This is a genomic window from Mesorhizobium sp. URHB0026 (genome assembly GCF_054059755.1).
This window is the reverse complement of record NZ_JBSSCN010000002.1, coordinates 1-229,219: the sequence shown is the minus strand read 5'-3', so window position 1 is coordinate 229,219 and position 229,219 is coordinate 1. Positions and strand designations below refer to the sequence as shown.

Below are 229,219 nucleotides of genomic sequence, written 5' to 3'. Positions count from 1 at the left end.
CGTGCAGCCGGCCTCAGTACGTATGTGCTGGGCATAAGCGGCGGGGTGGATTCGCTCGCGGCGGCACTTCTGGCTCAACGAGCCGTAAGCGAACTGCGGGGCGCAGGATACGACGCCAAATTCCTTGCTGTCCGACTGCCGTATGGCACACAGGCCGATGAGAAGGACGCCCAGCGGGCACTCGACACCGTCGGAGCGGACGAAGCGCACAGGCTCGACATCAAACCGGCGGCCGACGCAATGCTCGACTCGATCAGGTCGGCTGGCGTGGAGCTTGGCGATGCTCGTCGGCAGGATTTCCTGCTGGGCAACATAAAGGCCCGTCAGCGGATGATCGCCCAGTTCGCCCTCGCCGCTGCCAGACGAGGACTGGTCATTGGTACCGATCATGCGGCCGAGGCAATGATGGGCTTCTTCACCAAATTTGGCGACGGCGCCGCTGACCTTCTTCCCCTTTCCGGGCTAAACAAACGCCGGGTGTGGGCGCTAGCGGCGCATCTGGGCGCTCCCTCGCAACTCGTCAACAAGGTGCCGACCGCAGATTTGGAGAACCTGGTGCCGCTTCGTCCTGACGAAGATGCATACGGGTCACCTATGATCAGATCGACGACTTCCTCGAAGGTAAGGAAATCGACGAAGCGGCGCGACAACGTATCCTTGATGCGTATTTCAGCACCGCTCACAAGCGCTCGCTTCCGGTGGCCCCCGATCTCTCGCTCCGCTAGCAGCGTTTGTTCCGTGCGACCGTCGGACCGACACCCGGCGCTGGGCGGCATTGGGCGGCCGAGCCGCTTGAACATCAATGCATTTGAAGTTGAAGGGTGAGACCGCACGCTGGGGTGCCGTTCTCTCGTTCACAATTTTCGGTAATCGGCCTCAACAAGAATTGGGAAATTGACGGAACGCGCGATGTAGCAAACCTCATGAATTCGATGATGGATGGCTTCAGCCTTGTGAAGATCGATGCCGCTTTCGACCTCAATCCTGGGCCGCAATGTGATGCCCACAAAACGCCCGGCTCCGTTTGGCTCGCTCTCTCCATGGCCCACCGGTTCATCAGTATATGAGTGGACGACAATTCCCGCGTCGCTCCCCAGATGCAGGTACCAAAGCATGTGGCAGGCCGAAACTGATGCGAGGAGGAGATCTTCGGGGTTGGGTAGCGCCGGATTGCCCCCAAGCAGCGGGTCGTTGGAGCACTTTATCACAGGCTTTCCAATCGTGGTTATATCCCATGTCCGGTCGTAGCCCCGATACGTTCTGGTGCCCTCGCCGCGATTGCCGGTCCATCCTATGCGGCAGGTGTAGTCGTGGAATTTAGGCATTGCTATATCTCTTCTGTGTTTGGATTTTCTCTATCGGCCCTCCGGCGCCACGTCGCGCAGGCGCCTCGCCAGCTCTGCGACCTGGTCTGCTGTCCACTCCGAGTGTGTTCGTCGGCAGCTCGCTGGATTGTGCTCAAGCCCGAGACAGGAGCCTGCGCGCCACTCACGACCGGGCCGGATCGGCCTTGCTGAAAAATTTCCGCCGCAAGTCGGGCAGACGTCGTGCAGGACCGTCGAAACGCACTCTGCACAATAGGTGCACTCGTAGCTGCAGATTCGGGCCTCCGAACTGCCCGGGGGCAGATCGCGGTCACACCATTCGCAATTGGGCCTGAGCTCGAGCATGGATCATACCTCCTTTCCTCGCCGTCTGGATTGCACAAGGTTCTCGTGGCATAAATGCCATTATGACCTCGAATTCTGCCAATGCGCACCGCGAAAGACTGATCGCCTTTCTGCTGTTCGAGCGCACGAAGCTTCTCGATGTCACCGGCCCGCTGCAGGTCTTCAATGACGCCAAGCGAGCAAGCGGAGAACCTGCATTTCGTACCATTCTTGTCTCGCAACGAGGCGGGCCGATCGAGACGGATGCTGGCGTTGCTCTCCACACCGTCAGTTTCGATCATTGCAGTAAGTTCACAATCGACACACTGCTGATTTCAGGCGGGGGAACGGCCTTAGAGGCTGCAAGATCCAGTTCTCTTCGGGGTTGGTTGATCAAACAAGCAAACGACGTGCGTCGGCTTGGCTCCATTTGTCTGGGAGCGTTCATTCTGGCCGAGTGCGGTCTGTTGGATGGCCGACGCGCCACGACCCATTGGGAGCGTTGCGCGGAACTTGCAGAGCGATTTCCTGCGATCGACGTCAGGCCGGATCCCATTTTTGTACGATGCGGGGCCGTATGGACGTCGGCAGGGGTGAGCGCCGGCATCGACATGGCCCTGGCAATGGTTGAGGAAGACCTCGGGCACACGACAGCCTTGGCAATCGCACGGGAGTTGGTCCTGTACCTGAAACGCCCCGGCGGACAATCCCAATTCAGCACTGCGCTTCGTCAACAAATCAGAGACCGCGTCGGCCGCTTCGAGCGTCTGCATGCTTGGATTAGGGAAAATCCTGGCGCCGATCTGTCCGTCCCGGCACTTTCATCCTTCATGGCCATGAGCCCGCGGAACTTCGCCCGGGTCTATTCAAAGGAGAATGGACAGACCCCAGGACGAGCCGTCGAGGCTCTGCGGGTTGAGACGGCACGAGACCTTCTGGAGACCAGCCGCCAATCTGTCCAGCAGATCGCCCATGCGGTTGGGTTCGGCGATCCTGAGACATTCCGGCGGGCTTTTGTAAAATCGCTCGGGGTTGCTCCAAGCGACTACAGGAGCCGATTTGGCAGACCCCTCTTAATTGAGAGTGGAACCGACCAAGTTGGTTAGCCCTCCCACAATGTCACGGCACCTGCGCTATTTGGCCGGTCGCATGCGCTTGGCGGCACCTCCGATTGCGTTGCGAAAGGCAGCATCGAAATTTACGCCGGCTATCTCCCACCTTTTATCTTCTGTACCAAGTGGCAGGCGCCAAGCCGCATGCCAGCCCGGCTCTTTGGTTTCCCAATCGAGGTGGCCGACCAAGATCTCGTCAGCTCCCAACCTGGATTTCAGTCTGGCCATGCTCTCATCAGGTATTGCATCGACGTTTTCCAGCACGAGCGCCGATACATCGGCCTCTTTCGCAAATATGATCGGTATCGCGAAGCGGGCCGAAGCATCTTCAAAGCTTGCGCGCAGGTCCGATCCGTGGACGCCATCGGCGGCGAGTACATACCTGCGTGCCATATCGGTAACCTCGACGACGAGCGCCAGCTTTGGGCGCGCCCCCAACCACGGCCTCTCGCCCAGCAGCGCCATCGCATGGTCCATTCGCTTCCGGTCGAACTGGAACGTGAGATCGAAAGGGCGATCGCGTGTGCCCTGCTCGTCGTGAATTGGCCTGCCGAACATGCGGTCATGATAGGTGTAGGACCAAACCATGGCAGGCGCCCCGGTCGCCAGCGAAGCGAAGGTTGGATTGTGCACGACGTCGGGATTTCCGGTCAGCTTTTGCGCTGCCAGTGCGAAACCCTCCGGGATGGCAGGGACGCGCGTTTCCTCACGATCTCCGGTGACGATCACGCTTGAGCGATAAAGGACATCGTCGTTTGCGTGGGCAGTGATTGCAAACGCAAACCAGGACAAGACCGTCAACAGAGGCTTCTTCATTTGACCCTTCTGCCCTCTTGAGTAACCATTTATCAGGTTACATATTGACGATGATGGAATCAACGGAATTTGTCCGGACCTATGTCTCGCCGCGCGGCCCTATGCGCATGCTAGGTGGTGCGCCCGCTCTTGACCTTGCTAACACATTACACTGGCGCGACGGGGCAGAGATCGACTGCATACCGAGCTATCAAGATCTGTTGGTTTTTTGCATTCCGGCCCTGTTGTTGTCGGAAAATGAAGGGCGGGTCCTCGAGCGTCGTGCCGTAACTTACCCACGCGTCGCCCGCGATGTGCATCTCGAGGTGCTAAAGCTACGCGCCGCCCTCAAATCGTGGCTCAATGTCTGTGCGAAAAACTTCGGCCATGGGGTCGCCTCGCAAGCCGTTGCGCTGCGCAGCTTTCATAAGGCGATAGGGCAGGCGGGCGGGCCGGCTTGCCTTGGCGACATCTTGAACCTCCAATCCGCGTCGGCAAACGAAAGGCTATACCTGCCGCTGCGCCGGTCAGCAGCGGCCGCTGCCATGCTGGTGCTGTTCCCCTCAGGAAACGACATCCGGCGATGTGAGGCTGACAATTGCGGCGGCTTTTTCATTGACGACAGCCGCTCCAAACCGAGGCGCTGGTGCTCGATGGACAGTTGCGGCAACCGCGCCAAGGCGGCCCGCTACCGCCTGGCACATCGGAAGTAGCGCAGAATGGAAAGGCCGGCCGGCAGTTTTCAAGGCGACGAAGGGCCCCAGTGCGTCCCTTCGCCTCCTCAGCTGCCCTGAAACTCGTCGGAACGGTCGAGTGATATTCAGCGATAACTCGACCCGGCAAATACCCTGCGTGCCCGACGGCTGTACTTTAGTACACGACGGAGCAGGAACTCGGCGGCGGCGTCCCTGCCCCGCCGCAGGTGGCATTTTTTCCTCCAGCGAGGAGGCAGCGAAGAAGGGGCCTGCCAAGAAGGCCACCCCCAGGAAGGCAGCTACGAAGAAGGCATCGAGTGGGAAGGCGAGCGCGGCCAAGAAGACCGGAGCCGCCCCGGCTATGGCAGCCCACTCAAAGAACGCCGGCTCAAAAAGCCAATCTGGTCAGTCCAAATCGGCCGCTAGGAAAAAAGCGGCGGCCCAATAAATTGAAGAATTCCGCTTAGGCGGGGTTCCTACCGGCCGGGACTTTGAGTGGAAAAGACATTCGGAAAAATTGCGAACGCCGTTGCTCGTGGAGCGGGTCGGCCGAGCACATTCATACTTTGTATCGCGGTGATCGCGGTGTGGGGCTGCTCCGGACCTGCCCTCGGCTTTTCTAGACCTGGCAGCTCATCATCAACACCTCGACGACGATCATTACCTTCCTGATGGTCTTCCTGATCCAGAACACACAGTACCGGGATGGGGCAGCGGTACAGGCTAAGCTTGACGAGCTTGTGCGCGTGAGTAACGGGAAGAACAGCTTTATCGGGATAGATTCTTTAACGGCGACCGAAGTTGAAGAGATCAGGGCGACCTGTGAGGCCGCAGTGGCCCGCGTCCACTCACCCGGGCAGGTACGCAGAGGAAGCGAGGCGCAATGAAAAAGAACATCGCCAACGGCAAGTAAGAGAAATGGCATTAAGCCGCTCCTCGCCAATGAAACGAAGCATGGGCAACATGCCCTGCGATCTGTGGTAGCTCCGTATGCCTCACATCCAAAACGGGCGAGCGATCACGCGGCCTAACTCCTCTTCCAAAAATTCTCCATGGAGAGCTAGGTGAACGAGGCCGTCCAGCTCAACGGCACCAGGCCAGTGAGCGCCTCTCATGAGGCAATAAGTCGGATCGGACCTCCGGCCCTGATGTCGCCCACGCCCAGCGTCGTTGGTGTCGGAGAAATACAGGAAATCGACCCATCCATCTGAGATTTTTCCGACGATTTCGCCCGAACAGCCGGTAGCTATGGAGCCCCCAGAAGACGAAACCGTAGAACGCAATCTCGAAAGTATGCGCGGCAAGCGCTCCGAAGATTACGATCAGAAGTCGTCCTCGGCTTGGAACCCGCCGACCTCGGCTGAACGGGCAGAGCTCGCGACCATTTTGAACGCCTCGTAGTGGACCAGAACGCACGCTATCACCAGAATGAGCGAAACGACACTGACTGCGATGACGATGCACCGTTCAAGGAGGCTCGTGTTGATCGCGCGATTTAGTGCCTGTGAGAAGGTCTGGTTTCCGCGGCACAGACTCGAGCGGGTTTGGCGCGTCCGCCTGATGTGGCAGCCATCTGTCACCGTCGCCGCCTTTGACGTCTCGCGCCGAAGCCGCCCCAATCGTGGCCGATGCTGTCTCCGCCATGAAGCCGAACTTGTTGAGCGCCGTAGGTTTCTCACCGCAGGTGCGACATGGGGCGGCGTGTCGGCTAGGGCGGATCCGGATCTGCTCTGGTCATATCTCCCGTTCGGACTAGGCGAACTTCTTCGCACCGGACCGTTCCACTGGGGCTTCAGAGCCCTAGTTGTCCTGATCAGACCTTACCTGGGGCCGCCATGAACGATCTCTCAATCCTCACCCTGGGGATGATCCTGCTCACCGCTTCTTTGGTGGCGATGATCTCCAGACGGCTGCAACTTCCTTACAGCGTCGGGCTTGTTGCGGCAGGTATCGCGCTTGGCTTCATGCCCGGCGTCGTCGAACTTCCCCTCAGTCGGAATCTGATTTTCACGGTCTTTTTGCCGCCGCTGATTTTCCAGGCGGCACTTGCAATCGAATGGCGTCATTTCCGCCTGAATCTGCCGGTCACAGTTCTGCTCGCTTTTCCCGGGGTCGCTATTGCCGCCGCAGTGGTTGCGGCTGGCATGCATTTCCTGCTCGGATGGACTTGGATCGGAGCCGGGCTGTTTGGCGTGCTGATAACGGCGACCGATCCGGTGTCGGTTATCGCGGCCTTCAAGGAGACGAAGATTCAGCCCCGCCTTGCTCTGCTTGTCGAATCGGAAAGTCTCCTCAATGACGGCGCAGCCGCGGTTGGCTTCGGCATCCTGGCGGCAATGGCGGCAGGCGCCGAAGCGACGCCCCTGAGCATTGCTGCGTCGCTGTTCTGGACGGTCGCGGGTGGGATTGCCTCCGGCGCGGCCGTGGCAGCTGTGCTGCTTTTGATTGCCGGCCGGACCGAAGACCATCTTGTTGAAATAACCCTAACGACCATCGCGGCCTATGGTTCGTTTCTGCTTGCTGAGGATCTTGGCATGTCGGGCGTGCTGGCTACTCTCACCGCAGGCTTGATCGTCGGCAACGTCGGATGGAAAGGCGCTATTTCCGCGAATGCCAGAAGTCACGTTCTGGCGTTCTGGGAGTATGCGGCCTTCCTGGCAAATTCGATCGTGTTCATCTTGATCGGCGGCCATGAAGCCCATCAGCCACTTGGGATATTCGCAGGCACCTCAGTGGTCGCCATCACGCTGGTGCTGGTTGGCCGGACATTGGCTATCTATCCTTTCTGTGCCCTACTCGCAGCGACGCCCCTGAAGCTGGATGCCAGCTATCAGCACATTCTGGTCTGGGGCGGGTTGCGCGGTGCCCTCGCTCTGGCCCTGGCGCTTGCACTTCCTGATGACGTCGCCGAGCGCAGTCAAATAATCGTTGTCGCGTTCGCGGTCGTAGCTTTCTCAATCTTTATTCAGGGGTTGAGCATGCCGTGGCTTATCAGACGGATGGGGCTGACCGCCGAAAGGGGAGGTTCGACTAGCAAGTGACCGTAGCAGCCGGTGAAGAAGTGGCGATTATGTCATTGACAAACCTAAACGGAAAATAGGAATTCGACAGGCCAACATTCGAACTTTGCTAAAATCGGCTGTAGCTATCGCCCAGGACAGCGCGAATCCTCTCCTCGTCGCCCGTGACGGTTTCTGGCAATCGAGCGTTTGGAAGTGATCAGCATGCTTTCGCCCCAACGGGAGGAAAGCTATGGCTTCCATACAAGAGCACTATTCGAAGATCACCCGCCACTATGAACGCGATCTCGATTCAGGATCGGCTCCTTGAACACAATCGCCAGTGCGGCTTCCCCATTGAGAAGAACGAAGAATATCTGAACCGCTTACGCGACGGTTTGAATGCCGCGCGACGCATGCTTAAGAGAACTGGGGACGGGTCATCCGTCTGGAATGGAACCCAAAGCCACCCAACTCGTTAAAATGGTAGCGGTCGATTCCTCTGGATGTAGCCGCGCCTAATGAAAAGCCCGCCAAGGTACCGACCCAGGGCGGGCTTTTCAGCGCTACCCATCCGTGCCAGACCCACTAAGCGGTCGGTTCGCTTGGGGCTATCGGATTATGCTGATTAAGCAGTGTAGAGAGGGCCGTGATGATCTGGGGCATCGCGAACGGCTTGGTGATCATAATGCTTTCCGGAACACCCTCTACGCCCCAGTGAACCGCGCTATCCCCGCTGATGTACACCACAGGAAAGGTGGGACTGGTGCCTCTCAGGTGCTTGGCTAGTTCCCATCCGCTTTTTCCCCGACCTAGTCGAATGTCAGTAACCAGGCTGCTGAACTTCCCGGCTTCTCGCTAAACGCCTCAATGGCCGCTTCAGCATTGCGAGCTGCCACAACTCGAAACCCAGCCTCTCCCAAGCCCGTTTCGATATCGAGCAAGATCAATGGCTCGTCTTCAACGACCAGAACCGAACTGTTTTCCATGCTGGACCCATACAGCCGGCGCCACGACGCGCAACCCGCACTTTAGTGCAAACTAATGTATCGAGCATTAACTCACTTGTTTAAGCTCTTCTGCCGAGCAGCTGCTCGCTGGGCTGCATGTGAGAGGCTGCCGGGCGCAACTATCGAGGTCGCGGGCGCTGCTTCTCCACCCTAGCCGGGATTGGCAATAAGGATGTGACAGGAAATTCCGGAAGGTAGCGGGTCAATTTGGGCGCTACCAAATTCTACAGGCAGCACGTCCAGGATCAGTCTCAAGCCGAACCCTTGGTCAAGCTTTGTAGGAACAGGAGGTCCGCCGCTTTCGCGCCAATGGAGCTCGATCCCTCTGGCCGTGGTCTCCCATTCGATACTGACAGTTCCTTCCGCGTTCGAAAGTGCGCCGAACTTGGCGGCATTGGTGCACAGCTCATTGAAGACGAGCGCTAGCGGCACATTCATACGCGCTGGCAGTTTAATGTCCTTGCCGTGAAGTTCAAATCTGTTCGGGGACAAGAAGGGTCTCGCAACGCCGACGATCAGGTCAGTTAGGCTAAAGGGTTGTCCCTGCTGCGCAACAGCCAGATCAGTCGCCTTGGCCAACGCAGCGAGCCTGCCCAGAAAGCCGTTCAGCGCGGCTGGGTTGGCAGCACTTCGTCCAAACGACTGGGTTGCAAGCGCCTGGATCACGCTGAGCGAGTTCTTCACACGATGATGGACCTCGCGCAGCAGCAAGTGCTTCTGCTCGTCACCGCGCTTGCGCTCGTCAATGTCCATCAACACGCCGATGATGCGCTTCGGCTCGCCAGACGGAAAATTTTGAACCTCGGCCCGGAGCAGTCTCCAACGCAATGAGCCATCGGGAAATCGGCAACGGAATTCTGCCTCAAAGTACGGATCAGCAAGGTCGGCCGCTCTGCTGCGGATTTCCGTGATCCTCTCAAGGTCACCTGGACCCAACAACGTGCGAAGTTCGCCAACGGTCGGACAGGAATCCTCCGCCAGGCCGAACATACGGTTGAGCTCGGGGGTGACCATCAAGCGGTCCGCTGGCACATCCAGTTCCCACACCGCCATTCTGGCGGCATCTATGGCCAGTCGCTGTCTGAGTTCGGCCTCACGCAGCGCGTTTTCAGCCTGCTTGCGAGCGGTTATATCCTCGATGGTGCCGAGGAAGCGCACCGCTTTCACGGTGTCGCCGCTCCGCTGAAACACCACCTCGCCGTAGGCCAGAGCCCAACGGATCTCGCCGGTGTCGGCGCGCACGAGCCGATATTCGTATGGCTCGTTGTTCCTGATCTCAGGGTCCAGCGCCATGCGGGCCTGCTCGCTGGTGACCGGCAAATCAGCTGGGTGGGTGACGGCGCGAACTTTCTCGATGGTGATCGACTCGTCCGGAGAAAACCCACAAATCGCCCGGGCCCGGGGCGAGTAGCTCATCTCGTTGGTTTCGAGGTTCCAGTCCCAAATGCCTAGGGGAGCGGCGCGGAGCGCCAGCCTCAGCTTCAGATTATCATCCCTGAACTTATCAAGCGGTCGACGCACGGTTCCCCCAAGACAGCCCAAGTTTACACGACGTTGGTCTCAGCTACGAAACTCATGCTGACGGGCCCGCTGATCCCTGGCGTCCCGACAGGGCGGAATGCAACGAGTTGGCCAGTTTCTCCTTGGAGTAGGGTTTGTCGATGATCGGAGCTCCTCTTGCGAAGTCAGCGGCGCCCTGACCGTAGCCCGTCGTGCACACCATCGGGATGCGCCGTTCTCTCAGGGCGTCTGCGACGCGATGGCTCAACTCCCCGCGAATGTTGAGGTCCAGCACGGCCGCGTCGATATTGTGGGCCGAAATCAGGTCCAAAGCGGCGTCGATCGACGTGGCCGGACCAATGACCTCTACCCCAAGGTCGGTGAGAAAATCGTTTGCCATCATGGCAATCAGGGATTCATCCTCAACCAGGAGGACGCGTCTGCCCAACAGTGTCGTCATTGTGCGAGTATCCCCTCTTGCAGCGGAGCATCAATCTTACAAACAAGCCCTTGGGGCTGAAACTCCATTGCGACTTCTGCCTCCAAATCTGCCGCCAGGCCTCCGACAATCAGCCGCGTGCCAAATCCCCGCTGCGATGGAGCCGACACTGCGGGGCCGCCCAATTCGCTCCAAATTAGCTTCAGCCGGGGCTTGGGATTTTCGGTGCGAGCCCACTCGACCGAAACCTTGCCGGCATGGTTGGAAAGGGCACCATACTTGACTGCGTTGGTCAGCAGCTCATGAAGCGCGAGTGCGACGGAAAGGGCCTGGTTCGGCTGCAAACGAATCGCTGGCCCGCTCGTTGTGACCCGGTTGGTAAACGTGCCTCGGATCTGGAGACTGTCGGAAACCAGTTGGTCCAATGATGCATGCTCCCAACTGGTCTGGGTCAGGATGTTGTGCGCGGCGGAGAGAGCCATGAGGCGACCCTCAAAGGCGGCATGAGCCTCGGTGGCCGGAGTTCCCCTGAAGGTCTGATGGGCGATTCCCTGGACCACCGCCAGCGTGTTCTTCACACGATGGTTGAGTTCAGCCATCAGCAGGTCTCGCTGGGTCTCTGACCGTTTTCGCTCGCTGATGTCGACGATCGAGGCGAGTGTCATCAAGCCTTCGCTTGTCTGGATTGGGCTGATTCCAATCTCAACCGGCACTTGGCTTCCGTCCTTGCGCCGGGCATACAGGTCTCTGCCCGCACCCATCGGTCGCGCCAGGGGGCGACTCCCATACTTGCCGCGGAACAGGGGATGCGAACTACGAAACTGCTCGGGTACCAGCATTTCGATGCCCCGGCCAATCATCTCCTCCCTCTCATAACCAAATACGGCTTCGGCGTGCAGGTTGACGAGGATGATGCGGCCGTTCCCGTCTGTCATGACCATGCCGCTGGGGGCCGCCTCCACGGCCGAGCGAAATCGCTCCTCGCTGTGGCGTAGCGCTGCTTCCGCTCGCTCGCTTTCCGTTATGTCGACATTGACCCCGATCAGTCCGCGAAATTGGCCTTTTGTGGAAAAATGGGGGCGGGCGACGGTGAGCAGGACGCGGTATTCGCCCTTGTGGTTCTTGTAGCGACCCTGGACCGTGACACTCGACTGTGTCGTCAGCGCGTCCATCATCCGGGCTCCGATATCGGCAGCGTCGTCCGGATGGATGGTCGGGTGCCAACTGAAGGTCGGGATCTCCTCGCTCGTGACACCCCAGAACTCGCGCAGCATGCTGTTCAAATTGGTGCACTTGCCGGATGCGTCACACGTCCAGATCATGACCGGCGCATGTTCGGACATCAGGCGGAACTGTTGTTCGGATGCTCGCAACTCGTCTTCGGCAAGTTTGCGGGCCTCTTCCGCCCTGGTCCGCTCGAGATAGAATCCGATCTGCCGGGCGATCGTCATCGCAAGATCAAGCTCGTGGCCGGCAAAGGAATGCTTCTGCTCGTAGTAGGTCATGAACTTGCCCACCACTTCGCCTTGCGCAATCAATGGAATGAACGCCAAACCAACGATGCCTTCGCTGGCGATCCTGTCCTTGACGCTGGTCGGTTCAGAGGTCTCTGCGATGTCCGTTACAAGGATCGGCTCCGCATTGCGTTCGCCCGCTTTCCAAGGCGAATGTCCCGCCAGCGCGTGTCGGTAGGAATCGGATAGTCCCCGCCAAGCCACGAAGCGCATCACCCCTGCGTCGTCGAAAAGCAACATTGACGCCCTTCGACACCCGAGCCCATCGCGGATGGCATCCAGGCCAGCCTCGAAAGCTTCGTGATTGGATTTCGCCCGATACAGGCGGTCTGTCAGCACGTAAAGCGCGCTGAGTTCATCCACCCGTTCCGTGAGTTTCTCGCCCCCCGGTATCTGCATCGCCTCCCCTCCTTGGCGAACAAATTAGCACGACGGCATATAACGAAGACGCCGCGTCTTGGTTCCAGTTCGCAAATAAGTGGCCGCTTGGCCCATCCAACGCAATAGTCCGCACAGGCTTACGGTCAGATCATAAGGTAAGCATTGCATTACCGGGGCGGACCGTTGTCCGGCCAGTCCGGAGGGGCTAGATGACCTGCATTGCGAGCAACCGCTACCAAGGCCGCCTGCATTCATCTCATATCTCGTCTGACGCTAGGCTCGCATCGTGGTGCGCGTTCATCCGGGATCAGGTCAACTCATAATAAAAGTCGCAGATCAAATCCGCGACCGTCACAGCTTCAAAATCCGTCATCTTGGCGGGCGTCTCAATAGCGACCGTTTCCATGTTGTCGTGGTCCTCGGCAAGAAGATCCAAGGATCTTGGCGAACTTGATCTTGAGCTCTAGGTAAGCCCTATGACCGTCGCTGGTTGGCTCCTCGCGATTCGCGAGGCGAAAGATCGTCCATGAAGCCCATCGCGTATTCGCCGTCACGCCCGTCGACCAGCCACGACATGACAAGCTTGGTGGCGTCATCGATGCCGTCATGTCTATGTGTCGCCAGCGCCTTCCGGGGCAGCTTTGGCTACCCCGACGTTCATTTGCTTGGCGTAGGTAAACGACCAGATTTCATCGACCTGAATGCGCTTACCGGTCAGGTTGGAAAGCTCTTCGTCCTGAAAGGCGGCGCACACCGCACCAGCGTCCGAAAGCAGCTTGGCGACTGTGTTCTTGCTATGCCTATCACGCGTGTTTGGCGCCGCGTGAGCATTGCTTGATCTCAGCCCGGATATGGCTTGTTGGGGCAGGGATCCTGTCGGAGGTATGCCGCCTGCAACGTTGCCGATCGCAACCGGCCCATTAAAACATTGGGGATGGTCGGCGGCTCCCGGAGACTATTCGTGGAGGCTAATATAAGGTGGCGATCCATGTCTTACGAAATTCGCTTGGTCATATCGGTCCGGTTGCGATCCAGCCAGGTTGCGTTCGTTGACGGCGTAGATTGTCAGCCATCTTTGATCTGCGCACAGCTGATCCGATAGGCCGCTGGGCCGATCTCGAGGATAGTCACCTTTTCGCGGTGCATTGAACCAGAGCCTTCCGGGGCCGGCCGTCTCTCGTTTTACGAGTTCACGACCCAGCTTGCCACTCACCACGAGATTGCGTCGTTTCGCGCCGATGAAGATGGTCGCCCGATCACGGAGCCGGTTCAGTCGATTATGGCGAAGCACAATGGCGCCGCGGGGCGCCGTGTGGGCTCGAATGGTTAAGCGGAGTCCAACTTCGCTCGGACCAGGTTCGCTTGCCAATGCAATTCGTCGTCGCAGCGCAATCTTGTTTGTGGGAGCGGGGGTTTCGATCAGCGTCGGACTTCCCTCTTGGGAGAAGCTCATAGAGCGAATGGCAAAGGAGCTCGGCGTCAATGATGAATTTTCCATGCAGCGCGATCGTTTTCAGACCTTGGCCGAATACTATCGAATCAAGCATGGCAGCATTGGGCCGCTTCGCAGTTGGATGGACAGAAATTGGTCTGTCCCCAAGGACCGACTACGTCTAAGTGGCCAATGCACGCGATGTAGCGCAGGCCCGCCAGGGCATTACCCAATCGTTAAGTTTCAAGGGCGACTTCGACGAGGATAATTCTCTCGTCCTTACCGAAACGGACTACCTCGATCGCCTCTCGTTCAATTCTCCCCTGGACGTGCGTTTTCGCTCGGATGCACTTGGCAGCACGATCCTCTTCATCGGCTATAGCCTTTCCGACCCCAACATACGGTTGTTGTTGCACCGTCTTTGGCAGACGTGGCATCGCTCCGGCTATGAGAAAGATCGCCCCCCCCTCGTTCATCTTCATGACCAGCCGCAACCCCGTGGAGGAAGCCGTTCTTGAGCGGTGGGGCATTTCGGTGATCATCGGCGAAGTCGACGACCCGCAAGCCGCTTTGGTGGACTTCCTCGGCCGGCTGGCGGAGATAGTGGGAGAAGCCGGGATGAGCGATGATCGATGATGGAACGGTCGCGGGTCGGCAACCGGCTGGAACAATCGCGGTAAGGGGCAGTTAGGCGGGCTCCCGAGGAGCGCCCGCATGGCAGAAAACACCGTCCGAAATTTCAACATCAATTTCGGCCCCCAACACCCTGCCGCACACGGCGTGCTTCGCTTGGTTCTTGAACTGGATGGAGAGGTCGTCGAACGGGTGGACCCTCACGTCGGGCTGCTGCATCGCGGCACGGAAAAACTGATCGAAACCAAAACCTACCTTCAGGCCCTGCCTTACTTCGACCGCCTCGACTACGTGGCACCGATGAGTCAGGAGCACGCCTGGTGCCTCGCGATCGAAAAACTGACGGGCTTGGCCGTACCGCGGCGCGGGCAGTTGATCAGGGTTCTCTACAGTGAAATCTCGCGGATCATGTCTCATCTGCTGAATGTGACAACTCAGGCCATGGACGTGGGCGCGCTGACGCCTCCCTTGTGGGGCTTTGTTGAACGTGAGAAGCTGATGGTCTTCTACGAGCGGGCAAGTGGCTCCCGGATGCATGCCGCGTATTTCCGGCCAGGCGGCGTGCACCAGGACCTTCCGCCAGACTTGACCGCGGACATCGGAAACTGGATCGACCCGTTTCTCAAGACAGTGGACGACCTTGACAGGTTGCTGACCGACAACCGGATATTCAAGCTGCGTAATGTCGACATCGGACGAATCTCGCAGGATGAAGCCTGGGCCTGGGGCTTTTCCGGCGTGATGGTGCGTGGCTCAGGTGCTGCATGGGATTTGCGCAAGTCACAGCCATACGAGTGCTATGCGGAGATGGACTTCGACATCCCGGTCGGCAAGAATGGCGATTGTTACGACCGCTATCTGTTACGGATGGAGGAGATGCGCCAGTCGGCCAAGATCATGCGCCAATGCGTCGACCTGCTGAAAAGGGAGGGAACTGGACCTGTTTCCAATCCCGACGGCAAGGTAGTTCCTCCCAAACGTGCGGCAATGAAGCGGTCCATGGAAGCGTTGATCCACCACTTCAAACTGTACACCGAGGGTTTTCGGGTGCCAGCCGGCGAGGTTTACGCCGCGGTGGAAGCACCGAAAGGAGAATTTGGCGTCTACCTGGTATCGGATGGCACGAACAAGCCCTACCGATGCAAGCTGCGGCCTCCGAGCTTCGCCCACCTCCAAGCCATGGACCACCTTTGCCGCGGCCATATGCTGGCCGATGTCACCGCAGTCCTTGGATCACTGGACATCGTCCTGGGGGACGTGGATCGGTAGCTGGCCCGTGGCAGCAGCGCGCACTGTCCTCGTGGGCAGCCTGCCGGCTGCCTCGATCAGCGTTCAGATGCCCTTATGACCGGCAGAATTCGAAACCTGCCGAGGAACTTGATGGTATTGAGGTCCTGTGTGCGCAACGAGCATTGGGGGCAATATGGCTATTCGATGCGGGAGACCACGAGCAACAAACGGCGGCACGGTGGCTGGCGCCGGCGCGGGTGTACGCAGGCAGAGCGACAGGCGCCGCCAACAAAGTTGCACGCGATAGCGACCCAGCTGATCTGGACGCCAATCAAACACGTTCCAAGTGGCTGCTTTACACCGGCCTTGGAGCGTGCCCTCGGTAATGGCCCGACCGTTGGAGGGTTCCGACATTTCGGTGCTACTGCTCCGGTACTGCGGAGGTTTGTGGCTGGTTGCGTGCCGCCTCGGCGATTTCCGGAATGAACTTCGTCGCGGTGCAGCTTCGGTTTACATTGGCGCGGGCGGTAAATACCTCTTGCCCGCAGACCCGCGAAGCGAGCGCGATCGGCACATGCACCGCCAGAGGTATCTCGGCCTCAGCCATTCCCAGATGCCTTGCAACCTGTTGCTTCACCTCCGGCCGGCCGAGCGAGACGTCAACGCCGACATCATCCTTGGCGGTCGGCGACGATCCTTGCGCCGGTAGTCGATCCTGCTTGGCTGTTTGCGATGAGTAGCCGGATTGATGCGCCGGCTGACTTGTCTGCGCAGAGGCCTGGGCGCCCAAAGTCAGCGAGGCCCCCAGCCCTCCAAAAAAAGCCCGGAGCCCCAAAGACACAATCCGAAGTCCGAATGCGCTCACTGCCATGTTCCTACCGTGAGTTCAAACCTAATGCCGCCCCCGGTTAGAGTTCCGTGCTGCTTCGGCCCCGTTCGAAGACCGGTAAGTCCTCTTCGTCCTCATCATTGTCACTGGTTGGCATGTCCTCGGCGTAGCTGCGGGTTAGTTCTTCGGTCTCGCTCAGCCCGTCTATCGTCTCATTGGCGCCGGCTCCTTCGTCGTGACTACCGGTAATTTCGCTGCGGGGCGTCGCGCCGATCGGCTGGTCGACATCGTCGGCTCCGATAAAGTCTGGATCAGCGCCGTGCCTGTCCTCATGGCCAGCAGGGCTGTCCAATACCGCGGCATCCTCGGGGCGGATGGCTTGATAATTGGCGAAGTCGCTTCGTTTCGTGTGCGGGGTCTCTGTTTTACTTGGCATGTCAGGTACTCCTGTTCGCTTGCCAACGTCCGAGAACGCTGGACGTTGCACGCCGGACAACCCGGACCAAGGTATCTTTGCGGCATTTGAAAACCAGGTGCCTTGCAGCCTGCCGAGGAGGAGGCGTCAGGGGTTGGCGGCAGGCTATACACCGGGAGAGGGCTGTACCGGCCCGCAGGCAGGCGAGACTCACTCAGTGATAAGCGCTTTCACAAAATGCATGTTGTTCTCCTTCAATAATGCACGCGACTGGGCGCCGAACTCGGCCGAGATAACGTTGTTCCCCGCCCTCGTCCTGGTCGAACGCGACCATCAGCCCATGCCGGACCGCAAATCGCCGCGACCAGCTCGTCGAGTTCGCCGTCGGTATGCTCGCAAATGGGTGCCAGGTCCCTGATCACCATGACCGCATCCCGGGTCGGCACTACCGAGGACGGCCTCCGGGAATGCACGAAGGCCTCCGCGACCTCCGCGACGGATGATGCTCGGTCGAAGCCACCTTACCTGCACCTGTGCCGACCCTAGGCCCAAGCTCGGTCCGTGCAAATTGTTCCCATCGGCTTCTGTCGGTCGAGGAGGAAGCTGTCGTTGTGGCGCAACATCGGGAGCGAAGGAGGTCGACCCGTCCCTTCAGGCTGCCCCGGAACAATTGTAAGTCGCTCGTGTTTGGCAACTAAGTCAGTGAGGCATGTAAATGGTCGGCCATGCCGAGCGCAAGGGCATTCGACAAAGCTTTGCTGGAGACGGTGCAACGGCCATCGAGGCGTTCGGCTCAAACGCGGAGCGCCCGACGCGGCGAGCAAGCCGAGGGGAGATTCCGGTGATCGATCACTGCATTCGTTCTTTTGTCAGCGAGGCGGCGACCCTGCACGCCCCATTTCGCGTCGCTGGACATCTCGCATGAAAGTTCTTGTCACAGGATCGAACGGTCTTATCGGTACAGCCGTCTGCGCGCGCCTGATCACCGCAGGGCACAAGCTCGTCCGGGTATCACGGCGCACACAAGCCGGGCTGGGTGAGGCCGAAGCGATTGCCATTGATATGGCGAAGGCGCTCGCCCCTGAAGAGTGGAGTGAGGCTCTTCAAGGCGTCGATGCGGTGGTGAATTGTGCCGGCGTTCTGCAAGACAGCGCCAGCGAGCACACCACGGACGTTCATGCGTCAGGCGCGGAAGTATTGTTTATTGCCTGCCGGCAAACCGGAGTCCGCCGAGTCATTCACTTTTCAGCCATCGGTGTCGACCGCGAGCAGCCCTCGGCGTTCTCCGCCAGCAAACGCGCCGGCGAGGAGGCGCTGATGCAGCTCGACCTGGACTGGGTCGTGCTGAGACCTTCCGTTGTGCTCGGCCGCCCTGTTTTTGGAGCGAGTGCACTGTTTCGTGGACTTGCGGCGCTGCCAGTGCTCCCATCGATGCCGGATACCGGGCTGCTTCAGGTGGTCCAGCTTGAGGACGTGGTGGAAACGGTGGCCCTTCTGCTTGGTGCCGACGCGCCGTCCCGGGCCTGTCTCGACCTTGCTGGTCCTGACGCGTTCACCATGGAGGAGGTAGTCGCGCAGTATCGCAGATGGCTTGGATGGGAGAAGGCCCGCGTCCTGGCTCTCCCAAGATGGGCGGCGCGTCCGCTCTATCGGGTAGGAGATGCCGTCAGTGTGCTGGGATGGCGCCCGCCCATGCGTACCAACGCCGCCCTTGAGATCAGCCGGGGCGCCACCGGTGATCCGCGACAGTGGAAGGTAACCACCGGGATCGAGCCGCAATCTCTGCCTGCCGCACTCGCCGCCAATCCGGCCACGGTGCAGGACAGGTGGTTTGCTCGGCTGTTCTTCCTCAAGCCCGCCGTCTTCACTATACTGCCGTTCTTCTGGATCGTGACCGGCATCATATCGTTGACAACGGGGTGGCAGAGCGGTGTCCAACTGATAATCAATACCGCAGTGGGTGCGCTTGCGGCGCCTTTGGTCGTGGCCGGGGCGCTGGCCGATCTGGCCATCGGCGTTCTCATCGCGCTTCGCAGGACGGCACGCCTTGGTCTGTGGGCAGCGACTAGCATATGCCTTTTCTATGCATTGGCCGGCACGCTACTGCGCCCCGACCTGTGGAACGAGCCGCTCGGCCCCCTGATGAAGATCCTGCCGATCTTTCTTCTACACCTCGTGGCGTTGGCAATCCTGGAGGAGCGCTGATGCTCTACTTCGCCCTCAAATATCTGCATGTCGTCGGCGCGGCGGTGCTGTTGGGTACGGGTGCTGGGATCGCCTTCTTCATGCTGCTTGCGCATCGGACCGGAAACCCGGCCACCGTGGCAGCCGTCGCGCGGATCGTCGTGATTGCCGATTTCCTTTTCACCGCAACCGCGGTTGTTGCGCAACCGATCACCGGTGTCGCGCTTGCTTGGCAGGCAGGGTATTCGCTCTGGGAGGGCTGGATCGTGCTATCGATCCTTCTCTACATCCTGACCGGTCTCTTTTGGCTTCCCGTCGTCTGGATGCAGATGGAAATGCGAAATCTCGCATCGTCGGCGATGATAGCCGGCCAGCCGCTTCCGCGCCGTTACCACCGGCTTTTCCAGCTCTGGTTCCTCTTCGGCTTCCCGGCCTTCAGCGCTGTCGCGGCGATTTTTTGGCTGATGATCACCCGCCCTGCTATAGAACTTGTCGGATCCCAGTGAGGGCGAGGGCCTGGGCGACGACCATCCCGGATTGTGCGAACCGGCTTCTGGCGCGTGGCTGGCGCGACACAGCCTTCTGAAATCGTCGCGGCGTGGGCGAAGTCTAGCCGGCGGAACAATCATCTTGTTCCGCTGGAACGACAGGGGCGGTCGGCGTGTTCGTCGCTGTCGCCGGGAAGTGACATCGCGCACTGCCATATGACCGCATGATGTCAGCTTGCCAACCCCCGGTCCGCATTCCCGGGGGAAGGCGCGGTGCACAGGATGTCTCAGGTGCCGCAGAAGGTCTGCAGGACCCGCTCGTCCGGCCGGGGCGGCTCGGCGTAGCGCTCCATGCTGGGTTGCTCATCGAAGGGCCGGCTGACGACCCCCAGAATCTCCTCGAAAGGTGCAAAGTCGCCGCCGAGCGCCGCCTGGATCATCGCCTCGATGCGATGGTTGCGAGGGATGAATTTGGGATTGGCGGCATGCATCGCTGCCCGGCGCATGGCCGTGTCGGCTGCTTCGCTTGCGATACGCTCGCCCCACCGCGCCGACCAGACATCGAATGCGCCTGGATCCTGAAACAACTGCCGTGCCGTGCCTTGGCCGTCAGCAGCGTCGAGGTCATTGCCAAGGCGCCGGAAGCCGAGCGTAAAGTCCACTTCGCCGCGAGCCAGCACATCCAGAAAATCGGCCGCGAGCTGCAAGTCGCCTTCCGCCTCGGTCAGCAACCCGAGCTTTCTGCGGAAACCGCGCTGCAAAACAGTCTCATAGCAGGACTGAAACGACCTCAGCACATCTTCTGCTTCAGAAACTGCCTCATTCTCGTCCGTGTTCATGAGGGGCAGCAGCGTCTCGGCAAAGCGCGCAAGGTTCCATGTGGCGACACGGGGCTGGTTGGCGTAGGCATAACGACCGCCGCGGTCGATCGAACTGAACACCGCGCTGGGGTCATAGGCGTCCATGAAGGCGCATGGGCCATAGTCGATCGTCTCGCCCGACACCGCCATGTTGTCGGTGTTCATGACGCCATGGATGAAGCCGACCAGCATCCAGCGCGCCACCAGATCAGCCTGTGCGACGACAACGGCCTCGAGCAAAGCGCGGTACGGCCGTGCTTGCCCCGCCAACTGCGGGAAGTGACGCTGAATTGCATAGTCAGCGAGGATCTTGACCGCTTCGGTATCGTTGCGCGCGGCGAAATACTGGAAGGTTCCAATCCGAATGTGGCTTGCCGCCACTCGTGTCAGAACGGCGCCGGGCAACCGGACCTCGCGATAGACCGGGTCGCCGGTGAGCACCGCCGCCAGGCTCCGCGTCGTCGGAATGCCCAGCGCGGCCATTGCTTCGCTGACGACATATTCGCGCAGGACAGGGCCAAGGGCTGCGCGGCCGTCACCGTTGCGCGAGAACCGCGTCGGTCCCGATCCCTTCAACTGGATGTCGCGCCGAATGCCATTGACGTCCACCACTTCGCCAAGCAGCAGAGCGCGTCCGTCGCCGAGTTGGGGCACGAAATTTCCGAACTGGTGGCCAGCATAGGCCAGGGCGACTGGTTGCAAGCCTTCCGGAAATCTATTGCCGGCAAGCATCGCCACTCCGTCCGGGCTGGTAAGCTGATCGGGATCGAGTCCGAGTTCCTCGGCGAGTGGCCGGTTGAACCGGATCAGCCGGGGTTCGGACACCGGCTTCGGATCTGTTTGCGCGAAGAACCGCTCCGGCAACTGCGCATAGCTGTTGCGCAGGGCGGGAAGCTGCATCGGGATGGCTCGGGATTGTTCAGCGGTCTCGGGTGACGTCATGCAAACTGTCTCTGAAGCGCAGGGGATGGGAGGCTCGCGTGATCGAGCCTCCAACCGATATAGGGATGCAAAGTCGGTGGTGCCATCCAGATCAATCAGCCCGGCCCCGATAAACTGGGAACCACCCGCCTCCGCCGAGGTTCGGGCGGGCTACCAGCTCGACAGGCAAGTGGTTGATTGTCGTGCCGGGCAGCCGACTCTGGAGACCAATGGAGAGCAGTCATGGCCGGGTCGATGAAGACCAGCCCCGCCCGACCGAAGCCTGAAGCTTGGGCCGCGCATGGCCATTGTCACCGGGTCCGACTCGGGCATTCCTTTCGCGCGCGCCGATGGGGTCGACTGGGATGTGAGAGCAGTTTATTCAGCCGCGTCGAGGGTGATACCTTCAGCCTGCAGTCTCCACATGCGAGCGAACAAACTGCCGTGAGCTCTCAGCTCCGCAGCGCTGCCGTCTTCGACCACGCGGCCGCCATCCATCACCAAAATACGATCGAAGCTGGAAAGGGTCGAGAGGCGATGCGCGACCGCGATCACGGTGCGATCTCGAAACATCTTGACCAGCGAAGACTGGATCACCAATTCCGACTCGGTATCCAGGGCAGATGTTGCTTCGTCCAAGACAATCACGGGAGCAGCCTTGAGGAACGCGCGGGCAATGCCGATTCTCTGACGCTGGCCGCCGGAAAGCTTCACGCCGCGCTCGCCAACGAGCGTGTCGTACCCCTTAGGTAACCTCGTAATAAAGGCTTCGCAGTGAGCAGCCCGCGCAGCGGCGTAAACTTCTTCCTCGCTGGCCTCAGGACGTGCGAACCGAATGTTCTCCATGACTGTCCGGTGAAACAGCAGGATCTCCTGCGGCACGACGGCCAGCGCTTCGCGCAGGCTGTCCTGTGTGACCGAGGCTATCGGCTGACCGTCAATCAGGATCTGGCCCCCCTGAACGTCGTAGAGCCGCTGCAGGAGATGGACAAAAGTCGATTTGCCCGCTCCGGACGGACCAACGATTCCGACCTTCTGGCCCGGGGGAATGGACAGGTTGAGATTGTGGATCGCGTCGACTTGAGTGCCGTAAGTGAATGACACCTTGCGGAACTCGATGGCCCCGCCACCCGGACGGATGGCCGGCGCATGAGGCAGGTCTACCACGGTCTGCGGCTGGCCGATGATGCGCAGCGTGTCTTCGATGAAGCCGAAATGCTGAACCATGTCCACGAGCGATAGCGCCATGTCGCGAGACCCGTGAAGGATGCGGAACGTCAAAGCGCTGACCAGGACGACGTCTCCGGGCGTGATTTCGCCCCGGCTCCATTGCCGGACGGCCCAGGCGAGCATGCCGCCGGCCATCACCCAAAGCGCGATGTCGTGGATGAGGCGCGCCTTTTCCGTATACATCCAGCTGTCGCGCTGTGCATCGGCTTCGGTTCGGAAGCTCGCGGCCAGCCTGGCGTGCTCGCGTGATCGGGCCGAGAATGCCTTCACCGACCACATGTTGGTGATGACATCGATCAGGCTGCCGCCGACCTCGTTGGCATAGGATGCATAAGTGCGGTGCAGGTGCCTTCCCCGTTCCCCGAACGCAAGCAGCCCGCCCATGATGACGACGACAGCGGAAGCCAGGGCCACGGCCATGCGCCAGTCGACGACCGTAAACACGATGACGGTGCCGATAAAGTCGACGGCCGGCGGCGCAATCCGCCAGATGACAATGTTAGTCAGGGCGCCGAAATTGCCCGCCGTCGCGGTAACCCGCTGGCCAAGCGAGCCGGCGAGGTTCTCAGCAAAGTACTTCATCGGCTGGCCGTTCAGGAAATCGAACAGGTCGAGCCGCATCTGAACGCCGATCGCGAGCGTCGCCTTGCAGCCGAGCCAGCCGCAGAGACGCCAAAGGATGCTCTCCACCGCGATGAGGCTGATGAAAATGGCGAGAGCCGTCTGCGCGGCAGAGCTGTCGCGAGGGCCGGCCATGGCGTCGACCAGCACCTTCATCACGTACTGGATGGCGACGGCGCAGGACGCGGCGGAGATCACCAGCACGGTCAGGAGGATGAACTGTGGCAGCTGCCTGTGGACATAGTGCCTTATGAACGCGGCCGACCCCTCCAGAAACGGAGGCAGCGGATTACCTGCTTGAGGCTTCAGATACCGCATAAGTCCCTCCGGCATATGTCCGTGACGTGAGTTCACGCTGAAGCGTCAGCAGTTTCCGGCTCTGCTCGGCCAATTCGTCCGCCATGCGCTGGCACACCGGGCGCCTGCCATGCTCTCCCATGGGACCGAGCAGGCCGACATCGCACATCCGACCATTCTCCCATCCGGGGTAGTCGATGATGGGGTAAAGGCAAATTCCCTCTAACTGGACGCCCCACTGCATGGCCTCGACGACTTCGGCGACGACGTAGTGAAACCAGGAGGGCCTTGCCGTGCGCTCGGCGCCGGTTTCGGAAATGAAGACGGGCCGATTGTAGCGTTGTGCAACTTCCACAAGCATGTCGGCCAGCGGCTTATAGGCATGATCGCCAAAGGGAATTGTCGGGCCGTGCAGGAGCCATTGATTGTCGGGATAGAAATTCACGCCGACGATATCGAGGTATTCGGGCCGGCCGCCCAACTCCGGTTCCTGAATCCCGGCAAGCATGTCGAGCGCTTCGAACTGATAGAGCCTGTAACGCTCCGCCTCGAGCTGATGCTCGACATCATGGGCATAGCCGACAACGTTGATCAGCGGTTCCGCGGTGATGAAGCGGGCCCGGGAATCAACGCGCCGGATCGCGTCCATGGCGGCAATGGCGGCTCGTACCAGGATGCGCTTCAATTCGCCTCCAAGGCCGCTCGCGCACGGGTTGATTCGGCCGGTGTCGCCACCCGCCCATGACCAGTACGAAATTTCGTTCACCGGGCAGAAGTAGGGTACCGAACCGATCTCATCGTGAATGACCCTGGCGACGGCTTCCGCGAACCGGGCGAAACGCTCCACGAATTCCGGTGAAAAGATGTCGATATGGTCGGGCCATCCGTAATGGCAGAGATCCCAGACAACCTGAGTGCCGGTGGCGTCGGCGGCGCGCAGCATCGGAAGAAAGCTCGACCAGTCGTAATTGCCGGGCTCTCTCTCGATAAGGTGCCAGCGCAGACCGTCACGGACGGTGCGGATACCACGACGCTGAAGTTCTAGGTAGTCCGTTTCCGATGCCTCGTCGTGGCAGGTGGCGCGAAGCAGGTCGAGGCGGACGCCATCTGCGCGACGATGGCTCGAGCACTCGAAGCCACCAAGGAAAAAGCTGTTAAACGCGGTCGGTTCTCTCATCTCGGCCTCTTGGATTTCTTTGTCGCTTCTCAGCTGCCCAAGGCAGCGGAGGTCTTGTTCCAGCGGACATCACACTCACGCAGGAAGCGGCCCAGGGCGCTTGCCAGGGAAGGCATGAGTTGACCCCGTTCGCTGGCCAGCGCGGCGGGCGCGAGGTCCCCGGCGCCGCCATGATCCCGCAACACCAGTCGCGGATCGAGGCCGAGCGAATCGGCAACCTCTCTTGCCCATTCGTACCAGCTGACCGCGCCGTCATTGGCGAGGTGCCATAGTCCCGTCTCGCCATCGATCAAGAGGTCGAGGGCGGGCGTGGGCCAGGTCCGGAACGTAGGTGGGGGAGCAGACTGCGTCCGCCGGCAAGCGGAGCGCGCGGTCCACAGCGATTTTATCCAAGATCTGGGAAAGGGCGTCGCCGGTGTTCCATGGTCCGAACACGGCGCTGGTGCGGATTACCAGCGCACCGGGATGATGCTTCATCACCATCTCTTCGACTGTGGCGTTGAGGTTCCGGATCCCCGATACCGGGGTGACGGGGCAGCTCTCCACCAAACCGCCCGACAGGGTTTTGGCGACCAGCGCATCCGACGTCACCGTCATCAACGCCACCCCGGCCGCGGCACAGACGGTCGCCAGCACCGCTCCATCCGCTGGACCTTCGCCAGTCGCGTGCTGCCCGTCGAGGCGGCCGTCGGCGGGTTGCGCGCTCGCCAGGCGGATGAATGCCCATGGCCGATGCTTGAGCAGCACGCGACGCACGGAATGCGGCTCCGTAATGTTGAGGTCATTCGCGTCAAGAGCAATGAATTCCAGGCCCCGGTGTGCAGCGACGCGGCAGAAGGCACCACCCAGTGCAGCGTCCTTGCACAGGATGAGCACTTTGCGGGCGTTGCCCTCGGCACCGAGTTCGGCCGTTGTTTCCGGAGGCGGCCGGAAGAACCGCGTGTCCCGGCGCCACCAGCCGGGACTGTCGAGAACCGGATGCCTCGGGCGCGCGCCGGAGGCCATCTGCCGCACTGCGCGTCCCAGGGCGGTCAAGCGCGGCGATGGGCTGCGGACGTCGAAGGCTCCCGCTTCATAGGCCCCTTCCTCGCGCATCAGCAGGCTGTTCCAGTCGACGCATCCGAACAGCGCCCAGGCTGTGACGGCGGCGATGTTCTTGCCTTCGCCGGCGAGGCGGTTTGCGGCGCTCCAGACCTCGTTCAGCCAGCGAAGCTGTTCATCGCGACTGCAGCCGTGGTGAACCTCGGTAACGGCGACTGGCCGGTCGTATCGTGCACAGACCTCGCGCAAGCGCGGCTCAGGCCCCAATGATCCAAGCGGAAGATGCATCCTCACTGCGTCGAGATCGGCATAATGATGCCGGTCATTGCCGCCGACCAGGGCTCCGGCGGGTAGCTTGGAGCGGCGGTGGTCAAGGAAACGCTCGCTGGTCGGATAGTGGTTCACCCCGACAATATCGGGAGGGCAGGGCTCGTCGACGAAGGCCTGGAGCTCCTGCTCGGCAATCCCATGATCGATAAGCCGGGAGAACCAGGGGTGGCTACGATCCACGCGGCCGAACAGCAGGTCGAACGTCAGCCAGCGGCGTTCATTCTCATAGTCCGCCTGGTAACCAAGCAATGGCGTGCTGAACGTCTTGCCGAGATCCTCGGTCTGGACAAGGGCCGCATGCGGCGTCACCTCGCGGATCGCCCGCATCGCAAGCGCCACGCCGCGGCACTGATTGATCAGCGCCCGCGCGAAATCCGGCAGTCGGCGGCGGTGGGGATACCAATGTCCGTAAAGAGCGCTGAAACGGGCGGTTGTCAGCGGCTCGTTCACCGGCGTGAAGCGGCGGATCTCGGGGTAGCGTTCGGCGACGCGCCGGGCATGCCGCGCCAGTAGCTCGGGAAAGGCTGGATCGAGCAAGTTTGTGTAGCGGGGGCCGCTGCCATGGTGAAGCAGTCCGGCGATGACGTCGATGCCGAGCTCTTTCAGCCGCGGCATGCGCTCGTCGTGCCAGGAGAAGTCGGCCGTTTCGATGTCGTCGGGCGAGATTGATTCCCAGAGCAGCGGGTAGCGGAGCGTTCTTATGCCCAGATCTCGGATACGGTCCAGGTCGGCCAGCCTGCCGGTATGGCCTGTCTCGGCAGTTTCGTCACGCCATCGGTTCCTCAGCCGAATGATGCTGCATTCGAATCCTCCCCAGATTTCAGGCGTCGCTAGCACGGTTCCGGTCTGCATGGTGCGGGCCGTCATTGCGTTGCTTGCAGAATGCCGTTCATCTTGGACACCGCCGTCTCAAGAGGAGCGCGGTTGGCGCCGGGGACCGAGGCTTCTATTCTACGGAATGTTGCCAAGGCCTGGCCGACCACCTGGTCCATGTTGTAATAGCGGTAGGTCGCCAGTCTGCCGACGAACCAGACGTCCTCCGTCGTCCGCGCCAGCGCCTCATACTTCCTGTAGCGATCCGCATTCTCGGCGGTCGGCACGGGATAGTACGGATCACCTTGCGCCGTCGGGTATTCGTACGTCAAGCTGGTGCAGGGGTGCTGCTGGCCCGTGAGGTGCTTGTATTCGGTCACGCGGGTGTAGTCGTGCTCCATCGGGTAGTTCACAACGGCAACCGGCTGATGCCATTCCTGTTCCAGCGTCTTGTGCTCGAAGCGCAGAGAGCGATAGGGAAGCCGGCCGTAACAGTAGCCGAAATACTCGTCGACCGGCCCCGTGAAGATCAGCCGCTTGTAGCCGAACTCTTCGCGCATCTGCGAATAATCGGTCTTGAGCATGACCTGGATGTTCGGGTGGTCGAGCATGCGCTCGAACATGCGGGTGTAGCCCGCGGCGGGCATATACTGAAGCTTGTCTGTGAAATAGCGGTCGTCGCGATTGGTCCGGGTCGGGACGCGCGCCGTGACGGATTTGTCAAGTTCGGACGGGTCCACTCCCCATTGCTTGCGGGTGTAGCCCCGGAAGAACTTCTCGTAGAGTTCACGCCCGACACGGCTCACCACCACGTCTTCGGACGTGAGGATATCCTCGACCGGCTCGGCGCGCGCGGCGAACCAGTCTTCGAGCTGCTCCGACGTAAGATCCAGTCCGTACAGCGTGTTGATCGTGTGGAGATTGATCGGCACAGGCACCAGCGTCTTGTCGACTTCGGCCAGGACCCTGTGTTCATACGGACGCCATTCCGTGAATTGCGACAAATGATCGAAGACCTGCTCGGAATTGGTGTGGAAGATGTGGGGTCCATATTTGTGGATCAGCAGGCCTGCCTCATTGTAGCAGTCATACGCGTTCCCGCCGACATGCGGCCGCCGGTCGACAACAAGGACCCGGTCTCCACGCTGGGAGGCGAGCCGCTCGGCGAGCACGCTCCCGGCAAAGCCGGCGCCGACAACCAGCCAATCAAACATAGCTGCTCTCCGACGCATTTATCGCGTGCTGACTAGATGTGTGCCCCCCTCGCGTTTCGGCTATCAGCGACAGCATTCCTTCCCAGGTGGATATCCAGGACATGCCGGCCAGGTGTCGATCCACCTTTCGCAGCCAGTCGTCCTTCGGGCGAGCCAGCAAATGTTCGGCCCGTGCTATGAACTTCTCCGCGTCATCCGCGATTTCGACCAGGCCAAGCTGTCCGTAGGGCCGCACCACATCCCGGATCGAGGTGGATATCACCGGCACGCCTGCGGCAAGAAATTCCGGGGTTTTGGTCGGGCTGATGAATTTCGTCGCCTCATTCTTGGCGAACGGCATTATTCCGACGTCCCATCCGGCCAGGTAGCTGGGGAGCTGCTTGTAGTCCCTGCCCCCCAGCCAATGAATATTCGGCCGGCGTGGAAGGCCTGCCGCGTCGATCTTGACCACCGGTCCGATCATCACGAACTGCCAGTCCGGCCGCAAGGCCGCCATGCGGTCCACCAGGCCCAGATCCATTCGCTCGTCAATGACACCAAAGAAACCAAGCCTGGGGCGGGCAATCTCTTCCTGGTCGAGAGACGACGCACCGGGAAGCCGGGCCTTGCCGAAGTGGGCCTTGTCGATGCTGCTTGGGAATGGGTGGATGTTGCGATGACGATGCTGCTTGGCTTCATAAAGGCTCTGGCCGCCGGTGAAGACGACATCGGCGCGCCTGAAAAGTTCGCGCTCCAGCGCCATCATCCGGGGCGGCGCCCCACGGAAGCTCGAAAGCTCGTCCATGTTGTCGTAGACGCAAAGCTCAGCGGAAATGTGCCGGCTGAAAGGCAGGGCCATGGGCGTATAGTACCAGAGCAGTGCCGGCGTCGCTTCGAGGCTTTCCACCAGGCCGTCGACCAGCTTGCGTTGCGCACGCGTGATCTGGGGTCCGTTGAAATATCTCGGGATGTACGGCACCACGACCACCACCCCCTCCGCGGTCGTGTAGCTTTTATGATAGGCAGTGGTTTCTTCCGTTAGTATAGGTTCTTCGAAAAAAAATACATTGTAGAGTTGGGTTGCCTGTTCCAGAATGTGCTGAGGCCTCTGGAAAACGAAATCCCACCTCAGGTGTGAGAAACACAACAATATTTTTCGGGTTTGCGGCTCATTATCCTCTTTATGCCGAAGATTTATATACATTTTGATCCTTGTAAGTCTCTTGGGAGGCGTTCAGATCGAGCCTAACCTCACCGTCGCGCGGATGTTCCGGCACGATCCATAAAATGACGCTGGGAGTGATGTTGGATTATGGTTTGCCGTCGGTACACCGCAAGTTGGCAGCTCTGGCTGCTGAGGTGCCGAGGTGATAGAGCTTCAATAGGCCGGGCCGGTTGCCTCCGGTCAGCCGTTCGCATCAACAAACACGCTCAAGGTGCCTTGCAGGCTGCCGAGGAGGAGGCGTCAGAGGTTGGCGGCAGGCTATACACCGGGAGAGGGCTGTTCCGGTCCGCAGGCAGGCGACACTCACTCAGCCCTGAGAACCGCTCTTGCTCAGTTGCTGGGCATGTTTGAGATGCTGCCGGATGACCGGCGCGGTCTTTTTAGCATGGGCTGCCAGATGTTTTGCCCGACCGTTTTTCGCGTAGGAGGTCATCAGCGCCAGGGCCCCCTGATGCGCTGCCACCTGGCCTCGACATAGGCGTTATCGAACGACTCGCCGCTGACCTTGCTCAGCGCTTCCAACTGGGCAGCATGTTTGCTTGTCATCTCCGGTTCAACAGGGAGGTCGTCCTTCTTTGCGGCCGACAAGAGCCGCTTGGAAGAAGTCGTGTGGTCCTTAATCATCATGCGAGCGAATTCCTTCACTCGTGATGTCTGCGATTTGCGCAGCGCCAATTCACTCGAGCGGATTTCAAACATGTCTGAACTCGCAGCTGCTTTGACAAATTCCTGCGGGGACCTCTTCGCGGTTTGAGCCATTGCTGCCGGGCTGATGAGACTGATCGCAATCGCGGCGATAAGCGCTTTCACAAAATGCATGTTGTTCTCCTTCAATAATGCACTCAGCGGGCGCCGAACTCCGCCGAGATCACCTTGTTCCCCTTGAATGACAAAAAGCGAGGCAGCAGGTGGAAGGAGAAAGTTCACTGGGCGGATACGTCGACGGCATAGGCGGACCAGGCCGGCGGTCGATCCATTTGAGATTCAGGTCGGCGGCTTGAATGGCCCGCATCATCGCCGCCGGTTCCATGCCGGCCCGAAAGACGAGGATGGGATTGGCCGCGCCGTTGAAGAGCGGTCCGGCCCCCGCTGACAATCCTGCAAGCAGGACGATGCTGGTCAGCGCCGCCGAAGCACCGCGTGCCGGTCCGCCGCGGTTCGGCAGCACCAGCACCAACGCCAAGGGCGCGATGCCGAAGATGATCAGTCACGCAATATCCCATGCGAGCGGTATGTCGCTGTTCATCTTGATCCGGTGCAGGCCCAGCAGCCAATGGAACACAGCGGAATCCACACATGCCAGACGCCGGACCCGACCCAGACGCCGAACCCGACCATGGCGAGCCGCAGGATCTCGGTCGTCCTCCCTGGACGCGCGCCGGAAGCCCTGGCGGCACCAGCAGCACCGCGCCGGTGACCGCCAGCACGTACATGAACAGGTGGAACCGGCCGTCGGCCATGATCTGGAAGCGCAGGTCGGAGCCCGCCGGGCCGGCCAGGCCCGAGAGAAGATGATCCCGTTGCAGGATCTGATGCAAGACGATGCCGTCCACGAAACCGCCGAGCGCGAAGCCGAGCAGCAGCCAGCCGGCTCTTGTTCTCGAATCGAGTGTCGCGTGATCGCGCCCATGTCAGGACCATCGGCTCCAAGCCGGGCGTTCAATTGCCTAGGCACAGACATGTCCGGCGGCGTGGGGTCATGGAGACCATGACGCGCCTCGATCCAGAAGGCGGATATCAGCCCGCCAACCACCGTCGTCAGAACCAGGCTCGCAGCAATTATCGCCAGCATGGACGTGGATCCTCAGCCGTGCAGGGCCGGCCCCGCGGAACCTAACCGCAGCTTCCGTGGAATGTTCCTACCGCCGGTTCGGTGAGGGAACAATCAAGTTCCAGCACGGTTCGGGTGCTGGTTGACGGACAGGTCAAGCGGAGAAGGTCATGAGCGAAGATACGGCGGCAGTTCCAGGCAGTCGCGACGACCATAAGCCAAGCGGCATCACCCGGTGGCTGTTCTCGACCAACCACAAGGACATCGGCACACTTTATCTGATCTTCGCTTTCCTCGCGGGCATCATTGGGATGCTCTTGTCGGTGGGCATGCGAATCGAGCTGCAGCAACCCGGCATCCAGTTTTTCCCGGGACTGGCGTCGATGATCTACGGCTACCAAGGCGACGAGGCGGTAGATGCCGGAAAGCAACTTTATAACGTATTCACCACGGCCCACGCGCTGATCATGATCTTCTTCACCGTGATGCCCGCCCTGATCGGTGGCTTCGCCAATTGGATGGTTCCGATCATGATCGGCGCCCCCGACATGGCGTTCCCGCGCATGAACAACGTATCGTTCTGGTTGCTGCCGCCGGCATTCATGCTGCTTTTGTTGTCGATCTTCATGCCCAGCGTCCCCGGCGGCTATGGACCCGGCACCGGTTGGTTCCTCTACCCGCCGTTGTCGACGTCGGGCCATCCCGGTCCTGCCGTCGATCTGGTCATTCTTTCACTTCATATTGCAGGCGCTTCCTCGACATTGGGCGCCATCAATTTCATCACGACGATCTTCAATATGCGCGCTCCGGGCATGACGTTGCACAAGATGCCCCTGTTCGTTTGGTCGATCCTCATCACCGGTTTCCTGCTGCTGCTGGCTCTGCCGGTGCTGGCCGGCGCCATCACCATGCTCCTGACCGATCGCAATTTCGGAACCACGTTCTTCGCGCCGGACGGCGGAGGCGACCCGCTGCTGTACCAGCATCTCTTCTGGTTCTTCGGCCACCCGGAAGTCTACATCATGATCCTGCCGGCGTTCGGCATCGTCAGCCAGGTGATCTCGACCTTCTCGCGAAAGCCGATCTTCGGGTATCTGGGGATGGTGTACGCAATCGTGGCGATCGGAGTGATCGGCTTCGTCGTCTGGGCCCACCATATGTACACCAGCGGGATAGGCCTCGACACCCAGCGCTACTTCACCTTCGCCACGATGGTGATCGCAGTGCCGACCGGGATTAAAGTGTTCTCCTGGATTGCAACCATGTGGGGCGGTTCGATCAGCCTGCGGACGCCGATGCTCTGGGCCCTCGGCTTTATATTCCTGTTCACCGTTGGCGGCGTGACGGGCGTTCAACTCGCAAATGCCGGCCTCGACCGTGAACTGCACGACACATACTTCGTCGTCGCGCATTTCCACTACATACTTTCACTGGGAGCGATCTTCGGCATTTTCGCGGGCTGGTATTACTGGTTTCCGAAAATGACGGGATATCTCTACAATCCGCTTCTGGCTGGGATCCATTTCTGGACGACCTTCGTCGGCGTGAACCTCGTCTTCTTCCCCCATCACTTCCTTGGATTGGCTGGCATGCCGCGTCGCTATGTCGACTATCCCGACGCATTCGCCGGCTGGAACATGGTGTCCTCGTATGGATCGTACCTGTCGGCCGCCAGTGTCGTGATTTTCCTCCTCGGCATCTTGGAAGCTTTCTACCGGCAAAGAGCCGCCGGCATGAATCCGTGGGGGCCAGGAGCTACCACATTGGAGTGGGACCTGACCTCTCCACCCCCTTTCCATCAATGGGACAGGCTGCCGCAAATCAGATGAGGCGCGCGCAGGCCACGCGAGGCCGTGAACCTGCTATCGGAAGCTGATTACGAGCACGGCGAAAAAGCTGACGAGCGCTACTGCCCAGCAAAACAACCAGTTGGCGATCAGCAGGACCGATTTCAGCACGGTGGCGTGGCAGTAGTCTTCGATGATCGATTGCATGCCCAGCCGCATGTGGACGCAGTTGACCAGAACGAAGGCGATGAGGGCGGGTGCGACATAGATCGATCCGATGACGCGGATGACGACATCTCGGGGCTCTCCAATCAGCCTTATGACGACCGCTACGACGTAAATAACGAGGATCAACAGTGCAGCAGATGTCAGCCGCTCCAGCATGAACGCTTCGGTTCCGTGCTTAGCCGATCCAAGGCCCCGCACTCGAGCTAACGGAGTTCTGATCGAGCGCCTGTCAGCCATTTTGCTCCTCCAAACTTACCTGGTTCCGTTGCCCGCAACTCAAGCTGTTGCTGTCCAATGCTCCGGCTCGCGTCACCGACGGATAGTGCGCAAGCGCGCTCTCCAGTTTGCAAAGCGAGGTTTTTGAGCGGCTAGCTCGTATCCTGAACGCCATCCAATCTTCTTGGGTCTGCCAGCTTTCCACAACTCGCTTTCAAGGAGCGAGATGCTGAGGCGGACCGCCTCGATCTCTTTGACCAGCGCGGCCTTAACCAGATTCCGACGCTGCATGGCCGTACTTCCGTTGTGCAAGGGTGGCGCCAAACACAGGGCATTTGGAAATGTTCCCCCGTGGCCGTCCGGCGTTGAAAATCTAAACGCCTCGATGCTGCGCTTAAAGCGGTCGCCACGAGCCCAAGCCCGGCATACGGCACTCGGTAGCTGGGATCTCTGTACAGTCCGTGGTTTGTACGCCATCCTGGTCGGGGCTCGCCTCCAATGGGCCGAGGCGTGGCGGGCGAATGCTTAGGAACGAGCAGCCGGAATGCTTGGCCTGCCCCTCGCGGCAGGTAGGATGATTAGACTCTGTTCTTTGGCCAACATATGTTAAAAGGGCTTTTTGTTTCCTGTCCTGCAAAAAGATTTGCATCTCGTAGCCGGGAACTGACCGACCCTCAACAAGTTGCGGGATTAGTCAGGAGAAACGGACTATGTCGGACACCGAAATTCATCGAAACGCTTCGCGTTTTCGCACTATCCGTGTCGAGGACGCTCGGGTGTTCCGCGGCCCCCATCTTTACAGCATGACACCTATGGTCCAGATCCGGATAGACCTCGGAGACCTTGAAGCGTTCCCGACAGACAAACTGCCCGGATTCACCGAAAACATTGTTCGCCTGTTGCCCGGCCTTGCGGCCCATGGCTGCAGCTATGGCGTCGCCGGCGGGTTTGTCCGCCGCATGCAGGAAGGAACCTGGCTCGGCCACGTCGTCGAGCATGTCGCCCTGGAACTGCAGAGAATGCTCGGTGACCGGGTGACACGAGGAAAGACACGGTCGGTCAAAGGCAGTCCGGGCACTTACAACGTCATGTTCGCCTATAAGGATGAGCTTGTCGGGCTGCTTGCGGGACGCCTCGCGCTTGAACTGGTGGACAGCCTGTTGCCGGCCAATCTGCGTGGCGTTGATGGGCTCGGCGACATTGCGGAAACGCAGGGGCCATTCGAGTTCGCAGCTAGGCTGCAGCAGCTCAAGCGCCTGGCCGCCGAGCGTGCCTTAGGCCCCACGACTGCTTCCTTGGTGCGCGAGGCCGAGAGACGGGGCATTCCCACGGCGCGGATCGACGACAGCAGCCTCGTGCTGTTTGGTCACGGAAAGCACCAGAAGCGGATCCGCGCCAGTTGCAGCGACCTCACTTCCGAGATTGCGACCGAGATCGCCTCGGACAAGGACTTGACCAAATTCCTGCTGAAACAGGCGGGGCTACCGGTGCCACGCGGGGAACTGGTGCGATCGGCGCAGGACGCGGTCGCAGCAGCAGCACGGCTGGGCTACCCTGTGGTCACCAAACCACTCGATGGCAATCATGGAAGCGGCGTCAACATCGGTCTCGCAACAGAAGACGACGTCCGCTGGGGCTTCGAACAGGCGCGAGAACACAGCCGCAGCGTTATCGTCGAGAAGCATTTCGTCGGCTTGGACCACAGGATCCTGGTGATCGGCGGAAAGGTGGTGGCGCTTGCCGAGAGGGTTCCGGCCCATGTGGTCGGCGATGGCCGGAGTTCTGTCGCCCAGCTCGTCGAAGAGACGAACCGCGATCCGCGGAGGGGAGAGGGCCATTCCTCGGTATTGACCCGCATTGAGATCGACGAACGCGTCGAGCATTTCCTGTCAAAATCGCAGCTCACCCTGGCGAGCGTTCCAGTGCCTGGTCAAATGGTGCTGTTGCGGCCCACCGCCAACCTCTCCACCGGCGGGACGGCGATCGACCGGACGGAAGAAATCCATCCCGAAAACGCGCTGATCGCCAGGCGGGCGGCACAGATCGTCGGTCTCGATATTGCCGGGATCGACTTTGTCTGCCCCGACATCTCACGGCCGGTCAGCGAGACCGGCGGTGGCATCATAGAGGTGAACGCCGGTCCCGGGTTCCGCATGCATCTCGAGCCTTCCTCGGGTCGCGCCCGCAACGTGGCACGGCCGGTGCTCGATCTACTCTTCAGGGGTGGCAAGGACGGCCGCATTCCGATTTTCGCGATCACAGGGACAAACGGCAAGTCGACCACCGCCAGAATGCTGGCGCACATCCTGCAGGCGAATGGTGCAACTGTCGGGCTCACCTCGACCACCGGCGTGTACCTGAACGGCGAACGAATCATCGCAGGCGACTGCTCGGGTCCGCAAAGCGCCAGGATAGTGCTGCGCGAGCCGGGCGTCGATGTCGCGGTGCTGGAATGTGCACGCGGCGGGATCCTACGCGAAGGGCTCGCCTTCGGCGCGTGCGACGTTGGCGCGGTGCTGAACGTCCATGGCGATCATCTCGGGCTGAAGGGCATCGACACCATCGAAGATCTGGCCGAAGTGAAGTCGGTCGTCGCCCAGTCCGTCCGCCGCGGCGGATGGAGCGTTCTCAATGCCGATGATGTCCACACGTCCGCAATGTCGCGCGATGCGGGCGGCAGGATCTGCTACTTCTCGCTGGCGAGCAGGAGCGAGTGGCCCGATTTCTTGCGTAGCCACCTGGCGGAAGGCGGCCGCGCCGTGACCCGGGAGCCCAGCAGCGACGGTTGGGACATTTTCATCCACGAGGATGGGGAGTCGATGTTCTTGATGAGCGTCGACGAAATCCCCGCGACCTTCGAGGGTTCGGCCGAATTCAACGTTGCCAACAGCCTGGCAGCCGTCGCGATGGCGCATTGCCACGACATTCCGGCGGCAACGATCCGGGCGGCGCTGGGCGAGTTTAGCACCTCGTTCGAGCAATCTCCCGGTCGCCTCAACGTCTTCGACGGGCATGATTTCCGCACTATTGTCGACTATGCGCACAATCCGGAGGGGCTGAAGGCGCTCGGAAAGCTCGTTTCCCACATGAGGCGCGATTACCAGCGCACGATCGGCCTGGTCGCCATACCGGGTGACCGCCGCGATTGCGACATACGCAAGATGGGTGCGATCGCTTCGCGGATATTCGATGTCATCGTCTTCAAGGAAGATGAGCAGGAGCTGCGCGGCCGCGCCCCCGGCGCGATCGCCGGCTTGCTGCGGGAAGGTGCCTTGACCGCCGGCTGCGCCCCAGGCCGCATACACGCCGTCTGTCCCGAGAAGGAGGCCGTCGACGTGTGTCTCCGGCTTGCACGTGAGAACGACCTTGTCGTGCTCACCGTCGACGACGTTGAGGCTGTGTGGCGACAGGTGACCGGCTTCGGAGGCGCGACGCCTTCGAGGCGAGGGCCTGATCAGACCCATGTTCGCCATCTGAGGGCCGGCTGATGTGGTCGCTAATCCTGCATGGCGGCGCCAAGGAGATCGATCCGCAAGAAGAGGAGGCGCATCGCAATGGATGCATCGAGGCACTCGAGGCAGGTCGGGCCGTCCTGGCCGGCGGCGGAACCGCGGTCGATGCGGTGGAAGCTGCCGGTCGTGTCCTCGAGGCGGACCCGACGTTCAATGCGGGATATGGAAGTGCCCTCAATTCGGACGGCGAGGTCGAGATGTGCGCTGGCTTGATGGAGGGCAGGGACTTCAATGTGGGTGCCGTCGCAGTGATCAAGGGCGTGCGCCATCCCATCAGTGTCGCGAAAGCCATGCTGCATGAGAAGCCAATCCTGCTGGCATCGGAGGGGGCCCGGCGTTTCGCCGCCGACAAGCAGCTGGAGCTTTGCCATCCGGCGGATTTGATCACGCCGCAGCAGCGCGAGGCCTCCAGCAAGTCGGAGGCGAAGGATACGATCGGTGTGGTTGCCCTGGATCAGTACGGGGGCATCGCTGTTGGCACTTCGACCGGCGGACTGGACGGCAGTGCTCCGGGTCGTGTGGGAGATTCTCCGCAACCTGGTTGCGGCTACTATGCCGACAACCGGTTGGGAGCCGTGGCCCTTTCGGGAGACGGTGAGCATATCGCGCGAAAGGCTCTCGCCGCTCACGTCATGCAGGCACTCTCGGCGCGGCAGGCACTGTCCTCGGGACAGGCTGAGAGCGGCCTGGAGCAGGTGCTGAATCCCGCGCTCAACGAAGTCGAGGCGATCGGCGGCGAAGCCGGAGCCATCGTGCTTACCGCGACCGGCATGTCTGGATGGGCGCATAACAGCCGGGAGTTCGCAGTCGCATTCATGACCAGCGAGGACAACCACCCGCACGTTTTCCTGCGCAAGAAAGACGTGGGCAAATGACCGATAGGAAGAAAAAGCGATCCTCGAACGGTAAAGCCGGAACGCTCGTCATCATCGGCGGCCACGAGGACCATGATGGCGATCGTGTCATCTTGAAGGAGGTAGCGAGCCTGGTTCCGAACGGGCGCCTGGTGCTTGCCACCATCGCGTCTCATGAACCGGATGGCTATCTCGAGAAGTATCAGAAGTCCTTCGGTGAGCTGGGCATCAAGGATGTCATCGAACTCTACGTCAACGACCGCCTCGAGGCAGCTCATGAAAAAAAAATAAGTGCGCTTGCAGACGTGAGTGCGGTGTTCTTCTCCGGTGGCGACCAGCTCCGGATCACCAGCCAGATCGGCGACACGCCTATCGACGAGCGGGTGCACGAAATCTATGAAGCCGGAGGCATCGTTGCCGGCACGTCCGCCGGCGCGTCGGTCATGAGCGAGACGATGATGGTGAGGGGACCGAACGCGGCGTCCTTTCGGATCGGCCACATTCGCATGGCTCCCGGGCTGGGCCTGCTGCCGAATGTGATCATTGACCAGCACTTTGCGGAGCGGGGCCGCATTGGGCGGCTCATCGGGGCGGTGTCGCAGAACCCGCGCGTCCTCGGCATCGGCATCGATGAAGACACCGCAATCGTGGTGAAGGGCGAGATGTTTAAGGTCATTGGCAGCGGCGCTGTCTATCTGGTCGATGCAGCCGGCGTGACACATTCCAACATCGCGGAAGGCGAACCTGATGCCGCCCTTTCCATTCATGATCTGAGGGTTCACGTGCTGAGCTCCGGCGATGCCTTCGATCTCGGAAAGCGACGTCCGGCAGGGGTTCCATGAGACTTCGATACCTGATGGCAAAGATACGGCGGGTTAGGCGACGCCGATGCGGATGCGCAACCGCGACGCAACGGTGGACCACTGTAGACCCAGCGCTGGAGTTCAGTTTGTTTTCAAACCGGATAAAGCTCGCCACGCCGTTTGCGCTGCCGCCGTGTCGCCGGCGGCATACAATCACGCGCGCGCCAGGAAGGCCTTGGCTCCCCGTTGCATGGGACGCACTCTGAGGATCGACGGGGTGGACCTGAGCATCATCGAGAAAGGCAGCGGGCCTCCTTTGCTCCTGCTACATGGGAGTGGCTCGGTTACGGAGGATTTTGCGGTTAGCGGCGTGCTCGACCTGGCGAGTGCCAAACATCGGGTCCTCGCCTTCGACCGGCCTGGCTTCGGCGGAAGCACGCGACCGGCTCGAAAACGCTGGTCTGCGTGCGAGCAGGCCGACCTCTTCCACGAGGCCGCCGCCAACCTCGGCGTCCACAAAGATCTCGTGCTCGGACATTCCTGGGGCGCTTGGATTGCGCTGGAGATGGCCCGCAGGCATGCTCCCTCGGTCGCCGGCCTGGTGTTCGTCTCGGGTTATTACTATCCCTCACCGAAGCCGGGGCTCGCTCTTGCAGCACTACCGGCCGTACCGCTGATAGGTTCGGCATTCCGTCACACCTTGCTGCCACTCGCAGTAAGGCTCGGCTGGCCATCGGCCATGCAAAGATCTTCCGGCCCGGGCCGATCTCGGACGTTTTTTCGGTAAGCACAAAGGAGACAGCAGCGACGCGCTCTCGCCAGTTGCACGCTGACCATCATCGATCAGGGCAGCCTGGGGAAGGGCAGAGTGCTTGCGCCCAGCCGGTTCGCCGGCGTCGCCATTGCCCCCCGGCCGGGAGCCTACAATAGATTCCGATTCGCCCGACACCCAAGCGGCCGAGAACCGCCTCCCGAGGGCGTCGGGTCACGCCGGCGATGGATCCGCAGCAGAGCCTGCAGGAATTTGCTGCAAAAGATCGCCGAGGCGCCTGCCTCGCCTTAACCGGCGTTCTCGCCTGAACGATCGAAGTGATTGCGGCCACAGTCACAGCGCTTTCGGCGATCATGTTGACGAGACGGCGGTCGGGGGCCGCGGCGCTGGAAGGACCTCTTCAGAGCCTCGTGGGCAAGCTGTTGTGAGACCAGATCGCGCTGCTTTTCGGCTGCTCACATACCGGTACAGTGGCGTTGCCGGGCCCGCCGCATCAGATAGGGTCTACTAACCCCGCGGTGGATCTGCAGCATTCCTATCCGTGAAGGAACGTTTCATCTTCGGCCACCCGACGCAGCCATGCATTCCGCTCGACAGCAAGGTGCCTCGGCCGCATGCCGCAATGGTCGCTCGGCTGCGTCTGCCGGTCTAGACGGAGCCCGGCCCGCGGCATGAAGCGGATTGTTGAAAAGGTGTCGAGGTAGATCATGCGCCGCCATCGGTTGGGACGGTCAAGCGGCGATTGCTTCTACCGGTCGCCTGACCGCCGTTTCGCTTCCTCATCATCCTGCGCCCGGTATTCTTGAGAATCTTGAGTGCCTCGTCCTGGGGAGGCCGCACTTTCGGTCAAAGTATTTCGCTTCGATGGCCGTTCGCGATCCGCCCGAGGCTCGGTGTTCTGGTTGGCCTTCTTGCCCACCGATGCGATCGCCCCAATTTTATCGCCTGCTGGCGGTCGAGCACCCGCGCCGTGGGCGGGCCGACACAGGGATCGGGTCAGGCAGCTCCGCTGCCTGGCTCGAACTGCGGTTTGGCGATCGTTTTCTAGACCGCAAACTCGCAAGAGATGCCTGGCACCAGACTTGGCAGTGGCTTTCGAGGCCTGTCATCCCACCGCGCTTAACCTGCAGACAAATGCAGAGCTTCAACAGTTTTTCGCCGCTTTCATCCCTGACGGAATTTCCGCTACGTGGCCCTCGATGCGCCCGGCCGAACGCAGCCGGTAGATCAGCTCACACGACATGTGAGCCAGGCGCGAAAAGGCCTCGCGCAGTCCGACATTGATGACCCATTCCCTGCAGATGGCGGCGTCGATCAGCGACCGCCAGAACGCTGTCGCCGGTGCAAGATGCTGTTCGCAGATGGCGCGCAGCGTGTCGTGCCGCATGAAGCCGACACGCGATGGCGTCAGGGTCGACAAGCTGCAGTCCATCACCGAAAGTTGTTGTCCGTGCAGATCTGGATGTCGCCGTCACGAAGAATGTGTGATCTGCCGCTTACCCTCCCGGTATATTTGGTGGAGCCGACCAGGCCGTCGATGAGGACAAACGAATGGGAAGGCCGGTCGCCCTCACGGACAAGGTCATGATTGGCCTGAAATTCCTTCTCCTGGATCGGGATTCCTCTCAGGACAGCCAGATCGGATTCCCGCAGCTCAGAGATTCACTGCAGCTTGCGAATGAGGGCTTCCGAGGGTGAGGTTGGGGAGAAAAGACCTGGACATCTGTCTTAGCCGAACTTTCAATCGCCTCGAATGTCCCGGGCCCGGGAGCGGATCGAAACTGATGCGGGCGGGCCAAAAGGGCCAAAAGACCCCGCAGGGTCCTGTCTCGGAACAAATCATCCACGATCCTGTTGGGCGGGGATGCCACAACTTCATTCCAAATGTCGAGGTGTGACGACGGACGAAGGGAAGCTGAAGATGCCGAAATCTCCCTTCCGCGCCGCTCCCAGCGAGAGGCAAGATCGAAGCCGGCCCGAAAACATCTCCGCAACAGGATCCGGTGGAGGGGTCTCGCGAGACTATCGATCGCGAACTCGAGCGGACATGCGACGAAAATCCGACGCAGCGGAACGCTTGCGCCGAGACCTGCAAAAAGAGGTTGCGGAAGAGACCGAGCTGCCCGAACGCGGCTCGGCATAAGGACCTACCGGGCAGGACATGGAACGCTCCACCCGGGGCGGTATCGCTGCTTCTTCGTGCTGCCACGCCCGTCACAAACGGCGCCATACCAAGACGCCAGGCCCTTTCCGACACGAAACCAACCACCCAAGGCGTTGTGGCCTAGCGAGAAGCGACCTATCGCAGGTCGCATCTCGCCAGGGACGCTCTGTCAGGCCGCGCCGGCGTCCTGGCTACGCTGCGACCGGGCAAAGTCGCGGGCTGCGGCAGTGCCTCTGGGGAAGCCGCTGCGATCGCCGTAGTCGCGCGGCCTGGTCCCGCCGCGAGAGTGTCGCGCGGTCACGCCCTTCGCACCGATGATGTCGAGCAATGTGATGCCGGCGAACATGGCAAGCGCAAGGCCCACATTGTCGCGCTTGGGGTTGTCATGCCGATACGCTGTCAGCAATGTTGCAATGTCCAGGCCGTCGCCGGCGACCCGGCTCCACAGCCCGGCCTGCTTGTCCACTGAAAGTGAGAGTATGCCGCTGCTTATCTCCCGCGCCCCATAAGCACGGATGAGATCTTCCTTGCCGCTCATGCCGAGCGCTCGGGCGATCCGCTCGCCGCCGACAAGCTCCGCGACACCTAGCGCGATGCTGAACCAGCCGAGCCTGCGGGCAAGTTTTTCCGAGGCGCCGACCACACTTGGCCCAGCTTTCAGCACTTTAGGATCGCCAGGCGATCGGGTGACATTGGTAAGCTTCGCAACCACGTTCATGACGGTTTTCCTACGGCTTCAATACGACCTTGATGCAGCTGTCCTGCTTGTCGCGGAACACCTTGTACATTTCGGGTCCCTGCTCGAGCCCGACGGTATGGGTGATGACGAAGGAGGGGTCGATCTGGCCATCTTCGATGAGGCGCAACAGACCCTCGGTCCAACGGTTGACATGGGTCTGCCCCATGCGGAAGGTGAGCCCCTTGTTCATTGCCTGTCCGATCGGAATCTTGTCGACCAGCCCACTATAGACACCGGGAATCGAGATCACTCCGGCCGGCCGGCAGACATAAATCATCTCGCGCAACACATGCGGTCGATCGTTTTCCATCAGCATCAACTGCTTTGCGCGATCGTAGACGGTGTCGGGCTGGGCCAGCGAGACGTGGCTTTCCATGCCGACGCAATCGATGCACTTATCTGGGCCCTTTCCGGCGGTGAGTTCCTGCAGCCGTTCGACGACACTTTCCTGGGCGAAATTGATAGTGATGGCACCGCCGGCCGCGGCCATGGACAGCCGTTCCGGCAGGCGATCGATCGCCACCACCTGTTTGGCGCCGAGAAGCAGGGCGCTGCGTATCGCCATCTGCCCGACTGGCCCGCAGCCCCACACCGCAACCGTATCGGTGGGCTCAATGTCGCACTGTGCCGCCGCTTGCCATCCGGTGGGAAGAATATCGCCGAGGAAAAGGACCTGCTCGTCGGTGAGGCTGTCAGGCACCTTTACGTGCGTGGCGTCGGCGAACGGCACCCGCATGTATTCCGCCTGTCCCCCGGGATAGCCGCCGGTCAAATGAGTGTAGCCGAACAGACCCGCCGTGGGGTGCCCGAAAACCTTGTCGCCGAGATTCTTGTTGCGGTTCGTACGTTCGCAAACCGAAAAGTTCTGTCGCTTGCACTGGTCGCACTGGCCGCAGATGATGGTGAACGGTACGACAATGCGGTCTCCCTTCTTCAGAGCGCCGTCGACGCCCTTGCCGACCTCGACGACCTCTCCCATCATCTCGTGGCCCATGATGTCGCCGGGCAGCATGGCTGGCACATAGTTGTGGTAGAGGTGAAGGTCAGAGCCACATATGGCGCAACTCGTCACCCTGATGATCGCGTCACGTTCATCCTCAATTTCTGGATCCGAAACCTGATCGCAGCGTACGTCTTCCTTGCCGTGCCAGACCAACGCTCGCATAGCTCGCTCCTCTGTTCGCAAGATCTGAGGGTGGGGCCCCGCGCACGTCCTAAGCGGGCCGATGCTTTGTCGGATCGACTGCCTTTCGAACCGCAAGGGCGGACCGATGTTCCGGTGCGTCGAGAGAAATTTTGGAGCCATTCCAGACCGGGCGCCTTGTAAGGAGCTGTCCAAGGCGAGCAGTCCTTAAAGATTGGAGCGAACCGACGCTGCTTTATCAGTGGGGAACCACTCTGGAGCGCTCGCAAGCACGTTGCGCCACCCCCAAATACCGCCGTCTTCATCGTCGACTTCGCTTCTAGTCCTGGGTAAGCGGCCCCCCATTTGATAGCGCCCGCAACTGCGCTGCAGCCGCCACCAAGGCGGCGCGATCTCTTCCGGTCGCCTTGATCAGCTCGCGAACCTGTTCCGCTGTGACGCCGGTTTGCCGGGCGAAGTCTTCGACGCTGTCGTCCGACAAATTCCGGCTCCTGTCGAGAAAGTCGCGCTCGCTTTATCATCTGCCATCTTCACTGCTCCTCACTGCGAGCAACGCACGATCCGCTCTCTTGTTGCAAGTTCCACGGAAACAAAAGGGATGTTGGGCGGGCGGGCGGAGAGAATCGGAACTGTCTGGCCTGTTCGCCGTTTGCAGGCATGGAACAGCTGAAGAAGGATCTTGCCGTTTTCGCGCATCCAGGCTTCCTGATCACGGTTGCGCTGCTGGTCACGCTTTACGCCGTGGGCGTAATAGAGCTCATCAGCACCTGCAGCTGTCTTTGACGATGCGAAGGCCGCCTGGACGCCAAGCGATCCGCCATCGGCCAACAGTTCCGGCAGTTAAAAGCACCGGCTCGTTGGAATTTTCCCAGCCACATGGAACATCTTCGGCCACTGGTGTTTAGGCCGGAATGACAATCATCTCTGTTCTTACGATCATCTACTGCTTCTCCATCTTTATCGGCGCGAAGCGGCGCAACCTGTTGGTGAATGCGAAGCTCGATAGAATCAGGCGCAATTTCGCTGGCGCAGAACTGGAACAACACGACCAGAAAGCCGTAACAGCGCCGATTGCCTCTCACAGCCAGTGTCGGCGACCGCCACTTCAGTTTTGGCGGCAAGTGGCTCGGCAGGAGAGCAAGGGCCGAGTCCTACGGGCGGGCGGGTGCATGGCGGAGCCGATTTGGGCGATAGCGGCGAAGCACCCTGTTGGCGGTACGCGCCATGCTGACTCGAATTGTGGAGCCGCTTCCATCGCTCGGGCCGGGCACTCTCCATGCGCTCAGGTCGACGTGCGCGAACGGTTTCGAAGGACTTAGCCATGAACGATGATCCTATAGATTCGCTCGCCAACGCAATTCGTCATCGCAGCGCAATCTTGTTTGTGGGGGCGGGGCTATCGATCAGCGTTGGACTTCCGTCTTGGGAGAAGCTCATAGAACGAATGGCAAAGGAGCTCGGCGTCGACGATGAATTTTCCATGCGGCGCGATCGTTTTCAGACCTTGGCCGAATACTATCGGATCAAGCATGGCAGCATCGGACCACTTCGCAGTTGGATGGACAGAAACTGGTCTGTCGCCAAGGAACGGATCGAGAAATCGGAGTTGCACCGTCTCATCGTGACGCTCGATTTTCCCGTCATCTATACGACGAACTATGACAGAAACCTGGAACTCGCTTTTGAGATTTACGGTCAAGAGTACGTGAAAGTGGCCAACGCACGTGATGTTGCCCACGCCCGTCGAGGCGTTACGCACATTGTGAAGTTTCACGGTGACTTCGACGAGGACTCGTCTCTTGTCCTCACCGAAACGGACTATCTCGATCGCCTCTCGTTCAACTCTCCCCTCGACGTGCGCTTTCGGTCGGATGCGCTCGGCAGCACGATCCTGTTCGTTGGCTACAGCCTTTCGGATCCAAACATTCGACTGCTGTTGCACCGGCTTTGGCAGACCTGGCATCGCTCTGGATACGAGAAGGATCGTCCCCCTTCGTTCATCTTCATGGCCAGCCGCAACCCCGTGGAGGAGGCCGTGCTTGGGCGGTGGGGCATTTCAGTGCTCGTTGGCGCAGGCGATGATCTTGAAGCCGGTCTAGTGGACTTCCTTGGGCGTTTGGTGGAAGCGGTGGGTGATGATGCAACGCCTGGATCATCCGTCGCGAAATGCACTCCGCCCTAGTGGAACAACGGCTTAGGCGAGAAGTTAGGCGGGCTCCCGAGGAGCGCCTGCATGGCAGACAACACCGTCCGAAATTTCAATATCAATTTCGGCCCCAACACCCTGCCGCACACGGCGTGCTTCGCTTGGTTCTTGAACTGGATGGAGAGGTCGTCGAACGGGTGGACCCTCACGTCGGGCTGCTGCATCGCGGCACGGAAAAACTGATCGAAACCAAAACCTACCTTCAGGCCCTGCCTTACTTCGACCGCCTCGACTACGTGGCACCGATGACTCAGGAGCACGCCTGGTGCCTCGCGATCGAAAAACTGACGGGCTTGGCTGTACCGCGGCGCTGGCAGTTGATCAGGGTTCTCTACAGTGAAATCTCGCGGATCATGTCTCATCTGCTGAATGTGACAACTCAGGCCATGGACGTGGGCGCGCTGAGTCATCAACATGATCTCGCTCGACGGGTTCGCGGCCGCCCCGTATGCAGCCGCCTCCAAGTCCGGCGGCGGGGTTGCCAGCGAGGACGACGGGGGTTGAGCGCTACTCATTGAGATCCGGTCCACTTCGTCCAGGCAGCTTAGCCGGCATGTTGGCCTCCATGGGCACATCGGACGTTTGCCGGAGCTGACGCCTTCGCTGTTGCTGATTTCTTCATATCCGGGACCAGTCCTATGAGACGGTTGAACTCGGCGGTCTCAATGGTTCCCGGCTGCTGCCTTGCGGACCCCCGCGGTCGGGCTGTTTTTCCTGGCCGTGCCATTTTCCCGGGGGGCTGAAACAAACAGCTCTGTTGGCAGTTCTAGCGTCCGGAGCACCGGCTCCGCGCGGCGGGGCCGAGCGGGCGGGGCTGCCCGGCAGGAGGTCCAGCAATGTCTCACGATGTGCAAAGACGATTTGCAACGCGCTTGATCGCGATTGCGCTGATGCTCTCGGCCTTTGGCGTGGCGCCTGTCCTGGCCCAGGATACCCCGACGGACTTCACAGCGATAATCCAGCAGAAATTGCCGGCCGTCGTCGCGATCACGACCCGGGAGGTTGTCCAGGACCAGACGACGGCAGGCGATTATTCAAGCCCGTTCGACGGCCAGGGCCTCGGACCCGTTCAGCGGCAGGTGAGGGAGGCGCTTGGCTCCGGATTTGTGATCAGTGCCGACGGCTACATCGTCACCAATAACCATGTCGTTGCCGACGCGACAGAGATCCATGTCGTATTTTCCGACAAGGAAACGGCGCCGGCGAAATTGGTCGGCCGTGACCCCGCCACTGATATAGCGGTGCTGAAGGTGGACCCGCGGCCCAACATGACCACGACCAAATGGGGTGACTCGGATGCAATGCAGCCGGGCGCATGGACAATCGCGATCGGCAGCCCGTTCGGGCTCGGAGGGACAGTCACTGTCGGCGTTCTTTCGGCCCGCTCGCGAGACATTCAAGCCGGGCCGTACGACGATTTTCTCCAGACGGACGCGTCGATCAATCGAGGCAACTCGGGCGGTCCGCTGTTCAACGCACGTGGCGAGGTGATCGGCGTCAACACCGCCATCGTCTCGCCGTCGGGCGGCAGCATCGGAATCGGGTTTGCGGTGCCATCGCGCACCGCCCAGAGCATCGCCGACCAGTTGATCCGAACTGGCCGGATCGTGCGCGGCTTCATCGGAGTCCGCCTGCAGGACATCACGCCGTCGCTGGCTGAGGCCCTCGGGATGAAGGATGACAAGGGCGCGCTGGTTGCTTCGGTTGAGCCCGGCAGCCCGGCGGAGAAAGCCGGCTTGAAGCCGGGTGACGTGATCACCCGGTTCAACGGCAAGGTCATTGAGGGTGTCCATGACCTCACGCTTGCGACGGCTAGCCAGAAGCCTGGCAGCAAGGCCACTCTGACACGGAGTAACGGCGGCAAGGACCAGGAGATCGCGCTTGTCATCGGTGAGCGCAAGGATGCGGAGGTGAAGACCGGCGCTGTTCCCGACAAGAAGTCGGCGGCCGAAGGCCTCGGCCTATCCCTCAGCCCGATTCCGGATCAGGCGCGTCAGCAGCTAGGCATCAAATCAGGAACAACCGGCGTCTTCGTCGTGGAAGTGGTTCCCGATGGCCTTGCCGCCCGGAGCGGATTGCAGCCCGGCGATGTCATCATATCGGCCAACAATCGCCGCGTGACGGAGCCTTCGGATATCGTCGAGGAGTGGGCGAACTCTCGCCGGCAGAGCAAGCCCATCCTGTTTCGGCTGGAAAGGCAGGGGCAGTCCGTGTTCGTGGCGGTCGCCGGGAAATGACCGTCTCCAGGACGGCCATGTGACTGCACCACGATCAGCTTCCGGATCCCGCTCCAAAGGCGCCGGACGCCATGTGCAATAGGGGAGCATCGCCGCAGAAAGTCTTCGGGATGCGCTCATCGGGCCGGGCGCGCAACGCGCACTCATTCTGCAGCGCCAGAACTCTTTTGAGCTCATCGTGCTCGAAGGCGTTCGCCACCTCACGCAGTTTCGCGCCTTGCCGTAAGCCTTGCCTGGAGAAGGACGACGACGAGCAAAAATAGCCCGCGGATCACTGACTGCCAGTAGGCTGACAGCGAAATCCAACCCATGCCGTTTTCGAAGTTCAGGACGTTGAAAAGGATGCCGAGCAACAGCACGCCGGCCAGCGTCGTTAACACCGAGCCCGAGCCGCCGGTCAGCAGCGTCCCGCCCGCGACCACGGCTGCGATGGCAAACAGCTCCCAGCCGACGCCCTCGATCGGCTGGCCTGCGCCGAACTGAGAAGCGAGAACGACGCCGGCGAGCCCGGCCAGGCACCCGCTTGCCACATAGACGAGAAATTTGACGCGGTCCGTGCGCAGCCCCATCAGCCGCGAGGCATCCTCGCCGCCGCCGATGGCCAGCACCGTCCTTCCCGTGCTGGTGTAGTTCAGGACCACTGAGCCGACGACATAGGCAACCAGGGCGATGACTGCCGGAATCGGGAAAATCCAGAAATTCCCTTGGCCGATGGCGGTGAAACCCGAATCGTAAGACACCGAAACGGTCTGGTTGCCGGCCAGAAGCAGCGCCGAGCCGCTTGCGGCCAGCATGGTGGCAAGCGTGGCGATGAATGGCATCAGGTTGCCGCGCGTAACCAGGAGCGCGTTGATCAGCCCGGCTGCCAGGCCGGCGCCAACGCCCGCTGCAAGGCCTGCCACGATGCCGTGCGGGCTGGCCAGGGCCGACGCGACGCTGCCCAAGGCGGCGACGGAGCCGACGGACAGGTCTATGCCGCCGGTCATGATCACGAAGCACATGCCGAGCGCGACGAGCGCGAACATCGAGTTGTAGCGCAGAACGCTCATCACGTTGAAGAGGCCGAGGAAGCGGTCGTAGCGCAGGAATCCGAACAGGACGAGGGCTGCAAGCGCGATGACGACACCGTAAGTGCCGATGATGCGAACCAGTCTGGCGCTGTTCATGGATTACACCCGGTGTTGCTGCTGCAGCCAGACGGCGAATGCGATGATGCCGGCCTTGACGACGAGCGCAGCGGCGTCGGGCACGCCATTCGCGAGCAGCGTGTAGCGCACCAACTGGATGGTCAGTGCGCCCAGCAGGGTGCCGATGATTGTGGCCTTTCCGCCACTCAACAGCGTGCCGCCCACCGCGACCGCCGCGATGGCGTCGAGTTCCATGCCCAGCCCCACGAGATTGGCGTCGCTGGAGGAGTTGATCGCAATGACGACGAGACCGGCTAGCCCCGCGCACAGGCCGCTGATCGCATAGACAGCGAGCTTGATCCTCGATACGGCGATGCCGGCGAGTTCAGAGGCCTTTTCATTGCCGCCGACCGCCAGGATGCTTCGCCCGAACACCGTGCGGTGAAGGGCCCAAGCGGCCGCCGCAACCAGCACGGCCATGATGATGACCTGCGCGGGAATGCCGAGCGGGCGGGCAAGTCCGATCCACTGGAATTGCGGCACGCGGAAGGTCTGCAGATTGCCGTTGGTTATGACCTGCGCGATCCCGCGCCCGGCGATGAACAGCACGAGCGTTGCGACGATCGGTTGGATGCGGAAACGCGAGACCAACCAGCCGTTGAACAGCCCGAACAGGCCGGCGACGAGGATCGAGGCAATCATCGCGACGGCTACCGCCAGATAGATGTTTCCGACCGGGAAGATCGTGCCCATGAAGATCATCGGCGCCAATGCGCCGGAGATCGCCATCAGCGAACCAACCGACAGGTCGATGCCGCCGGTGGCGATCACCAGGGTCATCCCCACCGCGACGATCACAATCGTGCAGACCTGGGTTAGGTTGACGTTGAGTGTCTGCAGCGTCGCGAAATTGCGCGTATAGGCAAGGTTGAAGACCACCAGCAGCACAAGCGCGATCACCGTGCCGTAGCGCGCCAGGAAACCGAACACATCAAAGCGGCGGTTTCCAGCGTCGTTGGCTGCGGATGGTGTAGCCAGATCGCTCACGCTGCCTCCTTCGCCGCGCCGCCATGCGCCATCGCCGCGAGCACGTCCTCCTCGTCGGCTGCCTGGCCTTCCAGTTCGGCCACCCTCACTCCTTCGCGCAGCACGAATATGCGGTCGGCTCCTTCCATCACTTCCTCGAGTTCCGAGGAGATCATCAGCACGCCGAGCCCGTCATCGGCAAGCTTGCGGATGATGCGCTGGATCTCGGCCTTGGCCCCGACATCGATGCCGCGCGTCGGCTCATCGAGAATGAGCAGCTTCGGGTTCATTGCCAGCCAGCGGGCAAGCAGCACCTTTTGCTGGTTGCCGCCCGACAACTCGCGGACCTTCTGGTTAGGCCCCGAGCATTTGATGTCGAGTTCACGAATGAAGCGCTCGACGATCTCCTTCTGCCGGGCCTCGTTCAGGATGCCATTGCGGCTGATTTTCGGCAGCAGCGCCAGTGTTATGTTCTCCGCGACGGTCATTTCCGGCACGATGCCCTCGGCCTTGCGGTCCTCAGTGCAGAAGCCCATCCCTGCGGCGATGGCATCAGCGGCACGTGCGGGATGGTAGGACGCGCCCTCCATCGTCATCTCGCCTGCGCTCCGGCGGTCGGCGCCGAATACGAGGCGGGCTGTTTCGGTGCGGCCGGCGCCGAGCAAGCCGGCAAAGCCGGCGATCTCGCCGCGGCGCAGGTCGAAGCTCACGTCACGGACCAACTGGCCGGCCGCCAGCCCTTGCGCGGTAAACAGCACATCACCGATCCTCGACCGATCGCGCTCGCCGAACGCGGTCGCGTGGCCTTCGACGGCTGCGACGTCGCGGCCGAGCATGGCCGCGACCAGCTCCAGCTTGCCGATGTCGCTCATCGCCGCGCTTCGCACCGTGCGGCCGTCACGCATGATCGTGACCCGGTCGCAGACCTCGTACAACTCGTCGAGCTTGTGGCTGACGAACAGAACGGAGACGCCGTCGGCCTTGAGCTGACGGATAACGCTGAACAAGACCGAGACTTCACGCTCGTCCAGCGAGGAGGTCGGCTCATCCATGATCACGAGGCGGGCGGAAAAGCCGATGGCGCGGGCGATCGCCACCATCTGCTGCGTGGCGGTGTTGAAATCGCTGAGCGGGCGGCGCACGTCGATGCCGATCGAGAAGCGGCTGAGCAGGCGCTCGGCTTCCGCATGCATCGCGCTCCAGTCGAGCAGGCCGCGGCGGCGCTTCTCGCGTCCAAGGCAGATGTTCTCGGTGACCGAGCGCAGCGGTACGAGATTGATCTCCTGGTAGATGGTGCTGATGCCGCTGACCTGGGCCTGATGCGGAGACCCAACCTCGAACGGCTTCCGTTCGAACAGCACCTGGCCCGCATCCCGGCGGTAATAGCCGGTGAGCACCTTGATAAGTGTCGATTTGCCCGCACCGTTCTGGCCGATGAGTGCGTGGATCTCGCCCGGAAGAACCTGGAGCGAGGCATCGGCCAGGGCAGGGATGCCGGCAAAACGCTTCTGGATGTCACGCATGTCCAGGAGCAGCGCGGCTTGGTCCGGCTGAGCGGTCATCGTCAAACTCCCAAACCCTACCCGCCGAAGCGGGTAGGGCAGATGGAAAGAAAGTGGATATCAGAACGCAATATCGAAGTCTTTCTTCGCGTTCGTGGCGTCGAAGAAGGCATCCTCGTTCTTGATGAACGGCGGGATCTTCTTGCCGGCCGCATAGTCGGCCATCGTAGCGAAGGCCTTCGGCCCGAACAGCGGGCTGCAAGCGCAGATAGCGCCGATCTTGCCGTCAATGATCGCCTGGACGCCTTCCTTCTCGCCGTCGATCGACAAGATCAGCACATCCTTGCCCGGGGTCTTGCCGGCTGCTTCCAAAGCGGCGATGGCGCCCAGCGCCATCTCATCATTATGCGCGTAGATGATATCCGCATCAGGGTGCGCCTGAAGCAGCGTCTCGGCGACCTGCCGGCCCTTGTCGCGGGCGAAGTCGCCGGACTGCGACGCCAGGATGGTGAACTGCGAGTGCTTGGCGATGAAATCGTCGAAGCCTTTCTTGCGGTCGGTAGCGGCCGAGGCTCCGGTCGTGCCTTCCAGCTCGATGATCTTCGACTTGCCATTGGCGTTCTTGACCAGCCATTCGCCGACGCGGGTCGCCTCCTGGATGAAATCCGAACCGATGAAGCAGACATAATCCTCGCCCGGCTTGGCCATGGTGTGATCAACGTCGCGGTCGACCAGAAACACCGGTATGCCGGCATCGCGCGCGGCAAGAATGACCGGCACCAGGGGCTTGTCTTCGCGGGGCGGCAGGAAGATTGCGTCGACGCCCTGCGCGATCATCGAGTTCACGTCGGAGGCCTGCTTGGCCGACGAACCGGCGGCATCCGTGTAGACCAGCTGATTGCCGAGCTTGGCGGCTTCGTCATGCATGCTCTTGGTCTCGGCAAGGCGCCACGGATTGTTGCTTTCCGTCTGGGCGAAACCGACCTTGTACTTGTCCTTCTTGGCGAGCGGCGGGAGCGCCGCGAAGGCGCGTGAGCCGAGCGTCAGCGCGAGCGCGCCGACGGCGGAGCCAACCAGTAGTTTTCGACGGGTTATGATCATGCTCTTTCCTCCTTTATTGTCGCTTTCTGCGACTGTGTGATTTCCTCACGATATCGGCCCTGAAGGCTTCGGCGATGACGCCGTTGGCAAGCTGGATCAGGCTCTATGCCGCCTCCAAAATGAAATCGGCGCAGCGGTCGCCCAGCATCATGGCTGGCGCCGCTGTATTGCCGGCATTGATGTTGGGGCAGGCCGACATGTCGGCAACCCGCAGATTGTCTATTCCGCGCACGCGCAGCGCCGCGTCCAGCACCGCCATCCGGTCGCTGTCTGAGCCCATCCGGCATGTCCCGGCCGGATGGTAGTTGGTCTTCACAAAGCGCTTGCAATGCTTTGCCATCGCCTCGTCGCTGAGATCATCCTGGCTTGGCACGGCAATGGCCTTGACTCGATCGGCGAGCGGCTTGGTCTGAAAAGCCTGCAGGAAATAACGCTGGCCGGAGATCATTTCCCTCATGTCGTCGGGGTGTTTAAGAAGGTTCGGCGAAACGATCGGCATGTCCTTCGGATCCGCCGAACGCAGCCTCACGAAACCGCGCGACTTTGGTTTCACCACCACTGTCGTCACGGTAAGCCCATAGGTGTTCTCGACCAAGGTCAGGATATCGCGGTCCAGATAGACGTGCGGCACGCAGAAGGCCTGGATCGTCGGTTCGCCCTCGGGATCGGCCGGATTGACGAAGGCTCCGGCCTCGACCCCCGCTGACAGGATCGTGCCGGTGCCGAAGAGCTTGAAATGCAGGCCGTTCCTGATCATCCGCCAGCCCTGGCCCTGCCTGAAGTAGCCGTATGGGCCGTTTGCGGTGGCGATGATCGGCACCTCCGGATGGTCGATCAGGTTTTCGCCGACCCCGGGCAGGTCGGCGACGCAGGAAATGCCGTGCCCAGCAAGCGCCTCGGCGGGGCCGATGCCGGACAGCATGAGCAATTTCGGCGAGACGAGGGCACCGGACGAGACAATCACGTCGGCATCCGCATGGACGGCATGCTCGGCGCCGGACGCATCCGAGTAGACGACGCCGGTGACCCGACCGTTTTCGATCAGCAGCCGGCTGACTGTGCAATTGAGTTTCAGCGTCAGCTTAGGATCATTAGTCAGCGGCTCGATGAAGGCGTAGGCGGCGCTGCTTCGCTTTCCTCGCCGGTTCATGAACTGGTAGAAGCCGACCCCGCGCTGCGACGGTCCGTTGAAGTCATGGTTGTACGGCAATCCAAGGCCTTGGACCGCCTGGACGAACCAACGGGAAACTTCATCGATGTGGCCTGGATCCGAGACCAGCAGCGGACCTTCGCTACCATGCAGTTCGCCGCCGAGACGGTTGTTTCCCTCCATGCCGGTGAAATGCGGCAGCACCGCCTGCCAGTTCCAGCGTACGCCGGCATTGTTGCCGCGCAGCAGCTCGTCCCACTCCTCATAATCGGCCGAGCGGCCTCGCATGTAGACCTGGGCGTTCACCGAGGTGCCACCGCCCAGCACGTTGCCTTGCGAGATTTCATGGACGCGGCCGTCGAGATGGGCTTGCGGCTCGGTGCGGTGATAGCGCATGAATTTCGAGCCGTTGATCATCTTGAAGATGCCGGGCGGCATGTCGAGCAGGGGGTGATGATGGGAATGGCCGGCCTCCAGCAGCAGGGTTCGCCGTCCCGCTTTGACAAGCCTTGCCGCCGCGACGCAGCCGGCGGCTCCGCCGCCCACCACGATATGGTCGTACGACTGCGTCATGCTTCCGGCGCCTCACGGCTTTCGAATGTTCCGCGGACATACTCCCAGGCCGCCGAGAGGTGGTTGAGCAGCGCCCGCTCGGCGCCGTCAGGATCTCGCTCAATGATGGCCGTGCAGATTTCACGATGGCTGAGGAAATTCACGCGGTTGCGCTCGGGCGACCGTGGCATGCGCATCCAATGCGGCGACAGCCAGGCGGTAAATGCCTTGTGCACGACAGGCAGCACCGGGTTGCGCGCGATGTCATAGAGCGCTGCGTGGAACGCCACGTCCGTCGCATAGAATTTCTCGGAATCCGGGATCGCAGCCTCGTTCATCGCCAGCGCCGCCCTCAGGGCTGCGATGTCATCCTTGCGGGCATGGATGGCGGCGTTGCGCGCCAGCGACGCCTCGAGGAAGACGCGCATGTCGTAGAGGTTCTTCACGCCCGCCTGGTCGCTCAGCAGATGTCCTACAATGCCGTCGAGGGCGCCGAGCGCGGCATCCAGGCCAGGCCGGCGCGCCACGGGCCGGAACCGCGGACGCGCTTCCACCAGGCCGCGGCTGGCCAGGCGCGCAATCGCCTCACGCACAACGCCACGGCCGACACCATACTCGATCATCAGTTCGCGCTCGGCCGGCAGGTAGCTGCCGTCGCCAAGCCTTCCGGACGTGATGTCGGCCTCTATGCCGGCCACCATCGCGTCGGCCGCGCGGGCGGCGAGAATAGCCGCGGGCATCTCAGGACGCTCTTCCGTATCCAGCAAGCCTTTTTCCTCCCAGATGGTCCTGTTATTAGAAGGTAAATCGGACCAAAGCACAAGCGGTTTGATGCTTTTGTAGGACCAAAAAATGAACTGATTGGCTTCAGAACCGCTGAAAGATCAGCCACAATTGTTGCTAGTCAGCGCTGCCGGTGCAATTATGGTCCGATGAAAAAACCTGAATGGAGCGCAGCATGAGCCGCACCGAAATCAAGGAAGTCGAGACCCGGCTGTTCCGGGTCCCACTGCGTGAGGTGATGACCGATGCCAAGCACGGCGCGCACACGCATTTCGAGCTGGTCACCGTCACGCTGAGGCTTGCCGACGGCTCCGAGGGCACAGGCTACACCTACACCGGCGGCAGGGGCGGCTATGCCATCAAGGCAATGATCGATCACGACCTCGCGCCGTTCCTCAAGGCACTAGACGCGACGCAGATCGACACGATCTACGACGGCATGCTCTGGCACATCCACTATGTCGGGCGCGGCGGCATCGCTTCTTTCGCGACATCGGCGATCGACATCGCATTATGGGACCTCAAGGGCCGGCGTAGCGGCCTGCCGCTTTGGCAGATGGCGGGCGGGGCCGGGAAGAGCGCCAAGGCCTATCGCGGCGGCATCGACCTAAACTTTACCCTCGATCAGCTTTTGGCCAGCATCGATTCCTATCTCAATGCCGGCTTCACCGGGGTGAAGATCAAGGTCGGCAAGGACGACCTTGCCGAGGATGTGGCCCGGGTGAAGGCAGTTCGCGAGCGCATAGGACCTCATGTCACCTTTATGGTTGACGCTAACTACGCGCTCGACGTCCCGCGAGCGATCGAGGCAGCGAGAGCATTCGCCGCCTACGATCTGCTGTGGTTCGAGGAGCCCATCATACCCGACGACTATGAGGGTTACGCCAGCATTGCCAAGGCGACTGGAATGCCCCTGGCAATGGGAGAAAACCTGCACGTCATCGAGGAGTTCGAGCATGCCTTCGCTTGGTCGAATCTCGCCTACATCCAACCCGACGCCTCCAACTGCGGCGGCGTCACGGGCTGGCTGCGCGTGGCAGCGCTCTCACGCAAGGCTGGCATTCCGGTCTGCAGTCACGGGATGCAGGAACTTCATGTCAGCCTCGTTGCAGGTCAGACAAATGCCGGCTGGGTGGAGGCGCATAGTTTCGATATTGACCATTACACCACCGAGCCGCTTAGGCTTCAGGATGGTTTGGCGATAGCACCCGACGAGCCTGGAGTGGGCGTTGTCTTCGACTGGCAGAAATTGGCGGGTTCTCGCCAATAGCGCCCCTGAACGGCGGCAGGCGGCGAGATTTGCCCGAGCGGTGCGCCTTGCATGGAACATCGTGCCTGTCGCTGCCGTTTAGAAATCTTGGAGGCGGCCGCATGCATTTTGTCCGGATCCTGCTTCCTCGTTCCGGCAACGCGGAGAGCCCTTCGCCGAGCAAGACTTCGACCGTCTGAAGGACGAACTCGTTGCCGCCGTAGCCAGCGGGCATATCAGTTATTGGATGCCACACTTACATTTGTAATTGTAGCGATGCTTCACCGGCTTTACCCACGCAATCATAGCAGCGAACAGGCGGCCGCCCGAAGGGCGGCAGAAGTTGCAAGCTTGGGTGCTAATGCAGGGAGGCGGCGATGGTTGCAACGCGTACGGATACGGCGCATGCGGTTATGGAGCACTTCACTCTATCGCGGCACCGCTCACCGGTCCGCGAAGTTGGATTTTACGAAGCTATGAGTCAAACTCGACAGGCGATCGCCGCATCGCACGAGGTGCTGAGGCGCTTTCGCGAACGTCAGGGCGGCGACACTCCTCGAGCAAAGAATACAGACCGCGGTCCTGTCGCCGTGTCAGCCTTCGATGCCGACATCATACGCGCTGCATGCCGAGATCTGATCGCGGAGATGAACGTGCCCGAGTGTCAATGGCGCGACCTGGCGCGAAGTCTGGTGCGCGAATTCGTGGCCTGCGAGCAGACCGAAGCCGGTTTGGTGGATTGGATCGTCCGCCGGGGAGCTATGACGCAGACGGACCAGGCCGGCTGACCGGAGCCAGCCGGCGAGGCGGCGAATGAGCCAGGAGTCAGTCGACCGCAATTAACGCGAGCAAACAGGTCTCCCGGCGACTTGTTGCGCGGAACTGCGTTGGTCCGAGGATCGGAAAGTTTAGCGAGCGGCTTGGACACATCCGATCCTGCTCGTCTGTGGGCGTCGGGCCCGTGTTCGCATTTGAAGCATATAGCGAGGACTGGCCGATGGCGTGACCTTTGGTCGAGTGGAGACGAATGCGTCCAGCCCAAAGGCAGACGGCGACGGCCATGTCGCGTTGCTCCCTGCCTTCGCACACAAGGAGCCCAAGCCGGATGCTAACCAGGCTGCATTATGCCAATGGGAACAATTTGCGCGGGCCGAGCTTGGGCTAGCGTCGTATGAGGTGCAAGTATGCAAGATAATTTCGACCGAGCTTCATCTGTCGCGGAGGTCGCGGAATCCTTCGTGAGATCCCGGAAGCCGTTCTCTGTCGTGTCGACCCGGGATGCGGTCACGATTGTCAGGAAACAGGCAGCTTTTTGCGAGCATACGGAAGGCGAGCTTGCCGAGTTGGTGGCGGCAATTGCAGTGAGGCATGGTCGATTGGTCGCCTTCGATCTTGATCTCGATGACGCAGGCTTGGAGATCGGTCGCGCAGCATAGCCAACGCCTCACGCAATGAGATAGCCGCCGTCAACCGGCAAAATTGCCCCGGTGATGAACCCCGCGAGCGGCGAACACAGGAACAAGGCGGGGCCAGTCAGGTTGCCCGGCGTACCCCAGCGACCCATCGGAGTGCGTTTCATCAATTCCCCGTTGCGAGCTGGATCGGCGCGTGGCGCGGCGGTCATCGCGGTCTCGATCCAGCCAGGCGCCAATGCGTTTACGCGGATGCCATCCCCGGCATAGGCGATGGCGAGCGACTTGGTAAGTTGCACGACGGCGCCCTTGGTTGCGGCGTAAGCCGGCGCATGAGCAGCGCCGAAAAACGCGAACATCGAACCGATGTTGACAATGGCGCCCCCGTTCGAGAGTGCCCCACGGAACGCGCTCGCACTCCGCATGGAGCCGGTGAGATTGATATCGACCACCGTTTCGAAAGCCTAGACAGTGAATTCCGCGGCGCGCAGGTTTACCCCTGCGCAATTTACGAGCGCTGCAACGGATGTGAACTGACTGGAATATCCTTCGACCGCAGCCATGTCCCGGACGTCAAGTACTGAATACGAGACGGGGGTGCCGTATGCACGAGCGGCCGCTACCTCGGCGGCCGTGGCCCCGTCGCGTGGACGATTGCCCCGGCCTGGCGAACGCCATAGCGATGCCGTTTCCGTGCGGAAATCCTCGCTGAGAATGTCATGACGCGGGCTCGGTAAAACTCCAGCGAGAGGCTGGGGCCTTCATTTGCTTCGTAGGCTCAGCGTCATCATGATCGCCTCCTCGATCGTACGCCGTCCATCTCCGTCGCTCGATTGCCCATGATTCATTGAAGGATTGCCGCGACGAGGCCGAACTCGAGTGCCTCTGCCGCCGTTAGGTAGCAGTTCGTCTTCGCCCTCGCGTCACTTCCTCGACAAACCCACAACAGCAAAACTACCCTCGGCGAATTGGGCAAACCCTTCTTGTTCAAGTTTCTCGGCGGTCTTCAGCAGTTCCAATCGTTCCTGCACGATTCGAAGACTGGAGCATGGTTTCAAGCCTGCGCTCGTGCACCAGCAGGACTGTATCTCGCGTCAGGTATCGCGCCTCTTTGCGAAAAGCGGCCAAAATCGTAATGCCGGCGGAATAGTTGCTGAAACAACTGAAGTTCGAGCGGAATGCGGCAGGCTGGCGCCATCGCGTCCCTGCCCTGCGTGTTCAGTTCCACGCGCAGCGGCCATTTCCACTGCGGATCGGCTGCAGCCGTTCCAGCACGTTACCGTGTCGGCGGTGATCAAGCCGTTGATGAAGAGGCTGGGCGAGAACAGCAGGTCAGGGACGGCTTGGACACCGGCCATCTCAGACTTTGGCCTCTTCGCCGACACTCTTCAGTTCCGCGAATTGACGGGTCACGCCGGCGAGGTTCGCCTGAAGCCACCTTGCCATCCCTTCTTCTTCGGACAGATTCTGGCGCAATGGTCCTTCGGCCCGTGTCTCGCCGGCCAGGTCGGCAATTACCAGCAGCGAGTTGTAAGCCGCGATCTCGAAGTTCTCGAACGCGAAATTGGCGAAGCTGTTCTTGAGGATTTCATCCCCGGCAACCGTATGGCCCATCGCGGCCATGGTTCCGCCCAGCGAAAGCGCCATGTCCTTGATCGTCGAATTGGACTCTCCCAGTCCTTCCAGAAGGCTGTCCAGCCGTCCGATCTGACCCTCGGTCTCCCTGATATGTTGATCCAGCTTCTCGGCCACCTGTGGGTAACTTTCGATGCGCTCCAGTTGCGGTTTCATGATGCTCAATGCTTGGTTCTCCATCGCATGAGCGTTGCGAAGCCCGGTAACGTAAAGGTCCCGGATCCGGTCGCGTGAATCGTGTGCCAAGGCTTGCTCCTGTTTATGGTTTGAAGTTCTCCCAACTCGGAAATGTGCCTCATGTTCCATAGAGCCTCGAGCCACCCCGGCAGTCCCCGGCCGGTCGAGGCCATTGCGGCTTGCGGAGCCGCTACTTATCTCGCCACCACGTTGTACGAGAAGACGTGGGAGGCAGTACGCCTACACCAGGAAGACGTCACGCGGCTCGAGCGATGGTATAGCCCGTTTCGTGGCTAGGATGGTTCGTCGTAGAATCTCCCGGTCGCCTCAACGTCTTCGACGGGCATGATTTCCGCACTATTGTCGACTATGCGCACAATCCGGAGGGGCTGAAGGCGCTCGGAAAGCTCGTTTCCCACATGAGGCGCGATTACCAGCGCACGATCGGCCTGGTCGCCATACCGGGTGACCGCCGCGATTGCGACATACGCAAGATGGGTGCGATCGCTTCGCGGATATTCGATGTCATCGTCTTCAAGGAAGATGAGCAGGAGCTGCGCGGCCGCGCCCCCGGCGCGATCGCCGGCTTGCTGCGGGAAGGTGCCTTGACCGCCGGCTGCGCCCCAGGCCGCATACACGCCGTCTGTCCCGAGAAGGAGGCCGTCGACGTGTGTCTCCGGCTTGCACGTGAGAACGACCTTGTCGTGCTCACCGTCGACGACGTTGAGGCTGTGTGGCGACAGGTGACCGGCTTCGGAGGCGCGACGCCTTCGAGGCGAGGGCCTGATCAGACCCATGTTCGCCATCTGAGGGCCGGCTGATGTGGTCGCTAATCCTGCATGGCGGCGCCAAGGAGATCGATCCGCAAGAAGAGGAGGCGCATCGCAATGGATGCATCGAGGCACTCGAGGCAGGTCGGGCCGTCCTGGCCGGCGGCGGAACCGCGGTCGATGCGGTGGAAGCTGCCGGTCGTGTCCTCGAGGCGGACCCGACGTTCAATGCGGGATAGGAAGTGCCCTCAATTCGGACGGCGAGGTCGAGATGTGCGCTGGCTTGATGGAGGGCAGGGACTTCAATGTGGGTGCCGTCGCAGTGATCAAGGGCGTGCGTAGCAATGTGCCCTCGGCAGCAAGCTCCATGTAGTGGTGCACGCTCGCAGGCCAAGATACGGTTTCGGCCGGACCCTTGGCGGTATCGCCGAGGTGCCAGACCTCGTCGTTCGGGCGAGTTCCAAAGTGCAACCAGCACCCGGTCTTGCTCCGAGGCGAAGGGACGCCGGCCGAGGCGCAGAATGCGCGGATCGATTGAAATGCGGGTCCGAGGCGAAGAAGATGATGCGCCACGGCCACCTGCAACGCGTGATCGGCAATCGCTTCTAAGTCCGGATGCCGGAGCGCTCTTCGTTCTCATCATCGATCCTGATCGGGGCTTCCCTGAGGATCTTGAGTGCCTCCTCCTTCGTGAGGCCGCACTTGCGCGCGAAGTAGAGCGCCTCGATCGCCTTTTCACGATCCGCCGTGGATTCTCTGTGCTGTTTGGGTTTTTTGCCCATCGTTCTCTGCCACTTTCTGAGGCCACCCAACTATCATAGTGCCGCGTTGTTCCGTGCATTGGCCGGCCTGCCGGGAATGCGCGATTGCCGATGTCGCCGATATCCCGCGGCACCGGACAGCGTGGTCAGCCGGCTCACGATAACGGCGAAGCAAGTGCAACCCCATAGCGTGAATGCATACGAAAGCCCGCGCCGTGGGAGGGGCCGGCGCGGGCGATCGGGTTACCGATCTTGCAGCGCGGGGATCGACCGCTGCATGGCTCGAACTGTGCAACCGGACATTTGTTCCGGCTCGAATGCCAAGCGTCGGCGTTGCGTGGATGTAGGGGGCACGTCCAGCATTTCGCGTCGGCGCTTCCGGCCGTCTCCCAATTTCATTGGACGCCCGACTTTAAGTAAGTGGTTGTTGTGAGCGGATGGCAACGTGAGCGGGTCGTCTAGATGTGAGCTTTCACTAGGTTGTCCATTCGGACCAAACCGAGGAGACTGGAGTTACAACGCTTCAGCACTCACCGGAGGGTCCGAATGAACATCCACAAGAATGCCTGTCTCACGTCTCTAGTCGAGAGGAGATGGCGCTTCTGGTGATAGAAGGCGGCCATGCGGCGCGGACCTATGGCGTGCAGCGCGCCGGGCAATCTCGCGATCGAGTACAGCCACCCTCTCATCCAGTGACCGCAGTTGCTCAACGAGCAGAGACAACATCGGGCGAGCGGCTTCGAGTATAGTGGAATCCGCACTCTCAATCGCAGCGACAAGCTTGGCGACGTGGAAGAGGCCCTGCGCAGCCACAAGTCCAAACTCCGCAAGATGGCCCCGTATCGCATTGATCCTCTGGGTCCGCTGCCGAACTACCAGAACGCGAACGGAACACCATGGCCGCCGCCTGCTGCTCTTCGCTCTTCGCTGCTACGAACCGCATGGTCGGCCGCTGTGCAGCTTCACGGATCTCTTCAGCATCAGCCGCATCGTTCTTCTGACGCTTCACAAATGGCTTGACGTATCCCGGAGCGATTAGCCGAACCACCGTGCCCCGGCCTCGCAATCTCCCGCGCCCAATAATGGCTGCCGGCGTACGCTTCCATGGCAACCGTGCAGGCCGGCTGATCAGCAAGAAACCGAAGTACTTGATCACGGCGAACCTTCTTCCTGAACAGCACGGCTCCCGATACATCCGCGCCGTGCGCCTGGAACACGTTCTTCGCCAGATCCAATCCGATTGTGTTAACTTCCAACATGGACGCCTCCGTTCGATGATGTTTGACGACACCACTTTGGCACAGCGACGCCGTGAGGGGGCGTCCACCCCCATCAACCTGCCCGCCCACAAGGCCGCCGGCGTGCGCGACGCGATTGAGGCCGCAGGGGCAAGCCTGCTCTACCTGCCGCCCTACAGTCCCGACTTCAATCCCACCGACAACGCCTTCTCCAAGCTCAAGGCGTTGTTGCGAGCAAAGGCCGAGAGAACAATCAAGGCTTTGTGGGACGCCGTCGGTCCGCTTCTCGACCTCTTCACGCCAGCCGAATGCACAAACTCTTTAAGGCCGCAGGATATGATGCGGATTAAACAGGACGTGCTCTAGATACTATCCCATCGCTTCACGTGCAGACGAATGCTGAGCCTCAGCAGTTTGTCGCCGCTTTCATTTCTGATTTCGAGGAACAATTGCTGTCCATTGACGTCCCTCAGTGCGTGCCTCGCCAGGTCTTTCAAGCCTTCTAGGCCGGCCCGGCGCGCCTCTTCAAGCCCTGTGCATTCGATACCCACCTCGTCCTCGAGATCACCACTGTCAAAAAAATATCTTCCCATCGGGATAGCTTCCGTCACTGCCCGGCTTCGGGGTTCCTCTGGTGCAGGTAGGTCGCATCGAAATCCGCTGCGCGGACGAGATCTGGCCAGTTCAGGGCTTGCACCCTGGCGCCCGATGTGGCGATCAGGCCCTTGCGGCGCAGTTCCTGCAGCGTTCTGTTCACGTGGACAGTGGACAGGCCCAAAGCGTCGCCAAGGGCTGCTTGCGTGATTGGAATATCCGCGACGTGGTCCTGGATGCGTCCGACCGCACGCAGCCGGCAGATCAGCTCGCACAGCACGTGAGCCATCCGCGTAAAGGCCTCGCGCCTTCCGACATTGGTTACCCATTCTCTGTAGATCGCCGCATCGATCAGCGTCGACCGCCAGAACGCAGTCGCGATGTTAGGATGTTGTTCGCAGATGGCACGCAGCGCGTCGTGCCGAATGAAGCCGACCCGCGATGGCGTGAGCGTCGAGAAGGTGCAGTCCATCACGGAAAGATGGAGCCCGTGCAGATCCGGAATATCCCCGGTTACGAAGAAGGATGTGATCTGCCGCTTACCCTCGCCGGTAAATTTGGTGGAGCCGATCAGGCCGTCGACGAGGACGAACGAATGTGAAGGCCGGTCGCCCTCGCGGACCACGTCATGATTCGCCTGGAATTCCTTCTCCTCGATCGCGAGGGCTCTCAGGACCGCGAGATCGGACTCCCGGAGCTCAGAGATTCTCTGCAGCTTACGAATGACGACGTCCGAGGGTGAGGTGGGGGGCATAAGGGCCGATCACGGTAAGGGTGTTGGCCGAACTTTTAACTGCCACGAATGTTCCGGACCCGGTGGGGGCATCGCTCTGACGCCACGGGCCGGCCAAAACGGAACAAAGCGTCGGCGATCCGGTTCGGCAGGGAAGCGACCGAATTCATGCCATCGGAAATTCATGCCATCGGAACGCCGAGGCAGATGACAGACGAAAGGGAAGCTGAAGATGTCGAAGTCTCGCGACCGCTCGGTTCCCGGCGACGGCAAGATCGAAACCGGCCCGCACACATCTCCGCAACAGGATCCGGCAGAGGGGTCACGCGAGACAATCGATCGCGAACTCGAGCGGACAAACGACGAGAATAGTTCGGATAAAGCGGAACGCTCCCGCCGAGAGCTACGAAAAGAGGTGGCGGAGGAGACCGATCTGCGCGAACACGGCTCTGCCTGATTGCCGACGTTCCCGACGGCGCGTCTCGCGGCCTTGTTCGTGCTGGCTCGAACACACCGCGCAGCGAGGTGCGCGTCACCCCCCCGCCGCAATCACCGCCAGGCATCGCCGCCGCCTTCGTCGAAGACAGCAGGCGCCTCCGACGAATTCCATTCCGACGTTTCTTAGAAATCTTGAACTTTTCGGCGCCTAACATATGTTATAGGGCGGGTTTTGAGTTGGGGTTTGCCTGTTTGCGGTTAACTAGCATTGGGTAAGTTGATCCAAGCTCGATGGCTCGGGATGGCGGCGTCGTCAAATCGACATCGGCTTTGCCGCCACGCGACGCTTACCGCGCACGGCGGTTTTCTGCGGCTTCAAACAAAACTAGCGCTGGCAGTTATGGTGGGCTGATTCGCGCGAGCAAGGTGACGAGCTGGACAAGGGCACTCACACGAAAGACATGGAAGTGAAGTTCAATTTCGACAGCAATGTCTTCCCGTTGTTTCAGCCGCAGAGCGTGGACGACCTGAAGGATCCTTGTCCGGTGTTCGACGGGACGCAGTGGCACATATTCGGCTCCAGCGGTGCCGTAGCTACCGAGACGTGGGCCATCCTGCACGCCACCGCTCCTGATCTCTATGGTCCCTGGACCGAGCATCCGGTGGTTGATCTGCGTATCAGCGGGTCAGGTGTTGCCGCGCCGGGCGTCATTCACGAGAGCGGCGTTTTCCACATGTTCATTCAGACCGAATTCATGAAGTCCGGCGGACGGTGCGAGCATGCGGTGTCCAACGACGGCTTCCACTGGGTCGTGTTGGCCCCGGCGATCAAAGCAATACCCGACACCGGCGAGGACGGCATCTACGACCCGCACCCGGCAATCATCGGCGGGCAGCGCTACCTGGTCTATTCCGGGATGCCCAAGTTCAGCAGGGTGCCTCAACCGGACGTCTATCTGGCACGCAGCCAATCCAATTCCTGGTTCGGCCCCTGGAAACGTGTCGGCAAGATTCTGGACCATGCCGATGTTCCCCATCACAATGGGCGGGAGCATCCTGACTATGAATGGGGTATCGAAGGCGCCCAATTAGTCGAGTTGCCGGACGGCCGCGTGCTGCTCAATGCGACGTGCTTCCTCCCTGAGGGTCACCGCGGCAACCGCCAGCGAGTGTTCTTCGCCATCGCCGACGAGGTGAACGGACCTTACATAACGGCTGGGCCGGTCCTGGATCCCGGCGAGAACGGGGAGAACGGCCACTCGACGGTGATGATCAACGGTCAGCAACTCACTCTGTTCTACCAAAGTCGGGTCGCGGAGACCAACCACCTATGGCGTTACGGCATGGCGAGGTGCGACCTGTCGCAGGTCGCTTAGCTAGCGCGGGCGACTCGGCAACTCGGTCAGGCTGTGCCGACCTCCTGCGCGCGTCCGAGCGGGCAAAGTCGCGAGCTGCGGCAATGCCTCCGAAAATTCAAGTTCGGCAGTTCTTCGGCGCTTTTCGGCGGTTCGGACGATCAGGTTTACTGCGAGCAACCGGGAGCGGGGGGCTAACGACTTCGCTTCGGAGTTGGACCGTTCTGCGTCGAGGCTTGGGTCAGGTTTACGACGGTCGGTGCAACGGCAGGGGCATTTGCGGCCAGTGGGGTGTCGGCTCGATTGTGGTTTTTCTACCTCGGAGCGGCAATCCCACCTTTCGTACGAACGATACAACGGCGACTTTACGCGACACGCAGGTAGTGGGTCACATGCGCGGTTCACCCGTCTGATCAACGGCTTTTCCAAAAACGTCGAGGCGCACGCCAACGCGGTTGCCCTCCACTTTCATGTACTACAATTTTGTTCGCATCCATGCGGCGTTGCGGATGACACCAGCCATGGCCGCTGGCGTGACTGGCAAGCTGTGGGACATCGGCGATATCGCTGCGCTGATCGAAGCGAAGGAAGCTGATAAGCCGATGGCTCGCGGCTCGTATAAGAGGCGTGTCGCCTAAGCTTGGCGACGTCTTTGGTCTCTCTAGCCACCGCCAAGTTAAGGCAGCTTCAGAATCCCCTGCGGACGCCCGCGAGTGGGCCCGCACCGACTGGCGAGGCGATGCGGGCCCGGCCAAGGATTGGGTCCTTCCAGCAGCGGTGTCCACACGCTCGCTGCTGAGAGTTAGCAAGCCTCAAAAAAAAATAGCGGGTTCCGCTAATGTACAAAAAGGCCGGTCACTTTTCGGCAGCCGGCCAGTTTCCAAAAGGGAGGAGCGAAGAGATGGTCAATGGTCTCTATGGGCCGGGGCTATGGATGAGGCCGCAGCCATTGTGTCAACCGACAATAAGCTGATCGCTAAACCGCCGGCGCCGAGCATCGCGTCTTAGCGGGAACAGCTAGGGCCCGCCAGCACGCGTTTCCAACCCGTGCCGTACGTCCTGGCGCCCGCCTGTAGCCGGTGCCAGCGCGTTGAGAGCTTAAACATCTTGGGACTGAGGTCTGATCCCTTGTGCGCAGAGGAACCTTCCGTCGTCCGTCTTGTTGAAGTGGGCTTACCGCCAAAGGAGAACATGCGCGTGCCCCTGTCCAATGAGTTGCGCGACGTATTTATCGAGTAGCAATGCCCTGCCTGTTCACATCCGTTTACAAGAATGGGCTCATGGGTGAAAACGATCGCTGGTTTCAGATGCGATGGCTGTGGAGAAACAGTGCGGATTGGCTACGAACAGAAACTGGCGATTTTCGAGCGGTATCTTAGAAAAAAGGTGAGCGCTAGGACGGCGCCAGCGGACGGCGCTTGTTAGCTACGCGGCATTTATGCCCCTGCTTCGCCTTCACGGGCCTTCGCCAACGCCATGCGCTGGGTGCGCCATCGCCTGGGAAAGCCCCTCCTGTTTGGCCATACAAGGCCCAAAGGCCCTGAAGTGCCCTGCGGCAATGACGCCTTGTGGTGCAGTAACCAGCGGCCGACCTCGTGTTCTGCTCAGTCGACAGATGACTGCGGGAGTGACGCGAGCCTCGGCCGGGTCGGATCCGCCAGCGCACATCAATGCCATATAGGCGCGGTGCACGTCGGCCTGCTTGTCCTCGGGCAACTTTGTTGAACTGGTGCACCGTCATCCCGCAACCGATCGCCGGGGCCGCAGTATGACGGTCGTCGCCTCGCAGACGCGCTTCAGCCGCCGACCTTGCCATTGGTTCGGCAAGCGACAGGTGCCGACGCCCTCGATTTCGACTTCGCTGAAGGGAGTTCTTCCCAGCATTGCCGCGCCTCGCTTGGGAGAACGTGGGCGGCATTGCATAAGTCGTTACTTATGCGCAGGCTGGAACGAAGCCCGCCCCAGACAGTTTTGCCCCCGTCCGAGGCGGGCTGTGGAAGCTGTGCAGGCAGCTTCCTTGCCTTGGGAGGACCACGGGAGAAACCAAGGCGAGTGGCAAACTTCACCCGGCGAAGAATGTTCCAGCCGTGGGATCACAGATTCGCCGGTTCGATCTGACGATCTCTCCCAAGCCTCCGCGCCTTCGCCCTCGATTTTGCCACGCGTTGGCGTTGGCCTGGGGTTGGCGATCGCCGGTTAGCTCCTCGGGAACGCCGCCGTCGGCACAGCAACCCCGGCGTCCGAGCTGCCGTTGAGATCAGCGAAGCCGGCGAAGTCTGGCACGATCAACATTGATGAACTGCGCGTATGTATCGGCAGCGAGGTGATACCAGACGTTCTGCGTCGGGGTCCAGGCAAGTTGCGTGTCGGTAGTGGGTCAGTTTAAAATTAGCTTCAGAGTTCTGGCTTCAGCCCGCGCGCTTCGCGAATGAGTGATGACCAATTACCGCTGCCCAAAAAGCTGATCAGCTCGCGAGCTTCTGCTTCTGAAATGCCTGTTGGCCTGCTGCCTTACGCTGTTGGCGTGCTATCCCTGGTCTTAACCTGCGGCGATCTTTAATGTGAGTCACGGAGTTGCGCAGCAGCGTGTAAGCCCTCGATCTCAGACCCGCCGCGTCAGGGAATAAGCGGACCATGCCGCAATGGGATTTCGCATCTGGAAGCATTGGCCGACTTGGCCACTCACTCAGATTAACCCCGGCTTTCCTGTTGCGAGATCGAAAGCAGGCGGCAATCATTCAGCTTCTGTCCGCATGGGCGTCACTGGCGAAGCTTCTCGGCGAGGCGCAGCCCAAGGGCCAGGATCGTCAGGGTGGGATTGGCCTGGCTGGATGTGGCCAGGACCGAGCCACCTGCGATATGCAGGTTCGTCAGCCCATGCACTCGGCATTCAGCGTCGACAACACCGTCGTTCGGGCTGGCAGACATTCTCGTTGTGCCGAGATGATGACCATTCATGGCTCCTGATCTTCTTGCCATTTCCACCACTTTGTCCGGCTCAAATCCAGAAATGGTGGCTCCGATCTTCTCCAACTTGCAACCCAGCAGCCGATAGGTGCGGGCAATGCTCTGGAGGTCGTCGTCCGTGAATTTCCAATCGACACGCAGCTTCGGCATACCCAACCGATCGCGTTCGGTCGTTAACGTCAACCTACTTGCGTGGTTCGGCTCCTGCTCCGAATGGAACTCAAGGTGGACCAAATTGGAGCGCGGCACCAACACCACGGAGGGCAGCTTTCGCTGTGCGAATGTTCTGTTCGCCATCCAGCCCGCACCGAAGCGCCCGAGGCGCAACGGCGAAGAAGCGACGTTGTGAAAGTGCGCGAACATTTGCTTCAGTGTCACTGAACGTTGCTGCTGACCTCTAACGTTTTTTGGGAGAAATGCCCTTTTAGCGAGATACATCGCCGACAGGATCGGGTCGTTATGGCTGGGATCGGCAGGATCGGGTAGATGGGTGCGAAAGATCTGGTTTAGCAACCCATGCTCCCGCTGCGCTGCGTCCGTGAGCGCCAGCCGCCTTCGGCAATAGATTCCGGACGCGTCCCGCTCGTACCCAAAAGCAACTGCCTGAAGGGCGTTCGGCAACTTTAGAGCTCCGACAGTGCCTCCGAGATGGGCCATATAGTAACGGCCAAGCTGATCTCGGGCGTTGCCTATGCCAGCCTGCATCACGTCATTCGAGGCGAGTAGCAACCGGGTTGTCTCGAAGCCTCCGGCGGCCAATATGTAATGGCACGCTGTGACCTCACGCTTTGTGCCCTTCAGGTCAACAACGTCAATGTGGTGGACTGAGCGCCCGTTTGGCACCAGGCGAATTCCCGTCGCCGCCGCGTTTAACCAGACGTGGATGTGCTGTGAGCACCGCAGCAACTTGGCAAACCGCTTCCACATGTTCGTTGGTGGGCTAAACCGCTCCAAGCGGGTTCTAAACAAATCGCCGTCGACACCCTGCACGAGTTCAGGTGGAGAACCCGGTAACGCACTTGTTGGGTCGTAGTCGAATGGCCCAGCCTCGAGCACCTCGTGCGCCCGACGATAATAGGGTAGCAGGGTTTCATAAGTGATTGGCCAGCCCGATTGGTTCACCCATTCGCGCTTCTGGAAGTCAATGCTATCGAACGGCACGCAGCGGCCACCCCAGGCCCGGCTCGACCCTCCCAGAGCGCGTATACGGAAACTCTGGAGCGACGCATGGACGAGAGGATCTGCGACGATGCCGTCGTAGAGCTCCTGCGAGCCCTTGGTCTGCCACTTTCCGCCCGCCTCCAGAACACAGATTCGAAGCTTCGCGTTTTCGAGAGCCGAGGCAATGGCCAGTCCGACAGTGCCACCTCCGATAATGCAAATATCGTAGGCAAGTCCGTCACCCGCTGTGGTGAATTGAGCGATCAACCTTCACTCCGTCGCGAGCAAGGGATTGCATGAAAGCAGAAGGAACCCTCCCAACGCCAACGCGCTAGAAGCACGCCCTCGAAGCCAGGCCTTCCGCCCGGCTTGGGAAAAAAGAGGTAGGGCGCGAAGGATCTGTCGGCAACTGCCAACTCGATCACATCCGAAGCCACATGAAGTATCGCGGAAGCGGTACCCACAGATGTGGCGGCGATGTTCGAACATCTGGCCGGCTGACTGTTCTCCGATTGATGGTGTGGATGGCTCCTGCTCCCGGCGTCGCATTGCGCCATAGTTGGGATGTTGTCGTCCCGAGCAAAGGAGCCATCCATGTCAGAACTTGCCACAGTTGGCATCGACCTCGCAAAGAGTGTCTTCCAGATCCATGGTGTCGATGGGAACGGTCGGGTTCTCGTACGCCGTCAGCTTCGCCGCAGCCAGTTGCTGGTGTTTTTCCAGAAGCGTCCACGATGCCTGATCGGCATGGAGGCTTGCGCAGGTTCTCACGATTGGGGGCGCAGGCTTCTGGAGATGGGGCACGACGTCCGGCTGATGCCGCCCTCCTATGTGAAGCCTTACGTGAAGCGCGGGAAGACGGATGCTGCGGATGCGGCCGCTATCTGTGAAGCCGTGACACGCCCCTCCATGCGGTTTGTCGCCATCAAGAGCGAAGCCTGCTCGTCGGTTCTGGTTCTTCACCGCACGCGAGACTTTCTGGTTCGCCAGCGCACGCAGATCGGCAACGCGATCCGGGCCCACATGACGGAGTTCGGCGTCATCGCGGCGAAGGGCGCGCAGAACGTCAATCGACTGAAGGATCAACTGGATCAACTGCCGGAAGTAGCTCGAATGCCTGTGAGTTTGCTCTTCGATCAGTTGGCCGAGACGGACAAGCGGATCGAGCGGCTGACCGACGAGCTCGAAGAGACCTACGCGCAAAGCGAGACAAGCCAGCGTCTAGCCACAATCCCAGGTGTGGGGATGCTGTCGGCGACGATCATCGCGGCGACGACGCCGGATGTCGACAATTTCGGCAGCGCAAGGGACTATGCCGCCTGGCTCGGCCTCACTCCCAAGCCGCACTCCACCGGAGGCAAGCAGAGGGTGGGCCGGATCTCGAAGATGGGCAATCGTTATATCCGACGCTTGCTGTATCTGGGCGCCATGGCGCAGATCATGCTCAGATGCAGACTCAAGCGCGAGCCGAGCTCGGACTGGCTATCGGGCATGCTGATGCGAAAGAAGACGAAGATCGTCGCCGTCGCTTTGGCGCATCGCATGGCACGAACAATATTCGCCGTCCTGAGGGACGGATCGCGTTACGAGCCGCAGTCAGCCTGACAGGCTCTCGGAATGGTCAGGGCAAAGTGAGGTGATGGCGAACAAACGGAGACGAAGAACCAGGACACCCCGATTAATCCGAAGCGCCTCGAGCGCGCTCGATTGAGTGGGACCTGTTCTCCAAGCGGATATTCATCAGGGCGCGCAGCGATCCCGTTGCACATTCAGACGCCGTATACATGGCCGCAACCGACCTGTTCACCAAACCCGATCCGATACCCCTTGACCCGCAGGAGCCATCCATACAAGGATTAGGATCGGGCTCTCGATCGACACCGGGCCCAGCCACCGAATGGAGGACAGCAATGGAACACCGTATCGGTCTCGACGTATCCATGAAAGATTCCGGCAGGACGGAAAGAGGATTTGTCGGGGCATCCGTCGGCCAGCAGGAAAGTTCCGTCACGAGCCGCGACGCTTTCCAGCGTCATGAGAAAGGAAAAGCGGGTCTCCTTGGTCGTGGAGTCCACCACTAGGCTGCCGCCATGGGCGCGTGCAATTTCCGATGCGATAAACAACCCGAGGACCAGCCCTGGGTATCGGATGCCGCTCCCCTGAAAAAGGGCTGGATCAAGTTGTCCAGCGCGGTCTCTGGAATCGGCTCGCCGGCGCTGGAACCGATAACTCGAAGTGGGTAGGGGAGGTAGTCACGACAACTCGCACCGTCTGGACGGATAGCCGTGGGCTCGTGTCATGGAATTTGTAATGAACCAGATGCTTTGGAATGGTCCGAGGATCCGGATTCCGCGGCAGCACTCGTTGCGGCCGAAGACAGAGGGAACGGGATGTTGGGATGGAACAGGCATTCATCCGGATTGCAAGGCACGAGGATCAAGGCCAGCCGGATCTCGGTAAGGGCCCGGGCATTTCCCAGGGCCCAAGCACCAACCAGGTAGTGTTCGACCTTCTCAAGGGCCGCTGATCGCAGAGGCATTCCGCATCAGTCGCAGGCCTACGGAGACAAAAGTCCGACCGATGCCCGCCTGCTGCAACAAACCGAGGAGAGTGCTGCCACCGGGCTCATGTCGGTTCCCTTGCGCTGTATGCACACCCCATGCGCATCTTGCTGCGAGGTGCGTCCAGACACGACTTCACCCCGTACACCATGGGTCCCGTATTGGCGCGCCGCCACACAATTCGGAACAATCCTCGCAGGTGGATGTTTGGGCAAACTAACTTCCCGGAGAAATGTCCATGTTCATGCACAACAAGCGCCTGCAATACACCGTTCGCGTCTCGGAGCCGAATCCCCGCCTGGCCTGCATGATCATGGAACAGTTCGGCGGCGCCGATGGTGAGCTAGCCGCCGCGATGCGCTATTTCACGCAAGGACTTGGCGAGGACGACCTTGGCCGTCGCGACATGTTGCTCGACATCGCAACTGAAGAACTCAGCCATCTCGAAGTAGTGGGATCAATTGTCACCATGCTGAACAAGGGGCTCAAGGCACAACTTGCCGAGGGCCAAATGAAGGAAGCGGACCTTTACCTGATGATCGGCGCTAGCGGGACGACAGCCAAGGAATCAATTCTGTTCGGCGGGGCTCCCGCGCTGTGCGATTCGGCCGGCGTTCCCTGGACTGCGGCCTATGTCGACTCGCGCGGCGAACCCACGGTGGATTTGCGATCGAATATCGCCGCCGAAGCTCGCGCTAAGATCGTTTACGAACGCCTCATCAACATCACCGACGACCCCGGCATCAAGGACGCGCTCGGCTTCCTGATGACGCGCGAGATTGCCCACCAGAAGTCGTTTGAAAAAGCTCTTTACGCCATCGAAAACAACTTCCCGTCAGGCAAGCTCCCGGGGGTAGAGAAGTACGCCAGCATGTACGTTAACACCTCTCAGGGCGACGGCGATGTCACTGGCCCATGGAATTCCGGCGGAGAGTGGGATCGGATCGATGACCTTGAAGAGGTGATGCCCGTCGATGGCGGAGACGGTCTGGCAACTGTGAAGCTGGCCGCCAAAGACATGAAGGTGGTGGCCAAGATGGCCGACCGTACTCTTTCGGATCCGGCTTCCGATCCGACCACAGGCGCTGATCTAGGTGCGGGCCCAGGAGCTGGCCGCACCAAGAACGCGGATTTCGGCGGCGCGGCAAGCATTCAGGAGGCCCCGGCCGTGGCAGAGGCTGCTGTCAAACGCGCACGCAAGCGTTAGTTCAGAGCCGGCATCAGTGCGGGGCCCAATATTCGGCGATGAGTCCGGAAGCTAACTTCGACGAAGGCAGGGCATCCGACCGGCAGCAGCGGAGCGTGCGACGCAGCCGGAGACGGTCCGTGCCCACGGTTGCGAGAACCGGTGCATCGTCGCAATCGGAGCCTCGGAGGGGGTGTCGACGCGCTGAAGAGACTTGTCCGGGATATTTGGCCGGAAATTCCGGCGGCCCTGCTCATCGTACAGCACGTCGGCCCCACGAGTTACCTCGGCGACATTCTCGGTCGCGCTGCCAACATGCCCGTAGCGAATGCCGCCAGCGGCATGAAGATTGAGAACGGGCACATCTTCGTTGCACGCCCGGAGCTCACCTGCTTTTACACGGTGGCCACATTCTGCTGCGGCGCGGTCCGCGGGAGAATTTGGCGCGCCCCGCCATCGACCCCCTCTTTCGATCGGCGGCCTGCAGCTTTGGCGGCAGCGAGATCGGAGTCGTGCTCACAGGCAGCCTCTCCGACGGCACCGCCGGCCTTCGCGCCATTAAGATTTGCGGCGACGTCAGCGTCGTCCAAGACCCCGACGACGCTGCAGTCCCCGATATGCCGCTGAGCGCCTTGCAGAATGTGGAGGTCGACTATTGCGTCGCCCTGTCCGAAATGGCTGGCCTGTTGCGCAGGCTTGCTTCCGAAATGGCAGCACCGACACCAGAAATCCCACCTGTCATCCGACTCGAGGCAGCAATTGCTGCTCAGGAGCACAGCACAATGGAACAGACCGAAGGCCAGCTTGGCACCCCCTCGACATTTGTCTGCCCCGAATGTCACGGACCGCTTTGGGAGATCGAAGACGGGCCGATTACCCGTTACCGTTGTCACAACGGGCATGCGTTCGGAGCAGACGTTTTGATGCAGGCGCAAGCAGACGATGCGGAACAGGCTCTTTGCAGCCTTCTAAGAGCGCACCAGCAGCGGGCTGAGTTGGCGAAACGGACGGCAAAACGCGAAGCCGCTCGGGAAAGACACAGCTTGGCCAACCGAATGGCTGCGCGGGCCGCAGAATACGAAGCCGATGCCAAACTTATTGAACAGGTTATGCATCGCCGAACACCATGTTGAAGCAACAGCATCGCTACTCGGATGTTTGATAGAGGAAGTTGACGTCCTTGGGTCGGCTGGAAGCGTCGATCTTCGCAATGAGAACGAGGAAAAGCAGAGGATTGCACTTTCCGCCCCCTCCGTTTTCGGTTTCGTGACCTTGCCCAAGGTCGTGGCGATCATCCACTCAAAAACCGCTTCGAATGTCCGCTCAATTTCGGGAAGCTATGAGCAGATCGGCGAGCACATCCTGGCTGGGCGGGCGGATCTCGGAATCTCAAGATTGCCCCTTCCACGCCTGTTTGAGTGGGTCTCAGAACAAATGATCTCGACAGATTCAGCTCTCAACCGCCTTATCACCCGTTAACTCACCCGATTGGCGCTGGCCAGCGAAGCTATTGCGAAAACAGCGGAAGACAATTTTCGAATCGAGGTCTGGAATCGCGAGGAGCAGGCGTTGTCGGAAACCATTTCGCGCTCCCCCGATTCAACCGTGAGCCAAGCGGCTTGGCAAGCTGCTATCCGGCGCCGGGCGGGCATGTTGCTTATCCACTGCAACAGTCGGCATGTGATGGAGAAAACCTGACACCAGGCGAGGTCAAGGTCCCAGCAGGCCGAAGCGGCGCAGCCGGTCTCGACAGGCGTCGATCTTTCTCGCGTCAATATCCGCTACGAGGTGACGGGGGATCGCGCACCTTGGCGGCCGCTGCGTGCCTTCGACGATGGCAAGCAGGTGTTCGTCGAGTTCCCGCGGGGCATTCAACTATCGCGTGCGCTGCCCGGCGTGCGCGCGCTTGGCGGCAGCTATCAACCGAGATGCCGCCACTCTTCGTGGTCGGGCCAGAAGGCGACACGTCCGAGCTGGTCAACCCCTGATGCGCTATGTCGTCTGCCGGGCGCTCGAGGCCGCAGGCGTGGATGAAGATCTTCGGCGGCGTACCGGGTGCTTGGGGACATCGGGTAATTGAGTGTGACGACGATCCGCTCAAGCTACACCTAAATAGCAGGAACGGCGGGATATTATCGACCGTCTGGGCGACATTTCATTCGCCGAGGCATGTGGAAGCATGAAAGGCTTCGTAACAGACCCGTCGCGGCATGAACTTCACAACCGGCTGCGGAGGGGTTGGTCACGCCGGCCGATGAGGAACGGGCTTTTTCTTAAACGTCTTATGCACTTCCAGCAACTGGTATGTGTATGCCGGTTGCGAATGGCTGCTTCGCGCCCAATGTCAGACGCTAGAGTCACCTTCTTCTTTGCTGTAAGCAGACATTGGCCGGGGGACAGTCGACGCTTCCATGCGTCCATTTGGACAACCGCCATCGCGCGCGGTCGCCTTAGATCGAATGATGGCGAAACAGCCAAGTGTAACTTGCACCCAGCTAGGCTATGCCAGCGAAGCCGGAAAGCGCAGGGCAAGCACTTGGTGGTTGTGCGAGATCAGCACCAGGGCAGGGCCGATAGCTGCTTCGAGGCCCGCGGCTGTCCCTGCAGGGATCGTCATGCCGCCGAACCGCCAGCCGCAGGACGCGCAGCGGGCGCCCATGTCGCGAACACTGCCAGCGCCAGCGCGATCCAACTTTTGCCGGCGGCCAGTCTGATTTCTCGTTGAGCACCAGGCAGTCAGCCGCGTGCGGCCGGACGGCGAGACCGGCAGCAGGATATCTAGGAGCCGCCGATGATCACCGCTTTACGATACGAGCCGTCCGGCAATTGCTACAAGTTGCTCACAGCGGTTATTCCGTGCTCGAAGCGGTCGCTTTCGACGTCTGCGGGAGATCATCCGCCCCTGCAACGGTCTGTCATGGACCTTCGCATTGCCTGACCGATACTTCCGTTTGATGGTCGCGCATGCCGCGGTGGCGCAATCTCGTGTGCAGACGCCGTGTGGCCATCCATGATGGCAAATGCCAATCCACAGTGGGCGGGCGGCGGATACGGCCGATATGGCCGAGGCAAAGGCGATCAACAGGAGACAAACATGAACACAAACATGAACCTGAACGATATTTCCGCTCGACCGCGGCCCGACGAGCTGGTTCCGTCGCGCTATGCACTCAAGATCGGCAAGATCGACGTGTTGGTTGTCAGCGATGGGATCCTACCAATCCCGGCCCCGACTATCGCCTACAACATCGATCCGGCCGTCCGGACCGCCTGGCTGGAGGACGAGTTCCTCTCGCCGGAGACGCTCGAGTGGCCGCTGAACGTGGCTGTGGTGCGCAGCGGCGAACAAACCATACTCGTCGACGCTGGCCTGGGAGCGGACCCGGCCTTGCACTTACCGCGGGCCGGGCAGCTGATCCATCGACTGGAGGCCGCTGGCATCGATCTAGCATCCGTGACTGACGTGGTGCTGACCCACATGCACATGGACCACATTGGCGGGCTACTCATCGACGGCGTGAAGGATCGGCTGAATCCTGACCTGCGGATTCACGTGGCAGCCGCTGAGATCAAGTTCTGGGAGTCGCCCGATTTCTCCCGTGTTTCCATGCCCCAGGGGTTTCCGGACGCGCTTCGGCGGGCAGCCAAGCGGTTCGTGAATGAGTACCGCAGCCAGCTGCGCCCGTTCGAAGACGAACACGAGGTGGCGCCGGGGGTGGTCGTCCGTCGCACCGGCGGCCACACGCCCGGGCACAGCGTTGTCCGCTTGGCGTCAGGCGGCGACCGGCTGACGTTCGCCGGGGACCTGGTGTTCCAGGTCGGATTCGACCATCCCGACTGGCACAACGGCTTCGAACACGACCCCGAGGAGGCGGCCCGCGTCCGCGTCAGGCTTATGCGGGAACTCGCGGCGAACCGCGAGCCGCTGGTGGCCACTCACCTGCCGTTCCCGTCAGTCTGCCATGTGGCGGTCGACGGCGACGCCTTTCGTTGCGTACCGGCGGTCTGGGATTACTGACCGCTCGCCGGGTGAAGACCAACTTAACTAATCTCCGTCGAGAGCCATCGCGCCATGATCATCTGTTCATGCAATGTGTTGAGCGATCAGGATGTCCGCTCCGCCGTCGAGGCGGAGCGGACGCGCTCGATCAGTCAGGTCTATGGCTGTCTCGGCTGCGGTCCCAAATGCGGCCGCTGCGCGCTCACCATCCGCCGCCTCATGGACGAGGCGCTCGGCGGAGCGTGTGCGGCATCCTGCAACGGCTGCGCGCGGTCCTCCCAATCCTGACTCGGCCGCTGCCGACCGGCCTTCTGGGAGAAGGCGAGCGCTTGTTAGGTCAAGGGTCGAACCGCAGCGACCACATGAGTTTGAACAACTGCTCGGTCGCCAAGCAGTCGCGGTTTGACGAAGGGGGGCGCGGGCGCTGTTGCGCTGCAAAATGCCCCCCGGGGGCTCGTTTCGATAGAGCGTTACCGCTTCCCCAAACTCTTCGATTCCCTGTGATATTTCTATGGGCGTGTCGATTTCGCTGCCGCAAAGAGCAGTGGGGTACGGGAAAGTCTGACCCGAAAACGACGTGGGTTTCCTCGACGCGAACGGCAACGTTGCGCGGCGCGTCTCGGTCGAAGAGTTCGATTTTGCTGTTGGCCGAAAGCCCTCCTGTCCGCCGACCTCACGCTGCTGTTGGCTAGCAGATGAGACGCTGTCTCCTCGCTGACTAGCGTCCCCAAACTACAGAAGCATCTATCCTAGACCTTTGCATCGCATGACAGATGCTTCCGTTTGATGGTCTGGACCTGCGCCCTGATGCATTGTCCGAACGACGAGAGCTGATGCGCCAGCGGTTGTCCCGGTCAGGCAAATCAACACTGAAACACGAACGAGGAGGTCGTCATGAAAATCGTGATTATTGGTGGCACCGGGCTGATCGGCTCGAAGACAGTCGAGAGGCTGCGTAACAAGGGCCATGAAGTCTTCGCTGCGTCACCGAACGGCGGCGTCAACACCATAACCGGCGAAGGCCTCGCGGAAGTGCTCGCCGGAGCGCAGACCGTCATCGACCTGGCGAATTCACCCTCCTTCGAGGACAAGGCTGTTCTGGAGTTCTTCGAGACCTCCGGCCGGAACCTGCTCGCAGCAGAAAAAGTGGCGGGCGTGAAGCACCACATCGCACTTTCGATCGTGGGGGCCGAGCGTCTGCCCGACAGCGGTTATATGCGCGCCAAGACGGCCCAGGAAAAGCTCATCCGGAGCTCCGGCATCCCCTACACTATCGTCCACTCGACGCAGTTTTTCGAGTTTCTTGGCGGCATCGCGCAGTCAGGAACGGTCGGTGACATCACCACAGTCCCGAGTGCCTATTTTCAGCCAATCGCGTCTAACGACGTCGCGGACATCATGACCGATGTTGCGCTCTCGCCGCCGCTCAACGGGGTGATCGAAATCGCAGGCCCGGAGCCGATCCGCATGAGCGAGCTGGTCGCGCGGTTTTTGAAGGCTACGAACGATCCGCGCAAAGTTACCGCGGATCCCCATGCGCGATATTTTGGCACGCTGCTGGACGACCGCTCGCTCGTGCCAAGCGACCATCCGCGCATCGGCACAACGCGCTTCGAAGACTGGTTCAGCCACGCCTCGCTCCACGGCTGATGTGCCCCCGCGCGCCCCAAGATCAAGGGGAATGAAGCAACCCTGAAGCTCAACCTCCTTCGGATCGGAGTTATGAGACCGGCACTAACAAATGCAGGAAAATGATGAAATGGCTTACCATATAAGAGAAAAAATTGCCGGCAATGATGACCCTAGATTCTACGTCTACAACGGCGAGAAATACATCGCCGGCCCGTGGCTCGAAGGTTGGCAGGCTAGGAACTACATGGAGACACTGACCGATGGCCGCTATATGGCAAAAGCGGACAGAACGGCGGTTTTGCGGGGCCGCAGAAGCAACGGCGAACTTGTACTGCGCGATCAGCGCGATCATCAACCCCGACTGCTCGCGCCGCGTCCCCTCGGCTAGAGCACGATCGCCGGCCGCCCCTCCCATCGGCCGGCGATCCCCCATCACAACCAGGAGCCAAGACAATGATCAGGACTACACTCTTCATCGCTGCTGTCGCAGCCATCTCCGCAACCGGCGCTCTGGCCGACGATTCGCACGGCCCCAAGGCCACGCTGGTCTACGATCAGCCGCTACCCAACGTTCCGGGCAAGAGCATCAAGGGCGTGCTTGTCGAATATGAGCCCGGCGGCAGTTCGCAGGCGCACACTCACGCAAAATCGGCATTCATCTATGCCACGGTCCTCGAAGGAGCAATCAACACTCAGGTCAATCACGGTCCGATAAAAACTTATCGGGCCGGCGAGAACTTTTCTGAGTTTCCGGGTGATCATCACACCTTCGAGGAGAATGCCAGCAAGACCGAACGCGCGCGCATGCTTGCCGTATTCGTTGTCGACACGAACGACACCAACCTGACGACACCCGAAAAATGAGCTCGACAGAAGGGCAGGCGAGCTCTCGGAGGATTTGATGCAAATCGAACAACTCAAAGCGATGACGAAGGCTCGCCTGATGGTGCTCGACGCCAATGCAGCGGTGCAAGTCGCGGCTCTTTCGCTTTCGAAGCCCGGTATTGGCCTTGTCGTCGTGTGTGACGACAATGGAGCGGCGGCAGGCGTGCTAAGCAAATCCGACCTCATCCGCCACCTCACCGGCCCACGGTCGCCGGCGCCGGCCTCCGCCCTCATGACCAGCCCAATCGTGTCATGCGGTCCGCAGGATGATCTCCACATCGTCTACCAGACCATGGTTTCGCGAAGTCTGCAAAACCTCCCCGTCCTCGACGGCGGCGCAAAGCCTGTCGGCATATTGGACATACGCGATGCGATGAGAGCTCTTTTTAGTGAAGAAGAGGTGCAGGAGCAAATGCTCTTCAACTACGTGACGGGTGTTGGATATCGCTAGCTAAAGCTCTGTAACAGCTACAAAGCTTTGATGGGAGGAAAGTAATGCGCAGTCTCGCTGGAATGCCGTCGCACCAGGTTACCTGGCTGCTCCAACCGTCATTGTCCGCACCGTCGTTACGATGCCGGAATTCATTCAGCTGCCGTCTGCAGGTCGCGATTTCATTTCACCGCTTTACGGGCCCGAGTTCCTCTACATCAGGCACGCTGCACCGGCCTGCGCCTCGCGCAACAGTGTTCGAATCGAGGCAGGCTGAGGGGCGATCGTAAGGGAAAGGAAGCTATCGGGGATATCGCCGCTCCAACAGCAGTCCTCGTGGAAAGCGCCATGAACGCCAGGACGAACGAGATGTCTGAAATGCCCGCAACCACGAACTTCGGCAAGGCAACCGAGGCGGCCGTGCCGCAGGAGCAGCCGGCGGCCTTCGTCGAGCAACCGGCGCAGCCGTTGGCGGAACACCCAGGCCCATTACCGGTTCGCATGACGGGTGGTCCCGATGTCATCGTTGCGCCAGCGCCCAGGAGACGCTTGAAGCGCGTGGCTCTCGCGACCGCACTTCTGACCAGCATCGCTGCGGCCGGTTATTGGGGGCACGGCTATTGGACTACGGGCCAGTATCTTGAGTCGACCGACGACGCTTATTTGAAGGCCGACTACACGACTGTGGCGCCGAAGATTTCGGGCTACATCGCCGCCGTGCTGGTCCATGACAACCAGGCGGTCGAGGCAGGGCAGGTTCTCGCCCGAATAGACGACCGCGACTTTCGTGCCGCACTTGCCCAGGCGGATGCCGAGGTCAAGGCCGCCGAGGCAGCCGTCCGTAACCTTGACGCACAGACTGCGCTCCAGCATTCGCTGATCGAGCAAGCAAAGGCGACGGTCGCCGCAACGCGGGCCTCGCTGACGTTCGCCAGCGCCGACGCCGATCGATATACGACCCTGGCAAGGAGCGGCACCGGTACCGCCCAGAAGGCCGAAGCAAGCCGCGCCCAAGCCGACCAGCTCGTCGCCGGCCTGCAGCGCGACGAGGCGTCGGTGGCTGCCGCGCAGGCCAAGATCAACGTGCTTGCAACCGAGCGCGACAGTGCGATGGCCCAAAAGGACCGCGCCGAGGCAGCCGCCGAGCAGGCGCGGCTGAACCTTTCCTACGCTACGATCACGGCACCGGTCGACGGCACGGTCGGCGCACGCACGCTTAGGGTCGGACAGTATGTGGGATCAGGCACGCAACTGATGGCTGTTGTGCCGATGGATGCCATCTACGTCGTCGCCAACTTCAAAGAGACGCAGCTCGCCCACGTGCGCGATGGTCAGCCGGTGCGCGTCATCCTCGACGGCTTGCCGGGCGTCGAACTGAGTGGTCACGTCGACAGCCTGTCGCCGGCGAGCGGCCTGGAATTCGCACTGCTGCCGCCCGACAACGCAACAGGCAACTTCACCAAGATCGTGCAGCGCATCCCGGTGAGGATCGCTATCGACGGTCACGAGTTCGCCGGGCTGCTCAGGCCTGGCATGTCTGTCGAGCCGACCATCGACACCAAGGCGACCGTGCTGGCCGAAGCAGACAAATTCGCCCTGGCCGACAAATTCGCCGTGAACGCGGAGATTGCCGTGGACGGCACCCGGTAGGAAAGCGCGGGCGTCAAATCGCCCCCCAGTCCGGCGGCGCGGACCGAGAGCGTTCCGCCGTTTTGCGCGAGATCGACACGTTCGGTCAGGCCCATTCCTCCACGCGCTCCAGGAGCCGCAACTATGACCACCATCGTCTCCTCGCTCCCAACTTCGGCCCGCGCCCAGAGCGCATCCGGGGCAGTTGGTGCCGCCAATTCGGCCCGGGTCTGGGTGGCGGTGGTCGGCTCTTCCCTCGGCGCATTCATGGCCGTGCTCAACATTCAGATCGTCAACGCTTCGCTTGCCGACATCCAGGGGGCGATTGGGGCCGGCATCGACGACGGCGGCTGGATCTCGACGTCCTACCTCATTGCCGAGATTGTGGTGATCCCGTTAACCGGCTGGCTGTCCCAGGTCTTCTCGCTGCGCACCTATCTGATCACCAATGCGGTGCTGTTCCTCTTCTTCTCGGTCGGCTGCGCCTTCGCCACCAACCTGGGTCAGATGATCGTTCTAAGAGCGATCCAGGGTTTCACCGGCGGCGTGCTCATCCCGCTCGCCTTCACCATTGTCATCACACTACTTCCGAAAGCCAAGCAGCCGATCGGCCTGGCGCTGTTCGCACTGTCGGCCACGTTCGCCCCGGCGATAGGGCCGACCATCGGCGGCTATCTCACCGAGAACTGGGGCTGGCAGTACATCTTCTACGTCAACCTGGTGCCCGGCGGGCTGATGGTCGGCATGCTGTGGCTCTCGCTCGACCGCCAGCCGATGCAACTTGGCCTGCTCGGCAAGGGCGACTGGTCGGGTATCGTCACCATGGCCCTCGGCCTTGCGGCGCTGCAGACCGTGCTCGAGGAAGGCAACAAAGACGACTGGTTCGGCTCGCCGTTTATCGCGCGGCTAGCGATCGTCGCAGCCGTGTCGCTGCCGCTGTTCGTCTGGATCGAACTCACCTCGAGCCATCCGCTGCTGAATCTTAGGCTGCTGGTCCGCCGCAACTTCGGCTTCGGCGTCCTGGCCAACTTCCTGCTTGGCACCGCGCTCTACGGCTCGGTCTTCATCGTACCGGTCTATCTCGCCCGCATTCAGGGCTACAATTCCGAGCAGATCGGCATGGTGCTTGCCTGGACCGGCCTGCCACAGCTCGTGTTGATCCCGCTGGTGCCTGGTCTCATGCAGCGCTTCGACGTGCGTCTCGTCATCGCGATCGGCTTTGCCCTGTTTGCGGCATCCAACTTCATGAATGTCTACATGACCGGAGGATACGCCGGCGACCAGCTGTTCTGGCCGAACATCGTGCGCGCCTTCGGCCAGGCTCTCATATTGGCACCACTCTCGGCGATCGCCGCGTCAGGCATAGAAACGGAGAATGCCGGCTCGGCCTCGGCCCTGTTCAACATGACGCGAAACCTCGGTGGCGCCGTCGGCATCGCGCTGCTACAGACTTTCCTCACCAAGCGCGAGCAGTACCATTCGAACGTGCTGGTACAGTCGGTGTCGCTGTTCGAGGAGGCAACTCGCGCCCGCATCGAGCGGATGACCGGCTACTTCCTTTCGCAGGGCGTCAGCGACCAAGCGCTCGCCGCACACAAAGCAATTGTCGCGATCGCGCTGAGGGTCCGCCAGGAGGCCTACATCATGGCCTTCAATGACACCTTCTTCCTGCTGGGGGTTACCTTGACAATCGCGTTCGCGGCCGTCCTGCTGCTGAAGAAGCCTGGCCACATCACAGCCGGCGGCGGCCACTGAACCACTCTGACCGATGAGACCAGGCCGCCGAGCGGACAGGAAAGTGTCCGTTCACATCTTGGGGCAATTCTGCGATTGTCGCGATAAGAGTATGGAATTCGCCCTCCTGCCAGCAGGAAGCGATTGACGCCACCAAACAGCAATCGCTGGTTCGTGCCGCGGGACCAGTGGCGCGCAATACATGGATTTCCATAGGATGCGGTTTGGGCATGGCGGCACTACGCTGCGGTGTGAATTCGCCAGCCCAGATATTGAGGACGGGTGCTACGCCAAGCGCTGACGGTCCTCACGCCGTCTTTGTCAGGCAGGAGAAGCCGATGATGCGCGTCTGGTTGCACCGCCCCCCCATCTTGTATCTGGGGCTTTTTTTTGCGGCTTATGTCTTGGGCTGCGGATTCGCCCAGTCGCTCGCAATCGTACCAGGCACAGGTATTTCCATTTGGCCTCCAAGCGGGCTTTTCATCGCTACGCTTGTCCTCACCTCCTTATACAGCTGGCCGTGGTGGGTGCTGGTGGGCTGTCTGGCTGAACTGTTCAGCAATTTCTTGTGGTTCCACAGTCCGTTGCCTGCAGCCTTCCTGATGTATACCGGTAACGCTCTCGAAGCGGTCACCGGCGCATGGCTCGTGAACCGGACTTGCAACCGGCCGGTTCGGCTTGAAACCCTGCGGGAAGTTCTCGCATTTGTTGCACTGGCCGCGGGAATTGCGCCAACCGTAAGCGCCACAGTAGGAAGTGCGACACTTCAGTGGTTTGGCATGCAATCGCAAACCTTCGCGGCAGCTTGGCCTCTGTGGTGGATCGGAGACGCCACTGGGGTCCTGATCGTAGCGCCACTGGCGCTGGTCGTGTTGCAGAACTGGCGTAGCAACGCGCAGCTCTCGGCAGCGCGATGGCTCGAAGCTTGCGTACTGGGGCTGATCTTTCTTGGGGTCGCCGCCCTTTCCTTGAGCGGTTATCTACCGTTTAGCTATATCATCATGCCGCCTCTTCTTTGGGCCGCTGTGCGCTTTGAGTTCAAAGGCGCGGCCGTCACCTTGACCCTGCTTGCCCTGATCACGGCGGTATTCACAGTATCCGGCGCCAGCCAGTTTGCCGGCGATCCCGGAGCGCAGAAGCATAACCAGATCATGCTGCAGCTGTTTCTGGCGATCTCGGCATTTTCGGCACTCATCGTGGCCGCCATATCCCGGCAGCATCAGCTGGCGATGCTCACATTGCGCGAAAGCCTGCAGGCGTTGAGTAACCGGGAACGGGAGCTCTCGTTGATCGTTGAAATGGTCCCGGCTCACATCGCCCGTATGGCCCCTGATGGCGAGCCGACGTTCTTCAGCAAGCGCACGGCAGACTATATCGGCCTGGAAGAGGTCGGGGCCTGGGATAAGCCGGGCATGAGCCGTCTGGCGACCATGATTGGGGCTGCGGTCCACCCCGATGATGGACCCGTGATGAGAGAAGTGCTCAGCCACGCCCTAGCCACCGGCGAACCCTATTCCATAAGGTTTCGTCTGCGTCGCACTGACGGCGCGTACCGCTGGAGAGAAGGCCGTGCGGAGCCGCTACGGGACCAAACTGGAACGATCGTTCAGTGGTACGCGGCTACAGTCGACATAGACGATCAGGTCAAGGCCGAAGAGGCGCTGCGGCGAAGTGAGCAGCAGCTTCAGGAGATGATCGACGCCGTGCCGGTCCGTATCTGGAGCGCAACGCCCGAGGGCGGGATCGTCTACTTCAACAAACGATACCAGGACCATTTCCGCTCCGTAGTCCCCGACTTCGAAACTATCGATAAGGCGCGTATCGAGAATTTGCTGCAAGAGCTGGTTCATCCAGAAGATGCCCCGGAGGTCGAGCGCACGTTGCGGAGCTGTTTCGAAACCGGGGGCCCGTCCGCCATGCGGTTTCGTTGGCGCGAGAAAGACGGCGCCTATCGGTGGGCGGAATGCAGGGTAGGGCCTCGGCGCGATCAAGATGGAACGATAGCGCAATGGTACGGAGTTTCTCTCGACATCGATGATGAGGTGCGCGCGCAAGAGGCGCTACGCGATCGGGAGCGCGAACTCTCGCAGCTCGTGGATATGGTCCCGGTCCAAATAAGGCGTATGAAACCCGACGGCGAGCCGACCTTCTTCAACAAGCGCTTGCTAGACTTTTTCGGTCTGGACGACATAGCGGTTTTGGACAAGCCGGGCATTAGCCGGCTGTCCGCAATCATACAGACCCTCGTCCATCCCGATGATGCAGCCAGCCTGTTGGAGACCGCCCGCCACTCCTTCGCCACCGGTGAGCCCTTCTCCGTGAAATATCGTATGCGCCGTGCGGACGGTGCATATCGGTGGGTTGATGGCCGCGGGGAACCGCTGCGAGATCAAAGCGGAGCGATTGTGCAATGGTACGTAATTTCCCTCGACATTGATGATGAGATGCGTGCGCAGGAGGCATTGCGCGATAACGAGCGTGAGCTTTCGCAGCTTGTGGACATGGTCCCGAGCCACGTTTGGCGATTGAGGCCCGACGGCGAGCCGGTATTTTTCAACAAACAGATGGTTGATTTCCTCGGGCTGAAAGTTGCGGACACGGACAGGCCGGGCGTGAGCCGGCTACAGGCCCTTATCGAGACCGTTCACGCGGACGACGCGCCACGGTTCAAAGAGACCATTCATCATAGCCTTGCCACAGGCGAAAGCTTTGCCATGCAGTATCGGCTGCGCCGCGCCGACGGAATTTACCGGTGGATGTCTGGCCGAGCCGAGCCGATGCGGGACGACAGCGGACGTATTGTCCAGTGGTTCGGCCTCGGTCACGACATAGACGGTCAGATGCGCCTTTACAGCGCCATTGAGGAACGAGAAGCCAAGATCCGGCGGCTGATCGACTCAGATATCATCGGGATCGTTATCTGGGACCTAGACGGTCGGCTTATCGACGCCAACAACGCGTTTCTCGGCATGCTCCAGTATGACCGCGAGGATTTGGAGGCCGGGCTTCGATGGTTCGATATGACGCCTCCGGAATGGCAAGACGTGCACGCTCGCTACGAGGCTGAAGAGCTCAAGGCGACGGGCAAGATGCAAGCCCGCGAGAAGGAGTTTTTCAGAAAGGATGGTAGCCGGGTGACCGTACTGATCGGGGCTGCCTGCTTCGAAGGGCAGTCTACGCAAGGCGTCGCCTATATTCTCGATTTGACCGAACGCAAGAGTGCGGAAGCGGCATTGCGCGACCGGGAGCATGAGCTTGCCCGGCTCGTGGACACGGTGCCAGTGCAGCTATGGTCCGTCGCGCCCGGCGGCGACCTGGCATATATCAACAAGACCATGACGGACTACATTGGCCTGAAGCTGGAAGATTTCGACGCAGCGGGAGGATTGCCCAGTGCAATTCAGACCATCGTCCATCCGGATGACCGGGCCGGCTTACTGCAGGGCCTGACCCAGTCGTTCGAAAGCGGCGAACGGTTCGAGCTTAAATTTCGCAACCGTCGGTGGGATGGTGCATACCGCTGGACAGAAGGTCATGCGGATCCACTGCGCGATGAGAGTGGTCGAATCATCCGGTGGTACGGCGCCAACGTCGATATCCACGATCATGTGATCTCCCAAGAGGCGCTGCTCGAGAGGGAGCGCTTCCTCTGGCAGCTCGTCGAAACGCTTCCGGCGATGATCGATTGCGCCGCGCCGGATGGCGAGCCGGTTTATCGCAGCCAGCAGCTTCGCGAATTCCTCGGATATCAGCTTGAAACATTGGACGGGACGGGAAAGTCGCGTTTGACTGGCACGCTCGACGCCGGTGTTCATCCCGACGACGTCGAGGGGGTCAAACAAAAATACGCCCATTCGCTCTCCACGGGGGAGCCTTATGCGCGACGGCATCGTCTGCGGCGTTTCGACGGCGAATATCGCTGGGTCGAGACGCGCGCCGCGCCGATGCGCAACGTCGAAGGTGCCATTGTGCAGTGGAACGTGATCTGCCTGGACATCGATGGTGAGGTTCGGGCGCAGGAACAACTGCGTCTGGCCCAGGAGAATCTCGCGCGTCAAAGCCAGGCAGCCAGTCTAGCCGAGCTCTCTGCGTCGATCGCGCACGAGGTCAACCAGCCCTTGGCGGCGGTCGTGGCGAATTCGCACGCTTGCCAGCGCTGGCTCACGGCTGAACCGCCAAATCTCGAGCGCGCGCAAAAAATCTTGCAGCGCGTCATTCGCGATGCCAACTCGGCGGCGGATGTCGTCAGTCATATCCGCGCCTTATTCAGGCAATCCGTGGGAACGGGGTCCACCACGACACTCTCAGGCGTTATTGCCGAAGCGCGCGACCTCATGGCCGAGGAGGCGGCGCGGCGTCGCGTTAATATGAGCATTGATGTTGAAAGCAATCTTCCGCCTGTTGCGCTCGGGCGCATCGAGATCCAACAGGTCCTGGTCAATCTCATCCGCAACGGCATGGATGCGATGGACTCTGTCCCAGGCGACAGAGTCCTTGGGATTCGCGTTCACCGAACCGGCGATGTGGTCCAGACGGAGATCAGCGACCGTGGGCGAGGCGTCGAGTTTCCGGAGAGAATATTCGAGCCGTTCTTTACGACGAAAGAGCAGGGGATGGGCATGGGTTTGGCGATTTGCCGTTCGATCGTTGAATCCCATGGCGGACGATTGTGGGCGGAGGCGAACGAACCGCGAGGGGCGAAGTTCATCTTCACATTGCCGGCTGAAACGAAAACGCCGTCATGACGCCAATGACTCTCGCGGTTCCGTCTTGAATGATCATAGACGTATACGGGAGCCGCTCAGCGTCACGCAGTATGCGAGCCCTCGCGGTCTCAATGCACGCTTTTTGCGGTCACTTGAGCCAACTGCGCTTGCAACCCATTAGGCCGCTCCTTCGCGCTCCGGTGCGAAGCCTCCCCCGCTCAACGCATCGGCCTTAAAAGGACACTACTGCCAAATCGCGATACAATGCATGGATTTCCATAAGGTGTAGTCGGGACGTGGTGGGACTAGGTTACTGCGGTGAGTCCATCAGTCCAGATTCAATTGCTGAGAGCAAGTGCTGTACGAAGCGCCAACAATCCCCTGAAGGGAGGTCTGCGCCGTGACTGATCATATCGTCTTCGTGGTAGATGACGACGAGCGCGTTCGGGAGGCTCTGAGCGAGTTGCTCGCTTCACACGGACTGCGTGCCCTCGCGTTTGGATCGGCTGGGGACTATGTCAGCGCGGACAAGCCAGACCTTCCAGCCTGCCTAATCCTCGATGTCGAGTTGCCGGATATCAGCGGGCTCGATTTGCAGAAGCAGATCGCGGGAAGGGATCATCCACCGATCGTCTTCATAACAGGGCATGGCGACATCCCGTCATCCGTCCGGGCTATCAAGGATGGCGCGGTAGATTTCCTGACCAAGCCTTTCAGCGATTCTGATCTCATGGCCGCAATTCGCGTGGCGATCGCCCGCGACCGAGAAATCAGATCGGAGCGCGCTGAACTTGGCGTGTTGAAGCAGCGCTATCAGGAACTCACACCACGCGAGCGTGAGGTGCTGCCGCTTGTGGTGAGTGGCCTGCTCAACAAGCAGGCCGCCGCCGAGCTTGGGATCAGCGAGGTCACTTTGCAAATCCACAGAAGGAACGTCATGCAGAAGATGATGGCAGCGTCCCTTGCCGATCTCGTGCGTATCGCCGAGCGACTGGAAATACCGATAACCCACTCGCGCCGGGCGGGAGGGAGTGAGCGTGAGTAAGCATAAACCTATTGTGGCGGTGGTCGACGACGATCCAAGACTTCTCGAGTCAATGGAGGAGCTCCTCGAATCCGCTGGCTATGTGGCCCGCAGCTTCTCGTCGGCGCAACAACTGTTGATCTGCGGGCTAACGGGGCTCGATGTGCTAATCACCGACATCGGAATGCCTGGCATGGATGGCTTTGAACTTCGTGACCTGGTGAACAGGGCACGCCCGGAGCTGCCGGTCTTCCTGATCACAGGTCGTCACGAGATAGTCGATCAGAACCGAGCGAAGGGGATGAGCGGGTTCTTCCGGAAGCCCTTCGATGCCCAAGCCCTACTTGCGGCCATCGGCGAGACTTTGCGCAACCATGACACGGAGGAAGGACATGAGAGTTGACCAGCCGCTCTTACGGAGATCGGCGCCGTTGTCGCAGCAACGGAGGGGTGAAGCGGACCCGGCGCTCGTCATTATTGTCGATGACGATACGTCCGTTCGGGAGGCCCTGTCGGAATTGATCCTGTCGGCGGGTTTCCAGCCAGTCTCCTTTGCCTCGACCCGCGAATTGCTTGACGCCGATGTGTTGGACAGTCCAGGCTGCCTCATCGTCGACGTGCGCATGCCAGGAGCGAGCGGTCTCGATCTGCAGCGTCATCTGGCTCAAAACGGCAATCCCAAGCCATTGATCTTCCTGACCGGTCATGGCGACATTCCGATGACTGTCCAAGCTATGAAGGCCGGCGCGGTGGATTTTCTCACCAAGCCGGTGCGGGACCAAACGCTGCTTGACGCGGTGATTGCGGGCGTTGCGACGGATGCCGCACGGCGGGCGGAAGCAGCGGTCGTCAAGCGCAATGTAGAACATCTTGAGACGCTGACGCCACGCGAGCGCGAGGTTCTGCACGAAGTGGCGCGCGGCCGCATTAACAAGCAGATCGCCTTCGACCTCGGCATCAGTGAAGTGACGGTAAAGCTGCATCGTGGCAATGTCATGCGCAAGATGGAGGCAGCCTCCATTGGCGAGTTGATCCGGGCATGGGAAACGCTGCCCGCGCCGATGCGCCAAGCAGGCGCGACTTAGACTCTGGCATAGGCCGATCGATGTCTCGGTCCCGTGGAATTGCCTCGCGCCGCGGGCCATTCTTCGTGAAAAAGCTGCGGCCACCGCCAGTTCATCGGCTGCAGCGATGTGACGGCTCTCGACCTTCGCCAATCCGCAAATTTCAGAAGCAGCATAACATGCGCAGAGCATGGGATCCGCTCCAGAGTAAAGGAAAGTGTGAGCGGTTTGCGGTCCAGGAATTGCGAAGAAACATAGTAATAAGCGGTTCGCCATTTCCGTGAAACGGTGAAACGTCCTAGTGGCCCAACGCCATGGGCTGAGAACGAGCAATAGACTTCGCTCCTGCATGCCTGTCGCGACCGCAATTCCCTCGATCATCGGGTGGCACGTCCTGCTGCTGGCCACTGCCGTAGGATTGGCCGCGTTCATCGCGATGCTGGAAGGTCGGAAACGCGTTCGCCGTACCGGGGACCTTCGCCGGAGCGGAGCCAGCAACGGTGGAGGCGCCGAGGCACAGGAGTTAGCCAATAACTTCCTGCTGTAGACTGCACCGCGACGCCCTCCGGTAATCGATGTTAATTGTTGCTCGAAGACGCCTGCGCCCTGCGACTTGCTAAAAGCTGCAAGGCAGCGAATGTCGCTACGCAAAGCCCGACCACGACATGCGTCCACATCGGTCCCTGCGCCGATCCGAAGCCGAGCAGAAAGGGAGCTACCACCGCCCAGCACCCCAAGGTGAGGTTGGACCATTCCGCCCAATCCCCATAGCTATACAGAGCCATGGCAGAGCTACACACAATCAGCGCACCCACGACCCCGGCGTTCCAAGCCGCAACAGGCATCCCGACGAACATGATTGCAGCGCAGGCCAAGCCTACGCCGAGAATAAGGTTGGTCCATTCCAACCCCTTGCTTGGCACGTCATTTCTCATCTTCATCTCCTTTTTCAGCCGTACCACGGAGGTGGCCGGTACGCGGAGAATGGGGCAGTCCGGTGCACCAGGCTATTCTACGCAGGCACCTGTCCGCCGATGCCAAAGTCTAGGGCGGCCAGGCGCGGTGATTGTAGAAGATATCGGAGGGGTCGGGTCACAGCCCGTCAGTGCATGGCAATGCTGGGTCTACGTGCCATGTGGCAGTCCGCCGCTCCGAGGAGCAAAGACGTTTTCCGGCCGACAGAGTTCAGCAGTTCGCCAGATCGTTTAATTGGCGGCTGTCTATAGCTTTCGAACCGTAGTGCATGGGCGGAGCGGTGGATGAACCCTTCGCGGGCACCGAAGACGGCGCCGCCCTCTATTCGCGATAGCCGCCCTTGAGCTTCTCGAAGATCAGGCTGCCATCGGCAATGTCGCCGAACTCGATGCTCTTTTTCTTGTCGTGCAACACATCGGTTTCGTCGAGCGCGATGCGGAAGTCGGCAACGCGCATAAGCGTCGTGCGCCAGTCGGCAATGCCGCCGATGTTGTTGACGAACCAGCGCAGCGACGAATGCACCTGGTTGAAGGCGCCGACCGCCATCATCAGCCCGCCAAAGCCGATGTGCCCAGAGAAATAGACGGGAGCTGCGATAAGGGTCGGGGCAACGACGGTGATCCAGCCGTAGGTGTTGGTCAGCCAGGATAGGTTGATCTGGGCGGTGTAGATGCGCCGCATGGCTCCCAGCACCGCGTATAGGTCCATTTCGAGCCGCCTCTTGGCATCGGCTTCGCCATGGTGGAGCGCAATGGCATCGACATTCTCGTTGACGCGCACCATGGAGGAGCGCAGTTCCGCCTCGCGTGCGTAGCGGTCACTGTCGAGGTTGTTGAGCGGCCGCCCAACCAGCCAGCTCAGCCACGAGCAATGCCGGCATAGAGGAACGCAGCCCAGACCATGTAGCCCGGTATCGCCAGCGACCAGCCGTTGATGTGGAAGACGAAGCCCGACGACAATTGCCACAGCACGCCGACGAAGGACACCAGCAGGATGAATGATTGCAGCAGGCCGACGCCGAGGTCCGTCGACAGATCGGACAGATGCGCGGCATCCTGCTGCATGCGCTGGTCGGGATTGACGCCGATGGCGCCGGCATTGGCCAGCCGGAAAGCCCGCGCCGACTGGTCGATCAGGTCGAGCGCCAGCGCTTCGCGCAGCTTCAGCCGAATCATCTGGTTGAGCCAGGTCTGGCCGATATTGAGCACCAGCAGCCCACCGGCGATCATGGCAAAGATCATCAACTGATGCAGGAAGGCCGCCATGTCGCGGCGCGCCAGCGCATCGTAAAAGGGCTGGTTCCAGCGGTTGAGCAGAACTTGGCCGATCGACGTCGCGACGATGACGGCCATGATGCCAACCGACGTCCACACCAGCCACTTGCGCACCCGGCGACCCGACCAACGCCCGTTTGATTGTCAACACCTGATCGCGCAGGCTGCTGGCTTCGACCGAGACGGCGGCCTTCTTGACATCGGATTTGTCATCCGCTTGGTCAGCCATACATGATCCATGCTTGAGAGGCGTGTCGCATCGACGCCAGAACCGTGCCGCCAACTTCGGCATTGCGGGCGAGAACCCCAGCCGCCCGGCCGTCAGTTTCTTCGCGGACAAGCACGCCGGCATCTCGATTTGGCGGTGCGTCGCGATTACCGTGCTGACCTTCGCTGGTCGAGACGGCGGAAGGACCGAGGTCTCTCGCCTCGGTCTTCGAATTTCTGCCGTCAGGGTTAGTGGCCCCAGATGCCCTGGCCATATTCTTCGTTGGGAACAATCGGCCTGCGCACGGTGTGCGGTACGCCTGCATTGTTGTCTGCTTTTTTGGTCGATCCGGTATGCACCGTGTCGGTGGTGGTCGCGGGAAATTGTGGATCGACCTGGGACCCATAGTGGTCCCTTCCGGCGATTGCGCCTCTCGCTGAAACGAGGAGAGCGGCGGTAGCAAGGATCATTTTCATCTTGGTGACTCCGTGTTGATTTTGATGGCACTCACCGAAGCAAAGATACAGGTGGATTGCCCGCCATACGATCAGACCAGCAGGCTGGCTGACCTAGACAAAGGCGTCGCGTCGCGCGGGCTGAAGGGCAGGGCATGCTGCCGTTATCGACAGGTTTTTGGCGCCTATGTGTCAGTTCCTTGCCGGAAACGGAAGGCGACTGCCGCCAGGGTACATCTGGCAGCCCTAGATGCCAGAACATGGACGTGTCCCTTGCGATCCTGACCATCGAGCCACTCGATCCTGCACTTTGGCATCGTATGGCAGACCCTTCCGCATCGTAGAGTCCACGGTCAACCAGGTGATTGCCAAGCGCTTCGCAAAGAAACAACAGATGCAATGGACGCTCGTCGCGTCCATCTCCTTGTCCAACTGCGAACACGCGTCCTCGACGGAACTCTCGATGCAGAATTCAGTCGTTGGCGTGAGCAACGACACTACCCAAAATGCAATCAAAATTGCCGCCTGATGCCCCCAGCTGCGCCCATCTGGCAGACTAGACTCAGCGACCATGCTGGAACCGCTGGGATCGAACCTATGGGTTGCGGATGGCGGAATCGTTTCGTTCGAAGGATTCGATTATCCGACACGCAGGGCCGTTGTGCGTCTTGTCGATTGGGGGGGCTGTGGTTATGGTCACCGTCGAAAGGACGGCTGCGATCGATGCCATTCAGCGGGCGGATCGCCGGTCAGTGCCCCAGAAAAGCGGAGTTGCCTGCACTTGGCGATTGTCGCCGCCGTCGCCATTCGCGTCCGGGAATGCGGCCTGTCACTCGCCCAGGAAAAGGTGGTGCAGCTTGTTGGGGCTGACGATAGGCCGAAAACGGCCTAGCGCTCCGATTGGCGCCACTGATGTCCGGCGGCTGAAAGGGTAAGCGCCCGCGCACGGGTCCACCAGCTGTTCATGGATGCTATTTCTGTGGCTGCGCGACCACCGCACCCTAGCCAGAGACAAAAATCCTGCGAACCTTTTTCACGACGCGCGGTTTGGGCTTGGGCGGAAGGACAGTGCTCGCTTCCTGAGCGAGACGCGCCTCTTTCAACCGCGCTGTTTTCGCGGCGCGCCTGGCCCGTTCCTCGTCGACAATAAGGGCCGCCGCCGCTGTGGCCTGGTCGTTGCGCCCGTCGTCACTGGTCCACGGCATATTGGCGCCTCGCGTTGGCCCGTAGGTTTGGGCATTCGATTTTGTATCTGCATTCGATCATGACTTGGTCGATCGTCCCGAACTTCGGCGTCCCGCATGTGTTCCCGACAGGCATGCGGATGCAACGTCTCAGGATTGGTCTTGAACGAAGGCGCCCCAGGGACGAAGCGCGCAGCATGATCCTTGAAGCCCAAATGGCGAAGCTTGTCATAGCACGCAAGGACGGCCGAATGGGAACTAGCTATCTAACCGGCCTTTTCCCACCGGGCTTCCAAGGGGAAGGGTCACGCCGTCACGCCTGATGTCGCATACGCATGCCACTCGATGATTTTGGACGCGCCGTGCCTCTGCCACGTAACGGCAGGCGCGTCTCAAGCAAAGCTTTCATCGTCTTCGGAAAGAGAGCGACGAACGGCCGGCAACAAATCGGGCCTAGTTCGGGCAAACCCCACAAGCCTCTCGAAGAAACTGCTTGTTTTGGTCAGTTCGATCGGGTTTCATGACTACGTTTCCGAGAGATCATGCATTGGGTGATAAATGACCGCCGGCTTTCGAACCAGACGATCCGACGGCAAAATTGATACGCCCGAATGGGGGCACTGAATGTCTACTGGGGGAATCCTTAGGCTAACACAGAACCTCAATCACGACGCGAACCTGTGCTCGTGATGTCGTGAAAAGTACGCCCGGTCAGGACCGCAAGCCGATCATCGTCGCTGAAGACGTCCGCAAGACCTATCGGTCCGATGATGGCCGTTCACACCTTGCGCTGGCCGGGGTCACCACTGCAATCGGGCATGGCGAGGTGCTCGTCATCTTCGGACCTTCCGGCTCCGGAAAGAGCACATTCCTTCGCACCATGAACGCATTGGAGACGATCGATTCCGGGCGGATCGTCGTTGATGGCGTCTCGCTTTCTGAACCCGGGGCTGACCTCAACAGGTTACGCGCCGAGGTTGGAATGGTTTTCCAATCATTTAATCTGTTCCAGCATCGAACGGCGCTCGACAATGTCGCATTGCCGCAAACGGTGGTGCGTCGCCGCTCACGGACGGAAGCATTGCGTCGGGCACATGAATTGCTCGAAAAGGTGGGCATAGATAACCGCGCGGGGCACTACCCCAGCCAACTGTCCGGTGGACAGCAGCAGCGCGTGGCCATTGCCCGAGCTCTGGCCATGGCCCCCAAGGCAATGTTGTTCGACGAACCGACCTCGGCGCTGGATCCGGAAACCGTCACGGGCATTCTCGACCTGATGAAGGTTTTGGCATCGGAAGGGATGACGATGGCGGTGGTTACCCACGAGATGGGCTTTGCGCGTGAAATCGCGGACCGGATGCTGTTTATGGACGGCGGATTGATTGTCGAGGAAGGCACCCCTCAGCAGATTTTCCACTCGCCAAAGCAAGAACGAACAAAGCAGTTCCTCAATCAGATACTGTGATCTTGGAATGTCAGAGCGCAATCAACAAGGGAGAGAGAAAATGAACAGCAGTTTCAAAACCAGATTGACCGGCGCGGCAGCGAGCTTGGCCGTGGTCGTGGCAGCCTGGTTCACGCTAGCGAGCGGCGCGCGAGCCGACGAAATGGACGATATCCTGAAGCGGGGGGAACTGGTCGTCGCAGTCCAGACACAGGGCCCGCCTGTCAGCTTCGTCGACAAAAACGGCGAGCGCACCGGTCTCGCCGTCGAGTTCGCCAAGCAGATGGCGGCCGATCTCGGCGTTAAGGTTGTGTTCCAGGATTACGACTGGAAGGGCCTCATTCCGGCGCTTCTGGCCGGCAAGGCGGACATGATTGCCGGCGACATGACCCCCACGCCGCAACGCGCGGCGCAGCTTTTATTTTCCCGGCCGATGTTCTTCAACGACACGCTGGCCTTTGCCGCAAAGGATTCACAGTACAAGACGTGGCAGGACCTCAACAAGGAAGGCGTGACGGTGGCGGCGCTGCAAGGCAGTACCTACGCCGATGCGGTGACCAAATATCTGCCGAAGGCGACGCTGAAGGTGTTTGCAGGCGGCGGCCCGGCGGTAGCGCAGACGTTGACGATGGGGCGGGTCGACGCGATGGTCGGCGGGCAGGACTATAATTCCTACGTGCGTCAGTTCGAAAACCTCAAGCCGCTCGAAGGCACAATGACGCGGGAGCCACTGGCCTTTGCCACCCGCCCCAACGCTTTCCACCTCAAAATGTGGCTGGACAATTATGTCGAGCTGAAGACCGCCGACAACTCGCTGCAGACACTGCTTGCTTACTGGTGGACCTCCGACGCCTGGGAGAAGGATCACAAATAACGCCTGGAAGAGATCGAGGCGGCGACCCTGCGCCGCCTCGATCGGACGGCCCCTTCTGCGCATAGCCAACGATCAGACTTGGCCGTCTCGGCGGCCAATGCCTGAGCCCAACGCGGAAACCGGATGAACTTCGTCCTCGAGTTTTACAACTATCGCATCGTCGAGCAGTATCTCGGGCGCTTCGCCGAGGGTCTTGAAAACACCCTTGTCGCGGCGGCTGTCAGCCTCATTGCCGCCATCATACTTGGCACAGCGTTGGCCCTTTGCCGCATGTCGAGTCGCGCAATTCTATGGCGCCCGGTAGCGGGCTATGTCGCGTTCATTATGGCGACCCCGCTGCTGGTTCAAATCTACCTTATCTACTACGGTCTGCCGATCCTGGTCCCCGAAACGGGCCGCTGGAGCGAGATGACGCTCGGTATCATGGCGCTCTCGTTGCACAATGCCGCTTATATGAGCGAGATCGTGCGCGGTGGCATCGCGTCGGTTTCGCGGGGACAGATCGAAGGCGGCAAGGCGGTTGGCATGACCTACCTGCAGCGGCTGCGATACATCGTCCTGCCGCAGGCATTCGCCAATACGCTGCCACCCCTTCTTGGCCAGACCGCAGTGCTGATTAAGGACACCTCGCTCCTTTCGATCATTGCAGTGTTTGATTTCCTCAGTGCCGGCCTGTTGCTGAATAGCGAAAGGGTGCGGCCCAACGAGAGTTTCCTCACCATAGCCGCCGGCTACCTCGCCATCTACGCCGTGATGATGGGCTTGTCATGGATCGTCAAACGCTGGCTCGCGGGGCCCGCATGGAACGGCGGAAAGTAGAATGCAACATTATGTCGAGATAGTCGTCGCGATCCTGCCGTTCTTGTGGACCGGTTTCGTGCAGACGTTTTGGGTCTCGCTCATCGCAATCGTCGTCGGCTCCGTGCTGGGCTTCCTGATCGGCGTCGTGCGAAGCCAACGAGTGCCGGTGTTTCACCAGCTTTTCGGCCTCTATATCCATCTGCTGCGCGGGACACCGTTCCTGGTGCAACTCTATGTCTTCTATTTCGTGCTGCCCAACACTGGTATTGCCGCGCTGCAATGGAGTTCGGAGATGGCGGCGTTCGTGTCGCTCTCCGTCTATACATCCAGCTATGTCGCCGAGATAGTGATGGGGGCTATCGACGCTGTTCCGAAGGGGCAGTGGGAGGCTGCCACCTCGCTAGGTTTCAAGCGCGTCCCGATACTCGCCCTGGTCGTCCTGCCGCAGGCCTTGAAGCTGACCGTACCGCCGATGAGTGGCGTCTATGTCAACATCATCAAGAACACAGCCATCCTTTCGGTGATCGGCATCTCGGAGCTGACGCGACAGGGTGAGATTTCGATCATGCGCTTTCCGCGCGACGTGCTTTTCATCTACGGCGTGATCGCACTGGTGTATTTCGCCTACTGCTACCCGGTCCTGCGTTTCACGCGTTGGGCGGAGCGTAAGGTCGGCGGCACCCGTTTCATCAACCTCGATTGAGCCAGCGTGGCCAGCGGATCCAATGACGCCCTATGTCGATACCTACTACACACGCACGCTCACATCAGAGACTTCCTACCCCGTGCTGTCTGGCCGGCATGATACCAGCGTGTGCATCGTCGGCGGCGGCCTCGCCGGACTAACGGCTGCGCTCGAGCTTGCCCGCCGCGGGCTTTCGGTGACTGTTCTTGAGGCACGCCGAATCGCTTGGGGTGCCTCCGGCCGCAATGGCGGTTTCGTGTCTCCGGGCTGGGCGGCGCGCGGCGACCAGATCCGTAAGCGCGTCGGTACCGACCATGCCAAGATGCTGTTTCGCCTTTCCATGGAGGGCGTCGCCATGGTCTCCGACGCGATCCGCGACCTGGGCATCACTGATGCGCATGTCACGCACGGTATCTTGCGTGTGTCGCGTTACGAAAATGCGAGACGCTGAAGGCTCAGCGCGACGAACAGGAGATTGAGTTCGGGCGCCAGTTGCGCTTGCTTTCCCGAGAGGAAGTACGAAGCCTGTTGATATCGAGTAAATACCATCAAGGCCTCCTGGATGACGCCTCATTCCATTTCCACCCGCTGAATTATGCCCGCGCTCTGGCGGGCGAGATTGTTCGCCTCGGTGGGTCCGTCCACGAGGATACGCCTGCGGTTTCCGCTGATCTCGTTGGCGCGGAAAAAAGAATACGCACGCCCGAAGGCGAAGTAAGCGCCGCGAGCGTCGTCTTCGCCGGCGGCGGCTATACCGACCGCGTGCTCCCGGCTTTGCGCCGCGCCTTCCTGCCGATCGCCACATACGTCGTGCTGAGCGAACTGGCGCCCGAACTGATTGCAACCGCAATCCGTACGCAATCAGGGATCAGCGATGGCCGGCGCGCCGGCGACTATTACCGCCTGGCTGACGGGAAGCTGCTATGGGGTGGGCGGATAACGACACGCACCACCGATCCGCGCGACATCGCTGCCGTGATCCGGCGAGAAATGGTCGCGACCTACCCCCAACTAGAGAGCTTGAAAGTCGACGTGGCATGGTCGGGACTGATGGCTTATGCAAGACATCTAATGCCGCTGATCGGACCGGTTATGCCGGGTGTGTGGGCGTGTACCGGGTTCGGCGGCCATGGTCTCAACACCACCGCGATCGGCGCACGGGTGGTCGCCGAGGCACTTGCCGGCGAGAGCGACCGCTATCGCGCGTTTGCGCCTTTCGGCTTTTTCTGGAACGGCGGCCTCTTCGGCACTGCCGCTGTTCAACTGACTTACTGGGCCTACCAAGGCATGGATTTCTTGCGCGAACGCCGCTCAGTGCGCGTTGTTTAGGCGCTTCGGAAGCGGTCAGGCGAATAAGGCGCGGGGTCGATGTGGGGCCGATTGGCGGTGACGAGTTCGGCGATCAGCCGTCCCGTCGAGCCACCGCCGATCATACCCGTGTGACCGTGTCCCGTCGCGACAAAGAGGGAGCGATGTCCGCGCACCTCGCCAATCGCCGGTACGCTGTCAGGCAGGGAGGGGCGAAAGCCCATCCAGATCGTCGGCTCTCCGCCCTTCAGGTCCGGAAACAACGCTCGAGCATGGGTGAGCAGGATTTCGGAACGCCGTTCGTCAGGTGGGGCTTCCAGTCCGGCAATCTCTACCGTGCCGGCAAGCCGGAGGCCGTGTTCCATAGGCGACAGCGCGAAACCGCGGTTCTTCATCTGGACCGGCATCGGCAATTCGATCGACGGGGAAGGGATCATCAGGTGGTAACCACGTTCAGTCTCGAGCGGCAATTCCGCACCGAGCGGCTTGAGCAAGCGGTTCGACCAGGCGCCAGCGGCGATGATCACCGCGTCCGCCTTTCGGTTGGCTGTGTTCGTCATAAGCGTGTAGCCACCTGCTTCGCGAGGGATGATCTTCAGCACGCGTTCCGCTTCGAACGCGCCGCCGGCTTGCCGCAACCCATCAGCAATGGCCATGACCAAGCGATGTGGGTCGGTGGTATGGGCGTTGTGGGGATAGAGGAGCCCGCGTCGTGCAATGTTTGAAATCCCCGGCAGCAAGCGCTCCAAATCCGAGCGAGACAATGGTTCGGTGACGACGCCTTGCCGCTCGTTGATTTCAGCAGTGATGCGGTCGGAGGTACCAACGGCGGCGCTTTCCCAGACCTGGATACCGCCTACCTCGCGGATCAGGGCTGCGAATGTTGGACCGCCGATCAAATCACGATAGCATTCGAGGTTGCCCCTATGAAGGTTGCATAGGGCGTCTGCTGCCCTATTGACGCTGTCCATCCGTCCGGCGCGAATCCATCTGAGCAGCCAAGGCGCTGCCTTCAATGCATAGTGAGGCTTCAAAACTAGCGGCCCCAGCGGATCGGTGAGCCAGCCTGGCACTTGCCGCAGCATTCCAGGCATGGCCACAGGCACGTTGCAGTCGTGTCTGACCATTCCGGCATTGCCGAAAGACGTCGCAGTGCCGGGCGACAGCGGGTCGATGACCGTGACGTTCAGGCCTGCGCGCTTCAAATAAAGAGCTGCGCTGACGCCGACGATGCCCGCTCCAATAATTACCACTTCCTTGCCCAATTCCGGCATGTGGACGTCCACCTAATTCAATTGATTTCAAGTCCACGAACATAAATTCGGGCACCGTTGTCAAGCTTGGACGACAGGACCGCCGTCTTCTGAAACTGCAATTGCAGCGGACGGGATCACCTTGCAACAGGACCGCCTCGACAGATGGAGCGGATTGCCAAGGCAAAATGGAGCCGGGACTGTCGAGCTTCATCGATTTGACCCGCGCGCTTGATCTGGAGGTCGTGCTTGTCCCGAAATCGTGCCTGCCTGCCGTGTTGGGTGTCATGATGCCCACGCGAGGCCCGACATGTTTATTCCGGTCAGCCGAACGACAGGCGTTTTGCCCGTGCCGAGCGTTTGGTCAAAAAACGAAGCACCGCTAGCATGTTGTAGCGGACCGCGTATCCGACGCGCAGGGCGACCAGCAATTCGAATTTGGTTTCCGGAATATTGGGGCCTGTCTCGTAGCGAAGCTGATGAATGAAAATATCCATGTGCCTTCGAGCGCGATTTCGCCGCTGCTGATGTCTTCCAGCCCGGCAATCATCCTGAGCAAAGTCGACTTGCCGCAACCGGAAGGTCCAACCAGGATGACGAATTCACCCGACGCTATATCCACTGACACACCGTGGATGACCTTCGCCTTGCCATAGGCCTTCTCGACGCCCGATATAGTGACCGCACTCATTGGTGTCTTCCTTAGAAAGTGACCCTGTCGCCGCCCTTGAGATGCAAGATCTGCCGTGCCTCGTCAGGGGTGGCCACTTAGGCGCCGAACCCCTCTATGATCTGGCGCACCTTCTTCACCTGCTCGGCGTCTGGATTTCGCCAGCTGGCCCTTGCCGATCCAGAGTGAGTCCTCCAGCCCGACGCGCACATTGCCGTCAGCGCGATGTGCTGGGTGGCGATCGGCAACTGGCTGCGGCCGGCGCCCAGCACGGACCAATGATAATCATTGCCGAACAGGCGGTCGGCGGTGCGCATAGAATGTCCGAAAAATCTACACTACAAGACAGGGCAGAGTAATGATCCTATTTGGAGAGCGGTGAGATGCGTTTTAAAGACAAGGTCGTAATCGTCACTGGGGGCAATTCCGGAATCGGACGTGGAATAGCGCGGTACTTCGCCAAGGAAAGGGGCCAGACTTGCTCTTGTCGGTCGTGATAGTGCGAAGGGCTCGGAAGTGGAATCGGAGATCGCGTCTGCCGGGGCAAGAGCTACTTTCTTTCAATGTGATCTGGCAAGCGAAGCGGCAGCTGCGGAATTGGTGGACAAGGTTGCTCAATGGGGCAGCGTGGACGTCGTCGTCAACAATGCCGGCGTCGGCTCCCGCCGATCAGGCATCGAGGCCAATGAATCGCCGGGCCAGCGCTGGTCAAAGTTGCGCGGCCCCAATCTCGATTCGACCTACTTCGTCTCCTCCTACGCGCTTCCGGTGATGCGCGACTGCGGCGGTGGGTCGATCTAAACATATCGTCGACGGCCACACTGCACGGAAACTGGGGATTGTACGGCGTTGCGAAGGCGGGAGTGGAGGCGCTCACACGCTCGCTGGCGATAGAAGGTGCGCCATTCGGAATTCGGGCCAATTGTGTCAGCCCCGGCTGGATCGGCACAGAGCTCGATGAAAAAGTACCTGCGTCGAGCACGAACTCCTCGGGCGAATGGGAAGTCCCGCCCGGTGTCTTCAACCGTATGGGAACTCCTAGCGAGATTGCTGCAGCGGTAGCCTTCCTCGCTAGTGAGGAAGCATCCTTCATCACCGGTCAGACGCTTGTGGTCGATGGCGGATTATCGATACTCGATTACACGTCCTTGTCGCTGCTCAAGACGCGCGGCCCTGCGCTGTTTTCGGGAATCTTGGCAGATGCGTCCACCCACCACGAACCAAAGTGACACAATCAAAAGCGCTCATCACCAGTGCTGGTGCGAAAGATCGAATTGGTTTTACCTATGCCACGCTATTGGCGGGGTTGTTTCACGGTTGCGCTCTCCGCGACCACGGAGCGCGTAAAGGGTCGTGTGAACGAACTGAAGCTGCCGGTCACATGGCGAGGGGCCATATAGGCGATCTGACAGCCATCCGACTAAAGAGCGTGTTCTCCCATTGCGGGACGGCAGCTTTGCGTCTCAATTGGGACAACAAGCGGCGCACGGGGCGTTCCAGTAGCGGAAATTTACGCGCCGCGGCACCCCCTTTGGTAACCAGCGATCCTGGAATTTGCGTAGCTGAGTTCATACACAAGGCGCCGAGGCATACTTCGAGGTTGGCGGATGCCGTCTCACGCGGTCACGAAACGCTGGCGCGCCGGAGGGCGGCCGCAGGCGGCTGGCTTACCTGAATGAACAGACAGTCACGCGGAACCAGACGCATAACTGTCTATGGGACGGAGAATTTCCTAACTCGTCAGAGCCAGCATCGCCTTCAAAGCGCTCCGCATGCTCACGCTGGATATGCTGAAAAATCCCCCGTACGGCTTACTAAGGTCTGCGATAACGAACATAACGCTGCTGAGTGAAATCGCGCTTAGAAGCATGAGGGTCAATTGTCATTTCGTTCGTGGAGCGATGAGACCGTGGCAGGCGAAAATCATGAGCCACACGATCAGACTTCCGTAGATCCCGAAGTTCGCCGCGTCTATCTGGGGCTTTGATCGGGCATTGAGCATGTTGGGTCCACCGTTCCATTTCATTGGCCCGCGTCGGCCAACTCGGCCTTGACTGCTCGGGTCGGTATCTCGGCCATGGCATGGCTATGGTTTGTTTGTTTGTTTCGACTAGGATTCGCTTTGACCTTGACCCCAGCGGGATAGCTTCGGGCTAACGCCGGGCTCGAGCCCTTGATCGACATAAACGCGCTCGAGCCCATTACCGTGGGTAGCGCCTGAATCGGAACGACCTTATCCAGCCCAAGCGTATCGGCTGGCCTTCCGCATAGGACAGCGCGAATGATTCCGGTATAAATGTTCGGGTGAGTTCCCGGCCTTTCTCAAGCCCGCGGTCTAGGCAGGCGGCCTTGACGCCATCAAGCGCGCCAGATCGCCCACAACACCACCGCCACCACGACAACCGCGACGAGTGCGAGTGGAAGCCACCGATTCGCGGTAGTGGATCGTATGCCCGCATGCGCGCACGTCGTGCGATGATCGGCCTTGTTGGCCACCACCTCTGCACGCAGCGGTTTGCCCGTTCCGCCCGGCTGGGAGAAGCCGCCTGCTTCTGCATCCGTTTCCATTGGGACGGCGGCGGGATCGAAGCCAGGGGTCTTGTCGCCAAACGATCCGGTATCAACGGCAGCGGCAGTGTTCCACCCCGGCTTTTTGTTCCTTTTGTTCGTCGACCCTGTCATCCCATTTCCGTCCTAAATTCGCCGCTGGGCAGAACTGCTGATGCTCTGGCGAACTTTAGGCGTCGTGGAATGTTCCCTCGCAGCCGCGGCTTCCCCGGCCCGGCTGGACCGCCCACACGAAGGACGACGACTAAGCGGTAGCTGATAGGTGCGACTTTGCTCGTCTTGCGCTGCTGCTTCATCGGATCGCCTAACATCTTAAACTGATCAGGTCATTGGCTGGTCAATCAGTGTCAGCACAAACAGGATCAGAAGCCAAAGCGCGCCCGCCACAACACTCAGCCGTACCAAGATGTCCATGCGGGCCAATTCCATGAATGCCAGAGCAATGATGAGGATCTTTGCCGCGGCGACGGCTAGGTTGGTCAACATGTTGAAACCGGCCAAATCGACATAGGACGAGGCGACAGTGAGCGCCAGCATGACGAGCAGACCAATGTACGCGAGGATCAGCCGTGAGAGAGTCATGCCCGGCTCACTAAGTACAAAAGGGGAAACAGGATCACCCAAACAATGTCGATGAAGTGCCAGTAGAATCCGACCGCCCGTACGCGGCGCAGTTGGTTTGATGGGTTCGCCCATTTCCAGCTGGCAGCGATCCCGAGCACCACCACGACGCCGCTGAAGAGGTGCAAAGCATGTAACCCCGTCATGGCAAAGTACAGTTGGAAGAAGTGGCGCGCCGCCAGTTCGTGCGCTCCTTGCCAATGGAAAGACAGCCCGAGCACCGGAGCCACGTGTTCCTGCGCCTCCTCAAGATATTCATAACCTTTGATGGCGAGAAAGGCAGTGCCAAGGACGGCTGTCGCCAGCAGTGACAAGACCGAAGCGATAGCCAGGTCGGGCCAGCGTTTCGATCCAGCGTGCAGAGGAAGCGAGGGCAGCTGCTGCCCGGGTGCTCGAACTGCACCCAACTTTTCGCTACAGCCGCCAGTTTGCGGGCGTGAACTGTGCTCCAGCGCTGGCGGAATGCCTTGGTGATGCTTTGCAGACCGCCGGGCTGTCAGAGTAGCGCGATGCTCGATAGATATATTCGACACGGGCTGGCCCCGGCTTCACGAGCGATGGCAGGCGTTACACCATAGATCTCATCCAAGCGGAGAAGGCCTCGATATTGGATTGCTGGGGGTGGTCGGGGATATACACAAGATAGAAGCCGTAGCCCGGAAGAGAGAGGCCGTGTGCCTTGACCAGCGCTCCGCCCTTGAGTTCGTGGCTGACCACTACGTCGCTGCAGATAGCGATACCCTGGCCCGCAGCGACTGCGTCGACCGCATGCAGTTCCTCGCGAAAACTCAGATCCCACGCCTTGTTGGTATCCGGAATGTCGGGATTGATAGAGCGGGCCATCGCCAGCCATCGCGACCAGGTTGGCGCCTCGCGATCACGGTTCATCCAATCAAAATGGATGAGCGGATAGTGCAGCAAATCGGCGGCCCGCTCGATCCGTCTGGCGCCCTTCGCCAGCAATTGCGGGCTGCATACCGGAAAGAACGTGTCCCGAAAGAGTTCCTGCGCAACAAGATTCGAAGGCATCCTGCGCGCGTAGCGGATTGCAACATCGGCGCTACCGGCGCCCAGATCCAGAACCAGGTCTGTTCCGATAATCTCCAGCGGAATATCCGGATGCTGTTCCCGCCATTGTGGCAGATGCGGCACGAGCCACCGGCTGGCAAATGCGTTCGGGCTCGTTACCCGCAGCGGACGTTGGCCAACGTTGGCCGAAGCGGCGGCAATTGCTGTGGCAAAGGCGTCGAAGCCGTTCCGAATTATCGGGAACAGCCGTTCCCCCGCGCCGGTAAGCACGAGCGGCCGGGGGCGGCGTCGAAACAAAGGTTGCCCACAAATGACCTCGATCATTCGAATCTGATGACTGATGGCCGTGGGCGTCACACCGAGCTCGTTCGCAGCCTCCCTGAAGCTCATGCGCCTGGCAGCAGCCTCGAAGGCGCGAAGGGATCCGAGCGGCGGAAGCTTTCTCATGAAAGCCAATCTAGATGAATCCATCTCATCTAGCGACTGAGATATTCGACTTTGCGGCGCATAATGGCCCATGAGATCATCATATCCGGGCAGTCCTGCGACAACGAAGGGATCCTCTCGATGAGCATGCTGGAGGTTATGGACAATTCCAGTGCGGGGCCAGTCCTGCAGGCGACGGAAATCTTACGGCTCAGGCACGCAATTCGCGGAGATCTGGTCCTTCCGGAAGATGCTGGTTATGACCCGGCACGCAAGGTTTGGAATGGAATGGTCGACAAGCGACCGGCAGCGGTCATGTACTGCGCCGACGCCGATGACGTCGTCACGGCCGTCAACTTCGCCCGATCGCAAGGCTTCCTCCTCGCCGTTCGCGGCGGTGGCCACAACGTCGCCGGCAGTTCGGTGTGCGACGGTGGCGTGGTGATCGATGTGTCACGCATGAAGTGCATCGAGGTCGACCCGGTCCGCCGGATTGCACGCGCGCAGGCCGGCCTGAGCCTGGGAGAGTTCGACGCGGCCACGCAAGCCCATGGCCTCGCGACGACCATGGGCGTCAATGGCGATACCGGCATAGCAGGACTGACGCTCGGCGGCGGGTTTGGCAAGCTTGGCCGCAAGCATGGCCTGAGCTGCGACAATCTTGTGGCCGTCGAAATCGTGACGGCGGACGGGCGGTTGCTCCGGGCAGACGCAACCGAAAACTCGGATCTGTTCTGGGGCATTCGGGGCGGCGGCGGCAACTTCGGAATCGTTACGAGCTTCGAATACAGGCTTCATCCCGTGGGTCCGCTGCTCATCGCGGGGTCCGTGCTGCACCGCTACGAAGAAGCCCGCGAGGCGATGAGATTCTACCGCGCGTTCTCAAGCAATGCCCCAGATGAGCTGAGCCTGGACGCGGCCCTTGTAACGGCGCCCTCTGGCGAACGGTTCTTCAGCATCTCGGCGTGTTACATCGGCCCGCTCGTCGAGGGCGAACAAATCGTCCGACCATTGAAAGAATATGGTACGCCGGTAGAAGACCGAATTGGCCAGGTCTCGTATCTTCAAATCCAGTCGGCCGGGGACGCCATCTTTCCACGCGGTAGGCGCTATTACTGGAAGGCGCAGTTCATGCGCGAAATCACAGACCAGGCGATCGACACGCTCCTTGCGGGCTATACGACTGCACCCAGCGAGTCGCTTCTTGTCTTTCAGCAGGTTGGCGGCGCCATCTCGCGTGTACCGATTGCCGAAACCCCCTACGCAAACAGAGATGCGCTGTACGATTGCTTCCCGATCTCGATCTGGGACAATCCGGCCGATGACGAGACCCACATCCGTTGGGCGCGTGATTTATGGGATGCGATGAGACCGTTCTCGACTGGCGGCGTCTATGCAAACAATCTTGGCGAGGAGGGCATGGACAGGGTTCTGGCGGCTTATGGCGAGAACTATCCAAGGTTGGCCGCTTTGAAATATAAGTATGATCCTACCAATTTCTTTCGCCTGAATCAGAACGTCAGGCCGGCGGCATGCGTCTGAAGCGCTCCGGACGCCCGTGCTGATGCCGGGCGCCAGCGCGAGGACCGGCTGACCGGAGCCTTTCGCCAGGTGGGGGCGAGAGAATGTCGAGACACCTCGTGCCGGGGGGCGACCTTCCGGGTTTGCTCGATCACTTCGCAGAGCTGCAACGAAAGGCTGAAGTCCGGACAGCGCAGCGTTTCCGGGTCACATCAATCCAGGAAGCTGGTCTGGATGGATTCTGGATACATCGGCTCCTCGAACGCGAAGGCATCGAGAGTTATGTCGTGGACCCGGCATCCATTGCCACGTCGCGTTGCCGCCGGCGTGCCAAGACCGACAGGATTGATGGGGAAGCACTGGTTCGAGCGTTGTTGGCCTACAACCGCGGCGAGCCTCGGGTTTGCGCGATTTTGCGATCGCCAACGCCGGAGGAGGAAGACCGTCGCCGGTTGGTGCGGGAGCGGAAGGCACTGACGAACGAGCGGATCAGGCACGTCAACAGGATAAAGGCCTTTTGTTCAGCCGAGGTGTGTCCGAATACGAACCGTTGAAAGGCGATCCACGCAAATGCCTCGACGCGCTCATTACCGGAGATGGGCGTCCACTGTCGCCAGCGCTCATGGCGCAGATCAGCCGCGAGCTTGATCGCATCGAGTTGCTGATCCAGCAGATCAAGGAATTGAAGAGGCACGCGACGCCTTGCTCGTCGCGAGAGATATGCCAACACCGGCCCTGCTGCTCAGCCTCCACACGCAAGGGCAGGGCGTCGCATTTCGTCGCCTCGGCGTGCGCCGGCAAGCCGTGCTATTGCATTTCCGGCAAGATGTCCTAATTTCTGTGGCAGATTGCCGGAGTAAGAAAATGGCCACATCCAACGCAGTGATTGAGGAAGTCGCCCGCAAGCTGGGCGGCGTGACCGTGCTTGGAGCGGACGTTCGCTCGCAGGCCGATCTTGCGACCGTAGTGCGGCGCCGGCTTCCACTCGCCACGCTGAAAGGGCTTGCTCTCGCCGGCATGAGTGAACAGGAGATCGAGCGTTTTGTCATTCCGCAGCGCACGCGCAGACACCGCGCCGAGAAGAACCAGCCGCTGACGATAGACGAGTCCGATCGGGCCGTGCGCCTTGTCCGCATCCAGTCGCTTGCGGAAGAGACGTTTGGTGATGCCGGCAAGGCGAACCGTTGGCTGCGTAAAGAGTTGGCTGAGCTGGGCCGTGAGACGCCGCTAACTGTAGCCCAGACCGAGGCCGGCGCGCGCGTTATCGAAACCATTCTCGGCAAGATTGCCTGGGGTGCCGCTGCTTGATGCGGCTTTGGCGACTTTCGAGCGTGCAATTCGCGGACGCCTTCGACGGGGGCTACGGTCTGCGGCTCGACGGCCGGTGGAACACGGTGGGCCGTCCTCTGACATACGCCGCGACATCGCCATCGCTCTGCGTTCTCGAAAAGCTCGTTCATGTTGAGGACCCGGAGCTGCTGCCGGCGCTCGCGATGGTGGTTTATGAGGTGTCAAATGAGATTCCCGTTGAACACATCACTCTGGCGGATCTTCCCGAGGATTGGCGTCGGCGGGAGGCGGAAACGCAGAGAATCGGAGATGAGTGGCTCGCGAGCAATCGAGCGGCAATACTGTTCATTCCGTCTGCGATCGTTTCGATTGCGGACAGCCCCGACCAGAACGTGATCATCAATCATCGCCATCCCGCGACCTCTGGGATTCGGATAGAGCGGATTGAAGCCTTTGACCTGGATGTGCGGTTGCTGTAGTGCGTAAATTAGCCTGTTGTCTCAATAGTTTACAAAGTTTCCGAGGCTGGTCAACATGAAGCTGGAAAGGAAGGCTGGCGACTTCACAGAGCCTGGCGTGAGAGCGGGCTTATTGCGGGAGCCGTCATGCCTTTGGTCACCTTGTCGCAAAAAGAGCTGCATCGTCTCGAAGCCATCCAGAAGATCCGCGGCCGACGGCTGAGCGTCGTCCGGGCGGCGGAACTCCTTCATCTCAGCCGCAGTCAGGTTCACCGGCTGTTGCAGGCCTTGATCAGGACGGCGCCAGCGGTCTGGTATCGAAGAAGCGCGGCCGGCCGAGCAATCGGCGCCATGATGAGGACTTTCGCAACACCACACTGGATCTCGTGCGCGATCGCTACCGGGACTTCGGCCCGACGCTTGCCAGCGAGAAACTGCTTGAGTGGCACCAGATCGCCGTCAGCACAGAGACGCTACGCAAGTGGATGACGGAAGCTGGCTTTTGGACATCGCGCCGGGAACGCAAGAAGCAGCTTCACCAGCCACGGGGTCGGCGCGACTGCCTCGGCGAGTTGGTTCAGATCGACGGCTCGCACCATTGGTGGTTCGAGAGCCGCGGCAACGGCATGTTAATCGTGAATGAGCGGCAAATCGATCAAACGTGGCCGCTGCTCGCGCCATTCGACCCGCCGCCGTTGCGCATCGACAAATTCGACCACTGGAATCTTGGCACGTACAACTCTGCAATACTGGCCGGGATCGCGCAGCGATCGGCTTTCATCGAGAAATTGGGTTAGAGAACATCCTGGAGCGCCTTCAGGAACTAACCCGCTACTGAATCAGCCTCGCCCGCGACATACCTGGTTTCCGATTGCACACGCTGCTGGACACGCCGGAACTTGGCGCTGTGAGTCTGTTCTCTATTGAAGGCCTGGATATGAAAATCCTCGAGCGAAAACTGAGGGACGACCATAAAATTCATGTCAAATATAGAATGGTCGAGCATTTGGAAGGACTTCGAGTGTCGCCGCACATCTATATGCTAAAAAGCGAAATGGATGATTTTGTTACAGCGCTTGCGGATGCCACACATCTGCTAAGGACAAGGTATCCGCGATCCGCGATGGCAGTTGCGGTAAACTGACCGCCAAACGATAGCGGCTCCTGCGGGCGGAGCATCTCCATCTCCTCATGGATCTTGCCGCGCACGACTTCGTCGGCGACCACCTTGCCCAAATGCGGCGCGATCGTCACGCCACTATGCGTCACAGCCAGTGGCCGGAGATGTCCGGCATGGCGCCGGCGCAGGTGTAGCCATCCTCCAGGAACGGCCGGACAGTCGGGCGGATTGCTTCCACACCTGCGGAGCGAAGCGAAGGCAGGACCTTGCTCGCTGCCTCCAGAAGAGTCACCGCCTCAGGCAACTTCAAAGGCAGAGACAATTCCACTTTGGCCTGCTGTGTTTAATCCAGCATAGCTTGCAGAAAACTGTACGTGGCTTCGATGTCTTCCCAGGCGGCGCGCGTGGTGCGGAGCCGCGTCCTCGGCTGACTTATCCGAGGGTTTGACTGGCAAGAGCATAGGTTACCGATGTAGCTGCACCGTCGGCGGCAAAATCGGTGAGGCGTTTGCCCATCGACATCGTCAGCACAGTGTCGAAGACCGGTATTCCGCTGCGCGACAGAAAGGCGGCGAAATCGCCATTGCCCATGTGAGTGTCGACCCTGAGGAAAGACCCCGAATGGTCGGCTACATGCGGTCCGACGATCGCCACGGCGTCTGCGTCGCTTTCCGCCACGACCGGCCCCACGACATGGCCTCGCCCGAACGGCCGGCAGAGCGCGAAAGCGCTCAGCGTGTCAGCCTTGAAAAGACCATAACCGGCCGAGTGCGCGAAAAGCTTCTCGATGAGGGCCGCCCGCCTCACACCGAACCCTGCCGCGTCGAGCGCGATCACGGCGGGAATATCATTCTCGATCAAACTCCGGACATCGCCTCGGGTATTTTCCCACTCAACGATCGTCTGCGCACGGGCGATGCCCTGGCATTGATAGACAGTCTTCTCTGGCTGGAAGTCGAGCGAGAGATAGAGACGCCTTGCCGCGCGTGTTGCATTAAGGCGCAGATCGCAACCGGCGACCTTGTCGAAGACCCGCTTCATCAGCCATTGCCCAGCACCCAGCGTCTGGAGTCGCGGCGAGGTGATAACCATGCCCACGGTCGCGAAATTGGTGCTATGCGCGAACCACATCGCCGAAGCGAGAACCCGGCCGATCTCGTCAAGCGCCACGAACCCCTGTCCTTGCTCGCGCAGGAACTGCCAGTCCTCGGCCCGGTGTGGCCATCCCACGGACAGAGAGAGCGCGTGCAACCGCTCCAGTTCGATGTCTTCGATGTCGCCGATGCGCACCGAGAAGGTGTCGATTTTCAAGCTTCCGGACGGCTTCAATTCCATGCCCCTGCAAGATTTCCGCACCAGAGCGCCACGCACTGATGGCCACCCACTGCAGCCAACGCTAAACGAGCAGACCGATACGATTTGCTCGAATGCCGCGCAGCAACGCAAGATTCAACTGAAACATTTCAGCTTTCGGCACGCAATCGCGAAAGAACGCACGCATCCTCTTTGGAAACTGGCAGCATATGGTCGACGGCACCGAACCCGGCGAACCTAACACGCTTTGAGGGCTGGAATGGACGTCTTCGACATTCTCGATCGTCTCGTCGCCTTTCCATCGGTCGCCGGCAAGCCAAACGCCGATATTGCCGGCTGGATCGAGGCCTATCTCGCGGAGCACAGCACGCGGGTCACCTTGCTGCCGGGACCGGAAGGCGATCGTTCCAATCTTTTCGCGACGATCGGCCCCGCCAATGTCCCGGGCTACATACTGTCCGGCCACATGGACGTTGTTCCAGCCAGCGAGCCGCAATGGAGTTCGAGCCCTTTCGCGCTACGCCGGGAGGGCGAACGGCTCTACGGACGCGGCACTACCGATATGAAAGGGTTTCTTGCTGCGGCACTCGCGGCCGTGCCCATGCTGGCTCCACTGCGCCTCGCCAAACCGATCCATCTCGCCTTCTCCTACGACGAGGAAGTGGGATGCCGCGGCGTGCCACATTTGATGGCCCGGCTTCCCGAGCTTTGCGCAAAACCGCTCGGCGTCATCGTCGGCGAGCCGAGCGGCATGCGCGCCGTGCGCGGCCACAAGGGCAAGGCGGCCGCCCGCGTAACCATCAAAGGGCGCTCGGGCCATTCCTCGCGGCCTGATCTCGGGCTCAACGCCATCCATGCCATGGCCGGTGCGCTGAGCGCGGCCGTGAGCGAAGCCGAGCGGCTGACGCACGGTCCGTTCGACCCTGCCTTCGAGCCGCCCTACTCCTCGCTGCAAGCGGGCTTGGTGGCAGGCGGACATCAGGTCAACATCATCCCCGACACCTGCACGCTGGACGTGGAGGCACGCGCCATACCTGGCGTCGACCCGGCGATCCTGCTGGCGCCCATCAAGGCAAGGGCAGAGGCCCTTGCAGCCCAAGGCTATATTGTCGAATGGACACCGGTCAGTGCATATCCGGCGCTGTCGCTGCCGCCAGACGCGCCTCTTGCGGGACTGCTGCGCGAATTGACCGGCGAGGTGCCGCTAGCCGCCGTCAGCTACGGCACCGAAGCCGGGCTCTACCAGGCCGCCGGCTTCGATGCGATCATCTGCGGCCCAGGCGACATCGGTCGTGCCCACAAGCCAGACGAATATATTCTCGCCAGCGAACTCGCTGCCTGCCAGCGATTGATCGAGACGCTCGGCGCCCGCTGCGCGGCTTGAAGGGGAACCGGAATGACATTCCTGTTCAATTCCGATGCGCGGCGCGGAGCGGTCTTTGCCGACGCCTTCGCTAGAGAATTGCCGGACGTCCCTTTTATGATGGATGCCGCAACGGTCGATCCCGACGCGGTGCGATATCTCATCACCTGGACCGCGCCAGAAGACCTCGCGCGCTACTGCAACCTGGAGATCCTGTTTTCCATTGGTGCCGGTGTGGACCAGTTCCGCCTCGCCACCATACCGGAACAGGTGAAGATCGTGCGTACGGTCGAGGAAGGCATCGTGCGCATGATGCAGGAGTATGTGACGCTTGCCGTGCTCGCTTTGCATCGCAACCTGCCGGAATATCTGGCACAGCAACGCGCTGGCGATTGGCACGATATCCCGCAACTCCAGGCCGGGTCGCGCCGGATCGGCGTGCTCGGCCTCGGGCAGCTTGGGCAAGCCGTCCTCGACCGGCTAAAGCCCTTCGGCTTCCCGCTTGCAGGATGGAGCCGCTCGCCACGGCAGATCGAGGGCGTGACCTGTCGTCATGACGAGGCCGGGCTGAACGAGATGCTCGCGGCCAGCAACATTTTGATCTGCCTGCTGCCGCTGACCGAGGAGACACGCGGTTTCCTCGATGCCGACCTGTTTGCGAAGCTGCCCAAGGGCGCAACGCTTGTCCATACGGGCCGGGGGCCGCAGCTCGACCACGAAGCGCTTCTCGCCGCGCTCGACAGCGGACAACTCTCGGCCGCCATGATCGACGTGACCGATCCTGAACCGCTGCCCGCGGGCCATCCGTTCTGGTCGCATCAGAAGATCATTGTCACCCCGCATGTCGCCAGCGTCACCCAGCCAGCGACCGCTGCTCGGGCCGTTATCGAAAACATCCGACGCCACCGCGCCGGGCTCGACCCCATCGGGCTCGTCGACCGCTCGCGCCGCTATTGAAGTCCAACCAGAGAGGTCATCCTTTGCCCCTGCTCAAAACCGTCGATACCGATCCAGCCTTCCCGCCACGCGTATCCAGGGCGCTGCCCGAACGGCTGATTGCCGGCGACCCCGCCTTCAAGACCTGGGCGCAGGATGCCGCCAAGAGCGACCTTGTCCATACCGGCGTCTGGGAGGCGACGCCCGGGGAAACGCGCTCGATCAAGGGAGAGACCTTCGAGTTCTGCCACATTCTCACCGGCGTGATTGAAATCACGCCCGATGGCGGCGAGGCGGTGACCTACCGCGCCGGCGACAGCTTCGTGATGAAGCCTGGCTTCACCGGTGTCTGGAAGACCATCGAAACAGTGCGCAAGATCTACGTGACCGTCGGATAACGGAACCCGCGTGAGATGCCGGCCTGCGCGGAAGATTTTGCCGTCTCTCACGCCTAGCACGCAACATTCGTCGGCGGCGGATCGCCGAACAGCGCATGCTGCGTGCCAGCACGCGCTAAGCTCCGGCCGATGCCGCAGAGTGATTGTCGATGAGCCTGAGCTTCGATCCCGATAGAATCCCCCTTCCCGTCGGCCACTTCATCGGCGGGGACCTGATCTCGGCCGAGGGCGGGATCGAAATGCGCCGCCCCTCGGACAGCAAGTCATATACCGCCTGCCCAGTGGCCGGAACAGACATCGTTGACCGTGCAGTGGAAAGCGCCAAGGCGGCGCTGAAGACCAGCAACTGGGGCGGCGTCCGGCCACGCGAGCGCACCAGGGCGCTCCAAGCCTGGGCTGACCTGATCGAAGCGGAAGCCGAAACGCTGGCCAGGATCGAGGCGCTGTGCTCCACCCGGCCTGTCGGCCAGCTCGTTGCCGGCGACATCGCCATCACCGCCGAGCAGATCCGCTTCTTCGCCGAGTTCGCCGACAAGGAAGGCAGCGAACTTGTGCCGACCGACGACGCCACTCTCGGCATGATCATGAGCGAGCCCTATGGCGTGGTCGGCGCGATCACGCCTTGGAATTTTCCGATCTCGATGGCCGGATGGAAGCTTGGTCCGGCATTGGCCGCGGGTAATGCGGTCGTGCTGAAGCCATCGGAAATGACGCCCTTTTCGGCAGTCTATATGGCGCAACTAGCCGTTAGGGCAGGCCTGCCGGCAGGGCTCGTAAACGTGGTGCTGGGAGACGGCCCGACGACCGGCACGGCGCTGACCGGCCATGCCGAGATCGCCAAAGTCAGCTTCACCGGCTCGACCCGCGCCGGATCGGCGATCATGGAGAATGTCGCTCGCACCGGCGTCAAGCCGATGACGCTGGAACTCGGCGGCAAGAGCCCGCAGATCGTCTTTGCCGATGCCGATCTCGAGAAGGCCGCAATGGCCATTGCCGGCAGCGTCACCTTCAATGCCGGCCAGGCCTGTGTAGCCGGCACACGCCTGATCGTCGAGAGGAGCGTGGCCGACAGGCTGACGGCCGCTATCCTGCAACGGATGAAGATGGTGCAGCCCGGCCCGACCTGGGACGACGCGACCCAATATTCGCCTGTTATCTCGGAACGGCAGAGGGCGCGCATCGACGGCATCGTGCGGGCCGCGATCGAGGCTGGCGGCGAATGCCTGACCGGAGGCGGAGTCATGGACAGCCCAGGCTATTTCTACGAACCGACGCTGATCGCAAATGTCGACCAGGCCAATCCGGCGATCGTCGAGGAAATCTTCGGCCCGGTCCTGACCGTGCAGACCTTCGAGACCGAGGAAGAGGCGCTGGCGCTGGCCAGCCATCCGATCTACGGGCTGGCTTCCGGCCTGTTCACCACTGACATCTCCCGCACCATCCGCTTTGCACGCAAGCTCGAAGCAGGCACCGTCTGGGTCAACCGCTACAGCCGCTCGCGCGACCATATCCTGCCGACCGGCGGCTACAAGCGCTCCGGCATCGGCAAGGATCTCGGCCGCGATGCCTATCTCGCCAACCGCAGGACCAAGAGCGTCCTGATCAGCCTGTAAAGAGATGCCGATGAGCTCCTATTCGATCGCCCTGATCCCCGGTGACGGCATCGGAAGCGATGTGACCGCCGCCGCCTGGACGGTGCTGGAGACCGCGGCCAAACACGCAGGCTTTGCCTTGACCGGAACCGAATTCCCGTGGTCCTGCAAATTCTACAAGGATACCGGCCACATGATGCCCGAGGACGGCATCGAGACCTTGCGCGGCTTCGACGCCATCCTCCTCGGCGCCGTCGGCTGGCCGGCGGAGGTGCCGGATTCCGTTTCGCTGCACGGTCTGCTGCTACCGATCCGCAAGGCATTCGTGCAATATGCCAACATCCGGCCGCACCGCCTGCTGCCGGGCGTGATAGGCCCGCTGCGGGCGGAAAACTTCGACATATTGTGCATCCGCGAGAACACCGAAGGCGAATATTCGGGCGCCGGCGGGCGCGTGCATCAAGGCACGCTGGACGAGGTCGCCGTGGAGACCTCGATCTTCACCCGCGCCGGCGTCGAGCGCATCCTGCGCTTTGGCTTCGAGCAGGCGCGGTCGCGTCGGGGCAAGCTGGCCTCCGTCACCAAATCCAATGCGCAGAAATACTCGATGGTGTTCTGGGACGAGATCACGCGAAAGTTGGAGGCGGATTATCCTGATGTCGCCGTGACCAGCTATCATGTCGACGCGCTGGCCGCGCGCATGATCATGGCGCCGGAGAGCCTCGATGTGGTCGTCGCTTCGAACCTGTTTGGCGACATCCTGACCGACATCGGCGCTGCGATCCAGGGCGGGCTCGGCTATGCCGCCTCCGCCAACATCAATCCCGACCGCTCGGCGCCGTCGATGTTCGAGCCGGTGCATGGCTCGGCGCCCGACATCGCCCATCTGGGCATCGCCAACCCGATCGCCACCATATGGTCCGGCGCGATGATGCTCGAACATCTCGGGGAAAAAGACGCAGCTGGTCGCGTCATTAAAGCGCTCGAAGCCACAACCGCGCGAGGCGTTGGAACCGTCGCCGGCAAGGACAGCACGAAAGCCATCACGGCCGCCATCGTCGCGGCGCTCACTTGATTGCAAGGTCGTATCCGATGAAAAACCTGAAAGACAAAAACCTCTTCCGCGAAGCTGGCCTGATCGGCGGCAACTGGATCGCTTCCGGCTCCGGCAAGACGGTCGATGTCATCGATCCGGCGACCCAGGCAGCGATCGGCACAGTGCCCGACATGGCCGGTCCGGAGACCCGCGCGGCGATAGAGGCCGCAGCTTCCGCCTATGGCGACTGGAGGAAGAAAACCAACGCCGAACGCGCTACTCTTCTGGAAGCATGGCATGGCCTGATGCTGGCACATCTGGACGATCTGGCACTCATCCTGACGACCGAACAGGGCAAGCCATTGGACGAGGCCAAAGGCGAGATCCGTTACGGCGCGTCCTTCGTCAAATGGTTCGCCGAGGAAGCGCGCCGCATAAACGGCCACACCATCCCCTCGCCCACGCCAGATCGGCGCATCATCGTGCTTAAGGAACCCGTCGGGGTTTGCGGGATCATCACGCCGTGGAATTTTCCCAACGCGATGATCACCCGCAAGGTCGCGCCGGCGCTGGCCGCCGGCTGCACCGTGGTCATCAAGCCGTCCGAGTTCACGCCCTATTCGGCGCTGGCGCTTGGTGTGCTCGCTGAACGCGCGGGCATTCCCGCCGGCGTCATCAACATCGTCATCGGCATGCCGGCCGAGATCGGCACCGAGATCATGGCGAACGAGACGGTGCGCAAGATCTCCTTCACTGGCTCGACGCGGGTCGGTTCGCTGCTGATGCGCGGCGCCGCCGACAGCGTGAAGCGGCTCAGCCTCGAACTGGGCGGCAACGCCCCCTTCATCGTTTTCGACGACGCCGATCTCGATCTCGCCATCGAGGGCGCGCTTGTCTCGAAGTTCCGCAATGGCGGCCAGACCTGCGTCTGCGCCAATCGCATCCTCGTCCAGGCCGGTGTCTACGACACCTTCGCCAGGAAGCTCACCGCCCGCGTCAACGCCATGACGGTCGGGCCCGGCACACAGCCCGGCGTCGCCATCGGGCCGATGATCAATATGGCGGCGGTCGAGAAAATCAATCGCCACGTCGAGGACGCTCTCGCCAAAGGTGCCAAGATCATTACGGACAGGCCGGCCTTGCCGAACGGTCCTCAGTATGTCGCACCGCTGGTGCTGACCGGCGCCACCAAAGAAATGCAACTCGCCAGCGAGGAAACGTTTGGCCCGGTTGCGCCGCTTTTCCGGTTCGAGACGGAAGAGGAGGCGATCGCGCTGGCCAATGGTACGCCCTACGGTCTTGCCTCCTACTTCTACACCGAGAACCTGAAACGCGCCTGGCGCGTCGGCGAGGCACTGGAATTCGGCATGGTAGGGCTCAACACCGGCTCGGTCTCGATCGAGGTGGCCCCCTTCGGAGGTGTCAAGCAGTCCGGTCTGGGGCGCGAAGGCGCGCAGGCCGGCATCGAGGAATATCTCGAGATGAAGAGTTTTCATATGGGCGGGCTCAGCTGAGACTGAGGCCCGGCCAGGCCGAAAAGATCACTGAATTCGATCGAGCGCCTTGTAGTAGAGGCCGATCATCGGCAGGAACCAGGGCTTGCCGGAATAGCCGGGAATGGCAGGCCACTCGAACCCCTTCATAGGATTGCGATCCTCGCGGCCGAGCATGGCATCGGCCATGATCATGCCGAGATGCGTGGAAAGCTGGGCGCCATGGCCGGAATAGCCCATCGCGTACCAGACCCCATCATGGTAGCCGGCCCGCGGGAAGCGGTCCTTGGTCATGTCGACCAGCCCGCCCCAGCAATAGTCGATCTCGACCTTGGCGAGTTGCGGGAAGATTGTGGCAAGGCTTGCCTGCAATATTCGTCCGCTCCTGGCGTCGGAGCGCTGGTCCGACGTCGCCGAGAAGCGTGCGCGGCCGCCGAAGATCAGGCGGTTGTCAGGAGAGAGCCGGAAGTAGTTGCCGATGTTCATCGAGGTCACGCATGTCCGGTTGCCAGGCATGGTCGCGGCGAGCTCGGTGTCGCCCAACGGCCGCGTGGCGATGATGAAGCTGCCGACAGAGATGATCCGGCGGCGGAAATAACCGAAATTCGGCGTGGTATAGGCGCCGGTCGCCATCAGCACATTGTCGGCGCTGATCCGACCGCGCGAGGTGGTGATCTCATGCTTGCTGCCGACCTGCTTGCGATCCGTCACCGCCGCGTTCTCATGGATGACGGCACCGTGGCGGGCAGCGGCAGTGGCCAGGCCGGCGACATAGCGGCCCATATGCATCATGGCGCTTTTCTTCGACAGCATCGCGCCATGAAAGGGCGAGACGATCTCGGATCTGAGATCGTCCGCCGACAGCAGCGCCGTATCCGGATCGACCTCGGCATGGAGCGCTTCGAAGTTGCGGGCGATTGATTCAAAATGCTGCGGCTTGGAGGCGAGCTTCAGCTTGCCGGCGCGGCGGAAATTGCAGTCGATGCCTTCCTCGGCGACCAGCGTCTCGATAGTGTCGACCGAGTCGTCCAGCGCCCGGTAGAGCGCGATCGCGCGTTCCTTGCCAAGCTCCGCCTTGGCAGAGAGGTAGCTGTGGGCGAGGCCGTTGTTCAGGTGCCCGCCATTGCGTCCGGATGCACCCCACCCCACCCGCTCCGCTTCCAGCACCGCCACCTTGGCGCCGGCCTTCGCCAGGCGGTGCGCCGCGGCAAGGCCGGTGAAGCCGCCGCCTATGATGGCGGCATCGTAGTGCCCCTCGACCGGGTCCTGCGCGCCGCAGGAAAAGACCGGGGCGGTGTCGTGCCAGTAGGAGACGAACTTCATCGGCAATCCGCCTGCTTCAGAGCCCAACGACGCCTGGAAGACCCGAAATGTCCGATATTTCGACATAGCCGTAGTGCGGGTTGGCCGGTTCGTGGCCGCGATTGACCCAGACCTTGTTCTTGATGCCGAGATCGTGCGCCGACATCAGGTCGTAGCGGAACGAAGACGAGCAGTGAAGAACATCCTCCGGGCCGCAACCCAACCTGTCGAACATGTATTCGAAGGCCTTGAAGCGTGGCTTGTATGCCTGCGCCTGCTCGGCCGTGTAGACGGCATGGAACGGCGCACCGAGCTTCTCGACATTGGACATGATCTGCGCGTTCATGGCGTTGGACAGGATGACCAGCGGAATTTCCTTGGCGACCTTCGCCAGGCCGGCCGGAACATCGGCGTGCGGCCCCCAGGTCGGAACGCGCTCGTAGATCATCCCAGCGTCTTCGGCGCTGAAGGCGATACCGTTGCGCTTGCAGGTGCGCTCGAGCGCGTTGTGGACGACGTCGGCATAGGGCTTCCAGTCGCCCATGATCTCGTCGAGCCGATACGCCGCGAAATTCTTGATGAACTCCTGCATGCGCGGCTCGTCGAGCCGGCTGCCATAAAGATCGCGCGCCGCTTCCGCCATCTGGAAAAAGGTCAACGTGCCGTAGCAGTCGAAGGTGATGTATTTGGGCCTGAAGGAAGCCATGTCCGTCGATCTCCGGTGGAAGCACATCCATGCTGGGATGTATTTCATCATAGGACGGCAGGCAGCGACCCACCTGACCGAAATCGCCCTCGCGAAAGCAGAAAGTTCCGTATCCGCCATCCGGTTTGGCACGCTGTAGCATCTGGCGCGCCGATTGCGGCGCCGCGATCGGCGTGAAACGCATCCGCCGCGGACAGCGCCAGCACAAGATGCGGCGCACCGCTTGCGCTACGGCGAAAGATACCGCCGAAGCCAATGCCTTCAGATGATCTGCTGCGCGCCGATGGCCGAGACTTGGGCACTAGACGGAAGGAGGCCTCATGCAGCAGGGCGAGATCGAACTCCAGGCCTTCGGGCCGGACCATATTGAGGGCGCCGTGGCGCTTTCTCGCCAGGAGAATTGGCCGCATCGGCGGCAGGACTGGCAGATGGCGCTGCAGCTCTCGACCGGTGCGGTCGCGCTCGACAACCAGGGCCGCGTCACCGGAACCATCCTGGTCACGCCCTACGGCGCGGATTGCGCCATGATCAACATGGTGATCGTCGACAGGAACGCGCGCGGCAAGGGGCTTGGGCGCCGGCTGATGGATCAGGCCTTCGCCCTTGCCGGCGACCGTCCGCTGCGGCTCGTCGCGACAACTGACGGCATGCCTCTCTATGAAAAGCTCGGCTTCGTGCCGTCCGGTACAATCCGGCAACATCAGGGCAGCGTCGCCAAACTTGGTGCGCCCGACGGCGTGGAAGCCGCAGACACCGCCGATCTCTTGGAAATCAAGGCGCTGGACCGCGACGCTTACGGCGCCGACCGTGAAGCCCTGATCGACGCACTGGCGGAACGCGGCCAAATCGCCGTCATCCGCCGCAATGGCGCCATCGAGGCCTATGCCGCGATCCGCCCGTTCGGGCGCGGCGAGGTGATCGGTCCCGTCATCGCGGCAAGCGCCGACGAGGCGAAGGCCCTGATCGGCTTCTTCGCCGCACCGCGTCCCGGCGCCTTCCTGCGCGTGGATACCGGCAGCGGGACCGGCATGGCCGGCTGGCTCGAAGAAATCGGTCTCGCCCATGTCGGCGGCGGCGTGGCCATGGACCGTCCGCCCAAGACGGTCGCGGAACAGGCCAGGCCCAGAGTTTACGCCCTCGCCAACCAGGCGCTCGGCTAGTCCGGAGGATAGAATGCTCGCCAATTCCCTAATCGAACTCGACCGCGCCCATCTCATCCACCCGGTCTCTTCATACCGTGGTCACGAGGCGCAAGGCGTCCGTGTGTTGAAATCGGCGAAGGGGGCGACCGTGACCGATGCGTCCGGCCGGCAGCTTCTCGACGGCTTCGCCGGGCTGTGGTGCGTTAATGCCGGCTACGGCCTCGACAGCATCGTCGAAGCGGCGGCCCGGCAGATGCGCGAGCTTCCCTATGCCACCGCCTATTTCGACCTCGGCTCTGAGCCGGCCATCCGCCTCGCCTCGGAACTGGCCGAGCGCGCGCCAGGCGACCTCAACCACGTCTTCTTCACGCTTGGCGGGTCGGACGCGGTCGACAGCACGATCCGTTTCGTCCGCTACTACTGGAATGCCAAAGGCGAACCGAAGCGCGACCAGTTCATTTCCATCGAGCAGGGTTATCACGGCTCGTCTGTGGTCGGCGCGGGCCTGACCGCCCTGCCCGCCTTTCACGCCGGCTTCGGCATTCCCTTCGAATGGCAGCACAAGATCCCCTCCCCCTATCCCTATCGCAACCCGGTAGGCGAGGACGGCAACGCGATCATCGCCGCATCACTCGCCGCGTTAAAGGCCAAGATCGAGGAGATTGGACCGGAGCGGGTCGCTGCCTTCTATGCCGAGCCGATCCAGGGCTCGGGCGGTGTCATTGTCCCGCCGAAGGGCTGGATCAAGGCGCTGCGCGAACTTTGCCGGGAGTACGGCATCCTGTTCATCGCCGACGAGGTGATCACCGGCTTCGGCCGCACGGGACCTCTGTTCGCCTGCACGGAGGAGGACATCGTTCCAGACTTCATGACGACCGCGAAGGGGCTGACTTCCGGCTATGTTCCTATGGGCGCCGTGTTCATGGCCGATCATGTCTATAACGTCATCGCCGACGGCGCGGGCGCTTCGGCGGTCGGCCACGGCTACACCTATTCCGCCCATCCCGTCAGCGCCGCCGTCGCGCTCGAGGTGTTGAAGCTCTATGAAGGCGGCCTCCTGGAGAATGGCATCAAGGCCGGCGCTCGGCTGATGGCGGGCTTGGAGGGTCTGAGGAACCATCCGCTCGTCGGCGATGTTCGCGGTCGCGGGATGCTTGCCGCGATGGAACTTGTAGTCGACAAACAGAAGAAGACACCGCTTCCCGTATCGGCCATGCCGGCGCGGCGCCTCTTCGACAGGGCGTGGGGCAATGGCCTGATCATCCGTGCCTTTGCCAACGGGGTTGTCGGCTACGCTCCCCCGCTCTGCTGCACCGACGACGATATCGACGCGATCGTCGAGCGCACGCGCCTGACGCTCGACCAGACGCTGGACGATGCCGACGTCCGCCAGGCCCTGGCATGACGGGCGACAACGTGTTTCGAAATAGCGCCGGGGCAGACGATTTCGCAATTTTGTGCCGCAGCCCAGCGCCTTTTCGGCGAATCCAGCGCGGGGGAAGTGCCAGACTGCTTATAAGACAAGGCCAGAAGCCCCGAACTTCCGGGTTTTTGAAAAGGCCGACGCCCCGGACAGCACGGAATTTTGTTCTGTTCAGCACGATGCAATTCGGCCGCGAGCAGAGGAGAGCCAGTCTTGGCCAGGGGCTTTAGCAAATTCAAATACATGACCTTCGATGTCGTCGGCACGCTGATTGACTTCGAAGGTGGCATCACGACCTGCCTGGCCGAGATTGCCGCCGACGCTGGCGTTCCCGTCGATGGCGAAGCCGCGCTGAGCCTTTACCGGCAGGCCCGCTACATGCCCGATGCGAGCCTGTTTCCCGACGATCTCGTGCGTGTCTACATGGTCATCGCGCCGCAGCTCGGCCTGCCGGCCGAGGAGAAATACGGCGTGCGCCTGCGGGAGTCCGCCAGCCTCTGGCAAGGCTTCCCGGACAGCGCGGCGGCATTGGCCGAGCTTGCGAAATCGCACCGGCTGATTGCCATGACCAACGCCCGGCGCTGGGCGCTCGACCATTTCGAGAAGCAGCTCGGATCGCCCTTCTTCGCCACCTTCACGACCGACGACACCGGCACGGAGAAACCAGATCCGGCGATCTTCCAGAACGTCTTCGATTTCGTCGCCGCAAGGGGCGACAGCAAGGACGACATCCTGCACGTCGCGCAAAGCCAGTATCACGATATCGGCATATCCCGGGCGCTTGGCTTGACCAATTGCTGGATCGAGCGCCGGCATGCCCAGAAGGGCTATGGCGGCACGATCGAACCCGACCGCTTCACCGTGCCGGACCACCACTTCACCTCAATGGCCGCGTTGGCGTCGGCCGTGCGGGAAAGCCTGAAGGAACGAACCTGACCAAGCCCGGAAAGCCGCGTCAAGACGAGCAAGCCGGAAAACAAACAGAAAGGGGAATGATTATGACCGACAAGATCACGAACTGGACCAGCGCAGACGATGCCATGGTCGAAAATGCCATTCGGCGGGGCGCGAGCCGCCGCGAACTCCTCAAGATGCTGTTGGCCGGCGGCGCCGCGGTTGCCGCGGGCAGCATGGTGCTTGGCCGCGCCACCAATGCCGTCGCCGCCACGCCGGTTTCCGGCGGGAGCTTCAAGGCCGCCGGCTGGTCGTCCTCGACCGCCGACACGCTCGATCCGGCAAAGGCGTCGCTGTCGACCGACTATGTCCGCTGCTGCTCGCTCTACAACCGCCTGACTTTCCTCGACAAGGATGGCGTCACGCAGATGGAGCTGGCTGAAAGCTTCGACAGCAAGGACGCCAAGACCTGGACGGTGAAGCTGCGCAAGGGCGCCACCTTCCACGACGGCAAGGCCCTCACCGCCGACGACGTCGTCTTCTCGATGAAGCGCCATCTCGATCCGGCGGTCGGTTCCAAAGTCGCCAAGATCGCCGCGCAGATGACCGGCTTCAAGGCAGTCGACAAGTCGACCGTGGAAATCACGCTGGCCGACCCGAATGCCGACCTTCCGACCATCCTGGCCCTGCATCACTTCATGATCGTGGCGGACGGCACCACCGACTTTTCCAAGGGTAATGGCACCGGCGCCTTCGTGCTGGAAGCGTTCGAACCGGGCGTGCGGTCGGTCGTCACCAAGAACAAGAACTACTGGAAATCCGGCAAGCCCTACCTCGACTCGTTCGAATTCATCGCCATCAGCGACGACAGCGCCCGCGTCAACGCCCTGCTTTCCGGCGACATCAACTTCGCCGCCTCGATCAATCCGCGCGCGATGAAGCTCATCGGCGGCCAGCAGGGCTTCCAATTGTCGAAGACGACCTCGGGCAACTACACGGACCTCAACATCCGGCTCGACATGGATCCGGGCAACAAGGCCGACTTCGTGGCCGGCATGAAGTACCTCGTCAATCGCGAGCAGATCGTCAAATCGGCATTGCGCGGCCTTGGAGAAGTCGGCAACGACCAGCCCGTCTCGCCGGCAAACATCTTCCACAATGCCGACCTGAAGCCGAAGGCTTTCGATCCGGACAAGGCCAAGTTCCATTTCCAGAAGTCAGGTTTGCTCGGCCAATCCATCCCCGTGATCGCCTCCGACGCGGCGACATCGTCGATCGACATGGCGACGATCATCCAGGCCGCCGGCGCGGACATCGGCATGAAGCTCGATGTCCAGCGCGTCCCGTCCGACGGCTATTGGGACAATTACTGGCTCAAGGCGCCGATCCATTTCGGCAACATCAATCCACGCCCGACGCCGGACATTCTGTTCTCGCTCCTTTACGCCTCCAACGCGCCTTGGAACGAAAGCCAGTACAAGTCGGAGAAATTCGACAAGCTAATGATCGAGGCGCGCGGCTCGCTTGACCAAGCCAAGCGTAAGGAAATCTACGGCCAGATGCAGACCATGGTCTCCGAGGAGGCCGGCACCATCATCCCGGCCTACATTTCCAACGTTGATGCCCTCTCCAGCAAGGTGAAGGGTTTGGAGGCGAACCCACTCGGTGGCATGATGGGCTACGCAATGGCGGAATATCTCTGGCTCGAAGCCTGAGAGGCGCCTGCCAGGGACCGGACAGCCAGTCCCTGGCACCTTAATTGCGCAACATGGCTTGGCCGAACGCAACCGCAGGAGCGCTTCCATGACGTCTGGGGTTCTAAACCTCGTGTTGAAGCGGCTGGCAATCGCGGTCATCACGCTTCTGATCGTCCTGTTCGCCGTTTTTTTCGCCACCAGCATGCTACCCGGCGACACCGCGTCGATCCTGCTCGGCCAAGCGGCGACACCCGAAGCCGTCGCCGGCCTGCGCGAGGCTATGCATCTCAACGATCCGGCAATTCTGCGCTTCCTGCGCTGGCTTATCGGCCTGCTCCACGGCGATCTCGGCACGTCCTATGCCAACGAGATGCCGGTCGCGGCGCTGATCGGCGGGCGCTTCGTCAACACCATGGAGCTCGCCGGCATCACCACGCTGCTCTCTGTGCCGCTGGCGCTGACGCTGGGCATCACCTCCGCCATGTTGCGCGGTTCTCTCTACGACCGCGCCGTCACCATTCTTTCGATCGGCGTCATCTCCGTGCCGGAATTCATGGTCGCGACCCTCGCGGTCCTGCTTTTCGCCGTCTATCTCAAATGGCTGCCGGCGCTGTCCTCGGTCAATGAGGCGCATACGCTGACTGACCTCGTGCGCATTTACGCGATGCCGGTGATCACGCTCACCTTCGTCATCTCCGCCCAGATGATCCGCATGACCCGCGCTGCGGTGATCGAAACACTCTCCACGCCTTATGTCGAGATGGCGCTTCTCAAAGGCGCCTCACGCGGGCGCATGGTGCTCAAGCACGCACTTCCCAATGCGCTCGGGCCGATCGTCAACGCGGTCGCGCTGTCGCTGTCCTATCTGGTCGGCGGCGTCATCATCGTGGAGACGATCTTCAATTATCCCGGCATCGCCAAGCTGATGGTCGATGCGGTCGCGACCCGCGACCTGCCGCTGATCCAGAGCTGCGCGATGATCTTCTGCCTCGGCTATCTCTTGCTTATCACCGTCGCAGACATCATCGCCATCATGTCCAACCCGAGGCTCAGGTGACGATGGCGCGCGTGGCAGCTTCCCGACGGTCCTTCCTGGGCCACAGCTACAATCTGGTGGGCGTGGTGGCCTCGCTGGTCATCGTGGCGTGGACGCTGATCGCCATCTTCGCGCCCACGATCATTCCCCATTCGATCGGCGATATCGTCGACGACGATTATTTCGGCCCGATGCGTCAGGGGCTGTGGCTCGGCTCGGACTATCTGGGGCGCGACATGCTCTCGCGGGTGCTGATGGGCGCGCGTTACACCGTCGGCATATCGCTCGCTGCCGTCGCCATCGCCTGCTTCTCGGGCGTCGTGCTAGGGATGGTCGCGGCCGTCACCGGCGGCTGGCTCGACAGCTGCCTCAGCCGCTTCCTCGATGCCATGAATTCCATTCCTAGCAAGCTGTTCGGCCTTGTGGTCGTCGCCGCGGTCGGCTCGTCGATCCCGGCGCTGATCCTGACGCTCGCCGTCATCTATATACCCGGCGCCTATCGCTTCGCGCGGGCGCTCGCCGTCAACATCAACAGCATGGACTTCATGACCGTCGCCCGCGTCCGCGGCGAAAGCACCGCGTACCTCATCGGATCCGAGATCCTGCCCAACATCATACGCCCGGTGCTGGCCGACTTCGGCCTGCGCTTCGTCTTCATCGTGCTCTTGCTCTCCGGCCTGTCCTTCCTCGGCCTCGGCCTCCAGCCGCCGCTCGCCGACTGGGGCGCGCTGGTGCGCGAGAACATCGGCGGCCTGCCCTTCGCGGCACCGGCCGTCATTGTGCCCTCGCTGGCGATCGCCAGCCTCACCATCAGCGTCAACCTGCTGATCGACAACCTGCCGCGGAAGATCAGGGACAGGGACGCATGAGCAATCTCGTGGAGGTCAGGAACCTGAGGATCGAGGCTACGACGGACTCGGGTCGTGTTGTCGAAATCATCAAGGGCGTCAGCTTCGATATCGCCGATGGCGAGATCGTCGCCCTGATCGGCGAGAGTGGTTCCGGCAAGACGACGATCGCGCTCTCGCTGATGGGCTATGCGCGGCCTGGCTGCCGGATCACCGGCGGCGAGATCAATGTCAACGGCAAGAACATGGCGGCACTTTCCGAACAGCAGCGCGCCAAGTTGCGCGGCACCGACATTGCCTATGTTCCGCAAAGTGCCGCGGCCTCCTTCAACCCCTCGTCCACCATCATGGAGCAGGTGATCGAGGTTACGCGCATCCACGGGCTGATGCCGCCCGAGCAGGCGCGAAAGCGAGCGGTCGACCTGTTCCGGGCCTTGTCGCTGCCGGATCCGGAAGGGATCGGCGCGCGCTACCCGCACCAGGTTTCGGGGGGGCAATTGCAGCGGCTGTCGGCGGCCATGGCGCTCATCGGCGATCCCAAGCTGATGATCTTCGACGAGCCGACGACGGCACTCGACGTGACGACGCAGATCGACGTGCTGAAGGCATTCAAGTCGGTCATGCGGGCGGGCGGGATAGCGGGGGTCTACGTCTCCCACGACCTCGCCGTCGTCGCCCAGATCGCCGACCACATCGTTGTGCTGAAGAGCGGCGAAGTGCAGGAGACCGGCACTACGGCTCAGATACTTTCGGCTGCCCAGCACCCCTATTCGCGCGAACTGCTGGCTGCCTTCGAGCCGAAACCGCGGCAAGCACATGCGGACGCGGATGCGCGGACGAAAGAGCTGCTGCGTATCGATAATGTGACTGCCGGCTATGGTGCGGTGCGGGCTGACGGACTGCCGCTGATCCGCGCTGTCAATTCCGTCAGCCTGGTCGTCGAGAAGGGGCGCAATCTCGGCGTCATCGGCGAATCCGGCTGCGGAAAATCGACGCTCGCACGCGTCATCGCCGGCATCCATCCGGCAGCGGCCGGCGACATCATCTTCGACGGCAAGCAACTGGAGCGTACCGCTGGGAAACGCAGTCAGGACGACCTGCGTGAGATGCAGATCGTGTTCCAGTATGCCGATACCGCGCTCAATCCGGCCAAGCCTGTGGAGGACATCATCTCCCGGCCGTTGGCCTTCTATCACGGGCTCGACAGGCAGGCGCGCTCCAAGCGCGTCGATGAACTGCTCGACATGGTGCGCCTGCCTAGGACGCTACGCTACCGTCGCCCGTCGGAGCTCTCGGGCGGCCAGAAGCAGCGGGTGAACTTCGCGCGCGCTCTGGCGGCCGACCCCAAGCTGATCATCTGCGACGAAATCACTTCGGCGCTCGACACGGTGGTGGCGGCCGCCGTGATCGAACTGCTCAAGGAGTTGCAGCGCGAGTTGGGCCTTTCCTACATTTTCATCAGCCACGACCTCTCCGTCGTCGAGGCCATCTGCGACGAGATCATGGTCATGTACAACGGCGAGCGGGTGGAGCAGATCACGCCCGACAAGCTGAAGGCGCCCACCCATCCCTATTCCAAGCTTCTGTTCTCCTCAGTGCCGAAGCTTGATCCGACCTGGCTCGACGGCCTTGTCCGCGACCCCGAGCTCGTCAGCCGGTACGGCCACCGTTGAAGAAGCGGCAAAGCCTCACCTCGGAAACAGGCTGGGCAGCGGCATGTGCGCCTTGACGATGGGAGACTTCAGCACCACGAAGCTGAAATACTTGTCGATGCCGATGTCCATGTCGGTCAGGCGCTCCATGATCGTCTGGTACTCGCCAATGCCCGCGGTCACGAATTTCATCAAATAGTCGTAGCCGCCCGACACGAGGTGGCATTCGATGACCTGGTCGATCTTCTCCACGACGGCGAGAAAGCGGGCGAAGTCCACCTGGCGGTGGTTCCTCAAGGTGATTTCGGTAAATACGGTCAGCATCTGGCCGAGCTTGCCGATATTGACCTGCGCCGAATAGCCTTCGATGTAGCCTTCCGACTGCAATTTCTTGACCCGCATCAGGCACGGGCTCGGCGACAGATGCACCAGTTCGGCCAGTTCCACATTGGTGATGCGACCGTTCTTCTGCAATTCGTGAAGAATTCTGATGTCGATCCGATCCAGTTTCACGGCCGTCTCCGAAGAACGCATGCCACAGCACAAAATGCTGCCGTACCAACAACATTGACACTACCACAGCCCACCGGCCTGTCCATCCAAGCGGACACCGCTTTAAAACGCAGCGACTCCCGTTTTTAACCGAGCTGGCGGAATAAAATTCCGCGGCGGCCTCAACTGCAGCAGCGGCTGCCTGCGCAACGAGCTAGATTGGCGCTTCAAGGTAGAGAGACAATGCCCGCGCCGCTGCAGCAAATCGAGACATCTGGCGAACTGCCCCAATCCGCGGACGCTGTGGTGATCGGCGGTGGAATCGTCGGTATATTCGCCGCCTACTATCTGGCCGGGCGCGGCATGCAGGTCGTCCTTGTCGAAAAGGGACGCATCGGCGCCGAGCAATCCAGCAGGAACTGGGGATGGTGTCGCCAGCAGAACCGCGACGCCCGCGAGCTGCCGATGGCGACGCGAAGCCTCGATCTTTGGGAGCGCTTTGCAGCGGAAACTGGCGAGGACACCGGCTTCCGCCGCTGCGGGCTGCTCTATCTCAGCAATGACGAGGCGGAACTGGCCGGCTGGGCGCGCTGGCGTGACTTCGCCAAAACGGCCGGCGTCACCACGCACATGCTTGACAGCGCCGAGGCCAGCGAGCGGGGCCGCGCCACGGGCCGGACCTGGAAGGGCGGCGTCTTCTCGCCGACGGATGGCACCGCCGATCCGTCGCGGGCCGCGCCCTCGGTCGCCCGCGCCATCCTCAAGCTCGGGGGCTCCGTACACCAGAATTGCGCCGCCCGCGGCATCGAGACGGAGGGCGGGCGCCTGAGCGGCGTGGTCACGGAAAACGGAACGATCCGGACCAAGGTGGCGGTGCTGGCCGGCGGCGCCTGGGCTTCCTCCTTCTGCCATCAGTTCGGTTTCCGCTTTCCGCAGGCGTCGGTCCGCTCCTCAATCCTGTCCGTCTCGCCCGGTGCGGAGGGCCTGCCGGATGCAGTGCATACGGCCGGGATCTCGGCCACCCGGCGCAGCGACGGCGGCTATACGCTCGCCATAACCGGGCGTGGACGCGTGGACGTAACGCCCCAGCAGCTGCGTTTCTCCACGCAGTTCCTGCCCATGTTCCTGAAGCGGTGGCGAAGCCTCGGGCCCGGCGGGCTGCAAGGCATGCGTTCGGGCCACGAAACGCTGCGGCGTTGGCGGCTCGACCGGCCAACGCCGATGGAGCGGATGCGCATCCTCGATCCGGTTCCGGATCAGGCGACCATCCGCCTGACCCACGCTCGGGCGCTCGCGCTGCTGCCGGCACTGCGCCAAACAAAGATCAGCGCGACCTGGGCCGGCTACATCGACAGCACGCCGGACGGCGTGCCCGCCATCGGCGAGATCGATACCGTTCCGGGTTTCTTCCTGGCTGCCGGGTTTTCGGGACACGGCTTCGGCATCGGACCCGGCGCCGGGCATCTCGTCGCCGATCTGATGACCGGGTCGGAACCGATCGTCGACGCGACATCCTATGATCCGCGGCGCTTCGATGGTTCGGCCTGGGGCAAGGTCGCCGACTTCTGAGACGTGGTCTATGCCAATATCCAGGCGTGGCTTTCGCAAGCGCATCAGCCCTCACGAAGAAAGGCGCCGACAGGAGCCGGCCGGACAGGAGCCTGTCCGCGAAACCGGCCGACAGCATCGGGCGCGCAGCCGGACTGCGCCGCGACGAGTTCGACGGCGGCCAACTGACAATAGCGTCCCTGGCATCGCCCCATGCCGACGCGTGAGAGCGATTTCACTCTATTGGCCTCGCCGCCGCCGAAACCCGCGCCCTCGCGTAAGGCTCCGGCATTCACGTTTTCGCAACGGCAGACGATCGCCTCGTCTAGGAGCGCCCGCACCATCGCGGCGGGCCAGGGAAAGGCGCAAGCCAGACCACTGGCAAAGCGCTCGAGCCGCGCGAGTTTGCGCAGATCGGCGCTGGCGGAAGGCGCCGGACGTCCGAGATCGGCAAGGCATGCCGCCACCGCAAGACGCCCAGCGATCTCCGCGCCGTCCGCTCCCAGAAGACGAACCCCGTCGCCTGCAAGATAGACGCCGTTGCCGGCACGACCCATCCGGTCGGTCTTTGGCAGCCATTGCCGCCACTGCTCGTCATAGGTGAAGTCGCATCCCGCGAGGTCGGCCAGATGGGTCTCCGCCCGCAGGTGCCAGCCCATGCCGATCATGTCGCATGCAGTGAGACGCTGCCTTCCGCCGGCGTCGCGCCAGCGCATCGCTGTGACACCCGTCCCGTCGGCCTCGATCCGCTCGAGCGCAACGCCCGTATGGTAGCGGCCGCCGAGCCTCGCCCGCAGGGCCAGACCGCGCAGCGCGACAACCGGCCGGGCGGCCAGTCCCCAAAACCCCCGCGTCTGCTGATGCCAGGGAGAGGTGTCCAGCACCGCTGCCACATCCGCTCCGGCCTTGACGAGCTGCGCGCCGACCAGCGTCAGCAGAGGCCCCGATCCGATCAGGACGATGCGCCGGCCAAGCGCCACGCCCTGCGCCTTGAGCGCGATCTGCGCCGCGCCAAGGCTGTAGACGCCGGCACTCTGCCAGCCGGGGACTGGAGCGACGCGGTCGGACGCGCCGGTGGCAATGATCAGGCGGTCATAGGAGATCACCTGCACGCCGACCTCCCCCATCACGTGCAGCCGACCCTTCTGCACAGCGATGACCGAGCTCGCCGCGCAATGGGTGAGTCGTCCCTCCTTGGCCAGCCGGTCGAAGAGCGTATGCAGCGCGCGCGCCTTCGCAGCCTCCGACCCGTAGAGTTGCTCCGCTGTGCGGGTAAAACCGGCAGGCGGCCGCCTATAGATCTGGCCACCAGCGCGCTGCCCTTCGTCGATCACCACCGGGTGGAGCCCTGCCTCAACCAGCGTAGCCGCCGCCCTTATGCCGGCGGGACCGGCGCCCACGATCACGATCCGCGGCGGCAAGGTCTCGCTCACGGCCAGCTCTCCGGCTCTGTCGTGCGCAACCGCATGCCTTCGCTGACAAATGCCGAGCACGCCCGCACACGCGGCCCCTCGTCCTGCCATACCCAGCAATCCTGGCAGGCTCCCATCAGGCAGAACCCGGCCCGCGGCTCGGGTCCGAACTCGGACTTTCGCAAGGCGTGCCCTGATGCCAGCATGGCGGTCAGAACGGTGTCCCCCACAAGTGCGTCGCGCATCTCACCGTCGAGAAAGAAATGCAGCTGCGCGCGGTCGCGCTCTGCCAGGCGGACGATACGGCCGGCGGTGATCATTCCGCGGCCTCTTGCACCGGAAGAGGACGGGGCAGTTCGGGGAACCGTTCGCAGACTGCATCGAACGCCGCCTGGACGCCTTCAGGCCCGGAGCGCCCCTTCATGCGACGGAAGATCTCCGTCTTGGCGAAGAACCGCCAATGGATCGGCAAGTCCCTTAATATGGCGGTGAGCCGGTCATAGGCCGCCGGAGTCCACTGCGCTTCGTAGCCTTCCCGCTCCGGGCCGAAATCAAAATGGCCGGCGGACGGCTTGTGCCCCGCGCGCAGCCTCGCGGTTGCCTGCTCGTCGACCTCGCCATCGCGAATGACGACGCTATAGTCGCGCTCGGCAACAATAGGTGAGACATAGCCGCGCCGTACATCCTGCGCGACCCGCCAGGGCTCGCGTTGATGCGGATCGCCGCGCCCGCCACCTCCGGCGGAGCGGATATCGAGCACGTCGCCAGGCTGCAGCACCGCCGTGTCGATGTTGCCCAGCCGCCGATCGTGCCCGGTCCCCGGATTGACGACCATGTCCGACAGGCCGGCCGCCTTGCCGCCCAGCACGCCCCAGGGACGAAAGAAGCTGCGGTCGCGGTTGCGCGCCGTAATTCTGGAATCGGGGGCAAAGACGCGGAACGCCATCTCGGTCGCCAGCCCGCCGCGCCAGCGACCCGCCCCGCCGCTGTCCCTGGCGAGCCCGTATTTCACGAATTCGACCGGGGTCTCGGTCTCGGTGATCTCGATCGGCGTGTTCTTGAGATAGGCAGCATCGGCGCCCGATCCGTTGGTCCCGTCGCGATGCGGCATCGCGCCGCCGCCGCCTACTACGGGGTTCACCGCCGCGATGACGGTCCGGCTGGTGCGCTCGTCCGTGGTCATGACATTGACGATGCAGTTGTTGCCGGCAGGAGCCGCGGGCAGGCGCTCCGGCACGGCTTGCGAGAAGGCGCCGAAGATGACCGACCGCAACCGGGCGCAGGTGAGCGAGCGCATGCCCACGGCAGCGGGGAATACCGGGTTCAGCACCGAACCCGTGGGTGCGATGCAGGTAAACGGCCGGGTGAGGCCCGTATTGAGCAGGATCTTCGGATTGAGCGTGTAGAGCACGTAGTAGACGCCGACCAGTAGCATGGTGTGTCGCGGGTCGCCGCCTGATGGCACGTTGAGTGAGGAGCCGAGCTGCGGATCGGAGCCGGTGAAATCGAGCACTGCCTCGTCGCCCTTGATCGTCAGCGTCAGCTTCAGCCGGCAGGGATTGGCCTCGACCGAATCCTCGTCGGCATAGTCTGCGAATTCCCATATGCCGTCGGGCATGGAGTGCAGCACGTCGCGCGCCTGCGCTTCGGCATGGTCAAGAAGAGCTGAAACGCCTTCGATGAAGCCGGCCTTGCCGAACTTCCTCACCATTGCCTGCATCTTGCGCTCGCCGGTGTTGAGCGCGCCGACCAGCGCCTTGATGTCGCCGATGTTGAGGTCGGGCTTGCGCACATTGGTGCTCATGATCCGCAGGATCATCTCGTCGAAGACACCCTCGTTCACCAGCTTCATGGGCGGAAAGCGGATGCCTTCCTGATGGATTTCGGTCAGCGCTCGGCTGAGCGAAGCCGGCACCGCCCCGCCCATGTCGGTGTTGTGGATATGCCCGCCGGTCCAGGCGACGATCTCGTCGTCGACGAAGACCGGCTTCCACAAATGCGTGTCGGGCGCGTGCGTAGCGACGTAGCCGGAATAGGGATCGTTGGTGAACGCCACATCTCCCGGCCGGTAGTCGTCGACCATAGCGATCGCGCGGTGATAGGACAGCCCCGGATACCAGGTGGCGCCGAGTTCCATCGGCACGGCGAAGGTCCCCCCTGAACGGTCCATCAGCATCACGGTAAAGTCCTGCGTCTCCTTGACGAAGGCGGAGTGCGCGGTGCGGTGCAGCGTGTGGGCCATGTTCTCGGCCGCCGCGCGGGCATGGTTAGCCAGAACCTGAAGGTTTGTGCGGTCAAACAAAGGCATCACTCCGGGAAGGTGAGCAGAAGGTTGAGATGGCGGTCGACGCTTGCCTGCGCGCCCGCGGGAATAGCGAACGTGGTGTCTTCCTGAACGACTACGGCAGGCCCGCTGAACGTGCTGACCGGGGCGAGGCTCTGCCGGTCGTACAGGTCGATGGTCTCGACGCTTACGCCTGTGTAGACCGGGATCCGGCGCGTCGGAATGGCCGGGGCGTCGATCACGTCGACCTTCGGGAAAGAGAGTTTCGGCCCCGCGCCTACGGCGGAGAGCCGGACATTCACAAGTTCGATCTCGCCGTCCGGATCGTGAAAATCGTAGAGCCGCTCATGGGTGCGGTGGAAGGCCTGCGCGATGGCTGCTGTGTTACCGTCCGCCAGCCATTCCGGCGACAACACAACCTCGATTTCATAGCTCTGGCCGATGTAGCGCATGTCGCAGGAGAGATTGAGTTGCGCGGACGCGTCGTGCCCCTGCGCTGCGAGCCAATCGCTGCCCTCTTGCGCGAGGGTCTCGAACGCCTCGCGGATTGTGGGGAGCGATGTGCCCGACAGCGGGCTGAAGATGGTGCGAATGAAATCACCGCGCAGGTCCGCCACCAGCCCGCCCAGCGCCGACACCACGCCGGGGCGGCGGGGCGCCATGACGCGCTTCATGCCGAGTTCGCGGGCAAGAAAGGCGCCGAGCATCGGACCGCCGCCGCCGAAGGGCATCAGCGTGAAATCGCGCAAATCGATGCCGGCGCGCGAGGCGAGTTTCTCGACCTCGACGAACATTTCCGACACCGCTATGTCGAGGATCGCCTGCGCTGTCTGCTCGACCGGACGGCCAAGCCGGGCAGCGAGGTTTCCGATCGCCCGCTGCGCCAGTCCGGTATCGATGCTGAGCTGGCCATAGGCCATTTCGCTGTGACCGAGCCATCCGCACACCACCATGGCGTCGGTCACCGTCGCCCGCTCGCCACCCCGGCCGTAGCACGCCGGTCCTGGCGTCGAACCGGCCGACTCGGGCCCCACCCGCAGCACACCCTGCGCGTCGACACTGGCGATCGAACCGCCGCCGACGCCGATCGAGCTCACCGAAACGGAGGGGATATGGAGCGGAAATTCGCCGATCAGCTCACCGGTGCCGAACTTCGGCTCGCCGTCGATGATGAGCGCGAAGTCGGCCGAGGTACCGCCGATGTCGAGGGTAAGGATCCTGTCTTCGCCTGCCTGACGGGCCAGCCACGAGGCGCCGATGACGCCGGAGGCCGTTCCCGAAAGCAGCATGTTGACGCAGGCGTGCTTGCCTTCCGCAGCTTTCATCAGCCCGCCGTTCGATTTCGTCAGCATGGGGCGGGCCGGCACGCCTCGGTCCTTCAGCCGCTCTTCCAGTGCCGTCAGATAGCCAGAGACACGCGGATGGACATAGCCGTTGAGAATGGCGGTGGAGCTGCGCTCGTATTCGCGAATGACCGGCCACACCTCGGCCGAGCAAAAGACAAAGAGTTCGGGCGCAAGACGCGCTATCGCCGCCTTCACGGATGCTTCCTGCGCGGCGTTGCGCCAGGAATGGAGGAAGGAGACGATGATCCCCTGCGCCCCATTGGCCTTTGCCGCCGCCACCGCCCTCTCCACCGCCGCCATGTCGGGCGCCAAGGATTCGCTGCCATCGGCACGCATGCGGACCGGAATGCCGAAAACCATGTCGCGCGAGATCAGCGGGTCCGGCCGCGAGCAGAACAGCGAATACATGTCCGGCATTCGCAGCCTTGCGAGTTCGATCACATCCTCGAAGCCGGCATTGGTAAACAGCGCGAGCGGCGCGCCCTTGCGTTGGATGATCGTGTTGATGCCGACGGTCGTGCCGTGCACGAAACGCGTCATATGGGTAGGGTCAAAGCCTTCGCGTTCGGCCAGCAGGGTGAGACCGGTCATCAGTTCCGCGCCCGGATCTTCTGGCGTCGTCAGCACCTTTAGCGATGCGAGGCGGCCGGAATTTGCTTCGAGCGCACAGAAATCGATGAATGTTCCGCCAATATCGACGCCGACCTTCCAGTCGGCTCCGTTCTGCGCTGCATCCGCCGCGATGACACCGTCCATGATGCGTCCCTTCCTGTCTGCCAGGCAAAACTGGCACGACCGGATGGTGCGGGTCCAAGACGCATGATGGGCAAGGATATAAGTCCTGCTTATGCTTTCGCGCGATGCTCATTCAGGACGGCGGCAGAGGCAGCGCGGATCTCATCGCGCATCATCTCATCGGCCAGTGAAAGGGCCCGCGTCCGGGAGGTGAGAAGCGCGATCGGAAATTCCGGTCCTGCCGTCAGCGGCCTGACCGCAAGCCCGGCAAATTGGTGCCACGGCAGCAGCGCGTCGACCAAGGCGATGCCCAGACCGGCCTGGACGAAACCGACCGCGGAGATGGATACGTCGATTTCGAGCGACGGCGAAAGCGTCACACCTTGCGCGCGGGCAGCGTGGGCCAGTTCGTCGGCGGGGCGGGTGTTGCCGCGATACGATATCAACTCCTCCCCGACGAGGTCGGCGAGCCTCAGCTCGGCCTTCTTTTGCAGCGCGTGTCTGGCGGGCAGCAGGCACGCGAAGCCGACGCTGCCGATCACCTCCGCCTCGATATCCGGAGGAAGCCGGTCGTCCATGGCCACGCCCAGGCTGGCGTCGCCCGCACGCAGCATGTCGACGATGGCAGCGATCGGCGCGCTATGAGCACGCAACATCATGTTGGGATGCTGGGCCCGGAATTTTGTGAACGCACGCGGCAAGATAGCCATGGCCGGCGGCGGTGAAGCGGCGACCCGTACCAGACCGGTTCGACCCAGACGCAGGTCGGTGGTCTTGCGGCGCAAGCCTTCAAGCCCCGCCGACAACCTCTCGGCATCAGGGAATATCTCGAGCGCCTCCGGGGTCGGTCGCAACCGGCCCTTCACCCGCTCGAACAGGGTGAAGCCGAGTTCGTCCTCGGCGTGCAGCAGGATCTGGCTCAAAGCAGGCTGGGAGATGTTCAGCATCCGCGCCGCGGCGGTCACGGTGCCCGCGCGCATGACGGCGATGAACACTTCGAGCTGCCGGGCCCGCATTGCCACTCCATAGGTAAAGCTTATGGCTTCTGTCCAAACCCATCTTTGACGCAAGTCCGCGGTGCGGACAAGATTGGCTCATTGCATGAGGGCGCCATGGATGTGATCGTGCTGGGCGGCGGACTGATGGGAACGGCTTCGGCCTATTTCCTGGCGCGGCGCGGCGCGCGCGTGATGCTAATCGAGCGCAACCGGATCGGCACGGGAGCAACGGTTGCCTCCTTCGGCAACATCCGGCGCACGGGGCGTCACCTGTCCCAGCTTCCGCTGGCCCATCGCTCGCTCAGGCTGTGGGGCGAGGCCGAAAAAATGCTTGGCCGCGACGTGGAATTCCGCGCTACAGGCCATGTCCGGCTGATCTTCGAGGAAGATAGCCTCGCCGACATGCGGGCCTACGCCAAGGCGGCGCTGCCCTGGGGGCTTGAGCTGGAGGAGCTCAGCCCGCGCGAGATTCGCGCCCGTTTTCCCGGTCTCGGTCCTGATGCTGTTGCGGCGTCGTTCTCGCCGCATGATGGCAGCGGCAATCCGCGGCTGATCGCGCCGGCTTTTGCCGAGGCGGCCCGCAAACTGGGGGCGCAAATCATCGAGGAAGCCGAGGTCGAGAACATCACCTATACGGGCACCGGTTTCCTTGTCGCCAGTTCGAAGGGTGCATTCGCCGCCGACTGCTTGCTCAACACCGCCGGAGCCTGGGGCGCGCGCATTGCCGAGCAGTTCGGCGAAGCGGTCCCGCTCGACGCCTACGGCCCCCAGATGGGCGTGACCGAGCCGCTGCCGCATCGGATTCTGCCCGTGGTCGGCATCTGGACGCGCGACAAGCACCATGGCGCCTATCTGCGCCAGGTCGAGCGGGGCAACATCTGTTTTCGGCGGCGCCGCCGAGAGGGTATCGGTGGACCTGGACCCGGGCCATGCCGCCGCCGGCCCGATGCGACTGCCGTCGCAATTGCGCGCCGTCGCGCGGCTGTTGCCGGCAATCGCGCGGGTCGCCGTCATTCGCACATGGTCGGGCTGCGAGGGCTATTTGCGGGATATGCTGCCGGTCATGGGACACTCGGCGACGACGCCAGGCCTGTTCCACGCCTTCGGCTTCAGCGGACACGGCTTCCAGCTTGGTCCTGGCGTGGGCGACGCCATGGCCGAACTCATCACGACCGACCGTTGCGAAACGCCGCTCGACGACTTCAGGATCGACCGCTTCAGCCGCGCTGCTGCCTGATGGTTCCAGAGGCGAAACTGGGTCGAAACGGTTGTAACGCGCAACGGGAGAAGTTCGTTCGAACTGATCTGCTCTGTGGCTTTCTTGCGGCCGGACTGATCGTCGCCGCGCCGTCATCCAGGAATGACTTCATCAGCCGTTGAACTTGCCGAGCAGCAATGCGCAAAACGCTTGCGGCGGCAAAAGTTGCTTGCTGCCCTTGAGATGGTTCTCAAAGCTGAGGATCATGACGACAAGCTACTGGACGCTTGCTGCATCTCAAGAAACCATGAAGTCGCCGGAATGTTCGCGTGATACTCGAGGCTTATCTTGCGCCACCGCCGGTGGCCCCCAGAGAGACCTTGATTTCGGGAAGTCGGAGCTAGTTGTCGCCAAGCTCTGTTTCGAACGAGGATCAACCGATGACCGGTTTCGGGATCAGTGCTTTGGCGCCGTGAACGGATAAGATCATGCGCAAAGCCGACGTTGATCGGACTCGCTGGCCTAGAGTAGCGCGCAGAAGTTAAATCGCTGCTGTGAACTGAATTTCGATGCGGATCTCTGGCAGCGCGAAGCTCGCGCCGACTGTCGCGCGCGCCGGTGGTGCGGCGCCGTCGAGCCAACCGACCCAAGCCTTGTTCATCGCGTCGAAGTCCTCGACGTCGCGCAACCAAATCTGTGCGAACAGCAGCTTCGACCTGTCCGCGCCAACGCTCTCCAGAAGGGTATCCGCCTTTGCCAATATTTGCTGCGTCTGGCCGCAGGTACCAGCTTTCTTGTCATCGGCCGTAAGCCCCGAAAGATAGACCGTGCCGTTGTGAACGACGATCCGGCTAAGCCGCTCGTTCTTGTCAAATCGTTCGATTTTCGTCATGGCGCAGGATCCCAGATGCATTGGTCAAAAGCAGGCTGCCGGACGTATTCCGGAGCCAAGGAAGCTCAAACGTGTGCAACCGCGGAGCGCTGAGCGCCGGCTTGAAAGAAGCGTTGCGGGCGAACATCTCCATCTCATCATGGATCTTGCCGCGCAGAATGCCCAAACGGCTGATAGTCGGTGTCACCGGTGCATCCGGCTCCGTGCTCGCGCTGGAGACCATTCGTCAACTGGTCAGAGCCGGGGTGGAGACGCATCTCGTCGTTTCCAAGGGCGCGCGATTGACCGTCGCGCATGAGCTCGGCGTCGACGGCCTTGCCCAACTGACGTCTGTCGCCAACCACTTCCTATGCTTTGCCTGATCTGGTCGATTAATTCAGCCTAGCAATCAACGACGATCGCCGACAGCGCATTTCTCACCCACCCGACGAGCATGAAGCGATGTTATGGTCGGCGTCAAATGAGCCCAATGTCCCATTGCTTGACCTCCGTGCGGCAGGAGAGCGCAAACAGGACGGCTGACGTTGCGGACACACCCATGGTCGCGGCGAGAGCAACGCCGGCGCCGACCATCAGCACGCCAGACACCAAGGCCCTGACCAGGATTCTGCGCAACGGCATTCCTTCAGGATAGGCGGAGCCTATCTATCGCGCCAAGGGCAGTCCAGGTTCATGGGTGAGCGGTCTAGCATTGCGGCTGCACTACACAGCGCCCGCAGCGCTTGCACCTGTGGTAAAGCCACGGCATGCACACATAAAAGAAGTCACGAAAGGCAAGTCGCATGTGCGCGCTCCGCCCTGAAGATTTGAAGATGCTTGGCGAGGTCGTCGACGCCTACTGCCGCGGCACAACCTAACCACCAAACTGGACCGCGAGCACATCGCCCTGACCGGAAGCTGCGGCATCCTATTTCAACTGCAACCACGAATAAGCAGCTGCGCGGCAAAGGCTTTCGGCCCGAGACTATCCAGCAGCATGCCTGTGGTGACGTCGAGCTCGGCCGCAACAGCCGTCAGGGGCATCGCCTGTGAGGCGAGCATGGCCCGCGCGGCCTGAATCTCATGCTCATCCAGCGCGCCTTGCGGCGGGCCGCGCCGCCGCGGGGGAACCGCTCAAACGCCGCGAACACTTCAAAGACCTGGTTTGAAGGTCCTTGCACGGTGTCAATGCCGTCCGCCAGCGAGACAAACCCCGCCTCGAGGATCCGCAGCGACGCGAGTGCGGCGCAGGCCTTGCCAGCGGTGTGGGTCAGCCGCGTCAGATCATCAACCACCAGCACGTCCTGCGCCTTGAGGCTGCCAAGCAGACGAGCCAGCCGCGGCTGGCGCTGCTGATGGACCGGCGACATGCCGCACATTCGCGGACGACGCGCAATCCGCTCGAGATAGACGCGGTCACAACCGGCCTTGAGCAGGCGGGCAGTTTGCGCCGCGCCGTCTTCTTCCGAAGGCTTGAGGAGCGCATACCCCAGCCGCATTCCGAAGGCCTACGCGCCCAGCAACAGCTTCCGAAGCTGCTGCTGGGCTTCGGCAACCGACGACGCGAACTGGACTTGCGGCGACAGCACCCCGCGCAGCGCCAGAGCCTGCTTAACCCCCGGAGACGCGCCGGCGATGAAATAGCGCAGGCCGGCCTTCACGGTCTTGCGCACCGAGGTTTCCACAATGGTCGCCGCCGTGGAATCGAGAAACGGCACGGCTGCGAAGTCGAGGATGATGTTCTTGCGCTCGAGGGCGAGCTGGTCGAGCACAGTACCAACGGCTGACGCTGCCCCGAAGAAGAACGCCCCGGTAATGCGATACACGGCCGTGTGCGGGTCAGTCGCGGCGCTTGGGTCATAGGGCGGGCGCACATCGGCGTCGTCGGCCTGGTCCTCCGGCACCAGGACCGCGCCGTGCTGCTCGATGCCGGTGGCCTGCGACATACGGTGGATGAACAGCAATGCACCCATGGCGAATCCCACCACAATCGCTTCGGAGAGGCTGCGAAACACGGTCAGGCCGAAGGTGGTGAGCAGCACCAGCGCGTCGCCCCACGACGTGCGGATAAGTGTCGCAAACTCGTGCTTCTCCGCCATGCCCCAGGCGACTACGGCGAGCACCCCGGCGAGGCAGGCCAGCGGGATGTAACTGGCAAGTGGCGCCGCGACTAGCATGAACAGCAGCACGAAGGCCGAGTGGAACGCACCAGCCAGTGGGCTGCGGGCGCCGGCGCGGACGTTTGTTGCGGTTCGCGCCACGGTGCCGGTGACACAGATGCCGCCAAACAGCGCCGAGGCGATGTTGGCGCACCCCTGCCCCACCAGTTCCATGTTCGAGCGGTGTCGGCGGCCGGTCATGCCGTCCGCCACCATGGCGGAGAGCAGCGATTCAATCGCGCCGAGCAGCGTAAACGACAGCGCGTCCGGCAGGACCGCCTGCATTTTCGCGAGGGACAGCGGCGGCAGCGCCGGCAGTGGTAGCGAGCTGGGAATTCCGCCGAAGCGCGTGCCGATGGTTTCCACCGGCAGCTTGAGGACATAGACCAGCAGGGAGCCCGCGACCACTGCGACGAGGATGGCTGGCCATGTCGGCCTGACCTTTCTCACGCCGACGATGAGGGCGATGGTCAGGACGGCAACGCCGACGGCGGCAGGATTGATGGTCGCGATGGAGCCGGCCAGGACCTGGATCTTGGAGACAAAATCGGCAGGCTCTTTCACCGCGAGGGTCAGGCCAAGCAGGTCGTGCAATTGACCGGCAAACAGGATCACGGCGATGCCGGAGATGAACCCGACCGTGACCGGATAGGGAATGAACTTGATGTAGCTGCCCAGCCTCAGGAAACCGAGGAGCATGAGCATGACGCCGGCCATGATAGTGGCCAGCAGCAGGCCGTCGAAGCCGTGATTGGCGATGGTGGTGGCGACAACCACCGTAAAGGCGGCGGCAGGCCCGCCGATCTGGAACCTGCTCCCGCCGAGCAGGGACACCAGGCAGCCGCCTACGACGGCCGTAAACAGGCCGCGCTCGGGCGTGGTGCCCGACGCAATGGCAATCGCCATCGACAGCGGCAGGGCGACGATGGCGACGGTCAGGCCCGCAATCAGATCCGCGCGCAGGTTCGCCCACCCGTAGCCTTCGCGAAGCACGGTAATTGTCTTGGGCGTGAACAGCTCGACGAAGCTTGGGCGGGCGGCAGGCCTCACGGCCGAGACTGAATTATCCACAAAGTGAGCCTTCCTTAGTTGAAAGGCGGCGGGATCGTCGGCGTCAACGTCGGCGGTCGCGTCGCGACGGGCGGTTAATGTGCTTTCCCCAGCAGAACGTCAGGGTGGCGGAGGCGAACCCCGCGCCCGCCCCGGTCGCTGCGCTCATGGTCGCTAATTACGTCGACGCCGGCGCTATTGAGCGCCTGCACAACCTTGGTCAACGAGTCGACCGCCACGGACGTTGCCGTCGCTGGCTTCCATCCGCTGGATGGTGGCGATCGACACGCCGGACAGTTCGGCCAGTTTGACTTGGTCGATGCCGAGCATGGCGCGTGCGGCACGCATTTGAGCCGAGGTGATCAAGGGTAGGTGCGCTCCTTACGCGACGGGGTAAGCAATATCGAAGCGATGTAGTAATGTGTCATACCTCAGTCAAGAAATAAGGAACAGCACTTCTAAGGCGTCACGGCGGTATCTGCACATATGCCCGGCGCCTGTGCGGAACTGTCGCGCACGGATGGCACAAAGGGACCGATCACTAGCCCCGGAGATCGGCTGGCCGCTCTGGATTGATTACTTTCACTGTTGCGCCAAACCGAGCGGTGCTTTCGTCAAGCTCCAGCTTTTCGGCATCCGCAGCCGGCCGAAAGGGAATGTCACCCCGTGATTTCCGCGCATTGTGGGGGGCGGGTTTAAGCCGGTTGCCCTGGTCTGGATGTGGGCGCTCATGCCATCTGAGGCTTAGTCAGCCATTCTCATTCTCCAGTGTTGGGCCGCGCGTGTTCAACGCGCGGTCCTGTTGTGCGGCCTGGCGCGATGGGAGCCAGCCTCTGAACGAAAGCCTGATGAGATCCCATTCAATGTCGTCGGCGCCCACCGCAGGTGACATCAGAAGCCGCGGCGGGGCGAGATCGCGCACGTGTCCCGCGATCACAATCGCGTTGCGGTTGGGCACGCCACGACTGTCGAGTATCAGCACGTTGCTCCACACCGCGTTGAGCCTCGCCGCGATGTGGTCGGGCATGGGGTCCAGGTCGTGCAGCGCATGCACGTTGGCGATCAAGCAACCCGAAGCATTTTTCAGCCGGCGGTGCGCGAGCCTGAAGAACGGCTCGGACTGCAGGTTGTCGGGTATCCGGGCGCCGGCGTAAGCGTCCATGACGATGGCGTCATAGCGCTTGGTCTCGGCGCGCAAGAAGTCTTCCCCATCGGCGACGCGACAAGCGACATGCCAGGGAAGGCCAAAATGGCGCCGTGCGACCTGGAAGGCTTTCGGATCGATATCGACGACGGTGACACGCACCCCGACTTGGTCGAGCATAGTAGCCAGGCTGCCGCCACCACCCCCAATCATCAGCACCTCGCGCGACTGCTTTTGGATCAGCAGCCCGAAAATGGCGTGCACATATGGCACGACGCTGACGCCGCTGTGGTCGCACTCACTTTGAAAGCAACCGCCCTGCCGGTAGATAAAGGAGCCCGTATCGCGGGCCTGTAGAACCTCGATGTGACCGAACTCCGAATGGTATTTGGCGATCCTGATCATGATCCTGCCGGAATGCCGGACCGAGTCCGGCAGATGCGAGCCGCGGGTGCGGCGCACGCAATCCTTAGCAGCTGGCCCTCATAATCAATGTTCAGGACATCACTTATTGACGGTAGAACCCTTTAGTATATATTGTAACGTTTAGATCTGATGTCTGACACACCAGTGCGCGAGTTTCCTCACATGATCACGGCTCCCCAACTGCGTGCCGCCAGGGCGCTCCTCGGCATCGACCAGCGCACGCTCGCCGACCTCTCCGGCCTGTCCGTGCCGACAATTCAGCGTATGGAGGCCAGTGAGGCCATGATCAGAGGCAACGTTGATTCGCTTATGAAGCTGATCGGCGCCCTGGAATTCGCCGGCGTTGAACTGATCAGCGACAGCGTGCCAAGCCAGGCCGGCGGGCGTGGCGTAAGATTGAAGGCTGATTTCGATCCGTCCAAGCTCTCGGCTCTGGGTCCAAAAGCCAAAGGCATACTGTCGGCGGTGTCGTGACGCGGCCTTCGCGCATCCATGGCGGCCGGCGCGCCGCCCACAGCACCATTCAAGTGCGGCCTCCGTGCCCCTTCACATGCGCGACACGGGACCTGCGGGGGCACCATGGACGAACTCACGCCTGATCCCTTGGACACGTTCTGGTCGCCGACTGCTGGGGTTCATCTGGCGCAAGACCGGCCCACGCTTGCCATGGCTGACCTGCGCGGGATGCTCGGGCGGTGTCCCCGATGCGGACAAGGCAAGCTGTTCAGGTCCTACCTGAAGCAGGTTGACCGCTGTCGCGTGTGTAGCGAGGCCTACGGCCACATCCGATCGGATGACGCGGCGTCCCTGGCTCACGATCCTGGTGGTCGGCCATCTGGTTGTGCCTCTCGCCCTAGCGGTCGAAACCAACGTGATGACGGTATGGCCCATGCTGGCACTTGGCGCCGCGCTGGTAGTTGTGCCACGCGCCAAGGGCCTGCTGCTGAGCGTGATCTTAGTGACACGGGCACCCGGATCGGAACGCGAAGGTGAGCTGGAGGCGGAACATGACGGAGCTTGAAGGCGCGCAAAGCAAGCGCCCGACCTTGCAGGTCGCCCTCACCAGAGGACTCAACGGACGCTGCCCGAACTGCGGCCGCAGCCACCTGTTCCGGGCTTACCTAAAACAGGTTGAAACCTGTGCCAGCTGCGGCGAACGTTACGGCGGATGATGCCGCGCCGTGGTTCACGATCCTGCTCGCCAGCGTCGCCGCGGCGCCCCTATATTTCGTTTTCCAGAGACTGCTCGACTCGCACTTCATCCTGGCGATGATCCTGCTCGTGATGATGGTCGTTGCGCTGATCCTGGTCCTGTTGCCCCGGGTCAAGGGTGTGCTGCTCAGTGCGTTCTGGCTCTCGCGGCAGGCGAGTGACAGCGAGCGCGCGGGCGAATGACGCCATGACCCACCAGCCGCCATCTTCGCCGCAGTTTTTTCTCACGGCGCCGACGTCCTGCCCGTACCTGGACAGCCACGTCGAGCGGAAAGTGTTCGTGCATCTGTCGGATGGCAAGGCTGTCGCCTTGAACGACCAGCTCTCGGAGCGCGGGTTCAGGCGTTCCCAGAACATTGCCTACCGGCCAGCGTGCGATGGCTGCCGGGCATGTGTGTCCGTCCGGATCGTGGTCAAGGACTTTGTGCGGACGCGCTCCCTGCAGAAAGTCTGGTTGCGCCATGCGGACCTGCGCCACTCCCGCCACCGGGCCGAGGCCTCGCGGGAGCAATTCGCCCTGTTCCTGCGCTACATCGAGGCACGGCACAGCACAGGCGGCATGGCGGACATGGACGCGCTCGACTACGCGCGAATGATCGAAGACACGCACGTCAACACCAAGCTCGTCGAATACCGGCGACCTGGTGGTGCAGGCGTTGCCGCCGGCAGTTCGGGCGTCCTGGTCGCGGCAGCGCTCACCGACGTGCTGGCCGACGGCTTGTCGATGGTCTACTCCTTCTACGGTCCTTCCGACCAAGGGGGATCCCTCGGCACATTCATGATCCTTGAGCACATCGAACGGGCACGGGCGCTGGGGCTGCCGTACCTGTATCTCGGCTACTGGATCAGGGGTTCGCGCAAAATGCAGTACAAGACCCGGTTCATGCCGCAGGAGCATCTCGGACCCTCCGGCTGGAAGCGATATTGAGTAACAAAGGAATGTCCGCAAAACGCCCGTTTTTCGGCCAGTCGGGCCGAGGTGCTCATGAGTGACAGAAATCGAAGCCGCAAATGTCCGGAAATCATGTGCGGATCTCTGTTGTCCGAATAACCAGGCCAGCCTGCCGCCTGAACGCACAGACTCCCCCCATATTTCTGTCATCGAGCCGAAACCGTTCTTGGCATTGTAATTGTTCAGCGCTCGTAGTCGTTATCATTTGAGCGCTGGGTCTTGCGGTCCTGTTCTTCAGCCTGCTGAGCCTTCTGCTTGTTGAGGTCCTTCTGCTTGGCTCTCACCTTCTCCTGCTCGGTGCCTGTGCGCGGCTCAACCGGCTCGCGGGGATTGTCCCGAGTTGGAACGTCTCGTGCTCGCGCCTCGCGCTCGTGGATCGGCTCGCCACCGCCACCACCACGACGCTGCTGTTGCCGCTCGAATTGCAGCCGCGCCAGACGGTCGTGCATCTTGTCGTTCACCTCTTCACGATATTGTTCGAACTGTCCTTGATGCGCCGGCGGCAGCGTCTCGCGCATATTGTCGAGAGCCTGATTGACGCGGGCCATCTGACGCCGCATTTCCAAGGGGGTTTGCGCCATGTTCAAATCTCCTATCAGTGCATTCAATTCTCTCATACCAGGATGGGACAGGAAAGACTTCTGCCCCGATTGATCAGCTCCGCGAGCCGCGGCAAGACCTGGCTGCCCCTCCCCGGTTCGATCGTGCCGGAATCGCAGAAAATTGCTGCCGATCGACTCCGCTGCCGCGAGAGCGTGACCGACTACGCCCGCGGTCCGCATCGTCGTCACAGTCTTTTGCCATGCGGCAGCGATTGCATCGCCGTTCACGACAAGGGATTGCCCATCGATACGGCGTTGCCGCTTGGCCTCCACTCGCTCGATCGCCCTGGCGCTGACCTGGTAGCGCGGATCGCTCTGTGCGCGGCTGTAGGCTCCGGCATGCTCCTTCGTGAATGGCCGCGTCATCGCATGATCCATGCGCCGTGTCGCCACCATCGCAATGCCGTTCTCGCGTGCTTTTTCCGCAAAGGTCTCGCGCCAGGCTGCGAGATCCGGCTTGTAGAATTTCAGGCGCTCGCCATCGGCTGACCGTGCCTGCACCATTGCGTGGATATGGACGTGCTTGGTGTCGTTGTGATGCGCCAGGACGAACTTGTATCCTGGCGCGCGCTCCTCGAGCACGGCGCGCGCCGCGGCCATGACGGCGTTCGCATCGGTGCCGGCCCTTGCCGAGAAAAGCAGGTGATAGGCATTGCGGCGCTCACGCCCCGAAAACTGCGGGCGCCATTGTTCGTAGACTGAAGTCGCAGCCTTCGTGGAGTTCTTCACCCCAGGCACGGGCTCGCCATTTGCGGGACGGACGTGATTGTGGGTGCGGATGAACTTCTGCAGGAAATATTTTGCTTTGGGTTCACGGCTCACAGCCGCCGTTACCTCTGCCCTGGCGACCACCCCCGCCGCGCCCATAGCTTCAGACAACCGCGCCTCGATCTTGTCGAGCGCCTTGCTGCGCGAATTCTCCCGACCGCCGGCGAGCACCTTGGCGAGCGGTCCAGCCCGCTCATCGGTGTGCGCGTAAACCTCCACCGTCTGTCCGTCCTGCGCATAGATGAACGGTTTTGCACCGAACGCCTTGTTCAGCGCCTCGCTCACGGCGGCATCGGTGACCTCGCTGGCGAGCTCGAAACGAACCTCCAGAAAATTGGTATTTTCCAGGGGCGGTTCGAACGTCTCGCAAAACGTCTCCAGGAACGCCTTTCTTGCGCCGCCTGTCGCAAGCATCTGCCCATCCTCGTCGAAAATCTCGATGTCGTGTTTCTCGCCTTTTTCGTCCTCGCGCTTCCCGATGTAATTGAGCAGCCGCGCGGCGGCTTCCCTGGTCGACGGAGGATTGGGCATGACCTTGAACACGGCAGGCTGCGCGCCCGCCGCATAGCCTGCCCGTGCCGCCACGGCCCGCGCCTGATAGCCCGCCCGCGCCTCTCGCCCTGTAGCGCTCGCGCGACCCGCACCACGGCCACCGCCGCCGCGCCGCTTCCAGTCTTCCTCCTCCTCTTCCGGCCGGAAACCGGCGAGCGTGGCACCATAGACCATGATCGGCGCGCTAGGGGCTCTGGGCGAACTCGCAGCCATGGCGGACTTCGGTGCCCTGCTGGACATGGCGCTCCCCGCGACTCCTGTCCCTCCCGGCGACGAACGAGCGGCATTCCTGCCGCCACCTACGGTCGAGCCGGCTTGTCCTTGCCCGAGGCGTACGCCGCCACCGGTCAGCTCATAACTCTTCATCGCCTGAAATTCGCTGGCCGCGCGTCCGGAGCCCGTCACTGACTTGTCGTCGTCCAGCTCCTCACGCTTCACGGACTCGCCCCGCAGATAGCGTTCGATTTCGGCCGCGTAGCCAGCAAGACGACCGCTCATCGCCTGGCTTCCCTCGCCTTGCGAGACCCGACGGTCATCGTTTTCAGTTCATCGCGAAACTGCCGCACGAGGTCTCCCACGGCGATCAGCGCCTGCTCAAGATCCTCATCATGGGCAACACGGCCGTCGTTCATGGCGCGCACGGCTTGATTGAAATTGACACCGACGCGCCGCAGTTGATCGGTCATGTCCACGATGGCCGGCCGCAACGCCTCCGACGCAATAGGCAGATGCCCGGCCTCTGCCCGCACAAGACGCCGCACGACCTCGCTGACGGTCACGCCGTCCCGCTCCGCAATGGCTTTGAGGCTGGCCAGCTCGTCAGCCGAAAACCGGATGTGCGTCACCTCGCCATAGCGTCGTGACGCGCTGTTGACCGCTGCTTTCTGGGCGTCTGCATCCATCTCTCAAGCCCGCTTGCGGGCGCTAAGGCCCACCAGGGCCGCGCCGCCTATTTTGTGTGTATCACAAAATAGGCTATCCTGCCACAAGGACGTTTTCTCACCGGCGCAGCGGCAGCAGCGCGGGCGAAATGTTCCCATCGTGATTTGATGCGATGTGTCAATGATGCGTTGAGGACTTGTTTCCATGTTAACATGGAAACATCGGCACTATGCGCGGCAGGAAAAGCTTGGTACGCGTTTTCTCTGCTTTCTCACCGGCGCATCGTCAGCAGCAGCAGCAGCAGCCAGCGCGGGCGAGACATTTCCATCGTGACTTGATGCGATGTGTCTATGATGGGTTGGCGACTTGTTTCCACGTTAACATGGAAACAACGGCACTATGCGCGGCAGGAAAAGCTTAGTCGGAAAATGGGTGGTCGATGGGCCACCGGACCCCCTTCTTGCTGAAGACAGCAGCTGCGCAAAAACGGCCCCAAGCTGCGCGCCTGGCTCGCCTGCACGCCGCCGCGCGACCTGCACAAGCTCGACGCCGTGCTGCGCATCAAGGGTCCCAACGACATGGACCTGCGCCTGATCAGCGACGCCGACCTGCCGCATCAGGGAGGCTGATCGACACGGTCGATAGCCGTTCAGCCCTTCTCGTCGTTTCTGACACGTGTCGTCTCTGACACATTGGCGTGCGGCCCACATGGGTGTATAGTGAGCCATACGATTGGAGACACACAACCCATGACGCTGAGCATTCGCAACCCGGAAGCAGATGCGCTCGCTCGCAAGCTCGCGCGGATCGATCGCACGACCATTTCCGACGCTGTCGTCTCGGCACTTCGCGAGGCTGTCAACGCGCGCGTCCGCAGGGAGACGCCCTCCGAGACGGCGCGCCGTATCCTGGCAAAAAGAGGGCTGGCCTTCCCGAAAACCAGGAAGCCCGTCCCCGACAGCGCCTATCACGATCTCGACCATGATCTCGGCAAAGCCTGATGTTTGTCGATGCATGCGCCATCATCTCGATGTTCGCACAGGAGGACACCGCGACAGCGTATGAGCATGCACTCGAGGCGGCGGCGACACCATGGACGTCAGCGCTCGCCGCCTGGGAGGCGATCATTATCCTGTCGCGGCCAGACCAGCTTGATTGCCGCTATTCGCAAGCGCACGATGCTGTTGTCGAATGGCTCGAGGCCCGAAACATAGAGTTGCGAGAGACCACATCTGCCCGCGATGTCCTGACCAACGCGGTGGCCGTCGCGCAAGAACATGGCATCGGCAAACGGTCGCTCAGTAATTTCGACTGTTTCCACTATGCCTACGCCAAGGTTGGGGACGTTCCGCTGCTTTCGCTGGACCGCAAACTGCGCGAAACCTATGTCAAAACCTTGCCGTGAGGACTTGAAAAGCTGTTCCAGTAGAATGGCCCTGTTCCAATCGCCTATCAAGCGACAGTCAAGCGAAGAAGGGACAACCATGCATCAGGTTTCCTTTCCCGGCCACGCCGGCCAGCCATGTATCGGCCACTACGCCATTGCGATCGACCGTTCGGGCACGTTTGCCCGTGCCGACATCGTCCTCGTCAGCCGGCATGGGCATGAGGCGTCGTTGCTCAATGGCAATATCGGTCGAGATAAAGTCCTCAACCGCATTCTCATCAATGACCTGAACGGCGTCCGGCTCGACTGGATCAGGCTGTTCGTGCTGACCGAAAGAAACGCGGGCAACCCGGCAGGGCGACCTGATTCTACGGCATCGAAATCAAGGACATCGTGCTCGACATCGATGATTACATCGCAAAAGGCAACCGATGCACCGTCAGGCGGGGCAACCTCATCTCGAGGCTCTTTACCGGCGTCTCACGGGAAGTGTCCTAATGGCGCCGCCATGTCGTCGGCGGCTGCGCCCGCTTCTCGACGTCGCTCCAAAACGCGTGGCAGCTCGACAAGACCGAAATCGAAAGCCTCAGCGCCAGGATCGGTCTTTTTCAAGCGGAACCAGAACCCGCACCGTCCAACACCAGCACTCGCCCGGAAATAAAGATCCGGTTCCCCATTTGGCAGCCGCCCGGCCTGGATCGGGTTCAGGTCGTCGACGAGGAACACAAAGACATCGCGATCTGACGCGTAGAGCGTCGTGGTGTCGCGGGAGACGTCGACGTGCGGATTGTAGATACCTGTCGACCAGTCGAGCACACCAGGCACCTTCCAGCGGGTGTCGCCGGTACCGTTGCGGGCGATCTTTTGCACGGCGTCCGCCAGCTCCGAGTCAAATATTCTGCCGTAATCAGGGCCTGTTACTGCTCGCAACTCGAGGCGTCCGTTCTCGATTTCCAGCGTCTTCACCTGCTCGGCGCGGTGGTTGAGGAGACCGTGCTGAAGGTTGATCGCCCCGAGCGGGGCTGGAAGCTGCCGCAGATAGGTGGCCGGTGCGCCGACCAAACTGGCGAGTTGGCCAAAACTCCAATGCGTGGGGGCAACAGGGGCAGGCGCATCGGGCAGCATTAACCTCAGGCGCTCCGGATCGTCGCGGCTGGCCTCGACGCGGATCAGCTCACTTTCGACGATGCGGGTCTTGCTGCGCTCCGACCGGCTCTTCACCGCATTTCCAAGGTCGTTGAGCGACAGGTATCGCTCATCCGCCGGCCGGTTGAACCATTCTGACGACACGCGGCCAATACGCTGGCCGCAGCTGACGTCGACCTTGTAACCGGCACGCTCGTTGCGCTTGGGCGCAAGAATTTCCATCTGGGTCATGGGTGTTGCTCCTTGGCGGGCGCCGGGAGACTCTCTCCCGGACCTTTACCCGCCACCACAACCCGCCCGCCTCTCCCTCTCCTGCACCAGCGCGCCCTACCAGGTCGCCATTGCAGCCGCTTCAAGGCTGGCACCAAAGAAGAAAGGCTCGGGCCTCGGGAAAGCCCGAGCCTGGGACCAAGCGCCGTTCACCTTCCGGCCGCGACAGAATTCCGCGGTGCTTAATTGGACAACGATACCGTCCGGAACTTGTCTTGAGATTGGCAATTGCCAGTTCTGTTCTGGCCCTAGCCAGAAATGTATAAATTGACCCCACGTCATGATACGCGAAGAATTTATCGAGGTCGGGATTGAGAGTGAATTGGATGTCGAGCAGGTTCGTCCGGCCCGTGGTGGTGCAAGTTGGCCGGCATGACCGTGAGCGCATTGTATTCGATGTGAACGACGCAGCGACGATCCTGCTGCGGAGCTTCCCTCATCAGACGGAGAAGCGAAAACTGGCTATGGATGCATGTCTTCAGGTTCTGCGCGGTGAAGCTCGGACGCCGGTTGCGAGACGGGCCTTTGTTGCCGCGGCGTTGGAAGCGAACATCCTACGCAGCGACTGAGGTCCACGTTGATAATAGCCTCAAATGGCTTCGAAAATGACTGTGAACAGTAGAGTTTCACGCCAGGCACAGCGATGACCGGGATTGTTCTGCCGGCAGCAGAGCCGAGACCTGCCATCGCGGCAAACAACTCGACGTTCATCTGCTTAACGCGACATCGGTCAGGAAGACCGTAAGGAACGCGATCGGAGATGGGATATGTCTCGCGCGCAAGAAAAAGGCCGGACCAAAGGCCCGGCCAGGTATGAAGGTCAAAACCTCCAGAGGGGAACGCGCCAGACGAATGGGAGGAAACATCCGACGCGATGCGCATATGGGTCAGCAAAGGTGACACTTCAACGACATGCCGTAGGCCACCAGACTTGCTCTTTTGGTGCACTGAACCTTGCGTGCCTGATGGGATTGCTGAAACGCTTTGAGCTTTATGCGCAAAGGGACAAGCTGCGGGATGGGCGATCGTCATCCCGTCATCCTCGCCGTGGCGCCGTTCGCCTTGAGCGCCGCCATCAGCATCGGCCCGACCGAGAACTGCCCTGCCGTTGCCTTTTCGGTCAATACCCGCAAATAGCCGCCGGCCGAGTTGATGTGCTGTGCCCTTTGCAGAATGCAGGCAATCACGATCGCCGCGACCTCTTGGCCCATCACATGGCAAGCCTCCTCATACGCTGACGGCGAAACGCCCAGATATCCCCTCACCTGGGCGGCGGTTATCATGAGATCGCGCCAATTGCCGATCCCGTCGACAGCATAATCCGCAATTTCGGGGCAAGCCTTCAGCACCATCCCCAGCGGGTATGTTTTCGGCGCCTCTGCGGTCCTCGTCTTGGGCTCGGCCGTCGTCCCGCTTTTCTCCAAAGCAGGTTCAAATTCAAAAATAGAGTCGGTATTTGAATCAGATTGCTGCCGCTCGGTTTGAGAGTCATTGCCGCTCGGAGTCGTGGATTTCATATGAATTTCCAGCAGCTTATCCACTTCGTCACGCAACACGGCCAGGTCGGCAACGATAGGCTCGAGCTCGGCAATGCAAGCTCGGCGCGGAATTGCCTCCACAACGCGGCGGAAACGCTCCCACAGGCCTCCCCAGTCGCCTGGGACATCTTCGTCAAGGGCCGCCTCTATCAGCTTGTGGATGTCACGGCGGTGCAAGGTGATCCGCTCGCGCATAAGCCTGAGCGCCTTGTTGTCGGCACGAACTCGCTCGGCCGCCGCCTCGAACTCGTAAGCACGGGCCAGCAGCGGCGCCAGGGAGAAGCCGAATGCTTCCTCGATCTCCCCTCCCCTGCCCTTGCGGGCGTAACGCTTGCCGTTCGGGCTATCCCGACGGATGATCAGCCCGCAGTCAACAAGAGCCGCCAGGTGCCGCCGGAGCGTGGCATCAGGCATCCCGTGCGCCCTGAGCGACAGCTGTGCGTTCGAGGGAAAGACGATGAGGTCGTTTTCCTCACTCAATTCGCTGTCAGGATAGAATGACAGCAACGCATTCAGCACGGCCAAAGCGCGATCGCCGATGCCGACGATGCTCTTACCCTCGCACAGGTTGCGGTAAATCTGCCACTTGTCGAGGACCCTGCCCTTGGGGATTTCACGTGAATCGTTTTGCGCTGCCAGGATGGCAAGCGACATCGGCCGCCGCCCAAAGGGCGTCGTCGCAATACCCGTCTCCATTTTCTTTCACCCTCGATTAGGCAAAAGAAATCTGCTCGCCAAAACGACGCCAATGACTCTTGACAGTGATTCGTGAAGATGCGATTCTCAGTCAGCTACTACGGAGAAGGGCTTCCACGACGAAAGTCGCTTGGGGGCCTTTTTCTTTTGCGGTTCACTCTCCTATTGATGGTTTTGGGAGTTCCGGAAAGCCTCGTAGAGGTCATCCAGTCGCCCCGTAATGTATGCCGCGAAGCTCGGACCATCTTTTGCCTCGTAGGTCACAACCGCCTTCTTCGCCGTCGATTTCACGTTGACGCTAACTAATTTGTCCTTGGCCCCCCAGAGATTGGTCCTGGCCCCTTCCCTGGTAATTCGAGGAAGCGAGTTGAGGGCACTGACAGCTTGTTGAAAGCGTTGATCGCTCGAGTTGTCCGCGGACAACGATGTCAACACCGCCTGCAGTTCAACCTTCGCCTTTGGCAACTTCTCAGCGAATTCCATCCATCGACGGCGTCCGACCTCTGGTGCTGCTCCGATTGCCTCTATCAGTTCGATCGGTATCACGCGGACAACCGATAACATTTTGGATAGGGCAGCCTTGTCAATGTTTAGCGCCGCCATGATGACTTCGCGGGAGAATGACCGATCTTCCAGGCGGGCAGCGAATAATGCTCTTTCGATATATGATAGGTTGGTCCGCGCATTGTTTTCCTGCCCCTGACTGACAACCAATTGATCATCGGACAACTCACGGATAACGGCACGAACTTTGATGCCCAATTCTTTCACCGCCGCAAGCCTACGATGTCCGTATGCGACTTGATATCGGCCGTTTACCTGCGGATGAGGCCGAACAAGGATTGGCACTTGCTGCCCATGTTCGTTGATCTGGGCAACTAGGTCGGCCAGTTCGACCCGATCAATGCCAAGACGATCACTGACGAACGACCCGTCGACCAAGGCTGGGTCCAATTCGACAACTATCTTGCCTTCCGCGAGCTGCTTTTCGAGATCTTGCGCTCGTTCAAATTTCTGCGTGATGTTACCAAGGGTTCTGGTGATGCCTCCTATGGGAGCACTACGGATCGCCGGCGCTACAAAGCCAGCGATTGGTCTGATATCCGCCATAGGAGTTGGCACTTCATCTGCCGATGAAATCTCAATGAGATTCTTGCGGGCCACTATTTCCTCCCCCAAGTCGTCCTTAGCAGGCCTTCGATTTCCGAATTGACCGCATTTAGAGATTCCATCGCTCTGTCATATGTGCCGCGGGTGAACTGCTGTCGATCGACCTCGTACAATGTCTGCTTGGTGACCCCGGCATCCGAGATTGCCGTCGACTTCAGCATGTGATTGTGGAGCATTCGATTGCCAAAGATTGCCCGCATAAAGCCTGTCATCTGACTTTGGGGACCATCATTCGGCTCGTAGCGAGTAACAAGATAGCGCATCCAATCGTAGCTGGTACGTCCCCCTGCCCTTTCTACGACTGCCATCATCTCACTGGTCATCGCAAGGAATTGACTCATCGACATCACATCCAGCATTTGCGGATGCACGGTTATCAATGCCGACGTCGCCGCACACAACGCCGACATGGTCAAGAAACCGAGTTGTGGCGGGCAATCGATAATTACGACATCGTACAAGCTCTCGATGTCGGTCAACACTTCTCCAATGCGGGCAAAGAACATGGATTCCGCCGACCCAGTCGTAATCGCTCTCGGTGTCTCGTGTTCAAACTCCATGAGTTCCAGATTACCCGGCACGATATGTAGGTTCTGGGTGTAAGTGGCGCGCACAATCTCAGAGATAGATCGCGGCTCTTCATAGCGGATTGCCCCGTAAAGCGTTTCGCCTTCGCCGACATCGAGTTCGGGTTGATGTCCAAAGAGCGCTGACAGTGAAGCCTGTGGGTCGAGATCGATTGCCAGAACCCGATGGCCGCGCAAAGCGAGGAACTGGGCCAAGTGTGCGGAAGTCGTCGTCTTCGCCGAACCGCCCTTGAAATTCATTACGGCCACGACCTGTAGTTTCTCGCCAGGCCGACGGATCGGAACGTATTTCGGTGTTCCGTTTTTTTCGTCGAGTGACCGACGGATGTTTTCCATGTCCGCGGGAGAATAGACCCGGCGACCATTGGCCAATGGTTCCGGTCCATTTCCAGCCGAGGCTACCTGTCTTAGGTAGCCCTCGCCGATGCCGATATAGTATGCCGCCTCCGCAGGTGTGAAATGGCGGATCGTTTTTTGGGAAGCTGGGGGGAAGATCTTTTGTTGGTGTAGCTGAAGCTGCCGCGACAATTCGAGAGAATCCGCGGACAACATCGACGGCAGGTGTTCCTGCCCGCTGGCATGCGTAAGCGCCTGTAGCATTGCTCTCCTCGAACTACGCATTTGATGCGGATTTCAATCAAACTGCGCAATTACAGTATGGTCCGATTCGTAAACATTTTACAAACGCTTAACTATAAGTGGGATTTGAGGTCCGAGGTTGCGGTTGTCCGCGGACAACGCCTAGGCGGAAATCCGAATCCCGGCCGGCTCACGGCGATGGGTCGACAATCAAACCATAGCAGGGACGACAGTGAGCGCATAGGATGGCCTATTCGTGAGCCCGCAGTCTGCTGTCCGTGGATATCGGGTCGTGCGAAGGACTTGTGCACCTGGCGCAACGCCTCGCCTCTTGCCGGACCTAGACGCCTTTCGCGAGCCGAGGTTGGTTTCGCGCGTAAAGATCCCAATTAGCCGCCGTCTTGAGGAGTAGCGATGCAGCCTTACGGGAATAGCGATCCTAACCGAAAGCGTCACTGGTATCCGCATGCCTAAGGCCAGGCACACATTGGAGGCACAATTCGACAATGCGGTTGTCCGCGGACAACTGAAGTCAGTGAGACGAGGATGATCCAGATCGGCCATCGGGAAAGCCACGACATCGATATTTTCCTCGACGACCCTCAATTACTCGGCTTCATCCGCCTGTCGCACAACGTCGTGTGAGCGGGCAGATGATCCCACGGTGTTAAGAAGCAGCGTGGAATTCAAGCGGGTGGCCGATCGCCCCGCCGGATCATCGGAGCGGTTTGCAGGCCGTGGAAAAGCACTGAAGGCCGCCTTGAAACCCGTGAAGTATCCAGGCGCCAGCCTTTGGCCCAGGTGAACAAGGCCTCCAGCAACACTGCCAGCTCCACCCGGGCAACATGCTGGCCAAGGCAGGCATGAAGTCCGGTACCGAACACGAGGGCCGATGAACTGCCGGCCTCCAAATCCAGCCGATCGCCGGTCGGAAAGACTGAAACATCTCGATTGGCGCTCCCCAGAACGGGCACGACAGCCTGCCCAGCCTTTATGATTGCGCCACCAAACGACAGATCATCCGCCGCGATGCGGGCCCCGGCATATTGGACCGGCGCGCAGAAACGAAGCAGTTCTTCCGCCGCGGCTGACCAACCGACATTCCCATTTTCAAGCAACGACAGCTGCCGCGGAGAATTTGCCAGCGCAACCAGCGCATTGCCGAACGTGTCCACGACCGTCGCCTGGCCGGCAAAAAGCAGGAACACGATGTTTGCAACGGCATCGTCTTTGCGCCAGCGACCGGCATCGACTTCAGCCAGCATCTGGGCAGAAATGCCATTTGGGTGCACGGCGCCGCGTTCTATCGCGTGCAATACCCATGCCTCCAACCGACGGCAGGCCTGGTTTGCATCCTCATTGATGCCGCCAATCCTCATATCCAGCGCATCGGCCATAAGCTTGGCGTCGTGGCCGGTGCGCCATGGGTCATCTATGCCGATGCCGAGGATCTGCTCCAGGCCGGCGAAGGCGAGCGGCAGTCCTATATCGGCGACCGCATCGAACTCCGGCTTTTGCACGGCGGACTGCACGAGTTGCGATGCCCTGGACGCAAGCTGGTCGAACAGTCCCCTGCCGGCGGCAAACGTCATCGAACCAGCCAGTGGGCGGCGCAAGCTCATGTGCCTGGGCGGATCGGACAACAGCATGGAACGGGTCAAAAAATCCAAGGCCGGATTGGCGCTGATCTTCTGCCTGACTTCCTGATAGGCGCCCGGTGGCGCTTGCAGCAGTAAGGGGTGTTTCAAGGCCTGCGACACAAGCGCGTGGCTGAACACGTAGAACGCTTCACCAACTTCCGGGTAAGGGGGCCTGCCCCAGCTGGCGCCACCTGCATTGCGGCGACGGGCGAATTCGGGAAACGGATCGCCGTCGAGTGTGAACGGATCGAAAAGGTCGACTTCGGCTGTCATGGGTCGAGATCAACTGCGAAGATGACGCGAAACCCGCCGGAGCTCAGGTCCTCGGGCAGAAAGTTCGGCGCCAGATGCAGAAATTCACAGTGCAGAACGCGCCTGTAGAAGCGCAGAAGCGGGTCCTTGGTTATCGACTTGACTGAAGGCATTACCCCTGTGCGATGCCAGTCATCGATGATCTGGCGAAATGCCGGATCCGGCCGAACCTTGTCGGGAAAGTCGTCCTGCGCTCCGGCATAGGACGGGCAACGTCCATCGCCGACCAGCCAACGCACGCCGACCTGGCGGCCATGGTCGATCAACTGTGACAAGAGGCGGCGCGCCATGTCGGTGCCGCGAAACTCCGGCCGCACGCCAAGATTGTAGACGTAGAGCGATCGTGCCGGTTCGCTCCTGGCAAGCGAACAATAGGCGGCGAAAGTCCTGGGGAAGTTTTCCGTCTGGCGAGGGTCCTGGCTGGTCTCCACGAAGCAGATCGCACCAGCAATAGCGTTCTCGACCATGGCCACGATCATTACGTGCCCAAGTAGAAGCCGGCGCCGGATCGTCTCTTCGCTGGCGCCAAGCGACCCCCAGGCCGCCGTCTCCATCGCAACCATGAGCGGGATATCGGCTTCTGCGAGGTGACGAAATGTGACGGCCGTCATCCTGGGGGTGGTTGTTCGTGAAATGCGCGATTTCCTTCTGCCGGCCGTTGACGATACATGAGGGAGGGGGTGTTTCATGATTTTCTACATTTGTCATCGCTCACATGCCAACACTCTGGCAAGCCTGCTGCTCTATTTTCGCACCGATCTGCAGGATTTTGTCCGGGTCGTTCCCCATGACGAAAGCGCGCGTCTGCTCGGGATATCCCGTGGTTCGGCCATCTGGACGGATTTGGACCGCCTGAGCGATGCCGAGGTCGAGGCAAGCGCCAATCTCTGCGAGCGCGTGAGACTGCAGCAGCCCGATCTCTTCCAATTCAATCACCCCCGGCAAACCGTTCAGCGTTTCGATCTGCTGCGCATGCTGTTTTCGGATGGCACCAATGGTTTCAACGTATACCGGCCGGAAACACTGCCCGAGAAAATGCGGTTCCCTGTCTTTCTGCGCGACGAGGCCGGAGCGACCTATAAAACGCCGCGGCTGCTGTCATCACGAGCAGAGCTCGACCAGGAGCTTTCGAAGCTCGGCAAGATGAATTTTGTCCGCCCGATGGTGGTCGAGTTCGGATCGAAAGCGGCGCCCGACGGCAGCTATAGAAAATACGCGGCCTATCGCATCGGCGAGCACAGCTATGCGCAACACTGCTTCGCCAGCGAGCAGTGGTTTGTTAAAGATCCGGGCAAAGGCATGTCGGGACAGCAGCTGGCCGAACACGCCGCCTATGTTCGCGACAATCCGCACGCGGCTGCGCTGATGCCGATCTTCGACAAGGCCAGGATTTCATACGGTCGGATCGACTACACCATTGTCGACGGCCGCGTCCAGGTGTTCGAGATCAACACCAATCCCACTGTGCTGAACTACCCGCCGACACCGTTCGACACCTACGATTCCCAACCCTACGCGGACATGCATGCGCGGGCTCTGACACGGTTGCCGCATGCGGACGATCCCGTGTCCAGTCCCGACATCGACAAGACGCATCTTGAGATCCTGGCCGCCTTGCGAAAAAAGTACCGTCGCAAGCGGGTGAAGCTGACGATTCGCCGGGGCTTGCGCCATTTCCGGGGCGCCATGTTCGGCGGCAAGTAGCAACGAAGCCTGCAAACTTTCGTGATTTGCCGTGGTTTTGGCTTGGACATTATTTCGCCGGACAGGGCTCCGCCCTCACGACCCCCAGCCACAAGAAACGCCATCCCGCAATTCTCGCTTCCTCGGCTGCGCATCGAGCGCTGCGAACCGGGCGGTTGCCCCTGACGATTTTCTTGTTGTTTCCCCTAACCCGGTCTCGCCGACGGGCAGGGGTTAGACGGCGCTGAACCCCAAACCAAAAGAGACCGCCAGATCATGCCCCGCCGAGTGGCGTAGCTCGGCGGTGACCAAGCCGCTCGCGAGCGCGCCCTCAACAGCGCTGTAAACCAAAGAGCGGATGGAAAAGCTCAACCCGGAATTCGTCGGTCGTGCCATTGCGCAACTAATGATCTTGCCTGACTACGAGGCGTCGGCCGCCGACAGTTTGGTCACAGCGATCACTGTGTTCGACGAGGTGTTGTCATCAAAGAACTTGACCACCTCACCCTAGCGATCAACAGGGGAGGGGCGAGGCTTTTCAGAGCCCGGACGCCTTTGTTAGATTGACTCGAAAACGGTCACGCCGTCGTTGATACTTGCGTGTCATCTCCGCCGAGGCGTGGCCAAGCTGCTTTTGCACATAACGCTCGTCGACCTCGGCTGAGGAGCCGAGGCCAGCGCGCAGCGAATGGCCAGAAAATTTTTGGCCGCGCTCGTCCTCGGAAAGATCCCCGCGCACGCCGGCGGCCAAGGCCGCGCGTTTGACCAGCCGCGCCACCTCCTGATCGTTCAGCCGCTCGGACCCCACCGCTTTGCCCTGACCGGTGACGCGGCGGAAGAGGGGGCCATGGGCGATACGGGCCAGCTTCAGCCAGGTCTGCAGGGCGACGACCGGGCAGGTGGCGTCGGACGAGCCGCGACCAATTTCGACCTCGCGCCAGCCGGTCTTGCCCCGCAATGTAACCAGCACGCCCTTGTCCGGGAAAAATTCAATCCAGCCGCGACCGTCCTCCGTTTGATCGCGGCCAAGATCAAGGCCGACGATTTCGGAGCGGCGCAACCCGCCTGCAAAGCCCAAAAGCAGCATGGCGCGGTCACGCAGACCGCGCAGCGTGCCGCGGTCGAGCGTCTCCAGCATCGCAACAAGATCGTCGCGCAGCACAGCTTCCTTTTGACGGGGCGGGGCGGCGTGCGTGTTGCGGATGCCGGCGAGCACGGTGGCGATGTGGCGGTCCTTCCGGTCAAGCGACTGGCCGCGCTGCGTGTAGTTCCAGGTCAAGGATGACAGGCGGCGCTCGATCGTCGCCACCGCCTTTTTGTCCCTTCCAGTGCCCGAAGCCTGCGCGGTGATATAGAGGCCGACGGTCTGCGGGTCCGGCGGCGATGGATCTAAAGACTGGCGCCGGCACCAGGCGCAAAAATGCTTCCAGTCGGCTGCGTAGGCGCGACGGGTGTTCGCCGAACTTGCTGCCTCGACATAATCGCGCGCGCGGTCGGCGAGCTTTTCGAGATGCGTAGGCAACGATGCCTGCCGCTGGTCGAGGACCGGCGGGGAAGGGGAGGGGTCTTCATCCGGCCGCCCCATCTCCATGACGACGTCGACAATGTCCGGCAGGTCATCTGGGTCGATTGCGGCGGCGGAAACCATCAAGTTGCGGGCATTGCCCATTAAGTCTCGTCCATTTTGATGTCGCAGCACTGCGATTCTTGGGCCAAGGTGCTGCCAAAGCTCGGAATTGTCCACAGCGAGCTGCGTGGCTCTGCAAGATTTGCGTCCCGTCGGATCCGAGTATCGCATCACCGGGAGCAGGCCTGTCCTATCCAGTGATGACCTCTTGGGAGGCGGTCTCTCCTTGCTTTCATGTTCAACATTCTTTATATTCCGTTCAACAGATGGAGATCCCAGCAAGATGGCCATACGCGGCGCAGCGGCAGATGCAAGTGAGGAGCGGATCGCCCACACCCGGAACCGCCTCGTCCTTGAGCAGGCGAGGGCGGTCGGCCTGCTTGGCGCGGCCAAGAACACTCGCCTTTCCGGCAGGGTGCCGTCGGAACTGATCGAGGCGGCAAAGAAGCGCGCGCATGTGACCTCCGACACCGAGCTGCTTGAGCTCGCCTTGTCGCGGCTTGCCATCGAGGACGATTTTGGCGCCCGGCTCGTCGGCCGCAAGGGCAGCATCCCCGCGGACATTGATCTTGGCGTTTGATCTAGGGAGCGCGCTGCGTTCCCTCAAGCCACAGCGGCGTACCGGAGGGCTGGAACGGCGGCCGGATTCCGCTCTGTCCTGGGCAGGGGACCAGCCGCCTGTCGGTAGTACCCTGCTTCTCGACACCAGCGTCTATCTGGATGTCCTGCAGGGACGCACGCCCGAAGTCGTCGATGACCTTCTAACCTATCGGCTTTGCCACCACTCCGCCGTTTGTCTTGCCGAGCTCAGCCACGTGTTCGGCCGGCTCGACCCGGCGCACCCGAGGACGAAGCCGGTCCTGAAAGTGGTTGCGGACACGATCGACGATATCCCCGCGCACCGGCTGCATGCACCAGACGCCACCGCCTGGGGACGCGCCGGCATGCTTGCCGGCCTGTTGTTCCGGCTGAGCCATTTGCCGAAAGGGGAGGGGCACGAACGCCGCGTCCTAAACGATGCGCTGATCTTTCACCAAGCCGGTCTTTTGGGAGCGACAGTTCTGACGGGCAATGTTGGAGGTTTCGATTACCTCAGCCAGCTTGTTCCGTCGGTGGGGGTGATCTTCTACCGGTCGGCGCCGGGTTTGCATCCGTAGGGTTGAAAGCGTCGGTGGGGAGATATGCACTAAACCCTCACCCTCGTTCAGGAGAGGCCGTCCTGCTGTGGACGGCCCGCAGCGACGATCAGCGTGATTTTGGGCTTCTGCTCGACGAGAGAGACCTTTCAGGCGATGTCCGGCAATCGAGCGCGAATCCGGTCCGCGCAAGGAACGCGAATTCTCGTCGATCTGACGCCGAAAGGGGACGTCCGGCGATGAAAAACGAGCCACGGAGGTCATTTCAGGCACGCATTTTGAAAACGAGCGATAATGCAAGATTATCGTTCGTTGCATGTCGCCGACAGGCTGTGCGTTTTTATTCAGGTATAGTGGTATAAAGCGCACCGCCGATTTATCATTCGTGGCATGATTCGTGCCGATCCTTTGCATGTTGTCTCACCGCCCCCATCGCGCGTGCCGGCCTGGGCGTTGCCGGGCGGACCGGTCGATCGTGACACCGATGCCGCATTCTGTGCCGGCGCCGCTCTGAATTCGCTCGATAATCTGGTTCGCTCCGAACCGGCCTTTGCCGGCGCCTGGCGCCAGCGGCTGGCACTGAAATGCGCCGCCGCGGCCGTGCGTCTTGTAGGCCGCTCCGAGGACGAGGCGGCGCTGCGCGACGCCTGGTATCTGCGTCCTGCCGACGGCGATCCCGGTCCCGCCGGCAACCTTTTGGCCGCGTGGCGGCAGCTGGCCTCGCGGCCGCCGGCGATCGACGCCGAAACATTGAGCGACGTGGTCGCGCTGCTCGGCCTGTGCTGGGACGACGGTTTTGCTGATCTTCCGGAAGCGATCGACGAGCTGGGCCGATCCGGCCGCCCGGCGCCGTTTGCCGCCGCGGCGATCGCCACCCAGATTGCTGCCCTGTCGCCGACAGCGGAACTGCTGGCCTGGTGGTGCGCCGATCTTGTGCTGGCGCAAAAACTGCGCTGGGCTAAACCGGTGCCGCTGCTGATGGCCCAAGCGTTTGCGCCTTCGTTCCGAACCGGTCACAGCCGCGCTAAACGAATTCGGCCAGGACAGCAAAAGGAATTTGAGCGCGCCGTGTGCATGGCGCTGGCGCAGGGCGCGGCCAACGCTTGCGGATTGGCCGCAGACCTCTCCCGGCGCTCCGAGCGGCTTGTGGCGGTCGTGCCAAAGCTGCGGGCCAAGGGGGCAGGGGACGTGATCAAAAAACTGCTCGACGACGATGCCGTGTCAGGCTCGCTGACCACCAAGACCCTGTCGCGGTTCGGGGCTCGGCGGCTGTTCGAGCGGCTGCAGACATTCGAGGCGGTACGGGAGCTGTCCGGTCGCGACTCCTTCCGGCTGTTTGGATTGTGACGATGGTCGGATCCGCGGCACGCAAAGGGCAAAACAATCAGCAGTCGACGCTGCTCGATACGGAACTCGAGCACCTGCCGCAGGAGCTGCGCTGGCGCGAATGGATGGGCCGTGTCGAAGCGGTGGTCTTCGCGGCCAGCGAACCGGTCCCGCGCGAGGTTTTGGCGCGCGTCGTTGGCAAAAGCTGCAATCTCGACCTGGTGATCGACGACATCCGCGCCGAGCTCGCCGGCCGCCCCTATGACCTGGTCGCGGTCGCCGGCGGCTGGCAGCACCGGACCAGAAAAGTTTTTGGCGATGCCATTCACGCAGCCTTCGGCACCGCGGCGGGCGAGGGGGCAAAAGAATTGTCGCAGACGGAGGCACTCGTGCTGATGTGCATTGCCTATTTCCAGCCGATCACGCGGGGCGAGCTGTCGAGCTTTTTCGGCAAAGAGGTGTCGCGCGACCTAATCGGCGTGCTGCGCGCGCAGGCGCTCATCGCCTCGGGGCCGCGCAGCCCGCAGCCGGGCGCGCCTTACACCTATGTGACGACCAAGAATTTTCTCTCGCAGTTCGGGCTCGACACGCTGCGCCAGCTGCCGGACTTCGAGGCGCTCGAGGACGCAGGGCTGCTGTCGAAGGAAAAGTTCCTGGCTGGCGGTATTCCAGCCGGTTTGGCTAACGGGGAGGGTGAGGACGATGTCATTGAGGAGCAGGTGTCGTGAGCAGGGCGTTGTCGCGTGCGACCACAGTGACAGTCGATGACTCAGGACCAGGACGACTGATCGTGCGGCAGGCGGTGATCAGGATCGTGGACCGCGACATGATCGCCGTCGACAAGGTTGGCTGGAAAGATCACCAGGTTGGTGCCACCGGCGTGACGCAGCGATGGAAACAGGATGCCGCGAAGGCCGGCGGGTTATGGGCTACGACGGCCAGCGTGACATAGTCGATGAAGAGCCGGCTTGCCTGATCCGGCGCGTTGAAAGCCGGCATTAGAGCCGCGCTTAGCGCCTGCATCGCGGGATCGTCCGCACCGCGGCCGTGCTCGTGGACCAGATCCCCGATTCGCGCCACGCCGGCGTTGTCCGTGACAGCGTTGAACGCCGCGCGCGGGATATAGAAGTGCAGCGCGTCCATCTGATTGTTGACGAGCATGACGGGCGCCAGTCTCAGGTCGATGAACGTGGTTTGTCCGGCCAGCACCGGCGCTTCCCGAACAGCCCTGCCGTCCTCCCAGAGCTGGAAGCTTGGATTGTCCAGCATGACATAGCTGGCGAAATAGGCATCCTCCAGCGGCTGGGGGTCCGACAACTCGTATGTCGGCGCGTATTGCCGCAAGTAGGTGGCGGCTACCTCCGACTTGCGCAGGGTTTTCGACACCAGGGCTGGGGCTTCTTCCACCCCGAAGCGCCTGGCGAAAGCCCGACCATACGCTTCGCGGCCCTTCAAAGCCGTAGACTCGGCGAAACGTGCATAGTTGACCCTACTGCAATACCCGCTCTCCAGCTTACACTTGATAGCTCGCCCGGCGACATCATGCGTTGCAAATTTCGTTCAAGATGGGTTTGCTCGACCGCGATCGCCTGTAACCGGATTTCCGTCCGCTTTGCGCCTATATCGGAAGTTGAGGTGATCTCTGAAGCCGCCTGAAAGCAGACAATTCGCGGACCATGCTGCAGATCGCGGTTGCGTCAGTTCCGGGACATCCAAGTGATCCTTTTGCCGGCGGGGCATTCGCGTTGCAGCTATTGCACTGCCCCCCGGCTGCCTCGAACGGAAAGGCTCTTTGGCCTCAGTCAAACTACTTGGGTCGCCAAACCGAGAGGCGCACCGGGAGACGTGTCGACGCTGATCAGTTGATCCCGAACGCTGGGATGTCTAAGCCTCCGAACCGGTTTTCGCGCTCGATGCGGCGTCCGGCACCGCTTGTCTGAAGGTTGGCCGGAAGGACAGCGGCCAGCTGGCCGGGTGTTGGCTTATACCGGCTGATAATCTCGACGTTTCGTGACAAGTCGAACTCGATCGCCGAGCGCCGATAGAAGCCGCGTTCTATCCTAGCTTTGATGTCCATCATCATGTCGAATGTCGTCAAATCTGATTGCTTCTCCGCAACGCGAGACCGGTCGCCTTCGAACTGCAGATAAAATTCAGGGCTACTGCCAAAGAAGACGTGCAACGCCGTCGCCAGATCGCAGTCTTCGCGCCGGGTGATCCAGAGCAGCGGCGCAAGGCCGTAATCCCAATTCCAGTTCAGCGCCGCCACATGGCGTTGATCCGGATCGGCTTGGCGCAGCCAATTGGCATAGCGCACGAATTCGCTTGGCGAGTAGTCGTCCCATGGCTGGCAATGTTTAGCCCAGGTCAGGAGCATGGCGTCGTCGTCGGCGCTTATATGTTTCCAGGCGCTGGCCAGTTCGCGTCGCTTTTGTTCCTTCTCCGACCGCTCCTTCCAAAACGCCTGCCGGGCGTCGATGATCCTCGAATGACCGGGTTGGCAGATGGTCAGTTGCTCGAGCGAGTCTTTCCTGAACATCAACATGATTTCAAACCCCTCATCCGTGTTGCCGCTGAGATACCTGACATCGGGATGGGTGATCTCCATCGTGGCAAGTCCGAGTCTGGCGATCTCGTTGTCGGCGTCCAATCGAGCCATCCCGATTGCGAAGCCATAGAGGCTGATGGAACCCGGAAAGGGGGATCTGAAGTCGATCTTTTCCACGATATGGTCGCTGGCGATTCCGCTGGGATCGTTGTTGGCGCTTGGCCCGAACCCGAACTGCACGCCGAATTTTCCGCCACGGCTGTGTTCGGACCACTTCTCGCGTGGAAATGTCTCCTCGATCCGAGCTTGCGTCATTAGTGGGCGAAGCTGAACAATCTTGCTGATATAGTCATCCATGCTGGCGTAGATTGCCTCTAACGAGACCTTGGGACAACCGCCCGTATGCTTTTTGGACACGGGCAATCAAATCGTCGTCACCTGCCGTCGCGCCCATCGTCCTCAGCCGTCAGCCGATCGAGTTCGGCAAACAACCGCTCTTCCGAAGCTGTCCGCTCCGTCGCCGACTCCCAGAGTCGCAGCAGAGAATAGTGCCCGAACCGATAAAACAGCGGGCCGACCAGCGCCCGCGGGAGACACCCTCGCTTCAATGGCTCTCGAAGGTGAGCACGGTGTTCTCGAAGCGCCGCGCCGCTAGGTCGGCCGGGCGGATCCAGTATTGCGCCGCGCCGGCGTCGCCCATGTGCCAGTCGAGCGCATTGTCCCAGCGAAGCTGGAGCAGAAGGATGTGCTCGGGCGCCATCAACTCGGCCGCGTCCTGAATGGCGACGCCGCGGCCCAGCATCTGGTGCTGTGCGTATGAGCCGTTCTTGCTGAAGTCTGGATCGCGCAGCACGCTGTGCCGGTAGCGGAGCGCCTCGACGACAGCGTCGGGCATCTGCGCGATCCCGTCCGGATCGGCGAGCGCGCTTTCGGCGCCTTCGACCGCCGCCCTCGCGATCCACTCGTTCAGCACCATAGGCAGGCGCTTGTGCATATAGTGGCGCTCGAGCACACCTTCCGGCAGCGCGCCGGCGCGCAATTCCTCGAGTAGCGCAAGGAGCTCGGTCCGTTGGTTCTCGTCGAGGGCCTTGCCACGCTGGGCCTCTCCGGTGGTTGCCAGCTGAAAAATCCGCCAGCGGTCCTTTTCGAATTGCGTGTAGCGTTCGAGCAGGGCGGAGAGCCGAGACCGCTCCGGGTCCTCGGACCTCGCCGGCAGGGTGTCGAGCCGCGCCTTGATCCCGATGGTCTCCTCCTTGATGTATGACTTCAGGTAACCCAGCAGGACCTCGGCGGTCCGGCGGTTAGTCGGAAACCCCTCGAACGGGATCCAGAGCCGGTCCGTGGGCTTGCCGTGCGCGGAGAGCGCGTCGTTCCAGGAGACTGGCGCGCCATGAAACGCGACGAGCTGCTGGCGGCGGCGCTGCTTGGCGACCTCCCATGGGAAGCCGTCGCCGGCATCCGGGTCGCCTTCCTCCACCTCGGCGACGTCCTCCAACCAGCCGAGCTCGATCTCGATGCGCGGATAGAAGCGTGGATAGACCTTCTCCGGCTTGTCGTGCCAGGTCAGCCAGGGATATCGGTAGCGAGCGTTCTCGGCGCCGTCGATCGGCTCCAGAAATCCGGGATTGTGCTGAGGACCCCAGTCCTTGCGGGCCTTGCCTTCGACATAGCGGACGACGAAGTGGCTCGCATCGCCGTCGAAATTGCCCGACATCGGCGCGAAGAAATAAAGATAGCCGTGCGCGGGAAGCAGCGAGCGTGCCGGCCCGTCGGGCAGCGCGCCAAGGTCGACTTGGCCCATGAAGGTTAGCGGCTCGAGCAGCCCCTTGCGGTTGTGGATCATCGGCCAGTCCAGATCGTCGGGCGCCAGCGGCACGCCGCCGAAAAAGCTCATCGTGCGCTGCGGGTGGCGCGGTGGGAAGACGTGGCGGATGGCAAGGCAGGCCCGCGAGGCGAGGGTGATCGCCGCACGGTCGGCATCGCTGGTGGGCGGTGCCTTGCGCTCGACATGCGCGCGGATCTTCGCCCTGTGGGCACCGTCGGAGCGTTTGGCCTGCGCCTGGGACTCCGCCACCATCTTTGCGGCGGCGTCGCCGCCTGCAGCCTTGGTGCGCCGGCGAGCGAGGTCCGCGGCAGGGCGAGCCTGCCCGGCCGCGCGGGCATTCTCGCGGGTATCCGCCGCCTCGCGTTTCGCTCGAGCCTTACGCAGGCTGCGGCGAGCCCGAAGAAACGCCAGGCCGATCCCTCCTATCGGGATGAGAAGCAGGAGCGTTCGGCGCAGGAGAAGCGGTTCGATCATCGCGCCGTTCCATGTCTCGACGCCGGCCACCAGCATTATCATCGCGAAGACCGCGACTAACAACGTGGCGACGAAGGTAAGGATGGCATCGAGCATTTGTGTCCCCGCCACGAGCTGTCACGTCGAAAGTGACCCCGCAACGAAGATCGTATGGCTGCGACGGCAAGTCCAGCCTGTGCACGCGTTGCCGCCCAAACAGGGTGGTCATGTTGCGAGCATGCCTCCGTCCAACATGATGTCGGCTCTTAAAGATTAGGACACCAAGCTGTCGGATTGCTGTCCGCCCATTCCAGGTACATGTCCGATCCAGGCGAATGGCAGCTTTGCGCCGGTGGGTTCAACCGGTCGCCGCAACACCTTTAATCTGAGAGGATTGGGAGGTGTCGCATGGTGACGTCACGGATCTGGTTTACCCCGGAGCAGAAGGCCGAGCTTTGGGAGCGGTGAAAGCAGGGTCAGAGCATTTCATCGATCTCGCGGGCACTAGACCGCCGGACCAAGGGCGGCGTTCAGCGGATCGTATCCTTACACGGCGGCATTGCTCCGTCAGCAAGGCGTAGAGCGGCCTCGGCGCTCGAGCTGGGGGAGCGCGAAGAGATCTCTCGCGGGATTGCGGCAGGTCTTGCCATCCGCGCTATTGCACGAAGTCCGGGGCGATCCCCATCCATTCCGCCTGATCGGCGCTACGATCCCGAACTCGGATAGGTGTGCCCGCAACGCGTTCGATATCTGCGTGCGCTGGCGGTTGAGCATCAACCGGACCCGGTGCAGCATCATCACACTTTGCTGCTCGGGTGATTTCACAGGCACGAAGCGCATGGTCGGCCGAGTGACCGCCTCGCAGATCGCCTCTGCATCTGCGGCATCATTCTTCTGCCGCTAAGGCTTCACATATTGTGCCGGCAGTAACCTCACATCGTGACCACGTGCGATTAGCTCGCGAGCCCAATAATGCGACGAGCTGCAGGCTTCGATACCGACCAGGCAACGTGGCAGGCTCTCGAAGAATGCCATCACGCGCCCACGCGTCAGCTTTCTGCGAACGACAACCTCACTCGCCGCATCCACCCCGTGGATTTGAAACACTGACTTCGCAATATCCAGACCAATCGTCGTAACGTTGCCCATCATAGATCTCCTCCAGCTTCTGGCCCCACGATCATACCGCAGGGCGGGAGGAGAGCCGTCCACCGCATCACTAGCCGACTGTCTGCTTAAGGCGTGTTCACGGCGACAGCGGTCATTCGCATTCCGCAGAAGATCCGTCCGTTGCGCGCCGAGGCGCACAATCGCGCGCTGTGCTTTCGCCGCTGCTTGAAAGATCGCCCGCTTGTCGGAGCGCCATCAACCGGTGAAAAATCCAAGCTGCGGACGCTCCCCGACGATCACCTCAGGAAGAGGCTCCCCAATCCGGCACGCAGTCACCTTGTTAGACCCATAGTGTTCGTTACACGTGGACGTCTGCCTACGTCTGGTCTAACTAGGCGGTGATGCATCCAAGGCGCGCAGCTTCCGCCGCGTTATTGAAGCGGGGCATCCCAAATGGCGAAGAAGTCTTTGCGGCGAAAAACTACGATTTACGATATCGCCTTGGCTGCCAAGTCATCGCCGACGGCGGTCAGCTTGGTCCTCAACGACTCTTGGCAGCAGCACCGCATCAAGGCGGAGACGGCGGCAACGATTCTCGACTGGGCCGAACGGCTTGGCTATGCGGTCAATCTCAAGGCTCGGGGGTTGCGGCTATCTCGGTCGGGATTGGCCGGAATGATTTTGCCGCATTACCGCAATCGTTTTTTTGCCGGCCTCGCGGAGGCCTTCGAAGCGGAAGCGCGCGCCCGAGGGATGTGCCCAATTGTGGTCAGTACGCATAGGAATCCGGACAATGAAATCAACGTGACGGAAACGCTCCTGGCGCAGCAGGTCGAATTCCTCTTCATTGCGGGGGTTCGTTGCCCAGACCCACTTAATGATTTGTGCCGCGCCGCCGCCGTGCGGTGCATCAATGTCGACTTGCCGGGCTCTCGAGCGCCCTCGGTCGTTTCCGACAATTACGGCGGCGCAAGAGCGCTGACCGAAGTCGTGATCAGCAAGCTAGAGAAACGGCGCAGCGCGACCAACGATCTGTTTTTCTTCGGGGGAGTCCATGACGATGACGCTACGCGCAGCCGATTGCTTGGCTTCAACGATGTTCTGGCAGCGCACGGGATTGCTCCCGGACCCAGAACTGTTGATTGCTGCGGGTACGCGCCCACCAATGCTGCTCGGTCGCTGGCCGCGCGATACGCAGAGCTGGGACATTTGCCAGCTGGCATGTTCATCAACGGGGTGACTGCGCTGGAGGGGGCCTTGCGGTTCCTATCGACGTTGGCTCCAAGTGAATTGAAACAGATTGTTGCCGGCAGCTTCGACTGGGATCCATTCGCCGCATATCTTCCATTCGACGTAACAATGGTACGTCAGAATGTCGAAGTCATGATTGCCGAAGGCTTCAAGCTTCTCGAGAACCATTCCGTGGACCATTTTCCGCTCGTGACGGTGCCAACCAGTTTCGGCAGAACCGGCGAGCATGAAGGCGCCCAGGAAGACTGGGATTCCACGCCCAATGGCGATCCCGGCTCCAGGCAGAACGCCAGCGGGATGGCCCGGTAGTCACGATGGCGACGTGCGCCACGTCGGCGTCCCCCAGCGCTCGCGCGTAGCCTGCTCGAAAAGAGTGCATCGATTGCCTGGGTGCAGATCAAGCTGACCGGGAACCTTCGTGCGGCCCAATGACGGGATGGTGATGCATCGCTCGCAATGTCCAGAACTCCTCGTCTCGCTAGATACCGGATTGCATCGTCAACCGTACGGACCCCAGGCTTCGTTGGCATTTGGCGTCCCCTCCCCAGCGGGTTCGGGTGTGGCTCTTTCGGTCGGGTCTTCTTGCTGCACTTGGGATGCTGACAGCCTCGTTGGGGTTTCTATCAAAAAATGCCTTGCTAAATCTATTTAGCACCCTTGACCCAAAAGGATCCAGGCCTTCTTATGTTGCAGGAGGAGGGGCGCTCTGGGCTCGACCAGCTCCAGAGCGTCGGCGGAGGTGCTGTTGCTTCTCCGCGCGAGCGCACAGGAAACCGAAGTTTAAAGTTCCAAAAACGCGCGCGAGAAAATGCAAGGGAGGAAGCTATGTTAGGAAAAGCGATACTTGTTGCTGCGCTGGGTGCAGTACTCTTTGTAACCGCAATCGATGCACAGGCGAAGGACGTCAAGGTTGGAGTTGTCGTGAAGATCGGCGGCATTCCCTGGTTCAACGCCATGGAAACGGGGATCAAGGAAAAATCCAAGGAACTCGGCGATGACGGCTTCATGGTGGGGCCGACCAGTGCCGATCCGGCGCTTCAGGTGCGCGCGATCGAAGATCTCATCGCTCAGGGTGTCAATGCCATCGGTGTCGTGCCGAACGATGCCAATGTGCTCGAGCCGGTGCTGAAGAAGGCCCGTGATGCCGGCATCACAGTCATCACCCATGAATCGCCCGATCAGGTGAACGCCGATTGGGACTTCGAGATGGTGTCCGCAGTCGGCTTCGGCGAGGCGCATGCGAAGCTGTTCGCCGACAAGATGGGCGGCAAGGGCAAGTATGTCGTCTATGTGGGCTCGCTCACGGTGCCGGCGCACAACGCCTGGGCTGATGCGGCCATCGCCTATATCAAGAAGAACTATCCGGACATGCATATGGTCGGCGATCGGTACGGCGTTGCCGAAAGCGCCGACGACAGCCGCAAGACGGCGCTGGACGTGCTCGCGGCCAATCCGGATCTCGGTGGCTTCCTGACCTTCGGTAGTCAGGGCCCGATCGGCGTCGGCCGTGCGCTCGACGAGCAGAAGCTCGGTGACAAGGTGGTTCTCGTCGGTTCGTTCTCGCCCAGCCAGGGCAGCGCGATGCTGAAGTCCGGCACAATCGACGGCGGCTTCATGTGGAATCCGCTCGAGGCCGGCAAGGTGTTCGTGACCCTGTCCGATTATCTGGTGGGTGGCGGCAAAGTCACCGATGGCATGACTATCGAGGGTCTTGGTGTGGTGCATCCCGACTTCAAGACCGGCACGATCATCGTTGATGCGAACCAGCCAATCACGGTCGACACGGTTGATGGTCTGGCGGCCCTCGGGCTGTAAGCGGCGGACCAAGGCGCCGGGGTATCGTCCTCGATTCCGGCGCCTCCTTCCCTACAACCAGGGTCCAGTCGATGAGTTTTTCCGTGTCGACAGAGGAGAACCGGGCAGCCGTTCTCTCGCTCCGCAATATTAGCGTGACGTTCGGTGGTGTCAGGGCACTGCAGGATGTCAGCTTCGAAGTGCTGCCTGGCGAAGTGCAGTGCATTGCCGGCGAGAACGGCAGTGGCAAGAGCACGCTCATCAAGGTCGTTACAGGCGTCTACCAGCCGCTCGCGGGCGCGCAAATCGCCTTTGCTGGCAAGGCCGTCGACGTCATGTCGCCCGCCGCTGCGCGCGCCTCCGGCGTCGAGGTGATCTGGCAGGACCTAGCGCTTTTTCCCGAAATGACCGTCGCCGAAAATGTCGGCATCCGCTCTGTACTCGGCGCCTTGCCGCGCATCGTCAATCATGGGGCCATGCGCGACACTGCACGACGCCTGCTGGCCCGGCTCGGCGCCGATCTCGATGTCGATGCGCCGCTGCGCACCTTCGCCATCGCGCAGCGCCAGATCGTCGCGATTGCCCGGGCCCTCGCCGGCGACGCCAAAGTGATCTTCATGGACGAGCCGACGTCTTCGCTTACGCAGTCCGAGACCGATCGCCTGCTCGATACCGTGCGTACGCTCGCCGCCGACGGCGTGTCCGTGGTCTTCGTCAGCCATCGGCTCGCGGAGGTGCTCGAAATCTCGAGCCGGGTCACCGTGCTCCGTGACGGCAAACTGGTCGGTGTCTATCCGACTGAGGGCATGACGCAGTCGCGGCTCACCGAGCTGATGACCGGCAAGACTTTTGACCAAGGCGTGCGGACGAAAGACCATTCTGCTTCGCCGGTTGTGCTCGCTGTCGAAGGGTTGACGCGAGCCGGCGACTACGCCGATGTTTCACTGACCATACGGCGCGGCGAAACGGTTGGTCTGACTGGCCTGTTGGGTGCCGGACGGACCGAACTGGCGCTCTCGATCTTCGGCATGTTGCCTCCAGATCGAGGGCGCGTTTTACTGAACGGCAAAGCGCTTGGCCTAAGGTCCAACCGCGATGCCATCCGTGCCGGTATCGGCTACCTCTCGGAGGACCGTCTGGCGCTCGGATTGATCCAGCAGCAATCAATCGCCGACAATCTCGTCATTTCAGTGCTCGACAAGGTACTCGTTCGTGGCTTCATCTCCTTCACCAAGAAGGACAAATTGGTGACCCGCTGGATCGACGAGCTGGCCATTAAAATCGGCCGGCCCACCGATGCCATCTCGACGCTTTCGGGTGGCAACCAGCAACGCATCGCTATCGCGAAGTGGCTCGCCGTTGGGTTGAAGCTCATCATTCTCGATGCGCCGACGGTGGGTGTCGATGTCGGTGCCCGCGCTGGCATCTTCGAGATCGTGGCGCGGCTTGCTGAGGCAGGGCTCGCGATCCTCCTCATCTCGGACGAAGTGCCGGAGGTCTATTTCAACGCCGATCGCGTGCTGCACATGGTGGCCGGCCGCATCGTCACCGAATATGATCCTCGTGCCGTTTCGCTCAGCGATCTGGAGGCTGCGGTCTATGCGTAGCCTCAAGATCCCCAAGCTCCTCCGAGGCAATCCGACCGAGACCTGGCTGATCATCGTTCTGTTGATCATCTGCGTCAGCCTGTCGCTAAGCAGCGACAAGTTTTTCACCATCGCCAACCTCTTCAACCTGCTCAACACCAGCTCAACGAACCTGATCTTTGCGGTGGGCCTGCTGGTGGTGTTGATCGCCGGCGGCATCGACATCTCGTTCGCCGTCGCGGCATCGGTGGTCCAGTATGTGGTGGCTGTGGTGCTCGTCAGGATTGGCGGCGGCGACTGGTTCATCGGCATCGGTCTCGCCGCCATCGCTGGCATCGCACTCGGCGCCGTCAACGCAGCCTTGATCTACTACTTCCGCATCATCTCCATCGTCGTCACCATCGCGACTTTCAACATTTTCTTCGGGGTCCTGATGTTCGTCACGCGAGGCGTGTCGATCTACAATTTGCCCGAGTGGTGGACGCATCGCACGATGCTGATCGAGTTCCAGCAAGCCAACGGCAACTGGACCGGCTTGGCCCTGCCCGTTGGCATCATGGCGATCTGTGTGATCGCCACCTGGGTGTTGATCCGGCACACCACCATCGGCCGGCAGCTCTATGCGTTCGGAGACAATCCCGAGGGGGCGCGGCGGCTCGGCATCAACATCGCCGCCATGCACTTCATCGCCTTCGGCTGGCTCGGCTTGATGGCGGGCATCGGCGGGCTGGTGCAGGTCCACTATGCGCAGGAGGTAGTTCCCAATGCGCTGATCGGCCGCGAGCTCGATGTGCTGGCGGCCGTGGTGCTCGGCGGGGCGCGTCTCGGCGGCGGGCGCGGCACGGTGCTCGGCTGCATTCTTGGCGTCCTACTGGTGTCGGTGACGCAGAACGGGCTCAACCTGCTCGGCATTTCGCCCTACGCCTTCAAGATGATCATCGGCGCAATCATCCTCATCGCCATCACCCTGTCGAATGCCCCGATCGGCCAGATGTTCGTGGCCCCGCGGCAACGGAGCGGAACATGAGCGAAAGCGTCGCCCCGGCTACCACGCCCCGGCAGAGTCTCCCCAGGCAGTTGGTAACAAAACTCGGTACCGAGAACATTGGTCTGCTGTTGGCTCTGGTCGCCGTCATTGTCTTTTTCGGCGTGCTGTCGCCACGCTTCCTGTCGATGGCAACCTTCGACTCCGTCGCGTTCCAGCTTCCCGAACTCGGCCTTCTCACACTCGCAATGCTAATGCCGATCATCTCGGGCGGCATCAATCTGGCAGTGACGTTCACGGCCAATCTCTGCGGTCTCACTCTCGCCTGGGTGCTACATGCCAATGGCGGACCGGACGCGAGCATCTACGCCTTCCTGTTGGGCTCCGTCCTCGCGGTGGGCGTCGGCGCAGGCAGCGGTTTCGTCATGGGTCCAGTGATCGCCTATACCGGCGCGCACCCCATTCTCGTTTCGCTCTCGATGATGATCTTCCTGCGTGGGCTGGGCGAGTTCTTGACGCGCGGCGCCGACATCTCTGGATTCCCGGAATTCATACAGCCGCTCGGGCACGGCTATGTCTTCGGCGTGCCAATTCCGCTGTTGATCCTGATCGCGGCTGTGATCGTCTGGCATCTGCTGATGACGCGCACCCGGCTCGGCTTTTCCAACTACATGGTTGGCTCCAACATTGAAGCCACGCGCTATTCGGGCATCCCGACGCGACGGGTGATCACGCTGATTTACGTCCTATCCGGCGCCATGTGCGGCATTTCCGGGATCATTATGCTGTCGCGCTTCAATTCGGTGCGTGTCGGGCATGGTGAATCCTACGTACTGATCACGGTGCTCGCCTGCTTCCTTGGCGGCGTAAATCCGTTCGGTGGTTTCGGCAAGGTGGTGTCGGTGTTCCTGGCGCTTATCATTTTGCAGCTGCTGTCGTCGGGTCTCAATCTGATCGGCGCCAGCCAGCATCTCGCCACCGCCATCTGGGGCATCATGCTCGTCGGCGTCATGATTTTGCGATGGGTTGCGGGGCAACTCACTTTTCTGAGGATCAGGCGATGAAGGGCTTTGGCGTTCATACCAGCATGTGGACCAGCGGCTGGACTCCGGCGGGCGCGGAACACACCCTGCAGGCGATCAAGAAATACAATCTCGATTTCATCGAGATCTCGATCGCCGACCCACAGTCAGTCGATGCGGTGCATACGCGTAAATTGCTCGCGGCAAATAACATGCAGGCCGTATGCTCGCTCGGCTTGCCCGAACGCGCTTGGCCCTCGGTGCGTCCCGACGCCGCCATCGAGTTCCTCAGCGTCGCCATCGACAAGGCCGCCGACATCGGCGCCGAAGCGCTGTCGGGAGTAACCTTTGGCGGCATCGGCGAGCGAACCGGCGTGCCGCCAACCCAAGGCGAACTCGACAATGTCGCGCGGGCCATGACGGCGGCCGCCAAATACGCCAAGTCGCGTGGCGTTGAGATCGGCATAGAGGCGGTCAACCGCTACGAAAACCACCTCATCAACACGGCGGCGCAGGCCGTGGCGCTGGTCGAGCGCATCGGCATGGACAATGTCTTCGTCCATCTCGACACCTACCACATGAACATCGAAGAAAAGGGCATGGGCAACGGCATTATCACTGCCCGAGATCATCTCAAATACATCCATCTCTCGGAATCCGATCGCGGCACGCCCGGCGAGGGCAACTGCCACTGGGACGAGACTTTTGCGACGCTCGCCGCCATGGACTTCAAAGGTGGGTTGGCAATGGAGAGCTTCATTAATATGGACCCCCTGTTGGCATTTGGACTAAGCGTCTGGCGCCCTGTCGCCGACAGCGAAACGGTCGTTATGGGTAACGGCTTGCCCTTTCTCCGAAACAAGGCGCGGCAGTACGGTTTGATCAAATAGGTATATGCATCCATAGCACGCTGTCTGTAGTCATTGTCTCGTCCTTCGAGCACGGCGGTCCTACCTTGGCGACGTGCGCGCAATTGGACGTGAATGTGGCAAAGTCGATGGATTTGACGTCCGTGGCATGCTGCCCTCCGACTTCAGGCTGCCATAGGCTCTTGAGTCTGATTATGGCATAACATCGACCTATAGACCTGCCATCCGAAATGTCCGCTGCCAGGCGATCGAAATGCACGTTTTACGCCCGAATGAGGCGCAAAACCCACCGAAGGTTTTGGGCCGGCAGCGGAACGCAGCATCTGGTCGGCCAATGCGCGAAAGCGGATCTTGGTAGGTCCAATCGCCTCCATGACCCTTGCGACTAAAGCCGGTCATCCAACGGCGCATTCTGCGGGCCTCAAAGTGGACCGTCGGATATCAGCCTAGACGGACGTCCCTTTGCTGCTGATGCTTTGGACCGTAACTTTACTATAGGGTTTGGGCATACCGGATGATGCTCTGATTTTGAACGCTTTCGATCAACTCATCCGCACGGGACAGAAGTCGATGGAGCAAAGGTGATGAGTTAGCATCGGCATACCCCAAAGTAAGATCGACTGTCGGAGGCACACCTTCGAGCGCTCTGGCAACGACGTTCGGCGTCAGCATATTCTGTGCATACAGCGGAACGAGCGTAACTCCTCCCGTAGACGCGACCAATGACATTGCCGACGATATGTTCTCGCCTTCGTACTTTGCTTTCAGCGTGATTCCGGCGGTCGATGCGTAGGCCTCGATCACTGCTTGCAATACCGGAGACGTCCTCGCCGAGCTGACGTAAATTTCGCTGGCAAGGTCCTGCGGCCGGACTTTTTTGCGCGAAGCCAGATGATGGCCCGCTGGCAGGATGGCGATCAGAGGCTCCTTCGTCAGCAATTTAAAGGTCAGCCCCAGGCTCTGTTTCTCGGGGCGAAGGAAGGCCATGTCCAGCTTCCCGCGCATCAAAGCGAGGGCAAGTTCAGGGGAAGACAGGCTGCACAGCGTGACTTCCGTATCCGGTACTTCTTCGCGGATGACGCGCAACAGATGAGGCAACCACGTGACCTCGAGCCCTACGAGAAATCCGATGGACAGTACGGGCCTGTTCGGCTGCGCCGCCCGCTGAGCACCATCGACCGCGGCCTCGACCTGCAGAAGAGCGAGCCGGGCATGATCTAGGAAGACGCGTCCCGCAGGGGTAAGCACTACGCCGCGTGCCTGCCGCTCGAGCAACATCACGCCGATTTCGGCTTCCAAATCGCGAATCTGTCGGCTCAGCGAAGGCTGCGATGTGTTTAGCCGCCGCTGGGCAGCGGTTAGCAGACTACCCTCCTCTGCGACGGCAACGAAATAGCGTAAATGTCGGAGTTCCATGGGTCACCGTTATACTTTTGAGGCATAGGTCGAACGTACAAAGTCTTTGTCGCCGGTGGAAGACAGATCTACGTCTCGTTTGATCAACCAGGAGACGGCAAAATGTCCACAACATCCAAGCTGACCATCGTATTCTGCCACGGCATCTGGGCCGACGGTTCATGCTTCAACAAGGTGATTCCAGCGCTCCAGGCAGACGGTCACGAAGTCATCTCTGTTCAATATGGCCTGGATTCGTTCGAGGAGGACGTGGCGACTGTAAAGCGGACACTTAACCGCGTCGGCAATCCCGTCCTCCTTGTCGGGCATTCCTACGGTGGTGCTACCATTACCGCCGCCGGCGTTGACGCTCGCGTCGTGGGGCTCGTGTTCATCGCAGCAGTTGCCCCGGACGCCGGCGAAACGGTGCAGAACCAACTCGATAAGTACCCATCGGATATCTTCACGCGGGTCGAGGTCGCGGATGGACGCGCCTGGATGTTGCCTAATGGCCCTGAATTCTTCGCCGGCGACCTATCCGAGGCAGACCAGAAGCTCATATGGGCTACCCACTATGCGCCCGTTTTCGATCTGTTCCATCAGCAGAATCTCAGCGCCGATCGAATCGCATGGAAGTCAAAGCCGAGCTGGTATGTTCTTGCCACGAAAGACCATACCGTACATCCCGACCTGCAGCGCTGGGTCTCGAAACGCATGGGCGCTGATGTCACCGAGGTGGTGAGTAGTCACGTGCCGATGCTTTCCCATCCTGCCGTCGTGATCGACGTGATCCGGAAGGCAGTGGCCGCAGTTTAGAACAACTGACAAAGGCCTAATCGGGAAGGGAGGAGACCGCGCGAGGCGGGCCTCTCCCTCTCTCTTTTGCCGACGCGAAGGAGCGCATGACGCTAGGCTCGTGGTCAAAGATCCAATGATTGGATAGAATTTTAGGTGGGTCAGCTCGAGGCCGAGCGAGATGATGAGCGAACGGCAGCTTTCAGAATAATGATCGAGCGGGCGAACGGCAGCTTTGCGCCGGTTGGTTCAACCGGTCACTGCAACACCTTGTGTAGCCTATCGGCGGGTGTTTCGAAGTCCAGGGTTTTTCGGGGGCGCTGATTGAGCCGCAGGGCGACGCTGTCGAGTTGGGCCTGCGGGACCTGCGAGAAGTTGGTTGTTCTGGGGAAGTACTGCCTGAGCAGGCCGTTGGTATTTTCGTTGCTGCCTCGTTGCCAGGGACTGCGCGGGTCGCAGAAGTAGACCTGGAGATCGGTTGCGACGGTGAAGCTCTTATGACGAGCCATCTCCTTGCCTTGGTCCCATGTCAACGAGCGCCGCAGCTCTTGGGGCAATGTGCCGATTTTCTCGGCGAGGGCCGCCACGACAGTCGCTGAGTCCCTTCTGGCCAACTTCACAAGCATCGTGAACCGGCTGTGTCGCTCGACCAGGGTGACGATGTTCGTGTCGTTTGCTCCGGTGAGCAGATCACCCTCCCAATGACCTGGGATGGCACGATCCTCTGCCTCGGCGGGACGCTCGCGGATGGAGACCATATCGAGGATTTGACCTTGCCCCGTTCGGTTGCTCTGTGCACCTTTGCCGAGGCGCATCTGTCGTTTGGTGCGCAGATGGGCTGTCAGCTCCTTCTTGAGCACCCCTCGCGACTGGATGAACAGGCTGCGATAGATCGCTTCATGAGATATCCGCATGCTTGGATCGCCTGGGTACGCTCGCTTCAGCCAACCCGCAATCTGCTCCGGCGACCATTGCAGTGCCAGCTTTTGCGCCACCCGCCACTTTAGCCGTCCAGAGCATGCCAGGCGACATTGCTTCGGGCGAAGCGCGCGCTGCCAAGCCTGCTTGTCGGCTCGGGTTGCTCGATACGCCCGAATTTTGGCTGAGCAAACTATCCGTTGGAACGGTTCTATCTCAGTTTAGCTGCAGCGCAGTTGACGCGCCGAAAATGACATAAAGGGATATCATGTCGGGGAAACGGTGATCGAACGTGTAGCAACGCCTACTCTATTAGTCTCGCGCCAGGAGCCGCGCTCTCGCCTCTGAAACGGGTGGCGACCGCTTAACGCATCAGCGCCGCGTCAAACGGGCAACGTGTCAAAATCTCGTGCCCCTTGTCGGTGATAAGCACCTGCTCCTCAAGCTTCACGCCCTCACGCCCGCCCACTGCACCAATGTAGGTTTCGACACAGAGTGTCATGCCGGGCTGCAGGACATAGTCAAAGGCACCGGGTATGAAGTCTTCGGGATAGAGGATGGCGGGATACTCGTCGCAGAGCCCAATGCCGTGCATCATGATTCCGTATCGTTGATCCACAAACTCAGGAGGGAGCTTGTGGCTCCGTTCGGTAAGTTCGGTGAACGATATCCCGGGCCGTAGCAGGGCCATGTTGTTCATCACGTGCTCATAGGCGATCGCGTGCAGCCTACGTTGTTGCTCGGTTGGCGTACCGTCGCCGCAAAGCCAGGTTCGCGAAAAATCCGCGCACATGCCGTAGGGTCCAACCATGTCTGTGTCGAACGCCACGAGATCCCCTGACTGGATCTTTCGGGGACCCGCCTCCTGCATCCAGGGATTTGTCCTCGGGCCGGATGTGAGGATCCGCGTCTCGATCCACTCGCCTCCGCGCGCGATGTTTTCGGCATGGAGCACCGACCACAGTTCAGCCTCGGCTATCCCCGGTGTCAAACGCTCACGCATTTTAGCAACAGCGATCTCGCAAGTGGCGATCGAGCAGCGCATTGCGTTGACCTCATCGACGCCTTTAATGGCCCTGGCATGCTCCATGAGTTGCATACCATTGCATACGTCGATACCGACCGCGTCCAACGCGCGGAGTCCTGGAATTTCGATCTTGTCGATGGCTAGCCGCCGGTTTTTGCCTCCGCCGCGCCGCACTAGCTCGTCGATCTGCGCCGCAAATTGCTTAGCGATGTCTTCCTCTGCGTCACCTGCAACAAAATAATAGAACCCCGCGCCGCCGTCGCGAATTTCGCTGATGAGCGGCAGGTAGGTTGAGAGATGGCTGCAGCGATGAAAGTCCCAGAGCACGACGTAACCGTCGACCGATACAAACACGGCTCGGGACGGGTTGTGCATGGTCCAGACATGCATGTTGGAGGAGTCGGTCGCGTACCGGATATTGAGGGGATCAAAGCAAAGGACCCCGGCATAGTCACGATCTCGCAACTGCTGGACGATGCGATCTAAACGGGTCTTCCTCATTCGCTCGAGATTGGGAGCAGTAAGCCCTAGTTGTTGCCACTCGGTGAACGCAAGGTCCGTCGGACCTATTTCCACTCGGTCATTGTCGTCAACACTGCCGTCTGCCTTCACTGCCGTTGAGCCGCGAGACGGGTCGATCTTATGGTTTACGATGGAAAACGAAGTCATGCTGAATGGTTCCCGCCGCTATCGGTCGATCAGGACGTGGCTCGTCGAGAGCTCGGATTTGAGCCGAACGCCTGACGGAAGCACTTTGAGAAGTGTGATGCCGATGCGAACCCGCAAGCGATTGCGATCTCGACGACGGGCAACTCGGTCCGTTCAATGAGGCGTTTGGCTCGGCTGAGCCTCAGGTGCAGGTAGAACCGCATGGGAGACGACTCGATTGAGCGTTGGAAAAGCCGTTCGATCTGGCGTTGTGATCGGCCGACGCATTTGGCGATGTCGCGCAGCGGCAACGGATCCTCAATATGTTCCTCCATGATGCGGATGACGTCAGTCAGCGGTTTGCAGATGCTGGTTTGACCTGCATTGATGGTCCACTGGCGGTCCGACGCAGGGCGCCAGTGGCCAGCCGTGGTGTGTCGACAAACAGCTAGTGCGGTTTCTCTTCCCAGGCGTTCGCTGATCAGCTCCATGACCAGGTCGAAGGACGCGAACTCTCCTGCGCAGGTCAGGAGGTAGGGGTCACGAACGAACAGTCGGTCGGACACCTGGAGGCGGCCAAACCGCTCCGACAGGGCGGCACGTTTGTCCCAATGGATGGTGCAAGCTGTATCATCAAGCATGCCGCTCTCCGCCAACAGCCACGTGGCGGTTCCTAGCGCAGCTATTGGAATACCGTGACGCCTGTAAAGGCGAAGAGCTTTGATGAGGGAAGGGGACGCGTGCTTTTCGACCCGATCGCCAGCACAGACGATCACCATGTCCGGACTGTCACCAGCTGGCACTCTCTGCGAGGCCTCTGCAAAATTGCTGCTGACGGACATCCCGAAACCACTTGCGCACTGCACGGGTTTCCCGTCCTCGCTGCCGATCGTCCATTCGAAGAATGACCGGCTCGATACGAAATTGGCCAGGCGCAGAGGGTCTACAAACGAAGAGAGACCGAGTTGCGAGAATCCGGGGAGTGCCAGAATGACCAAGCGAAACACGTTCTCACGGGCACCGACTGGATGCGGTGTCGGGTTCCACCGCACAACGCGCGTTTTATCTGCCGCTGGGAATGGCGCATTCATTGGTTCACGTCCTCGCTGACGAAACGTTGCGTCGTGGAAATCGGCGCGCCAACTCGCATGGTGCGACTCTCTGGGATCGCGTCTTCAGGCCGACAGTGGGCCGTCAACTGCGCATATTGTGCTTTCGCTTCATGAAATCCTTGGCGGTTTCGACCGCCACAGCGGCATCGCGGCAATAGGCGTCGGCGCCGACGGCCTTGCCGAATTCCTCGTTGAGCGGCGCACCGCCGACCAGCACGACGTAGTCGTCGCGAATGCCCTTTTCCTTCATCGTGTCGATGACGACCTTCATGTAGGGCATGGTGGTGGTCAGCAGGGCTGACATGCCGATGATGTCGGGCTGGTGCTCGTCAATCGCCCCTAAATACTTTTCAACCGCATTGTTAATGCCGAGGTCGATGACGTCGAAGCCGGCGCCCTCCATCATCATGCCGACGAGGTTCTTGCCGATGTCGTGGATGTCGCCCTTGACGGTGCCGATCACCATCTTGCCCTGCTTCGGCGCGCCGGTGGCGGCGAGCAGCGGGCGCAGGATGAACATGCCGGCCTTCATGGCGTTGGCCGACAACAGCACTTCGGGAACGAACAGGATGCCGTCGCGAAAATCCTCGCCGACGATGCGCATGCCTTCGACGAGGGCTTCGGTGAGAACCTTGTAGGGCAACCAGCCGCGCTCGAGTAGGATGTTCGTCCCCTGCTCGATCTCTTCCTTCAGGCCGTCATAAAGATCGTCATGCATCTGCTGGACAAGTTCGTCGTCCGACAGTTCAGTAAGGATAATATCATCTTCGGACATGGGGCAATCCTGGTGAAAAGGGTGCCGGTACCCAGATTAGCGGGTACCGGCTTGGGAGGACGCGGCTGATGGATCAGGCGTCGATCCAAACCTTCTGCAGATCCATCTGGAAGGTCTGGTGAATGGCGTAGTTATGGACTTTCTTACTCATATGGCCGAAGAGTTTTTGCCAGAACGGCTGGATGATGATGCCGGAATCCTGGACGGTATGCTCGATGTCCTTCATCAATTCGCGCCGCTTCGCAGGATCGCTTACCGAGAAGGCTTTCTTGAGCATCGTGTCAAAGTCCGGGTTGGCGTAGGCCGTCTCGTTCCATGCTTCGCCGGTACGGTAAGCGAGGGCCAGGACCTGGACCCCCAGCGGTCGCATGTACCAGACGGTCAATGAATAGGGGTACTTCGACCAGTCGTTCCAGAAGGTCGACCCGGGCAATACGGTCCGCTTGACCTTGAACCCGGCCTCTCGCAGCTGGGCGGCGATGGCGTCACCGGTGTTCTTCTGCCAGTCTTCGTCGACGGAAATCAACTCATGCTCAAAATCCGTGTGACCGGACTCGGCCATGAGCTTTTTGGCTCCGTCGATGTCGCGCGTTTTCTTCGGCAGCGCGAAGTATTCCGGATGAATGGGGGCGACATGGTGGTTCTCGCCGACCACGCCGCGCCCTGCGTAGCCGAGCTGGAGAACGGCATTGTTGTCGACGGCCATTTGCAGCGCGTTGCGAACCTTTTTGTCATCGTAGGGTTTGTTGGCGATATTGGTTCGACAGACCAAGGTCGTCGCCGTGGCAACCTCCGAGACAACCACGTCCATCTTGGCCAGGATGTCGATGAAGTCGGCCGGTGTTTCGAGGTTGAGGTCGATTTCCGCAGAGTCGAACGCCGAGACAGTCGCCGAAAAATCGGTGCCGTAGTCGATGAACTCCACGCCGTCGAGCAGGGCTTCGCCACCCCACCATTTTCCGTTTTCGCGACGCTTGACGACTGCTTTCTGGCCGACATCATACGACACCAGCTCAAACGCACCCGTTCCGATGGGATTTTTAACCGGATCGGCGCCCTGGGCGTCGAATGTGCGATGGACGATGAGTCCGGGATAGTCGGTCAGGTTGGCGATGATGGCGATGTCAGGCTGGCTGAGATTGAGTTTAACCGTATGATCGTCGACCTTGACGATAGCACCATCGCGCGCCTTACCGGTCTTGGCGTCCATGAGCCCGCCGACTCTGGCCGCCATTGAGTTGCCGGCCACGCCTTTTTCGCACCAACGGGTGACGTTGAACACGACGTCATCTGCGGTGAAGGCGTCTCCGTTGTTCCAGGTCACACCCTTCCGGACGTGGAATACATATTCCGTGGCGTCGTCATTGACGTCCCAGCTTTCAAGCAGGACCGGTTCGAAGGTGAATTCGTGAGTGTAGCGTACCAAGGGTTCCAGCCAGCAGCGTGTCACGTTGGCCAACTCGACCCAGTCATAGGTTCGCGGATCTTTCTGGGCCTTGACCGGCATAGCCACCCTCAGCTTGCCGCCTTTCTTGGCCTCTTCGGCATGCGCGGGCTGCGGGACAGCCATCCCGATCATTCCATAGGCCAACGCCGCTGAGGCTCCGAAGGTGCTGGCGAATGCCAGGAATTCGCGACGGTCCATCCGACCCGATTTGACTTCGACCGCCATCTTGTCGATCGCGACCGGTACCCGCTCGCCATTGCTCTTAAAGAAACCCATTTCACACTCCCTTGTCAGTGTTCCCGTTGTTGTCAGTTGCAGCGGGGAGCCCACAGGGCGCCGCTTGTCATGCGAGGCTTGGCGAAATCTGCTCTTGGCGCTTCGTCACAAAGGCATCGAGCTCTTCGCGGGTGGCAGGGTCCATTCCCGGCGCTTTATGGTTGTCGATGATCACGCGTGCCTTCTCCCGGCAACGCTGAGCCATGTCCTTGGAACCTTTGACTTTCCATTGCTCGTAACTGAGGTAATCCAGGATTTCCGGAGATATGAACGCCTCCTTGAAGCGTCTGAGCGTGAACGCGTCCCCAAGGTAATGTCCTCCGGGACCGATGCGGCGAACCGCTTCTAAGGCGTCGTCAAAATGCTCGAAGGAGATGCCCTTTGCATATTTGGCGATGAGCAGGTTCTGTTCGGCGTCGGCCACAAACTTTGCCATGCAACAGACAAGCCCGGCTTCGTCCCAGCCCCCGGCGTGCATCATCAGATTTGCGCAAGCGCTCGCACCTGACATGTAGGCGATCGCGGACTCGTAGCCCGACTGGGCATCGAAGGTTTTGGCGGACGACTGGGAGGCTGTTGTGCGCCAGGGCAGGCCGTAACGCCGCGCCAGCTGGCCGATCACCGCGTTAATCAGGGTGACCTCGGGCATGCCCGACATGGGCGCGCCGCTGCGCATGGAGACCGACACGGAATACTGCCCATAAATCATTTTGGCGCCGGGCGCCGTGAGTTGTGTATAGGCGAGAGCTGCCAAGGCCTCTGCATTGAGCTGGGCTATCGTGGCCGGTACATCTGCCGGCGTGTTCGCGGCTCCCAGCACGAAAGGCGACAGCAGCACGACCTGGTTCGCGTCGACAAAGGCTCGGAGGCCTTCAAGCATCGTCGAATCCCAGACCAAAGGGGAGTTTCCCGAGACGTGACCAATCATGACGGCATTCGCATCCATGAAGGCCTTGCCGTGCACGATCCTACCCATCGCAATGGAGTCGTCGGCCCTGTCCTTGCCGGTTGTCAGCCCGAAGAACGGCATGTCGGTCTCGACAAGGCTGGAATGGTTGATGTGCAAGTGCCGCCATGGCACCGCGACGTCCGTGGGCTCGCAGGTAAATCCGCCGGCGATATGAAAACCGGGAAGCATCTGCGTCAGCCGGTTCATATCCCGAAGGTCGGCGATCGTTGACGCGCGGCGCACCCCTTGGAGATCGCGGACGTTTGGAGCGCCTTGCATGGCGCCGAATGTCATGGTGTCCGGCGCTATTTCGAACCGCTGCGCCGGATCCCGCGAGGTCATTTCGAACCGGCTAGGGGCCTTTGCGATCAAGCTCATGACCATATCGGCCTCAAGCCTCACGCGCTGGCCATCAACGTCGGCGCCGGCCTCTCGCCATTCACGAAGGGCCGTCTCGTCCCTGAACTCGATGCCGATCTCACGCAAAATCGCCAGTGAGGCTTGGTGGATACGCTCCAGCTGCTCTTCACTCACGGCCTCGACCGGCTTGATGCCGTATTTCAGCGTCGTAAGGCGCGGGATTCGTTCGCCCTCACGCTGCGCTACCACGGAAGAACGGCCGCCTCGGCGACGCGTCATGGTTGTGTCAGTGTCCATCACATACCTTCTGCGGCGCCGCCGCCCCCAACGGCTACCACTCGTGTCAGTGAGGGCCGCCTGCCGAGGATGATAGGCAGAGTGGGTGAGTGTGAGAATGCGCAAAAGGTTTAGCTGGAGGTAAACCCAGTTTATATCTGGTTGGCCTCAGCTACCGCTGGAGGATTGAAGGCCTCGGCGTTAGCTCACGCGCGAAGGTCGTGAGACTGCCTCAGAAACCAGTCGACCAAATGCTGGCATCGCCTATTTTTACCGGCTTCATCGCTCGAAAGCAGAAAAAATGCTCTCTCGGTCTGTATTTTGGTCTGGAGAGGCCGAACCAAAAGCCTGTTGCTCAACAGATATTGGGCGGTGAGTGACCAGCCCAATGCGATTCCTTCGCCAGCTAACGCAGCCTGGAGTGTCAGCTGATAATCGTTGAATACAATGTTGGGCCTGATGTCACCCGTGTTTCCCCCGGCAAGAGCTACCCATTCTGACCAACTCATGCGCTTCCTGAATGCGTCGGACGAGTGAACCAACTGATGTCCATTCAGGTCATCCACGGTTTGTAACGCGGGATGCGCCAGGAGGTAACCCGGTGAGCAAACCGGAAAAATCTCTTCATCGCAGATATACCAGCTATTCGACCGTTCAAAATTACGCGGACGGAGCCAGACTGTGACGTCGATTTCGTGATCGGGTTCTACGTCGCGATCCGTTGCGACCACCTTGATCCGAATATCGGGAAATTCTTCCTGGAAATGGTAAAGCTGCGGTGCCAGCCAATGAGCCGCAAGCGATGTCGACGCCGCAAATGTGATATATTGCGTGGATCGACCCGAAATTGACTGTAACTTGAGCTCGATCCGCCGAAAACTTGCCGCTACCTCTTCATACAGGTCTTTTCCGGCCGCAGTCAGCTGGACGCCGCGGTTGTCGCGTATGAACAACGACGTTCCGCAGTGTTTTTCAAACATTTTGACTGAATGCGAGACGCTGGGCTGCGTAACGTTCAGCTCCGCCGCCGCGCTCTTGAAGCTTAAGTTGCGGGCAGCCGCTTCGAACACGAACAGCGAATGCGTGGACGGGACCAGGCTGCGAAGCTTCGACATGAAACTGGTCTATATCAGGCGCTGTCTTTTCCGTCTACGAGCCATCAGCGGCATAGGTTAAATCCAAAGGCATTACCAACCGGTGGGCGAGGCACTTGGTGTCCAGCTTGCACCATGCCAGCGAGCTGCACGTGGCGACATCAGATTTTCATTCCAAGTCCACCCGCATCGCCGTTGCGCCGCCGCATCCGGAACCTACAGACTCGGGATGGTACCTTGCATCGGGTCCAGAGCTTCCCCTCATCCCTCAAAAGGGTGACGTCGATTGCGACTGCCTCGTCATTGGCGGGGGCTGGATGGGGCTTCATGCGGCCCGCCGCTACGCAGAACTGCATCCGCAGGCTTCTATCGTCCTGGTGGACGCCGGCCGCATCGGCAACAACGCGTCGGGCCGCTGTATGGGGTTTGTCATTGATCTCGCCCACAATCCGCGTAAGCGCGATTTCGTTGAGGACATTAAGGGAAACCAGGAAGAGCTGTTCGTCAATCTTGACGGGATTTCATACATTAGGGACGCGGTGGAGGGGCAGGGCGTCGAGTGTGACTGGGACCCCCAAGGCAAATACCATAGTGCCGCGAGCCAGCACGGCGTTGAGGACCTCCAGCGCTTTTCGCAGGCATTGGACAAGCTTGGTCAGGATTACACTTGGGTAGAGGCGAATGAGATCCAAGCAATCACCGGTAGCCGCCATTACATTAAGGCGCTGCATCATCCGGGGACGATCCTTCTCCAGCCTGCGAAATATTTGAAAAACGCTGTCTTAGGTCTGCCGGCCAACGTCACCGTCCACGAAAATACGGCAATCACTGGCGTCCAGTTTGGCGGACCGCAGCATGTTTGTGAGACGCCGGCCGGGACGATCAGGGCGCCGAAGGTCATCATTTGCGCGTCAGGTTATCTCACCAGGTTTGGCTTTTTTGAACACCGGGCTATCCCACTCTATACGTGGGCCAGCATGACGCGGCAGCTGACCAAGGCGGAATTGGCACTTGTCGGCGACAAAGAAGCTTACGGTCTCATCCCCGCGGACAGCTTCGGCACCACAGTCCGGCGTACCGCTGACAACCGCCTGTTTTTGCGGAACGTCTATTCGTATGCAACCGACTTCAAAACTACCACTGCAGACGTCGCCCGCGCCCGGGTCCAGCAGCAGGTCGCATTCGATCGGCGCTGGCCGGAGCTTTCGAAAATCGGCTTCGAGGCGAGTTGGGGCGGTTTGCTGACCTTGGCTCAAAACGGCGGCATGGTGTTTGGGGAACTAGGCCCCAACGTTTACGGCGCGGCCTTCTGCAATGGGACCGGAGTAGCGCGTGGTGCAGCCTTTGGAAAGGCTGTGGCCGAACTTGCTGCAGGGCGCAACTCGCGCGTGATCGACATTCTCAAAACGCGTGCAAGTCCAAGCAGAACGTACCCCAAGCTCGTTACGTCACTGGGTGTGAGATTTGTCACCGCCCTGCGTTTCAGGCAGGCCGGAACCGAAGTCTAAAGCAGTTAGAGAGAGCAACATGGCGGACCTTAAGGGCATCAATCTCGCAATGCAGACCCCTTTCGACGAAAGCGGGGCGATCGACTACAACATCTTCTCCGAACTGATCGAAACCTACCTCGCAGCAGGCGTCCATGGCTTGGTGCTCGGCGCCGGCACCGGACAGCATCCATACCTGACGGAATCGGAATGCAACCGTCTTTACGAAGCGGGGGCCAAGCAGATTGACGGAAGGTGCAATGTCATCTGCCAGACCTCTGCCCTGAATGTGGACGAGGTCATCCGACGGTCTCGCCATGCGGAGTCGATCGGCGCAGATGCTATCATGGTCCTGCCTCCTTACCTGGAAGGCCCCTCGGACGACGACGGGTTATTCAATTTTTACAAGGACATTGATGCTGCGGTCCATGTCGATATTGTCGGATACAACATTCCACAAGCGACCGGCATCTCAGTATCGCCCCGCCTCTTCGATCGGCTTAGCGGTCTTCACAATTTCAACTACATAAAGGACAGCGCTGGCGACCTCACGGTGCATCAGGAGTACCTTCAGACCAAACATAGCGTGCTCAACGGCGCTGACACCACCACGATCTACGCGTTGATGGCAGGTGCCCGGGGCGTGATTTGGGGCGCCGCAAATTACATGCCGACGGAGGCGGTCGAGCTCTATAACCTCGTTGCCGCCAAGGAATTTGAGAAAGCTTTGGCTCTTTGGCAACGGATGCTGCCGTCACTTCTTTTTATCTGGCGAGCTCCCTATACGCCGTCCGTGCTTCGAGCATCGCAGTTGCGCGGCTTCGGAACCGGCAATGTTCGCCGACCGTTGAAAAGGCTCTCCCCGGAACAGGAAGCGCAACTTCGCCATTCGCTTGAGCCGTTAAGCGCATAGGCAGCGCTCAGAGCGGAGGATCCCATGAGAATCATCCATGTCGGTGCAAGCGGAGTGATCGGCAAGGCCGTGTCAGCTGAGCTCTCCAAGCGCCATGAGGTGGTCCGTGTCAGCCGAAGCAACGGCGATTTCCAGGTCGATATCGACGTTCACTCGTCCATCAGTCAGATGTTCAGCCGGATTGGCGAATTCGATGCACTGATCTGCACTGCTGGCATGGTCCATTTTGCGCAGCTTTCGGATTTTACCGTCGAGGAATACGCCATCGGCTTGAACAGTAAGCTTATGGGGCAGGTGGACCTCGTCAGGCTCGGATTGCGTTGCCTGCGCCGGGAAGGGTCGTTCACATTGACCTCCGGCCCAACGAACGACGACCCGATAGCGCTCGGGACGTCCTCAGCGATGGTCAACGGGGCGCTCGAAGGCTTCGTCCGGAGTGCCGCGATTGAGCTTCGCGAAGATCGGAGGATCAATCTGGTAAGCCCGACCATGCTCGAGGCCTCCGCTGCTCTCTACGGCCCCTACTTCACTGGGGTGAAGGCCGTTGCAACCAGTGAAGTTGTGTTGGCTTACGTCAAAAGTGTCGAAGGTAGGCAGACGGGATGCGTCTACAGGATCGGCTGGACACGTGACCGCTGAGCTTTGTGGAACGCCAGGAGCACGGCAAATCCGATGACGCATCCTGAGATTGGCGCAAAAGTGCTTTTGCAGAAGTTGTGTCGAACGAAATCGGATAGATCGCTGAACTGGAAGCAGGTCGCTGATCTTTCGGGAGTTGAGGCGTCGACGCTGATCCTCCTGGCCCAAGGGCATACTCCGAATAGGAAGGCGACGGCTCGCTTGCTGCATTGGTCAGGTTTGAGCGGCCATACATCGAGCGCTCTACAGCACTCGCGTATTTTCACGGAGCCATTTAGCCAAATCGCGATGCTTGCCCATCTGGACAGCCACCTTGACGACGATGATCGCAGGACAATGGCGGACACCATCAACGCGATTTGTGTACGTCTACGAAACACATTCCGCTGCGGCGGGCGAAGCAATAGCGTCTCGGATCGAACGGATTGAGATGCTTTCATTAGCGAGAGATATCTCACCCTAGTCCTTACAAGACCTCTGATCTTTCGTCGCAGCCGGGAGTTGCCTACGAGGGGTCCGTGTGCTGCCGCACTAAGAACCACACTAGCGTGCATGAAGGTCTGTCTCTGGCTCGATAATCCCGAAAGCAGAACGTCCGCTCTTGATGCGGTGGACGGCTCTCCTCCCGCCCTGCGGTATGATCGTGGGGCCAGAAGCTGGAGGAGATCTATGATGGGCAACGTTACGACGATTGGTCTGGATATTGCGAAGTCAGTGTTTCAAATCCACGGGGTGGATGCGGCGAGTGAGGTTGTCGTTCGCAGGAAGCTGACGCGTGGGCGCGTGATGGCATTCTTCGAGAGCCTGCCACGTTGCCTGGTCGGTATCGAAGCCTGCAGCTCGTCGCATTATTGGGCTCGCGAGCTAATCGCACGTGGTCACGATGTGAGGTTACTGCCGGCACAATATGTGAAGCCTTATCTGAAGCGGCAGAAGAATGATGCCGCAGATGCAGAGGCGATCTGCGAGGCGGTCACTCGGCCGACCATGCGCTTCGTGCCTGTGAAATCACCCGAGCAGCAAAGTGTGATGATGCTGCACCGGGTCCGGTTGATGCTCAACCGCCAGCGCACGCAGATATCGAACGCGTTGCGGGCACACCTATCCGAGTTCGGGATCGTAGCGCCGATCGGGCGGAATGGGATTGAGCAACTGCTCGTGGTCGTCAACGACGAGAACGAGACCAGGATACCAGCTGACGCGCGGCTATGCCTTCGCATGCTTGAGGCGCAGCTCAGGGTCGTGAAGAAACAGATCCTCGAAAACGATCGTAGGGTTCGGGCGAATGCGCGTGAGACCGAGCTTGGTCGCAGGTTGATGGAAATCCCAGGCGTCGGCCCGCTGCTGGCAAGTGCATTCGTGGCTACGGTCGCCGATGCGCATGCGTTCAAGTCGGGGCGCTGTCTATCGGCATGGATCGGACTCGTGCCGAAGCAGCACTCGAGCGGGGGGAAGGAGAGGCTCGGCAGTATCTCCAAGGCCGGCAATCGCTACTTGCGGCAGTTGCTCGTGGTGGGTGCGATGGCGGTCATCCGCTATGCCGAGCGCAACGGTACCAGGAGGCCATGGCTCGTGCAGTTGATGGCGCGGCGAACAGCCAAGGTTGCGGCGGTTGCGTTGGCCAACAAGACCGCCCGGATGGTCTGGGCACTGATGACGAATGGCGAGCGCTACAGGGAGCCGGTCATCGCATAGAACAAGATAAGGCGAGCGATCGCTGACGAGGTTGGAAAGGGCGGACAGGAGCTAATGCACAAAGCCGGTTGATACCGCCGGATCAGGAAAACCCACTGGGGCCGTGCACCTCGAGTGCGAGCTTACGATCGGGACCTGAGACGCGCGAATGGCATTATGGCCAGCGGCACATGATAGGCCGCACCTACAGGTCGGATACATGGCCGCACCAACCAGCAAAGGCAAAGCTCAAAGAATCCCTTGCCAACGGAGAGCCGTCCATACACGGCCCCTCAGCGGTAGTGTCTCGCGACGTTTCTCTCTCGGCCAATCAAGGCCGAGGAGAACTCACATGGGCCATTCTCAATTCGATGATGCCAGTCGCGAGCACGCAGCATGGAATGCCGGCAAGAAGGTCGGCACCAAACGTCCGTTCACCCAGAAGCAGATCTGGGCAATTCGCTTCTTCCTTGATCGGGAGAGACGCATCCGGGACAGAGCCCTGTTCGATCTGGCGATCGACAGCAAGCTTCGCGGCTGCGATCTGGTCAAGATCAGGATTCGCGATGTGGTTGCGGGACCGGAGATAAGAACTCGTGCGATCGTCGTTCAGCAGAAGACCGGTCGTCCCGTCCAGTTCGAGATCACAAGCGATGTGAGAGCCAGCCTTCTTACTTGGCTCGAACGACGTGGAGGCTCGGTCGAGGACTATGCGTTTCCGAGCCGAGTCGATCAGTCACGCCACATGAGCACAAGGCAGTACGCGCGCTTGGTCGACGAATGGGTGACTGCGATCGGTCTGCGTCCAGAGGAGTACGGCACCCACTCGCTCCGACGCACGAAGGCATCGATGATCTACAGGGCGACGGGAAACATCCGCGCCATCCAGATCCTGCTTGGTCACTCTAAGATCGAGAACACGGTGCGCTACCTTGGCGTCGACGTGGAGGACGCGCTGCTCTTGGCTGAGCGAACCGAAATCTGATGTTGAGCGGCCATCCGATGCAGCGTGGATGGCCGCTCTTGGTACACGGAATGCCGGGTTGCTACGACCATCGTGGGGTGGGAAGTTGCCTGTCCGCTTTCGGCCAGCGTTCAAGAAAAGCGGCCAGCGGAACGCCCTAGCTGAAGGCTAGGCAACGGGTTGTGCCACTTCAACGAGACAACTGCCATTCAGTGTTCTGCGGAGCGATCATGGGATGATATCAAAACAGGAAGCTTCGAGGGAAAATCCGTTCAAAGGGGTGCGGACGTCGAGGGTTGAGATCGCCGTCAGCGACGACTTTTTATCGCGGCCCGATACGCCTTTTCGGCCCACTGACTAAGTGTCTCGTCATCTTCCAAAACATCTGCGGGTGCCTCCATGTAGGACTTGAGGGCTTGCGGTTTGCCTCGGCTTTGATACTCGAAGGCTGCGAGCCGGCGGCGTCGAAGTCTGTCCGCGTGGTTTCGTCTACCTTGAAATAAACGGCGCCCTGCCACAGCATGGCGAAGACGTGCTCCCCTCGATAGAAAGCGACGGCGCCGAACAGCGGTTTTGTCGTGACGTTTGCCCAGGGTGATAACCGCTCGACGATTTCTTTGGCCTGTTCATTCTTGTTCGTCATCTGCCCTGCCGTTGCCTGTGAAGCCGCTGCAAGTCTTCTGCCGATCATACACGCTTCAGCCGCGCCTGTGACAGCAGCCAAAAATCAGCGGGTGAAGTCTGCCACCGTCTTTCCGGGGGCGTGACCGGTGCGGTTGCGCTCTATGGCCTGAGGCAGATCCTCGAAGGAAACGACCTCGCCAATCATTGATCGCAGCGAGCCATCGGCGATTTGTTGGGCAATGGTGGCGAGCCCAGCCGCGTCGGGCTTGACCGAGAACCAGACGCTGCGGCGGCCTTGCGGCGTGCGGGCAACCACGTCGGTTGTGGCGATGCTCACCAGGATGCCATTGGGCGACAGGATCGCCCAGGACTTGTCCACCACCGCGCCACCCGCCAGATCGACGACGAAATCGATGTCGCTCAATATCAGCTCGAAGCTCTGCTGTTGGTAATCGATCACCTCGTCGGCGCCGAGGGATTGTACATGGGCCACGCTCCTGGTCGAGGCGGTGGCATAGACGGTCGCGCCGGCTGTCTTGGCGAATTGAACGGCGAAGCTGCCGACGCCACCGGCCGCGCCGTGGATGAGCACCCGTTTGCCCCGCAGATCGAATTCGGGGACCTGGAGCACCTGCCATGCCGTCATCGCTGCCACCGGCACGGCTGCCGCGTCGATGTCGGACAGGGTGGCCGGTGTCTTGACGAGCTTTTCGGCGTTGATCACCAAATGGTCGGCATAGGCGCCCAGGCCGCCGAGCGCGGCCATGACCCGCTCACCCACGCTCAGTCCTTTGACATTGGTGCCGAGCTTGAGCACGACGCCCGACATTTCGATGCCGATTGTGGCGGGCAAGGTCAGATTAAACCGCTCGCGCAGATAGCCTTCGCGAACTTTCCAATCCATGCCGTTGACGCCGGCCGCCTTGACCTGGACCAGGACCTGGTCCGGCCCCGGTTCGGGGACGGGAACCGTATCGACTTTCAAGCTATCGGCGCCGCCATAGGCTTGTAGGCGCAGGGCCCGGCCAGGGCCAAGCGGCTGAGGGTGTTCGAGGGTCACGAGATTTTTCCTTGCTATGGGCCATGGGTCCTGAAAACCCCCGCGCCGGGGGCTTTCAATTGGACTGCTGGGATCAGGCGTCGAGCGTGGGATAGTCAGTGTAGCCAAGTGCGGTGCCGCCGTAATAGGTGGCCTGCACGGCCGCATTCAGCGCGGCATTGGACTTGAGGCGTTCCACGAAGTCCGGATTGGCAAGAACCATCTGGCCATAGGCCTCAAGATCGGCGACGCCGGAGGCGACGTCGGCGCCGATCTGTTCCCGCGCCCGGCCGGGGCGGTTGAGGATCAAGGTGCCCGACCAAACTTTGCGGATGTCGGCCAGCAAGGCCTGGTTGCCCTGGTCCATGAGATGCAGATAGGCCAGACCCAGCTTGTTCAGCTCTGCCACGAGGAAACGGTACATTTCGGGGCCGTCCACGCCTTCGTCGATGCCCCACATGCTGATGCCCGGAGACAGGCGGATCGCAGTGCGATCGGCGCCAATCTCCTGGGCAATCGCAGTGGGGACCTCGATGCCGAAGCGGGCGCGATTGTGGATGGAGCCGCCATAGGCGTCGGTGCGGCTATTGGCGCTTGGCGCGAAGAACTGCTGGATGAGGTAGGCGTTGGCACCGTGGATTTCGACGCCATCGGCGCCGGCTTCGATCGCGAGGCGGGCTGCGCTGCGGAAATCGGCTACGGTCTGCTGCACTTCGGGGATGGTGAGTGCGCGCGGGGTGGGAATGTCCTGCATGCCGGTGGGCGTGAACATGCCGGTGCCCGGCTTGATGGCGGAGGGCGCAAGGGCCTGGCGATGATGCGGCGTATTGTCGGGATGCGACATGCGGCCGGTGTGCATGAGCTGGATAAAGATGCGGCCGCCCTTGTCGTGCACGGCGGTGGTGACCTTCTGCCAGCCGGCGACATGAGCCGGGGTGTGAATGCCGGGGGTGCTGAGATAGCCCTGGCCATCTTCAGAAGGCTGGGTGCCCTCGGTGACGATCAGGCCAAGGCCCGCGCGCTGGGCGTAGTACTCGGCTGCCAATTCGCCGGGCGTGCCGTCGAAAGCGGCGCGGCTGCGGGTCATGGGGGCCATGACCAGGCGGTTGGGAAGGGTGTAGGGGCCGATAGATGCTGAGGTGAAAAGTTGGTTCATGAGAAGTCTCCATTCGTTGGAGCTCCTTATCGACCATTCCAAATGCAGGATAAATCTGGCAAAATCGAAATCACATTTCCATAAATGGAGCAATCGGGTGAGCCATCTCCATGACATGGCGCTGTTCGTGGAGGTCGCCAGGGTCAAAAGCTTCCGCAAGGCGGCAGAGGTTCTAGATATGCCGAACTCGACGCTGTCCCGGCGCATCAGCGGCTTGGAAAAGGCAATCGGCCTGCGATTGCTGCATCGCACGACGCGCAAGATCGAGCTCACCGAGGCCGGCCAAATCTATTATGAGCGCAGCAAGCGCATCGTTGACGAGGCCCGGCTTGCGCATGAGCAGCTCGGAGAAATGCTGGAGCAGCCGACGGGCGTGCTGCGGGTTTCACTGCCGGTCGATTTCGCGACGCTCTACCTCACGCCGATCATCGTTGATTTCGCCCGGCATTATCCTGGCATCACATTCGAGTTCGACCTGACGCCTCGGCGTGTTGACCTGGTCACCGAGCCGTTCGATGTGGCGATCCGCATGGGCAACCTGGAAGATTCCAGCCTGATCGCACGCCTGATCGGGCGGCATTCGCGCCACCTTTATGCCTCGGATTCCTATATCGAAGCGCGAGGCGAGCCGATGACGCCGGCAGAACTGGCCGAGCACGAATGCATTTGCATCCTGCGCGTACCGACATGGACTTTGCACAGGCGGGACATAAGGGCGGATGTCAGCGTCCGGGGCCACTTCACGCTCAACAGCATTGGCATGATCCGCACCCTGGCGGTCAATCACAGCGGCATAGCCTTATTGCCTGAGAAAATTGCCGCAGAAGATTTGGCATCGGGCCGCCTTCGCCACATCCTGCCCGAATGGCAGGGCACGCCTGTCAGCATCTATGCGGTCACTGAAACCCGCCTCATTCCAGCCAAAACCCAACGCTTCATCGAATTCCTCGCCGCGAAACTCATGTGAGTTCGTCGCCTTCACGGAGCGCAGTCGAAGTCGTTGAGCCACACACCATAAGCTCGATTGGCGGACATGGTCCACTAAAGCCCCAACTGTCAGCGAGATGAAGCGAACGTCAACTTTCAGGAACCTGCCGCAGTGCCTCGAATGGCCGCAATGGGTCGATGGCCGAACGTCGGCTCACTCGGTTTTTCGGCCAGAACCGGACAGTCAGCAGACGGCCCCGAATTCGCCTCAGAATGCGAGGAATTGCGAGAGCGTTTCGCGCGATCCCGGAAAGAGCAATCCCACTTCAATCGTGATTGCCACGAGGACTTGGAGCAGGAGGATGCGAGCGAGCCTGGAGCGGAACGGCTCCTTGCGCGTCTTGTGCCGGATCGTTTTTTGCGCGATCACAGTTCCGATGCTGCCGCCAATGATGGCGAGTGTAAGAAGCGTCGACTCTGAAATGCGTTGGGAACCGTTCTTGGCCATAGCCTTATCGAACGCCATGATGGCGTACGCCAGCAAGTTTACCGCGAGAACGTAGCCGATGACCCCGATTGCAAACTGCTCAGGCATGCGCTGCTCACCTTCGGACCAGTATAACCTAAGCCCGTTAAACCAACGGATGGCAACGGGTCCATCTAAATGGGGTATCTGAAACGTCGTCATGGTGACCCGAAGGGCGACTTTCGCCAATCGGAACGCAAAAAACCGACCGACCGCTCTCGACCCCACAATCTCCTGAACGTTTGTGCTCTGGCCAATAGTGGCCTGAGGAGAAACGATATGGGACATTCGCAGTATGACCTCGTCGGACAAGGCGGCCATTCCGCTTGGAATGCAGGCAAGAGAGTAGGCGTCAAACGACCTCTGAAGGTTCGTCAGATTTGGGAAATCCGGTTCTTTCTCGACCGCGAAGGTCGATCACGAGACCGAGCGCTGTTCGACCTTGCGATCGATAGCAAGTTGCGTGGTTGCGACTTGGTGAAGCTCAAGATTGGCGCGCTAGTGAGTGGCGCTGAGATTCGGACCCGGGCCATGGTTGTGCAGCAGAAGACTGGGAGGCCAGTTCAATTCGAACTGATGGCGGACGCGCGAGCAAGCCTACTCGCATGGCTCGAACGTAGAGGTGGAACGGTCGACGATTTTGCCTTTCCCAGTCGGGTCGATCATGCTGGCCATTTGAGTACCAGGCAGTATGCGCGCCTGGTCGATGAATGGGTTTCGGCGGTTGGCCTTCGCCGTGAGGATTGTGGCACCCACTCGCTTCGTCGTACCAAGGCCTCCATTATCTATAAGGCCACCGGGAATCTCCGAGCAATTCAAATTCTGCTGGGCCACACCAAGATTGAGAACACCGTCCGGTATCTCGGCGTCCACGTCGAGGATGCACTGACACTGGCCGAGGGAACTGAAATCTGAAAGAGGACGACCTCGCGTGAGTCGCGTGGGGTCGTCATCGCTTCATGCTCGGCCCAGCGGCTTTGCGCCTGATGTCCGCCATTCCCGCACCACCGTCCGGCTTTTAGAAGCGGACATTGCTGGTGCCGACGCTCCTATCGACTTCGCGCCCCAAGGCGGCCATGCGTCGATGCCTGCAATCGCCGCACAATGTATTCAACGAACGCGTAGACGGCTGGATTAGACCCGACAAATCTTGATAGGCTGCCAGGTTTGGAGATCGCACCATGAAGGAGGTTGAAAAGCTCGCAGTCGAGGTTGTCGCGACTGGCCTCGGCTGGCCCGAGGGTCCGACGGTGCTCCGTGATGGTCGCGTGGTCATAGTCGAAAGCTATCGCAGCCAGTTGACGGCCATAGATCATGACGGAACTGCTCGGCAGTTCGCGTATGTTGCGGGAGCGCCGAATGCATGCGTTCTCGGTTCGGATGGCCTGCTCTATGTCTGTCAGAATGGTGGCACGACCGGACCTTGGAGGGCTGCGGAGATGACGTCGCCCTCGATCCAGCGGGTTGCCGAAGGCGGAAGGCCGGAGATTCTGTTGACCGAAGTTGCCGGCATTCGGCTCAATGGTCCAAACGATCTCGTATTTGGTGCTGATGGCCGGCTTATCTTCAGCGATCCCGGCACATACAACCCTGGGAATCCGGACCCCAGCTACATCTTTGCCGTCAACCCGGATGGCAGTGCCTACCTTGCTCTCGGCTTCGACGAGCCGACCTTCCCAAATGGAGTAGCGATCGAGGCCGATGACTCTATCGTTTGGGGCGAGTCCTACACTGGGCACGTCAAGCGGCAGCGTCCGGATGGCTCCGTCGAAGACCTTGGCCGGTTGCCTGGGGCCAATCCGATCCCTGACGGACTGAAGGTCGGAGCCGATGGCCGCCTTTATGTCACAGATATTGCCGCCAACGGCATTCATGTGCTGAAGCCCGACGGCACAGCGGAAGGTTTCTTCATCTGCGGCAAGGCAACGACCAACTGCGTCTTCTCCGGCGAGATGCTTTGGGTGACAAATGCCGGCGTGTTGGCGACCGGCAGCGCCCCCTCCTTCGAGGGCACGCTCTGCTGTGTGCGTGTTCCGGGGGGCGGAGGACCGACGCATTACGGTCGCATCGGCGGTAAGAAACGTGAGTAGTTCCTCGATTATCTCGAACATAAGCCCTCGGGCCAACGGCGGTGCCGGCGTTGCAGAATCGCCTGCTTCGACGGCAGCGGTGAAGCGCCTGTACAGCGTGGCCGCGGTCCGCGACGCAGCGCGGCGGATTTTGCCGCGCCCGGTGTTCGACTTCGCCGACGGCGGCTCCGAGGATGAGCGAACGCTGCGCCGCAACGAACAGGCGTTCAACGACGTTGCTATCCTGCCGCGGCCCCTCAACGGTGCAGCGACACGGGATCTCTCCCTTGATCTCTTCGGCGCAAAGCTCGCCATCCCGCTCGGTATCGCGCCAACTGGCCTGGCCGGTCTGTTCTGGCCCGACGGCGAGTGCGCGGCAGCCCGAGCAGCGGCAGCCGCCGGCACCTTCTACTGCGCCAGTCACGGCTCGGCCTGCACACTGGAGGACATAGCAGCCACCGGGACCAGCCCGCGATGGATGCAGGTGTTCGTCTACACCGATCGCGGCTTCACCCGGGAAATGGTGGATCGGGCGAGTGCCTCAGGATACGGCGCGCTGGTGCTCACCATCGACAACCAGATGCTCGGAAACCGGGAACGCGACATCCGCAACGGGTTTTCCATCCCGCCGCGCTTCGGTGTGGCAGGGACGCTGGCGGCCGCCGCCAAGGCGGCGTGGCTGCTGCGCATGCGCACCCGGCTTCCGAAACTGACCTTCGGCAATTACGTGCGTCCCGGCGATTCGGCGACGGTCGGAGCGTTGGCGGGCAGCATGGCCGCACTGCTCGACCCTGGGCTGTCCTGGGCCGACATCGACTGGCTGCGCACCGTTTGGTCCGGACCGTTGTTGCTGAAGGGCATCCTGCATCCCGGAGAAGCCACGGAGGCCGTGGCGCGCGGAATCGACGGCATCATCGTGTCCAATCACGGGGGACGCCAGCTCGACGGCGCCGTCGCGTCGCTCGACGCGCTGCCTGCGGTGGTCGCGGCTGTCGATGGCCGCATACCTGTACTGATTGACGGCGGCGTTAGGAGGGGCTCCGACGTCGTCAAGGCGTTGGCGCTCGGAGCGTCCTGCTGTCTGATCGGCCGGCCACAGCTATGGGGGCTCTCGGTCGCCGGCGAAGATGGGGTGCGACACGTGCTCGAACTCTACCGCAAGGAGATCGACCGGGTCATGGGGCTGATGGGGGCACGGAGCCTTAGCGATCTCGGTCCAGACTGTCTTTCGTTCGTTCAAGCTACGAGGCTGCCACATGATTGAAGACCCGCCGCTGCTCACCATCAAGCGCCGTTTCGAACGGCCTGCAGCAGAAACCATCAATGCCTTTTCCGGCGTGTCCGTTAGCCAGGTCGTAGACGCTATGGGCGGGCGCGGGGCCTTGCACCATACGATCAAGCCGCTATCGCCAGGTAATGCGATGCTGGCCGGCGTCGCCGTGACCTGTCACTGCGGCCCCTCAGACAATCTCGCGCTGTTTGGAGCCCTGGATGCCGCCGCAAGGGGCGATGTCATCGTCGCGGCCACCGACAGCTTTGCCGGTGCGGCGGTCACTGGCGATCTCGTGCTTGGCATGGCGCGCAACAAGGGGGTCGCCGGCTTTATCACGGACGGCCTCGTCCGCGATGTTGTCGGGATCGAGGCGGTCGGGTTGCCGGTTTACTGTGCTGGCGTCATCGCCAACTCGCCGGCGCGCAACGGTCCAGGCACCGTCGGATTTCCGGTGGTGCTCGGAGGAGTGACCATCTCGCCGGGGGACATCCTGGTTGGCGACCGCGACGGTATCGCCGTGGTGCCCCGCCTGGAGGCTCAGACCGTGTTGACGCGGCTCGCCGCCATCAAGGCGGCCGAGCAGGATCTTGATGTCAAGGTGCGCCAAGGTCTGGAAATGCCCGAGTTCGCCGCCGTCGTCCTCAAGTCTGACAGGACGCGCTTCGTTGACTGAAATGGGGTTGCCGAATTGCAAAAAAGTTTTGAGGACAACATCATAGCGACGAGGTGACGCCGACTGCCAGCGCGCGGAGGGCTCAAAACGTAATCTACGCGGCGCGCCGTTGGGGCAAATGGAGACCCGAGCGGGCTCGACGAGGGTCGACGGCAGTCACGATGCTCTGGTGGTGATCGCAGTAGACGCGATCAGGCGAAGTTGGCCCGGCACAAAAACGGTAGCCGCCAGGTACTGACGGGTCTTCGCTCACCGGGAAGCGGCACTGATATACGCCGAGCTGAATGAGGGGGACGTCTCTCGACGTTAGTCTGATATTTTCAGGCATGATGGTTTCCAGGTTCCTTTAGTTCATAGCCATTGCTGGCTGACGACCGCAGTGCGACGTCGCGCGAGCTTCTCTCGTTCTGGAGGGCTTTGGATCACCATATGGTGCTTGTCGCGCTGTCAATGAAGCCCGGCGCCCCGCTTCTGAGGCCAATAGTTTGCGACTTAAGGCCACACCTGCGAGGCTCAGGAAACACAGGCAAAGTGCCATCGTAGGGCGCCTCGGCCGGGGTTTGTCCCTTGCGGAGGTGTAGTGGCTTTGAGAGCGCGCGCCGCCGTTCACGTTCAGGACCCTGATTGCCGTTGCTCTCGCCCAAAACCCAAACCGCTCCGAAAGACGGAGTTCGACCCAACGATGACCTTTTTCATTGTCCGCGTTGCGAATGGCAGCAATGCGCCGGTGGGTTCAACCGATCGTCGCAACACCTTTAATCTGAGAGGATGAGGAGATGTTGCATGGTCACGTCACGGCGCAAACGACACCAACATCGTCACCCTCGTCGAACGGCACAGCCGGTTCACGATGCTTGTGAAGTTGGCGAGAAGGGACTCGGCGACCGTGGTGGCCGCTCTCGCGCAGAAGATCGGCTCATTGCCCGAGGAGTTGCGGCGCTCCTTGACCTGGGACCAAGGCAAGGAGATGGCTCGTCATAAGAGCTTCACCGTCGCAACCGATCTCCAGGTCTACTTCTGCGATCCGCGCAGTCCCTGGCAACGAGGCAGCAACGAGAACACCAACGGCCTGCTCAGACAGTACTTCCCAAGAACCACCAACCTATCCCTCGTCTCGCAGGATCAACTCGACGCCGTCGCTCGGAAGCTTAATCAGCGACCTCGAAAAACCCTGGACTTCAAGACCCCGGCCGATAGGTTGCAGAGGGTGTTGCGATGACAAGTTGAACTCACCGCCTCTTATCGAGCATTGAGACCAACGTCGCTGTGCGCTCCTCCCAAGCCAATGTCCGCCTGCCGCGCTCCACGTTATTGCAAAACGTTCAAATTTGAGCTTCCTCACTCATGCTTTGTCGAGGGTACCCCTGTAATCACTTAAACCGTCTGCGCCGTAAGTTTAGCCGTTTTGAATCGCCGTCGGCGACGATGACGACGAAATAGGAGAACGCAATGACTCGTAATCACGTTGAACGTCTTGGAGAGTTCAGGGAAATCCTGGTCGCGACTCGACGCGAAGGAGTCCGCAACGTGCACCATACTCGTGACGCAATGCGGGCAAGTGGCTTTCAGATCGGGGACAGCGATGGCGCCAGCTACGGAGCCGAATTGAAGGCGCTCCAAGAGGAAATTGAGGCAGTCGATCGCGCCATCGAAGACGAGAAGCGGTTGGCCTTGGCCCTCGAGAATGAGGCGCAATCCCGCCGACCGGCTAAACCGAGAATTGTGAAGGGAACATAGAGTCAGGTATGGCCCTTAGCGCCCGTCGCGTCGATCGCCTATAGGGGTCGTTGTCGCCGTGGCGAGCGTCCCGCTTCTGGCGCAAAGCGGTCGGCTCTACCCAGGATGCTAAGGTCGGCTTTCTCGCCCCGTCATCCCGAAAGCCGACGTTCCACTGTCGACCCCAATGCTGCCGGGCGGTAATGCGCCTATAACCGACGTTGAGCAGACCCTGGCCGCATCCTAGGGGTGGACATCAAAGCGAACGCACGAGGCAGCACGCCGGCTGGATGCCGCTAGACGATCCGAGATAGTAGCAGAGCGCGATGGCTACGATTAGGACAGCCGCCACGATGAGCAAGCCTTTGCTGAAGCTAGGCACAGTACGTTCAGGCAAAGGTCATCGCTCACGGCCTTAGCGATCGCGGCCATTTTCAGGATCGATCTAATCCCTATCTACCGGTCCGGCGTGCGTGGCGGAACCTGATCGAGGAGCGCAATCTCATCGGTCGCTGCTGGCAGTTCGCCTCTTGGCGTCAGCTGGTCGACCGCGTCGGGCAAGTCTTTCGTGATCCTGGCAATCAACTCATCGCGCGACAAACCAGTTTGCATCGAAAGCGAAGTGAGAGTGTCCTCGTCAATTGCTGTCTCCACGTCTTTGGGCTCGATCGGTTCGTTGGGTCCGGTACTAACCCACGAATCGACCTTTGATCCCGCTCCTGCATTTCTGAAGCGGTCGAGGATGTCCCCAAACGCGGTCCCGGAGACGCCCTTGGACAGCTGATCCATGAGCCCGCCTTGTGGGTTGTTTGCATCGCGATTTCCAGCGCTGCGGATCAAGTCTCCGATCTTGTCGCGATTTTGGTAAGCCAGAATACCAAGCATCGCGACAGCCAGTCTTCCCAGATTTGCCATTGTTTCCTCCCTAGCTCACAGGAAGAAGGTTTCGAGGCTCGCAAGGTTCCGCCTGCTGGATTTAAATAGACCTCAGCCCTTCTCCTCCCGGAAATCCACCACCCAAGCGCCGCAAGTCTTCCTCGCCGCGCAAGTGCTTCCTACGGCGGTCAACACCGGGAACTTAAGCGGCGAGATGACGACGAAGGAGCGCAACCTGGCCAGCTCCGTAATTGTCGAAAACGCGTTGTGGCCGAGCGCCACTTATGGCGCATCGCCCATATCGCTTTGGCTCCCCGGACGCGCCGGGGCCTGCCGGGTGCTCCTTAGCGCGGCAAAACAGCTATCATTTGATGTAGACGGTGCTAACCTCATCCGATACTGCGGCCTCCTCCCGAAGCTATTTAACGAGCAGAGATCAATGCTGGCGTCCAGCTTGAAGAAAAACAACGTGCGCCAAGCCGGCAGCGGGACCACGTCGATCGTCTTTTCGCACGGCTTCGGCTGCGATCAGAACATGTGGCGCTTCGTTGCCCCTGCCTTCGAGAAGGACTTCAAAACTGTCCTTTTCGATCATGTGGGCGCAGGCGGTTCAGATCTGTCGGCTTATGATCCCGCAAAGTATGCATCGCTCGATGGTTACGCCGACGACGTGGTCGAGATGGGCCGCGAACTCGGCTGGAGAGATGCCATTTTTGTCGGCCACTCGGTCAGCGCGATGATCGGTGTTCTGGCGTCGCAAAGAGCGCCTGGAATGTTCAGCAAGCTGGTGCTTGTTGGTCCATCGCCACGATACATCGATGACCAAGGCTACTTCGGCGGGTTTACGTCGCAACAGATCGAGGAGCTTCTGGAAGGGTTGTCGGATAATCATATGGGTTGGTCGGCGGCCATGGCGCCGGCGATCATGGGCAATCCGGACCGGCCTGAGTTGGGCGCCGAGTTGACCAATTCGTTCTGCCGCACAGATCCGGAGATTGCCCGCCAGTTCGCCCGCGCTACGTTCATGTCCGACAACCGCTCGGACTTGCCGAAGGTTGTTGCGGATACTCTGATACTGCAATGCGCCGACGACATAATTGCCTCGGAGCGGGTTGGCGAGTATGTGCATGAGCACATCCCCGGCAGCCGGATCGTTTATTTGAAAGCAAGTGGACATTGTCCCAACCTCAGCGCGCCAGATGAAGTCGTCAGGGCCATCCGTTCCTTTGTCTGATGCTGGCGAACCCAATGCGCCGGCAGAGGATCTCGAGGACCTTTACGAAAACGCGCCGTGTGGATATTTTTCGCTTTCGTCAGAAGGCCTGATCGTCAAGGTCAATCAGACGTTTTGCCGGTGGACCGGATTTTCCAAGGATGAGCTCGTCGGGCGACGGCTTCGCGACCTTCTCAACGTTGGAGGACGCATATTCTACGAAACCCACTTCGCGCCGCTTCTGCGAATGCAAGGGTTCTTCAACGAAGTGGCCTTGGATGTCATGACCGCGGCTGGCGAAAAGCTGCCGGTGCTGGTCAATGCCAGCGAAAGACGGGCGCCGAACGGCGATCTGCTCTTCACGAGGGTAACGATATTCCCGGCCGCCGAGCGTCGGCGCTATGAGAGGGAACTGGCTGAAGCGCGAGCGGCCGCAGACGCCAGGAATCGCGACCTGACTGAACGATGGGTCGCTGAGCGCGAACAGGGAGAATTGCGCGAGCAGTTCATTGCCGTACTCGGCCACGATCTGCGCAATCCGCTGGCCGCGATCGACGCAGGCGTAAGGCTGGTGTTGCGGGAGCAGCCCGGCGAACGCATCGCCACGGTGGCGCGTCTCATCCAAGGCAGTACGTTGCGGATGGGCGGTTTGATCAACAACTTGCTGGATTTCGCACGCGGCCGGTTGGGTGGCGGGATGGCTGTCAACCTTGACGCCAGCAAGTTGCTTGAGCCCACCCTTCAGCAAGCGATTGACGAAATTCACGCCGTCGTGCCGGAGCGGATACTTGACGTGCACCTCGACATCGACGTTCCCGTCGCTGTCGACCACGCGCGTATCGCGCAGCTATTCTCCAATCTTCTGGGCAATGCTATAACTCATGGCGACCCGCTTGAGCCTGTTCGCATAGCGGTAGCGACGCGAGACGGCCAACTCATGGTCAGTGTCGCCAACAGCGGCCCTCCAATCTCGCCTGCAGCGATGGACACTTTGTTCCAGCCGTTTTACCGGGGCGAAGGGATAACCAGCAAACAAGGTTTAGGCCTTGGACTATACATCGCCAGCGAGATTGCCAAGGCCCATGGCGGGCGTATTGACGTCGTCTCTGACGCTGGGGAAACCCGCTTCACCTTCTTGATGTCGATAGACGTCTGACAACTCTTTTCTTCCGAGTAGATGAGGCTTTTGCGAGTTGCGATCAGTACGCCGGCACAAGGCGCGTGTTGCGAAGCGGCAGGGCCATGGTGAACTGCAAGCCGTCACGATGGTAATTTAATTCGACCTTGGCGTTACACTGCACGGCAACAACCCTTTCCAGAAGTGTAGTGCCAAAACCGCGACGCTTGGGCTGCTCAACCTCGGGCCCATCCCGTTCCCGCCAGGTAAGATTGACGACCTGCGTGTCACCGGACGTTCCGACCGACCAACGGACATCCAGGCGGCCTATAGGCCGCGACAACGCCCCGAACTTCGACGAATTAGAGGCCAATTCATGGACGGCCATCCCAACGGGGATTGCGATGTCAGCGACAAGCGCGACGTTCGGTCCTTCCAGAAAGATACGCGGCCTGTCGCGCGTCTCGTAGTGGCCAAGTTCGTTTTCTAGCAGTTTATGCAGGGATGCAGTCTGCCAATAATCGTCGGTGAGCATCGAATGGGTGTCGGCCAGCGAAACGAGCCTGGCTGAAAAATCTCGCACGAAATCTTCGACGTTGCCGCTCGACCTGACCGTAGCGCCCATCATGGCGCGCACGTTGGCCAGGGTGTTTTTGACGCGGTGATGCAGCTCGCGGATGAGCAATTTCTGCCGATCGGCCACTTCCTGCTTCTGTTCGATGTAGGATTGGACCTCCCGCTGGCGGGCGCGGGCGCGCAGGGCGGAACGCACCGAGTTGGCAAGGCTTGAGGCCAGGAATGGCCGTTCAAGCACGATCAGATAATGGTCCAGAAATGCGAGCCGCCTATCAACCTCGGCCCCCCGCATGGTCAGAAGCACGATGGGAAAATCCGACCATGCCGGCTGGTTTTCAAGCCAGGCTGCAAACCGGCTTCGATCGGAACTGATCAGGGCTTCCTCTGCCACGACAAGACACTGTGCGTCATCCAAAAGAGGTAGGGTTTCCTCCAAGTTGTCGCAGACATGCGAGGCAATTTGGTTCGTCGCCAGTATGGAGGCCGCGATTTTCGCATCGCGGCCGAGTGGCGCCAGCACGAGCACTGCGGGGCTGGACGACATCACCATGCCTTGTCTCTCAGAAGATCGCCCTGCTTGCCCTCAAATTCTGGAGATCCCATCAGAATGCCACGGAATTGTTCCAGTGGCTCACCAACCGCCACTCCGGCAGCGCTGATCTTAAACTCGCGAATTGTCTCTTCGTGCGGGCCGACGCGTTTCTTGACAACTGAAATGGCGCGTCTCAACCGGCCGGCGTTTTCGAAGAAACGCAACAGCATGATGGAATCGCACAGATAGGTCATATCGACCGGTGCGGCCATTTGACCATACAGGCCGTGATTGGCCAGAAGCAGGATGGTCACTACAGCCTTCTGGTTGAGATAGGTGAGGATCTCGTGCATCTGCAGCACCAAATGCTGTTCTTCCGACATGGCATTAAGGTAGCCGGTGAGGCTGTCGATCACGACGATCCTGGTATTGGAACCTTCCACAGCCGCTTGAATGCGAGAAGACAATTCGCCTGGCGAAAGCTCGGCCGGATTGACCGACTCCAGCATCAGCATGCCCTCATCGGCAAATGGCACCAGACTCATACCGAGCCCTGCGGCGCGCGCCAGGAAAATGCGCTTCGTCTCGTCAAACAACAGCACCAGTACACGCTCGCCGCGCGTGAGTGCGGCATGGCAGTAGGTGCAGGCAATGGTAGACTTGCCAACGCCGGACGGCCCCATCAGCAACGTGCTGGTCCCACGTTCCAAGCCGCCGCCAAGCAGAATGTCGATCTGGTTGTTGCTTGTGGCCGGGGAACTATGTTCGGCCATCTCATGCTCGGCTGAAACCAGCCGCGGAAAGGCGGTAACGCCGCCTGGGCGAATGACGAAATCGTGAAAGCCGCCCCGGATCTGGACGCCGCGCATCTTGATCACCCGCAGCCGCCGGCGCTCTCCACCATAGATGGGCGACAGCTGCTCCATCCGAATGACGCCGTGGCTGATCGAATGCAAATTGAGGTCGTCCTGCTCGGCCGTCAGGTCATCGAGCATAAGTACCGTCACATTGTTGAGCATGAAAAAGCTCTTCAGTGCCAACACCTGACGCCGGTAGCGCAGCGAACCTTGTGACAAAAGCCGGATTTCGGAGAGCGAATCGAACACCACGCGATCCGGTTTGATGCGTCCGATCTCAGCCAGGGCAGACTGTACGGTTTCCCCGAGTTCCAGTTCAGAGGAATGGACCAATGTCTGGAGCTGAGCGGGGTCGAGACTGAGCTCCGGAGGCACAAGTTCAAGAATTTGCAGGCCTTTCAGATCCCAGCCGTGACGGCCGGCAACTGAGAGCAGTTCGCGCTTGCTTTCTGACAAAGTGATGTAGAGGCATGTCTCGCCGTTCTTGGCGCCCTCGATCAGGAACTGGAGGCCAAGCGTAGTTTTCCCAGAACCTGGTTTTCCCTCGATAAGATGGGATCGGTTTTTGGCATAGCCGCCACGAAGGATGTAATCGAGACCGCTGACTCCAGAAGCAATTGATGACGCATCGTCTCTGTCCACTTGACCCCCCCATGACCAATTTCGAGAAAGAGATAACGGCAGCCACCTTTGGTGGTTCCAGATCCGTGGGTTGCGGCCGAGCCTTGACGCTTTGGCGAAGGGCTACCCATAAATGAGAAGCCAAAAAGGGCGCTGTACCTGCAGCGCCCTTTTTCAAGTTCAGTTCATTGATCCGAGGCTACCACCCCTGCCGACCGTACCAGTCGTCGATGTCGCGCCGAGCGCGATCCTTCTCAATGCCGTAGCGCTCCTGAATCTTCCCTTCCAGCTGGTCGCGCTTACCGGCAATGCGGTCGAGATCATCATCGGTGAGTTTGCCCCACTGTTCCTTGACCTTGCCTTTGACCTGCTTCCAGTTTCCTTCGACACGGTTCCAGTCCATGGCAGACTATCCTCCGTTTCAGACAGAGCGAAAACGCCGTCATCCGATGCGAGTTCCCAACGAATTAGCTAGCGGACCGCGTTAATGCGGGGGCGAAAGCTTCCAGCCAGCAAGCTGTTTCGTTCGCACGACGGCTCGAAAGACTTCTTGTCGCCGTCAGCGCACAATTCCTTCCTCCTCAAACGCGTCTATCTTTGGCGGTGAGCCCGTCGTGCGCAGGAACCAGGGAACAATTCGCGTCCCTCGCTCTTTCTCCCGAGCCATTTTGGGCGAAGGAGGATCATTATGAAAACGTTGGCCGATATTTTTGAGCATACCCTTCAGGATATGTATTACGCCGAGAACGCGATTACCAAGGCTTTGCCCAAAGTGGCCAAGGCCGCGAAGGACGCCAAGCTGAGGAAGGCAGCGGAGGACCATCTTGAGGAAACGAAGGGGCAGATCAGCAAGCTGGAGCAGGTGTTCAAGTCGATTGGCAAGAAGGCCTCCGGCGAGAAGTGCGACGCCATCGAAGGCCTTATCAAGGAAGCCGACGGGTTGATGGAAGAGGCGTCTGGCACGGCTCTTGATTCGGGCCTACTGGCGGCCTGCCAAGCTGTCGAGCATTACGAAATTTCCCGGTACGGCTCCCTACGCGAATGGGCAAAAGACCTCGGCCATGACGAGGCGCACAAGCTGCTCAGCGAGATCCTTGACCAGGAGAAAGCCACCAACAACAAGCTGACGACCCTCGCGGTCACGTCGATCAACAAGCCAAATTAACGACGCCGTGCGCAAGTCGTCCTTTGTTTCTGCGGCATCGGATGACGCTGGGGCGCCTGACGACGGGTCGTCAGAGAATACGGTCATCGATGTTGAGAGGGTTGCCGATGGGAAAGCAACCCTCTGTTTGTGTGTCTCGTCGAAAGCGAGCTACCGGGACCGCGCTTCAGCGTGGCGAACCGAGACGTTCTGCCGCCCGTGGCGACGGCAGATAACTGTGCGCCCACCCCATAACAGCATTTTCGCCGAAGCTTGGAACCGCACGGCCCTATTAAAGTTCACCTAAAAATAACAGGAGGAAACACCATGAACCCGATCAATACCAATGAATTCAGTCGATCCAACCCCTCGGGCGAGGACGATATTCTGGGTCAAACGGGTGCAGATCGCGCCGCCGGCCACAGTGCTGAAGCCATTGGCAAATTGAAGACGAGCGCGGCGGAGACGGCAACCCATTTGAAGAGCGCGGCCGCCTCCGTCTCGACCGACGCAAAGGACTACGCCGGCTCTGTTGCCGCTGACGCTGCGGATGCGTTCAAGGAAGCCGTGGAATCAAACAAGACCGCTGGCGCCGATGCGATCGCCAACATTGCACACTCCGTAAAGGAGGCCGCCGACGGCATCGAAAAGCAATCGCCACAGGTCGCAGGCATGGTGCGCAGCGCGGCTGAGGGTGTGGAGCGTATTTCGACCGACATCAGGGATCGCAATGTCGGCGAGCTGATGGACTCGGTGACGAAATTCGCGCAGCGCCAGCCCGCGGCGTTTTTCGGCGTCGGCATCCTGGCCGGCGTGATGCTCACCCGGTTCATGCGAAGCTCCGATCGGTCCTGATGAAGGACTTGCCAGATGGATGAAGGTGTCGATCGCCGTCCTTTCAGAACCGTTGTTAACGAAGCGGTCGGTCAGTTCGCTTCTCTGATGCGGCTTGATCTACGCCTGCTCAAGGCGGAGATGCGGGGCAAGACATCGACACTTGTCTCGTCCGGTGCGTGCGGCATCGCCGCCGTCATTTTATTTATGCTGGCCGCCTTCGCTCTGGTTCAATGTCTGATCCTGGCGATGATCCACTTTGGCGTCGGCGCAATGCTTGCCTGCTTCATCATTGGCATCGTCCTGATCGGCGGCGGTCTGCTTTCCCTCCATCTGGCCAAGCGAGCACTGGTCGGGTGGACCATCACTCCCGTTGAGACGGTGAACCAGGTTCGCAGCGATCTGGCAGCATTGAAACAGGGGGTGCGATATGGCTCTACTCAACGATGAGATCAACGAGATCAAGGTCCAAAGCCGGGCTGAACGGCAGGCACTGTTCGAGCCGGTTAGTGAACTGAGCCGTCGCGTGCAGCCTCGGCACCTGGTTGAGGTCGCAACCCAATTCGCCAAGCACAAAGTCGCTGGCGTCGTTGGTGGTGTTTCGAACGCGATCAAGGAAAACGGCGGTACAACGGCGGCGGTAGCCCTGGGCGCCGTTGCCGTCTTCGATGCCGGCAGGCGGAGTGCTCATGATCCGACCTCAATAGTCGGTCCTGCCGACATGGCCCCTGAGACATTTTCTGGCGGTGAGAATGTGGACGCGGCGTTCATTCGACAACCTTCGCCGCCGCGCAAGGTCACCAACTTCGATCGGGCAAAGGTGCTGGCTGGGACGGCCGGAGGACTGCTGGTGGGCCACGTTATCGGGCGGGCGTTCCAGCCGACAGTAACTGAACGCGCGCTCTTCGGTAAAGCGGCGGACGAGGTTCAGGACGCGACGGACAAATTCCTCAACCATCATTCGCACGGCGCAAAAGTGGCGGCTGCGCAGGCGTTTGGCGTCGCAAGATACGCCGCCGCTTTCCTCACTGTGATGGCGGCGCTCAGCGATCACATGCGCCGGCCGACGGCCGTGGCGAACAAGCCGACTGACATCAAGTGAAGGCTTCGCCTTGCGAGGTTTATGGAGCAGATAAAGGCGAAGCTGCGAGACGATCGCCAGCCAGCCGTCGAACCCAACGACGTCTGGGCGATGGACTTCGTTCACGACCAGCTCGCGACGGGCAAGAAGATCCGGGTCCTGACGGTCGTAGATACGTTCTCACGCTACGTGCCGGTGCTCGACCCACGCTTCAGTTACCGCGCCGAGGATGTGGTCAGGATGCTGGAACAGGTCTGCCCCAAGATCGGCTATCCAAAGACGATCCGGGTCGATCAAGGCTCGGAGTTCGTCTCCCGCGACCTCGAGCTGTGGGCCTACACCAGGGGCGTCACGCTCGACTTCTCGCGACCGGGAAAGCCAACGGACAACGCTTACATCGAAGCCTTCAACGGCCGCTTCAGGGCGGAATGTTTGAACGCCCACTGGTTCCTGACGCTTGCCGACGCGGCCGAAAAGTTTCAGCCCGCCATCGTGAAACAGCCGGAAAACTCCACCTTCCGGCGGTCCAAAGAATGATATAGGAGCAAAACGGCCATGGCTCTAATTCCCACTGGATGACAGTTCAGTGGCAGGTCAGTGGGGCCGGTGCTTCGGTCGGCGGCAGCAACGGCATCAATGCCGGGGCAGCGCGCCTGAGGGTGGCGGGCGAGACGCCGACGGCTACGTCGATGTGAATGCCGGTCCAACCGTGCCGCCTGAGTGCCACGATGCGCTGGGCGATCGACGTCGCGGTAGCCTGTGGCATTTGGATGAGCCGCGAGGAACGATCGACGATGCCGACCGCCCTTCGGCCTTTTAGTACTCGACCCGCGAACAATCTTGGCCGCCACGTCTAGACGCGCGCTGCATGGGCTTGGCAAAGACGCCTGTCAATGGCCAATTGATCCAGCAACTGCAACATACCACGGCCTGCCGCGATCGCCGCTCCGTTGGCATCAAGTAACGCAACCGCCGGGCGGCGCGATGCTTCCTCGCCAGATGCCGCGGGGTTCAGGCCTCGGCGCGCGAAATCAGCGGTTTGCGGCCACCGAGTGTATAGGCGACGGACTCCAGGATGATGCCGTTGGTGTTGATGTCGGTGACCTCGATGCGCTTCCCGGTACGCTCGGACACTCCGGCGGAAAAACCCATTCCCTTCATCCTGGCGCGCTCCCTGACATAGGCCACGAGCTTTTGCGCGTAGTCGCCCGGCCGCGCCGCGAGCCACAGATAAGCGCCCTTGGAGTTTACCAGCCGCAGCGAGTCGGAAAGCTTTGCCGCCTTGTCGGGCGCTGAAGTCTTCATCGTGTCGACCGGGAACGTGCCGCCGTCGTTGATCAACTGGTAGCCCTGATAGGTGAAATAGGGAGGCCCGGCCATGGCGGTTTCGGAAACGCAGGTCAGGATGCCGGTTTCCTGGAAGCGTTTCATCTGGGCGGCGTAGAGGATATCCGCGATGAGGCGCCCCTGCGGCGACGCGCCGAGCTCGATCTCCTCGGTCACATGAGGCTCGGTCGCGATGCGGCCGCGCTTCTGGACCTCCATGATGGTCGCGAGGGCTGCGTCCATGTCGTTGCTCGGGTCCGCGGTGGTGAAGACCGGCGCTACCGCCTCGCCCCAGAGGCTGTATCCGCGGCCCGCATAGCCGGCATAGCTGTTGTATTGTCCCGACGAAATCCTGCCGCTGTCGCTGACCACATGCATCTCGCCGTCCTTGAGGACGGAGCCGAACGACCAGTGCTGCACCAGCTTGAACACCGGGAAGGCGCCGGCCGTGTAGCTGTCCAGGATCTTGAGCGCCACCAGCAGGCGCCCGGTATCGGCACTGTCGAAGCCGTCGCGCTCGCCGCCCTTGGCGCTGAGCCGCCGCTCCGTATTTGGCAGCTTCGCTCCGGCAAGCCTGAAATCACCCTCGCCGAGGAAGGCGAGGATACGATCTATCATTGTCTCGAACTGAGTCTGGTCGATGATGCGCAGGCGCTGGGCTGAAACCGCCGCCAGGATATGCGACCCGATATCCCACATGGTGATGAACGGATATCCGGTCTGCTTGCCGGATTCGATCCAGGATGTGGCAGGCGCCATGCCGTTGTAGTGCTTTGCGCCCCAGTCGAAATAGGTCCAGGCCAGCTCGGCATCGGCTCTCAGCGCTTCTTCTTCCAGCTGATGCGGTTCGGGCTTTCTCCAATCCTTCACCGACACATCGACACGGGCTTGCCTGATGCGACCCACCTTCGGCATGGGCGGGCAGACGGCTTTGTAATACTGCGCAAAATTGACCAGCGTCGTACCCGGCAAGCCGGCCATCCGGGTGATGGAATCGAGTATCACCTGCTTCTTCTCGGGGGTTTTGGCAGTGTCCGGGTGGATGCAGAAGACCGCATCGTTGTCGTCTCCGAGAAAATCGAAAACCTGTTCCTGGGAGAAATAGGGAAGGTCGCCAGTCCAGGCGGCTTCGAACTTGACGGTATTGGACACATGCAGGATGCCCCGCCTGTCGAGGCCGTTGAACCAGCGGAGCGTGCCTTTCTCGGCGGCGAACATCGGCGTTCCCGTGCCGGCCACGGCATCGAGCGTGTTGTCGTCAAAATCGTCGTTCGGCGGGATATAGGTCAGCGGCAGCGTGCCGGTGGAGCGGTAGATCTCGCTCATGCAATCCCTGATGAGGTCGACATCCTTCGCGAGCGAGTTTCCGAGCAGCTCGGACGGCGTATGATGCCAGCCATGGCCCGCTATATCGTAGCGCAGGTCCCCGAGCGTCGATCGCAGAAAGGTTTTGCTGGTCTCGTCCGCCGACAGCAGGCCCGCCTTGGGGGCCGGGATGATGGCGTTGGTGAGCGGGTAGCCGGCTTCGATGAGGCCACGCACGAAGGCCATGTGGCTCGGGTCGGTGTCGCTGTCGAGGCGCAAATCATCCACCCTGACCACGATGTAGCGCCGGTTGGCGGCGCGGCTCTGCGTATAGAGCTTTTGCGGTGTCAGGACACGCGCGGCACCGGACGAAGTGGCCGCAAGCACCGCCATGGCAACACCGGCCGCGTAGTCGGCCGCGTCAGCATTTGACAGACCGGCAAGCGCGTCAAAGGAAATTTCAACGATGATCGGGTCGATGTTGGCGGCAAGAGCCGTGATGTTCTGCGCAAGCAAGGCCGGCGCCGTGAGGACGGTCGTCGCATTGCCCGATGTGGCGGAGGTTCGCGCCGAGGCGACGGTATTCACAAGGCCGGTGTTGGTCATCCAGTAGCCCCCATCCGAAGGCTTCACGCCGGCCTTGTCGTCCTGACCGCCCGCAAGCCGAATGACGGTGCGGATGCCGGCCGACCGCATCGCCGCGGCGTCCTGGGGCGATTGCAGCGGCTGATTGGTGGTCAGCGTCAGCGCGGTGATGACGGCGGTCGACTTGTAACGGTCGAACGCATTGATCATGTGCGAGAAGGCGGCCTGCATCTCGCCCGCTTGCCGCGCCTGAAGATAGGGATCGGCCAGGGCGATTTCCGTGGCATGGATCCCGAATTCGATGGCGTTCGGGGCCAGTTCCACGGACTGCCTGATCCACTTGGCGAGGGCCGAGTTGTAGCCCGGGATGTCGGCGGGATCGCCGGTCATCCTGATGGTCATGGCGATCGGCAGGCCGGCGGACGAGAAGGGGTCTGCGACAGCTCCAAGCTTGCCTGTGTCGGCGCGGGCGCCGACGCCGCTGACGATCACCATCAGCGGATTGGGCAGGCGCGCGGCGGCCGCGGCGACACCGCGACCGGCAACGGCCAGAAGCGGAATGCTGATGCCGCCGAGAAGAAGCGAACGCCGGCTAATGTTCATGCATGCCTCCTGTCGGCGTCGCGGATCGCGTAGCGCGCCGGACTGACCCAGCGGCCATCGGATTTGGCGGAGAAGGATTTGACGAGGGCGCGCAGGAAAAGCGCGGCGTCGAGAAGCCGGATGGCCGGAAAGGCAATGCCGTAGAGCATTAGGCTCGGCCGCCGCTCGATGATCGCGACGACTACGGTAAGCGCATAGTCGACGGCGAGGAACAGAGCCAGCAGGATGACCGGCGAGACCGGTCGTATCGCCAATTGGCCGATCGAGAATGCGGGGATTTCGAAGCCTGTCGTCAGATAGGCGATGGTAGCCAGGGGCAGAGTGAGGACGAAAATCGATATGACGAGCAGTTCGGCCAGCAAGCCGCCGAGCGAAAGCCAGAAACGGCTTGGCCAGACCCCGTGCCGGCGCACCGTCTGCCAGAAGCCGAGATACCAGCGTTGCACCTGCTTGCGGTAGTCGGAGAGGTTGAACGGATCTTCCGACGAACACCGGGCTTTCGGCGTATAGGCGACGCGGCCCAGGCCTTTGCGCTGCACCTCGAAGGTCATATTGAAATCTTCTATGACAAGCCCGGGGGCCGTGATGTCGATCTGCGTCAGGGCCTGGGTGCGGTACATGCTTGCAAAGCCCGGCGCGATATAGCTCACGCTGGTCCATTTCCAGGACTGGCCATACTGGAAAGCCGTCTGCAGGATCCTGTAGAGGCGCGTCCTGTAGGCGGCAAAGAGCATATCCAGCCGCGGCAGCCGCTGATCGCGCCAGCGCGACAGGACATGGCCCGCGACGACGCAGACACCCGGATCGTCGAACAAGGGAAGAGCGTGGTCGAAATAATCCGGGTCGATCTCGGAGTCGGCATCCTGGATCAGCACGGCCTTGTACCGCTCGCAAAGGCGATAGTGCTTGATGGCCCGGTCAATGGCTTTGGCCTTGCCCCCGTTGGGCCGGATATCAAGAGCCCTGCAGCCCAGACCCCGGGCGATGGAAACCGTGGCGTCCTTCGATCCGTCGCTGGCGACATAGATCTGCCGGGCCGGGATGATCGCCTTGAGCGCGGCAATGCATTTGGGAAGCGCGATTTCTTCGTTGTGCGCGGGGATGACCACCGCGACTTCGGCGACCCCGATGGAGCGGGGACCGGCGGCGGCTTTGCGGCTGCCGAGCTCGGCGATGAAGCGCAGCAGCCCGACCGTGCACCAGAACGCGATGTTGATGCCCAGCGACGCGCTGAGCACCATCATGATCAGGTTGAGGGCGGCCGTCGTGCTCATGGCGAGGCGGGTCGCGACCGATCGCCCCAGGCCGGCACGCTGCCGTCCCTCCTGTGCGCGGGGCCGACAGCGGCGCCAGCCTGCTTGATGCCCAGCGAGCGAAGCAGGTCCTGATAGCTAAGGCGGATGCCTGCTTCCAACGAGATGCTCGGCCGCCAGCCGAGGGCCTGCAACTTGGTCGTATCCGGCCAGCGGCCGCGGTGATCGTCGATGAAATGGTCGCGAAAAACTGCCTCGCCGGCAAGGCCGGTCGCCTTTTTCACTGCGGCGAAGAGGTCGCGCACCGTGATCTGTTCGTCGCCTCCGACATTGTAAACCTCGCCGCTAACGCCCTTGTCGACTACGATGAGAAGTCCGCTCACGAGATCGTCGACGTGGAGAAAGGTGCGTGTCTGCGTCCCGTCGCCATAGATCGGCACGGGCTGGCCGGCGATAAGCCGAGTCAACATCTGCGGGATGACGCGCTGGTCCTTCGGCGACATGGCGGGACCATAGGTGTTGAAGATGCGCACGATGCGCACCTCGACGCCGTATTTGCCCCCCCAGAACCGGGTCAGCGCCTCGCCGAAGCGCTTGCCCTCCTCGTAAGCGCTGCGCGGCCCGACGGGATCGACCCGCCCGACATAAGTCTCGTGCTGCGGGAAGACCTCCGGATCGCCATAGGCCTCGGCGGTGCTCGCGAACAGGTATTTCGCCTTGCACCTGCGCGCGATCTTCAACAGGTTAAGCGTTCCGGCGGATGAGGCCATGAGCATCTGCTCGCCCAGCCGCTTGATATTGGGAACGCCCGTGGGACAGGCGAGATTGTAGACATGGCTGTATCGACTGCGCTGCAACCGGCGGCAGATTGCCGGATCGGTGATGTCCATCTTGATGAAATCGAAGTTCAGGTGGCGCGACAGCCGGTCGACATTCGCCTGGCGACCGGTGGAGAGATTGTCGACGACATCGACATGCGCGCCGTGGTCGAGAAGGCGACGGGCTAGATTGGTCCCGAGACACCCCGCGCCGCCCGCGATAAGGCATCTGACTTCATTGGTGTTCATGCTCATCGAGCGACAATCCTCGTTTGCAACAGAAGGGAGCCGCACTCCCTCGTTGTGCGCCTTCCGCATGAAACGAGGATTTCCCCAAGCAACGCAACTGATAGTTAATAATATGATAAACAATAGTGGTTAATTACTGCATTGTAATTATTGCCTTTTTTGGGATTCATTTTTTAGCCTGACCCGAAATGAAGCAGCTGTGTGCGAAACCAGCACAAGCAGCGTGCTTGACAATCCGCGGAAACTTGATCCGCGCCGGCCACCGCCCCCCTGTCTTTGCCGGTTCCAGGCAAGGCTCGGCCACAGCAGAAGCCTCGTGGCACAAGAGTTGCAGAGCGATCCACGGCAACGTGGGGGTATGACGCCGGCTACAGACGTCCTGTTCCGTAATTCACGTCATTTGCAATGAGGCGCGCCGGCTCCGGGCCAGCGCCACTGATGGAGGCAACAATGGCTTTGGTCGAGCAGACTCGCGGCGCGACAATTCATTCAAGACTTGAGTCACGGACAGCCACGGTCGGCATCATCGGGCTTGGCTATGTCGGACTGCCGCTCGCCGCGGTGGCGGCGCGAGCCGGCTTCCGGGTGATCGGTTTCGACATCGACAACAGCAAGATCGAGAGGCTGAAAGCCGGGCGGTCCTATATCGGCGCTGTGACCGACGATGCGCTGCAGATCATCAGCGCAAACGGGTCTTTCCAGGCGACATCGGATTTCGCGGCCCTCGAGGAATGCGACGTGATATCCATTTGCGTCCCGACGCCGCTGACAAAGCAGCGCGAACCCGACCTTTCCTTCGTGGAAGGAACGACGCGCGCCATCGCGGCCCATCTGCGCAAGCATCAGCTGGTCGTGCTGGAATCTACCACCTATCCCGGCACCACCGACGAGGTGATGAAGCCCATACTGGAGGCGACGGGCTACAAATCGGGCAGAGATTTCTTTCTCGGCTATTCGCCCGAGCGCGAAGACCCCGGCAGCATCGGCTTCGAAACCGCCACCATCCCGAAGGTTGTCGCCGGCGACGGGCCGGTCGCCGCGAAACTGGTGGCGCTGTTCTATGGGGCGATCGTCGAGAAGGTAGTGCCCGTATCGAGCATCAAGGTAGCCGAAGTTGTGAAGCTGACGGAGAACATCTTCCGCGCCGTCAACATCGCCCTGGTCAACGAGCTCAAGGTGATTTACTCCGCGATGGGGATAGACATCTGGGAAGTCATCGAGGCGGCAAAGACGAAGCCTTTCGGCTATATGCCGTTCTACCCCGGTCCGGGGCTCGGCGGCCATTGCATCCCGATCGATCCGTTCTACCTGACCTGGAAGTCGCGGGAGTTCGACGTGTCGACCAAGTTCATCGAGCTTGCCGGCGAGATCAACGTCTCGATGCCGCACTATGTCATGTCGAAGCTGTCGGAAGCCCTCGACACGCAGCTTGGCCTGCCGCTGAGCCAGGCGGCCATCCTGATCGTCGGCGTCGCTTACAAGAAAAATGTCGCGGACGTGCGCGAAAGTCCCGCGCTGAAGCTGATCGAGCTGCTCGAAACGAGGGCCGCGGACATTGCCTATCACGACCCTCACGTCGCGCGCCTACCGAAGACCCGGAAGCACCCGACGCTGGCCGGCAAGGATTGCATCCGCCTCAACCGCGACTCAATCGCGGCCTATGACGCGGTCGTCATCGTCACCGACCACGACGGAGTCGATTATGGGCTGCTCGCGAATCATTCGCGGCTGATCATCGACACGCGCAACGCCATGCAGCGCAACGGCATCGTCTGCGACCGGGTAGTTAAAGCGTAGAGCATTCACTGACTAGCCTGGAATCGGGCGCCGACGTCTCCCCGGACGACACTGACGGCGCTGCGCTAGCGTGGCGCAACGGCGCTACCACGCCAACCGATTTCGAAGTGCTGGCCGGCTACGACTACAGTGACGCCCCGGCAAGTCAGTGCCGACGGCATGATTATCGTAGGCCTGTCCAGCGACATGAATGGTCCCTATCACGCGACATCCTGGAAGAATGGCGCGACATCGCCTGTCGATCGGGACACTCGCGGAAATGCAGCTCTGCCAGTGCAGTTAGCAGCGACGGCTCGGTGATCATCGGAGAGTCGAACACCGTCGGGGGCTCATATCTTGCAGTCTCATTGGGGAACGGCGCAACGACACTAACATCCCTTGAGACACTAGGTGTTCAGTCTCTAGGTCAAGTGGACCGCATCGATGGGAAGCGATCTGGCCGTTGGCACACGCCGTGCAGATAGCTTCTTAAGGTGTAAGGCCATGAAGGGTCTTGAGCCGCGTGGCGAAGTTGTATCCTTCGACGAAGGCGGCAAGGTGATTTTCAAGTTGTCCGTGGGTCTCATAGTGATATTGCCGGACGTTTCAGGGTCCGGTTCGTCCGTTCGGGCCGTTGCTCAATGGGTGGTTGGGCTTGGTGAAACGGTGATCGATGCCGCGCCTCCAGCAGGTTCGGTCGACGGGGTGGCCGCGCCAGCGCGCGGCTGTTTGACCGGCTTGTCGCCGACAAGCGCCGCCTGTTCCTGCATCCATGTGCTGGTACCGGTCGCCGCCGATGGCGCGCCGCGACTGAAAGGGCGCGTCATCGGCCACGTCATCGAGCTGATGATCGACATCCCGCTCTCGCGTTCGATCGCCAGCCTCGTCGCCGACTTTCGGCTGGCGCGCCTTCTACGGCATCAGCGCCACGGCACTGGCGCTACTTGCCATCTTGCTCGGCCTGACGCCGCCAAGGCGGCGGCCGCCGGCGCGTGCGAGCTATTCGAAGCTCATTGCCTCGCTGATCGGACTTCTGGGTCAGGAGCTGAAGCTGAGCCGCCGCGCCTTCAGGGCGAGCCCGGTAATGGTGGCCTTTAGCGTGTTCGGGACGGCGCTTGCGCTGCGCCTCTCGGCCTGGCCCTTTGATCTCGGCAAGAAGGCATTGCGCTGTTCGGTCTGGTTGCCCCCGGGGTGCGGCGGTGACGCCGATCTTCGGCCGCGCCGGCGAACGCGGTTTTACGCGTCGGCCACGGTCCTCTACCATCTCTTGCTGATCGCGGCGCTCGGCTTCGCCCCATGGCCGGCGCGGCCGCCGGCGCCGCACAGCTGCCGCTCATTTTCATGAGCGGCAGCGCCGTGCTGCTCGATATCGGCGTCAGTGGCGACCAGACGCTGGGCCGCCGGGCCGCCAAACTGCTGCGGCCAAAGGCGCGCGGCCGCATCAACGGGCAGTTCTTCGGCATCTTCTTCTTCGGCGGCGCGATCGGCTGGCTGCTTGCCGGCATTGCCTGGCCTGGGGTGGCTGTAATGCGGTATGTGGGGCAGGGGCCGCGTTCGGGTTTATCGCGCTGGCGGCCGACCTTGCGGCTGGCCCGGAGTAGCTGCCGCCCGCCTCTACGCGTTCCTCGGATCGGCCACGCATTGCGGGATGGAGCGAGTGGCGGCGATCAGCTTGCCGCGCACTCCCGAAGGCCGGCGCAAATTCTGCCAGTAGGCGCCGATGCCCTTCATCTCGGTGCCCTCGCCGCCTCCCAGGGCTCCGTCGGCGACGACCAGCATCGTCACGATCTTGACGCCGCAGGCAAGGTTGCGGTCAGGATCGGTGACGTCGACCTCCGACTTGAATCCGCAGTGATATCTCTGCTCGTCCGAAAGCGACAATTGAAGCAGGCCGATCGAATACTGGTCTTGGTCCTCTTCCCAATAGGCGGCGGTGCTGCTGTTGACGGATTCAGCGCTGACCAGGTCGGTAAGCAGCGTGCGCCAGAACACGGCGCGACCGCCGCGGTCCTGGCGAAGATAGCCGGGGCAGAAAACCCCTATGTCGGAAGGCTCGAGACCGCTCAGCGGCTTTTCGGCATCGATGAGGTAAGCCAGCTTGCGCGTCACGGTCTTATGATCGACCATCCGCGTCACCGCGCCCTGCGCCGCAAGGCAGTTTTTCGCGAAGGCCTGCGCCGCCGGCTGGGTGGTATGCCCGCGGGATTTCCATTGCGCGGTGCAGGACTGCTGGAACGCTACAACGGACGCCGCCGGCTTCGACGCGGCTGGCGAGGCAGCCGCTAGCTTGGCAGGCTTCGGTGTGGAGACTTTCGGCGCGGCAGCCTGCGGCACGGCGCTTTCGATGACCTTGGGATTGGCGCAGCCGTCGAGCACAAGGGCAAGCCCCAGCAATGTCACGACGACGCGAAACAGCCTGAACCAAATTCCGGCATGCAATCGCACTGACTCGCCAGCGTACAAGGTTCCCTCCCGAGCAGTAAACAAGAACAGACCAGCCCGGCCTCATATCGTCACTCTGCCAGATCGGCCGTGGCCTGTCACCCGATCCCGCCAGTGATCATTAAGGTTCACTTCCAGCACCCATCAGGCAACCGCATGATGGCACAATCGAGCGGTAAGCGCCGCGCCAGACGCTGTAGAAGCCCTGATGCGTCGGAAGAAACGCTCGTTGTGGTGGGCGTTGCAGCGAGAGGTGGAGGGAGGCCCGGACCTTAGTAATCGTCTCACCGGTCGGGGTCAGCGACAGCTTCATTGATCCCTGCGTCCCACAGAACCACTCCGTGCACGGGATGCTCGAGGACCACCGAAGTGGTCGGTACATCGACATTGCCGGCGCAAAAGCGACCAACAGATTCGTCGCTCAACTGAGCGGCCCGACGTTCATCGCAAGTCAGGAGGAGGAAGCGATGGCCTTCGCTGTCACACTTCTGGGCAGTTGCCCTTTTCATTGTGCAGTGCAATATGCGGAGGTGACTTACTGCTTCGCGAGGGAATAATGGCTTCGCAGCCCAAACAGACCTTCGGCGGAGTGGATCTGCTACGCTTCATCGCCGCCGTCATGGTGATGTTCTACCACTACGGTTTTTGGGTATGGGCCTATCCCGATGGCATGGCGGGCCAAGCCGCAGGCGTGATACTACCCCAGCGAGGCCTCGGACAATTTACCAGTTCGGGGTGGGTAGGTGTTCCAATCTTCTTCGTGATTAGCGGCTTTATAATCGCATTCAGCGCAGAAAACTCTACGCCCTTGATGTTCGTTTGGGCGCGTGTGAAGCGACTAGGCCCCGCCGTCTGGATTTGCGCGCCAATCACGGTCATCGTGGCTTTGTGCGTAGGGACTACGTGGCCGCACGACGCCGTTTTAAAGCTCCTCCGCACTGAGGTGTTTTGGCCGTTTTCGCCGTGGGTCGACAGCGTATATTGGACCCTCGGCGTTGAGATAGCCTTCTATTCAATCGTATGGGCTCTGCTGGCGACTGGCCGCTTTTACCTCATCGAAACGGTGGCAGCAATAATTGGTCTTGCAAGCGGCGTTTTCTGGGTTTGCTTCTTTGTGTTTGGGCTGACGCCGCTGGCAGAGGATCGCACGCTTGATCTTATACTGATCCACCACGGCTGCTTCTTTGCGCTCGGGGTGATGATCTGGCTTGTTCGCTTCAAGGGTATGACGGCCCAGCGCATTGGCCTCTCTTTGGTTTTTGTTGCGGCAGGAGTCTTGCAGATCGTCAGTTCCGTGTCTGCTACGCAAGCGAAAATCACTGAGCCAATGTACGCTTTGCCGCCGATAATCTTGTTCCTACTGGCAATCGGCTTCATGGTGGCGTCTCTGCAGGTGGAAATGTCTTGGGCCGGATGGAGAAAGGTCGGGATGATGACCTACCCACTCTACCTCATTCATGACCTCGTGGGCGCCGCAGTCATCGGAAAACTGGTGTTTAGCGGTGTCAACTACGAAGTTGCCATGGCAATATCCGCCGCGCTGATGATTGTGGTGAGCTGGCTGATTGCCGTCGAAGCTGAACCTCGGATAAGAGAGCTTCTTGACAGTCTCCTGTTTCGATATCGCCTTAGGACGCCGACATCATAATCGCGGAAAACGACCACAATGTTCACTGCGGGTCCAGTTCCGATATTCAAGATCTGCCAGCCGTTTTCGAAACTATAGGTGAAAACGAAAGCGGACCTGACGCCTGTTCATTGAGCGAGCCCAGTGGGTTACAAGTCTGCAAACAGGGAAGAAATAGAAACACAGAAAGCAATCGCACCCGACGTAGGCTTTGAGATAGGACAACATTGACTTTGACCCCCTGAACGTTCATCTATTACGATTCTCGCGGCGATATCTTATAAAATCGACGCCGCAATTTGTGGAACATTGAGGTATACCTCGCCTGACGTAACTCTGCCGACCTTACCGGTCGTAACATCGGAGTTGACATCGACCATTTGTGACAAGGTATATCGTGGGGCTTAAACCTTGTGGTTACACGAACAAGGCCGAGATGCCAGACGATTCGCTCGCTGGCTTAGGCCGCCGGGCTCATCTTCGCAAACCTCCAACGAGCCATGCGCTTCCCGAGTTCGGTCGCGAACCTCGGTGTCGCTGAAGCCACCAACTTGTAACGCAGCAAGGACCTCGCCCGGCTCTCGCGGGGTGAAGATATCTGCTGGCATGTTCATCTGATCCATATGCGCCTTGGGAAGGAAGCCCAGCACGACTCGCCCGCCGGGCCTAAGGACACGCGCGAGCTCCGCAGATCCATCTCTGAGGCTTTGCCAGAAGTATATCGTGTGAACGCTGAGGGCTTTTTCGAATGCCACATCCGGCAACGGCATATTTTCGACTGTCCCGACGCGGAACTCGGCCCGTCCCGAGCGCACGGCATCGGCAAACCGGCGAGTGGCAGCGCTCACCACATCGTGTGAGCGATCAACACCGCAGACGAATGATGCGCGCCCCGAGAAGTGTCGAGATTGCCGTTGCGCCGCCAAATCCGATCTCCACCACTCGATCTTCTTGAACGAGCTGCAATTGGTCGAGAGCGTAGCTGTTCAGCCGGGCGTTGCCCCGGTTCATACCGGCCCGAACAAGCCAGCCGCCAAAATGCCAGTTGGCCAGGAAAGCTGTTTTGCAATGAACCTTGGCGCCACCTTCCGACCCCGTTCCAACCATATGGCGGGTCGCCGGGCGTCGGCAAGCTGAAACCGAAGTTCGGCAACCACTGGAGGTGTAGAGGCCAGCGCGGCAGCGGCGTAAAGCATCGATCGAAACGGGATCGCTGTGAGCCCCCGGTTTGTTCACGGCGACACTGGAGCCGACGCAGGCGTCATTTGAGGATGAAGTAGAGTGGAATTAAAATAGAAAAAGCAGCCACGCCTGTGAGAAATAAATCTGTGATCATGCTGTCGCGATGCGCGAAGATACCGACGCGTCGGTATCAACAGCACCGCCCCCATTATTGCCCTGATTGAGCATCGCCTAATCAAGGCGGAAGTGCAAGCATCTGTCCAAATGAGGCATGGACCGTAATTACTAAGCCGACGCGATCCATCAGCCCTCTCTAGCGATGCCGGCAGCAAGAGGGAGGGACTCCTCACACCGTCATCAACGACACCAACAACGATAGGGCGAAGTTCGCATCGGGCCACAATAATGTTCAAATTGCGGAACATTCACAGCTCAGGGGTTTCGGACCGGACGAAGGGACCTGACAATGAACTTCCGTGAGAGCGGCTGGAGCGGGACAGTAGGTGCCGCTGTCAAGCCTCAGATAGGCTCAAAGGCTATGAACCACTACACGGAGAGCATGCCGTGCTTCCGGGTAGATCAGAATTTGCCGGATATCTTCAGGGGGTTGCTCGAACGACTCGAGCACGCAGAAGAGTCCATGCTTGATGAAGAACCCCTCCGAGCGCATCTTACCAGTTCAACCCGTCTCGATGGAGGCCGACTGTTGCAGCGCTAGACGGGCCGCCGCAACTCCCTCGCTCGTAGAGCGGCTACCGCCCACGACAAACGAGGAGACGGTCGCGAAAGCGCGTCGCTCGGTACTGGCTACCGGAGATATACGCCGCGAAGCCGTTTAGGCTTTGACGCTCGACAATCGTCAGTTGATCATCGTTCCATCCCGGTGCATGGCCAACGACATGTTTGCTGTAACAATAGGTTTACGTTCTGGACCTATGTTGCTCCATCTATTGGGCCACAGGCGAGGAAAAATGGCCAAGCGGATCATGGATTTCTCGTCCTTTGGTTGGGGTCGCGTCATCGTGCTCAGCTCGATTGGCACACTGTGCTGCATTGCTGTGGCGTTCGCGATTGACAGCTATTCACTGACAACAGGCGCTTGGCGTTGGGGCGAGAGCCCCCTGAACAATGTGATCATCCCCCTTGTGCTTGCCCCACCTTTCTTCGGCTACCTTCTTGGCAAACAGCGTGAACTTGCCATCGCTCATCGTGAGCTAATGATAGTCGCCTCGACCGACGCGCTTACCTTGTGTCTGAACCGGCGGGCGTTCATGGCGATGGTGGATGGCTTCCTGGACCGGGTCGCCAATCGAAAGACCGAACGGACGGGCGCCCTCCTGGTCATCGATGTCGACCATTTCAAGCTGGTCAATGATAGGTTTGGTCACGACGGAGGTGATGAGGCCCTAAAGCTCATCGTGCAAATCATCAAAGGCAGCGTGCGAGAATACGACGTCGTCGGCCGGATCGGCGGTGAAGAGTTCAGCGTCCTGCTTCCTGGTGTTAGCCCAGACACGGTTGGCAAAGTCGCTGAGCGGATCCGGGCCGCGGTCTACGACACCGAACTCAAGCTGGAAGGAGAGAGCTGCCGTTTGTCGGTGAGCGTTGGCGGGGTGGTATTCGAGCGTGACGCCTCGTTCAGCGAACTCTACCGCTTTGCCGACCAGCGACTGTATGCGGCCAAACGCAACGGTCGCAACCGAGTTGAGATCATTCATGCTTCGAAGCTTGAGGGGCAGGCCCGCGTTCATTGATCGTACGCGACAGGCGTTACCGAAACGACTGAACAATGGCCGAGGAGATGCGGATTAAGACCCGGTGCTGTTGATCGTGTTGCCGATCTTGCTGAACTTGGCATTGATGGAATTTCCAAGCGCACCTGCTCCGGCGATGATGGCAAGCGCGATAAGCGCGGCGATGAGGCCATATTCGATTGCGGTCGCACCTGACTGGTCTCGGATGAACTTGTGAAAGAGCTTCTGCATGTCTCAACTCCTAAATTTCTCCTTATAAGCATAGACATCGGACGGTTGCCGCTCCGTTAAGTTCGGCAGCCTTTTTGACACTGCTGCAATTTCCAGCCGGACTGCTCATCAATAGTGAGAATTTCAAGGGTCGCTTTGAGGCTTTTGAAGCCCTCTTCAGAAGTAAACCCTCGGCTACGCACCCGAGTGGCTCAACGGCTCGTTGCTATTGACACAGCCAACTTGCGGCTGGTGCAAAGAAAACAGGAGAGTGTCATGGATTCTTTCGTG

Annotated in this window: 197 protein-coding genes and 31 pseudogenes (1 of these 228 cut by a window edge); 122 read left to right on the top strand and 106 right to left on the bottom strand. The window is 60.9% G+C overall.

The window, feature by feature from the left end; translation table 11 throughout:
• A pseudogene (gene nadE / locus ACVWWD_RS29715) lies at positions 1-725 on the top strand (ammonia-dependent NAD(+) synthetase) (it extends 102 nt beyond the left edge of the window).
• A 129-nt stretch (positions 726-854) separates the two neighbouring features.
• Here nadE and ACVWWD_RS29710 read toward each other — a convergent pair.
• Together ACVWWD_RS29710 and ACVWWD_RS29705 are read right to left on the bottom strand one after the other, a co-directional pair.
• A complete protein-coding gene (locus tag ACVWWD_RS29710) occupies positions 855-1,325 on the bottom strand; it encodes an OsmC family protein (RefSeq protein WP_084569648.1) in 471 nt (156 codons plus the stop codon).
• 30 nt (positions 1,326-1,355) lie between these two features.
• Complete coding sequence (locus ACVWWD_RS29705; protein ID WP_084569647.1) at positions 1,356-1,670, bottom strand: DUF1272 domain-containing protein; 315 nt, start codon at positions 1,668-1,670, stop codon at positions 1,356-1,358.
• A gap of 62 nt (positions 1,671-1,732) precedes the next feature.
• Here ACVWWD_RS29705 and ACVWWD_RS29700 point away from each other — a divergent pair, with 62 nt between their 5' ends.
• Positions 1,733-2,755, top strand: a complete 1,023-nt coding sequence (locus tag ACVWWD_RS29700; protein WP_023774700.1) for a GlxA family transcriptional regulator — start codon at positions 1,733-1,735, stop codon at positions 2,753-2,755.
• Positions 2,756-2,782: 27 nt separating this feature from the next.
• Here the strand turns inward: ACVWWD_RS29700 and ACVWWD_RS29695 are convergent, their stop codons facing one another.
• Entirely contained in the window at positions 2,783-3,577 is a 795-nt protein-coding gene (locus ACVWWD_RS29695; protein WP_352732586.1) for a DUF2066 domain-containing protein, read from the bottom strand.
• Between the two features lie 50 nt (positions 3,578-3,627).
• On the opposite strand from ACVWWD_RS29695, the gene ACVWWD_RS29690 reads away from it, so the two are divergent.
• The 3 genes and pseudogenes from ACVWWD_RS29690 to ACVWWD_RS29680 all read left to right on the top strand — a co-directional run bounded on the left by ACVWWD_RS29690 (position 3,628) and on the right by ACVWWD_RS29680 (position 7,292).
• Positions 3,628-4,269: a CGNR zinc finger domain-containing protein gene (locus tag ACVWWD_RS29690; RefSeq protein ID WP_084569646.1), complete on the top strand. Its 642-nt coding sequence runs from the start codon at positions 3,628-3,630 to the stop codon at positions 4,267-4,269.
• Between the two features lie 477 nt (positions 4,270-4,746).
• Positions 4,747-5,138: pseudogene (locus ACVWWD_RS29685) on the top strand (low affinity iron permease family protein).
• A 948-nt stretch (positions 5,139-6,086) separates the two neighbouring features.
• Positions 6,087-7,292: a cation:proton antiporter gene (locus tag ACVWWD_RS29680; RefSeq protein ID WP_457103679.1), complete on the top strand. Its 1,206-nt coding sequence runs from the start codon at positions 6,087-6,089 to the stop codon at positions 7,290-7,292.
• A gap of 770 nt (positions 7,293-8,062) precedes the next feature.
• On the opposite strand, the gene ACVWWD_RS29675 is transcribed toward ACVWWD_RS29680, so the two are convergent.
• From ACVWWD_RS29675 to ACVWWD_RS29655, 5 genes and pseudogenes are all read right to left on the bottom strand, one after another.
• On the bottom strand, positions 8,063-8,239 hold the full coding sequence (locus ACVWWD_RS29675) for a response regulator (protein WP_023774693.1): 177 nt from the start codon (positions 8,237-8,239) through the stop codon (positions 8,063-8,065).
• A gap of 171 nt (positions 8,240-8,410) precedes the next feature.
• Positions 8,411-9,781, bottom strand: coding sequence for a sensor histidine kinase (locus tag ACVWWD_RS29670; RefSeq protein WP_198019250.1), 1,371 nt, complete (start codon positions 9,779-9,781; stop codon positions 8,411-8,413).
• A 52-nt stretch (positions 9,782-9,833) separates the two neighbouring features.
• The gene (locus tag ACVWWD_RS29665) at positions 9,834-10,220 is read right to left on the bottom strand and encodes a response regulator (RefSeq protein WP_023774691.1); all 387 of its coding nucleotides are present in this window, start codon (positions 10,218-10,220) and stop codon (positions 9,834-9,836) included.
• Positions 10,217-12,112: a PAS domain S-box protein gene (locus ACVWWD_RS29660; protein WP_457103678.1), complete on the bottom strand. Its 1,896-nt coding sequence runs from the start codon at positions 12,110-12,112 to the stop codon at positions 10,217-10,219. The genes ACVWWD_RS29665 and ACVWWD_RS29660 overlap by 4 nt, the downstream gene beginning before the upstream one ends.
• 443 nt (positions 12,113-12,555) lie before the next feature.
• A pseudogene (locus ACVWWD_RS29655) lies at positions 12,556-12,925 on the bottom strand (IS1 family transposase); the annotation flags it as partial.
• Positions 12,926-13,416: 491 nt separating this feature from the next.
• Here ACVWWD_RS29655 and ACVWWD_RS29650 point away from each other — a divergent pair.
• Positions 13,417-14,162, top strand: a pseudogene (locus tag ACVWWD_RS29650) (SIR2 family protein).
• Between the two features lie 78 nt (positions 14,163-14,240).
• Positions 14,241-15,428, top strand: a complete 1,188-nt coding sequence (locus ACVWWD_RS29645; protein ID WP_352662540.1) for an NADH-quinone oxidoreductase subunit D — start codon at positions 14,241-14,243, stop codon at positions 15,426-15,428.
• Positions 15,429-15,810: 382 nt separating this feature from the next.
• On the opposite strand, the gene ACVWWD_RS29640 is transcribed toward ACVWWD_RS29645, so the two are convergent.
• Positions 15,811-16,254, bottom strand: a complete 444-nt coding sequence (locus ACVWWD_RS29640; RefSeq protein ID WP_031248436.1) for a hypothetical protein — start codon at positions 16,252-16,254, stop codon at positions 15,811-15,813.
• 43 nt (positions 16,255-16,297) lie between these two features.
• Complete coding sequence (locus ACVWWD_RS29635) at positions 16,298-16,654, bottom strand: hypothetical protein (RefSeq protein WP_023784500.1); 357 nt, start codon at positions 16,652-16,654, stop codon at positions 16,298-16,300.
• Positions 16,655-17,348: 694 nt separating this feature from the next.
• On the opposite strand from ACVWWD_RS29635, the gene ACVWWD_RS29630 reads away from it, so the two are divergent.
• From ACVWWD_RS29630 to ACVWWD_RS29620, 3 genes are read left to right on the top strand one after another with little or no spacing between them, the layout of a single operon-like run.
• A complete protein-coding gene (locus ACVWWD_RS29630; RefSeq protein WP_156939446.1) occupies positions 17,349-17,558 on the top strand; it encodes a hypothetical protein in 210 nt (69 codons plus the stop codon).
• Positions 17,555-18,838, top strand: a complete 1,284-nt coding sequence (locus ACVWWD_RS29625) for an SDR family oxidoreductase (protein ID WP_352596578.1) — start codon at positions 17,555-17,557, stop codon at positions 18,836-18,838. Before ACVWWD_RS29630 ends, ACVWWD_RS29625 begins: the two co-directional genes overlap by 4 nt.
• The gene (locus ACVWWD_RS29620; RefSeq protein WP_023774680.1) at positions 18,838-19,323 is read left to right on the top strand and encodes a DUF2269 family protein; all 486 of its coding nucleotides are present in this window, start codon (positions 18,838-18,840) and stop codon (positions 19,321-19,323) included. The genes ACVWWD_RS29625 and ACVWWD_RS29620 overlap by 1 nt, the downstream gene beginning before the upstream one ends.
• A gap of 269 nt (positions 19,324-19,592) precedes the next feature.
• Here the strand turns inward: ACVWWD_RS29620 and ACVWWD_RS29615 are convergent, their stop codons facing one another.
• From ACVWWD_RS29615 to ACVWWD_RS29570, 10 genes and pseudogenes are all read right to left on the bottom strand, one after another.
• A complete protein-coding gene (locus ACVWWD_RS29615) occupies positions 19,593-21,065 on the bottom strand; it encodes a protein adenylyltransferase SelO (protein WP_023774679.1) in 1,473 nt (490 codons plus the stop codon).
• 399 nt (positions 21,066-21,464) lie between these two features.
• The gene (locus ACVWWD_RS29610) at positions 21,465-23,255 is read right to left on the bottom strand and encodes an ABC transporter ATP-binding protein (protein ID WP_023774678.1); all 1,791 of its coding nucleotides are present in this window, start codon (positions 23,253-23,255) and stop codon (positions 21,465-21,467) included.
• Complete coding sequence (locus tag ACVWWD_RS29605) at positions 23,227-24,411, bottom strand: glycoside hydrolase family 1 protein (RefSeq protein WP_352732583.1); 1,185 nt, start codon at positions 24,409-24,411, stop codon at positions 23,227-23,229. The genes ACVWWD_RS29610 and ACVWWD_RS29605 overlap by 29 nt, the downstream gene beginning before the upstream one ends.
• Before the next feature lie 29 nt (positions 24,412-24,440).
• Positions 24,441-24,704, bottom strand: a complete 264-nt coding sequence (locus tag ACVWWD_RS29600) for a hypothetical protein (RefSeq protein ID WP_457103677.1) — start codon at positions 24,702-24,704, stop codon at positions 24,441-24,443.
• Entirely contained in the window at positions 24,664-26,649 is a 1,986-nt protein-coding gene (locus ACVWWD_RS29595) for a sugar nucleotide-binding protein (protein WP_457103676.1), read from the bottom strand. The genes ACVWWD_RS29600 and ACVWWD_RS29595 overlap by 41 nt, the downstream gene beginning before the upstream one ends.
• A complete protein-coding gene (gene glf, locus ACVWWD_RS29590; protein ID WP_023774675.1) occupies positions 26,646-27,809 on the bottom strand; it encodes a UDP-galactopyranose mutase in 1,164 nt (387 codons plus the stop codon). Before glf ends, ACVWWD_RS29595 begins: the two co-directional genes overlap by 4 nt.
• The gene (locus ACVWWD_RS29585) at positions 27,802-28,992 is read right to left on the bottom strand and encodes a glycosyltransferase family 1 protein (RefSeq protein ID WP_352565447.1); all 1,191 of its coding nucleotides are present in this window, start codon (positions 28,990-28,992) and stop codon (positions 27,802-27,804) included. The genes glf and ACVWWD_RS29585 overlap by 8 nt, the downstream gene beginning before the upstream one ends.
• A 328-nt stretch (positions 28,993-29,320) precedes the next feature.
• Positions 29,321-29,712: pseudogene (locus ACVWWD_RS29580) on the bottom strand (DUF4142 domain-containing protein).
• Between the two features lie 169 nt (positions 29,713-29,881).
• On the bottom strand, positions 29,882-30,196 hold the full coding sequence (locus tag ACVWWD_RS29575; protein WP_023774672.1) for a hypothetical protein: 315 nt from the start codon (positions 30,194-30,196) through the stop codon (positions 29,882-29,884).
• Positions 30,197-30,467: 271 nt separating this feature from the next.
• Positions 30,468-30,566: pseudogene (locus ACVWWD_RS29570) on the bottom strand (DUF2243 domain-containing protein); the annotation flags it as partial.
• Between the two features lie 388 nt (positions 30,567-30,954).
• Between ACVWWD_RS29570 and ctaD the strand changes: the two are divergent.
• Positions 30,955-32,613 carry a cytochrome c oxidase subunit I gene (gene ctaD, locus ACVWWD_RS29565; RefSeq protein ID WP_457103675.1) on the top strand — a complete coding sequence of 553 codons (1,659 nt, stop codon included), beginning with the start codon at positions 30,955-30,957 and terminating at the stop codon, positions 32,611-32,613.
• A gap of 33 nt (positions 32,614-32,646) precedes the next feature.
• On the opposite strand, the gene sdhD is transcribed toward ctaD, so the two are convergent.
• Positions 32,647-33,036, bottom strand: a complete 390-nt coding sequence (sdhD, locus tag ACVWWD_RS29560) for a succinate dehydrogenase, hydrophobic membrane anchor protein (RefSeq protein ID WP_031241491.1) — start codon at positions 33,034-33,036, stop codon at positions 32,647-32,649.
• 689 nt (positions 33,037-33,725) lie between these two features.
• Here sdhD and cphA point away from each other — a divergent pair.
• The 4 genes from cphA to ACVWWD_RS29540 all read left to right on the top strand — a co-directional run bounded on the left by cphA (position 33,726) and on the right by ACVWWD_RS29540 (position 38,971).
• Complete coding sequence (cphA, locus tag ACVWWD_RS29555; protein ID WP_457103674.1) at positions 33,726-36,503, top strand: cyanophycin synthetase; 2,778 nt, start codon at positions 33,726-33,728, stop codon at positions 36,501-36,503.
• A complete protein-coding gene (locus ACVWWD_RS29550) occupies positions 36,503-37,402 on the top strand; it encodes an isoaspartyl peptidase/L-asparaginase family protein (protein WP_023774666.1) in 900 nt (299 codons plus the stop codon). The genes cphA and ACVWWD_RS29550 overlap by 1 nt, the downstream gene beginning before the upstream one ends.
• Positions 37,399-38,223 (top strand): cyanophycinase, encoded by an 825-nt coding sequence (locus ACVWWD_RS29545; protein ID WP_023774665.1) that lies wholly within the window; start codon positions 37,399-37,401, stop codon positions 38,221-38,223. Before ACVWWD_RS29550 ends, ACVWWD_RS29545 begins: the two co-directional genes overlap by 4 nt.
• A gap of 238 nt (positions 38,224-38,461) precedes the next feature.
• Positions 38,462-38,971: an alpha/beta fold hydrolase gene (locus tag ACVWWD_RS29540; protein ID WP_245275616.1), complete on the top strand. Its 510-nt coding sequence runs from the start codon at positions 38,462-38,464 to the stop codon at positions 38,969-38,971.
• A 1,129-nt stretch (positions 38,972-40,100) separates the two neighbouring features.
• Here the strand turns inward: ACVWWD_RS29540 and ACVWWD_RS29535 are convergent.
• The 5 genes from ACVWWD_RS29535 to ACVWWD_RS29515 all read right to left on the bottom strand — a co-directional run bounded on the left by ACVWWD_RS29535 (position 40,101) and on the right by ACVWWD_RS29515 (position 43,831).
• Positions 40,101-40,376: a hypothetical protein gene (locus ACVWWD_RS29535; protein WP_156939445.1), complete on the bottom strand. Its 276-nt coding sequence runs from the start codon at positions 40,374-40,376 to the stop codon at positions 40,101-40,103.
• A 913-nt stretch (positions 40,377-41,289) separates the two neighbouring features.
• Positions 41,290-41,838 (bottom strand): hypothetical protein, encoded by a 549-nt coding sequence (locus ACVWWD_RS29530; RefSeq protein ID WP_023774660.1) that lies wholly within the window; start codon positions 41,836-41,838, stop codon positions 41,290-41,292.
• A gap of 10 nt (positions 41,839-41,848) precedes the next feature.
• On the bottom strand, positions 41,849-43,024 hold the full coding sequence (locus ACVWWD_RS29525) for a zinc-dependent alcohol dehydrogenase (RefSeq protein WP_023774659.1): 1,176 nt from the start codon (positions 43,022-43,024) through the stop codon (positions 41,849-41,851).
• Between the two features lie 298 nt (positions 43,025-43,322).
• A complete protein-coding gene (locus ACVWWD_RS29520) occupies positions 43,323-43,484 on the bottom strand; it encodes a hypothetical protein (RefSeq protein WP_352565453.1) in 162 nt (53 codons plus the stop codon).
• A gap of 59 nt (positions 43,485-43,543) precedes the next feature.
• Positions 43,544-43,831: a hypothetical protein gene (locus tag ACVWWD_RS29515; RefSeq protein WP_156939444.1), complete on the bottom strand. Its 288-nt coding sequence runs from the start codon at positions 43,829-43,831 to the stop codon at positions 43,544-43,546.
• A gap of 493 nt (positions 43,832-44,324) precedes the next feature.
• Here ACVWWD_RS29515 and ACVWWD_RS29510 point away from each other — a divergent pair, with 493 nt between their 5' ends.
• The 3 genes and pseudogenes from ACVWWD_RS29510 (at position 44,325) to ACVWWD_RS29500 (ending at position 47,446) form a co-directional block, all read left to right on the top strand.
• Positions 44,325-45,185: an SIR2 family NAD-dependent protein deacylase gene (locus ACVWWD_RS29510; RefSeq protein WP_023774655.1), complete on the top strand. Its 861-nt coding sequence runs from the start codon at positions 44,325-44,327 to the stop codon at positions 45,183-45,185.
• Between the two features lie 51 nt (positions 45,186-45,236).
• Positions 45,237-45,616, top strand: a pseudogene (locus ACVWWD_RS29505) (NADH-quinone oxidoreductase subunit D); the annotation flags it as partial.
• A gap of 429 nt (positions 45,617-46,045) precedes the next feature.
• Positions 46,046-47,446, top strand: a complete 1,401-nt coding sequence (locus ACVWWD_RS29500) for a Do family serine endopeptidase (protein ID WP_031248753.1) — start codon at positions 46,046-46,048, stop codon at positions 47,444-47,446.
• Positions 47,447-47,646: 200 nt separating this feature from the next.
• On the opposite strand, the gene ACVWWD_RS29495 is transcribed toward ACVWWD_RS29500, so the two are convergent.
• The 6 genes from ACVWWD_RS29495 to ACVWWD_RS29470 all read right to left on the bottom strand — a co-directional run bounded on the left by ACVWWD_RS29495 (position 47,647) and on the right by ACVWWD_RS29470 (position 54,671).
• Positions 47,647-48,612, bottom strand: coding sequence for an ABC transporter permease (locus ACVWWD_RS29495; protein ID WP_457103673.1), 966 nt, complete (start codon positions 48,610-48,612; stop codon positions 47,647-47,649).
• 3 nt (positions 48,613-48,615) lie between these two features.
• Positions 48,616-49,620: an ABC transporter permease gene (locus ACVWWD_RS29490; protein ID WP_023775460.1), complete on the bottom strand. Its 1,005-nt coding sequence runs from the start codon at positions 49,618-49,620 to the stop codon at positions 48,616-48,618.
• Positions 49,617-51,161, bottom strand: coding sequence for a sugar ABC transporter ATP-binding protein (locus ACVWWD_RS29485; protein WP_352565458.1), 1,545 nt, complete (start codon positions 51,159-51,161; stop codon positions 49,617-49,619). Before ACVWWD_RS29485 ends, ACVWWD_RS29490 begins: the two co-directional genes overlap by 4 nt.
• A 60-nt stretch (positions 51,162-51,221) precedes the next feature.
• Positions 51,222-52,202, bottom strand: a complete 981-nt coding sequence (locus tag ACVWWD_RS29480; RefSeq protein WP_457103672.1) for an ABC transporter substrate-binding protein — start codon at positions 52,200-52,202, stop codon at positions 51,222-51,224.
• A 103-nt stretch (positions 52,203-52,305) separates the two neighbouring features.
• The gene (locus tag ACVWWD_RS29475) at positions 52,306-53,925 is read right to left on the bottom strand and encodes a GMC family oxidoreductase (RefSeq protein ID WP_023775456.1); all 1,620 of its coding nucleotides are present in this window, start codon (positions 53,923-53,925) and stop codon (positions 52,306-52,308) included.
• Positions 53,922-54,671: an FCD domain-containing protein gene (locus ACVWWD_RS29470; RefSeq protein WP_023748427.1), complete on the bottom strand. Its 750-nt coding sequence runs from the start codon at positions 54,669-54,671 to the stop codon at positions 53,922-53,924. Before ACVWWD_RS29470 ends, ACVWWD_RS29475 begins: the two co-directional genes overlap by 4 nt.
• A gap of 191 nt (positions 54,672-54,862) precedes the next feature.
• Here ACVWWD_RS29470 and ACVWWD_RS29465 point away from each other — a divergent pair, with 191 nt between their 5' ends.
• The 3 genes from ACVWWD_RS29465 to ACVWWD_RS29455 all read left to right on the top strand — a co-directional run bounded on the left by ACVWWD_RS29465 (position 54,863) and on the right by ACVWWD_RS29455 (position 57,372).
• The gene (locus tag ACVWWD_RS29465) at positions 54,863-55,957 is read left to right on the top strand and encodes a mandelate racemase/muconate lactonizing enzyme family protein (protein ID WP_031248752.1); all 1,095 of its coding nucleotides are present in this window, start codon (positions 54,863-54,865) and stop codon (positions 55,955-55,957) included.
• A gap of 356 nt (positions 55,958-56,313) precedes the next feature.
• The gene (locus ACVWWD_RS29460; RefSeq protein ID WP_457103671.1) at positions 56,314-56,724 is read left to right on the top strand and encodes a hypothetical protein; all 411 of its coding nucleotides are present in this window, start codon (positions 56,314-56,316) and stop codon (positions 56,722-56,724) included.
• 396 nt (positions 56,725-57,120) lie between these two features.
• Positions 57,121-57,372 carry a hypothetical protein gene (locus ACVWWD_RS29455; protein ID WP_352565463.1) on the top strand — a complete coding sequence of 84 codons (252 nt, stop codon included), beginning with the start codon at positions 57,121-57,123 and terminating at the stop codon, positions 57,370-57,372.
• Positions 57,373-57,380: 8 nt separating this feature from the next.
• On the opposite strand, the gene ACVWWD_RS29450 is transcribed toward ACVWWD_RS29455, so the two are convergent.
• Both ACVWWD_RS29450 and ACVWWD_RS29445 read right to left on the bottom strand, forming a co-directional pair.
• Positions 57,381-57,800, bottom strand: a complete 420-nt coding sequence (locus ACVWWD_RS29450) for an SDR family NAD(P)-dependent oxidoreductase (RefSeq protein ID WP_352565464.1) — start codon at positions 57,798-57,800, stop codon at positions 57,381-57,383.
• A 907-nt stretch (positions 57,801-58,707) separates the two neighbouring features.
• Positions 58,708-59,229: a ferritin-like domain-containing protein gene (locus tag ACVWWD_RS29445; RefSeq protein WP_031241481.1), complete on the bottom strand. Its 522-nt coding sequence runs from the start codon at positions 59,227-59,229 to the stop codon at positions 58,708-58,710.
• Between the two features lie 263 nt (positions 59,230-59,492).
• Between ACVWWD_RS29445 and ACVWWD_RS29440 the strand changes: the two are divergent.
• Both ACVWWD_RS29440 and ACVWWD_RS29435 read left to right on the top strand, forming a co-directional pair.
• Positions 59,493-59,981 (top strand): annotated as a pseudogene (locus ACVWWD_RS29440) (glutamate ligase domain-containing protein); the annotation flags it as partial.
• Positions 59,981-60,303, top strand: a pseudogene (locus ACVWWD_RS29435) (isoaspartyl peptidase/L-asparaginase). The pseudogenes ACVWWD_RS29440 and ACVWWD_RS29435, both read left to right, overlap by 1 nt.
• 232 nt (positions 60,304-60,535) lie before the next feature.
• On the opposite strand, the gene ACVWWD_RS29430 reads toward ACVWWD_RS29435, so the two are convergent.
• A complete protein-coding gene (locus tag ACVWWD_RS29430; protein ID WP_023775474.1) occupies positions 60,536-60,712 on the bottom strand; it encodes a hypothetical protein in 177 nt (58 codons plus the stop codon).
• Between the two features lie 624 nt (positions 60,713-61,336).
• Positions 61,337-61,950 (bottom strand): annotated as a pseudogene (locus ACVWWD_RS29425) (IS110 family RNA-guided transposase); the annotation flags it as partial.
• A 75-nt stretch (positions 61,951-62,025) separates the two neighbouring features.
• Between ACVWWD_RS29425 and ACVWWD_RS29420 the strand changes: the two are divergent.
• A pseudogene (locus tag ACVWWD_RS29420) lies at positions 62,026-62,279 on the top strand (transposase); the annotation flags it as partial.
• A gap of 12 nt (positions 62,280-62,291) precedes the next feature.
• Here ACVWWD_RS29420 and ACVWWD_RS29415 read toward each other — a convergent pair.
• Both ACVWWD_RS29415 and ACVWWD_RS29410 read right to left on the bottom strand, forming a co-directional pair.
• Positions 62,292-62,540: a DUF6894 family protein gene (locus tag ACVWWD_RS29415; RefSeq protein WP_245275659.1), complete on the bottom strand. Its 249-nt coding sequence runs from the start codon at positions 62,538-62,540 to the stop codon at positions 62,292-62,294.
• Positions 62,537-63,277, bottom strand: coding sequence for a Crp/Fnr family transcriptional regulator (locus ACVWWD_RS29410; RefSeq protein WP_023775478.1), 741 nt, complete (start codon positions 63,275-63,277; stop codon positions 62,537-62,539). The genes ACVWWD_RS29415 and ACVWWD_RS29410 overlap by 4 nt, the downstream gene beginning before the upstream one ends.
• Before the next feature lie 211 nt (positions 63,278-63,488).
• Here ACVWWD_RS29410 and ACVWWD_RS29405 point away from each other — a divergent pair, with 211 nt between their 5' ends.
• The 3 genes and pseudogenes from ACVWWD_RS29405 to ACVWWD_RS29395 form a co-directional block, all read left to right on the top strand.
• A complete protein-coding gene (locus tag ACVWWD_RS29405; RefSeq protein WP_352565466.1) occupies positions 63,489-63,713 on the top strand; it encodes a hypothetical protein in 225 nt (74 codons plus the stop codon).
• A gap of 442 nt (positions 63,714-64,155) precedes the next feature.
• Positions 64,156-65,070 carry a glycoside hydrolase family protein gene (locus tag ACVWWD_RS29400; RefSeq protein ID WP_352565468.1) on the top strand — a complete coding sequence of 305 codons (915 nt, stop codon included), beginning with the start codon at positions 64,156-64,158 and terminating at the stop codon, positions 65,068-65,070.
• A 376-nt stretch (positions 65,071-65,446) separates the two neighbouring features.
• Positions 65,447-65,687: pseudogene (locus ACVWWD_RS29395) on the top strand (IS1 family transposase); the annotation flags it as partial.
• A gap of 2,122 nt (positions 65,688-67,809) precedes the next feature.
• Here ACVWWD_RS29395 and ACVWWD_RS29390 read toward each other — a convergent pair.
• Positions 67,810-69,444 (bottom strand): GMC family oxidoreductase, encoded by a 1,635-nt coding sequence (locus tag ACVWWD_RS29390; RefSeq protein WP_352565470.1) that lies wholly within the window; start codon positions 69,442-69,444, stop codon positions 67,810-67,812.
• Between the two features lie 327 nt (positions 69,445-69,771).
• Here ACVWWD_RS29390 and ACVWWD_RS29385 point away from each other — a divergent pair, with 327 nt between their 5' ends.
• The 19 genes and pseudogenes from ACVWWD_RS29385 to ACVWWD_RS29295 all read left to right on the top strand — a co-directional run bounded on the left by ACVWWD_RS29385 (position 69,772) and on the right by ACVWWD_RS29295 (position 90,049).
• On the top strand, positions 69,772-70,782 hold the full coding sequence (locus ACVWWD_RS29385) for an IS110 family RNA-guided transposase (protein WP_023832783.1): 1,011 nt from the start codon (positions 69,772-69,774) through the stop codon (positions 70,780-70,782).
• A 793-nt stretch (positions 70,783-71,575) separates the two neighbouring features.
• Positions 71,576-71,704 carry a hypothetical protein gene (locus ACVWWD_RS29380; protein WP_352565472.1) on the top strand — a complete coding sequence of 43 codons (129 nt, stop codon included), beginning with the start codon at positions 71,576-71,578 and terminating at the stop codon, positions 71,702-71,704.
• A 272-nt stretch (positions 71,705-71,976) separates the two neighbouring features.
• A complete protein-coding gene (locus ACVWWD_RS29375) occupies positions 71,977-72,945 on the top strand; it encodes a manganese catalase family protein (RefSeq protein WP_352565474.1) in 969 nt (322 codons plus the stop codon).
• Positions 72,946-73,086: 141 nt separating this feature from the next.
• Positions 73,087-74,057 (top strand): annotated as a pseudogene (locus ACVWWD_RS29370) (chemotaxis protein CheB).
• Positions 74,011-74,403 (top strand): hypothetical protein, encoded by a 393-nt coding sequence (locus ACVWWD_RS29365; RefSeq protein ID WP_352675960.1) that lies wholly within the window; start codon positions 74,011-74,013, stop codon positions 74,401-74,403. The pseudogene ACVWWD_RS29370 and the gene ACVWWD_RS29365 overlap by 47 nt, the downstream one beginning before the upstream one ends.
• Before the next feature lie 9 nt (positions 74,404-74,412).
• On the top strand, positions 74,413-74,622 hold the full coding sequence (locus tag ACVWWD_RS29360; RefSeq protein ID WP_352565476.1) for a hypothetical protein: 210 nt from the start codon (positions 74,413-74,415) through the stop codon (positions 74,620-74,622).
• Positions 74,623-74,631: 9 nt separating this feature from the next.
• Positions 74,632-74,906, top strand: a pseudogene (locus ACVWWD_RS29355) (TrbG/VirB9 family P-type conjugative transfer protein); the annotation flags it as partial.
• Between the two features lie 1,112 nt (positions 74,907-76,018).
• Positions 76,019-76,942: an MBL fold metallo-hydrolase gene (locus ACVWWD_RS29350; RefSeq protein WP_352565478.1), complete on the top strand. Its 924-nt coding sequence runs from the start codon at positions 76,019-76,021 to the stop codon at positions 76,940-76,942.
• A gap of 54 nt (positions 76,943-76,996) precedes the next feature.
• A complete protein-coding gene (locus tag ACVWWD_RS29345) occupies positions 76,997-77,212 on the top strand; it encodes a (2Fe-2S)-binding protein (protein ID WP_352551394.1) in 216 nt (71 codons plus the stop codon).
• 606 nt (positions 77,213-77,818) lie between these two features.
• The gene (locus ACVWWD_RS29340; protein ID WP_352551396.1) at positions 77,819-78,574 is read left to right on the top strand and encodes an SDR family oxidoreductase; all 756 of its coding nucleotides are present in this window, start codon (positions 77,819-77,821) and stop codon (positions 78,572-78,574) included.
• Positions 78,575-78,665: 91 nt separating this feature from the next.
• Positions 78,666-78,944: a hypothetical protein gene (locus ACVWWD_RS29335; RefSeq protein WP_352551398.1), complete on the top strand. Its 279-nt coding sequence runs from the start codon at positions 78,666-78,668 to the stop codon at positions 78,942-78,944.
• Positions 78,945-79,009: 65 nt separating this feature from the next.
• Positions 79,010-79,420, top strand: coding sequence for a cupin domain-containing protein (locus tag ACVWWD_RS29330; protein ID WP_352565480.1), 411 nt, complete (start codon positions 79,010-79,012; stop codon positions 79,418-79,420).
• Between the two features lie 37 nt (positions 79,421-79,457).
• Complete coding sequence (locus tag ACVWWD_RS29325; protein ID WP_352551402.1) at positions 79,458-79,892, top strand: CBS domain-containing protein; 435 nt, start codon at positions 79,458-79,460, stop codon at positions 79,890-79,892.
• 348 nt (positions 79,893-80,240) lie between these two features.
• Positions 80,241-81,521 carry an HlyD family efflux transporter periplasmic adaptor subunit gene (locus ACVWWD_RS29320; protein ID WP_435053618.1) on the top strand — a complete coding sequence of 427 codons (1,281 nt, stop codon included), beginning with the start codon at positions 80,241-80,243 and terminating at the stop codon, positions 81,519-81,521.
• A gap of 123 nt (positions 81,522-81,644) precedes the next feature.
• Positions 81,645-83,255, top strand: a complete 1,611-nt coding sequence (locus ACVWWD_RS29315; RefSeq protein WP_352675946.1) for an MDR family MFS transporter — start codon at positions 81,645-81,647, stop codon at positions 83,253-83,255.
• A gap of 317 nt (positions 83,256-83,572) precedes the next feature.
• Positions 83,573-87,979: a PAS domain-containing protein gene (locus tag ACVWWD_RS29310; protein WP_457103670.1), complete on the top strand. Its 4,407-nt coding sequence runs from the start codon at positions 83,573-83,575 to the stop codon at positions 87,977-87,979.
• A gap of 361 nt (positions 87,980-88,340) precedes the next feature.
• Entirely contained in the window at positions 88,341-88,985 is a 645-nt protein-coding gene (locus ACVWWD_RS29305) for a response regulator transcription factor (RefSeq protein WP_352551408.1), read from the top strand.
• Positions 88,978-89,367 (top strand): response regulator, encoded by a 390-nt coding sequence (locus ACVWWD_RS29300; RefSeq protein WP_352551410.1) that lies wholly within the window; start codon positions 88,978-88,980, stop codon positions 89,365-89,367. Before ACVWWD_RS29305 ends, ACVWWD_RS29300 begins: the two co-directional genes overlap by 8 nt.
• Positions 89,357-90,049, top strand: coding sequence for a response regulator transcription factor (locus tag ACVWWD_RS29295; protein ID WP_352551412.1), 693 nt, complete (start codon positions 89,357-89,359; stop codon positions 90,047-90,049). Before ACVWWD_RS29300 ends, ACVWWD_RS29295 begins: the two co-directional genes overlap by 11 nt.
• A 557-nt stretch (positions 90,050-90,606) precedes the next feature.
• On the opposite strand, the gene ACVWWD_RS29290 is transcribed toward ACVWWD_RS29295, so the two are convergent.
• From ACVWWD_RS29290 to ACVWWD_RS29280, 3 genes and pseudogenes are all read right to left on the bottom strand, one after another.
• Entirely contained in the window at positions 90,607-90,963 is a 357-nt protein-coding gene (locus ACVWWD_RS29290) for an SPW repeat protein (RefSeq protein ID WP_352732954.1), read from the bottom strand.
• 379 nt (positions 90,964-91,342) lie between these two features.
• A pseudogene (locus tag ACVWWD_RS29285) lies at positions 91,343-92,506 on the bottom strand (ABC transporter ATP-binding protein/permease); the annotation flags it as partial.
• Between the two features lie 227 nt (positions 92,507-92,733).
• Positions 92,734-92,961: a DUF680 domain-containing protein gene (locus tag ACVWWD_RS29280; RefSeq protein WP_352675938.1), complete on the bottom strand. Its 228-nt coding sequence runs from the start codon at positions 92,959-92,961 to the stop codon at positions 92,734-92,736.
• A 319-nt stretch (positions 92,962-93,280) separates the two neighbouring features.
• Between ACVWWD_RS29280 and ACVWWD_RS29275 the strand changes: the two are divergent.
• The 6 genes and pseudogenes from ACVWWD_RS29275 to ACVWWD_RS29250 form a co-directional block, all read left to right on the top strand.
• A pseudogene (locus ACVWWD_RS29275) lies at positions 93,281-93,423 on the top strand (ISKra4 family transposase); the annotation flags it as partial.
• A gap of 1,395 nt (positions 93,424-94,818) precedes the next feature.
• Positions 94,819-95,589, top strand: a complete 771-nt coding sequence (locus ACVWWD_RS29270; RefSeq protein ID WP_352732956.1) for an amino acid ABC transporter ATP-binding protein — start codon at positions 94,819-94,821, stop codon at positions 95,587-95,589.
• A 40-nt stretch (positions 95,590-95,629) separates the two neighbouring features.
• Positions 95,630-96,442 carry a transporter substrate-binding domain-containing protein gene (locus tag ACVWWD_RS29265; protein ID WP_352551418.1) on the top strand — a complete coding sequence of 271 codons (813 nt, stop codon included), beginning with the start codon at positions 95,630-95,632 and terminating at the stop codon, positions 96,440-96,442.
• Positions 96,443-96,565: 123 nt separating this feature from the next.
• Positions 96,566-97,261 (top strand): amino acid ABC transporter permease, encoded by a 696-nt coding sequence (locus ACVWWD_RS29260; protein WP_352662949.1) that lies wholly within the window; start codon positions 96,566-96,568, stop codon positions 97,259-97,261.
• A gap of 1 nt (position 97,262) precedes the next feature.
• The gene (locus ACVWWD_RS29255; RefSeq protein WP_352675934.1) at positions 97,263-97,946 is read left to right on the top strand and encodes an amino acid ABC transporter permease; all 684 of its coding nucleotides are present in this window, start codon (positions 97,263-97,265) and stop codon (positions 97,944-97,946) included.
• Positions 97,947-97,968: 22 nt separating this feature from the next.
• Positions 97,969-99,257, top strand: a pseudogene (locus tag ACVWWD_RS29250) (NAD(P)/FAD-dependent oxidoreductase).
• On the opposite strand, the gene ACVWWD_RS29245 reads toward ACVWWD_RS29250, so the two are convergent.
• The 4 genes and pseudogenes from ACVWWD_RS29245 to ACVWWD_RS29230 all read right to left on the bottom strand — a co-directional run.
• Entirely contained in the window at positions 99,254-100,510 is a 1,257-nt protein-coding gene (locus ACVWWD_RS29245; RefSeq protein ID WP_352732959.1) for an NAD(P)/FAD-dependent oxidoreductase, read from the bottom strand. The pseudogene ACVWWD_RS29250 and the gene ACVWWD_RS29245 sit on opposite strands and share 4 nt — an antisense overlap.
• A 302-nt stretch (positions 100,511-100,812) precedes the next feature.
• Complete coding sequence (locus ACVWWD_RS29240) at positions 100,813-100,986, bottom strand: hypothetical protein (RefSeq protein ID WP_352551449.1); 174 nt, start codon at positions 100,984-100,986, stop codon at positions 100,813-100,815.
• Positions 100,986-101,180 (bottom strand): annotated as a pseudogene (locus tag ACVWWD_RS29235) (ATP-binding cassette domain-containing protein); the annotation flags it as partial. The pseudogene ACVWWD_RS29235 and the gene ACVWWD_RS29240, both read right to left, overlap by 1 nt.
• 11 nt (positions 101,181-101,191) lie before the next feature.
• Positions 101,192-101,482, bottom strand: a pseudogene (locus ACVWWD_RS29230) (3-keto-5-aminohexanoate cleavage protein); the annotation flags it as partial.
• 193 nt (positions 101,483-101,675) lie between these two features.
• Between ACVWWD_RS29230 and ACVWWD_RS29225 the strand changes: the two are divergent.
• Both ACVWWD_RS29225 and ACVWWD_RS29220 read left to right on the top strand, forming a co-directional pair.
• On the top strand, positions 101,676-101,960 hold the full coding sequence (locus ACVWWD_RS29225; protein WP_457103669.1) for an SDR family NAD(P)-dependent oxidoreductase: 285 nt from the start codon (positions 101,676-101,678) through the stop codon (positions 101,958-101,960).
• The gene (locus ACVWWD_RS29220) at positions 101,849-102,388 is read left to right on the top strand and encodes an SDR family NAD(P)-dependent oxidoreductase (protein ID WP_457103713.1); all 540 of its coding nucleotides are present in this window, start codon (positions 101,849-101,851) and stop codon (positions 102,386-102,388) included. The genes ACVWWD_RS29225 and ACVWWD_RS29220 overlap by 112 nt, the downstream gene beginning before the upstream one ends.
• A 1,129-nt stretch (positions 102,389-103,517) precedes the next feature.
• On the opposite strand, the gene ACVWWD_RS29215 is transcribed toward ACVWWD_RS29220, so the two are convergent.
• The 4 genes from ACVWWD_RS29215 to ACVWWD_RS29200 all read right to left on the bottom strand — a co-directional run bounded on the left by ACVWWD_RS29215 (position 103,518) and on the right by ACVWWD_RS29200 (position 105,824).
• A complete protein-coding gene (locus ACVWWD_RS29215) occupies positions 103,518-103,841 on the bottom strand; it encodes a hypothetical protein (RefSeq protein WP_352565484.1) in 324 nt (107 codons plus the stop codon).
• A 207-nt stretch (positions 103,842-104,048) separates the two neighbouring features.
• Entirely contained in the window at positions 104,049-104,309 is a 261-nt protein-coding gene (locus ACVWWD_RS29210; protein ID WP_352565486.1) for a cytochrome C oxidase subunit IV family protein, read from the bottom strand.
• Entirely contained in the window at positions 104,306-104,662 is a 357-nt protein-coding gene (locus tag ACVWWD_RS29205) for a cytochrome c oxidase subunit 3 (protein WP_352565488.1), read from the bottom strand. The genes ACVWWD_RS29210 and ACVWWD_RS29205 overlap by 4 nt, the downstream gene beginning before the upstream one ends.
• A gap of 253 nt (positions 104,663-104,915) precedes the next feature.
• Entirely contained in the window at positions 104,916-105,824 is a 909-nt protein-coding gene (locus ACVWWD_RS29200; protein WP_352551436.1) for a LysR substrate-binding domain-containing protein, read from the bottom strand.
• A 63-nt stretch (positions 105,825-105,887) separates the two neighbouring features.
• On the opposite strand from ACVWWD_RS29200, the gene ACVWWD_RS29195 reads away from it, so the two are divergent.
• From ACVWWD_RS29195 to ACVWWD_RS29170, 6 genes and pseudogenes are all read left to right on the top strand, one after another.
• Complete coding sequence (locus ACVWWD_RS29195; RefSeq protein WP_352565490.1) at positions 105,888-107,345, top strand: FAD-binding oxidoreductase; 1,458 nt, start codon at positions 105,888-105,890, stop codon at positions 107,343-107,345.
• A 56-nt stretch (positions 107,346-107,401) separates the two neighbouring features.
• Positions 107,402-108,098 (top strand): annotated as a pseudogene (locus ACVWWD_RS29190) (IS110 family transposase); the annotation flags it as partial.
• A 90-nt stretch (positions 108,099-108,188) separates the two neighbouring features.
• Positions 108,189-108,632 (top strand): type II RES/Xre toxin-antitoxin system antitoxin, encoded by a 444-nt coding sequence (gene parS / locus ACVWWD_RS29185; protein ID WP_023775149.1) that lies wholly within the window; start codon positions 108,189-108,191, stop codon positions 108,630-108,632.
• Positions 108,632-109,093 carry an RES family NAD+ phosphorylase gene (locus ACVWWD_RS29180; RefSeq protein WP_023775148.1) on the top strand — a complete coding sequence of 154 codons (462 nt, stop codon included), beginning with the start codon at positions 108,632-108,634 and terminating at the stop codon, positions 109,091-109,093. Before parS ends, ACVWWD_RS29180 begins: the two co-directional genes overlap by 1 nt.
• Positions 109,094-109,219: 126 nt before the next feature.
• Positions 109,220-109,692: pseudogene (locus tag ACVWWD_RS29175) on the top strand (helix-turn-helix domain-containing protein); the annotation flags it as partial.
• Positions 109,693-109,943: 251 nt separating this feature from the next.
• Positions 109,944-110,216: a hypothetical protein gene (locus ACVWWD_RS29170; RefSeq protein WP_156942064.1), complete on the top strand. Its 273-nt coding sequence runs from the start codon at positions 109,944-109,946 to the stop codon at positions 110,214-110,216.
• 121 nt (positions 110,217-110,337) lie between these two features.
• Here ACVWWD_RS29170 and ACVWWD_RS29165 read toward each other — a convergent pair whose 3' ends face one another.
• Positions 110,338-110,502, bottom strand: a complete 165-nt coding sequence (locus tag ACVWWD_RS29165; RefSeq protein ID WP_352566728.1) for a hypothetical protein — start codon at positions 110,500-110,502, stop codon at positions 110,338-110,340.
• Between the two features lie 122 nt (positions 110,503-110,624).
• Positions 110,625-111,527: a GNAT family N-acetyltransferase gene (locus ACVWWD_RS29160; RefSeq protein ID WP_352566726.1), complete on the bottom strand. Its 903-nt coding sequence runs from the start codon at positions 111,525-111,527 to the stop codon at positions 110,625-110,627.
• Between the two features lie 238 nt (positions 111,528-111,765).
• Between ACVWWD_RS29160 and argE the strand changes: the two genes are divergently transcribed.
• The 6 genes from argE (at position 111,766) to ACVWWD_RS29130 (ending at position 118,345) form a co-directional block, all read left to right on the top strand.
• Positions 111,766-112,890: an acetylornithine deacetylase gene (argE, locus tag ACVWWD_RS29155; RefSeq protein ID WP_352732374.1), complete on the top strand. Its 1,125-nt coding sequence runs from the start codon at positions 111,766-111,768 to the stop codon at positions 112,888-112,890.
• A 12-nt stretch (positions 112,891-112,902) separates the two neighbouring features.
• Positions 112,903-113,826 (top strand): 2-hydroxyacid dehydrogenase, encoded by a 924-nt coding sequence (locus ACVWWD_RS29150; RefSeq protein WP_352732371.1) that lies wholly within the window; start codon positions 112,903-112,905, stop codon positions 113,824-113,826.
• Between the two features lie 23 nt (positions 113,827-113,849).
• Positions 113,850-114,203, top strand: a complete 354-nt coding sequence (locus ACVWWD_RS29145; RefSeq protein WP_023784958.1) for a cupin domain-containing protein — start codon at positions 113,850-113,852, stop codon at positions 114,201-114,203.
• Between the two features lie 149 nt (positions 114,204-114,352).
• Positions 114,353-115,816: an aldehyde dehydrogenase family protein gene (locus tag ACVWWD_RS29140; RefSeq protein WP_023784959.1), complete on the top strand. Its 1,464-nt coding sequence runs from the start codon at positions 114,353-114,355 to the stop codon at positions 115,814-115,816.
• 10 nt (positions 115,817-115,826) lie between these two features.
• Positions 115,827-116,870, top strand: a complete 1,044-nt coding sequence (locus tag ACVWWD_RS29135) for a tartrate dehydrogenase (protein WP_031241817.1) — start codon at positions 115,827-115,829, stop codon at positions 116,868-116,870.
• 17 nt (positions 116,871-116,887) lie between these two features.
• On the top strand, positions 116,888-118,345 hold the full coding sequence (locus tag ACVWWD_RS29130; protein ID WP_352550188.1) for an NAD-dependent succinate-semialdehyde dehydrogenase: 1,458 nt from the start codon (positions 116,888-116,890) through the stop codon (positions 118,343-118,345).
• A 27-nt stretch (positions 118,346-118,372) separates the two neighbouring features.
• Here the strand turns inward: ACVWWD_RS29130 and ACVWWD_RS29125 are convergent, their stop codons facing one another.
• Both ACVWWD_RS29125 and ACVWWD_RS29120 read right to left on the bottom strand, forming a co-directional pair.
• The gene (locus ACVWWD_RS29125) at positions 118,373-119,647 is read right to left on the bottom strand and encodes an NAD(P)/FAD-dependent oxidoreductase (protein ID WP_352732365.1); all 1,275 of its coding nucleotides are present in this window, start codon (positions 119,645-119,647) and stop codon (positions 118,373-118,375) included.
• A gap of 16 nt (positions 119,648-119,663) precedes the next feature.
• Entirely contained in the window at positions 119,664-120,332 is a 669-nt protein-coding gene (locus tag ACVWWD_RS29120) for a haloacid dehalogenase type II (protein WP_023775133.1), read from the bottom strand.
• Positions 120,333-120,652: 320 nt separating this feature from the next.
• Between ACVWWD_RS29120 and ACVWWD_RS29115 the strand changes: the two genes are divergently transcribed.
• From ACVWWD_RS29115 to ACVWWD_RS29085, 7 genes are all read left to right on the top strand, one after another.
• Positions 120,653-121,492, top strand: a complete 840-nt coding sequence (locus ACVWWD_RS29115) for a GNAT family N-acetyltransferase (RefSeq protein ID WP_352566715.1) — start codon at positions 120,653-120,655, stop codon at positions 121,490-121,492.
• A gap of 13 nt (positions 121,493-121,505) precedes the next feature.
• Positions 121,506-122,879 carry an aspartate aminotransferase family protein gene (locus ACVWWD_RS29110; protein ID WP_023775129.1) on the top strand — a complete coding sequence of 458 codons (1,374 nt, stop codon included), beginning with the start codon at positions 121,506-121,508 and terminating at the stop codon, positions 122,877-122,879.
• 261 nt (positions 122,880-123,140) lie between these two features.
• Positions 123,141-123,833 carry an HAD-IA family hydrolase gene (locus ACVWWD_RS29105; protein ID WP_435053072.1) on the top strand — a complete coding sequence of 231 codons (693 nt, stop codon included), beginning with the start codon at positions 123,141-123,143 and terminating at the stop codon, positions 123,831-123,833.
• 62 nt (positions 123,834-123,895) lie between these two features.
• A complete protein-coding gene (locus ACVWWD_RS29100; RefSeq protein WP_352566709.1) occupies positions 123,896-125,506 on the top strand; it encodes an ABC transporter substrate-binding protein in 1,611 nt (536 codons plus the stop codon).
• Positions 125,507-125,594: 88 nt separating this feature from the next.
• Entirely contained in the window at positions 125,595-126,545 is a 951-nt protein-coding gene (locus tag ACVWWD_RS29095) for an ABC transporter permease (protein WP_031241819.1), read from the top strand.
• Positions 126,546-126,547: 2 nt separating this feature from the next.
• Positions 126,548-127,393: an ABC transporter permease gene (locus ACVWWD_RS29090; RefSeq protein WP_031241820.1), complete on the top strand. Its 846-nt coding sequence runs from the start codon at positions 126,548-126,550 to the stop codon at positions 127,391-127,393.
• Complete coding sequence (locus ACVWWD_RS29085) at positions 127,390-129,045, top strand: ABC transporter ATP-binding protein (protein WP_352550182.1); 1,656 nt, start codon at positions 127,390-127,392, stop codon at positions 129,043-129,045. Before ACVWWD_RS29090 ends, ACVWWD_RS29085 begins: the two co-directional genes overlap by 4 nt.
• A gap of 15 nt (positions 129,046-129,060) precedes the next feature.
• Here the strand turns inward: ACVWWD_RS29085 and ACVWWD_RS29080 are convergent, their stop codons facing one another.
• Positions 129,061-129,537 carry an Lrp/AsnC family transcriptional regulator gene (locus ACVWWD_RS29080; RefSeq protein WP_031241821.1) on the bottom strand — a complete coding sequence of 159 codons (477 nt, stop codon included), beginning with the start codon at positions 129,535-129,537 and terminating at the stop codon, positions 129,061-129,063.
• Positions 129,538-129,759: 222 nt separating this feature from the next.
• On the opposite strand from ACVWWD_RS29080, the gene ACVWWD_RS29075 reads away from it, so the two are divergent.
• On the top strand, positions 129,760-131,085 hold the full coding sequence (locus ACVWWD_RS29075) for an NAD(P)/FAD-dependent oxidoreductase (protein WP_023775122.1): 1,326 nt from the start codon (positions 129,760-129,762) through the stop codon (positions 131,083-131,085).
• A gap of 44 nt (positions 131,086-131,129) precedes the next feature.
• Here ACVWWD_RS29075 and ACVWWD_RS29070 read toward each other — a convergent pair whose 3' ends face one another.
• The 5 genes from ACVWWD_RS29070 to ACVWWD_RS29050 all read right to left on the bottom strand — a co-directional run bounded on the left by ACVWWD_RS29070 (position 131,130) and on the right by ACVWWD_RS29050 (position 137,857).
• Complete coding sequence (locus ACVWWD_RS29070) at positions 131,130-132,497, bottom strand: NAD(P)/FAD-dependent oxidoreductase (RefSeq protein WP_023784972.1); 1,368 nt, start codon at positions 132,495-132,497, stop codon at positions 131,130-131,132.
• Positions 132,494-132,796: a (2Fe-2S)-binding protein gene (locus ACVWWD_RS29065; RefSeq protein WP_352566706.1), complete on the bottom strand. Its 303-nt coding sequence runs from the start codon at positions 132,794-132,796 to the stop codon at positions 132,494-132,496. Before ACVWWD_RS29065 ends, ACVWWD_RS29070 begins: the two co-directional genes overlap by 4 nt.
• On the bottom strand, positions 132,793-134,778 hold the full coding sequence (locus tag ACVWWD_RS29060) for a hydantoinase B/oxoprolinase family protein (protein WP_352566704.1): 1,986 nt from the start codon (positions 134,776-134,778) through the stop codon (positions 132,793-132,795). The genes ACVWWD_RS29065 and ACVWWD_RS29060 overlap by 4 nt, the downstream gene beginning before the upstream one ends.
• Before the next feature lie 5 nt (positions 134,779-134,783).
• A complete protein-coding gene (locus ACVWWD_RS29055; protein WP_457103668.1) occupies positions 134,784-136,862 on the bottom strand; it encodes a hydantoinase/oxoprolinase family protein in 2,079 nt (692 codons plus the stop codon).
• 89 nt (positions 136,863-136,951) lie between these two features.
• Positions 136,952-137,857 (bottom strand): LysR family transcriptional regulator, encoded by a 906-nt coding sequence (locus ACVWWD_RS29050; RefSeq protein ID WP_023775117.1) that lies wholly within the window; start codon positions 137,855-137,857, stop codon positions 136,952-136,954.
• Positions 137,858-137,953: 96 nt separating this feature from the next.
• Here ACVWWD_RS29050 and ACVWWD_RS29045 point away from each other — a divergent pair.
• Positions 137,954-138,944: pseudogene (locus ACVWWD_RS29045) on the top strand (NAD(P)/FAD-dependent oxidoreductase); the annotation flags it as partial.
• A 634-nt stretch (positions 138,945-139,578) separates the two neighbouring features.
• On the opposite strand, the gene ACVWWD_RS29040 reads toward ACVWWD_RS29045, so the two are convergent.
• Positions 139,579-139,929, bottom strand: a complete 351-nt coding sequence (locus tag ACVWWD_RS29040) for a RidA family protein (protein WP_352550176.1) — start codon at positions 139,927-139,929, stop codon at positions 139,579-139,581.
• A 158-nt stretch (positions 139,930-140,087) separates the two neighbouring features.
• On the opposite strand from ACVWWD_RS29040, the gene ACVWWD_RS29035 reads away from it, so the two are divergent.
• Complete coding sequence (locus ACVWWD_RS29035; protein ID WP_023775113.1) at positions 140,088-140,291, top strand: flavoprotein; 204 nt, start codon at positions 140,088-140,090, stop codon at positions 140,289-140,291.
• A gap of 94 nt (positions 140,292-140,385) precedes the next feature.
• On the opposite strand, the gene ACVWWD_RS29030 is transcribed toward ACVWWD_RS29035, so the two are convergent.
• The 5 genes and pseudogenes from ACVWWD_RS29030 to ACVWWD_RS29010 all read right to left on the bottom strand — a co-directional run bounded on the left by ACVWWD_RS29030 (position 140,386) and on the right by ACVWWD_RS29010 (position 144,723).
• Positions 140,386-140,544: a hypothetical protein gene (locus ACVWWD_RS29030; protein WP_352732360.1), complete on the bottom strand. Its 159-nt coding sequence runs from the start codon at positions 140,542-140,544 to the stop codon at positions 140,386-140,388.
• Positions 140,545-140,942: 398 nt separating this feature from the next.
• Positions 140,943-141,407, bottom strand: coding sequence for a recombinase family protein (locus ACVWWD_RS29025; protein WP_023775110.1), 465 nt, complete (start codon positions 141,405-141,407; stop codon positions 140,943-140,945).
• A gap of 9 nt (positions 141,408-141,416) precedes the next feature.
• On the bottom strand, positions 141,417-143,138 hold the full coding sequence (locus ACVWWD_RS29020) for a SulP family inorganic anion transporter (RefSeq protein ID WP_051407787.1): 1,722 nt from the start codon (positions 143,136-143,138) through the stop codon (positions 141,417-141,419).
• Between the two features lie 74 nt (positions 143,139-143,212).
• Positions 143,213-143,483 (bottom strand): annotated as a pseudogene (locus tag ACVWWD_RS29015) (helix-turn-helix domain-containing protein).
• Between the two features lie 382 nt (positions 143,484-143,865).
• Positions 143,866-144,723: a spermidine synthase gene (locus tag ACVWWD_RS29010; RefSeq protein ID WP_352732357.1), complete on the bottom strand. Its 858-nt coding sequence runs from the start codon at positions 144,721-144,723 to the stop codon at positions 143,866-143,868.
• A gap of 126 nt (positions 144,724-144,849) precedes the next feature.
• Here ACVWWD_RS29010 and ACVWWD_RS29005 point away from each other — a divergent pair, with 126 nt between their 5' ends.
• The 6 genes and pseudogenes from ACVWWD_RS29005 to ACVWWD_RS28980 all read left to right on the top strand — a co-directional run bounded on the left by ACVWWD_RS29005 (position 144,850) and on the right by ACVWWD_RS28980 (position 146,827).
• On the top strand, positions 144,850-145,161 hold the full coding sequence (locus ACVWWD_RS29005; protein WP_023775106.1) for a helix-turn-helix domain-containing protein: 312 nt from the start codon (positions 144,850-144,852) through the stop codon (positions 145,159-145,161).
• Between the two features lie 18 nt (positions 145,162-145,179).
• Positions 145,180-145,479, top strand: a pseudogene (locus ACVWWD_RS29000) (DUF983 domain-containing protein); the annotation flags it as partial.
• An 82-nt stretch (positions 145,480-145,561) separates the two neighbouring features.
• On the top strand, positions 145,562-145,708 hold the full coding sequence (locus ACVWWD_RS28995) for a hypothetical protein (protein ID WP_245276267.1): 147 nt from the start codon (positions 145,562-145,564) through the stop codon (positions 145,706-145,708).
• Positions 145,695-145,859: a DUF983 domain-containing protein gene (locus ACVWWD_RS28990; protein ID WP_352566735.1), complete on the top strand. Its 165-nt coding sequence runs from the start codon at positions 145,695-145,697 to the stop codon at positions 145,857-145,859. Before ACVWWD_RS28995 ends, ACVWWD_RS28990 begins: the two co-directional genes overlap by 14 nt.
• On the top strand, positions 145,828-146,082 hold the full coding sequence (locus tag ACVWWD_RS28985; RefSeq protein WP_352566690.1) for a DUF983 domain-containing protein: 255 nt from the start codon (positions 145,828-145,830) through the stop codon (positions 146,080-146,082). The genes ACVWWD_RS28990 and ACVWWD_RS28985 overlap by 32 nt, the downstream gene beginning before the upstream one ends.
• A 4-nt stretch (positions 146,083-146,086) precedes the next feature.
• Positions 146,087-146,827, top strand: coding sequence for an arginyltransferase (locus tag ACVWWD_RS28980; RefSeq protein ID WP_352732354.1), 741 nt, complete (start codon positions 146,087-146,089; stop codon positions 146,825-146,827).
• A gap of 206 nt (positions 146,828-147,033) precedes the next feature.
• Here ACVWWD_RS28980 and ACVWWD_RS28975 read toward each other — a convergent pair whose 3' ends face one another.
• Together ACVWWD_RS28975 and ACVWWD_RS28970 are read right to left on the bottom strand one after the other, a co-directional pair.
• Complete coding sequence (locus ACVWWD_RS28975; RefSeq protein ID WP_352732351.1) at positions 147,034-149,271, bottom strand: relaxase/mobilization nuclease domain-containing protein; 2,238 nt, start codon at positions 149,269-149,271, stop codon at positions 147,034-147,036.
• On the bottom strand, positions 149,268-149,675 hold the full coding sequence (locus ACVWWD_RS28970) for a hypothetical protein (RefSeq protein ID WP_352566686.1): 408 nt from the start codon (positions 149,673-149,675) through the stop codon (positions 149,268-149,270). The genes ACVWWD_RS28975 and ACVWWD_RS28970 overlap by 4 nt, the downstream gene beginning before the upstream one ends.
• A 729-nt stretch (positions 149,676-150,404) precedes the next feature.
• Between ACVWWD_RS28970 and ACVWWD_RS28965 the strand changes: the two genes are divergently transcribed.
• Together ACVWWD_RS28965 and ACVWWD_RS28960 are read left to right on the top strand one after the other, a co-directional pair.
• Complete coding sequence (locus ACVWWD_RS28965; protein ID WP_023796387.1) at positions 150,405-150,656, top strand: type II toxin-antitoxin system VapB family antitoxin; 252 nt, start codon at positions 150,405-150,407, stop codon at positions 150,654-150,656.
• Positions 150,656-151,060 (top strand): type II toxin-antitoxin system VapC family toxin, encoded by a 405-nt coding sequence (locus ACVWWD_RS28960; protein WP_352566684.1) that lies wholly within the window; start codon positions 150,656-150,658, stop codon positions 151,058-151,060. Before ACVWWD_RS28965 ends, ACVWWD_RS28960 begins: the two co-directional genes overlap by 1 nt.
• Before the next feature lie 633 nt (positions 151,061-151,693).
• Here the strand turns inward: ACVWWD_RS28960 and ACVWWD_RS28955 are convergent.
• Positions 151,694-152,419: pseudogene (locus tag ACVWWD_RS28955) on the bottom strand (hypothetical protein); the annotation flags it as partial.
• 365 nt (positions 152,420-152,784) lie between these two features.
• Here ACVWWD_RS28955 and ACVWWD_RS28950 point away from each other — a divergent pair.
• Positions 152,785-153,027: a DUF982 domain-containing protein gene (locus tag ACVWWD_RS28950; RefSeq protein WP_023796093.1), complete on the top strand. Its 243-nt coding sequence runs from the start codon at positions 152,785-152,787 to the stop codon at positions 153,025-153,027.
• Here the strand turns inward: ACVWWD_RS28950 and ACVWWD_RS28945 are convergent.
• From ACVWWD_RS28945 to ACVWWD_RS28920, 6 genes are all read right to left on the bottom strand, one after another.
• Positions 152,921-153,490, bottom strand: coding sequence for a hypothetical protein (locus ACVWWD_RS28945; RefSeq protein ID WP_352566733.1), 570 nt, complete (start codon positions 153,488-153,490; stop codon positions 152,921-152,923). The genes ACVWWD_RS28950 and ACVWWD_RS28945 overlap by 107 nt on opposite strands.
• A complete protein-coding gene (gene repC, locus ACVWWD_RS28940; protein ID WP_352550168.1) occupies positions 153,487-154,692 on the bottom strand; it encodes a plasmid replication protein RepC in 1,206 nt (401 codons plus the stop codon). Before repC ends, ACVWWD_RS28945 begins: the two co-directional genes overlap by 4 nt.
• Before the next feature lie 162 nt (positions 154,693-154,854).
• Positions 154,855-155,856: a plasmid partitioning protein RepB gene (gene repB / locus ACVWWD_RS28935; RefSeq protein ID WP_031248569.1), complete on the bottom strand. Its 1,002-nt coding sequence runs from the start codon at positions 155,854-155,856 to the stop codon at positions 154,855-154,857.
• Complete coding sequence (repA, locus tag ACVWWD_RS28930; RefSeq protein WP_023774958.1) at positions 155,856-157,049, bottom strand: plasmid partitioning protein RepA; 1,194 nt, start codon at positions 157,047-157,049, stop codon at positions 155,856-155,858. Before repA ends, repB begins: the two co-directional genes overlap by 1 nt.
• 665 nt (positions 157,050-157,714) lie before the next feature.
• On the bottom strand, positions 157,715-158,941 hold the full coding sequence (locus tag ACVWWD_RS28925) for a cytochrome P450 (protein ID WP_352597195.1): 1,227 nt from the start codon (positions 158,939-158,941) through the stop codon (positions 157,715-157,717).
• Positions 158,938-159,591 carry a GNAT family N-acetyltransferase gene (locus ACVWWD_RS28920; RefSeq protein WP_023785192.1) on the bottom strand — a complete coding sequence of 218 codons (654 nt, stop codon included), beginning with the start codon at positions 159,589-159,591 and terminating at the stop codon, positions 158,938-158,940. Before ACVWWD_RS28920 ends, ACVWWD_RS28925 begins: the two co-directional genes overlap by 4 nt.
• A gap of 76 nt (positions 159,592-159,667) precedes the next feature.
• Between ACVWWD_RS28920 and ACVWWD_RS28915 the strand changes: the two genes are divergently transcribed.
• Positions 159,668-160,684 (top strand): hypothetical protein, encoded by a 1,017-nt coding sequence (locus ACVWWD_RS28915; protein WP_023796669.1) that lies wholly within the window; start codon positions 159,668-159,670, stop codon positions 160,682-160,684.
• Positions 160,685-161,021: 337 nt separating this feature from the next.
• Entirely contained in the window at positions 161,022-161,174 is a 153-nt protein-coding gene (locus ACVWWD_RS28910; RefSeq protein WP_156939460.1) for a hypothetical protein, read from the top strand.
• A 27-nt stretch (positions 161,175-161,201) separates the two neighbouring features.
• On the opposite strand, the gene ACVWWD_RS28905 is transcribed toward ACVWWD_RS28910, so the two are convergent.
• A complete protein-coding gene (locus ACVWWD_RS28905) occupies positions 161,202-162,332 on the bottom strand; it encodes a site-specific integrase (RefSeq protein ID WP_352550164.1) in 1,131 nt (376 codons plus the stop codon).
• Between the two features lie 241 nt (positions 162,333-162,573).
• On the opposite strand from ACVWWD_RS28905, the gene ACVWWD_RS28900 reads away from it, so the two are divergent.
• From ACVWWD_RS28900 to scpB, 4 genes are all read left to right on the top strand, one after another.
• Entirely contained in the window at positions 162,574-162,870 is a 297-nt protein-coding gene (locus tag ACVWWD_RS28900) for a hypothetical protein (protein WP_023796671.1), read from the top strand.
• Positions 162,860-163,447 (top strand): type II toxin-antitoxin system VapC family toxin, encoded by a 588-nt coding sequence (locus ACVWWD_RS28895; RefSeq protein WP_352550163.1) that lies wholly within the window; start codon positions 162,860-162,862, stop codon positions 163,445-163,447. The genes ACVWWD_RS28900 and ACVWWD_RS28895 overlap by 11 nt, the downstream gene beginning before the upstream one ends.
• Positions 163,448-163,816: 369 nt before the next feature.
• Positions 163,817-164,773, top strand: a complete 957-nt coding sequence (locus ACVWWD_RS28890; protein ID WP_352550162.1) for a DUF1403 family protein — start codon at positions 163,817-163,819, stop codon at positions 164,771-164,773.
• 2 nt (positions 164,774-164,775) lie between these two features.
• Positions 164,776-165,480, top strand: a complete 705-nt coding sequence (gene scpB / locus ACVWWD_RS28885; RefSeq protein WP_352550161.1) for an SMC-Scp complex subunit ScpB — start codon at positions 164,776-164,778, stop codon at positions 165,478-165,480.
• Between the two features lie 41 nt (positions 165,481-165,521).
• Here scpB and ACVWWD_RS28880 read toward each other — a convergent pair whose 3' ends face one another.
• The 4 genes from ACVWWD_RS28880 to ACVWWD_RS28865 all read right to left on the bottom strand — a co-directional run bounded on the left by ACVWWD_RS28880 (position 165,522) and on the right by ACVWWD_RS28865 (position 169,695).
• On the bottom strand, positions 165,522-165,614 hold the full coding sequence (locus tag ACVWWD_RS28880; protein WP_352550160.1) for a hypothetical protein: 93 nt from the start codon (positions 165,612-165,614) through the stop codon (positions 165,522-165,524).
• On the bottom strand, positions 165,611-166,207 hold the full coding sequence (locus ACVWWD_RS28875; RefSeq protein ID WP_352550159.1) for a hypothetical protein: 597 nt from the start codon (positions 166,205-166,207) through the stop codon (positions 165,611-165,613). The genes ACVWWD_RS28880 and ACVWWD_RS28875 overlap by 4 nt, the downstream gene beginning before the upstream one ends.
• A 403-nt stretch (positions 166,208-166,610) precedes the next feature.
• Entirely contained in the window at positions 166,611-167,657 is a 1,047-nt protein-coding gene (locus tag ACVWWD_RS28870) for a DUF4274 domain-containing protein (protein ID WP_352550152.1), read from the bottom strand.
• A gap of 247 nt (positions 167,658-167,904) precedes the next feature.
• Complete coding sequence (locus ACVWWD_RS28865) at positions 167,905-169,695, bottom strand: DUF1963 domain-containing protein (protein ID WP_352597042.1); 1,791 nt, start codon at positions 169,693-169,695, stop codon at positions 167,905-167,907.
• Between the two features lie 291 nt (positions 169,696-169,986).
• Here ACVWWD_RS28865 and ACVWWD_RS28860 point away from each other — a divergent pair.
• Positions 169,987-170,265, top strand: a pseudogene (locus ACVWWD_RS28860) (helix-turn-helix domain-containing protein); the annotation flags it as partial.
• Between the two features lie 15 nt (positions 170,266-170,280).
• Here the strand turns inward: ACVWWD_RS28860 and ACVWWD_RS28855 are convergent.
• Positions 170,281-170,727 (bottom strand): annotated as a pseudogene (locus tag ACVWWD_RS28855) (IS110 family RNA-guided transposase); the annotation flags it as partial.
• A 414-nt stretch (positions 170,728-171,141) separates the two neighbouring features.
• On the opposite strand from ACVWWD_RS28855, the gene ACVWWD_RS28850 reads away from it, so the two are divergent.
• The 6 genes from ACVWWD_RS28850 to ACVWWD_RS28825 all read left to right on the top strand — a co-directional run bounded on the left by ACVWWD_RS28850 (position 171,142) and on the right by ACVWWD_RS28825 (position 178,216).
• A complete protein-coding gene (locus ACVWWD_RS28850) occupies positions 171,142-172,248 on the top strand; it encodes a substrate-binding domain-containing protein (protein WP_352553699.1) in 1,107 nt (368 codons plus the stop codon).
• Positions 172,249-172,764: 516 nt separating this feature from the next.
• Entirely contained in the window at positions 172,765-173,754 is a 990-nt protein-coding gene (locus tag ACVWWD_RS28845; RefSeq protein WP_352553697.1) for a substrate-binding domain-containing protein, read from the top strand.
• A gap of 71 nt (positions 173,755-173,825) precedes the next feature.
• Entirely contained in the window at positions 173,826-175,340 is a 1,515-nt protein-coding gene (locus ACVWWD_RS28840; RefSeq protein ID WP_352553695.1) for a sugar ABC transporter ATP-binding protein, read from the top strand.
• A 7-nt stretch (positions 175,341-175,347) separates the two neighbouring features.
• A complete protein-coding gene (locus ACVWWD_RS28835) occupies positions 175,348-176,346 on the top strand; it encodes an ABC transporter permease (RefSeq protein ID WP_352553701.1) in 999 nt (332 codons plus the stop codon).
• A complete protein-coding gene (locus tag ACVWWD_RS28830) occupies positions 176,343-177,368 on the top strand; it encodes an ABC transporter permease (RefSeq protein ID WP_352553693.1) in 1,026 nt (341 codons plus the stop codon). Before ACVWWD_RS28835 ends, ACVWWD_RS28830 begins: the two co-directional genes overlap by 4 nt.
• Positions 177,365-178,216: a sugar phosphate isomerase/epimerase family protein gene (locus tag ACVWWD_RS28825; protein WP_352553691.1), complete on the top strand. Its 852-nt coding sequence runs from the start codon at positions 177,365-177,367 to the stop codon at positions 178,214-178,216. The genes ACVWWD_RS28830 and ACVWWD_RS28825 overlap by 4 nt, the downstream gene beginning before the upstream one ends.
• Positions 178,217-178,687: 471 nt before the next feature.
• On the opposite strand, the gene ACVWWD_RS28820 is transcribed toward ACVWWD_RS28825, so the two are convergent.
• The gene (locus ACVWWD_RS28820) at positions 178,688-179,611 is read right to left on the bottom strand and encodes a LysR family transcriptional regulator (RefSeq protein ID WP_352733492.1); all 924 of its coding nucleotides are present in this window, start codon (positions 179,609-179,611) and stop codon (positions 178,688-178,690) included.
• A gap of 102 nt (positions 179,612-179,713) precedes the next feature.
• Between ACVWWD_RS28820 and ACVWWD_RS28815 the strand changes: the two genes are divergently transcribed.
• Positions 179,714-180,406 (top strand): alpha/beta hydrolase, encoded by a 693-nt coding sequence (locus ACVWWD_RS28815; protein WP_352553689.1) that lies wholly within the window; start codon positions 179,714-179,716, stop codon positions 180,404-180,406.
• Positions 180,407-180,634: 228 nt separating this feature from the next.
• Here ACVWWD_RS28815 and ACVWWD_RS28810 read toward each other — a convergent pair.
• The 7 genes and pseudogenes from ACVWWD_RS28810 to ACVWWD_RS28780 all read right to left on the bottom strand — a co-directional run.
• Positions 180,635-181,482, bottom strand: a pseudogene (locus ACVWWD_RS28810) (IS30 family transposase); the annotation flags it as partial.
• Positions 181,483-181,667: 185 nt separating this feature from the next.
• Positions 181,668-182,999 carry a dimethylsulfonioproprionate lyase DddP gene (gene dddP / locus ACVWWD_RS28805; protein ID WP_352553561.1) on the bottom strand — a complete coding sequence of 444 codons (1,332 nt, stop codon included), beginning with the start codon at positions 182,997-182,999 and terminating at the stop codon, positions 181,668-181,670.
• A 29-nt stretch (positions 183,000-183,028) separates the two neighbouring features.
• Positions 183,029-184,069: a GlxA family transcriptional regulator gene (locus ACVWWD_RS28800; protein ID WP_457103667.1), complete on the bottom strand. Its 1,041-nt coding sequence runs from the start codon at positions 184,067-184,069 to the stop codon at positions 183,029-183,031.
• Positions 184,070-184,172: 103 nt separating this feature from the next.
• Positions 184,173-184,865: a corrinoid protein gene (locus ACVWWD_RS28795; RefSeq protein ID WP_352733456.1), complete on the bottom strand. Its 693-nt coding sequence runs from the start codon at positions 184,863-184,865 to the stop codon at positions 184,173-184,175.
• Positions 184,866-184,938: 73 nt separating this feature from the next.
• The gene (locus tag ACVWWD_RS28790; RefSeq protein WP_457103666.1) at positions 184,939-186,588 is read right to left on the bottom strand and encodes an ABC transporter substrate-binding protein; all 1,650 of its coding nucleotides are present in this window, start codon (positions 186,586-186,588) and stop codon (positions 184,939-184,941) included.
• Between the two features lie 67 nt (positions 186,589-186,655).
• Positions 186,656-188,194, bottom strand: coding sequence for a trimethylamine methyltransferase family protein (locus ACVWWD_RS28785; protein WP_457103665.1), 1,539 nt, complete (start codon positions 188,192-188,194; stop codon positions 186,656-186,658).
• A 185-nt stretch (positions 188,195-188,379) separates the two neighbouring features.
• Positions 188,380-189,288 (bottom strand): LysR substrate-binding domain-containing protein, encoded by a 909-nt coding sequence (locus ACVWWD_RS28780; RefSeq protein WP_352553569.1) that lies wholly within the window; start codon positions 189,286-189,288, stop codon positions 188,380-188,382.
• A 107-nt stretch (positions 189,289-189,395) separates the two neighbouring features.
• Between ACVWWD_RS28780 and ACVWWD_RS28775 the strand changes: the two genes are divergently transcribed.
• The 5 genes from ACVWWD_RS28775 to ACVWWD_RS28755 all read left to right on the top strand — a co-directional run bounded on the left by ACVWWD_RS28775 (position 189,396) and on the right by ACVWWD_RS28755 (position 194,965).
• A complete protein-coding gene (locus tag ACVWWD_RS28775; protein ID WP_352596974.1) occupies positions 189,396-190,775 on the top strand; it encodes an NAD(P)/FAD-dependent oxidoreductase in 1,380 nt (459 codons plus the stop codon).
• A 19-nt stretch (positions 190,776-190,794) separates the two neighbouring features.
• Positions 190,795-191,667, top strand: a complete 873-nt coding sequence (locus ACVWWD_RS28770) for a dihydrodipicolinate synthase family protein (protein ID WP_352553573.1) — start codon at positions 190,795-190,797, stop codon at positions 191,665-191,667.
• Positions 191,668-191,691: 24 nt separating this feature from the next.
• Positions 191,692-192,306: a short chain dehydrogenase gene (locus tag ACVWWD_RS28765; RefSeq protein WP_352553575.1), complete on the top strand. Its 615-nt coding sequence runs from the start codon at positions 191,692-191,694 to the stop codon at positions 192,304-192,306.
• A gap of 672 nt (positions 192,307-192,978) precedes the next feature.
• On the top strand, positions 192,979-194,001 hold the full coding sequence (locus tag ACVWWD_RS28760) for an IS110 family RNA-guided transposase (RefSeq protein ID WP_352673477.1): 1,023 nt from the start codon (positions 192,979-192,981) through the stop codon (positions 193,999-194,001).
• A gap of 331 nt (positions 194,002-194,332) precedes the next feature.
• Entirely contained in the window at positions 194,333-194,965 is a 633-nt protein-coding gene (locus tag ACVWWD_RS28755) for a tyrosine-type recombinase/integrase (RefSeq protein WP_352733139.1), read from the top strand.
• A 287-nt stretch (positions 194,966-195,252) separates the two neighbouring features.
• Here ACVWWD_RS28755 and ACVWWD_RS28750 read toward each other — a convergent pair.
• The 3 genes and pseudogenes from ACVWWD_RS28750 to ACVWWD_RS28740 all read right to left on the bottom strand — a co-directional run bounded on the left by ACVWWD_RS28750 (position 195,253) and on the right by ACVWWD_RS28740 (position 197,763).
• A pseudogene (locus ACVWWD_RS28750) lies at positions 195,253-195,587 on the bottom strand (TfoX/Sxy family protein).
• A gap of 84 nt (positions 195,588-195,671) precedes the next feature.
• The gene (locus ACVWWD_RS28745; protein WP_352733136.1) at positions 195,672-196,628 is read right to left on the bottom strand and encodes an NADP-dependent oxidoreductase; all 957 of its coding nucleotides are present in this window, start codon (positions 196,626-196,628) and stop codon (positions 195,672-195,674) included.
• Between the two features lie 73 nt (positions 196,629-196,701).
• A complete protein-coding gene (locus ACVWWD_RS28740) occupies positions 196,702-197,763 on the bottom strand; it encodes an alkene reductase (RefSeq protein WP_352733133.1) in 1,062 nt (353 codons plus the stop codon).
• 97 nt (positions 197,764-197,860) lie between these two features.
• Between ACVWWD_RS28740 and ACVWWD_RS28735 the strand changes: the two genes are divergently transcribed.
• Positions 197,861-198,730 carry a LysR substrate-binding domain-containing protein gene (locus ACVWWD_RS28735; RefSeq protein ID WP_457103712.1) on the top strand — a complete coding sequence of 290 codons (870 nt, stop codon included), beginning with the start codon at positions 197,861-197,863 and terminating at the stop codon, positions 198,728-198,730.
• A 228-nt stretch (positions 198,731-198,958) separates the two neighbouring features.
• On the opposite strand, the gene ACVWWD_RS28730 is transcribed toward ACVWWD_RS28735, so the two are convergent.
• Positions 198,959-199,285, bottom strand: a complete 327-nt coding sequence (locus tag ACVWWD_RS28730) for a DUF1294 domain-containing protein (RefSeq protein ID WP_352550193.1) — start codon at positions 199,283-199,285, stop codon at positions 198,959-198,961.
• 210 nt (positions 199,286-199,495) lie between these two features.
• Here ACVWWD_RS28730 and ACVWWD_RS28725 point away from each other — a divergent pair, with 210 nt between their 5' ends.
• The 4 genes from ACVWWD_RS28725 to ACVWWD_RS28710 all read left to right on the top strand — a co-directional run bounded on the left by ACVWWD_RS28725 (position 199,496) and on the right by ACVWWD_RS28710 (position 203,231).
• The gene (locus ACVWWD_RS28725; protein WP_352732981.1) at positions 199,496-200,131 is read left to right on the top strand and encodes a tyrosine-type recombinase/integrase; all 636 of its coding nucleotides are present in this window, start codon (positions 199,496-199,498) and stop codon (positions 200,129-200,131) included.
• A gap of 266 nt (positions 200,132-200,397) precedes the next feature.
• Positions 200,398-201,306 carry an SMP-30/gluconolactonase/LRE family protein gene (locus ACVWWD_RS28720; RefSeq protein ID WP_352550158.1) on the top strand — a complete coding sequence of 303 codons (909 nt, stop codon included), beginning with the start codon at positions 200,398-200,400 and terminating at the stop codon, positions 201,304-201,306.
• 97 nt (positions 201,307-201,403) lie between these two features.
• Complete coding sequence (locus ACVWWD_RS28715; RefSeq protein ID WP_457103664.1) at positions 201,404-202,549, top strand: alpha-hydroxy acid oxidase; 1,146 nt, start codon at positions 201,404-201,406, stop codon at positions 202,547-202,549.
• Entirely contained in the window at positions 202,542-203,231 is a 690-nt protein-coding gene (locus tag ACVWWD_RS28710) for an RraA family protein (RefSeq protein WP_352550156.1), read from the top strand. The genes ACVWWD_RS28715 and ACVWWD_RS28710 overlap by 8 nt, the downstream gene beginning before the upstream one ends.
• Positions 203,232-203,325: 94 nt before the next feature.
• On the opposite strand, the gene ACVWWD_RS28705 is transcribed toward ACVWWD_RS28710, so the two are convergent.
• The gene (locus tag ACVWWD_RS28705; protein WP_352550155.1) at positions 203,326-203,559 is read right to left on the bottom strand and encodes a GcrA family cell cycle regulator; all 234 of its coding nucleotides are present in this window, start codon (positions 203,557-203,559) and stop codon (positions 203,326-203,328) included.
• A gap of 486 nt (positions 203,560-204,045) precedes the next feature.
• Between ACVWWD_RS28705 and ACVWWD_RS28700 the strand changes: the two are divergent.
• Together ACVWWD_RS28700 and ACVWWD_RS28695 are read left to right on the top strand one after the other, a co-directional pair.
• A pseudogene (locus ACVWWD_RS28700) lies at positions 204,046-204,450 on the top strand (IS30 family transposase); the annotation flags it as partial.
• A gap of 230 nt (positions 204,451-204,680) precedes the next feature.
• A complete protein-coding gene (locus ACVWWD_RS28695; protein ID WP_352550154.1) occupies positions 204,681-204,968 on the top strand; it encodes a hypothetical protein in 288 nt (95 codons plus the stop codon).
• Between the two features lie 435 nt (positions 204,969-205,403).
• Here the strand turns inward: ACVWWD_RS28695 and ACVWWD_RS28690 are convergent, their stop codons facing one another.
• Complete coding sequence (locus ACVWWD_RS28690) at positions 205,404-205,862, bottom strand: YidB family protein (protein WP_352551244.1); 459 nt, start codon at positions 205,860-205,862, stop codon at positions 205,404-205,406.
• 400 nt (positions 205,863-206,262) lie between these two features.
• Between ACVWWD_RS28690 and ACVWWD_RS28685 the strand changes: the two genes are divergently transcribed.
• The gene (locus tag ACVWWD_RS28685; protein WP_352551242.1) at positions 206,263-207,057 is read left to right on the top strand and encodes an alpha/beta fold hydrolase; all 795 of its coding nucleotides are present in this window, start codon (positions 206,263-206,265) and stop codon (positions 207,055-207,057) included.
• On the top strand, positions 207,023-208,192 hold the full coding sequence (locus ACVWWD_RS28680) for a PAS domain-containing sensor histidine kinase (protein WP_457103663.1): 1,170 nt from the start codon (positions 207,023-207,025) through the stop codon (positions 208,190-208,192). Before ACVWWD_RS28685 ends, ACVWWD_RS28680 begins: the two co-directional genes overlap by 35 nt.
• A 43-nt stretch (positions 208,193-208,235) precedes the next feature.
• Here ACVWWD_RS28680 and ACVWWD_RS28675 read toward each other — a convergent pair whose 3' ends face one another.
• From ACVWWD_RS28675 to ACVWWD_RS28665, 3 genes are all read right to left on the bottom strand, one after another.
• Positions 208,236-209,273 carry a sensor histidine kinase gene (locus tag ACVWWD_RS28675; protein WP_352551252.1) on the bottom strand — a complete coding sequence of 346 codons (1,038 nt, stop codon included), beginning with the start codon at positions 209,271-209,273 and terminating at the stop codon, positions 208,236-208,238.
• A complete protein-coding gene (locus ACVWWD_RS28670) occupies positions 209,273-210,760 on the bottom strand; it encodes an ATPase domain-containing protein (protein ID WP_352551238.1) in 1,488 nt (495 codons plus the stop codon). The genes ACVWWD_RS28675 and ACVWWD_RS28670 overlap by 1 nt, the downstream gene beginning before the upstream one ends.
• A 178-nt stretch (positions 210,761-210,938) precedes the next feature.
• Entirely contained in the window at positions 210,939-211,142 is a 204-nt protein-coding gene (locus ACVWWD_RS28665) for a CsbD family protein (protein ID WP_091586081.1), read from the bottom strand.
• A gap of 285 nt (positions 211,143-211,427) precedes the next feature.
• On the opposite strand from ACVWWD_RS28665, the gene ACVWWD_RS28660 reads away from it, so the two are divergent.
• The 5 genes and pseudogenes from ACVWWD_RS28660 to ACVWWD_RS28640 form a co-directional block, all read left to right on the top strand.
• Positions 211,428-211,904 carry a YciE/YciF ferroxidase family protein gene (locus ACVWWD_RS28660; protein ID WP_352551236.1) on the top strand — a complete coding sequence of 159 codons (477 nt, stop codon included), beginning with the start codon at positions 211,428-211,430 and terminating at the stop codon, positions 211,902-211,904.
• 306 nt (positions 211,905-212,210) lie between these two features.
• On the top strand, positions 212,211-212,738 hold the full coding sequence (locus tag ACVWWD_RS28655) for a hypothetical protein (protein ID WP_352551234.1): 528 nt from the start codon (positions 212,211-212,213) through the stop codon (positions 212,736-212,738).
• Between the two features lie 15 nt (positions 212,739-212,753).
• Positions 212,754-213,167 carry a phage holin family protein gene (locus ACVWWD_RS28650; protein ID WP_352551232.1) on the top strand — a complete coding sequence of 138 codons (414 nt, stop codon included), beginning with the start codon at positions 212,754-212,756 and terminating at the stop codon, positions 213,165-213,167.
• Positions 213,148-213,819, top strand: a complete 672-nt coding sequence (locus tag ACVWWD_RS28645) for a hypothetical protein (RefSeq protein WP_352551230.1) — start codon at positions 213,148-213,150, stop codon at positions 213,817-213,819. Before ACVWWD_RS28650 ends, ACVWWD_RS28645 begins: the two co-directional genes overlap by 20 nt.
• Before the next feature lie 27 nt (positions 213,820-213,846).
• Positions 213,847-214,281 (top strand): annotated as a pseudogene (locus tag ACVWWD_RS28640) (DDE-type integrase/transposase/recombinase); the annotation flags it as partial.
• A 100-nt stretch (positions 214,282-214,381) separates the two neighbouring features.
• Here ACVWWD_RS28640 and ACVWWD_RS28635 read toward each other — a convergent pair.
• The 4 genes from ACVWWD_RS28635 to ACVWWD_RS28620 all read right to left on the bottom strand — a co-directional run bounded on the left by ACVWWD_RS28635 (position 214,382) and on the right by ACVWWD_RS28620 (position 219,943).
• The gene (locus tag ACVWWD_RS28635) at positions 214,382-214,564 is read right to left on the bottom strand and encodes a hypothetical protein (RefSeq protein WP_435054028.1); all 183 of its coding nucleotides are present in this window, start codon (positions 214,562-214,564) and stop codon (positions 214,382-214,384) included.
• Positions 214,565-214,809: 245 nt separating this feature from the next.
• Positions 214,810-217,617, bottom strand: a complete 2,808-nt coding sequence (locus ACVWWD_RS28630; RefSeq protein WP_352551228.1) for a DUF3131 domain-containing protein — start codon at positions 217,615-217,617, stop codon at positions 214,810-214,812.
• Complete coding sequence (locus tag ACVWWD_RS28625) at positions 217,614-218,891, bottom strand: glycosyltransferase (RefSeq protein ID WP_352732332.1); 1,278 nt, start codon at positions 218,889-218,891, stop codon at positions 217,614-217,616. The genes ACVWWD_RS28630 and ACVWWD_RS28625 overlap by 4 nt, the downstream gene beginning before the upstream one ends.
• Positions 218,888-219,943 (bottom strand): NAD-dependent epimerase/dehydratase family protein, encoded by a 1,056-nt coding sequence (locus ACVWWD_RS28620; RefSeq protein ID WP_352732329.1) that lies wholly within the window; start codon positions 219,941-219,943, stop codon positions 218,888-218,890. The genes ACVWWD_RS28625 and ACVWWD_RS28620 overlap by 4 nt, the downstream gene beginning before the upstream one ends.
• 444 nt (positions 219,944-220,387) lie before the next feature.
• Between ACVWWD_RS28620 and ACVWWD_RS28615 the strand changes: the two genes are divergently transcribed.
• Positions 220,388-221,734 (top strand): nucleotide sugar dehydrogenase, encoded by a 1,347-nt coding sequence (locus tag ACVWWD_RS28615; protein WP_352551222.1) that lies wholly within the window; start codon positions 220,388-220,390, stop codon positions 221,732-221,734.
• Between the two features lie 423 nt (positions 221,735-222,157).
• Positions 222,158-222,811, top strand: a complete 654-nt coding sequence (locus ACVWWD_RS28610) for a hypothetical protein (RefSeq protein WP_457103662.1) — start codon at positions 222,158-222,160, stop codon at positions 222,809-222,811.
• 516 nt (positions 222,812-223,327) lie between these two features.
• Here ACVWWD_RS28610 and ACVWWD_RS28605 read toward each other — a convergent pair.
• Positions 223,328-224,176, bottom strand: a complete 849-nt coding sequence (locus ACVWWD_RS28605) for a hypothetical protein (RefSeq protein WP_457103661.1) — start codon at positions 224,174-224,176, stop codon at positions 223,328-223,330.
• A gap of 535 nt (positions 224,177-224,711) precedes the next feature.
• On the opposite strand from ACVWWD_RS28605, the gene ACVWWD_RS28600 reads away from it, so the two are divergent.
• On the top strand, positions 224,712-225,803 hold the full coding sequence (locus tag ACVWWD_RS28600; protein WP_457103660.1) for an acyltransferase family protein: 1,092 nt from the start codon (positions 224,712-224,714) through the stop codon (positions 225,801-225,803).
• A gap of 383 nt (positions 225,804-226,186) precedes the next feature.
• On the opposite strand, the gene ACVWWD_RS28595 is transcribed toward ACVWWD_RS28600, so the two are convergent.
• Together ACVWWD_RS28595 and ACVWWD_RS28590 are read right to left on the bottom strand one after the other, a co-directional pair.
• A complete protein-coding gene (locus tag ACVWWD_RS28595) occupies positions 226,187-226,633 on the bottom strand; it encodes a class I SAM-dependent methyltransferase (RefSeq protein WP_352732377.1) in 447 nt (148 codons plus the stop codon).
• A 13-nt stretch (positions 226,634-226,646) separates the two neighbouring features.
• Entirely contained in the window at positions 226,647-226,889 is a 243-nt protein-coding gene (locus ACVWWD_RS28590; RefSeq protein WP_352551258.1) for a hypothetical protein, read from the bottom strand.
• A 1,046-nt stretch (positions 226,890-227,935) separates the two neighbouring features.
• Here ACVWWD_RS28590 and ACVWWD_RS28585 point away from each other — a divergent pair.
• Complete coding sequence (locus tag ACVWWD_RS28585; protein ID WP_352551212.1) at positions 227,936-228,718, top strand: GGDEF domain-containing protein; 783 nt, start codon at positions 227,936-227,938, stop codon at positions 228,716-228,718.
• 54 nt (positions 228,719-228,772) lie between these two features.
• Here ACVWWD_RS28585 and ACVWWD_RS28580 read toward each other — a convergent pair whose 3' ends face one another.
• The gene (locus tag ACVWWD_RS28580) at positions 228,773-228,949 is read right to left on the bottom strand and encodes a Flp family type IVb pilin (RefSeq protein WP_352551210.1); all 177 of its coding nucleotides are present in this window, start codon (positions 228,947-228,949) and stop codon (positions 228,773-228,775) included.
• Between the last annotated feature and the right edge of the window lie 270 nt (positions 228,950-229,219).

Excerpts from the sequence above, each read along its gene's own strand:
- ACVWWD_RS29345 (WP_352551394.1), top strand. The coding sequence starts at position 76,997 with ATGATCATCTGTTCATGCAATGTGTTGAGCGATCAGGATGTCCGCTCC.
- ACVWWD_RS29465 (WP_031248752.1), top strand. The coding sequence starts at position 54,863 with ATGAGCCGCACCGAAATCAAGGAAGTCGAGACCCGGCTGTTCCGGGTC.
- ACVWWD_RS29495 (WP_457103673.1), bottom strand. The coding sequence starts at position 48,612 with ATGAACAGCGCCAGACTGGTTCGCATCATCGGCACTTACGGTGTCGTC.
- ACVWWD_RS28630 (WP_352551228.1), bottom strand. The coding sequence starts at position 217,617 with ATGAACATTAGCCGGCGTTCGCTTCTTCTCGGCGGCATCAGCATTCCG.
- ACVWWD_RS29340 (WP_352551396.1), top strand. The coding sequence starts at position 77,819 with ATGAAAATCGTGATTATTGGTGGCACCGGGCTGATCGGCTCGAAGACA.
- ACVWWD_RS28790 (WP_457103666.1), bottom strand. The coding sequence starts at position 186,588 with ATGGGTTTCTTTAAGAGCAATGGCGAGCGGGTACCGGTCGCGATCGAC.
- ACVWWD_RS29595 (WP_457103676.1), bottom strand. The coding sequence starts at position 26,649 with ATGACGGCCCGCACCATGCAGACCGGAACCGTGCTAGCGACGCCTGAA.
- ACVWWD_RS28965 (WP_023796387.1), top strand. The coding sequence starts at position 150,405 with ATGACGCTGAGCATTCGCAACCCGGAAGCAGATGCGCTCGCTCGCAAG.
- ACVWWD_RS29105 (WP_435053072.1), top strand. The coding sequence starts at position 123,141 with ATGACCTTCGATGTCGTCGGCACGCTGATTGACTTCGAAGGTGGCATC.
- ACVWWD_RS28980 (WP_352732354.1), top strand. The coding sequence starts at position 146,087 with ATGACCCACCAGCCGCCATCTTCGCCGCAGTTTTTTCTCACGGCGCCG.
- ACVWWD_RS28890 (WP_352550162.1), top strand. The coding sequence starts at position 163,817 with ATGATTCGTGCCGATCCTTTGCATGTTGTCTCACCGCCCCCATCGCGC.
- ACVWWD_RS29180 (WP_023775148.1), top strand. The coding sequence starts at position 108,632 with ATGCGGCTTTGGCGACTTTCGAGCGTGCAATTCGCGGACGCCTTCGAC.
- ACVWWD_RS28625 (WP_352732332.1), bottom strand. The coding sequence starts at position 218,891 with ATGAGCACGACGGCCGCCCTCAACCTGATCATGATGGTGCTCAGCGCG.
- ACVWWD_RS29035 (WP_023775113.1), top strand. The coding sequence starts at position 140,088 with ATGCCCAAACGGCTGATAGTCGGTGTCACCGGTGCATCCGGCTCCGTG.
- ACVWWD_RS29315 (WP_352675946.1), top strand. The coding sequence starts at position 81,645 with ATGACCACCATCGTCTCCTCGCTCCCAACTTCGGCCCGCGCCCAGAGC.
- parS (WP_023775149.1), top strand. The coding sequence starts at position 108,189 with ATGGCCACATCCAACGCAGTGATTGAGGAAGTCGCCCGCAAGCTGGGC.
- ACVWWD_RS29085 (WP_352550182.1), top strand. The coding sequence starts at position 127,390 with ATGAGCAATCTCGTGGAGGTCAGGAACCTGAGGATCGAGGCTACGACG.
- ACVWWD_RS29005 (WP_023775106.1), top strand. The coding sequence starts at position 144,850 with ATGATCACGGCTCCCCAACTGCGTGCCGCCAGGGCGCTCCTCGGCATC.
- ACVWWD_RS28910 (WP_156939460.1), top strand. The coding sequence starts at position 161,022 with ATGGAAAAGCTCAACCCGGAATTCGTCGGTCGTGCCATTGCGCAACTA.
- ACVWWD_RS29485 (WP_352565458.1), bottom strand. The coding sequence starts at position 51,161 with ATGACCGCTCAGCCGGACCAAGCCGCGCTGCTCCTGGACATGCGTGAC.
- ACVWWD_RS29480 (WP_457103672.1), bottom strand. The coding sequence starts at position 52,202 with ATGATCATAACCCGTCGAAAACTACTGGTTGGCTCCGCCGTCGGCGCG.
- ACVWWD_RS28900 (WP_023796671.1), top strand. The coding sequence starts at position 162,574 with ATGGCCATACGCGGCGCAGCGGCAGATGCAAGTGAGGAGCGGATCGCC.
- scpB (WP_352550161.1), top strand. The coding sequence starts at position 164,776 with ATGGTCGGATCCGCGGCACGCAAAGGGCAAAACAATCAGCAGTCGACG.
- ACVWWD_RS29365 (WP_352675960.1), top strand. The coding sequence starts at position 74,011 with ATGCCAAACTTATTGAACAGGTTATGCATCGCCGAACACCATGTTGAA.
- ACVWWD_RS29325 (WP_352551402.1), top strand. The coding sequence starts at position 79,458 with ATGCAAATCGAACAACTCAAAGCGATGACGAAGGCTCGCCTGATGGTG.
- ACVWWD_RS28920 (WP_023785192.1), bottom strand. The coding sequence starts at position 159,591 with ATGACGGCCGTCACATTTCGTCACCTCGCAGAAGCCGATATCCCGCTC.
- ACVWWD_RS28815 (WP_352553689.1), top strand. The coding sequence starts at position 179,714 with ATGTCCACAACATCCAAGCTGACCATCGTATTCTGCCACGGCATCTGG.
- ACVWWD_RS29350 (WP_352565478.1), top strand. The coding sequence starts at position 76,019 with ATGAACACAAACATGAACCTGAACGATATTTCCGCTCGACCGCGGCCC.
- ACVWWD_RS29115 (WP_352566715.1), top strand. The coding sequence starts at position 120,653 with ATGCAGCAGGGCGAGATCGAACTCCAGGCCTTCGGGCCGGACCATATT.
- ACVWWD_RS28725 (WP_352732981.1), top strand. The coding sequence starts at position 199,496 with ATGGGACATTCGCAGTATGACCTCGTCGGACAAGGCGGCCATTCCGCT.
- ACVWWD_RS29625 (WP_352596578.1), top strand. The coding sequence starts at position 17,555 with ATGAAAGTTCTTGTCACAGGATCGAACGGTCTTATCGGTACAGCCGTC.
- ACVWWD_RS29320 (WP_435053618.1), top strand. The coding sequence starts at position 80,241 with ATGTCTGAAATGCCCGCAACCACGAACTTCGGCAAGGCAACCGAGGCG.
- ACVWWD_RS28615 (WP_352551222.1), top strand. The coding sequence starts at position 220,388 with ATGGCTTTGGTCGAGCAGACTCGCGGCGCGACAATTCATTCAAGACTT.
- ACVWWD_RS28800 (WP_457103667.1), bottom strand. The coding sequence starts at position 184,069 with ATGAATGCGCCATTCCCAGCGGCAGATAAAACGCGCGTTGTGCGGTGG.
- ACVWWD_RS28795 (WP_352733456.1), bottom strand. The coding sequence starts at position 184,865 with ATGTCCGAAGATGATATTATCCTTACTGAACTGTCGGACGACGAACTT.
- sdhD (WP_031241491.1), bottom strand. The coding sequence starts at position 33,036 with ATGGCTGACAGGCGCTCGATCAGAACTCCGTTAGCTCGAGTGCGGGGC.
- ACVWWD_RS29245 (WP_352732959.1), bottom strand. The coding sequence starts at position 100,510 with ATGCCGGAATTGGGCAAGGAAGTGGTAATTATTGGAGCGGGCATCGTC.
- ACVWWD_RS29510 (WP_023774655.1), top strand. The coding sequence starts at position 44,325 with ATGAACGATGATCCTATAGATTCGCTCGCCAACGCAATTCGTCATCGC.
- ACVWWD_RS29055 (WP_457103668.1), bottom strand. The coding sequence starts at position 136,862 with ATGGACGGTGTCATCGCGGCGGATGCAGCGCAGAACGGAGCCGACTGG.
- ACVWWD_RS28870 (WP_352550152.1), bottom strand. The coding sequence starts at position 167,657 with ATGGATGACTATATCAGCAAGATTGTTCAGCTTCGCCCACTAATGACG.
- ACVWWD_RS29680 (WP_457103679.1), top strand. The coding sequence starts at position 6,087 with ATGAACGATCTCTCAATCCTCACCCTGGGGATGATCCTGCTCACCGCT.
- ACVWWD_RS28705 (WP_352550155.1), bottom strand. The coding sequence starts at position 203,559 with ATGCCTGAAAATATCAGACTAACGTCGAGAGACGTCCCCCTCATTCAG.
- ACVWWD_RS29290 (WP_352732954.1), bottom strand. The coding sequence starts at position 90,963 with ATGAGAAATGACGTGCCAAGCAAGGGGTTGGAATGGACCAACCTTATT.
- ACVWWD_RS28785 (WP_457103665.1), bottom strand. The coding sequence starts at position 188,194 with ATGGACACTGACACAACCATGACGCGTCGCCGAGGCGGCCGTTCTTCC.
- ACVWWD_RS28665 (WP_091586081.1), bottom strand. The coding sequence starts at position 211,142 with ATGGACTGGAACCGTGTCGAAGGAAACTGGAAGCAGGTCAAAGGCAAG.
- ACVWWD_RS29545 (WP_023774665.1), top strand. The coding sequence starts at position 37,399 with ATGACCGATAGGAAGAAAAAGCGATCCTCGAACGGTAAAGCCGGAACG.
- ACVWWD_RS28825 (WP_352553691.1), top strand. The coding sequence starts at position 177,365 with ATGAAGGGCTTTGGCGTTCATACCAGCATGTGGACCAGCGGCTGGACT.
- ACVWWD_RS29040 (WP_352550176.1), bottom strand. The coding sequence starts at position 139,929 with ATGACGAAAATCGAACGATTTGACAAGAACGAGCGGCTTAGCCGGATC.
- ACVWWD_RS29075 (WP_023775122.1), top strand. The coding sequence starts at position 129,760 with ATGCCCGCGCCGCTGCAGCAAATCGAGACATCTGGCGAACTGCCCCAA.
- ACVWWD_RS28645 (WP_352551230.1), top strand. The coding sequence starts at position 213,148 with ATGGCTCTACTCAACGATGAGATCAACGAGATCAAGGTCCAAAGCCGG.
- ACVWWD_RS29195 (WP_352565490.1), top strand. The coding sequence starts at position 105,888 with ATGGCCCATGAGATCATCATATCCGGGCAGTCCTGCGACAACGAAGGG.
- ACVWWD_RS29260 (WP_352662949.1), top strand. The coding sequence starts at position 96,566 with ATGAACTTCGTCCTCGAGTTTTACAACTATCGCATCGTCGAGCAGTAT.
- ACVWWD_RS28580 (WP_352551210.1), bottom strand. The coding sequence starts at position 228,949 with ATGCAGAAGCTCTTTCACAAGTTCATCCGAGACCAGTCAGGTGCGACC.
- ACVWWD_RS28720 (WP_352550158.1), top strand. The coding sequence starts at position 200,398 with ATGAAGGAGGTTGAAAAGCTCGCAGTCGAGGTTGTCGCGACTGGCCTC.
- ACVWWD_RS29380 (WP_352565472.1), top strand. The coding sequence starts at position 71,576 with ATGGAACAGGCATTCATCCGGATTGCAAGGCACGAGGATCAAGGCCAG.
- ACVWWD_RS29675 (WP_023774693.1), bottom strand. The coding sequence starts at position 8,239 with ATGGAAAACAGTTCGGTTCTGGTCGTTGAAGACGAGCCATTGATCTTG.
- ACVWWD_RS29095 (WP_031241819.1), top strand. The coding sequence starts at position 125,595 with ATGACGTCTGGGGTTCTAAACCTCGTGTTGAAGCGGCTGGCAATCGCG.
- ACVWWD_RS29610 (WP_023774678.1), bottom strand. The coding sequence starts at position 23,255 with ATGCGGTATCTGAAGCCTCAAGCAGGTAATCCGCTGCCTCCGTTTCTG.
- ACVWWD_RS29400 (WP_352565468.1), top strand. The coding sequence starts at position 64,156 with ATGGAAGTGAAGTTCAATTTCGACAGCAATGTCTTCCCGTTGTTTCAG.
- ACVWWD_RS29125 (WP_352732365.1), bottom strand. The coding sequence starts at position 119,647 with ATGAAGTTCGTCTCCTACTGGCACGACACCGCCCCGGTCTTTTCCTGC.
- ACVWWD_RS28610 (WP_457103662.1), top strand. The coding sequence starts at position 222,158 with ATGGGAAGCGATCTGGCCGTTGGCACACGCCGTGCAGATAGCTTCTTA.
- ACVWWD_RS29050 (WP_023775117.1), bottom strand. The coding sequence starts at position 137,857 with ATGCGGGCCCGGCAGCTCGAAGTGTTCATCGCCGTCATGCGCGCGGGC.
- ACVWWD_RS28685 (WP_352551242.1), top strand. The coding sequence starts at position 206,263 with ATGCTGGCGTCCAGCTTGAAGAAAAACAACGTGCGCCAAGCCGGCAGC.
- ACVWWD_RS28905 (WP_352550164.1), bottom strand. The coding sequence starts at position 162,332 with ATGGGCAATGCCCGCAACTTGATGGTTTCCGCCGCCGCAATCGACCCA.
- ctaD (WP_457103675.1), top strand. The coding sequence starts at position 30,955 with ATGAGCGAAGATACGGCGGCAGTTCCAGGCAGTCGCGACGACCATAAG.
- ACVWWD_RS29110 (WP_023775129.1), top strand. The coding sequence starts at position 121,506 with ATGCTCGCCAATTCCCTAATCGAACTCGACCGCGCCCATCTCATCCAC.
- ACVWWD_RS29160 (WP_352566726.1), bottom strand. The coding sequence starts at position 111,527 with ATGGAATTGAAGCCGTCCGGAAGCTTGAAAATCGACACCTTCTCGGTG.
- ACVWWD_RS28760 (WP_352673477.1), top strand. The coding sequence starts at position 192,979 with ATGGGCAACGTTACGACGATTGGTCTGGATATTGCGAAGTCAGTGTTT.
- ACVWWD_RS29255 (WP_352675934.1), top strand. The coding sequence starts at position 97,263 with ATGCAACATTATGTCGAGATAGTCGTCGCGATCCTGCCGTTCTTGTGG.
- ACVWWD_RS28680 (WP_457103663.1), top strand. The coding sequence starts at position 207,023 with ATGAAGTCGTCAGGGCCATCCGTTCCTTTGTCTGATGCTGGCGAACCC.
- cphA (WP_457103674.1), top strand. The coding sequence starts at position 33,726 with ATGTCGGACACCGAAATTCATCGAAACGCTTCGCGTTTTCGCACTATC.
- ACVWWD_RS28695 (WP_352550154.1), top strand. The coding sequence starts at position 204,681 with ATGACTCGTAATCACGTTGAACGTCTTGGAGAGTTCAGGGAAATCCTG.
- ACVWWD_RS29330 (WP_352565480.1), top strand. The coding sequence starts at position 79,010 with ATGATCAGGACTACACTCTTCATCGCTGCTGTCGCAGCCATCTCCGCA.
- ACVWWD_RS29385 (WP_023832783.1), top strand. The coding sequence starts at position 69,772 with ATGTCAGAACTTGCCACAGTTGGCATCGACCTCGCAAAGAGTGTCTTC.
- ACVWWD_RS29585 (WP_352565447.1), bottom strand. The coding sequence starts at position 28,992 with ATGTATATAAATCTTCGGCATAAAGAGGATAATGAGCCGCAAACCCGA.
- dddP (WP_352553561.1), bottom strand. The coding sequence starts at position 182,999 with ATGACTTCGTTTTCCATCGTAAACCATAAGATCGACCCGTCTCGCGGC.
- ACVWWD_RS28655 (WP_352551234.1), top strand. The coding sequence starts at position 212,211 with ATGAACCCGATCAATACCAATGAATTCAGTCGATCCAACCCCTCGGGC.
- ACVWWD_RS29630 (WP_156939446.1), top strand. The coding sequence starts at position 17,349 with ATGGTCGGCCATGCCGAGCGCAAGGGCATTCGACAAAGCTTTGCTGGA.
- ACVWWD_RS28925 (WP_352597195.1), bottom strand. The coding sequence starts at position 158,941 with ATGACAGCCGAAGTCGACCTTTTCGATCCGTTCACACTCGACGGCGAT.
- ACVWWD_RS28590 (WP_352551258.1), bottom strand. The coding sequence starts at position 226,889 with ATGGTTGGAACGGGGTCGGAAGGTGGCGCCAAGGTTCATTGCAAAACA.
- argE (WP_352732374.1), top strand. The coding sequence starts at position 111,766 with ATGGACGTCTTCGACATTCTCGATCGTCTCGTCGCCTTTCCATCGGTC.
- ACVWWD_RS29120 (WP_023775133.1), bottom strand. The coding sequence starts at position 120,332 with ATGGCTTCCTTCAGGCCCAAATACATCACCTTCGACTGCTACGGCACG.
- ACVWWD_RS29635 (WP_023784500.1), bottom strand. The coding sequence starts at position 16,654 with ATGCCAAGTAAAACAGAGACCCCGCACACGAAACGAAGCGACTTCGCC.
- ACVWWD_RS29695 (WP_352732586.1), bottom strand. The coding sequence starts at position 3,577 with ATGAAGAAGCCTCTGTTGACGGTCTTGTCCTGGTTTGCGTTTGCAATC.
- ACVWWD_RS29025 (WP_023775110.1), bottom strand. The coding sequence starts at position 141,407 with ATGCGGCTGGGGTATGCGCTCCTCAAGCCTTCGGAAGAAGACGGCGCG.
- ACVWWD_RS28675 (WP_352551252.1), bottom strand. The coding sequence starts at position 209,273 with ATGTCGTCCAGCCCCGCAGTGCTCGTGCTGGCGCCACTCGGCCGCGAT.
- ACVWWD_RS28990 (WP_352566735.1), top strand. The coding sequence starts at position 145,695 with ATGACGGAGCTTGAAGGCGCGCAAAGCAAGCGCCCGACCTTGCAGGTC.
- ACVWWD_RS28730 (WP_352550193.1), bottom strand. The coding sequence starts at position 199,285 with ATGCCTGAGCAGTTTGCAATCGGGGTCATCGGCTACGTTCTCGCGGTA.
- ACVWWD_RS29645 (WP_352662540.1), top strand. The coding sequence starts at position 14,241 with ATGGCAGAAAACACCGTCCGAAATTTCAACATCAATTTCGGCCCCCAA.
- ACVWWD_RS28845 (WP_352553697.1), top strand. The coding sequence starts at position 172,765 with ATGTTAGGAAAAGCGATACTTGTTGCTGCGCTGGGTGCAGTACTCTTT.
- ACVWWD_RS29525 (WP_023774659.1), bottom strand. The coding sequence starts at position 43,024 with ATGCGAGCGTTGGTCTGGCACGGCAAGGAAGACGTACGCTGCGATCAG.
- ACVWWD_RS29240 (WP_352551449.1), bottom strand. The coding sequence starts at position 100,986 with ATGGATATTTTCATTCATCAGCTTCGCTACGAGACAGGCCCCAATATT.
- ACVWWD_RS28650 (WP_352551232.1), top strand. The coding sequence starts at position 212,754 with ATGGATGAAGGTGTCGATCGCCGTCCTTTCAGAACCGTTGTTAACGAA.
- ACVWWD_RS29705 (WP_084569647.1), bottom strand. The coding sequence starts at position 1,670 with ATGCTCGAGCTCAGGCCCAATTGCGAATGGTGTGACCGCGATCTGCCC.
- ACVWWD_RS28585 (WP_352551212.1), top strand. The coding sequence starts at position 227,936 with ATGGCCAAGCGGATCATGGATTTCTCGTCCTTTGGTTGGGGTCGCGTC.
- ACVWWD_RS29215 (WP_352565484.1), bottom strand. The coding sequence starts at position 103,841 with ATGACAGGGTCGACGAACAAAAGGAACAAAAAGCCGGGGTGGAACACT.
- ACVWWD_RS29690 (WP_084569646.1), top strand. The coding sequence starts at position 3,628 with ATGATGGAATCAACGGAATTTGTCCGGACCTATGTCTCGCCGCGCGGC.
- ACVWWD_RS29135 (WP_031241817.1), top strand. The coding sequence starts at position 115,827 with ATGAGCTCCTATTCGATCGCCCTGATCCCCGGTGACGGCATCGGAAGC.
- ACVWWD_RS29620 (WP_023774680.1), top strand. The coding sequence starts at position 18,838 with ATGCTCTACTTCGCCCTCAAATATCTGCATGTCGTCGGCGCGGCGGTG.
- ACVWWD_RS28770 (WP_352553573.1), top strand. The coding sequence starts at position 190,795 with ATGGCGGACCTTAAGGGCATCAATCTCGCAATGCAGACCCCTTTCGAC.
- ACVWWD_RS29100 (WP_352566709.1), top strand. The coding sequence starts at position 123,896 with ATGACCGACAAGATCACGAACTGGACCAGCGCAGACGATGCCATGGTC.
- ACVWWD_RS28600 (WP_457103660.1), top strand. The coding sequence starts at position 224,712 with ATGGCTTCGCAGCCCAAACAGACCTTCGGCGGAGTGGATCTGCTACGC.
- ACVWWD_RS29405 (WP_352565466.1), top strand. The coding sequence starts at position 63,489 with ATGTCGAAGTCTCGCGACCGCTCGGTTCCCGGCGACGGCAAGATCGAA.
- ACVWWD_RS28780 (WP_352553569.1), bottom strand. The coding sequence starts at position 189,288 with ATGTCGAAGCTTCGCAGCCTGGTCCCGTCCACGCATTCGCTGTTCGTG.
- ACVWWD_RS28820 (WP_352733492.1), bottom strand. The coding sequence starts at position 179,611 with ATGGAACTCCGACATTTACGCTATTTCGTTGCCGTCGCAGAGGAGGGT.
- ACVWWD_RS28975 (WP_352732351.1), bottom strand. The coding sequence starts at position 149,271 with ATGAGCGGTCGTCTTGCTGGCTACGCGGCCGAAATCGAACGCTATCTG.
- ACVWWD_RS29310 (WP_457103670.1), top strand. The coding sequence starts at position 83,573 with ATGATGCGCGTCTGGTTGCACCGCCCCCCCATCTTGTATCTGGGGCTT.
- repA (WP_023774958.1), bottom strand. The coding sequence starts at position 157,049 with ATGCTACAGGCGCTTACGCATGCCAGCGGGCAGGAACACCTGCCGTCG.
- ACVWWD_RS28995 (WP_245276267.1), top strand. The coding sequence starts at position 145,562 with ATGACGGTATGGCCCATGCTGGCACTTGGCGCCGCGCTGGTAGTTGTG.
- ACVWWD_RS29140 (WP_023784959.1), top strand. The coding sequence starts at position 114,353 with ATGAGCCTGAGCTTCGATCCCGATAGAATCCCCCTTCCCGTCGGCCAC.
- ACVWWD_RS29475 (WP_023775456.1), bottom strand. The coding sequence starts at position 53,925 with ATGACGCAGTCGTACGACCATATCGTGGTGGGCGGCGGAGCCGCCGGC.
- ACVWWD_RS29660 (WP_457103678.1), bottom strand. The coding sequence starts at position 12,112 with ATGCAGATACCGGGGGGCGAGAAACTCACGGAACGGGTGGATGAACTC.
- ACVWWD_RS29460 (WP_457103671.1), top strand. The coding sequence starts at position 56,314 with ATGGTTGCAACGCGTACGGATACGGCGCATGCGGTTATGGAGCACTTC.
- ACVWWD_RS29615 (WP_023774679.1), bottom strand. The coding sequence starts at position 21,065 with ATGCAGCTTCCCGCCCTGCGCAACAGCTATGCGCAGTTGCCGGAGCGG.
- ACVWWD_RS29605 (WP_352732583.1), bottom strand. The coding sequence starts at position 24,411 with ATGAGAGAACCGACCGCGTTTAACAGCTTTTTCCTTGGTGGCTTCGAG.
- ACVWWD_RS29150 (WP_352732371.1), top strand. The coding sequence starts at position 112,903 with ATGACATTCCTGTTCAATTCCGATGCGCGGCGCGGAGCGGTCTTTGCC.
- ACVWWD_RS28850 (WP_352553699.1), top strand. The coding sequence starts at position 171,142 with ATGGCGAAGAAGTCTTTGCGGCGAAAAACTACGATTTACGATATCGCC.
- ACVWWD_RS28710 (WP_352550156.1), top strand. The coding sequence starts at position 202,542 with ATGATTGAAGACCCGCCGCTGCTCACCATCAAGCGCCGTTTCGAACGG.
- ACVWWD_RS28970 (WP_352566686.1), bottom strand. The coding sequence starts at position 149,675 with ATGGATGCAGACGCCCAGAAAGCAGCGGTCAACAGCGCGTCACGACGC.
- ACVWWD_RS29335 (WP_352551398.1), top strand. The coding sequence starts at position 78,666 with ATGCAGGAAAATGATGAAATGGCTTACCATATAAGAGAAAAAATTGCC.
- ACVWWD_RS28755 (WP_352733139.1), top strand. The coding sequence starts at position 194,333 with ATGGGCCATTCTCAATTCGATGATGCCAGTCGCGAGCACGCAGCATGG.
- ACVWWD_RS29550 (WP_023774666.1), top strand. The coding sequence starts at position 36,503 with ATGTGGTCGCTAATCCTGCATGGCGGCGCCAAGGAGATCGATCCGCAA.
- ACVWWD_RS29430 (WP_023775474.1), bottom strand. The coding sequence starts at position 60,712 with ATGGGCAAAAAACCCAAACAGCACAGAGAATCCACGGCGGATCGTGAA.
- ACVWWD_RS28635 (WP_435054028.1), bottom strand. The coding sequence starts at position 214,564 with ATGCCACAGGCTACCGCGACGTCGATCGCCCAGCGCATCGTGGCACTC.
- ACVWWD_RS29410 (WP_023775478.1), bottom strand. The coding sequence starts at position 63,277 with ATGCCCCCCACCTCACCCTCGGACGTCGTCATTCGTAAGCTGCAGAGA.
- ACVWWD_RS29455 (WP_352565463.1), top strand. The coding sequence starts at position 57,121 with ATGCAAGATAATTTCGACCGAGCTTCATCTGTCGCGGAGGTCGCGGAA.
- ACVWWD_RS29265 (WP_352551418.1), top strand. The coding sequence starts at position 95,630 with ATGAACAGCAGTTTCAAAACCAGATTGACCGGCGCGGCAGCGAGCTTG.
- ACVWWD_RS28865 (WP_352597042.1), bottom strand. The coding sequence starts at position 169,695 with ATGCTCGATGCCATCCTTACCTTCGTCGCCACGTTGTTAGTCGCGGTC.
- ACVWWD_RS28960 (WP_352566684.1), top strand. The coding sequence starts at position 150,656 with ATGTTTGTCGATGCATGCGCCATCATCTCGATGTTCGCACAGGAGGAC.
- ACVWWD_RS29280 (WP_352675938.1), bottom strand. The coding sequence starts at position 92,961 with ATGAAAATGATCCTTGCTACCGCCGCTCTCCTCGTTTCAGCGAGAGGC.
- ACVWWD_RS28840 (WP_352553695.1), top strand. The coding sequence starts at position 173,826 with ATGAGTTTTTCCGTGTCGACAGAGGAGAACCGGGCAGCCGTTCTCTCG.
- ACVWWD_RS29065 (WP_352566706.1), bottom strand. The coding sequence starts at position 132,796 with ATGATCACCGCCGGCCGTATCGTCCGCCTGGCAGAGCGCGACCGCGCG.
- ACVWWD_RS29530 (WP_023774660.1), bottom strand. The coding sequence starts at position 41,838 with ATGAACGTGGTTGCGAAGCTTACCAATGTCACCCGATCGCCTGGCGAT.
- ACVWWD_RS28765 (WP_352553575.1), top strand. The coding sequence starts at position 191,692 with ATGAGAATCATCCATGTCGGTGCAAGCGGAGTGATCGGCAAGGCCGTG.
- glf (WP_023774675.1), bottom strand. The coding sequence starts at position 27,809 with ATGTTTGATTGGCTGGTTGTCGGCGCCGGCTTTGCCGGGAGCGTGCTC.
- ACVWWD_RS29375 (WP_352565474.1), top strand. The coding sequence starts at position 71,977 with ATGTTCATGCACAACAAGCGCCTGCAATACACCGTTCGCGTCTCGGAG.
- ACVWWD_RS29665 (WP_023774691.1), bottom strand. The coding sequence starts at position 10,220 with ATGACGACACTGTTGGGCAGACGCGTCCTCCTGGTTGAGGATGAATCC.
- ACVWWD_RS29500 (WP_031248753.1), top strand. The coding sequence starts at position 46,046 with ATGTCTCACGATGTGCAAAGACGATTTGCAACGCGCTTGATCGCGATT.
- ACVWWD_RS29200 (WP_352551436.1), bottom strand. The coding sequence starts at position 105,824 with ATGAGAAAGCTTCCGCCGCTCGGATCCCTTCGCGCCTTCGAGGCTGCT.
- ACVWWD_RS29295 (WP_352551412.1), top strand. The coding sequence starts at position 89,357 with ATGAGAGTTGACCAGCCGCTCTTACGGAGATCGGCGCCGTTGTCGCAG.
- repC (WP_352550168.1), bottom strand. The coding sequence starts at position 154,692 with ATGGAGACGGGTATTGCGACGACGCCCTTTGGGCGGCGGCCGATGTCG.
- ACVWWD_RS28915 (WP_023796669.1), top strand. The coding sequence starts at position 159,668 with ATGATTTTCTACATTTGTCATCGCTCACATGCCAACACTCTGGCAAGC.
- ACVWWD_RS29700 (WP_023774700.1), top strand. The coding sequence starts at position 1,733 with ATGACCTCGAATTCTGCCAATGCGCACCGCGAAAGACTGATCGCCTTT.
- ACVWWD_RS29130 (WP_352550188.1), top strand. The coding sequence starts at position 116,888 with ATGAAAAACCTGAAAGACAAAAACCTCTTCCGCGAAGCTGGCCTGATC.
- ACVWWD_RS28945 (WP_352566733.1), bottom strand. The coding sequence starts at position 153,490 with ATGACGATCGCCCATCCCGCAGCTTGTCCCTTTGCGCATAAAGCTCAA.
- ACVWWD_RS29090 (WP_031241820.1), top strand. The coding sequence starts at position 126,548 with ATGGCGCGCGTGGCAGCTTCCCGACGGTCCTTCCTGGGCCACAGCTAC.
- ACVWWD_RS28660 (WP_352551236.1), top strand. The coding sequence starts at position 211,428 with ATGAAAACGTTGGCCGATATTTTTGAGCATACCCTTCAGGATATGTAT.
- ACVWWD_RS28830 (WP_352553693.1), top strand. The coding sequence starts at position 176,343 with ATGAGCGAAAGCGTCGCCCCGGCTACCACGCCCCGGCAGAGTCTCCCC.
- ACVWWD_RS28620 (WP_352732329.1), bottom strand. The coding sequence starts at position 219,943 with ATGAGCATGAACACCAATGAAGTCAGATGCCTTATCGCGGGCGGCGCG.
- ACVWWD_RS29210 (WP_352565486.1), bottom strand. The coding sequence starts at position 104,309 with ATGACTCTCTCACGGCTGATCCTCGCGTACATTGGTCTGCTCGTCATG.
- ACVWWD_RS29710 (WP_084569648.1), bottom strand. The coding sequence starts at position 1,325 with ATGCCTAAATTCCACGACTACACCTGCCGCATAGGATGGACCGGCAAT.
- ACVWWD_RS28690 (WP_352551244.1), bottom strand. The coding sequence starts at position 205,862 with ATGGCAAATCTGGGAAGACTGGCTGTCGCGATGCTTGGTATTCTGGCT.
- ACVWWD_RS28950 (WP_023796093.1), top strand. The coding sequence starts at position 152,785 with ATGTCGAGCAGGTTCGTCCGGCCCGTGGTGGTGCAAGTTGGCCGGCAT.
- ACVWWD_RS28740 (WP_352733133.1), bottom strand. The coding sequence starts at position 197,763 with ATGAACCAACTTTTCACCTCAGCATCTATCGGCCCCTACACCCTTCCC.